General features: G+C 43.7%; 208 protein-coding genes, 3 tRNA genes and 3 pseudogenes (2 of these 214 only partly in view). 105 read left to right on the top strand and 109 right to left on the bottom strand.

What is annotated here, in order from left to right; genetic code table 11:
• On the bottom strand, positions 1-1,200 hold the 5' portion of the coding sequence (locus P3L47_RS17365; protein ID WP_122360018.1) for a phenylacetate--CoA ligase family protein. It extends 102 nt beyond the left edge of the window; only the first 1,200 of its 1,302 coding nucleotides appear in the window; its start codon is at positions 1,198-1,200; its stop codon lies beyond the left edge, outside the window.
• 205 nt (positions 1,201-1,405) lie between these two features.
• On the opposite strand from P3L47_RS17365, the gene P3L47_RS17360 reads away from it, so the two are divergent.
• Genes P3L47_RS17360 through guaD form a run of 3 tightly spaced genes read left to right on the top strand, consistent with a single transcriptional unit; the run spans position 1,406 to position 4,993 of the window.
• Positions 1,406-3,046, top strand: a complete 1,641-nt coding sequence (locus P3L47_RS17360; RefSeq protein WP_122360017.1) for a PAS domain-containing hybrid sensor histidine kinase/response regulator — start codon at positions 1,406-1,408, stop codon at positions 3,044-3,046.
• Between the two features lie 8 nt (positions 3,047-3,054).
• Complete coding sequence (locus P3L47_RS17355) at positions 3,055-3,609, top strand: DJ-1 family glyoxalase III (RefSeq protein ID WP_122360493.1); 555 nt, start codon at positions 3,055-3,057, stop codon at positions 3,607-3,609.
• Between the two features lie 43 nt (positions 3,610-3,652).
• Positions 3,653-4,993: a guanine deaminase gene (guaD, locus tag P3L47_RS17350; protein ID WP_277781572.1), complete on the top strand. Its 1,341-nt coding sequence runs from the start codon at positions 3,653-3,655 to the stop codon at positions 4,991-4,993.
• Here the strand turns inward: guaD and P3L47_RS17345 are convergent.
• Positions 4,958-5,944, bottom strand: a complete 987-nt coding sequence (locus tag P3L47_RS17345; RefSeq protein WP_277781571.1) for a 4Fe-4S binding protein — start codon at positions 5,942-5,944, stop codon at positions 4,958-4,960. The genes guaD and P3L47_RS17345 overlap by 36 nt on opposite strands.
• 131 nt (positions 5,945-6,075) lie before the next feature.
• Between P3L47_RS17345 and P3L47_RS17340 the strand changes: the two genes are divergently transcribed.
• Positions 6,076-6,813: a DUF5131 family protein gene (locus P3L47_RS17340; protein ID WP_122360014.1), complete on the top strand. Its 738-nt coding sequence runs from the start codon at positions 6,076-6,078 to the stop codon at positions 6,811-6,813.
• A gap of 80 nt (positions 6,814-6,893) precedes the next feature.
• Here P3L47_RS17340 and P3L47_RS17335 read toward each other — a convergent pair whose 3' ends face one another.
• The gene (locus tag P3L47_RS17335; protein ID WP_345799080.1) at positions 6,894-8,162 is read right to left on the bottom strand and encodes a type IX secretion system plug protein; all 1,269 of its coding nucleotides are present in this window, start codon (positions 8,160-8,162) and stop codon (positions 6,894-6,896) included.
• Between the two features lie 132 nt (positions 8,163-8,294).
• On the opposite strand from P3L47_RS17335, the gene P3L47_RS17330 reads away from it, so the two are divergent.
• Genes P3L47_RS17330 through nqrF form a run of 6 tightly spaced genes read left to right on the top strand, consistent with a single transcriptional unit; the run spans position 8,295 to position 14,274 of the window.
• Entirely contained in the window at positions 8,295-9,644 is a 1,350-nt protein-coding gene (locus tag P3L47_RS17330; protein ID WP_075557432.1) for a Na(+)-translocating NADH-quinone reductase subunit A, read from the top strand.
• 22 nt (positions 9,645-9,666) lie between these two features.
• A complete protein-coding gene (locus P3L47_RS17325; protein WP_075557433.1) occupies positions 9,667-10,869 on the top strand; it encodes an NADH:ubiquinone reductase (Na(+)-transporting) subunit B in 1,203 nt (400 codons plus the stop codon).
• A gap of 13 nt (positions 10,870-10,882) precedes the next feature.
• Positions 10,883-11,680, top strand: a complete 798-nt coding sequence (gene nqrC / locus P3L47_RS17320; protein WP_122360012.1) for an NADH:ubiquinone reductase (Na(+)-transporting) subunit C — start codon at positions 10,883-10,885, stop codon at positions 11,678-11,680.
• Between the two features lie 4 nt (positions 11,681-11,684).
• Positions 11,685-12,314, top strand: coding sequence for an NADH:ubiquinone reductase (Na(+)-transporting) subunit D (locus tag P3L47_RS17315; protein ID WP_075557435.1), 630 nt, complete (start codon positions 11,685-11,687; stop codon positions 12,312-12,314).
• 25 nt (positions 12,315-12,339) lie between these two features.
• Positions 12,340-12,957, top strand: a complete 618-nt coding sequence (nqrE, locus tag P3L47_RS17310) for an NADH:ubiquinone reductase (Na(+)-transporting) subunit E (protein ID WP_007656841.1) — start codon at positions 12,340-12,342, stop codon at positions 12,955-12,957.
• 27 nt (positions 12,958-12,984) lie between these two features.
• Positions 12,985-14,274, top strand: a complete 1,290-nt coding sequence (gene nqrF, locus P3L47_RS17305) for an NADH:ubiquinone reductase (Na(+)-transporting) subunit F (protein ID WP_082211848.1) — start codon at positions 12,985-12,987, stop codon at positions 14,272-14,274.
• A gap of 811 nt (positions 14,275-15,085) precedes the next feature.
• On the opposite strand, the gene P3L47_RS17300 is transcribed toward nqrF, so the two are convergent.
• Positions 15,086-15,538 carry a type I restriction enzyme HsdR N-terminal domain-containing protein gene (locus P3L47_RS17300; protein WP_277781569.1) on the bottom strand — a complete coding sequence of 151 codons (453 nt, stop codon included), beginning with the start codon at positions 15,536-15,538 and terminating at the stop codon, positions 15,086-15,088.
• 58 nt (positions 15,539-15,596) lie between these two features.
• On the opposite strand from P3L47_RS17300, the gene P3L47_RS17295 reads away from it, so the two are divergent.
• The 6 genes from P3L47_RS17295 to P3L47_RS17270 all read left to right on the top strand — a co-directional run bounded on the left by P3L47_RS17295 (position 15,597) and on the right by P3L47_RS17270 (position 23,140).
• Positions 15,597-16,373: an AMP nucleosidase gene (locus tag P3L47_RS17295; RefSeq protein ID WP_122360008.1), complete on the top strand. Its 777-nt coding sequence runs from the start codon at positions 15,597-15,599 to the stop codon at positions 16,371-16,373.
• A gap of 16 nt (positions 16,374-16,389) precedes the next feature.
• Positions 16,390-17,412, top strand: coding sequence for a DNA polymerase III subunit delta (holA, locus tag P3L47_RS17290; RefSeq protein WP_122360007.1), 1,023 nt, complete (start codon positions 16,390-16,392; stop codon positions 17,410-17,412).
• A 917-nt stretch (positions 17,413-18,329) separates the two neighbouring features.
• Positions 18,330-18,779 carry a helix-turn-helix domain-containing protein gene (locus tag P3L47_RS17285; protein WP_277781568.1) on the top strand — a complete coding sequence of 150 codons (450 nt, stop codon included), beginning with the start codon at positions 18,330-18,332 and terminating at the stop codon, positions 18,777-18,779.
• Between the two features lie 63 nt (positions 18,780-18,842).
• The gene (locus P3L47_RS17280; RefSeq protein WP_277781567.1) at positions 18,843-19,625 is read left to right on the top strand and encodes a dihydroorotate dehydrogenase electron transfer subunit; all 783 of its coding nucleotides are present in this window, start codon (positions 18,843-18,845) and stop codon (positions 19,623-19,625) included.
• Positions 19,613-20,524, top strand: coding sequence for a dihydroorotate dehydrogenase (locus tag P3L47_RS17275; protein WP_122360005.1), 912 nt, complete (start codon positions 19,613-19,615; stop codon positions 20,522-20,524). The genes P3L47_RS17280 and P3L47_RS17275 overlap by 13 nt, the downstream gene beginning before the upstream one ends.
• 459 nt (positions 20,525-20,983) lie before the next feature.
• The gene (locus P3L47_RS17270; protein ID WP_277781566.1) at positions 20,984-23,140 is read left to right on the top strand and encodes an alpha-galactosidase; all 2,157 of its coding nucleotides are present in this window, start codon (positions 20,984-20,986) and stop codon (positions 23,138-23,140) included.
• A gap of 84 nt (positions 23,141-23,224) precedes the next feature.
• Here the strand turns inward: P3L47_RS17270 and P3L47_RS17265 are convergent, their stop codons facing one another.
• Entirely contained in the window at positions 23,225-24,406 is a 1,182-nt protein-coding gene (locus P3L47_RS17265) for an MFS transporter (RefSeq protein WP_277781565.1), read from the bottom strand.
• 139 nt (positions 24,407-24,545) lie between these two features.
• Here P3L47_RS17265 and P3L47_RS17260 point away from each other — a divergent pair, with 139 nt between their 5' ends.
• Positions 24,546-25,250, top strand: coding sequence for an MgtC/SapB family protein (locus P3L47_RS17260; protein ID WP_122360002.1), 705 nt, complete (start codon positions 24,546-24,548; stop codon positions 25,248-25,250).
• A gap of 10 nt (positions 25,251-25,260) precedes the next feature.
• Here the strand turns inward: P3L47_RS17260 and P3L47_RS17255 are convergent, their stop codons facing one another.
• Genes P3L47_RS17255 through serB form a run of 3 tightly spaced genes read right to left on the bottom strand, consistent with a single transcriptional unit; the run spans position 25,261 to position 27,290 of the window.
• Complete coding sequence (locus P3L47_RS17255) at positions 25,261-25,728, bottom strand: C-GCAxxG-C-C family protein (RefSeq protein WP_277781564.1); 468 nt, start codon at positions 25,726-25,728, stop codon at positions 25,261-25,263.
• A 17-nt stretch (positions 25,729-25,745) separates the two neighbouring features.
• Entirely contained in the window at positions 25,746-26,048 is a 303-nt protein-coding gene (locus tag P3L47_RS17250; RefSeq protein ID WP_122360000.1) for a Dabb family protein, read from the bottom strand.
• 15 nt (positions 26,049-26,063) lie between these two features.
• On the bottom strand, positions 26,064-27,290 hold the full coding sequence (serB, locus tag P3L47_RS17245) for a phosphoserine phosphatase SerB (RefSeq protein ID WP_122359999.1): 1,227 nt from the start codon (positions 27,288-27,290) through the stop codon (positions 26,064-26,066).
• A 155-nt stretch (positions 27,291-27,445) separates the two neighbouring features.
• Between serB and P3L47_RS17240 the strand changes: the two genes are divergently transcribed.
• The 3 genes from P3L47_RS17240 to P3L47_RS17230 all read left to right on the top strand — a co-directional run bounded on the left by P3L47_RS17240 (position 27,446) and on the right by P3L47_RS17230 (position 31,291).
• On the top strand, positions 27,446-27,970 hold the full coding sequence (locus P3L47_RS17240; protein ID WP_277781563.1) for a hypothetical protein: 525 nt from the start codon (positions 27,446-27,448) through the stop codon (positions 27,968-27,970).
• Positions 27,971-28,383: 413 nt separating this feature from the next.
• On the top strand, positions 28,384-28,884 hold the full coding sequence (locus tag P3L47_RS17235; protein WP_122359998.1) for a thioredoxin domain-containing protein: 501 nt from the start codon (positions 28,384-28,386) through the stop codon (positions 28,882-28,884).
• A gap of 106 nt (positions 28,885-28,990) precedes the next feature.
• Positions 28,991-31,291: a family 20 glycosylhydrolase gene (locus P3L47_RS17230; RefSeq protein WP_277781562.1), complete on the top strand. Its 2,301-nt coding sequence runs from the start codon at positions 28,991-28,993 to the stop codon at positions 31,289-31,291.
• A 184-nt stretch (positions 31,292-31,475) separates the two neighbouring features.
• Here P3L47_RS17230 and P3L47_RS17225 read toward each other — a convergent pair whose 3' ends face one another.
• Positions 31,476-32,849 carry an aminopeptidase P family protein gene (locus P3L47_RS17225; RefSeq protein WP_277781561.1) on the bottom strand — a complete coding sequence of 458 codons (1,374 nt, stop codon included), beginning with the start codon at positions 32,847-32,849 and terminating at the stop codon, positions 31,476-31,478.
• A gap of 114 nt (positions 32,850-32,963) precedes the next feature.
• Here P3L47_RS17225 and P3L47_RS17220 point away from each other — a divergent pair, with 114 nt between their 5' ends.
• The 6 genes from P3L47_RS17220 to P3L47_RS17195 are packed head-to-tail and all read left to right on the top strand — an operon-like array spanning position 32,964 to position 36,717.
• Entirely contained in the window at positions 32,964-33,308 is a 345-nt protein-coding gene (locus P3L47_RS17220; protein ID WP_122352869.1) for a hypothetical protein, read from the top strand.
• Between the two features lie 14 nt (positions 33,309-33,322).
• Positions 33,323-33,745 carry an ATP-binding protein gene (locus P3L47_RS17215; RefSeq protein WP_122352791.1) on the top strand — a complete coding sequence of 141 codons (423 nt, stop codon included), beginning with the start codon at positions 33,323-33,325 and terminating at the stop codon, positions 33,743-33,745.
• Positions 33,746-33,751: 6 nt separating this feature from the next.
• Positions 33,752-35,131, top strand: a complete 1,380-nt coding sequence (locus P3L47_RS17210) for a [Fe-Fe] hydrogenase large subunit C-terminal domain-containing protein (RefSeq protein ID WP_259025662.1) — start codon at positions 33,752-33,754, stop codon at positions 35,129-35,131.
• Positions 35,118-35,456 (top strand): DRTGG domain-containing protein, encoded by a 339-nt coding sequence (locus tag P3L47_RS17205; RefSeq protein ID WP_122352793.1) that lies wholly within the window; start codon positions 35,118-35,120, stop codon positions 35,454-35,456. The genes P3L47_RS17210 and P3L47_RS17205 overlap by 14 nt, the downstream gene beginning before the upstream one ends.
• Positions 35,453-36,196: a PHP domain-containing protein gene (locus tag P3L47_RS17200; protein WP_277781560.1), complete on the top strand. Its 744-nt coding sequence runs from the start codon at positions 35,453-35,455 to the stop codon at positions 36,194-36,196. Before P3L47_RS17205 ends, P3L47_RS17200 begins: the two co-directional genes overlap by 4 nt.
• Positions 36,193-36,717 carry an ATP-binding protein gene (locus tag P3L47_RS17195; protein WP_277781559.1) on the top strand — a complete coding sequence of 175 codons (525 nt, stop codon included), beginning with the start codon at positions 36,193-36,195 and terminating at the stop codon, positions 36,715-36,717. The genes P3L47_RS17200 and P3L47_RS17195 overlap by 4 nt, the downstream gene beginning before the upstream one ends.
• On the opposite strand, the gene P3L47_RS17190 is transcribed toward P3L47_RS17195, so the two are convergent.
• Positions 36,718-38,112: an MltF family protein gene (locus tag P3L47_RS17190; protein WP_277781558.1), complete on the bottom strand. Its 1,395-nt coding sequence runs from the start codon at positions 38,110-38,112 to the stop codon at positions 36,718-36,720.
• Between the two features lie 66 nt (positions 38,113-38,178).
• Positions 38,179-39,600 carry a 23S rRNA (uracil(1939)-C(5))-methyltransferase RlmD gene (rlmD, locus tag P3L47_RS17185; RefSeq protein WP_277781557.1) on the bottom strand — a complete coding sequence of 474 codons (1,422 nt, stop codon included), beginning with the start codon at positions 39,598-39,600 and terminating at the stop codon, positions 38,179-38,181.
• Positions 39,601-39,794: 194 nt separating this feature from the next.
• Here rlmD and ppdK point away from each other — a divergent pair, with 194 nt between their 5' ends.
• From ppdK to P3L47_RS17110, 15 genes are all read left to right on the top strand, one after another.
• A complete protein-coding gene (ppdK, locus tag P3L47_RS17180; protein WP_277781556.1) occupies positions 39,795-42,515 on the top strand; it encodes a pyruvate, phosphate dikinase in 2,721 nt (906 codons plus the stop codon).
• A 153-nt stretch (positions 42,516-42,668) separates the two neighbouring features.
• A complete protein-coding gene (locus P3L47_RS17175; protein WP_277781555.1) occupies positions 42,669-42,887 on the top strand; it encodes a hypothetical protein in 219 nt (72 codons plus the stop codon).
• Positions 42,888-43,204: 317 nt separating this feature from the next.
• Positions 43,205-43,603, top strand: a complete 399-nt coding sequence (locus P3L47_RS17170) for a LytTR family DNA-binding domain-containing protein (RefSeq protein WP_122359988.1) — start codon at positions 43,205-43,207, stop codon at positions 43,601-43,603.
• Positions 43,593-44,246, top strand: a complete 654-nt coding sequence (locus P3L47_RS17165) for an FHA domain-containing protein (protein ID WP_277781554.1) — start codon at positions 43,593-43,595, stop codon at positions 44,244-44,246. Before P3L47_RS17170 ends, P3L47_RS17165 begins: the two co-directional genes overlap by 11 nt.
• A gap of 136 nt (positions 44,247-44,382) precedes the next feature.
• Positions 44,383-44,625 (top strand): hypothetical protein, encoded by a 243-nt coding sequence (locus P3L47_RS17160; RefSeq protein WP_122359986.1) that lies wholly within the window; start codon positions 44,383-44,385, stop codon positions 44,623-44,625.
• Positions 44,622-45,137 carry an FHA domain-containing protein gene (locus tag P3L47_RS17155; protein WP_122359985.1) on the top strand — a complete coding sequence of 172 codons (516 nt, stop codon included), beginning with the start codon at positions 44,622-44,624 and terminating at the stop codon, positions 45,135-45,137. The genes P3L47_RS17160 and P3L47_RS17155 overlap by 4 nt, the downstream gene beginning before the upstream one ends.
• Positions 45,138-45,151: 14 nt before the next feature.
• Positions 45,152-45,955: a PP2C family protein-serine/threonine phosphatase gene (locus P3L47_RS17150; RefSeq protein ID WP_122359984.1), complete on the top strand. Its 804-nt coding sequence runs from the start codon at positions 45,152-45,154 to the stop codon at positions 45,953-45,955.
• 43 nt (positions 45,956-45,998) lie between these two features.
• Positions 45,999-47,912 (top strand): serine/threonine protein kinase, encoded by a 1,914-nt coding sequence (locus P3L47_RS17145; protein WP_277781553.1) that lies wholly within the window; start codon positions 45,999-46,001, stop codon positions 47,910-47,912.
• 8 nt (positions 47,913-47,920) lie between these two features.
• A complete protein-coding gene (locus P3L47_RS17140; RefSeq protein ID WP_277781552.1) occupies positions 47,921-48,868 on the top strand; it encodes a hypothetical protein in 948 nt (315 codons plus the stop codon).
• 11 nt (positions 48,869-48,879) lie between these two features.
• Positions 48,880-51,042 carry a Kelch repeat-containing protein gene (locus tag P3L47_RS17135; protein WP_277781551.1) on the top strand — a complete coding sequence of 721 codons (2,163 nt, stop codon included), beginning with the start codon at positions 48,880-48,882 and terminating at the stop codon, positions 51,040-51,042.
• Between the two features lie 2 nt (positions 51,043-51,044).
• Positions 51,045-51,932: a serine O-acetyltransferase EpsC gene (gene epsC, locus P3L47_RS17130; protein WP_122359981.1), complete on the top strand. Its 888-nt coding sequence runs from the start codon at positions 51,045-51,047 to the stop codon at positions 51,930-51,932.
• A gap of 101 nt (positions 51,933-52,033) precedes the next feature.
• Positions 52,034-52,432 (top strand): (2Fe-2S) ferredoxin domain-containing protein, encoded by a 399-nt coding sequence (locus P3L47_RS17125; protein ID WP_122360489.1) that lies wholly within the window; start codon positions 52,034-52,036, stop codon positions 52,430-52,432.
• Between the two features lie 23 nt (positions 52,433-52,455).
• Positions 52,456-54,249 (top strand): NADH-ubiquinone oxidoreductase-F iron-sulfur binding region domain-containing protein, encoded by a 1,794-nt coding sequence (locus tag P3L47_RS17120; RefSeq protein ID WP_277781550.1) that lies wholly within the window; start codon positions 52,456-52,458, stop codon positions 54,247-54,249.
• Between the two features lie 41 nt (positions 54,250-54,290).
• Positions 54,291-56,081, top strand: coding sequence for an NADH-dependent [FeFe] hydrogenase, group A6 (locus P3L47_RS17115; protein ID WP_277781549.1), 1,791 nt, complete (start codon positions 54,291-54,293; stop codon positions 56,079-56,081).
• A 2-nt stretch (positions 56,082-56,083) separates the two neighbouring features.
• On the top strand, positions 56,084-56,572 hold the full coding sequence (locus tag P3L47_RS17110) for an NADH-quinone oxidoreductase subunit NuoE family protein (RefSeq protein ID WP_122359979.1): 489 nt from the start codon (positions 56,084-56,086) through the stop codon (positions 56,570-56,572).
• Positions 56,573-57,029: 457 nt separating this feature from the next.
• Here the strand turns inward: P3L47_RS17110 and P3L47_RS17105 are convergent, their stop codons facing one another.
• Together P3L47_RS17105 and P3L47_RS17100 are read right to left on the bottom strand one after the other, a co-directional pair.
• Positions 57,030-58,007, bottom strand: a complete 978-nt coding sequence (locus tag P3L47_RS17105) for a TPM domain-containing protein (RefSeq protein ID WP_277781548.1) — start codon at positions 58,005-58,007, stop codon at positions 57,030-57,032.
• 21 nt (positions 58,008-58,028) lie between these two features.
• Positions 58,029-58,628, bottom strand: a complete 600-nt coding sequence (locus tag P3L47_RS17100) for a LemA family protein (protein WP_277781547.1) — start codon at positions 58,626-58,628, stop codon at positions 58,029-58,031.
• A gap of 167 nt (positions 58,629-58,795) precedes the next feature.
• Between P3L47_RS17100 and P3L47_RS17095 the strand changes: the two genes are divergently transcribed.
• The 9 genes from P3L47_RS17095 to P3L47_RS17055 all read left to right on the top strand — a co-directional run bounded on the left by P3L47_RS17095 (position 58,796) and on the right by P3L47_RS17055 (position 70,199).
• A complete protein-coding gene (locus P3L47_RS17095; RefSeq protein ID WP_277781546.1) occupies positions 58,796-60,169 on the top strand; it encodes a cytochrome c peroxidase in 1,374 nt (457 codons plus the stop codon).
• Between the two features lie 26 nt (positions 60,170-60,195).
• On the top strand, positions 60,196-60,657 hold the full coding sequence (locus tag P3L47_RS17090; protein ID WP_277781545.1) for a septal ring lytic transglycosylase RlpA family protein: 462 nt from the start codon (positions 60,196-60,198) through the stop codon (positions 60,655-60,657).
• 104 nt (positions 60,658-60,761) lie between these two features.
• Entirely contained in the window at positions 60,762-62,030 is a 1,269-nt protein-coding gene (locus P3L47_RS17085; RefSeq protein ID WP_277781544.1) for a TolC family protein, read from the top strand.
• Positions 62,031-62,063: 33 nt separating this feature from the next.
• Positions 62,064-63,149 carry an efflux RND transporter periplasmic adaptor subunit gene (locus tag P3L47_RS17080; RefSeq protein WP_277781543.1) on the top strand — a complete coding sequence of 362 codons (1,086 nt, stop codon included), beginning with the start codon at positions 62,064-62,066 and terminating at the stop codon, positions 63,147-63,149.
• A gap of 6 nt (positions 63,150-63,155) precedes the next feature.
• Positions 63,156-66,281 (top strand): efflux RND transporter permease subunit, encoded by a 3,126-nt coding sequence (locus P3L47_RS17075; RefSeq protein WP_277781542.1) that lies wholly within the window; start codon positions 63,156-63,158, stop codon positions 66,279-66,281.
• A 41-nt stretch (positions 66,282-66,322) separates the two neighbouring features.
• The gene (locus P3L47_RS17070) at positions 66,323-67,000 is read left to right on the top strand and encodes a response regulator transcription factor (protein ID WP_277781541.1); all 678 of its coding nucleotides are present in this window, start codon (positions 66,323-66,325) and stop codon (positions 66,998-67,000) included.
• Positions 66,997-68,175 (top strand): sensor histidine kinase, encoded by a 1,179-nt coding sequence (locus P3L47_RS17065; RefSeq protein ID WP_122359971.1) that lies wholly within the window; start codon positions 66,997-66,999, stop codon positions 68,173-68,175. Before P3L47_RS17070 ends, P3L47_RS17065 begins: the two co-directional genes overlap by 4 nt.
• A gap of 83 nt (positions 68,176-68,258) precedes the next feature.
• Positions 68,259-69,257 (top strand): 2-hydroxyacid dehydrogenase, encoded by a 999-nt coding sequence (locus P3L47_RS17060; protein ID WP_277781540.1) that lies wholly within the window; start codon positions 68,259-68,261, stop codon positions 69,255-69,257.
• A gap of 87 nt (positions 69,258-69,344) precedes the next feature.
• Positions 69,345-70,199, top strand: coding sequence for a patatin-like phospholipase family protein (locus P3L47_RS17055; protein WP_277781539.1), 855 nt, complete (start codon positions 69,345-69,347; stop codon positions 70,197-70,199).
• A 3-nt stretch (positions 70,200-70,202) separates the two neighbouring features.
• Here the strand turns inward: P3L47_RS17055 and thiC are convergent, their stop codons facing one another.
• From thiC to thiD, 4 genes are all read right to left on the bottom strand, one after another.
• On the bottom strand, positions 70,203-71,909 hold the full coding sequence (gene thiC, locus P3L47_RS17050; protein ID WP_277781538.1) for a phosphomethylpyrimidine synthase ThiC: 1,707 nt from the start codon (positions 71,907-71,909) through the stop codon (positions 70,203-70,205).
• A 19-nt stretch (positions 71,910-71,928) separates the two neighbouring features.
• Positions 71,929-72,570 (bottom strand): thiamine phosphate synthase, encoded by a 642-nt coding sequence (locus P3L47_RS17045; RefSeq protein WP_277783715.1) that lies wholly within the window; start codon positions 72,568-72,570, stop codon positions 71,929-71,931.
• Between the two features lie 62 nt (positions 72,571-72,632).
• Positions 72,633-73,223 (bottom strand): thiamine phosphate synthase, encoded by a 591-nt coding sequence (locus P3L47_RS17040; RefSeq protein ID WP_277781537.1) that lies wholly within the window; start codon positions 73,221-73,223, stop codon positions 72,633-72,635.
• Positions 73,220-74,068, bottom strand: coding sequence for a bifunctional hydroxymethylpyrimidine kinase/phosphomethylpyrimidine kinase (thiD, locus tag P3L47_RS17035; RefSeq protein WP_122359965.1), 849 nt, complete (start codon positions 74,066-74,068; stop codon positions 73,220-73,222). The genes P3L47_RS17040 and thiD overlap by 4 nt, the downstream gene beginning before the upstream one ends.
• A gap of 288 nt (positions 74,069-74,356) precedes the next feature.
• Between thiD and P3L47_RS17030 the strand changes: the two genes are divergently transcribed.
• Together P3L47_RS17030 and P3L47_RS17025 are read left to right on the top strand one after the other, a co-directional pair.
• A complete protein-coding gene (locus tag P3L47_RS17030) occupies positions 74,357-74,905 on the top strand; it encodes an AAA family ATPase (RefSeq protein WP_122359964.1) in 549 nt (182 codons plus the stop codon).
• A gap of 127 nt (positions 74,906-75,032) precedes the next feature.
• Positions 75,033-77,585: a DUF5686 and carboxypeptidase-like regulatory domain-containing protein gene (locus P3L47_RS17025; RefSeq protein WP_277781536.1), complete on the top strand. Its 2,553-nt coding sequence runs from the start codon at positions 75,033-75,035 to the stop codon at positions 77,583-77,585.
• Positions 77,586-77,781: 196 nt separating this feature from the next.
• On the opposite strand, the gene P3L47_RS17020 is transcribed toward P3L47_RS17025, so the two are convergent.
• Entirely contained in the window at positions 77,782-79,017 is a 1,236-nt protein-coding gene (locus tag P3L47_RS17020) for a BamA/TamA family outer membrane protein (protein ID WP_277781535.1), read from the bottom strand.
• A 90-nt stretch (positions 79,018-79,107) separates the two neighbouring features.
• Positions 79,108-80,742 carry a PAS domain-containing sensor histidine kinase gene (locus P3L47_RS17015; RefSeq protein ID WP_277781534.1) on the bottom strand — a complete coding sequence of 545 codons (1,635 nt, stop codon included), beginning with the start codon at positions 80,740-80,742 and terminating at the stop codon, positions 79,108-79,110.
• A gap of 215 nt (positions 80,743-80,957) precedes the next feature.
• Here P3L47_RS17015 and P3L47_RS17010 point away from each other — a divergent pair, with 215 nt between their 5' ends.
• The 4 genes from P3L47_RS17010 (at position 80,958) to P3L47_RS16995 (ending at position 83,633) form a co-directional block, all read left to right on the top strand.
• The gene (locus tag P3L47_RS17010) at positions 80,958-83,273 is read left to right on the top strand and encodes a patatin-like phospholipase family protein (RefSeq protein WP_122359960.1); all 2,316 of its coding nucleotides are present in this window, start codon (positions 80,958-80,960) and stop codon (positions 83,271-83,273) included.
• A 75-nt stretch (positions 83,274-83,348) separates the two neighbouring features.
• Positions 83,349-83,425 (top strand) — tRNA-Arg (locus tag P3L47_RS17005).
• Positions 83,426-83,454: 29 nt separating this feature from the next.
• Positions 83,455-83,531, top strand: a tRNA-Arg gene (locus P3L47_RS17000).
• A 28-nt stretch (positions 83,532-83,559) separates the two neighbouring features.
• Positions 83,560-83,633: transfer RNA gene (locus tag P3L47_RS16995), tRNA-Arg, on the top strand.
• 10 nt (positions 83,634-83,643) lie between these two features.
• Here the strand turns inward: P3L47_RS16995 and P3L47_RS16990 are convergent.
• Entirely contained in the window at positions 83,644-84,582 is a 939-nt protein-coding gene (locus P3L47_RS16990) for an amidohydrolase family protein (protein ID WP_277781533.1), read from the bottom strand.
• 198 nt (positions 84,583-84,780) lie between these two features.
• Between P3L47_RS16990 and P3L47_RS16985 the strand changes: the two genes are divergently transcribed.
• From P3L47_RS16985 to P3L47_RS16935, 11 genes are all read left to right on the top strand, one after another.
• Positions 84,781-85,698 carry a helix-turn-helix domain-containing protein gene (locus P3L47_RS16985; protein ID WP_277781532.1) on the top strand — a complete coding sequence of 306 codons (918 nt, stop codon included), beginning with the start codon at positions 84,781-84,783 and terminating at the stop codon, positions 85,696-85,698.
• 119 nt (positions 85,699-85,817) lie between these two features.
• Positions 85,818-86,954: an N-acetyltransferase gene (locus tag P3L47_RS16980; RefSeq protein ID WP_277781531.1), complete on the top strand. Its 1,137-nt coding sequence runs from the start codon at positions 85,818-85,820 to the stop codon at positions 86,952-86,954.
• Positions 86,955-86,965: 11 nt separating this feature from the next.
• A complete protein-coding gene (locus P3L47_RS16975; RefSeq protein WP_277781530.1) occupies positions 86,966-88,186 on the top strand; it encodes a beta-ketoacyl-[acyl-carrier-protein] synthase family protein in 1,221 nt (406 codons plus the stop codon).
• 22 nt (positions 88,187-88,208) lie between these two features.
• A complete protein-coding gene (locus P3L47_RS16970; protein WP_122359955.1) occupies positions 88,209-88,460 on the top strand; it encodes an acyl carrier protein in 252 nt (83 codons plus the stop codon).
• The gene (locus P3L47_RS16965; protein ID WP_122359954.1) at positions 88,453-88,878 is read left to right on the top strand and encodes a hotdog family protein; all 426 of its coding nucleotides are present in this window, start codon (positions 88,453-88,455) and stop codon (positions 88,876-88,878) included. The genes P3L47_RS16970 and P3L47_RS16965 overlap by 8 nt, the downstream gene beginning before the upstream one ends.
• A gap of 14 nt (positions 88,879-88,892) precedes the next feature.
• Positions 88,893-89,273: an ApeI family dehydratase gene (locus tag P3L47_RS16960; RefSeq protein ID WP_122359953.1), complete on the top strand. Its 381-nt coding sequence runs from the start codon at positions 88,893-88,895 to the stop codon at positions 89,271-89,273.
• Positions 89,274-89,282: 9 nt separating this feature from the next.
• Positions 89,283-90,770, top strand: coding sequence for a phytoene desaturase family protein (locus P3L47_RS16955; RefSeq protein WP_277781529.1), 1,488 nt, complete (start codon positions 89,283-89,285; stop codon positions 90,768-90,770).
• Between the two features lie 2 nt (positions 90,771-90,772).
• Complete coding sequence (flxB, locus tag P3L47_RS16950) at positions 90,773-91,501, top strand: flexirubin biosynthesis SDR family reductase FlxB (protein WP_122360486.1); 729 nt, start codon at positions 90,773-90,775, stop codon at positions 91,499-91,501.
• Positions 91,482-91,907 (top strand): acyl-CoA thioesterase, encoded by a 426-nt coding sequence (locus tag P3L47_RS16945; protein ID WP_122359951.1) that lies wholly within the window; start codon positions 91,482-91,484, stop codon positions 91,905-91,907. Before flxB ends, P3L47_RS16945 begins: the two co-directional genes overlap by 20 nt.
• A gap of 47 nt (positions 91,908-91,954) precedes the next feature.
• On the top strand, positions 91,955-92,932 hold the full coding sequence (locus tag P3L47_RS16940) for a CDP-alcohol phosphatidyltransferase family protein (RefSeq protein WP_277781528.1): 978 nt from the start codon (positions 91,955-91,957) through the stop codon (positions 92,930-92,932).
• Positions 92,933-93,035: 103 nt separating this feature from the next.
• On the top strand, positions 93,036-95,591 hold the full coding sequence (locus tag P3L47_RS16935) for a DUF5686 and carboxypeptidase-like regulatory domain-containing protein (RefSeq protein WP_277781527.1): 2,556 nt from the start codon (positions 93,036-93,038) through the stop codon (positions 95,589-95,591).
• A gap of 84 nt (positions 95,592-95,675) precedes the next feature.
• Here P3L47_RS16935 and P3L47_RS16930 read toward each other — a convergent pair whose 3' ends face one another.
• Positions 95,676-96,422 (bottom strand): NigD1/NigD2 family lipoprotein, encoded by a 747-nt coding sequence (locus P3L47_RS16930; protein ID WP_122359949.1) that lies wholly within the window; start codon positions 96,420-96,422, stop codon positions 95,676-95,678.
• A gap of 213 nt (positions 96,423-96,635) precedes the next feature.
• Between P3L47_RS16930 and P3L47_RS16925 the strand changes: the two genes are divergently transcribed.
• Positions 96,636-96,794 carry a hypothetical protein gene (locus P3L47_RS16925; protein WP_199715342.1) on the top strand — a complete coding sequence of 53 codons (159 nt, stop codon included), beginning with the start codon at positions 96,636-96,638 and terminating at the stop codon, positions 96,792-96,794.
• A gap of 586 nt (positions 96,795-97,380) precedes the next feature.
• On the opposite strand, the gene P3L47_RS16920 is transcribed toward P3L47_RS16925, so the two are convergent.
• Complete coding sequence (locus tag P3L47_RS16920) at positions 97,381-98,601, bottom strand: tetratricopeptide repeat protein (protein ID WP_122359948.1); 1,221 nt, start codon at positions 98,599-98,601, stop codon at positions 97,381-97,383.
• A 40-nt stretch (positions 98,602-98,641) separates the two neighbouring features.
• A complete protein-coding gene (gene gyrA, locus P3L47_RS16915; protein ID WP_122359947.1) occupies positions 98,642-101,221 on the bottom strand; it encodes a DNA gyrase subunit A in 2,580 nt (859 codons plus the stop codon).
• Positions 101,222-101,600: 379 nt separating this feature from the next.
• Between gyrA and P3L47_RS16910 the strand changes: the two genes are divergently transcribed.
• The 5 genes from P3L47_RS16910 to tnpC all read left to right on the top strand — a co-directional run bounded on the left by P3L47_RS16910 (position 101,601) and on the right by tnpC (position 108,914).
• Positions 101,601-104,162, top strand: a complete 2,562-nt coding sequence (locus P3L47_RS16910; protein ID WP_122359946.1) for an ATP-dependent Clp protease ATP-binding subunit — start codon at positions 101,601-101,603, stop codon at positions 104,160-104,162.
• 109 nt (positions 104,163-104,271) lie between these two features.
• Positions 104,272-106,323: a molecular chaperone HtpG gene (gene htpG, locus P3L47_RS16905; RefSeq protein ID WP_122359945.1), complete on the top strand. Its 2,052-nt coding sequence runs from the start codon at positions 104,272-104,274 to the stop codon at positions 106,321-106,323.
• A 127-nt stretch (positions 106,324-106,450) separates the two neighbouring features.
• Positions 106,451-107,026 carry a hypothetical protein gene (locus tag P3L47_RS16900; RefSeq protein WP_277781526.1) on the top strand — a complete coding sequence of 192 codons (576 nt, stop codon included), beginning with the start codon at positions 106,451-106,453 and terminating at the stop codon, positions 107,024-107,026.
• On the top strand, positions 107,013-107,306 hold the full coding sequence (tnpB, locus tag P3L47_RS16895) for an IS66 family insertion sequence element accessory protein TnpB (RefSeq protein ID WP_277781525.1): 294 nt from the start codon (positions 107,013-107,015) through the stop codon (positions 107,304-107,306). Before P3L47_RS16900 ends, tnpB begins: the two co-directional genes overlap by 14 nt.
• A gap of 303 nt (positions 107,307-107,609) precedes the next feature.
• Complete coding sequence (gene tnpC / locus P3L47_RS16890) at positions 107,610-108,914, top strand: IS66 family transposase (RefSeq protein ID WP_277781524.1); 1,305 nt, start codon at positions 107,610-107,612, stop codon at positions 108,912-108,914.
• Positions 108,915-109,145: 231 nt separating this feature from the next.
• Here the strand turns inward: tnpC and P3L47_RS16885 are convergent, their stop codons facing one another.
• Positions 109,146-110,321, bottom strand: coding sequence for a vWA domain-containing protein (locus tag P3L47_RS16885; protein ID WP_277781523.1), 1,176 nt, complete (start codon positions 110,319-110,321; stop codon positions 109,146-109,148).
• Between the two features lie 153 nt (positions 110,322-110,474).
• Here P3L47_RS16885 and P3L47_RS16880 point away from each other — a divergent pair, with 153 nt between their 5' ends.
• From P3L47_RS16880 to P3L47_RS16870, 3 genes are all read left to right on the top strand, one after another.
• The gene (locus P3L47_RS16880; RefSeq protein WP_277781522.1) at positions 110,475-112,172 is read left to right on the top strand and encodes a tetratricopeptide repeat-containing sensor histidine kinase; all 1,698 of its coding nucleotides are present in this window, start codon (positions 110,475-110,477) and stop codon (positions 112,170-112,172) included.
• A gap of 107 nt (positions 112,173-112,279) precedes the next feature.
• Complete coding sequence (locus tag P3L47_RS16875) at positions 112,280-116,140, top strand: TIM-barrel domain-containing protein (RefSeq protein WP_277781521.1); 3,861 nt, start codon at positions 112,280-112,282, stop codon at positions 116,138-116,140.
• Positions 116,141-116,276: 136 nt separating this feature from the next.
• On the top strand, positions 116,277-117,038 hold the full coding sequence (locus P3L47_RS16870; protein WP_277781520.1) for a LytR/AlgR family response regulator transcription factor: 762 nt from the start codon (positions 116,277-116,279) through the stop codon (positions 117,036-117,038).
• Here P3L47_RS16870 and P3L47_RS16865 read toward each other — a convergent pair whose 3' ends face one another.
• Entirely contained in the window at positions 117,039-117,884 is an 846-nt protein-coding gene (locus tag P3L47_RS16865; protein ID WP_199715340.1) for a helix-turn-helix domain-containing protein, read from the bottom strand.
• A 216-nt stretch (positions 117,885-118,100) separates the two neighbouring features.
• Here P3L47_RS16865 and P3L47_RS16860 point away from each other — a divergent pair, with 216 nt between their 5' ends.
• On the top strand, positions 118,101-118,325 hold the full coding sequence (locus P3L47_RS16860; RefSeq protein WP_122359935.1) for a winged helix-turn-helix domain-containing protein: 225 nt from the start codon (positions 118,101-118,103) through the stop codon (positions 118,323-118,325).
• Between the two features lie 47 nt (positions 118,326-118,372).
• Here P3L47_RS16860 and coaW read toward each other — a convergent pair whose 3' ends face one another.
• Positions 118,373-119,215 carry a type II pantothenate kinase gene (gene coaW / locus P3L47_RS16855; RefSeq protein ID WP_122359934.1) on the bottom strand — a complete coding sequence of 281 codons (843 nt, stop codon included), beginning with the start codon at positions 119,213-119,215 and terminating at the stop codon, positions 118,373-118,375.
• A 90-nt stretch (positions 119,216-119,305) separates the two neighbouring features.
• Here coaW and P3L47_RS16850 point away from each other — a divergent pair, with 90 nt between their 5' ends.
• From P3L47_RS16850 to P3L47_RS16840, 3 genes are all read left to right on the top strand, one after another.
• A complete protein-coding gene (locus P3L47_RS16850; protein WP_122359933.1) occupies positions 119,306-119,905 on the top strand; it encodes a MarC family protein in 600 nt (199 codons plus the stop codon).
• A gap of 41 nt (positions 119,906-119,946) precedes the next feature.
• On the top strand, positions 119,947-121,104 hold the full coding sequence (locus P3L47_RS16845; protein ID WP_277781519.1) for an acyltransferase: 1,158 nt from the start codon (positions 119,947-119,949) through the stop codon (positions 121,102-121,104).
• Between the two features lie 169 nt (positions 121,105-121,273).
• Positions 121,274-122,407 carry a tyrosine-type recombinase/integrase gene (locus tag P3L47_RS16840; protein WP_277781518.1) on the top strand — a complete coding sequence of 378 codons (1,134 nt, stop codon included), beginning with the start codon at positions 121,274-121,276 and terminating at the stop codon, positions 122,405-122,407.
• Positions 122,408-122,981: 574 nt separating this feature from the next.
• Here P3L47_RS16840 and P3L47_RS16835 read toward each other — a convergent pair.
• The 43 genes and pseudogenes from P3L47_RS16835 to nspC all read right to left on the bottom strand — a co-directional run bounded on the left by P3L47_RS16835 (position 122,982) and on the right by nspC (position 171,210).
• Entirely contained in the window at positions 122,982-123,266 is a 285-nt protein-coding gene (locus P3L47_RS16835; RefSeq protein ID WP_122359930.1) for an HU family DNA-binding protein, read from the bottom strand.
• Positions 123,267-123,269: 3 nt separating this feature from the next.
• Positions 123,270-124,490, bottom strand: coding sequence for a DUF4906 domain-containing protein (locus P3L47_RS16830; protein ID WP_277781517.1), 1,221 nt, complete (start codon positions 124,488-124,490; stop codon positions 123,270-123,272).
• A 17-nt stretch (positions 124,491-124,507) separates the two neighbouring features.
• The gene (locus P3L47_RS16825) at positions 124,508-125,479 is read right to left on the bottom strand and encodes a fimbrillin family protein (RefSeq protein ID WP_277781516.1); all 972 of its coding nucleotides are present in this window, start codon (positions 125,477-125,479) and stop codon (positions 124,508-124,510) included.
• Positions 125,480-125,535: 56 nt separating this feature from the next.
• Complete coding sequence (locus P3L47_RS16820) at positions 125,536-126,540, bottom strand: fimbrillin family protein (RefSeq protein ID WP_277781515.1); 1,005 nt, start codon at positions 126,538-126,540, stop codon at positions 125,536-125,538.
• A 43-nt stretch (positions 126,541-126,583) separates the two neighbouring features.
• Entirely contained in the window at positions 126,584-127,465 is an 882-nt protein-coding gene (locus tag P3L47_RS16815; RefSeq protein WP_277781514.1) for a fimbrillin family protein, read from the bottom strand.
• A 12-nt stretch (positions 127,466-127,477) separates the two neighbouring features.
• Positions 127,478-128,401, bottom strand: a complete 924-nt coding sequence (locus tag P3L47_RS16810) for a fimbrillin family protein (protein ID WP_277781513.1) — start codon at positions 128,399-128,401, stop codon at positions 127,478-127,480.
• A 56-nt stretch (positions 128,402-128,457) separates the two neighbouring features.
• Positions 128,458-129,693: a fimbrillin family protein gene (locus tag P3L47_RS16805; RefSeq protein WP_277781512.1), complete on the bottom strand. Its 1,236-nt coding sequence runs from the start codon at positions 129,691-129,693 to the stop codon at positions 128,458-128,460.
• Positions 129,694-129,705: 12 nt separating this feature from the next.
• Positions 129,706-130,875, bottom strand: coding sequence for a fimbrillin family protein (locus P3L47_RS16800; protein WP_277781511.1), 1,170 nt, complete (start codon positions 130,873-130,875; stop codon positions 129,706-129,708).
• Positions 130,876-131,158: 283 nt separating this feature from the next.
• Positions 131,159-132,388 (bottom strand): fimbrillin family protein, encoded by a 1,230-nt coding sequence (locus P3L47_RS16795; RefSeq protein WP_277781510.1) that lies wholly within the window; start codon positions 132,386-132,388, stop codon positions 131,159-131,161.
• Positions 132,389-132,435: 47 nt separating this feature from the next.
• Positions 132,436-133,467, bottom strand: coding sequence for a fimbrillin family protein (locus P3L47_RS16790; RefSeq protein WP_277781509.1), 1,032 nt, complete (start codon positions 133,465-133,467; stop codon positions 132,436-132,438).
• 20 nt (positions 133,468-133,487) lie between these two features.
• Positions 133,488-134,516, bottom strand: coding sequence for a hypothetical protein (locus tag P3L47_RS16785; RefSeq protein WP_277781508.1), 1,029 nt, complete (start codon positions 134,514-134,516; stop codon positions 133,488-133,490).
• Positions 134,517-134,576: 60 nt separating this feature from the next.
• Positions 134,577-136,343, bottom strand: a complete 1,767-nt coding sequence (locus tag P3L47_RS16780; protein ID WP_277781507.1) for a fimbrillin family protein — start codon at positions 136,341-136,343, stop codon at positions 134,577-134,579.
• Positions 136,344-136,720: 377 nt separating this feature from the next.
• On the bottom strand, positions 136,721-138,295 hold the full coding sequence (locus tag P3L47_RS16775) for an ATP-binding protein (protein ID WP_277781506.1): 1,575 nt from the start codon (positions 138,293-138,295) through the stop codon (positions 136,721-136,723).
• A 204-nt stretch (positions 138,296-138,499) separates the two neighbouring features.
• Entirely contained in the window at positions 138,500-139,276 is a 777-nt protein-coding gene (locus P3L47_RS16770) for a DNA-binding domain-containing protein (RefSeq protein ID WP_122359918.1), read from the bottom strand.
• A 66-nt stretch (positions 139,277-139,342) separates the two neighbouring features.
• Positions 139,343-141,667: a DUF4906 domain-containing protein gene (locus P3L47_RS16765; protein ID WP_277781505.1), complete on the bottom strand. Its 2,325-nt coding sequence runs from the start codon at positions 141,665-141,667 to the stop codon at positions 139,343-139,345.
• 290 nt (positions 141,668-141,957) lie between these two features.
• On the bottom strand, positions 141,958-142,092 hold the full coding sequence (locus P3L47_RS16760) for a hypothetical protein (protein ID WP_277781504.1): 135 nt from the start codon (positions 142,090-142,092) through the stop codon (positions 141,958-141,960).
• 190 nt (positions 142,093-142,282) lie between these two features.
• Positions 142,283-143,194 (bottom strand): Rpn family recombination-promoting nuclease/putative transposase, encoded by a 912-nt coding sequence (locus tag P3L47_RS16755; protein ID WP_277781503.1) that lies wholly within the window; start codon positions 143,192-143,194, stop codon positions 142,283-142,285.
• 209 nt (positions 143,195-143,403) lie between these two features.
• Complete coding sequence (locus P3L47_RS16750; protein ID WP_277781502.1) at positions 143,404-145,731, bottom strand: DUF4906 domain-containing protein; 2,328 nt, start codon at positions 145,729-145,731, stop codon at positions 143,404-143,406.
• 219 nt (positions 145,732-145,950) lie between these two features.
• The gene (locus P3L47_RS16745; RefSeq protein ID WP_277781501.1) at positions 145,951-146,157 is read right to left on the bottom strand and encodes a hypothetical protein; all 207 of its coding nucleotides are present in this window, start codon (positions 146,155-146,157) and stop codon (positions 145,951-145,953) included.
• A gap of 190 nt (positions 146,158-146,347) precedes the next feature.
• The gene (locus tag P3L47_RS16740; RefSeq protein WP_277781500.1) at positions 146,348-147,211 is read right to left on the bottom strand and encodes an Rpn family recombination-promoting nuclease/putative transposase; all 864 of its coding nucleotides are present in this window, start codon (positions 147,209-147,211) and stop codon (positions 146,348-146,350) included.
• 255 nt (positions 147,212-147,466) lie between these two features.
• Entirely contained in the window at positions 147,467-149,848 is a 2,382-nt protein-coding gene (locus tag P3L47_RS16735; RefSeq protein ID WP_277781499.1) for a DUF4906 domain-containing protein, read from the bottom strand.
• A gap of 219 nt (positions 149,849-150,067) precedes the next feature.
• The gene (locus P3L47_RS16730; protein ID WP_277781498.1) at positions 150,068-150,274 is read right to left on the bottom strand and encodes a hypothetical protein; all 207 of its coding nucleotides are present in this window, start codon (positions 150,272-150,274) and stop codon (positions 150,068-150,070) included.
• A 190-nt stretch (positions 150,275-150,464) separates the two neighbouring features.
• Positions 150,465-151,364, bottom strand: a complete 900-nt coding sequence (locus P3L47_RS16725) for an Rpn family recombination-promoting nuclease/putative transposase (protein WP_277781497.1) — start codon at positions 151,362-151,364, stop codon at positions 150,465-150,467.
• A gap of 247 nt (positions 151,365-151,611) precedes the next feature.
• Positions 151,612-153,993 carry a DUF4906 domain-containing protein gene (locus tag P3L47_RS16720; RefSeq protein WP_277781496.1) on the bottom strand — a complete coding sequence of 794 codons (2,382 nt, stop codon included), beginning with the start codon at positions 153,991-153,993 and terminating at the stop codon, positions 151,612-151,614.
• Positions 153,994-154,170: 177 nt separating this feature from the next.
• Positions 154,171-154,377, bottom strand: coding sequence for a hypothetical protein (locus P3L47_RS16715; protein WP_122359914.1), 207 nt, complete (start codon positions 154,375-154,377; stop codon positions 154,171-154,173).
• Positions 154,378-154,593: 216 nt separating this feature from the next.
• Complete coding sequence (locus tag P3L47_RS16710; protein WP_199715338.1) at positions 154,594-154,758, bottom strand: hypothetical protein; 165 nt, start codon at positions 154,756-154,758, stop codon at positions 154,594-154,596.
• 183 nt (positions 154,759-154,941) lie between these two features.
• Positions 154,942-155,115: a histone H1 gene (locus P3L47_RS16705; RefSeq protein WP_122359913.1), complete on the bottom strand. Its 174-nt coding sequence runs from the start codon at positions 155,113-155,115 to the stop codon at positions 154,942-154,944.
• A gap of 123 nt (positions 155,116-155,238) precedes the next feature.
• Positions 155,239-156,351 (bottom strand): universal stress protein, encoded by a 1,113-nt coding sequence (locus P3L47_RS16700; protein WP_122359912.1) that lies wholly within the window; start codon positions 156,349-156,351, stop codon positions 155,239-155,241.
• A 109-nt stretch (positions 156,352-156,460) separates the two neighbouring features.
• Positions 156,461-156,736 carry a DNA-binding protein gene (locus tag P3L47_RS16695; protein WP_122359911.1) on the bottom strand — a complete coding sequence of 92 codons (276 nt, stop codon included), beginning with the start codon at positions 156,734-156,736 and terminating at the stop codon, positions 156,461-156,463.
• 150 nt (positions 156,737-156,886) lie between these two features.
• On the bottom strand, positions 156,887-157,573 hold the full coding sequence (locus P3L47_RS16690; protein WP_277781495.1) for a phosphatase PAP2 family protein: 687 nt from the start codon (positions 157,571-157,573) through the stop codon (positions 156,887-156,889).
• Positions 157,573-158,340, bottom strand: coding sequence for a tetratricopeptide repeat protein (locus P3L47_RS16685; protein ID WP_122359909.1), 768 nt, complete (start codon positions 158,338-158,340; stop codon positions 157,573-157,575). Before P3L47_RS16685 ends, P3L47_RS16690 begins: the two co-directional genes overlap by 1 nt.
• 1 nt (position 158,341) lies before the next feature.
• Positions 158,342-160,156, bottom strand: coding sequence for a BatD family protein (locus P3L47_RS16680; protein WP_277781494.1), 1,815 nt, complete (start codon positions 160,154-160,156; stop codon positions 158,342-158,344).
• A gap of 32 nt (positions 160,157-160,188) precedes the next feature.
• On the bottom strand, positions 160,189-160,878 hold the full coding sequence (locus P3L47_RS16675) for a tetratricopeptide repeat protein (RefSeq protein WP_199715388.1): 690 nt from the start codon (positions 160,876-160,878) through the stop codon (positions 160,189-160,191).
• Between the two features lie 27 nt (positions 160,879-160,905).
• Positions 160,906-161,922: pseudogene (locus P3L47_RS16670) on the bottom strand (vWA domain-containing protein); the annotation flags it as partial.
• A gap of 12 nt (positions 161,923-161,934) precedes the next feature.
• Positions 161,935-162,921: a vWA domain-containing protein gene (locus P3L47_RS16665; RefSeq protein WP_122359906.1), complete on the bottom strand. Its 987-nt coding sequence runs from the start codon at positions 162,919-162,921 to the stop codon at positions 161,935-161,937.
• Position 162,922: 1 nt separating this feature from the next.
• Positions 162,923-163,927, bottom strand: a complete 1,005-nt coding sequence (locus P3L47_RS16660; protein ID WP_277781493.1) for a hypothetical protein — start codon at positions 163,925-163,927, stop codon at positions 162,923-162,925.
• Between the two features lie 2 nt (positions 163,928-163,929).
• Positions 163,930-164,799 (bottom strand): DUF58 domain-containing protein, encoded by an 870-nt coding sequence (locus P3L47_RS16655; protein ID WP_122359904.1) that lies wholly within the window; start codon positions 164,797-164,799, stop codon positions 163,930-163,932.
• Positions 164,800-164,924: 125 nt separating this feature from the next.
• Complete coding sequence (locus P3L47_RS16650) at positions 164,925-165,920, bottom strand: AAA family ATPase (RefSeq protein ID WP_122359903.1); 996 nt, start codon at positions 165,918-165,920, stop codon at positions 164,925-164,927.
• A gap of 156 nt (positions 165,921-166,076) precedes the next feature.
• Positions 166,077-167,330 carry an HU family DNA-binding protein gene (locus P3L47_RS16645; protein ID WP_277781492.1) on the bottom strand — a complete coding sequence of 418 codons (1,254 nt, stop codon included), beginning with the start codon at positions 167,328-167,330 and terminating at the stop codon, positions 166,077-166,079.
• Positions 167,323-167,613, bottom strand: coding sequence for an HU family DNA-binding protein (locus P3L47_RS16640; protein WP_122360483.1), 291 nt, complete (start codon positions 167,611-167,613; stop codon positions 167,323-167,325). Before P3L47_RS16640 ends, P3L47_RS16645 begins: the two co-directional genes overlap by 8 nt.
• A 77-nt stretch (positions 167,614-167,690) precedes the next feature.
• The gene (rimO, locus tag P3L47_RS16635) at positions 167,691-168,989 is read right to left on the bottom strand and encodes a 30S ribosomal protein S12 methylthiotransferase RimO (RefSeq protein WP_277781491.1); all 1,299 of its coding nucleotides are present in this window, start codon (positions 168,987-168,989) and stop codon (positions 167,691-167,693) included.
• A gap of 3 nt (positions 168,990-168,992) precedes the next feature.
• Complete coding sequence (ftsY, locus tag P3L47_RS16630; RefSeq protein ID WP_122359900.1) at positions 168,993-169,946, bottom strand: signal recognition particle-docking protein FtsY; 954 nt, start codon at positions 169,944-169,946, stop codon at positions 168,993-168,995.
• 124 nt (positions 169,947-170,070) lie between these two features.
• Positions 170,071-171,210 (bottom strand): carboxynorspermidine decarboxylase, encoded by a 1,140-nt coding sequence (gene nspC, locus P3L47_RS16625; RefSeq protein ID WP_277781490.1) that lies wholly within the window; start codon positions 171,208-171,210, stop codon positions 170,071-170,073.
• Positions 171,211-171,394: 184 nt separating this feature from the next.
• Between nspC and P3L47_RS16620 the strand changes: the two genes are divergently transcribed.
• The 3 genes from P3L47_RS16620 (at position 171,395) to P3L47_RS16610 (ending at position 174,808) form a co-directional block, all read left to right on the top strand.
• Entirely contained in the window at positions 171,395-171,757 is a 363-nt protein-coding gene (locus P3L47_RS16620) for a BlaI/MecI/CopY family transcriptional regulator (protein WP_277781489.1), read from the top strand.
• Between the two features lie 13 nt (positions 171,758-171,770).
• The gene (locus tag P3L47_RS16615; RefSeq protein ID WP_277781488.1) at positions 171,771-173,105 is read left to right on the top strand and encodes a M56 family metallopeptidase; all 1,335 of its coding nucleotides are present in this window, start codon (positions 171,771-171,773) and stop codon (positions 173,103-173,105) included.
• A 233-nt stretch (positions 173,106-173,338) separates the two neighbouring features.
• Positions 173,339-174,808: a TlpA family protein disulfide reductase gene (locus P3L47_RS16610; protein ID WP_277781487.1), complete on the top strand. Its 1,470-nt coding sequence runs from the start codon at positions 173,339-173,341 to the stop codon at positions 174,806-174,808.
• 1 nt (position 174,809) lies between these two features.
• On the opposite strand, the gene P3L47_RS16605 is transcribed toward P3L47_RS16610, so the two are convergent.
• The gene (locus P3L47_RS16605) at positions 174,810-177,146 is read right to left on the bottom strand and encodes an ATP-dependent helicase (protein WP_277781486.1); all 2,337 of its coding nucleotides are present in this window, start codon (positions 177,144-177,146) and stop codon (positions 174,810-174,812) included.
• A 95-nt stretch (positions 177,147-177,241) separates the two neighbouring features.
• On the opposite strand from P3L47_RS16605, the gene P3L47_RS16600 reads away from it, so the two are divergent.
• Together P3L47_RS16600 and bla are read left to right on the top strand one after the other, a co-directional pair.
• Complete coding sequence (locus tag P3L47_RS16600; protein ID WP_277781485.1) at positions 177,242-178,159, top strand: helix-turn-helix domain-containing protein; 918 nt, start codon at positions 177,242-177,244, stop codon at positions 178,157-178,159.
• Positions 178,160-178,179: 20 nt separating this feature from the next.
• A complete protein-coding gene (gene bla / locus P3L47_RS16595) occupies positions 178,180-179,082 on the top strand; it encodes a class A beta-lactamase, subclass A2 (RefSeq protein WP_277781484.1) in 903 nt (300 codons plus the stop codon).
• Here bla and P3L47_RS16590 read toward each other — a convergent pair.
• Positions 179,079-180,236: a MalY/PatB family protein gene (locus tag P3L47_RS16590; RefSeq protein ID WP_277781483.1), complete on the bottom strand. Its 1,158-nt coding sequence runs from the start codon at positions 180,234-180,236 to the stop codon at positions 179,079-179,081. The two genes, bla and P3L47_RS16590, sit on opposite strands and share 4 nt — an antisense overlap.
• Positions 180,233-181,099 carry a DUF3737 family protein gene (locus tag P3L47_RS16585; RefSeq protein WP_122359891.1) on the bottom strand — a complete coding sequence of 289 codons (867 nt, stop codon included), beginning with the start codon at positions 181,097-181,099 and terminating at the stop codon, positions 180,233-180,235. Before P3L47_RS16585 ends, P3L47_RS16590 begins: the two co-directional genes overlap by 4 nt.
• Before the next feature lie 181 nt (positions 181,100-181,280).
• On the opposite strand from P3L47_RS16585, the gene P3L47_RS16580 reads away from it, so the two are divergent.
• Complete coding sequence (locus P3L47_RS16580) at positions 181,281-181,907, top strand: NUDIX hydrolase N-terminal domain-containing protein (RefSeq protein WP_129733579.1); 627 nt, start codon at positions 181,281-181,283, stop codon at positions 181,905-181,907.
• Between the two features lie 27 nt (positions 181,908-181,934).
• Complete coding sequence (locus tag P3L47_RS16575) at positions 181,935-182,525, top strand: sugar O-acetyltransferase (RefSeq protein ID WP_129733578.1); 591 nt, start codon at positions 181,935-181,937, stop codon at positions 182,523-182,525.
• 18 nt (positions 182,526-182,543) lie between these two features.
• On the opposite strand, the gene P3L47_RS16570 is transcribed toward P3L47_RS16575, so the two are convergent.
• Positions 182,544-183,341: a hypothetical protein gene (locus P3L47_RS16570; protein ID WP_277781482.1), complete on the bottom strand. Its 798-nt coding sequence runs from the start codon at positions 183,339-183,341 to the stop codon at positions 182,544-182,546.
• Between the two features lie 97 nt (positions 183,342-183,438).
• Between P3L47_RS16570 and P3L47_RS16565 the strand changes: the two genes are divergently transcribed.
• Genes P3L47_RS16565 through P3L47_RS16550 form a run of 4 tightly spaced genes read left to right on the top strand, consistent with a single transcriptional unit; the run spans position 183,439 to position 188,235 of the window.
• Positions 183,439-184,371 carry a DUF362 domain-containing protein gene (locus tag P3L47_RS16565; RefSeq protein WP_486651778.1) on the top strand — a complete coding sequence of 311 codons (933 nt, stop codon included), beginning with the start codon at positions 183,439-183,441 and terminating at the stop codon, positions 184,369-184,371.
• Entirely contained in the window at positions 184,372-185,979 is a 1,608-nt protein-coding gene (locus tag P3L47_RS16560; RefSeq protein WP_277781481.1) for a 4Fe-4S binding protein, read from the top strand. It begins immediately after the preceding gene.
• A gap of 40 nt (positions 185,980-186,019) precedes the next feature.
• Positions 186,020-187,150 carry a tRNA guanosine(34) transglycosylase Tgt gene (gene tgt, locus P3L47_RS16555; protein WP_122359876.1) on the top strand — a complete coding sequence of 377 codons (1,131 nt, stop codon included), beginning with the start codon at positions 186,020-186,022 and terminating at the stop codon, positions 187,148-187,150.
• Positions 187,150-188,235, top strand: coding sequence for an LptF/LptG family permease (locus P3L47_RS16550; RefSeq protein WP_122359875.1), 1,086 nt, complete (start codon positions 187,150-187,152; stop codon positions 188,233-188,235). The genes tgt and P3L47_RS16550 overlap by 1 nt, the downstream gene beginning before the upstream one ends.
• 190 nt (positions 188,236-188,425) lie before the next feature.
• On the opposite strand, the gene P3L47_RS16545 is transcribed toward P3L47_RS16550, so the two are convergent.
• From P3L47_RS16545 to P3L47_RS16515, 7 genes are all read right to left on the bottom strand, one after another.
• A complete protein-coding gene (locus P3L47_RS16545) occupies positions 188,426-189,895 on the bottom strand; it encodes a PCMD domain-containing protein (protein WP_122359874.1) in 1,470 nt (489 codons plus the stop codon).
• Positions 189,896-190,144: 249 nt separating this feature from the next.
• Positions 190,145-191,242, bottom strand: a complete 1,098-nt coding sequence (locus tag P3L47_RS16540) for a DUF4925 domain-containing protein (RefSeq protein ID WP_122359873.1) — start codon at positions 191,240-191,242, stop codon at positions 190,145-190,147.
• Between the two features lie 201 nt (positions 191,243-191,443).
• Positions 191,444-191,968 carry an acyl-CoA carboxylase biotin carboxyl carrier protein subunit gene (locus P3L47_RS16535; protein WP_122359872.1) on the bottom strand — a complete coding sequence of 175 codons (525 nt, stop codon included), beginning with the start codon at positions 191,966-191,968 and terminating at the stop codon, positions 191,444-191,446.
• Between the two features lie 15 nt (positions 191,969-191,983).
• Complete coding sequence (gene accC, locus P3L47_RS16530) at positions 191,984-193,495, bottom strand: acetyl-CoA carboxylase biotin carboxylase subunit (RefSeq protein ID WP_129733570.1); 1,512 nt, start codon at positions 193,493-193,495, stop codon at positions 191,984-191,986.
• A 13-nt stretch (positions 193,496-193,508) separates the two neighbouring features.
• On the bottom strand, positions 193,509-195,053 hold the full coding sequence (locus P3L47_RS16525) for an acyl-CoA carboxylase subunit beta (protein WP_129733569.1): 1,545 nt from the start codon (positions 195,051-195,053) through the stop codon (positions 193,509-193,511).
• A 293-nt stretch (positions 195,054-195,346) separates the two neighbouring features.
• Complete coding sequence (locus tag P3L47_RS16520) at positions 195,347-196,636, bottom strand: L-cysteine desulfidase family protein (protein WP_122359869.1); 1,290 nt, start codon at positions 196,634-196,636, stop codon at positions 195,347-195,349.
• 89 nt (positions 196,637-196,725) lie between these two features.
• A complete protein-coding gene (locus tag P3L47_RS16515; RefSeq protein ID WP_122359868.1) occupies positions 196,726-197,382 on the bottom strand; it encodes a glycine zipper family protein in 657 nt (218 codons plus the stop codon).
• A 313-nt stretch (positions 197,383-197,695) separates the two neighbouring features.
• Here P3L47_RS16515 and P3L47_RS16510 point away from each other — a divergent pair, with 313 nt between their 5' ends.
• The 10 genes from P3L47_RS16510 (at position 197,696) to P3L47_RS16465 (ending at position 204,873) form a co-directional block, all read left to right on the top strand.
• Positions 197,696-199,612, top strand: a complete 1,917-nt coding sequence (locus P3L47_RS16510) for an AAA domain-containing protein (protein ID WP_122359867.1) — start codon at positions 197,696-197,698, stop codon at positions 199,610-199,612.
• Positions 199,609-200,421, top strand: a complete 813-nt coding sequence (locus tag P3L47_RS16505) for a Cof-type HAD-IIB family hydrolase (protein WP_075557583.1) — start codon at positions 199,609-199,611, stop codon at positions 200,419-200,421. Before P3L47_RS16510 ends, P3L47_RS16505 begins: the two co-directional genes overlap by 4 nt.
• 1,027 nt (positions 200,422-201,448) lie before the next feature.
• Positions 201,449-201,784, top strand: a complete 336-nt coding sequence (locus P3L47_RS16500; RefSeq protein WP_005809162.1) for a hypothetical protein — start codon at positions 201,449-201,451, stop codon at positions 201,782-201,784.
• A 7-nt stretch (positions 201,785-201,791) separates the two neighbouring features.
• Complete coding sequence (locus P3L47_RS16495; protein ID WP_005809164.1) at positions 201,792-202,007, top strand: hypothetical protein; 216 nt, start codon at positions 201,792-201,794, stop codon at positions 202,005-202,007.
• Between the two features lie 16 nt (positions 202,008-202,023).
• Positions 202,024-202,452, top strand: coding sequence for a PcfK-like family protein (locus P3L47_RS16490; protein ID WP_005809166.1), 429 nt, complete (start codon positions 202,024-202,026; stop codon positions 202,450-202,452).
• On the top strand, positions 202,449-203,732 hold the full coding sequence (locus tag P3L47_RS16485; RefSeq protein WP_036872219.1) for a PcfJ domain-containing protein: 1,284 nt from the start codon (positions 202,449-202,451) through the stop codon (positions 203,730-203,732). The genes P3L47_RS16490 and P3L47_RS16485 overlap by 4 nt, the downstream gene beginning before the upstream one ends.
• A gap of 24 nt (positions 203,733-203,756) precedes the next feature.
• On the top strand, positions 203,757-204,014 hold the full coding sequence (locus P3L47_RS16480; RefSeq protein ID WP_005809172.1) for a hypothetical protein: 258 nt from the start codon (positions 203,757-203,759) through the stop codon (positions 204,012-204,014).
• 21 nt (positions 204,015-204,035) lie between these two features.
• On the top strand, positions 204,036-204,266 hold the full coding sequence (locus tag P3L47_RS16475) for a DUF3873 domain-containing protein (RefSeq protein WP_005809176.1): 231 nt from the start codon (positions 204,036-204,038) through the stop codon (positions 204,264-204,266).
• Complete coding sequence (locus tag P3L47_RS16470; protein WP_080594362.1) at positions 204,206-204,511, top strand: DUF6956 domain-containing protein; 306 nt, start codon at positions 204,206-204,208, stop codon at positions 204,509-204,511. The genes P3L47_RS16475 and P3L47_RS16470 overlap by 61 nt, the downstream gene beginning before the upstream one ends.
• Before the next feature lie 53 nt (positions 204,512-204,564).
• Positions 204,565-204,873, top strand: coding sequence for a hypothetical protein (locus tag P3L47_RS16465; protein WP_008645427.1), 309 nt, complete (start codon positions 204,565-204,567; stop codon positions 204,871-204,873).
• Between the two features lie 102 nt (positions 204,874-204,975).
• Here the strand turns inward: P3L47_RS16465 and metK are convergent, their stop codons facing one another.
• From metK to P3L47_RS16370, 19 genes are all read right to left on the bottom strand, one after another.
• Positions 204,976-206,034, bottom strand: coding sequence for a methionine adenosyltransferase (metK, locus tag P3L47_RS16460; RefSeq protein ID WP_005809183.1), 1,059 nt, complete (start codon positions 206,032-206,034; stop codon positions 204,976-204,978).
• Positions 206,021-206,812 (bottom strand): hypothetical protein, encoded by a 792-nt coding sequence (locus P3L47_RS16455; protein ID WP_005809185.1) that lies wholly within the window; start codon positions 206,810-206,812, stop codon positions 206,021-206,023. The genes metK and P3L47_RS16455 overlap by 14 nt, the downstream gene beginning before the upstream one ends.
• A gap of 160 nt (positions 206,813-206,972) precedes the next feature.
• Positions 206,973-207,500, bottom strand: a complete 528-nt coding sequence (locus tag P3L47_RS16450) for a glycoside hydrolase family protein (protein ID WP_005809187.1) — start codon at positions 207,498-207,500, stop codon at positions 206,973-206,975.
• Positions 207,497-208,003, bottom strand: a complete 507-nt coding sequence (locus P3L47_RS16445; protein WP_005809189.1) for a DUF3872 domain-containing protein — start codon at positions 208,001-208,003, stop codon at positions 207,497-207,499. Before P3L47_RS16445 ends, P3L47_RS16450 begins: the two co-directional genes overlap by 4 nt.
• An 11-nt stretch (positions 208,004-208,014) precedes the next feature.
• A complete protein-coding gene (locus tag P3L47_RS16440; protein WP_005809191.1) occupies positions 208,015-208,905 on the bottom strand; it encodes a toprim domain-containing protein in 891 nt (296 codons plus the stop codon).
• A gap of 8 nt (positions 208,906-208,913) precedes the next feature.
• Positions 208,914-209,489, bottom strand: coding sequence for a conjugal transfer protein TraO (locus P3L47_RS16435; RefSeq protein ID WP_005809192.1), 576 nt, complete (start codon positions 209,487-209,489; stop codon positions 208,914-208,916).
• 2 nt (positions 209,490-209,491) lie between these two features.
• Positions 209,492-210,550, bottom strand: coding sequence for a conjugative transposon protein TraN (gene traN / locus P3L47_RS16430; protein ID WP_005809194.1), 1,059 nt, complete (start codon positions 210,548-210,550; stop codon positions 209,492-209,494).
• A gap of 54 nt (positions 210,551-210,604) precedes the next feature.
• Positions 210,605-212,023 (bottom strand): conjugative transposon protein TraM, encoded by a 1,419-nt coding sequence (traM, locus tag P3L47_RS16425; RefSeq protein ID WP_005809196.1) that lies wholly within the window; start codon positions 212,021-212,023, stop codon positions 210,605-210,607.
• Positions 212,004-212,312 carry a TraL conjugative transposon family protein gene (locus P3L47_RS16420; RefSeq protein WP_277781480.1) on the bottom strand — a complete coding sequence of 103 codons (309 nt, stop codon included), beginning with the start codon at positions 212,310-212,312 and terminating at the stop codon, positions 212,004-212,006. The genes traM and P3L47_RS16420 overlap by 20 nt, the downstream gene beginning before the upstream one ends.
• Positions 212,313-212,318: 6 nt before the next feature.
• Positions 212,319-212,942 (bottom strand): conjugative transposon protein TraK, encoded by a 624-nt coding sequence (gene traK / locus P3L47_RS16415; protein ID WP_004308925.1) that lies wholly within the window; start codon positions 212,940-212,942, stop codon positions 212,319-212,321.
• A 31-nt stretch (positions 212,943-212,973) separates the two neighbouring features.
• Positions 212,974-213,978 carry a conjugative transposon protein TraJ gene (gene traJ / locus P3L47_RS16410; protein WP_005809199.1) on the bottom strand — a complete coding sequence of 335 codons (1,005 nt, stop codon included), beginning with the start codon at positions 213,976-213,978 and terminating at the stop codon, positions 212,974-212,976.
• Positions 213,979-213,981: 3 nt separating this feature from the next.
• Positions 213,982-214,611, bottom strand: a complete 630-nt coding sequence (locus P3L47_RS16405; protein ID WP_005809201.1) for a DUF4141 domain-containing protein — start codon at positions 214,609-214,611, stop codon at positions 213,982-213,984.
• A gap of 26 nt (positions 214,612-214,637) precedes the next feature.
• A complete protein-coding gene (locus tag P3L47_RS16400) occupies positions 214,638-215,021 on the bottom strand; it encodes a DUF3876 domain-containing protein (RefSeq protein ID WP_005809203.1) in 384 nt (127 codons plus the stop codon).
• Positions 215,022-215,054: 33 nt separating this feature from the next.
• A complete protein-coding gene (locus P3L47_RS16395; protein WP_005809205.1) occupies positions 215,055-217,556 on the bottom strand; it encodes a TraG family conjugative transposon ATPase in 2,502 nt (833 codons plus the stop codon).
• Complete coding sequence (locus P3L47_RS16390) at positions 217,553-217,885, bottom strand: DUF4133 domain-containing protein (RefSeq protein ID WP_005809208.1); 333 nt, start codon at positions 217,883-217,885, stop codon at positions 217,553-217,555. The genes P3L47_RS16395 and P3L47_RS16390 overlap by 4 nt, the downstream gene beginning before the upstream one ends.
• A 10-nt stretch (positions 217,886-217,895) precedes the next feature.
• Complete coding sequence (locus P3L47_RS16385; RefSeq protein ID WP_005809211.1) at positions 217,896-218,207, bottom strand: DUF4134 domain-containing protein; 312 nt, start codon at positions 218,205-218,207, stop codon at positions 217,896-217,898.
• Positions 218,208-218,407: 200 nt separating this feature from the next.
• On the bottom strand, positions 218,408-219,124 hold the full coding sequence (locus tag P3L47_RS16380; protein ID WP_005809212.1) for a hypothetical protein: 717 nt from the start codon (positions 219,122-219,124) through the stop codon (positions 218,408-218,410).
• On the bottom strand, positions 219,121-219,402 hold the full coding sequence (locus tag P3L47_RS16375) for a DUF3408 domain-containing protein (protein WP_255419346.1): 282 nt from the start codon (positions 219,400-219,402) through the stop codon (positions 219,121-219,123). Before P3L47_RS16375 ends, P3L47_RS16380 begins: the two co-directional genes overlap by 4 nt.
• A complete protein-coding gene (locus tag P3L47_RS16370; RefSeq protein WP_005809216.1) occupies positions 219,383-219,736 on the bottom strand; it encodes a DUF3408 domain-containing protein in 354 nt (117 codons plus the stop codon). The genes P3L47_RS16375 and P3L47_RS16370 overlap by 20 nt, the downstream gene beginning before the upstream one ends.
• Before the next feature lie 216 nt (positions 219,737-219,952).
• On the opposite strand from P3L47_RS16370, the pseudogene P3L47_RS16365 reads away from it, so the two are divergent.
• Positions 219,953-220,060, top strand: a pseudogene (locus P3L47_RS16365) (IS110 family transposase); the annotation flags it as partial.
• Between the two features lie 2 nt (positions 220,061-220,062).
• On the opposite strand, the gene P3L47_RS16360 reads toward P3L47_RS16365, so the two are convergent.
• From P3L47_RS16360 to P3L47_RS16350, 3 genes are all read right to left on the bottom strand, one after another.
• Positions 220,063-220,503, bottom strand: a complete 441-nt coding sequence (locus P3L47_RS16360; RefSeq protein WP_032538179.1) for a DUF3408 domain-containing protein — start codon at positions 220,501-220,503, stop codon at positions 220,063-220,065.
• Between the two features lie 2 nt (positions 220,504-220,505).
• On the bottom strand, positions 220,506-221,267 hold the full coding sequence (locus tag P3L47_RS16355; RefSeq protein WP_005809222.1) for a ParA family protein: 762 nt from the start codon (positions 221,265-221,267) through the stop codon (positions 220,506-220,508).
• Between the two features lie 84 nt (positions 221,268-221,351).
• Positions 221,352-221,555 (bottom strand): hypothetical protein, encoded by a 204-nt coding sequence (locus P3L47_RS16350; RefSeq protein ID WP_032538122.1) that lies wholly within the window; start codon positions 221,553-221,555, stop codon positions 221,352-221,354.
• A 421-nt stretch (positions 221,556-221,976) separates the two neighbouring features.
• On the opposite strand from P3L47_RS16350, the gene mobA reads away from it, so the two are divergent.
• Genes mobA through mobC form a run of 3 tightly spaced genes read left to right on the top strand, consistent with a single transcriptional unit; the run spans position 221,977 to position 225,671 of the window.
• The gene (mobA, locus tag P3L47_RS16345; RefSeq protein WP_005809224.1) at positions 221,977-222,405 is read left to right on the top strand and encodes a conjugal transfer protein MobA; all 429 of its coding nucleotides are present in this window, start codon (positions 221,977-221,979) and stop codon (positions 222,403-222,405) included.
• A complete protein-coding gene (gene mobB / locus P3L47_RS16340; protein ID WP_032543188.1) occupies positions 222,384-223,631 on the top strand; it encodes a conjugal transfer protein MobB in 1,248 nt (415 codons plus the stop codon). Before mobA ends, mobB begins: the two co-directional genes overlap by 22 nt.
• A 30-nt stretch (positions 223,632-223,661) precedes the next feature.
• A complete protein-coding gene (gene mobC / locus P3L47_RS16335) occupies positions 223,662-225,671 on the top strand; it encodes a conjugal transfer protein MobC (protein WP_032543187.1) in 2,010 nt (669 codons plus the stop codon).
• A gap of 81 nt (positions 225,672-225,752) precedes the next feature.
• On the opposite strand, the gene P3L47_RS16330 is transcribed toward mobC, so the two are convergent.
• The 7 genes and pseudogenes from P3L47_RS16330 to P3L47_RS16300 all read right to left on the bottom strand — a co-directional run.
• The gene (locus P3L47_RS16330; RefSeq protein ID WP_032543186.1) at positions 225,753-226,358 is read right to left on the bottom strand and encodes an RteC domain-containing protein; all 606 of its coding nucleotides are present in this window, start codon (positions 226,356-226,358) and stop codon (positions 225,753-225,755) included.
• Positions 226,359-226,596: 238 nt separating this feature from the next.
• Entirely contained in the window at positions 226,597-227,016 is a 420-nt protein-coding gene (locus tag P3L47_RS16325; RefSeq protein ID WP_277781479.1) for a dihydrofolate reductase family protein, read from the bottom strand.
• Between the two features lie 301 nt (positions 227,017-227,317).
• The gene (locus P3L47_RS16320) at positions 227,318-227,569 is read right to left on the bottom strand and encodes an efflux RND transporter periplasmic adaptor subunit (RefSeq protein WP_005809234.1); all 252 of its coding nucleotides are present in this window, start codon (positions 227,567-227,569) and stop codon (positions 227,318-227,320) included.
• Entirely contained in the window at positions 227,569-228,612 is a 1,044-nt protein-coding gene (locus P3L47_RS16315) for an ABC transporter permease (protein WP_005809236.1), read from the bottom strand. Before P3L47_RS16315 ends, P3L47_RS16320 begins: the two co-directional genes overlap by 1 nt.
• Before the next feature lie 2 nt (positions 228,613-228,614).
• Positions 228,615-228,842, bottom strand: a pseudogene (locus P3L47_RS16310) (hypothetical protein); the annotation flags it as partial.
• Between the two features lie 121 nt (positions 228,843-228,963).
• Positions 228,964-230,322, bottom strand: coding sequence for an efflux transporter outer membrane subunit (locus P3L47_RS16305; RefSeq protein ID WP_005809240.1), 1,359 nt, complete (start codon positions 230,320-230,322; stop codon positions 228,964-228,966).
• A protein-coding gene (locus tag P3L47_RS16300; protein ID WP_005809243.1) for an efflux RND transporter permease subunit crosses the window boundary here: on the bottom strand, positions 230,323-230,686 show its final stretch. It continues 2,750 nt past the right edge of the window; only the last 364 of its 3,114 coding nucleotides appear in the window; the start codon falls outside the window, past its right edge — the gene reads right to left on this strand; the stop codon is at positions 230,323-230,325.

Here is a 230,686-nt window from a genome sequence, read left to right as displayed (position 1 = left end):
GTCTTTCAGTTGTCTTGTGATATCCTTGGCAAGACGTTGAAGCACACTGTAATCGTCTGTAAACAGGTCGCTTAGTTCCACTTCGATCAGCATTTCGTCGCTGTTGTTCACAGTTTCGAGTGTGATCAGGTAGTTGCTGCCCAGCTCTTTGAACTGCATTAATATCTTCTCAATCTGAATAGGGAAGAGGTTGACACCCTTCAGGATGATCATATCGTCGCTACGTCCTTTGAACCGGGCCAGGCGTTTGTGAGTTCTTCCGCAAGGGCATTCGCCGGGGATGATACAAGTTAGGTCACGGGTACGGTAGCGTAACAATGGCATTGCCTCCCGATTGATCGTGGTCAATACCAGTTCACCGACTTCTCCTTCCGGAACCGGTTGCAATGTTACAGGATCGACGATCTCGACAATGGTATAATCTTCCCAGATATGTAAGCCGTTTTGTTCAGTACATTCGAAAGCGACACCCGGACCGTTCATTTCTGACATACCGAAACAATTGTAAGCTTTTACGCCCAGCAATTGTTCAATGCGTTTACGCTGTTCTTCCGAATGAGGTTCGGCACCGATACATACAGTATGCAGTTTGGTATCCTTACGTGGGTCCAGTCCCATTTCATACATTACTTCCGCCAGGCGGGTTGCGTAGCTGGGAATGATATGCAGGCAGGTCGTTCCAAAGTCTGTAATGAATTTGATCTGGCGTTTGGAGTTACCGGCGGCGGCAGGAACGGTCAATGCCCCCAGTTTTTCCGCTCCGTACTGAAATCCCAAACCACCGGTGAACATACCGTATCCGGAAGTATTCTGGAAGACATCCGTATCCCGTAAACCGACCATATACATACAACGTGCTACCTGATTCGCCCACTGGTCCAGGTCTTTTGCCGAATGTAATACCACGGTCGGGTTTCCGGTCGTTCCGCTTGAAGAGTGTATTCTCACACAATCCTTGAGAGGGATGGCAGCCATTCCGAACGGGTAATTATTACGCAAGTCGTCTTTCGTTGTGAAAGGGATTTTCTGCAGGTCATCCAATGACTGGATGCTATCCGCTGTTATGCCGTTGTCTTTTAGCACTTTACTGTAGAAAGGGGAGTGTCCGGCTAATTCTATTGTTTGTTTCAGTCGTTCTAACTGTAGTTTATTCAGTTCTTCACGACTCATCGTCTCAATATCTTTCTGCCAATACATCATAGCTTTTTCGTATTATATTGTGTTTAATTCATGTAATTAGACTGCAAATGTATCTTTTATTTTGGATTGGAGCAGCATTTTATATTAAAATAATGGGTATGGATGAATTAAATCGGTGTTTTTCAAGGTTCAATGAAAAATATATTTACATTTGCTATTCGATATAAGCAGCTATAATTAATATACAAGCCTTAAAATCTAAGAAATGAGAGAATATGAAAATTATTCAAGAGAAGAATTGATTCAGCGCATTAAAGAACTGGAAACAAATCTTTCCCAATCTGCAAGAAATGATGCAGAAATAGAAGAAATGAGTGAGAATCTTGCCAAGCAACGCAAGATCAATTTCCTGAGTATATTAATGAACACAATTCTGTCGAATGTTTTCGTTGCAATTAGTGTAAAAGATATTTTCGATGGGTTTAAGTACATCTACTTTAATCAGGCTGCAGAGGATTTTACCGGGGTCAATGCATCCGATGTATTAGGAAAAACGGATTTCGAGCTTTATCCGGATCCTCGAAGAGCCCATGAAATAAGAACAGAGGATTATTCTACGATAAAGAACGGGAGAACACAGAAGGTTATGGTGGAATATGAAAAACCCGATGGTGATATTCGGATCGTAAATACAATTCGTTTGTTGATAACCAATCCGGACCCGGGAGCTTCTCCTTTATTGTTAGTAATGTTATGGGACGTTACCGAGCAGCGGCAAAACGAACTGGACTTGATCAAAGCACGTGAAGCCGACGAAATGAAGAATGCTTTCATTGCTAATATGAGCCATGAAATACGTACCCCGCTGAATGCAATCGTTGGTTTCTCTAGATTGATCACTGAAACGGATAATGACAGTGAACAACAGGAATATCTTACTATTATTGAAAATAACAGCGATCTGTTACTCCAATTGATCAATGATATTCTGGATTTTGCGAAGATAGAATCAGGGACATTGAATTATAATGTTTCGTGTGTCGATTTGAAAGATATTTGCCATGAAGTATATGTGTCTCAGTCATTGAAAATGACTTCGGATGTTGCTCTGTTATATAATGGAGATATGCTGCCTTCTGTTAAGTTACAGACTGATGCACAACGTGTTGAACAGGTTCTTCTGAATCTTCTCTCCAATGCGATAAAATGTACAAATCAAGGTTTTATATCACTGTCCTATAAATTGGAGGAGGGGTTTGTACGGGTTTCTGTGACAGACACAGGAATAGGTATCGCGAAAGAAAAGCAGGATACTATCTTTGACCGTTTTGTGAAGCTGGATGATTTCAGGCAAGGTACAGGCTTGGGATTATCAATATGCAAGATGATCATTGAAAAATTGGGCGGGAAAATAGGAGTAGAATCGGAACGGGGAAAAGGCTCTTCTTTTTGGTTTACATTACCCTTAAACGCTTCATTTTCATTTTTGGATGAAAAAGTTGACGGAAGTTTGCCTGATAATATTCCGGAAGCATTACCCGGGCAATATACTTTACTGATAGCAGAAGACGTATTGGAAAATTATCTTTTGATACAAGCTGTTTTAAAACAGCAGTATCGTTTGATCTATGCGGTAAACGGATTGCAAGCCGTACAGATGTTCAAAACTTATAAGCCGGATCTTGTCTTGATGGATATAAAAATGCCGATAATGGATGGCTTTGCTGCAACTTGTGAAATCAGGAAATTATCTCCGGATATTCCAGTACTGGCTCTTTCGGCTTTTGCCTACGACAAGGAAAAAGAGAAAGCAAAAGAATGTAATTTCAATGACTACCTGGTAAAGCCGGTCGATATCCCATTATTAAAATATAAGATAAAGTATTATCTGAACAAAAATAAATGATAAGCATTATGAAACAAGCATTTGTATTCCTGGCTACAGGATTTGAAGAAATTGAAGCATTGGGCACAGCCGATATATTGCGCAGAGGTGGTGTCAGGGCTACTACAGTCTCTATCGATGGAAATAAACGGGTCATGGGAGCACATAATATTCCGGTAGTTGCCGATTATGTATTTGAAGATGCTGACTACAGCTCTGCGGATGCTTTGATCCTTCCGGGAGGAATACCTGGCAGTAACCATCTGAACACCTGTACCCGGCTGAAAGAGTTGGTAATGGAGAAATATAAGGAAGATAAAATACTGGCTGCCATATGTGCCGGTCCTATGGTTCTCGGAGGATTAGGATTGTTGAAAGGGCGCAAAGCTACTTGTTTCCCTTATTTTGAACCGACAATGATTGGAGCAATCCCTACAGAGAACGGTGTGGAGCAGGACGGCAATATCATTACTTGTAAAGGTCCGGGATTCGTTTTTGATTTTGGTTTAACTATTCTACGGGCACTTCGTGACGAAGAAATTGCACAGGAAGTTGCAGCTGCTCTCTTAGTCAATTATAAGTGAATTTTTGTATCTTTGGTCATTAGAACCAACAACAGGTAAGAAAATGAATGAGCCGATATATTTATACAGGGGAGAAGTCTTTTACTTTAAGTCTTCTCCTTTAGAATCAAAAGACTGCTATTGTTATTTTTCTGACGGGCTTCTGGTGGTTTCGGAGGGGAAGATTGTGGAAACCGGTGCATATGAAGATATAAAAGATCGTTATCCGGGAGCATCCCTCACGGATTACTCCGGTAAATTATTGATGCCGGGGTTGATTGATTCGCATGTTCATTATCCGCAATCGGAGATGATCGGTATGTATGGCAGACAGTTGCTTGACTGGCTGAACGAATATACGTATCCGACGGAAGAAGCCTTCAGTAACCCGGAATATGCAGAGCGGGTAGCCCGTCTCTTTGCCAATGAGCTTTTCCGTAACGGAACGACAACGTGTATGGCTTATGCCACGGTTCATAAGGAATCGGTCAATGCGCTTTTTTCTGTGGCTTCCGATTATAACATGCTGATGATGACCGGTAAGGTGTTGATGAACCGTAATGCTCCACAGGCTTTGACAGATACGGAAGAGTCCGGAGAAACCGATAGCAGGGAGCTGATCGAGACCTGGCATAAGAAAGGGCGTAATCTGTATGTGATTACTCCCCGTTTTTCGATCACTTCCACACATGGTCAACTGATCAGTGCAGCCCGCTTGCATGAAGAATATCCCGATACATATATCCAGACTCATCTTTCAGAAAATAAGAATGAGATAGATTCGACACTTTCTCTTTCTCCGGAATGTTCTGATTACCTGGAAGTCTATGAACGTGCCGGACTAGTGACGAATCGTTCTGTATTCGGACATTGCATCCATCTTTCTGATTCGGAATGCCGGCGAATGGCAGAAGCCGGAGCGATAATAGCCCATTGCCCGACATCGAACCTGTTCTTGGGAAGTGGCTTGTTCGATATGCAACAGGCTAACAGGATCAATATACAGACAACGCTTGCCACAGATGTGGGGGGAGGAACTTCTCTTTCTCTTTGGAAAACAATGGCAGAATCTTATAAAGTACAGCAATTGAATGGTTATTCGATGTCTGTATTTGAGTCATTATATAAATGTACTCTCGGTACAGCCAGGGCGTTACAGCTGGATGATAAGATCGGTAGCTTTGAAAAGGGAAGAGAGGCTGACTTTATTGTTGTCGATTGCATGGCAACCTCTTCCCTGCAAATGCGCAAAAATTATCTTGAACGTAATGGGAAATGGAATCTTGAAAACAAATTATTCGGTGTTCAGACATTAGGGGATGATCGTAATATTTTAGCTACTTATGTAGCCGGAAAGCTTGTCTACCTATCAGATGCGTGCAATCATCAGGAAACAGGTATGTAAAACGACTGTAATGATGATCCAAAGGCGTTCGGCTGTGACCGGACGCAGTTTTAAAAAGCGATACTCCAATCCGCCATGTTTACAGGCAGAAAGGCAGTCGCCACAATACGTACAGGTATAACCGAGTTTTCCCTTTTCAATATTTTCTTTATGCAAAGCATCATATTTACAGGCTTTCAGGCAAGCCATACAATGGGTACAGTTCGTATTTAAGCTGACCCGAAAAGGAGAGAGTTTCTTCATAAAAGAAACCAATGTCCCTATTGGGCAATAGCTGCTGCAATGGATCATTTTTCTCTTTCGTCGTGAAAGAGTCAGCATGATTCCTAATCCGATTATTCCGACTGTAACTCCTGCGAGTGTTGCGATCCAGCCTTCAGCTCCTGCTAGTCTTAACGTGATGGCTCCGGCAATTACTAATAAAAATACGCTGTAACGTAGCTGTCGATGATAGCGAAAAGCTGTTTTTTCTGTTTTGCCTTTTGCGCTCCAGGCATCAAATGCTCCGAAATAACAAAGCTGACTGCACCAGGCAGGACCGGATAATAACAGCGTGCTCAGGAAAAGTATCGGCATGAATAATCCTTCCATCCGGTACAAAGGCCCTGCAAGTATAACAGCGGGAACCGGTAAATGCAGCTTTCCCGTCATAAGAAATATGGGATCGACAAGGATTCCTAATAATAATTGTCCGAAGAAAACAATGGAAAAAAGTAGCCATGCCCTAATTCTCCATTTCGGACGTTCTTTGCGGTCTTGCATTTTATAGGAGAGTATTGCTCCGTAAATAACAGCTATGCCAATTTGGATCCAACCTCCGGAGGACATTAATCGTTCTGATAAAAGCAACGGTTTTTCCGGAATAACCTGTACGATAGTCAGTAAGATGGCGATCAGTACGGCTACCAGGATAGAGGTATAAAGATATTTGGGTATAATAACAGTTTTCATAGCATCTGCTTTTTTTAATTCCAGCTTTCAAAGATACTTTTTATATTCAAACATCATAGGGTTATCATATCTCTTTTCTATATTTGCCAGTCCGGAGGAACGTTTAAAAACTAGTTTTGAGGAAATATAGAATGGGACAAAAGTCTTCAATATGGAATCCCTGGCATGGCTGTCACAAATTAAGTGAAGGTTGCCGGCATTGTTATGTATACCGTAGTGATAGTAAATATGGGAAAGATAGCTCTGTTGTTACAAAGACGGAAAAATTTGATTTGCCTTTGCAGCAGAAAAAGAATAAAACATATAAGATTCCTTCGGGAAACCTTGTTTATACCTGCTTTACTTCTGATTTTCTAGTAGAAGATGCGGATGAATGGAGGCAGGAAGCCTGGGCAATGATACGGGAAAGGCAGGATCTTCATTTTCTTTTTATTACCAAACGGATAGACCGGCTGCATAAATGTCTTCCGCCTGATTGGGGAAATGGGTATGATCATGTAACTATTTGCTGTACAATGGAGAATCAAGATAGAGTAGACTATCGTTTGCCTATTTATAAAGCTGCTCCGATAAAACATAAAATCATTATTTGTGAACCCCTTCTTAGTGCAATCGATTTCAGAGGAGAACTGGGGGCATGGGTGGAACAGATTGTGGCGGGAGGGGAATCCGGAAAGGAAGCTCGTGTATGTAATTATGATTGGGTATTGGATATCCGCCGGCAATGCATGGAAGAACATATCAGCTTTTGGTTCAAGCAGACAGGTGCCTATCTGCTGAAAGAAGGACATGAATACAAGATAGCCCGTCAGTTCCAACATTCACAGGCAAGAAAAGCCGGAATTAATTTTGAAGCAGAAAAATCTTAGGAATGAATAATTAGCTCTAGTAAAACCAAACATCCCGGTCTCTTAGATAAAGAACAACCAGGATGTTTAGTTTAGCTTAATCAAAATACCTGCATGGCATTTTTAACGCTTGTGACTCCGATGAGCCGGTCATATTGTGTTCCCATAGGGCGATAATAGACGTAGATGGTATATTCGTTTTCCGTCTGATAATAATTGCCTTCTATCGGTCCTGTTTCTCCGACAGTACTGCCGTTCGGTACGAACAGATACTGATAATTATAACTTCCTTGTTTTAGAAGCACTGCCTTTTCATATTGGTGAGTTTCAAAATTATACCCCATCTTACTCTTTTCATCGAGTACATTATGGTACAGTTCGCCATTCAGATAGACACTTCCGTCGAGAAAAGGATCGCACGCCAAGGCAAAATGAACAATGAAATAATCCGCTTCCGTATCCGGATCGTCACAACTGCTGCAACGGATAAAGAAACGACCGTCCTGATCCTGGTCATACTGGTATGTTTGGTCACATCGTTTGTGATCCGTCATCAGCTCAACATTGTAGTAGGGGTTGTGAAAAGAAATACTTTCCACATGCATTCCGTTATATTTTGTGCTTAGAAATTCTGTACGGCGATATTCATTCCCTGCAGGGAATATCAGACTCCGGTTGTAAGAATATGTGATCTGATTCTCAGCGATGGACATAGGTTGAAGGCCTGAGACTGCATTATCTCGGCGATTATCCTGATAAACGAATATCTTCAGGTCGGTTTGCGGATATGGAATAGGAAAGTTCTTGTTATTGATACTGAAACTGACCTGCTGATGGCTCTGATTGGTATCGATATCGGTATTTCCGCTTACAGATGCAGAGATGCCGACCATCGGTTCTACCACCGAAAAACAGGCCGTGAGAATTATCTGGTCAGGGATATCTTCATTATAAATCTGCACGGCATAATTACCCGAAACTTTAAACTGTATGTCGTCATTCGGCAACAGCAGATTATAGTTTGTGTATTGCGTCGTGGTGTTAATGGAATTCGCGAAGTCATCTATTGTTAATCCCTGAAAACCACTCATATATTGAATGGGAGAGAGGATGGACTTCTGCCAGTTGGCATCACAATGGATGATAGAATAGGAGTAGCGGACACCACCCTGTTCCAACGCATCGAAGTTGATCTGGATCTGCTGACCTCCGTTCAATTCGATATAAGGCTCGGAAATAAACTCTCCTGCCACCTTCACCTGAAGGGTTTTTATCAGCTTGCTGTTAACGTCGGTAAAGTACGTTTGCTGAGCATTGGCCTGCATTACAGCGGCACAAAACAACAAAAATAATAAACAATATACTCTCATTTTCATGTCTCTTTCTTTGACGGTACAAAATTATGGAATTATTTCTCTAATTATTTCTTTAATCCTGCTTTAAAGCATAAAAATTTATGTACTTTTGCGGGAAAATTACATATAAACAATTTTAGTTGTATCATGGCAAATGTGATTAAGATTAAAAAGGGTTTAGACATTAATCTGAAGGGCAAAGCTTCGGACGTACTGTTAAACACCGGGAAAAGCGACAGTTATGCTATCGTCCCCGATTATTATAACGGTATTACCCCCAAAGTTGTTGCTAAAGTAGGAGAAAAAGTCAAAGCCGGTTCTGTATTGATGATCGATAAGAACCGCCCGGAGATCAAGTTCGTTTCACCCGTTAGCGGTGAAGTAACTGCCGTAAACCGAGGAGAGAAGCGTAAAGTGCTTAGCATCGTTGTTAAGCCGGACACGCAGATCGAGTACGAGGATTTCGGTAAGAAAAATGTGTCTTCGCTGAAAAGTGAAGAGGTAAAAGAAGCCCTGCTCAATGGTGGTATGTGGCCTTTTATCAAACAGCGTCCGTACGATATCGTAGCTACGCCGTCAGATGAGCCGCGTGACATTTTCGTGTCTGCGTTCTATTCTGCACCGTTGGCTCCGAATTTCGATTTCATTTTGAAAGGACAGGAAGCTGATTTCCAGACCGGGTTGGATGCACTGGCAAAACTTACCAAAGGTAAAGTGTATGTCGGTGTCAGAAAAGGTTCTTCCGTGAATGTGAAAGGTGTTGAAACGGTTGAGTTTGAAGGACCACATCCTGCAGGTAACGTAGGGGTACAGATCAACCATATCAAACCGGTGAACAAACTCGAAGTAGTTTGGGTGGTAAACCCGGCAGATGTGATCGTTATCGGTCGTCTGTTCAACAAAGGTGTAGCTGATTTCAGCCGTTTGGTTGCTATCACAGGTTCTGAAACAACAGAAAGAGGATACGTTAAAACTATTTCCGGTTGTACGATCAACAGTCTGGTTGCAGGAAAGATCCTGGAAGGCAAGGAAGATCTTCGTATCATCAGCGGAAATGTGCTGACCGGAACGAAAGTTCGTAAAGACGATTATTTGGGTGCTTACGATAATCAGATCACCGTGATCCCTGAAGGAGACAAAACGTATGACTTCTTCGGTTGGGCAACTCCGGGATTCGGAAAATACAGTGTAAGCCACTCTTTCTTTACCTGGTTGGCTCCGAAGAGCAAAGAATATGTAATCGATGCACGTATCAAAGGAGGTAAACGCGCCATGATCATGTCGAACGAATACGAAAAAGTATTCCCGATGAGCATCTATCCCGAATACCTGCTGAAAGCCATTATCGCTTTCGATATCGATAAAATGGAAAATCTGGGTATCTATGAAGTTGCTCCGGAAGATTTTGCACTTTGTGAATTTGTTGACACTTCCAAGATCGAGATCCAGAAGATCGTACGTCAGGGATTGGATCTGTTATACAAGGAAATGAATTAATAACATAAAAAATTAGAATACATTGAAAGCGTTAAGGAATTACCTCGACAAGATTAAGCCTAACTTTGAGGAAGGCGGAAAGCTGGCGATGTTCCGTTCTGTATTCGAAGGTGTTGAAACATTCTTATTTGTTCCGAGCACCACTTCGAAATCAGGCGTGCATATTCACGACTATATCGATTCTAAGCGTACCATGACTGTGGTTATTATCGCTTTGTTGCCTGCTTTGCTTTTTGGTATGTACAATGTCGGCTATCAACACAATCTGGCTGTTGGTGCTGATCCCGGATTTTTGATGACATTCATCTTCGGTTTCCTGGCTGTACTGCCTAAAATTATTGTTTCGTACGTAGTAGGTCTGGGTATCGAGTTTGCTGTTGCCCAGGTGAAAAAAGAAGAAATTCAGGAAGGTTTCCTGGTTTCGGGTATATTGATCCCGATGATCGTTCCTATCGATACTCCGCTGTGGATGATCGCTGTGGCTACTGCTTTTGCGGTTATTTTTGCTAAGGAAGTATTCGGTGGTACTGGTTACAACGTGTTTAACGTTGCATTGGTAACACGTGCGTTCCTGTTCTTTGCTTATCCGGCTGCCATGTCTGGCGACCAGGTATTCGTTCGCACAGCCGATACATTCGGACTGGGTGCAGGAACAGTAGTTGACGGTTTCTCCGGAGCCACTCCGCTGGGACAGGTTGCTATTGCCGGTAAAGATATGATCGGTTCATTCCAGACAGTTGACGTACTGGGTAACCCGATGACTACCTGGGATATGTTCCTGGGACTGATTCCGGGTTCAATCGGTGAAACATCCGTATTGGCTATCCTGATCGGTGCTGTTATCCTTCTGTATACTCAGATCGCAAGCTGGAAGACCATGCTGTCTGTATTTGTAGGTGGTGCTGTTATGGCTGCTATCTTCAATATGATCGGTACAACGGTGGCTATGTGTGTATCTCCGATCGATCATTTGTTCCTGGGCGGTTTTGCTTTTGGTGCCGTATTTATGGCTACCGACCCTGTGACATCTGCACGTACTGAAACAGGTAAATATATCTATGGCTTCCTGGTAGGAGCAATGGCTATCATTATCCGTGCATTGAACCCGGGTTATCCTGAAGGTATGATGCTTGCTATCCTGTTGATGAATGTATTTGCTCCGCTGATCGACTACTATGTGGTAGAAGCTAACATCAACCGCAGATTGAAACGTGTAATCAAATAATGTAAGAAGGAGTATGGCAAAATATAAATGTAAAGTATGTGGATATATCCACGAAGGAAATAAAGCTCCGGATGTTTGTCCTGTATGTGGCGTTCCTGCTTCTGAATTTGAAGAAATCAAAGAGGCTGCTGCCGGTAAGAAGGGATTGGATAGAGACAGCAACGTATATACAGTAGTTTATGCTTCTGTAATGGTTGTTTTGGTAGCTGTTGTATTGGCATTTACTTCACAATCGCTGAGAACTTTCCAGCAGAAGAACGAAGATAACGACAAAAGACAGCAGATTCTGCGTTCAATCAATGTATCTGTTCAGCCTAATGAAGCTGAAGCAAAATACAGCGAACTGATCAAAGAATCTTTCCTTGTGAATGAAAATGGAGAAAAGGTGGAAGGTGATGCATTTACTGCAACACCAGATCAACATCCGGTATTCGTAGCCAATGTAGATGGTAAAAACAAATATATCATGGCTTTGTCTGGTGCTGGTTTGTGGGGACCTCTGTGGGGATATCTTTCCGTTGATGATGATAAGAATACAATTTTTGGTGCAGACTTCAGTCACCAGGGGGAAACTCCGGGGTTAGGTGCTGAAATCTCAAAACCTCAGTTCAGTAATGAATTTAAAGGTAAAAAATTGTTCTTTAACGGCGAATTCAAATCCGTAGCTATTGTTAAGCCGGGTAAGAGCGTAGCCGGTCAGGACTATGTTGACGGTATTTCAGGTGGTACGATCACCAGTCAGGGGGTTGACCATATGTTGTTCAATAGCCTGAATGGTTATGTTAAGTTTTTAACCTCACAAAATCAGTAAGAAGATGGGATTATTATCAAGTAAGAATAAAGAAGTTCTGTTAGGCCCGTTGAGCACAAACAACCCTGTCATCGTACAGATGTTGGGTATCTGCTCTGCATTGGCTGTAACATCAAAACTTGAGCCGTCTATTGTAATGGGTATTTCCGTGACGGCTGTGGTGGCGTTTGCCAACGTGATTATTTCGTTACTGCGTAATACAATTCCTAACCGTATCCGTATTATCGTACAGTTGGTAGTTGTTGCCGCATTGGTAACTATTGTAAGTGAAGTATTGAAAGCATTTGCCTATGATGTAAATAAGCAGCTTTCGGTGTTCGTTGGTCTGATCATTACCAACTGTATCCTGATGGGACGTCTGGAGGCGTTTGCTTTGGGTAACGGTCCGTGGGAATCTTTCCTGGACGGTATCGGTAATGGTTTGGGATATGCTCTGATCCTTGTGATCGTAGGTTTCTTCCGTGAGTTATTAGGTTCTGGTACGTTACTTGGATTCCAGGTGATCCCGCAGGCATTCTACGATTTCGGCTATGTAAACAATGGTTTGATGATCCTGCCTCCGATGGCTTTGATCGTGATTGCCGTGATTATATGGGTTCACCGTTCTAAGAACAAAGAGCTTCAAGAAAATTAATACAAACTATTAAACGAATAATAGAATGGAAGAATATTTAAGCACGTTTGTCCGCTCGATCTTCGTAGACAACATGATTTTCGCATACTATCTGGGTATGTGTTCTTTCCTGGCTGTTTCCAAGAACGTAAAGACTGCTTTAGGATTGGGTATGGCTGTAACGTTCATCCTGGTATGTACGTTGCCGATCAACTATATGCTCGAAAATTATATATTGAAAGAAGGCGCTATGAGCTGGTTAGGCGCTGAATATGCAGGAGTGAATCTGAGTTTCCTTTCTCTGATCATCTTCATCGCCATCATTGCTTCATTTACGCAGTTGGTTGAAATGGTTGTTGAGAAATTTGCTCCGGCATTGTATGCATCTCTGGGTATCTTTTTGCCGCTTATCGCTGTGAACTGTGCTATCCTGGGTGGTTCTCTGTTTATGCAACAAAGAGCATTTCCTAATGTAGGAGTTGCTACTGTATACGGTTTAGGTTCTGGTATCGGTTGGATGCTGGCTATCGTTGGTATGGCTGCTATCCGTGAAAAACTGGCTTATTCGGATATACCGAAGCCTTTGAAAGGTCTGGGTATTACCTTTATCATTACCGGTCTGATGGGTATGGCATTTATGTGCTTCTCAGGACTTAAGATCTAAGTATTAACGCATTAAACAAGAATAAAGATGATTATATTAATGTCGGGCGGACTTACCATTGCAGTCGGAGCAGTTGTTTTCCTCGTGATTACACTGATCCTTGTTGGTTCGCTTTTATTTGCGAAAGCAAAATTAATACCATCGGGCAATGTGAGGATGGTTGTTAACGGAGAAAAGGAATACGATGTTCCCATTGGTGGAACAGTATTGAATACGCTTCAGAGTGAAGGTATTTTCCTGTCGTCTGCTTGTGGTGGTAGCGGTAGCTGTGGACAGTGCCGTTGTCAGGTGCCGGAAGGTGGCGGAAACATTCTTCCTACGGAAGTTGGTTTCTTCTCTCGTAAACAAATTAAAGATCATTGGAGACTGGGTTGCCAGACCAAGATAAAAGAAGATATCAAGATCAAAGTTCCTGATGAAGTATTCGGAGTTAAGGAATGGGAATGCGAAGTGATCAGCAACAAGAACGTGGCTACCTTTATCAAAGAGTTTATCGTTGCTCTGCCTAAGGGTGAACACATGGACTTCGTTCCGGGTTCTTATGCACAGATCAAGATTCCTGCATATACTATGGATTATGACAAGGATATCGATAAAGACCTGATCGGTGAAGGTTATCTGCCGGCATGGAAGAATTTCGGTTTGTTCGGTCTGAAATGTCAGAACACTGAACCGACTATCCGTGCTTACTCTATGGCCAACTATCCTGCAGAAGGAGACCGTATCATGTTGACGGTACGTATCGCAACTCCTCCTTTCAAACCGAAAGAACAGGGTCCTGGATTCCAAGATGTGATGCCGGGTATCGCTTCTTCTTATATCTTTACCCTGAAACCGGGTGATAAGGTAATCATGAGCGGTCCTTACGGTGATTTCCATCCGATCTTCGACTCTAAGAGAGAAATGATGTGGGTCGGCGGTGGTGCCGGTATGGCTCCGTTGCGTGCTCAGATCATGCACATGACTAAGACATTGAAGACAACAGATCGTAAGATGTCTTACTTCTATGGTGCACGTGCATTGAATGAAGTGTTCTATCTGCAAGACTTCCTGGAAATAGAAAAAGAATTCCCGAATTTTACTTTCCATCTAGCGCTTGACCGCCCGGATCCTGCAGCTGATGCAGCAGGCGTGAAGTATACAGCTGGTTTCGTTCATCAGGTAATTTACGATACTTATCTGAAGGATCACGAAGCTCCGGAAGATATCGAATATTACATGTGTGGTCCGGGCCCGATGTCGAAAGCGGTAGAAAATATGCTTGACAATTTGGGTGTACCTCGCGAAATGTTACACTTCGATGACTTCGGTGCATAAAAAACGGTAGGTATTTACAAGCCTCAATAAATAAAAAGGGAAGAAATAATATTTTCTTCCCTTTTTTTGTAATATCATGCAGCATTTTCCGTTCTTATTACATCTTAGCTAATATAGACATAAAATTGAGCAAGATTATGAAGTTGTTGATTCTATCTTTTTTCGCAGTTATACTAGGTTACTCTCTTCTTTTTAATGAAAAAGAAGAAATAAGTCAGCCAATACATGGAATTGATAATTCTGTGTATATTCATAAGTCCGATACTCCTCGAGTGGACTCCGTGGCCATTTATTATAATAAAACTGCATCAGTTTTATAAAAATACTCCAAATAGCAATATTTATTCAGTAAATGTTTGTTTATTAAATAAATATTGCTATGTTTGTTCCGTATAATTATGAATATACGGAAATGCTACACCAGTTTATTACTATATATACTTCTGAATTATTGACAACAATGCTCCTCGGAGTGTTGATTTTGTTATGTCTGCCTGTTCATGTCGCAAAAACAGGAGACTCTTTTCCTATTGATCATACGACCCAGTTGATTCCGGTCATATCTGATTCTGTTTTTGCGGGGGAACAGAAAAGATTGGCTGAATCTAATAGGGGGTTCACACATCATATAGTCCTGGATAAATCTTTGATAAGGAATTACAGTCTCCGGTTGGGCTGACGAACCCTTATCCGGCAATTAGACGTTGAAGGATAAGGGGAGAGGCTTTGTGTGAAAAAATCTAATACTTATTATCTGTCCTGTTTTCAGATGAATAAGAATAAATCTATTGTCTTTTTTTACCAGTTTTGTTTATTCCAGCACATCATATTCCGGAATTCCTTCCAAAAAAGAATAAGTCAAATTTTCGTAGTCTATTTTGCAGCAGAAATGGCAGATACCGTTGCTGACTGCAAGGTAACGCACGTGTAATACCATGTTATAACGCACTATCTGGTCGAATACGGAACTCGTGATCTCGATATGGGGGGCTTTGTACTCTACGATCATTAAAGGGGTTAAAAAGCGGTTATATGCAATCGTGTCACATCGTTTGGATGTGCCGTTCAATTTTAAAGGAACTTCATTGGCCAGGAGTTCTTTGGGATATCCCTTGTCACTAATCAGATAATTCACAAAATGTTGCCGTACCCACTCTTCAGGGGTTAGAGCAACAAATTTACGGCGCACCGGATCGAATATGACGTGCTTCCCATCTTTTTCCTTTACTTTAGCAGCGAATGTTGGTAAATTTAATGACAGCATTTATTATATTTGTCGTTTATATTATACACTATGATTGTACCCTCAAAGGTAATGATTTATGAAAACAAAACAAGAAATCGTTGAAAATTGGCTGCCTCGTTATACCGATCGTAAGCTGGAAGATTTTGATAAGTATATATTACTCACGAACTTTACCAAATACGTAGAGCTGTTTGCCGAATCTTTTAATGTGCCCATACTCGGACTGAAAAGTTCCATGCCGAATGCTTCGGCGGAAGGTATTACGATTATTAATTTCGGCATGGGGAGCGCAAATGCGGCAACAATCATGGATTTGCTGTCAGCCGTCAGTCCGACAGCCGTCTTATTTCTAGGTAAATGCGGTGGCTTGAAGAAAGCCAATAATTTGGGTGATTATGTATTGCCGATCGCCGCCATTCGTGGAGAAGGAACTTCCAACGAATATCTGCCGGCCGAAGTCCCGTCGCTCCCTGCATTTTCGATGTTGCGTGCCATTTCTTCTGCCGTTCGAGACCAGGGGAAAGATTATTGGACCGGAACGATTTATACAACGAACCGCCGTGTCTGGGAATACGATACTTCTTTCAAGGAATACTTGAAACGTACGCATGCCACCGGTATCGATATGGAAACAGCCACGCTGCTTACAGCTGGCTTTGCCAATAAAATACCGACGGGAGCCTTGCTGATGATCTCGGATAAGCCTTTGGAGGAAGATGGGGTTAAAACAGAAGCCAGCGACCGGGTTGTTACCCGTAACTTTGCTCCCGAACATGTAAAATTGGGTATCGAAGCCCTCCGTCAAATCATCGATGATAAAAAAACAGTTCGTCATATCCGGTTCAGTTGGTAATATTTAATGCTTTATTATGGCTAAAAAAGAAAATACGTTCGAGGAAATATGCCGGGATATCGTTGCTAAGAAATTCCAGCCCGTTTATATTTTAATGGGCGAAGAACCCTTTTTCATGGATAAGATAACCGATCTGCTTATTGAGAACGTGTTGTCGGAGTCTGAACGGGACTTTAACCAGATGATCATGTATGGTGCTGATACAGACGCGGCTATGATCATCAATGCCGCCAGGAGATTCCCTATGATGTCTGAATATCAACTGGTGGTCGTGCGTGAAGCACAGTTGGTCCGTGATATAGAATTGCTGACCAATTATGTGAAAAATCCGCTTAAATCGACCGTGCTGGTTGTCAATTACAAGTACAAGAATCTGGACAGAAGGAAGTCTTTGGCTGCAGCTACTGAAAAAACAGGCGTTTTGTTCGAAGCGAAAAAGATTCCTGATTATAAAATGCCTGGGTTTATCGTTTCGTTCATGCAGCAGCGTTCCATCGGGATCGATCCAAAGGCCGCTCAAATGCTCTCAGACTTCCTTGGAAACGATTTAAGCCGTCTAAGTAAGGAATTGGACAAGCTGGCTCTGATCTTGCCTGAAAAAGCCCCAAAACGCGTCACGCCGGAGTTGATTGAACAAAATATCGGAATAAGTAAAGAGTACAATAATTTCGAGTTGATAAAAGCGATTGCAGTAAAGGATGTATTAAAAGCAAACCGGATTGCTCAGTATTTCGAAAAGAACCCGAAAAGTAATCCGATACAGATGACCCTTCCTGTAATTTTTAATTATTTCTCAAACTTGTTAATCTGCTATTATACGAAGGACAGATCGGAAACAGGCTTAATGACAGCGTTAGGTTTAAGAGGGACTTTTCAGGTGAAAGATTATATGACCGGGTTAAGGAATTATCCTGCTATGAAAGTTTTTAATTTGATCAGTGACATCCGGACTACTGATGCCAGGTCAAAAGGAGTAGACAACTCTTCTGCTTCGGATGCAGATTTACTCAAAGAATTATTATATAAAATACTTCATTAAAAAAATAGAATCGGTAGTGTAAACTGCATATGGATGATCCTGGAGTGATCGCCATATGCAGTTTTTTTCTTTTTTAGCCGTTACGAGTCTTGATAACGTTTTTTTGCCCTTATTTTTCTAGAACAGTCAGATTTCCGAACATGGAAAAATAGGGTATCTGTTTTGTTTTTCAATGATTCGGTTTATGTTTTACCCCTCTGAGAATTTAATATTTATTTCTTCCTGTATAGTTGTTTACAAATATCACGAAAAAATCAACTTTTAGGGTATAGGATACAAAAGTATATCACATAGAGGAAAGAGTTACAACAAAAACAAGACATATTGGCAGTGATCATTTTATAATAAAAGATATCATGTTACAAAGGTATATAGCTTGAAGCAGGTTACTTTTGTAATCAGAGATATTTGTATACAATCGGATAACGCTGCAAGTTACTTTTGTATAGTATAGAATGGCGTTACAAATGTAGTAGTATACATTACTAATATAAATCAATAAAAATAGGTTTAAATACTGTTACTACAAAGATGTATGATAATACATCAAAAACCAGCTCATTATCCAGATATATTAATTGTATACATTAATTTCTTCCTATTATTCCGTATATAAATGTGAAATTGCTTCTTTATTTCATAAATAGAAAAGCAATAACGATCTATTTTACAGGTATTTATTATATAAATTCATTAACACAACTTTAATCCTATTTTATGCTTTCTTGTATAGGTTTACAAACGTGTCAGCTACAAATGTACAACATGTATCACAATTGTATCGGTTTATGATTATAAATATAAATTGTACAATTGGAAATAATGTGTTATATTTGTGTCATGATTTAATTCTGTATTAAATTCTTGTAAACAGTCATATTGGCAGCTATTTTTGATATATAATCCGCATTTTGGTTATGAAAGATCGTATTTTAGCAGTAATGGAACATGAAGGACTAACTCCTTCCAAATTTGCTGAGGCAATCGGTATCCAGCGATCAGCTATGTCACATATTATATCCGGCAGAAATAATCCCAGCCTGGATGTACTGGTAAAAATTTTGGAACGGTTTACGTATGTAGATTCTGACTGGCTTTTATTCGGTAAAGGCAATATGATGCGCGAACATGTGTTAACTGAGCCCGATTTGTTTACAAATACGACGATAAATTCGTCCAACCAGCCGGATTCTCCCGAATATCGCAAGGAAATTAGGGTTGAGACACCTGTAAACACACCTAAACAACCTGTAATAGAACAAATTGTGCTTCCTGAACAACCTTCCAGAAATGTGAGCAAAATAATGATATTCTATTCAGATAATACATTTGAGACTTTTACTCCTGAAAAAAACAAGAAAGACTAAGCCAGCATTGCTATATACATCTTATTCATGTATCTTTGTATAGAAATTGAGTAATCATATTATATGAAGAAGTACATGTTAGATATGAAGGTTACTGAAAACAATCGCCTTCATAAAAATTATTGCCTGCTAAAATTAACCAGCGACGATACTTTGCCGGAAATGCTTCCCGGTCAGTTCGTTCAGGTACTGGTGGATAACTCTCCTACAACATTTCTTCGCCGGCCCATTTCAATCAATTTTGTAGATCGGACAACCAATGAATTATGGTTGCTTATCCAGTTGATTGGCGATGGAACACGCCGTATGGGAGAATATCGCCCCGGAGATATTGTAAATATCATGTTGCCACTGGGTAACAGTTTTACAATTCCTGCCGATGAAGATAAAAATCAGAAATTGCTGCTTATCGGTGGTGGTGTCGGTACAGCCCCGATGTTATGTTTGGGTTCTGCCCTGAAGAACGCCGGTTTTGAACCTGTCTTTCTGTTAGGAGCACGTTCAAAGGATGATGTACTACAGTTGGATGAGTTTACAAAGATCGGAACTGTTCACATAACTACCGAAGATGGTTCTCTCGGGGAAAAAGGTTATGTAACCAACCATTCCGTATTGAAAAACGTTCATTTTGACCGGATTTACACATGTGGACCGAAGCCGATGATGATGGCGGTAGCCAGATATGCAGCTGCTGAATCGATCACATGTGAAGTCTCACTTGAAAATACAATGGCCTGTGGTATAGGTGCTTGCCTGTGCTGTGTAGAGAATACGAAAGAAGGTCATGTATGTGTTTGTACTGAAGGTCCCGTATTTAATATAGAGAAATTGACATGGCTGAGTTAAATGTAAACATAGGTAATTTGCAGTTGAAGAACCCGGTAATGACTGCTTCGGGTACATTTGGATACGGAGTGGAATATTCAGACTTTATGGATATTTCAAGACTGGGCGGTATTTTTGTGAAAGGAACAACTATCCAGCCACGCGAAGGTAACCTGTATCCCCGCATGGCGGAAACTCCTTCCGGAATGCTGAATGCCGTAGGTCTGCAAAACAAAGGTGCCCAATATTTCGTCGATAATATCTATCCTGCCATTAAGGATATCGATACCAATATGATTGTAAATGTGAGCGGATCGTCTGTCGAAACATACGTGGAATGTGCAGAAAAAATCGCAGAGCTGGATAAAATTCCGGCCATCGAACTGAATATTTCCTGTCCGAATGTGAAGCAAGGCGGTATGGCTTTTGGGGTGACAACCTGTGGTGCGGCTGAAGTTGTGAAGGCTGTCCGTAAAGTTTATCCGAAGACCCTTATTGTAAAACTTTCTCCTAATGTAACCGACATTACAGAGATTGCAAAAGCTGTCGAAGCCGAAGGAGCCGACTCTGTTTCGCTGATCAATACCATGCTCGGAATGGCTATCGATGCAGAGAAGCGCAAACCTATATTATCTACAATAACAGGTGGCCTTTCCGGTCCTTGTGTAAAGCCGGTTGCTCTCCGTATGGTATGGCAAACTTATAAGGCTGTCAAGATTCCTATCATCGGTTTGGGCGGCATTTCCAATTGGAAAGATGCCGTCGAATTTATGCTGGCGGGAGCTACTGCCATACAGATCGGAACTTATAATTTTATTGATCCGACCGTATCGGTGAAAGTGATCGACGGCATGAATGAGTATTTGGACAGACATGGATTTAAGTCTGCGAAAGAGCTTATCGGAGCTTTGGAAGTATAAGGTTACTATATAAACAGAAGAACCTCCTTACCTTTTTTGCGAAAGGAAGTTACTTATTATTTGTAACACCCGGATGTCATCGATAGAGAGATCCGGATGTCACTAAGGTCAACACCCGGGTGTCAAGCTTTTGAGATCCGGGTGTCGATCAGTTTTACTACTGACCTTTGTCAAAAGATATAGTAGGGTTTTATGGAAAGCACAAGCATCAGCGGAAGATTAGCCATATGATTTCGTTGATTAGATTCGGAAGACCATGATAGTTGTATTTGTCGGCAACCTGTTTCAAGATAGACAGTGATAGTTCAGTGATAGTAAAATGATAGTTGAAAAGGACAACTATCATACTGTAAAGACCATATTTATAGATGTTTATGCGTAAAAATGATAGTATGATAGTTGTTTTCAATTTTTGAGTATGTAAGAGTTATATATTTTGAACCAAGTAAAAATAATAAAATGAGAAACAAATTATTTCTTTTAATCTGTTTGGTGATTCTGTCTATATCGCTGAGAGCCAGTGATGAAAACGTTATCCCTATAACAACGGAAAATACCAGCCTGATTTTTAAGGTCGGTGATAACGGTCGTTTATACCAGTCGTATCTGGGGCAAAAGCTTCGTTTTGACAGCGATATCGATCAGTTACCGATGGGTAAGGAAGCCTATATTACGCATGGAATGGAAGATTATTTCGAACCGGCTATCCGTGTTTTGCATAATGACGGTAATCCTTCGCTGCTTCTGAAGTATGTTTCTTCCGACAGCAGGGAGCTGCAACCGGGAGTTACAGAAACTGTCATCAAGCTGAAAGATGATGTGTATCCCGTCATAGTAGACCTTTATTTTATTGCGTATGCCAAAGAGAACATAATCAAGACCTATACCGAAATATCCCATCAGGAGAAAAAGCCGGTTACACTCTATAATTATGCTTCTTCCATGCTGCATCTGAACGGTGACAAGTATTTTCTGACAGAATTTGCAGGTGACTGGGCACACGAAGTCAATATGACCGAGCAACAGCTTTCATTCGGCAAAAAGGTACTGGATACAAAGTTGGGAAGCCGTGCAAACATGTTCAATTCCCCTTTCTTTTTGCTGGCATTGGACGAGAAAGCAGAAGAGAATGAAGGTGAAGTCCTTTTCGGAACAATCGGCTGGACAGGAAACTTCCGGTTTACCTTCGAAGTCGACAACCTGAATAATCTGCGTATCCTTTCAGGCATAAATAACTATGCATCAGAATATTCCCTGAAGCCTAAAGAGGTGTTCCGGACTCCTGAATTCATCTTTACTTTCAGTGCGGAAGGAAAAGGGAAAGCCAGTCGCGATTTTCATAAATGGGCTCGTAAATACCAGGTAAAAGACGGTGATAAGCCGCGCCTGACCTTGTTGAATAACTGGGAAGCTACTTATTTCGACTTCAATGAAGACAAACTGGTCGATATTATGGACGAAGCGAAATCACTCGGAGTCGATATGTTCCTGCTGGATGACGGATGGTTTGCCAATAAATATCCGCGTAGCAGTGATCGCCAGGGTCTGGGAGACTGGGATGAAACAGCAGACAAGCTGCCCAACGGCATTGGCAAACTGGTGAAAGAAGCTACTGACAAAGGTATAAAATTCGGCCTGTGGATCGAACCGGAAATGGTGAATCCGAAGAGCGAACTGTATGAAAAACATAAAGACTGGGTAATCCATCTACCGAACAGGGAGGAATATTATTTCAGAAATCAATTGGTATTGGATCTCAGCAATCCGAAAGTTCAGGATTATGTATTCGGAATCGTGGATAACCTGATGACGAAGTATCCGGGTATCGCTTATTTTAAATGGGATTGCAACAGTCCGATTACCAACATTTATTCACCTTATTTGAAGGACCAGCAATCCCACTTGTATATTGAACATGTGAGAGGATTGTATAATGTATTGGAACGGGTAAAGGCGAAATATCCGAAGCTTCCGATGATGCTTTGTTCGGGTGGCGGCGGACGTACGGATTACGAAGGATTGAAATACTTCACCGAGTTTTGGCCGAGTGACAACACGGATCCTATCGAACGTATTTTCATCCAGTGGGGATATTCCCATTTCTTCCCATCAAAGACAATGGCGGCACATGTAACAAGCTGGAACAAAGGCGCCAGTGTGAAATTCCGTACAGATGTAGCCATGATGGGTAAGTTGGGCTTTGACATCCGTATCCATGATATGACTCCGGCAGAGCAGGAATATTGCAAGGGGGCAGTGAAGAACTTCAACCGATTGAATAAAGAGATCTTGGAAGGGGATCTGTACCGTCTGGTGTCTCCTTATGAGGGAAATCATTCAGCCGTAATGTATGTAAATGAGGCGGTAGACAAAGCGGTTCTTTTTGCTTTCGATATCCATCCCCGATATGCGGAAAACCTGCAGCCGGTACGTTTGCGAGGGTTGAATCCGGATGCTCAGTACGAGATAAAGGAAATCAATTTACTACCGGGTACCAAATCGATATTGAAATGCAATGGAAAGACATACTCCGGTGAATATCTGATGAAAGTCGGAATCCCGGTATTTTCGGGCAGACAACTTGCCAGCCGGGTTATTGAAATCTCTAAAAAATAACAAGAACGGATCTGTTCTTTGGCAAAAAGGGAGAGGCTTAACACTAGCTTCTCCCTTTTTTATTCTAAATATGGACCGGATACTTTATATTTTCCTTTTTGACAGCAGAGTAACAGACAGGGAAACACAGCAGAGCAAGACACCCACACAGGCTGTACCAGCCCAACCAAACAATTGCCAGGCAGTTCCGGAAAGAAAGGTTCCCAGTGATCCGCCTACAAAATAAGTGGTCATGAATATGGTATTTACCCGGTTCGAAGCAGCCGGACATAATTCGAAAATACTCGATTGGTTGCTGAGCTGGATGCATTGCATGCCAATATCGATAATAATTATACCTGCTATGATGGAAATATAAAAACTTCCACCGTAATAGAGTAACAACCAGGCAAACAAAATAAGTCCGCATCCCCAGAAGTTAAAGCATCTGACACCTACTTTTTTGACATACTTCCCGACAAGTGATGCCGACATGGCCCCTGCAACTCCGCAAAGTCCCAGCATACCGACCACATCGCTATTGGCAAAGAAAGGCGCTTGCCCCATCTTGAATGCCAGACATGACCACATAGCGAGGAAAGAACCGAAAGCCAGCCCTGACCGAATCGCGTAAATGCGTAATGCCGGAAACTCTTTCACAAGAGAAAGCAGCGATTTCATCAGTTCAGTATATTTTCCTTTGAATGTCGGACGTATATCCGGCAATACGGTGATCACGACAATACCGCAAACGACCATTAATCCGGCTGCAATATAGTACATTTCACGCCAGCCGAACAGTTCTCCAACCAGTCCGCTGATCACCCGTGATACCAGTATTCCGGATAACAGACCCGAAACGACCAACCCGACATTGCGCCCTTTATTTTCCGGTTTGGAATAGAGAGCGGCGATAGGAATGAATATTTGCGGTATGACGGAACAAACACCCGTGACCAGTGAAGCGACCAAAATTATATGAATATTGGGAGTGACGGCGATGCTTAACAGGGAGAGTACCAAAAGAGAAAAATTGGTAATAATGATCTTTTTACGTTTGTACATATCTCCCAGCGGTACGACAAACAACAATCCCAGCGCATAACCGATCTGGGTAACCATCGCGATCAGATTGGTTGTAAATTCGGATACGTCGAGATCACGCCGTATCATATTTAAGAGCGGTTGATTATAATAAAGATTGGCTACCGATATGCCGGCCACGATAGATAATGTCCAGAGGATCGAAGCAGGCAGACCTCCGTTTTCTTTCAATGTCTGTTTCATACTTTGCATTTGAGACGGCAAATTTACCTTAAAAAATTGAGATATAGAACCTTTTTTTCTTTGCATGGAAGCTATCTGCAATATATAGAGATATTCAAATAATTGGTTATATTTGCCAATAACTAAAACAAGAAAATATATGCTTGAACACCTCAATGAAATATTGGAAAATACAACTATAACACCCTCTACGGCAGCAGTCAAACTGCTTGTCAGTTTCTTTTTGGGTGCTATTATCGGTATAGAACGCCAATTCCGCCGTCGTGAAGCCGGAATGCGCACATTTACACTGATCTGCATGGGATCGGCTGCAGCCATGCTTATTTCTATTTGGATACCGCAATGTTATCCGAACTTTCTGAATGGAGACCCTGGACGTATTGCGGCACAGGTACTTACCGGTATCGGTTTCCTTGGTGCGGGAGCGATCATGCAAAGTCACGGAAGTATTCACGGATTGACAACCGCCGCCTGTATCTGGGTGGTAGCCGTGATCGGCCTGGCTGTGGGAGCGGGGATGTACATACCTGCATTGATAGGAACAGGGCTTACCCTGGTTATCCTGATCAGTCTTGAAAAGCTTGAAAAAAGAATGTTCCTGAACGGAGTGAATAAGATCCTGACCATTATCTGTACGACAGCAACCCCTGATTTGAAAGCTGTCCGCAAGATATTGGAGTCGAAGAATATTTATATTGTCAGTGTTTCGTTCGAATCGATTTTTGAGCAGAATAAAGCGATTATCACCTATAAAGTGAATGTCAAGGCTCAGTCTTCTTATATGAATTTATTCAGCGAAATAAGGACATTAGGGTATGTTTCTCAAATAAGATTGATGGCCTAAGCCATCAATCTTATTCGTTTTTCAGCATCCGGCCAGCTATACGAGCAGCTGTTTCCACATATTTACTGCAAGGACGCTTGGCATAATATTCGGCTGTTCTTGCAGAAGGGGCAGGAGTGGTCTGGCTGGCTTCCGCAGCAGGCAAAAGACTGCGACAGATGATTGTTTCATGCTCTGCCTTAAACAATTCAGACATTTTCTGCACCATTCCATAATTCTTTGTCCGGGCTTCCTGGTCACTCTGATCCAGTACCGGATATTTGAATCCTGCGAGCATAGCCATAGCACTGACGGTTCCGCACACTTCCCGCATCCGGCCTACACCGCCACCGAACGATACGGACATTTTCTTTGCCATATCCAGATTCAGTTCGAATACATCTGAATAAGCCAGGAATACAGACTGCGCACAGTTATACCCCGATTCAAAATTCTGAACGGCAAGTCTTACACGTTCTTCAATGTCAAATTCCTTCATAAAGGAAGTATTTATTATTAGAATTCGTAGTCAACACATGCCCTGTCGGCTTTTACCGGGCCGATAATACCTTTCGACACAGCTACGTGTTCAGGATGATTAGCATATGTTTTTACATCTTCGAGCGAATCGAGTTCTGTTGTCAGGATAATATCCCATGTTTCTTCCGGATTGATATTGAAATCGACACGGATCATACGCAATACATCGATCTTATCGATCAAAGCTTCCAGTCCCGTTTTGATTTCCTGCATTTTTGCCTGTTTGTCGGCTGGAGATGCAAACTCCGTCAGTTTAAACATTACAATGTGTCTTACCATAAACGCTTTAATTAATTACATTTGTTCGTCCAAATAGGAATCTTTGTATCCCAGGAAATATAAAATACCATCCAGTCCGATCGTGGAGATCGACTGTTTGGCGTTTTCTTTTACTTTCGGTTTGGCATGGAAAGCAATGCCCAGTCCGGCTATGCTGATCATAGGCAAGTCGTTCGCACCATCGCCGACAGCTACGGTCTGGCGGATATCTACGTTTTCAACCTGGGCGATCAACCGGAGTAATTCGGCTTTTCGTTTGCCATCGACAATATCTCCTACATAACGGCCTGTCAACTTACCGTTCTCGACTTCAAGCTCGTTGGCATATACATAGTCTATATTGTACTTTTGCTTCAGGTAGTTACCGAAATAAGTGAATCCACCGGAAAGAATAGCGATCTTGAATCCTACCTTTTTGAGGATGCGCATCAGACGGTCGACCCCTTCCGTTATAGGCAGGTTTTCTGCAATCTCCTGCATCACAGACACATCCAGCCCTTTCAACAATGAACAACGCTGGCGGAAACTTTCACTGAAATCAATCTCTCCGCGCATAGCCGATTCTGTGATAGCCTTTACCTGGTCACCGACACCGGCACGTACTGCCAGTTCGTCGATTACCTCTGTTTCAATAAGCGTCGAGTCCATATCGAAACAAATAAGGCGACGCATACGGCGGTACATACTGTCTTCCTGAAAAGAAATATCCATCACCTGTTCGGCTGAAAGTTTCATGAACTCCGCTTTCATCAATTCTTTGTCACAAGGCGTGCCACGGACGGAGAATTCAACACTGGCTTTAGGAGTACGGGCATCTTCATCCAGGGGGATACGACCGGTCAGACGCTTGATGTCGTCGATGTTCATTCCCTGGTCAGCGACAATACGGGTTACTCCTGCAATTTGCCTGGCTGTCAGCTTTCGTCCCAAAATAGTAATGATATACCGGTTCTTACCCTGCATATCGACCCACTTTCTGTAATCTTGTTCCGTGATCGGGTTAAAGCGGACATTTACATCCAATTCATAGCTTTTGAAAAGTAATTCTTTCAGGATATCTCCCGAATTTCCTTCGCAACTTTGGAACAGAATACCCAATGATAAGTTATTGTGAATGTCGGCCTGACCGATATCGAGGATAGCCGCATTATTTTTAGCTAAGATCTCTGTAAGGGCGGCAGTGACACCCGGACGGTCGGCTCCATTTATATTTAATAGTATAATTTCGTCTTTTTGTCCCATGTTTTTTGTTTTATAAGGCAAAGGTAAACAAGTTATATGCAAATTCAGGCATCCGGATAAACAAAAATTCAAATGAAATTGTTATTTTTACAGAGACGTTATATTTAATTTAGAACCTGGCAACCTTAATAAGTCCTGACTGGCAGGCAAATGAGATGAAGATTCAGTTTGAAATTAAGGAAAAGCTGCCTGAGATTATTGCCGAAGTACGGCATTCAGACAAATGGCAAACGAAAGTAGTGGAAAAAACACACAGCCTTGAAAGAATTACGATCAAAGATCCTAATTATGATTCAGAAGCTTGTGTAGAGATCTGGGAACATGAGATTCACGTCCGTACGGCATGGTCTAATTATACCTACCGTATTTTTAAACGGGGTGATTCTTGTTGGTGTGAATATATTGGAGCATACCGGGGATTATTGGAACAGACATTGCTTCCTACATTGACTCCCAAGCTGAATATATTGGATTCTATTGTTATTGAGAGTTCATTGACCGGTAAGAGAAAGGAAACGTTGCGAACTTATAGTTCTGAAAACCTCAAATTGAAAAATTTCCGTCGTGATAATTTCAAGGAAGAATACAACAGAACGTCGTTGCAGGACCATCCGACGGTCGTTTATGATGAATATATCAAGGAAGGGATGCCGATGCCTTCCCCTTATGATAAAGAATAACAAGAGAAAAAGGTCAAAAGAAACGATTTACCGGACGCAGATCACGCAGACGAACGTAAAGTCTGTGTCATCTGCGTCCGTTTTTATGATTGTTAGCCCAATTTTAGCCTATTGCCAAAACTAAATTTATGTTATAGAACAACCGTTTTAGTGGATTTTCATGCAATAAAACATATAAAAAATCTTGCATTTTAGTCGATTTATGTTATATCCTTTGGAGGGATAGGTAATTTACCCGTATCTTTGCCAGCGTTAAAAACAAGAAAGTGGCTCCTTAGCGAAGGAAAAGCGCTTGTTTATTTCCTGAAAATCAGGAGTCGGACATAAAGATATGCAGATAAAAGCCGAACGCAGACCGGCGAGTAGGATGTTGAAGGGTGTGTTCCGATTAAGTTTAACGTAAATATTAAATTATGAAGGTAAGAGCTTATGTTCTCATTGTAGCGGTTGCATTGGTGACAATGTCGTTCGGTACAAAAGAAGCAAGACCTACCGTGGGTACTAATCCAGGTGATCTGGCTCCGAGAATAGAGTCTTTAGGAAATGAAAGTAATTTCAGTTTCCAAAATCATTCAGGACGTTACACATTGCTGAATTTCTGGGCAGCTTACGATGCTGAATCGCGGGCCCGTAACGTTCAATTATGGAATGAGATTAACAAGTTGAGTTCGGACAAAGTGGCTATGTATTCTGTATCTTTCGACGAGAAAGAATCAATCTTTACCGAGACGGTAAAAGCAGACAGATTAAGCAATACAAAGCAATTTCATGAAGAACTTGGTAAAAAGTCAGAGTTGTATGGAAAGTTTAACCTGAAGAAAGGTTTGAAGAACTATCTGATCGACGACAAAGGAGTTATCATCGCCGAAAATGTTACTCCGGACAAACTGACTGAAATTTTGAATAGAATTTAATCTGTAGATTATTTATTAAAAAAGAGCTGTTCCGCCCAACGAGGAACAGCTCTTTTTTGTTACATTTGTTTCCTAATTTATTACCAAACAAATAAACACATTAAAAATGTACAAACAACTTCTTGCAGCATGCTCCCTGACCGGAGCCTTATTGCTGAGTTCATGTTCGCCCACAACGCCTGCGGCACATGATGTTTCCTTGATTCCCGTTCCGAAAGAGATTAAGAATGCGAATGGGCAGTTCGTTCTGAAGAATGGCATGACTATCGGTGTCGCCGATAAGCAGTTATTACCGGCTGCGAATTATCTTTCCGGCCTTTTATCACGTGCAACCGGCTATATATATAATGTACGCGAGGGAGACGGTGATATATCTTTGGCAGTAAGTGATATTGCCGGCCAGAATGAAGGAGCTTATACGCTGGATGTTTCTTCCGGCAAAGTTCAGATCAAAGGAAATACGTATGGCGGAGTTATTTCCGGTATCGAATCGCTTCGTCAGCTTTTGCCGGCAGAGATCGAATCATCGGAAGTAGTGAATGATATTACCTGGAGCGCCCCGGCTGTTCAGATCACCGATGCACCCCGTTTCGGATGGAGAGGGTTGATGCTGGATGTGTCGCGTCATTTCTATACCAAAGAAGAGGTAAAGGAACTGTTGGATATGATGGCTCTTTATAAGTTGAACAAATTCCATTGGCATCTGACCGACGACCAAGGATGGCGTATTGAAATCAAGAAATATCCGCTGCTGACCGAGAAGGGTGCCTGGCGTACCTTCAACAATCATGACCGGGAATGTATGAGATTGGCGAAAACACAGGATAATCCGGATTATGAATTACCGGCTGAAAAATTGCAGATTGTACAAGGCGATACTCTGTACGGTGGTTACTACACGCAAGATGATATTAAGGAAATTGTAGCGTATGCAGGTGTAAGAGGTATCGACGTAGTTCCGGAAGTAGATATGCCGGGGCATATGCTGGCTGCTGTAAGCAACTATTCGGGAGTTTCCTGTTTTAGCCAGACAGGATGGGGAACTCTGTTCTCTTCTCCGGTTTGTCCCGGAAAAGATTCAGCTCTTGAATTTTGTAAGAATGTGTATAGCGAAATCATTCCGCTTTTCCCTTATAAATATGTTCATTTGGGAGCGGATGAAGTGGAGAAAGCAAACTGGAAGAAATGTCCGGATTGCCAGAAACGGATGAAGGACAACGGGCTGAAGACAGAAGAGGAGTTGCAGGCATGGTTCGTTCATAATATGGAGAAATTCTTTAATGAGAACGGAAAAGAAATGATCGGCTGGGATGAGATACTGGAAGGCGGATTGTCTCCGACGGCAACGATCATGTGGTGGCGTACCTGGTCTCCGAACGCTGTTCCGGAAGCAACGGCACAGGGAAACCATGCTATTCTTTCCCCGAATGCAAACTTCTATTTCGATTACCAGCAGGATAAAAACTCTTTGCCGGGTGTCTATAACTACAATCCGATGCTCGAATCGTTAAGCGATGCGCAGAAGGCATTGATCCTGGGTATTCAGGCAAATCTATGGTGCGAATATATTCCTTCTTTCGAACGGGCACAGTATATGATCATGCCCCGTATGATGGCTATGGCGGAACTGGCCTGGAGCGATCCTTCCGTAAAAAGCTGGGATGGTTTTAAAGAACGGATGGTTAAGCAGTTCCCGCGCCTGAACATCATGGACGTGAATTATCGTATTCCGGACCTGGAAGGATTCAATAATACCAATGCATTTGTCGGTGAAGGTACATTGACAGTGACTTGCCTCGATCCAAGTGCGGAGATCCATTATACAACCGATGGAAGTACTCCGACTTTGGAATCTCCTCAATATAAAGAACCGGTCAAAGTGACGGAAACAACCGACTTTACTTTCCGTACATTCCGCCCGAACGGTAAGAAAGGAGACATCGTAAAGACACGTTTTATCAAGAGCGAATATGCACCGGCAGCAGAAGCAACCCCTTCAAAGAAAGGTTTGCAGGCTGTATGGCATGAGTTCAGAGGCAGTGCATGCGACGAGATAGAAAAGGCTCCGGTAAACGGTACTTATGAGATATCCGAAGTGACTATTCCGGCAGAAGTAAAAGGCAATATCGGCCTGGTCGTAACAGGTTATTTCAATGCTCCGGAAGATGGTATTTACACCTTCAACCTGATGTCTGATGACGGCAGTACATTGAAAGTCGACGGGGAATTGGTTGTCGATAATGACGGTCCTCATTCACCTCGTGAAGTTGTCGGACAAAAGGCGTTGGCAAAAGGTCTTCATCCGATTGAAGTGAAATATTTCGATCATAACGGCGGAATGCTCCAAATGAAAGTTCTGACAGCTGACGGAAAAGAGTTACCTAATGCAGATATGTTTACTTATTAATCTGATAGGTTATAGATATTAAAACAAGAAACCCCGTGAAGTGCTTTAGTTCTTCACGGGGTTTTATTTTATTCTGTCTCATCTTAGAAAGTGTTTCACCTAATAGAAACACTTGTTTCATTACGGTGAAACAGTTGTTCCATTGGGTGAAACACTTTTTTAGTCAGGGAGGATTATAACCATACTATCGCAGTGCTTCTACCTCTTCCGTATGCAAAGGAATCTTCTTTCCTAACAAACGTGCTCCGTCTTCCGTGATCAGATAATCCTCTTCGTTACGGATACCGCTGAAGTCTTTATAAGTTACCAGCTTTTCATAATTGATAAATTCAGTGAACTTATTCTGACCTCTCCATAAATCCATCAGTTCAGGAATGAAGTAAACCCCCGGTTCGATCGTAAGAACAAATCCCGGTTCCAGTTTACGTCCCAGGCGGAGAGACTTACGGCCGAACTCAGTGCTCTTCGGTTGTCCGTCATAACCCACATATACCTCACCCAGGTTTTCCATATCATGTACATCCAATCCCATCATATGTCCCAGGCCACAAGGCATGAACATGGCATGTGCACCAGCCTTTACAGCATCCATCGGATCGCCTTTTACGAAACCAAGATCTTTCAAACCTTCCATAATGACCTTACAAGACAGCTCATATACATCGACGAAAGGAATACCCGGACGAAGGGCGGCAACAGCGGCTTCATGGGCAGCTACCTGGATATCGTAAATATCTTTCTGACGGGTGGTGAATTTGGAATCGGCCGGAATAGTAGACGACATATCGCCTGCATAGCCCATCTCCGTTTCGGCACCGGCATCGAGCAACAACATATCGCCGCTCTTGATCATATTACTGTGATCATGGTTATGCAATGTCTGTCCGTTGATTGTCGCGATAATAGGGAAGGAGAGCTGATAGTCGTTGGCATAAGCCACTTCTGCCACGGCAGCAGCCACTTCGCTTTCGCGGATTCCCGGACGGACCGTACGCATGGCAGTCAGGTGCATGTCGGCAGTGACCACACAAGCCTTTTCGATCTCGACGATTTCTTCCGCTGTCTTATAATTACGCTGGTTGACGACACCGAAGATGAAAGGAACGGAAGGCTGTTCGGTTCCCGGTACGATGCCTAACCACTGGAATAACTTGATCTGATGTTCTGCACGATATGTCGGCAGGTAATGGATACGCTGGCTTTTCTGCTCAGCCGCTTTCAGATAGGTTTCAATTTCCTTGAACGGGCGTACTTCCGTGATACCGGCAGCTTCGCTCTTTTCTTTCAAAGTCGGTTGCGTGCCCATCCATACGATTGCGTCGATGGTCAGTTCGTCACCGAAGATGATCTCTTTGTCGTTGTCTATATCAATGATGGCGGACAGTCCGGCATACGGCAGTCCGAAGAAATACAAGAAAGTAGAATCCTGGCGGAAGTGATACGTGTTGTCTGCATAGTTCATTCCTGACTCATCATTTCCAAGGAAAAGTAACAGACCTGAGCCTATCGTCTGTTTTAGTTTAGCCCGGCGGGCGATATAGGTTTCTTTACTAAACATAAGATTAGAATTTTATTTATTGCAGGTAAAGATAGTAATTAATATAAACCAACCGGACATCTATTAAAAAATATTTCTTACATTGCCATCACGAATTAAACCTTGCATGCGATTATGAAGATTCAGCAAATACAAGAACTTACCGATGCGGTCGTGGCGTGCGGAAACGACAAGCTTGACCATGATGTACAATGTGCTTTTGCCAGCGACCTGATGAGCGACGTGTTGACACTGGACTGTAATGAAGTCATTCTTATCACCGGACTTTGTAACCTGCAAACAATCCGTACGGCGGAAATGGCAGATGTCGACTGCATCCTTTTCGTCCGTGGAAAAAGGATTACTCCGGAGATGCTGCAACTGGCATCCGAGAATAACATGATCTTACTCGAAACGGAACATTCCATGTATCATACGGTGGGCGAACTGTATTGCAGCGGCCTCGTACCGGTCTATTAAAGAAAGGAGAAAGTATGCAACTGAGGTTTGAATTAGAAGGAGGAAATTTCTCGAAAGCCGGATATGCATCCAGCCAGGTCAAGAAGATACTGAAACAGCTGTCCATCGATCCCCGCATCATCAAGAGGGTGGTTGTCGCCCTGTATGAAGCCGAGGTAAATGTGGTTGCCCATGCCTGGCGGGGAAAGGTACTGGCGGAACTCGATGCCGATAAGATCTCTTTGCTGTTGAAGGATGAAGGTCCTGGCATCCCCGATATTCCGCAGGCCATGCAGGAAGGGTTCTCGACCGCTTCGCCTGCTGTGCGGGAAATGGGGTTCGGTGCGGGAATGGGATTGCCCAATATGAAAAAGAATGTAGACGAACTTAATATAGAGAGCGAGGTCGGCGTAGGCACAACCGTACGCATGGTCACCTGGTTCGGGAAGAAGGAGTAAAACACCATGGAAGAGACGAAGTTTTATCATGCACTTAAAATAAACCAGGAACGTTGCATCGGTTGCACGCATTGTATGACCAAATGCCCGACCCGTGCAGTCCGTATCCGTGACGGTAAAGCCGTGATACGCAAAGACTGGTGTGTCGATTGCGGGGAATGCCTGAAAGCCTGTCCGACAGAAGCCATCTATGTGGAGCAGGACGACTTCCAGAAGATATTCGACTATGAATGCCGGGTGGCGCTTGTTCCGACCGTATTTATCGGCCAGTTTTCCAAATATACGACGGAAGAGGAGATATTCAGTGCCCTGTATGAGTTGGGATTCACCCATGTGTACCAGGTCGAATTCACTGCCGATATGATCCACCGGGAGATGCTCCGGCAGATGGAACAGGCGGAGGAGAAGCCGGTAATCAGCTCTTTCTGTCCGGCAATCGTGCGGTTGATACAGATTCGTTTCCCGGCGTTGGTCGATAATATTCTTTTGGTGAAAAGTCCGGTCAATGCGACTGCTACCTATTATCATCAGGTGTTGACGGAAGAAGGTTATCAGCCCGGACAGATCGGACTCTTTTACGTGACGCCTTGTGCTGCCAAGATTGCCGCATTGAAAAGTGCGGATGGCTATTCATCCACCATTAACGGTGTGATCAATATGGATACCCTATATAATAAGGTATATCATATCCTGCAAAACCGTCCGAAAGGCTACAAGCCCGAATGTGTCCTTCCGCCCGCCCTGACCAAGAAAGAAATGAGATGGAGCCAGACGGGAGGGGAGGCAAAGCATTTCTCCGGCCGTTGCCTGGCTATCGACGAAATACACAACGTGATCGACTTTCTGGAACGGATGGAGACGACGACGGAGGTCCGGAATGTGGATTTTCTCGAACTGCGTGCCTGTGACCGCAGTTGTGCCGGAGGCGTATTGGCTGTAGCCAACCGTTTCCTGACTGCCGAGCGGATCATGAAGCGTTCGATGAAACGTGATAAGGCCCCGCTTATTTATGCTTCTGAACGGCTGGGGGCATTAGCTTACCTGAAACAACATATCACGATCCGTCCGCTTCCGGCTAATCCGAAACTGCTTTACGACGGCAGCATTGAAGAAGTGCTGAAAAAGATGGAGCAGGTACGGAGATTGATGTGTTATCTTCCGGGAATCGATTGCGGTGCATGCGGAAATCCGAACTGTCAAAGTCTGGCGGAAGATATTGTCCGTCACGAAGCCCAGTTCAGTGACTGTATTTTTATGCAGCGTAATATGGAGAAACATGGCAAGCTGGATCAGGAGCATGCTTTCCGCCTGGTAGAAAAAATATGGGGGAAGGATCGTTTAAATAAAGACTGTTATAAGAAAGGAGCCAAATATGAAGGTCAGTGATCTTGTAAAAGAATTGGAACTCACCGTTTTCTGCGGTGAAGAGAATCTGGATGCCGTCGTTAAAGGCGGTTATACCAGCGATCTGTTGAGTGATGTAATGGGGCATATGGAAGAAGGGATGCTATGGATCACCATGCAAACCCATCAGAACATCGTTGCCGTTTCAACCTTGAAAGATGCGGCGGCTGTTTTGATCGTGAACGGTGCTTCACCGGATGAAGAAACGTTGCAGAAGGGGATAGAAGAAGGGGTTCCTTTACTGGGGACGCCGCTTTCCGCTTTCGTTGTCAGTGGTAAAATATATCAACTCCTGCAGAACGGATGAATCTTTACCGGGCTGATCTGCATATTCATACTTGTCTTTCCCCTTGCGGAAGTCTGGAAATGAGCCCCACGGTCATTGTCGAAACAGCACTTGCCCAGGGACTGGATATTATTGCCGTAACGGATCATAACAGTACCCTGCAATGTCCTGAGATACAAAAACTGGGGGCCGAAGCCGGATTGACGGTTTTTGCCGGGGCCGAGGTTTGTTCCCGTGAGGAGGCGCATTGTGTGGTTCTTTTGGGAACGGAAGAGGCGCGTGTTGCTTTTCAGCAATATCTGGAGATGTATTTGCCGCCTGTCCCGAACGACCCTGAACGGTTCGGTGACCAGGTGTGGGTGAACCGGCAGGACGAAATAATAGGGGAGGTCCCGTATTTGTTGCTCTCTGCACTCGACCGCAATGTGAACCAGGTAGCGGCATTTGTAAAGGAACTGGGCGGTTTGTTTATTGCTGCTCATGTGGAACGTCCGTCTTTCAGCCTGATCAGCCAGCTTGGTTTCATTGATCCGGCATTGCCTTTGGATGCGATTGAATATACGGATGCGTCCCGGTTTGCAAGGCTTGTGGACAAACAAAAGTATTTGTCGGACTACACCTCTTATCCGGCTTCTGATGCCCATTACCCGGAACAAATAGGAAGTAAGCCTTGTATGATACAGGCGTCGGCTCCTTTATTTGAGAATATAAAGATGGCGTATGCCGGAAGTCAGGAACATTTGATACTTCCGTCTGTATGAATACGCTTACATTCCATATCACCGATATTGCCTCGAACAGTGTTCGTGCAGGCGCCACCCGTATTTCGTTGGAAATAACGATTCATGAAGACCATACGACTGTCCGTATTACGGATAACGGTTGTGGTATGGATGCAGAAACGGTCTCCCGGATAACCAATCCGTTCTATACGACCCGGACAACCCGGAAAGTAGGACTGGGAATCCCTTTCCTTATTCAGAATGCAGAACAAACCGGCGGTCATGTCAGCATCACATCGGAGCCGGGAAAAGGAACGGCGGTAACGGCTTGCTTCATTACTTCTAATATCGACTGTCCGCCTATGGGTGATCTGCCTGGAACGGTTGCTATGCTGATAAGCGGGAATCCGGGGATTAATGTCTGTTTTTCTTACAGGAAAGAGGAATTGTTATTTGAAATAAGTTCGGAGGATTTGCAGAGCGTCTTTGAAGATATCCCGTTAAGCCATCCGAAAGTCATACTTGCCATCCGGGAGATGATCGCCGCCAATCTGTCCTGATCAACTACGTTTGGTCTTTGTCTTGTAGTATTCGAAACGTTGCATCACTTCGCGCACATAATTATACGTTTCCGAACCACGCAAATATCCATGCTTGCAGACAGGGTCGTTGTAATATTCGGGATCGCTTTTCAGGCGGACATATTCAGCTACGTTGTTATCCCAGACTTTCGGGTCTTTCCCGTATTTCTCCGCCAGCCGCTGGGCGTCGTAGATATGTCCGATACCGGCATTGTAAGAGGCTAAAGTAAACTTGATCTTCTCCTGCGGATCGGTTATTTCAGAAAAGCCCTGACGGAATTTGCGCAGGCAATCCACGCCGGTGCGGATGCCGACATCCGGGTCTTTCAGTTCGTGCGGAGTGACGCCGAGTGCCTTGGCTGTATTAGGCATGATCCCCATCAATCCTTCCGCTCCAGCCCATGAAACGACCGATGGGTTGAAATGAGACTCCTGATAGGAGATAGATGCGATAAGCTGCCAATCCCAGCCGATGTTTTTGGAATGCTTTCTGAACAGCTCGTCATAAGGAGAAATATGCCCGTTCTTTACCGGAGGCAGGTCGGCGGTAAGCGGTTGCTTGCCTAGCTCGAAATAACGTTTCACCAATGCCCGGTAGACATGGTTTCCCGATTTGTCGGATGCCCAGGCGTTGATCGCTTCTGCCAGTTTCGGACTCGTCTTACGAACCAGCCAGGAGGAACGCTGCATGAAGCTAACTTTCAGTGATACGTTGATGTTCCAGAAATAAGTCTTGTTCAGACGGGCGATATTATCGTCGCTGATGGTGTAGGGTATTTCGCCCTGCGAAACCATGGCGATCAGGTCTTCGGTCGTTACCGTATCTTTCTTGATGTCTTTTATATGGATACCGCCGCCCAGTTCTTTATCCAGGTTTTTAAGCCGTTCGTAATATTTGGTATCCGGCTTTACATACACTTCTTTCCCGATCAGTTGAGTCACATCTTTAAGGATCGTATCTCCTTTGTTGGCACGCTGAACCAACACCTGGCTGGTCAACTCTTCGCGCCCGCAGTAAAGATAGTTCTCTTTCAGGTTATTACTCATCTGGATAGGGTAGGCAACAACGTCTGCTTCACCGGCTTCCAGCATCTCGATCAAACGGGTTGCGTTTTCAGCGACTTTGATGTTCAGCTTCAACCCTTCGGAGCGGGCGAAGTCTTTGATCAGATCGTATTCATAACCCATCGGTTCCATTTTATACTGGAAGTAGGAAGTGGAGCTGTAAAGTGTCACGGCCGTGATCTCACCCTCCGCTTTCAGTTGGGGCAGGTCGGTATAGACAAAATCGTCTTCCTTTTGCTTTTGCTTATTGCCGGAACAGCTACTCAAAAGCAAAGTTAAGCACAAAAGGGAGACGATTTTCCTATACATTATTATATATAATTGAAAATTGATAATTGAAAATTAGGATTGACTGTTTGAACTAATTTTCAACTTTCAATTCTCAATTTTCAATTCCAAAAGTACTACGTTTTCCACGTGATGTGTATGTGGGAACATATCGACGGGGCGTACCTTCTTCACATTATACTTCACGCTAAGCAGGCTTAAATCGCGGGCCTGTGTTGCCGGGTTACAACTTACATATACGATACGCTTCGGTTCGGCAAAAAGGATGGTGTTGATTACATCATCATGCATTCCGGCACGAGGCGGATCGGTAATAATAACATCCGGACGGCCATGTTGGTTTATGAAATCTGCCGTAAGGATATCTTTCATGTCACCGGCATAGAATAATGTGTTGTCGATTTTGTTCAGGGCAGAATTGACTTTGGCATCTTCGATTGCTTCGGGCACATATTCGATACCGATTACTTTCTTTGCCTGGCGTGAAACGAAGTTGGCAATCGTTCCGGTTCCTGTATAAAGGTCGTACACCATTTCGTTTCCGGTCAATCCGGCAAACTCGCGAGCTACCTTATATAAGTTGTAAGCCTGTTCACTGTTCGTCTGGTAGAAAGATTTGGGACCTACTTTGAATTGCAGCCCTTCCATCTCCTCAATGATATGGTCTTTGCCACGGAACACAAGAACATCCTGGTCGGTGATCGTATCGTTGCATTTCTCGTTTATTACATATAATAAAGAGGTGATCTCCGGAAATTGTTCTGCCACATGCGAGAGCAAGGCTTCGCGGCGTTCCTTATCTTCGTGGAAGAATACGACTACCACCATCAGGTCGCCCGTTGAAGCGGTACGGATCATCAATGTACGGATAAACCCTTCCTGGTTCCTTAGATCGAAGAAAGGATAGCCTTCGTGTGACAAGCAATACTCTTTGATACAAAGACGGATGCGGTTGGAAATGTCATTCTGCAACCAGCATTTGTGTATATCCAGTACCTTGTCGAACATTCCCGGGATATGGAAACCGACAGCGTTCATACAATCGAAAGTGGCTCCTGACTTCACTTCTTCTTCCGTCAGCCATTTCTTATTGGAGAAGGTGAATTCGAGTTTATTTCGGTAGAAGGTGGTACGTTCGGAACCTAATATAGGCAAAACCTCTTCCATCTCGATCTTTCCGATGCGGGTAAGGTTGTCTATAACCTGCTTATGTTTGTATCTTAACTGGGCTTCATAGGGGAGATGTTGCCATTTGCAACCACCGCATACGCCGAAATGTTCGCAAAACGGAGTGGCTCGTTCTGTAGAGTATTCGTGGAAGTGTACAGCCTTCCCTTCGGCATAACTATTCTTTTTACGGGTAAGTTGGATGTCTACTACATCGCCGGGAGCGACAAAAGGAACAAACACCACTTTCTCATTTACACGTGCAATCGCCTTACCTTCAGCGGCTACGTCTGTAATTGTTACCTTTTCAAGCAAGGGTAACTGCTTCTTATTTCTTGCCAATTTTATCTGTGTTTAAAATTTTCGCCACGCAAATGTACATATTTAGCTGATACGAATAGTAAAGAATAGTTCTAAAACATATAAAAATCTTTAACTTTCTGTATCCGGTGTACTCGTAAATAGCATATATTTGCAGTATTGCAATGTAGAGATAGCAAAACTGAAATCTAATAAACATAATTACAGTCTGACACATGGAAAGAAAAAGAGTCTACACATTCGGTAATGGAAAAGCCGAAGGTAAAGCAGATATGAGAAATCTGCTGGGTGGTAAAGGTGCAAACCTTGCCGAAATGAATTTAATTGGCGTTCCGGTTCCTCCGGGATTCACAATTACAACAGAAGTTTGCTCGGAATATTATGAACTGGGCAAAGACAAAGTCGTAGAATTACTGAAGTCGGACGTTGAAAAAGCTATTGCTAACATAGAAACGTTAATGAACTCCAAGTTCGGAGATGTGGAAAACCCGCTGTTGGTTTCTGTCCGTTCCGGAGCACGTGCTTCTATGCCGGGTATGATGGATACCATCCTGAACCTGGGATTGAACGACGAGGTAGTAGAAGGGTTGACACGTAAAACAGGCAACGCTCGTTTTGCATGGGACTCTTATCGCCGTTTTGTACAAATGTATGGTGATGTGGTTCTGGGTATGAAACCGACCAGTAAGGAAGACATCGATCCGTTCGAAGCGATCATCGAAGAGGTGAAAGAAGCCAAAGGGGTGAAGCTGGACAACGAACTGACTGTCGACGACCTGAAGACATTGGTGACAAAGTTCAAAGCCGCTGTTAAGAAACAAACAGGAAGCGACTTCCCGACTTGTGCCTACGAACAATTGTGGGGTGCAATCTGTGCCGTATTCAACTCCTGGATGAACGAACGTGCTATCCTGTACCGTCAGATGGAAGGTATTCCGGCAGAATGGGGAACAGCTGTTTCTGTTCAGGCGATGGTATTCGGTAACATGGGTGATACATCTGCTACAGGTGTATGTTTCTCTCGTGACGCCGGTAACGGTGAAGACTTATTTAACGGTGAATACCTGATCAATGCACAGGGTGAAGACGTTGTTGCCGGTATCCGTACTCCGCAGCAGATCACGAAGATCGGTTCACAGCGCTGGGCAGAACGTGCCGGTATTCCGGAAGAAGAAAGAGTTGCTAAATTCCCTTCAATGGAAGAAGCCATGCCGGAAATCTATAAGGAACTGGATGCACTGCAGACAAAACTGGAAAATCACTACCGCGACATGCAGGATATGGAATTTACCGTACAGGAAGGCAAACTCTGGTTCCTTCAGACACGTAACGGTAAACGTACAGGTTCTGCTATGGTGAAGATCGTTATCGATCTGTTGCATCAGGGAATGATTGATGAAAAGACAGCTTTGAAACGCATCGAACCGAATAAACTGGATGAATTGCTTCACCCGGTATTTGACAAGGTGGCTGAATCACAGGCAAAGGTTTGGGTAAAAGGTTTACCTGCTTCTCCGGGTGCAGCTACAGGTCAGATCGTATTTTTTGCTGATGATGCTGCTAAATGGCATGCAGACGGAAAGAAAGTCGTTATGGTTCGTATCGAAACGTCTCCGGAAGATTTAGCAGGTATGGCTGTTGCCGAAGGCATCCTGACAGCCCGTGGTGGTATGACCTCACATGCTGCTGTAGTCGCTCGTGGTATGGGTAAATGTTGCGTATCAGGAGCAGGTGCACTGGAAATCGACTACAAGAATAAAACTGTAACAGTAGACGATGTTACTTTAAAAGAAGGTGATTATATCTCTATCAATGGTACAACTGGTACAGTATATGTAGGTAAAGTAGAAACAAAGGCAGCTGAACTGTCCGGCGATTTCGCTGAATTGATGGCTTTAGCTGACAAATATACCAAACTGCAGGTTCGTACAAATGCGGATACTCCTCATGATGCTGCTATCGCGCGCAACTTCGGTGCTGTCGGTATCGGATTGTGCCGTACGGAACACATGTTCTTTGAAGGCGAAAAAATTAAAGCTATGCGGGAAATGATTTTGGCAGAAAATGCGGAAGGTCGTAAGACTGCTTTGGCAAAAATTTTGCCTTATCAACAAGCAGACTTCAAAGGCATTTTCAAGGCAATGGCAGGATGTCCTGTTACCGTTCGTCTGCTCGATCCTCCTTTGCATGAGTTCGTTCCTCACGATCTGAAAGGTCAGGAAGAAATGGCAACAGCTATGGGAGTATCTGTAAAAGAAATTCAGAAACGTGTTGAATCTCTTTGCGAACATAACCCGATGCTAGGTCACCGTGGTTGCCGTTTAGGTAATACATATCCCGAAATTACAGAAATGCAAACACGTGCTATCTTGGGTGCAGCACTGGAATTGAAGAAAGAAGGCATTGAGGCTAAACCGGAAATCATGGTGCCGCTGACAGGTATCTTATACGAATTCAAAGAACAGGAAAAAGTAATCCGTGATGCTGCAGAAAAGTTATTTGCCGAAGTAGGAGACCGTATCGACTTTAAGGTAGGTACAATGATCGAAATTCCTCGTGCTGCTCTGACTGCCGATCGTATCGCTTCTTCTGCTGAATTCTTCTCATTCGGAACAAATGACCTTACTCAGATGACATTCGGCTATTCACGTGACGATATCGCCTCTTTCTTACCGATCTATCTGGAAAAGAAGATCCTGAAAGTAGACCCGTTCCAGGTATTAGACCAGAATGGAGTAGGCCAGCTGGTTCGAATGGCTACGGAAAAAGGACGTGCAATCCGCCCGGATCTGAAATGTGGTATTTGTGGTGAGCATGGCGGTGAACCTTCTTCAGTGAAGTTCTGCCATAAAGTAGGATTGAACTATGTATCTTGTTCTCCGTTCCGCGTGCCTATCGCTCGCATCGCTGCTGCACAAGCTGCAATTGAAGATTAATATACATAATAAATAAAGTAATTATAAGAAGGGTATTCTTTTTTGAATATCCTTCTTATTTTGCTTTAAAACATACCATATATTTCATTATTATCAAATTATAATTACTTTTGCATAAATGATTTTTTATTATCCATTAATGTATTAAGTTTTATGGCACGTAAAGTTAATTATTCGAAGAAGATCGAGAAAATTAAAGCTCAGTTGGATGAGTTGGTGAATGACATTGAAAATGGTTCAAAGAAAGAAGAAGTTGTGATAGAACAGAAGATTAAAATATCTGATATCGATTTCGAAAACGAGGATCTGGCTACGTTAATGAAAATTCAGACACGTTTAGTACGCGCAATTAATCTGAAAATGAAGAATTAAATTAAGGTTTATACTCTATCAAAGAGGGATATTTCATTACAGAATATCCCTTTTTTTGTGTTTATCGGCTTCTGTTCGGGATTTGATCCGTATTCATTTTTCAGTTATATTTCTTATTGAAACTTATATTTACAGAGCTGTTGAAATTTAAATGGTGAATTATTCTTGCCAAATTAGCTCATATTCAAGTTTGAAAACAGAATATTATTAGCCAATATTCCATATTTCATTTATATTTCTTTATAAAATATAGTCGGGATAAAGATAAAATACCGTATATTTGTTACTCGGTGAAAATAAAAAAACAATATCAACGTATGGAGCGGTATTTAATAATTAAGACGAGGGATGAGTTGTTACGAATAAAGATAGGGCAAATACTCTACTTTGAAGCTGATAGAAATTATACTAAATTACTATTATCCAATGGAATCCAGTTTACCTTTGCAATTAATATAGGTAAAATAGAAGAGATACTCGAAAAACAGGTAGCCGGATGCAACAAGATATTAATGAGAGTAGGAAAAAGTCATATCATCAATAAAAATCATATTCTGCAAATCAATTTACCCAAGCAAAAACTGTTATTATTGACAGAAGAGGGGAAACCCAGAGAGCTTATAATATCCAAAGATCCTTTAAAAGTGCTAAAAGAATCCCTGGAAAAGGAGATGGGTAAACCGGAAGAACCAAAGGAAATTAAAGATGAAAATTAGAATCGGTAAAGCTGAAGATAATGATTTTATAGTAAATGATCCTCATGTTAGCAGACACCATGCTTGTCTGGTTCGTGAGGATCATGGCTGTTGGTTGTTGGAAGATCTCAGCTCTACGAACGGTACTTTCGTCAATGGTTCACAGATCGTCAAAAAACGTGTTACACCAACAGATAAGATAATCCTGGGGACAGGATATGTCTTGAATCTGTCTGAAGCACTAAAATACAATAACGACTATAGTGAAGAGTTTGCTGCACTAAAGAAAGTGTACGATGATTATGTTCAAGCAAAAGTTAAGATACAATCATCTAATCAGTTTAAAACCAGATTGTTTCAGTCTCTCCCTTTTGCTTTGCCCGGCATAATTGGTGTTGTTATCGGCTTTTTGGGTAAAGGAAGTCCTGAATTTTTAGGAATAAGCCTATTTATAACGATTTGTGCCCCTACAGTCGGGATCTACATGGGAGCAAAGCAAGCCTCCAAAACGCCACAACAACTGCAAGACATTGCAAATCAGTTCAAAATAGACTATGTATGCCCTAAATGTGGTACATTTTTGGGAGAAATACCCTGGGTATCATTGAGAAACAGAAAGCAATGTCCCGTTTCTTCCTGTAAAGCAAAGTGGGTCAGTGAATAAGTTGTTTCGTATCCCAAATCGGACAGTTTGTACATAAAACCCAAACCTTTGATTATAAGAGATTATTGGATACTCATTTAATCCATTACTTTTTCTACTTTTGTTTCCATAAAGAATAATTTTAATTCAAACCAGTATGCAAGAGGAGGAATACACATTCGTTACACTAGACAGTGACGACTCCGTATTTAATGATGCGGTAGTAGTAGATGTGGATGGAGAAAATGATTTATCTGGTATCGTTATGATTGAAGACGATAGCATGGATGTTTCGGATTTTATCACATTATCTGATGACACCATTATATTGTCCGATACAGACGTACATGACGCTTTCTCTACTGATATCGACGGATCTGATATATCGTTCATGATATGATTTCAGTAAAATGTCCACATTGTCACGTAGGATTAAAGGTAGACGAGGGGAAACTTCCCCTCGATCTAACTTCCTTTAAATGTCCGAAGTGTAAACAGTCAATTCCTGTCTCTTTGCTTCAACTGGGGAAGCAGGGAGCTGATTTCGATCAGGATACGATCCTGGTCCATCCTGTTTCGAACAGTACAGGACAGCTTTTGGTAGTTAGTGACGATGCCACCCCGGAACAGATTTTCCCCCTCTATGAAGGTATTGCAGTAATCGGTCGTAAGTCCAATGCGTCTGGCGCAACAATAGGAATTATCACGACTGATAAATCAATGAGTCGGGAACATATACGGATAGAAGTAAAAAAAGACCCTAAAGGAGGGTATAAACATTATCTTTCTGACAATAATAGTAAGAACCATACGTTATATAATAGCAATTACCTTGAAAATGGAGAAGTGGTCGTGCTAAAGAACAATGACGAGATCATTATCGGGCACACAGTTCTTCGCTTTAATGAATAAAATCTGTTCGTGCTATGAATATAACGATTGGCAAGCCTTGGGCCGTTTGTGAGAAAGGCGGTAGACAAAACAACGAGGATTCAATCTATCCGTTACCGGAGATGGTTAATTCCAATCAAAAATTATTTCTGGTTTGCGATGGTGTCGGCGGATCAGAAAAAGGAGAGATTGCCAGTTCGCTGGCCTGTGAATCTTTCCAGACATTCTTTTCTACATTTTTGGACGATGAACCATCCGAAGAGTTTGTAAATAAAGCTATCAGATATACAGAAGCACGTTTCGACGATTATGTGAATACCCACCCGGAAGCCAAGGGCATGGCAACGACACTGACTATGGTCTCAGTCGGCACATCAGGCGTAACACTGGCTCATGTAGGCGACAGCCGGATTTATCAGTTCCGCCAAGGAGAAATTCTTTATCAGACGGAAGACCATTCTTTGGTTAATTCACTTGTCAAACTGGGAAAAATAACCAAAGAAGAAGCACTGACTCATCCACAAAAAAATGTTATTATTCGTGCCATACAAGGGACAGAGCATCCGACAGAAGCAGATGTTATCCTGCTGAAGGACGTACAGGCCGGCGATTACTTCTTCATGTGTACTGACGGCGTACTGGAAAGGCTGAAAAATGAAGATCTTTCCTCTATCTTTTCGACTCATACTAACCCGGAAGATATTAAAGATTCCATCATGGCTTCCTGTTGTGGAAAGACGCGGGATAACTTTTCTTTTTATATTTTACCCGTGCAAAATGTAGGTGAATCTATCGGAATAAAACAAAATATTCTCTCTTTCCTTTATTCTTTTATATAAATAACGTAATTTTGGCAGATTAAAAAGAGTTACGCTATAAGTTATGAATTTGCCAAACGGACATCTTCTTCAAAATGGAAAATATCGGCTTACGCATGTAGTTGGTCAGGGCGGCTTTGGTATAACTTACAGAGGCGTTTGGTTTACCGAAGTTAAAGGGCCATTAGGAACTATCAAGACAGAGGTTCCTATATGTGTAAAAGAATATTTTTTCAAGGATTACTGCTATAGAGATCCTGAATCTTTCGAAGTCAAGGTACATTCCGAGACAGGAAGGGCACTTTTTGATAAGTTTAAAGAAAAACTTATCAAAGAGGCAAAGATATTGTCTGATGTTCATCATCCGCATATCGTCAATGTATTGGAAGTGTTTGAAGAAAATAACACGGCCTATATTGCTATGGAATATATTTCGGGGAATAGTCTGAAGTATATGATGGATAAGGAAGGGATACTTCCGGAAGCGAAAGTACTCAGATACGTACATCAGATAGGAGAGGCTCTTCAGTTCGTTCATGAGAAAAATATCCTTCATCTGGATATCAAACCCAGCAATATACTGATCGATCAAAGTGGGAAAGCACGTCTGATCGATTTCGGAGTAAGTAAACGATATGATATCGAACAGCAGGAAACGAGTACGACCATGCTGACCTTATCAAAAGGTTTTGCCTCTATCGAGCAATATGACAATGAAGGTACGCAAAGTTTTTCTCCTTGTCCGGACATCTATTCGTTGGGGGCAACCATGTATAACCTGCTGACGGGAAAGATACCGACAGAGTCTATTCTCCGGGCGACACGTCCCTTGCCGGCTCCGGCAAAATTGAATCCGGCTATTTCTCCGAAAACAGAAGCCGCCATCATCAAGGCAATGGAAATTGTACCGGCAGACCGCTTTCAGACGGTATCGGAAATGTTGGCTGCCCTGGATTATCCGGAAGTGGAAGAAGAGGAAATAAAGAGAGATTTATCTTCTCCCGAATATTTTGAGGAAGATGAAACAACTATTTTATTTACAACTCGTTTACCCCAGTCGAAAACGGATGAAGGGGATGAGACTGTTTTAAATACGGTATTAAATACAGTTGATGCATCTCCAGTCTCCAAAAAGAAAAAAAGAAAAACAACGTTAATTTCTTTACTAATTATTATATTTGCAAGTATAGGTTCGGCAGTAGCCCTTTTGGTGCAACGTAATAGTTCTAAAGCTACAGAAACGAAAAACATAGCTTTTACACCCGAAAAAGATAGTTTTCCGGCCTCTAAAGCTATGCTTTCTGAAGTGACGGAAGAAAATAGCACTTCGGAAGTTGTAAAAGAAGAGCCAAAGGACGATGCCGAGACTGAAAACACGGATATCAGACAGGAAACAGAGGAGAAGTCAGTAAGTAAACCGGAGGTTACGACTCCGCGCACAGAACCGGTAAAACCTCAGAAAGAGCCTGTTGTAAAAGATATTGAAAAAACAGTTGTTACACCACCGGCTCCTTCGGCGGAAGAGATCAATGCCGAATTTGAAACATTGATCGCTACCGGAAAAGAGAAAATGGCAGCAGCACAAATATCCAGTGAAGCTGCTGATTTTGTGAAAGCGACAGAAGAAATCTCGGAGGCCGGAAGTGCATTCAGCAAAGCTGGAAAACTTAAAACAACGGACGAACTTTTTGATCTTATAGGAGAATGCAGAGTTAAACAGGATGAAATACTTCTTGCCGGCAGAAAAGCAATGTATGAGGAAATAAAACCTTTTGGAGATCTGATGATCGTTCAGAAAAAGGATAACCAAAAATATGGAGCTATAGATGCCGATGCAAAGGAGCGTATCAAATGCAAGTATTTGGCTGCTTATCGAACACAGCAAGGATACAGTGCATTTTTGAGAGAAGATGAATTGTATGATATTTACGATACAAAAGGTGTGATGATTAGTGAACGTTTATCAGGTTATTATTAATGAAATTTATGAAGATACTTAAAATACTTACTCTCTTATTTATAATTCTATTGCCGGGACATTTGATGGCACAGATGCAGCCTGACTACAATAGAAAAGGCGATGAAGCTATGCGCCGCCAGGATTATAGAAAAGCTACAATGTGGTATGAAGAAGGTGCTATGCAATGTGACTCGTATAGCATCGAGCAACTGACTACCATATGGAAGCTGAATAAAAAGATGCGTTCATCCATGCGCGGGTTGATGAGTAAATGCTTTGATTGTCTCAGAGATAAAGCGACGATAGATAACGATACGACTGCCATATCGCAATTGATACTTTATTACAGAGAGGGTATAGGCACTCTCGCCAATGAAGAGCGTGCCAGAAGCTGGAGTAATCGCCTCGAAGAGCTGCGCAAACCTGTAGAAGTGATCACTTATATGCCAGCCAAAGAGAAAAAGCCGAGAGAGCCGATGAAGTTTTTCGTCGGATATGCATTTTCTATTGAAGCGCCATACGGATTAACTGTAGGAGGTGTTGGCAAAAGATTCGGCTGGTATGCACGTTTCAGGACGAACCTGTCGTTTGACAATTATACGAATGAGTGCCGGGGAGATAAAGAATTGGTCACTATACCTGATAATGCCGCATATCGGTTTACCAATAAGAAAAAATCTAATAATATAGCAGCATCGGCCGGTTTGGTCATTAAATGTGCTCCCAGGTTATATACTTCCGTAGGACTGGGATACGGGAAAAGAGAACTATTGTATGAATATAACACAATACCTTATTCGGATTCCAAAAATAAAGAATCTTTTTGGGCAAAGAATACGGAGCATTCTTATACTGGTGTTGTTGCCGATTTGGATTTTATGGTTAAATTCGGTTCATTCTTTGTCAGTGCCGGATGCAACACTTTAAACTTTAAATATGTCGACCTGAATGCAGGTCTGGGTATGTTCTTTTAAAAGATAATAATATGAAACAACTATACTTACTATTATTCACCTTGTTTGCTATATGTTTATCCGGCTGTGTGGAAGAGCCGGATATGGATACTAACCTGCAGAATGTTTTACCTCCGGAATTCGAGAAATTTACACAAGCAGATGTCAGCTTTACTGCCACGAGTATTCATGCAAAAGCTACCATAAAGAAAGAAAATGGAGATCCGGTTGTTGAACGTGGTTTCGTTTATTGGCTGAAAGATTCAAAAGATATCCAAAAACAGGAAGATTCTACCATCAAAGAAGGTAAAAGTACATATGAACTTACCATAAATGAGCTTATTAATGATACAACCTATCATATCAGTCCATTCGCAAAAAGTGAAAAGGGAGGTATTGCATATGGAGACACATTAGATGTTACAACAAATGAGGGTATAGGATCAGTTATCACCTCGGAAATTAAAGAATTCACAGCAACGACCGCCGTGCTGGGAGGTACGATCAGGGAAAAAGGCGAAGGTGAAATCAAAAAGGTAGGTTTCCGTTTTCACAAGAATGCAGAGGCTGATTCAATGGTTTATGTCAACATGAATGATATGCTGACAGACTCTACATTTGTTTATACTTTAACAGAGCTGGATCCGGAAACGGAATATACAGTTGAAGCCATAGTAGAAAATAGTTTTGGCTTGTTCAATACCAATAAACAAAGCTTCACGACATTGGACGGACATCCCAAACTCGATTTGCTTGAAAAGATTGAGATAGATTATACACATGCAACCGTAAGAGCCAGATTGGTTGAAAAAGGTGATGGAGAGCTGGATTCTATCGGGTTCTGCTGGGGGACAGTGAAAGACTTGAATCGACCTAATATCATTGAAGATTCAGTCATTAAATGTACGGTTAACGAAGATGGCTTTATTTTAGGTGTCATTCCTTCTTTGAAGCCGGGAATACAATATTTCGTACGCGGTTTTGCTGTAAATGAATTTGGTCCTGTTTATACTTCAGACAGTATTGCTTTTTATGCCAAAAGAGATGTTCCTACTATCCTTATGGATGAGTCTTTGAATTATACCATGAAAGACGGGAATGTAACAGTCAGTGGTCTGTTGGAGAATGACGGTAGAACCGATGTTAAAAAGATTGTTGTTTATTGTTCGTTGACGAGCACTCCGGGACCGGATAACGAATCCGACCAAAAGGTTACTCTCACAAGAGAAGATTTGGATAAAGATAAAAAATTTCAAGTCTCTTTTACATTGAAAGGGGAAAAGAAATATTATGTCAAAGCTTATGCAACGAATGAGAATGGGACAGAGGGCAGTAACATTGTTGAGTTTAAAACACCCAATATTGTTTCAGGAAATCTAACGGGATTTGAGGGCAGTGGACGTATGAATTATACGGTTTTCACACTGGATGATCAAGCATTTGTTGTAGGAGGAGATTTAGGTCCGAAAAGAACAGATGAACTGTATGGATATAATCCGACTTATAACAAATGGAAGCTTTTTGAGTCTTACCCGATAGAAGCAATGAACATGGCTGCATGTACAATGGATAATACAGCCTATCTGTTTGGAGGAAACACATTAGCTATGAACATAACCGGATGTTATTCATATTCAAACAATGAATGGACAGATTTAGCTCCATTGGAAAATGGGAATATACGTAATAAAGCCGTTTGTTTCCCTTATGGAGATGACATTTATCTTATTGGTGGAAACATAAATAATGCTCCAACTGATACCATTTGTCGTTACAATACAAATGACAATAAATGGTATAATTATGGTAAGTTCGCGGTTGCTCTAAGTAATGGTATTGCTTTGGTTTCAGGCGAAGGTGAAGTCTTCGTTGGTCTGGGAGATAAAATTGCAGGACGAGGGTTATGGAAAGCTACCGGAGGAGATTTTACCAGCTGGAGTAGTTTAACAGAACTACCGGGGAAAATGGACAATGTTTCAAGTGGCATTATTTATAACAGAAGTATATATGTTATTGATGAATCTGGCGTAATGTGGCAATATGATATAGATAATGATGAGTGGCATCAACGTTATGCTTATTCGAAAGGCAGTAAGAATTACGAACTATTCATGTTGAATGGTGTTGTGTATATTTTAAGTCTGGATTATTACCAAAAAACATTAGTGACATACGACCCGGCATGGGATAACTAAACATGAACAGAACTGATATATTAAACCAAATACAGAAAAACGTGGAACGTCTGTCGGCTTCCGATCTGCCGGAGTATAAATATATTCCGCTGCATCAGAAGCCATCACCTTCTGTGCTTTCGCTTCGTGAAGTCATGTTGTTGCTACGGAAAGTGATCTTCCCGGGATTCTTCGGTTCGGAGCAGGAGGCACAGGTGGATTCCATCCAATACTATACAGGAGTCTATTTGGAGAAGATATATGACCTGCTTCAAGAACAGATATATAACGGTCTCTGTTTCGAAGTTGATCGTTGTTGTGATTCGAAGGACCGTGCGTCCCGGATAGCAATTGATTTTATAAATAAGATACCTCATATCAAGTATTTGCTATCCACCGATGTAAAAGCGATACTGGATGGCGATCCGGCAGCCAAGAGTCTTAGCGAAATCATATTCTGTTATCCCGCCGTACACGCCATTCTTCATCAGCGGGTAGCGCATGAGCTGTTAAAGCTCGGAGTGCCGGTCCTGCCGCGTATCATCACCGAGATGGCCCATTCCGAAACAGGGATCGACATCCATCCGGGGGCACAGATCGGAGAATATTTCAGTATCGATCACGGGACAGGTGTTGTCGTAGGACAGACCGCCATTATAGGTAACCATGTCCGTTTGTATCAGGGTGTTACTTTGGGGGCTAAAAACTTTACGCTGGATGAAGAAGGGCTGCCTGTCGATGTACCCCGTCACCCGATCATTGAAGACAATGTTACTATCTACTCCAATGCTTCCATTCTCGGTCGTATCACGATAGGGAAAGGCTCAGTGATAGGTGGTAATATTTGGTTAACCCATAGCGTTCCGCCAAACTCCAAAGTTCTTCAGACACGGGCTGTCGAAGACAAATAAATCTTTTATATTTTTTGCGCAAAAGACACCCTTAAATTGAACATAAATACGTATGTTTGCGTCATACCCATGTGGTAATAATACCTTAAATGTGTACGATGATGAACAAAGTAAAAACGTTAGATGACCTTCGGAAGATGCGTGAATCCTTACGTACCTCCCTCGATTTACGCGAGAAAAGTAATAATCCCGAGCAAATGGTTCAGATCAAGGTGGCTATGGCAACCTGCGGTATCGCTGCCGGAGCCAAAGAGGTAATGAGCTATTTTATCGAAGCCCTCGACCGGGAACGCGTAGATGCCTTAGTTACTCAAACAGGCTGCATGGGATATTGCTATGCAGAACCTACCGTAGAGATCACAGTTCCCGGCAAGGAACCGCTCGTATTCGGTCGCGTCAACAAAACAAAAGTGGACGAGATCATTACCAGTTATATCAAACAAGGTATTCTGATAGACGACATCATACCTGTCAACTATAACTCGGTCGGTCCAGAATAAAAACCAATACAAATTCTTACATAATGGCACAATATAGCAACTATATTCTGGTGTGCGGCGGTACAGGCTGCCGTGCATCACAGAGCGAGCTTATACTACAAAACCTGAAGGAGGCAGTCAGGCAAAACGGATTACAGGACAGTGTACAGGTGATCCGGACAGGCTGTTTCGGCTTTTGTGAGAAAGGGCCGGTCGTAAAACTGATACCGGACAATACTTTTTACGTGCAGGTCACTCCGGAAGATGCAGACGATATCGTCAACGAACATCTGATAAAAGGCCGTAAAGTAGAACGTCTGCTTTATGTAAATCCGGAGACGAATGAGCAGATACTCGATTCCAAACATATCAACTTCTATAAAAAGCAGTTACGTATAGCCTTGCGCAACTGCGGTTTCATCAACCCTGAAAATATAGACGAATACATCGCCCGTGACGGTTATATCGCCTTGGGTAAAGCATTGACTGAAATGACCCCCGACGACGTAATCAGGGAGATCATGGACAGCGGCCTCAGAGGCAGGGGCGGCGGCGGTTTCCCGACCGGGCTCAAATGGCAGATCACCCGTAAGGTACAGGCTCCGCAGAAATATGTAGTCTGCAATGCCGACGAAGGTGATCCGGGTGCCTTCATGGACCGTTCTATCCTGGAAGGCGATCCGCACTCCATCGTCGAAGCCATGGCGATCAACGGATATTGTACCGAAGCCAGTAAAGGGCTGGTCTATATCCGTGCCGAATATCCCCTGGCGGTGGAACGTCTGAAGATCGCTATAGAACAAGCGAAAGAGTACGGATTTTTGGGAGATAACATCTTCGGTACAGATTTTTCTTTCGATATTCAGATACGTTATGGAGCAGGCGCTTTTGTGTGCGGGGAAGAGACGGCACTGATCCATAGTATGGAAGGATTGCGCGGGGAAGCAACGGTTAAACCTCCGTTCCCCAGTGAAAGCGGTTACAAAGGCTGTCCGACAAACGTGAACAACGTAGAGACGTATGCCAATATCCCCGTTATCCTGCTGAAAGGAGCCAAATGGTTCAGCAGCATCGGTACGGAAAAGAGTAAAGGGACGAAAGTCTTTGCCCTGGCCGGCAAAGTGAACAACGTCGGACTGATCGAAGTCCCGATGGGAACGACACTCCGTGAAGTGATATTCGGTATCGGAGGAGGAATAAAAGACGGGAAGAAATTCAAAGCCGTACAAACCGGCGGACCTTCCGGCGGATGCCTGACGGAGAAACATCTGGATCTGCCGATCGACTATGACAATCTGATCGCTGCCGGTTCCATGATGGGATCGGGTGGAATGATCGTGATGGACGAAGACGACTGCATGGTGGCGATGGCCAAGTTCTACCTCGACTTTACGGTAGAAGAGTCATGCGGCAAATGCGCCCCTTGCCGTATCGGAAATAAGCGTTTGCATGAAATGCTGCAGAAGATCACATCGGGCAGGGGAACCATCGAGGACCTGGATAAACTGCGTAATCTCGCCATGGTGATAAAGGATACGGCCTTATGCGGTTTGGGGCAAACATCACCCAACCCCGTCCTTTCTACCATGGATAACTTTTACGATGAATACCTGGCACATGTCGACGAACAACGTTGTCCTTCCCACCAGTGCCGTGAACTTACCCAGTACTTTATCAATCCGGAGAAATGTAAAGGCTGTACCATGTGTGCCCGCATCTGTCCGGTACATGCTATCACCGGTAGCCGTAAAGTACCTCACACGATCGACTCGGATATCTGTATCCGTTGCGGGTCATGCATAGAGAAGTGTAAGTTCGATGCAATATACGTACACTAAATAAGTTGACAGTGGATAATTGACAGTTGACAGATAAGAATATGGAAAAAATTAAACTAACAATAGATAACAGAGAAGTGGAAGTAGCCAAGGGGACAACAATCCTGGATGCTGCCAAAAGCCTGGGGATCCGTATCCCGACGCTTTGCCACATGAAACTCGAAGACTTGAATTACGAGAACAATCCCGGAGCCTGCCGCATCTGCGTGGTAGAGATCGAAGGACGCCGTAACCTGGCACCATCCTGCAAGATGGAATGTACGGAGGGAATGGTTGTCAGAACCCATACCCCCCGTGTCATGAATGCACGCAAAACGGTGATGGAGCTGATCCTGTCCAATCATCCGGCGGGTTGTCTGACCTGCAGCAGTAACGGATATTGCGAGTTGCAGACGATCGCCCACGACCTCGGTATCCGTGAGATAAGATATCAGGGTGAACAGTCCACTTTCGAGATCGACCGTTCTCCTTCCATCGTGCGGAATATGAATAAATGTATCATGTGCCGCCGCTGCGAAACCATGTGTAACAGTATTCAAACGGTAGGAGCCCTGACAGCCGTTCATCGCGGATTCAATGCCGCCGTTTCCACAGCCTTTGAGCGGGATATAGCCGGCAGTACCTGTTCTTATTGCGGGCAGTGTGTGTCTGTCTGTCCGGTGAATGCCCTTAGCGGCCGTAACACCCAGCAGCCGGTACTGGACGCATTGGCCGATCCGACCAAGATCGTGATCGCACAAACTGCTCCGGCAGTACGTACGGCTCTCGGACGCGATTTCGGTTGTGAGCCGGGGACGTTGGTTACCGGAAAGATGGTATCGGCTCTTCGCCAGTTAGGTTTCGACTATGTATTCGATACCGACTTCGCCGCCGACCTGACCATCATGGAGGAAGGTACCGAATTGCTTCAGCGATTAGGCAAATACCTATCGGGAGATCAGGAAGTGAAAATGCCGATGATGACCAGTTGCTGTCCGGGTTGGGTCAGTTTCGTAGAACAACATTTCCCGGAACTGCGCGATAACCTGTCGACAGCCAAGAGCCCGCAGCAGATGTTCGGAGCCATAGCCAAAAGCTATTTCGCAGAGAAGCTGGGAGTGGATCGCAGAAATATTGTTGTCGTCTCCATCATGCCTTGCCTGGCAAAGAAATATGAAGCCAGCCGTCCGGAATTTGCCGTCGATGGTAATCCGGATGTCGATATTTCGATCTATACCCGTGAGCTGGCTCGTCTGATCCGGTATGCCAACATCAACTTCAACGAACTTCCCGACAGCGACTTCGACCGTCCTTTGGGAGAGTCGACCGGTGCCGGCGTTATTTTCGGAACAACCGGAGGCGTTATAGAAGCAGCCTGCCGTACGGCTTACGAGCTATATACTAAAAAGCCGCTGGAGAAAATCGAGTTCAGAGAACTGCGAGGACTGGAAGGTATCCGCAGTGGGACGATCAATTTCGACGGTGTCCCTGTCAGAATCGGTATCGCCCACGGTTTGGGGAATGCCCGCAAACTGGTCGAAGAGGTGAAGAGCGGAAAATCGCCTTACCACGTGATCGAGGTAATGGCATGCCCCGGTGGTTGTATCGGTGGCGGTGGCCAGCCGTTCCATCAGGGCAGGATGGACGTTTTGCGTAAACGTGCTGCCGCCCTTTACAGCGAAGACGAAAGCAAGCCGCTTCGTAAGAGCCATGAGAACCCCTATATCCAGCAATTATATAAGGAATATTTGGGCGAACCTTGCGGCCCCAGGGCGCATCAGTTGCTGCATACACATTACTTCGACCGCAAAGAAGTAGTCAATATGTTTTTGGAAACCGATAAAGACGAATAAGCATGGAAAAGATACATTTGCCCCAATCAAAGATAAAGGAGTTGCAGGCCGTATGTAAGGAGCATGATAACGACTCCGGTGAACTGATCAACATTTTGCATGCAGCACAGGAAATATTCGGTTATCTCCCTCGTGAAGTACAGGAAATAGTGGCAGCCGAACTGCATATCCCTGTTTCCCGTGTCTATGGCGTAGTTACTTTCTACTCGTTCTTTACCATGACACCGAAAGGAAAGTACCCGATCTCTGTCTGCCTGGGAACCGCCTGTTATGTACGCGGAGCGGAAAAGGTACTGGACGAATTTCAGCGTCAGCTTGAAATCAAAGTAGGGGAGACGACTAACGACGGGTTATTCTCGCTGGACTGCCTGCGCTGTGTGGGAGCCTGCGGACTGGCACCTGTAGTGACCATAGGTGGTAAGGTATACGGTAGAATTACTCCGGAAAAAGTGAGGGATATCCTGTCCGAATATTATATTCGCGAGGAGTAAGACGAAATTTGGATTTTGAAAAGCTTACGTATTTTTCTGAAAATACGTAAGCTTTTTCTCTGTAATATGTACGTTTTTACCTTGAAAAGCTCGCCACTTTCGCCACTAAAGTATTTGATTTTCACTATCGTTTTTTATAGCCAAAATAATCCTGTAACATAATGACTATCAGTCTATTGGAAAATATATACTATTTTCTTCATCCCATAAATCGGTTTTAAGAGGGACACGAATACAGGAATTTTCCGACTCTTAAAACCCTGTCGGACGAATCAACAAGCAGACAGACGTGAAACATTTGAAAAAACATGTCCCTCCGGTGTCCCTAAAATCGCTTCCGAGCAACACTTTTGTATCTGTAATTAATTAATAACAAGACACTTACGCAATACGGAAAAATCAAATACTTTAGTGGCGAAAGTGGCGAGCTTTTCGCTCAAATTAATCAGCCTACCGCTTAAAAGCGACTGATAGAGCCACCGCCTCCCGAACGTCCTCCGCCCCAGGAGCCACCACCACCGAAACCGCCTCCAAAGCCTCCGCCTCGTCCGCCGCCACCGATGATGACAGGACCTGTGCTGCGTCTCAGCCGGCTGATATGACGGCTTTTCTTTTCGGTATAGCCGCAATTCTTACACCTGTAGGTATCTTCCGCCAATCCTTCTGAGCTGTAAGTCGCTCTTTGTATTACTTGCTGCCCCACATATACCAATGTTTTTTGTCCGCAACGGGGACAGATGCGGGGACGGTATTTGAGGATAGAGACAAGTAGAAAGATTCCGGCAGGAAAGAGGATCGCTATGATCAGGAATACCCACAGGAAAAGATCATCACCTTCCGCCTGTCTGTTTTGACCTCCGGTCATGGCAGTGCGTTCGTAATCGCTTGCCATCAGATATTTTTTTACGGCAGCGACTCCTTTAAGCATACCGGCACTGTAATCACCGGCTTTCAGGTCCGGGATCATATATCGTTGTTGCAGACGGTAACAGATTGCATCGGGCAGAATACCCTCTATGCCGTAACCGGTCTCAAAAACGACGGAACGTTGCGACGGTTCAGTGACAAGCTGAATCAGTAGACCGTTGTCCTTGTCCTTTTTTCCCAATCCCCAATGCTGGAACAGGTCGGTGGCAAACATACGGGCATCGTTATCGCCGATGCTCTCCACGGCAACCACGGCGACTTCTATCCCCAGGCTGTCTTCCACGGTCTGCAACAAGCGGTTGATGCGCTCGACATCCTCCGGATGAATGATCCCGTCCGGATTACTCACATGATTATTCCGGTCCGAGAGACGGACATTAGGGATCATCTCGATCGTATATTCCTTTGCTGCAGCAACTTGCTGCGGGAAAAGGGAGAAGAGGAACAAGCCTGCAAGCAACAGTGCCTGCAGACGTTTGCCTGTCAGTGTTTTATTCAGATTTCTCATTCTTTATCTGAACTTATCGGATTAAAATTCCACTTTCGGAGCTTTCTCTGCACCGCTTTCCGCACTGAAATAAGCTTTCGGCTGGAATCCGAACATACCGGCAAGGATATTGGTCGGGAAACTGCGGATATAGGTATTGTAGGTTTGCGCTGTTTCATTGAAACGCTTGCGTTCCACGGAAATACGGTTCTCCGTACCTTCCAGCTGAGCCTGTAGTTCGGAGAAGTTTTGATTGGCTTTCAGGTCCGGATAACGTTCCAGTACGACCATCAGGCGGGAAAGGGCACTGCTCAACTCTCCCTGTGCTGCCTGGAATTTCTTCATCGATTCCTCATTTAGGTTGGATGGGTCGATAGTGGTCTTGGTTGCCTCGGCACGGGCACTTACCACACCTTCCAATGTCTCCCTTTCATGAGCTGCATATCCTTTTACCGTATTGACCAGGTTCGGGATCAGGTCCATACGGCGCTGATATTGATTTTCTACCTGGCTCCAGGCTGTTTTTACTCCTTCATCCTGTGTAACCATTGTGTTGTATGTACCTTTCACCCAAGAGTATCCGGCAAATAAAAGTACCACGATAATGGCAAGTGTAATCCACAAAGCTTTGTTCTTAAACATTTTTCTTTTTGCTTTAATTGTTATACATAGTCTTGCAAAGCTATATAAAAATATCCACTTAATAAAGATTACCTATCTTCCGATAAATAAAACCTATCAGCATCGTGAACACATATTAATAAATATATCTACATTTGCACTAAACAAATCTTAAACAACCAATAATTATGCGCAACACTAGTTTTAGTAAGATGGCAGCACTTCCTGTCGGACTGCTTACATTGGCTTTGACAATGCCTTCCTGCTCATCCAACGAGTATAAGAAACTGGAAGGTGACAAAGCAAAGCAGGTAGCCTCTATCATTCGCAACAACGGATGTATGGAATGTCACTCAGCCACTGCAAATGTTCCTTTTTACGGAAAACTTCCGATTATCGGTCCGGTCGTACAGGCTGACATGAAAGAAGGCACACATTATCTGGATCTTACAGCTATGCTGACCGCCCTTGACAACGGACAGCCTGTTTCTGAAGTAGATTTGGCAAAAGTAGAGAACACGGCTCTCAGCGGTTCGATGCCTCCTGCCAAATATTACACGATGCATTGGGGCACCAGTCTGAATAACGACGAGAAGAAAGTAATTATTTCATGGGCTAAAGAAGCCCGTAAGAATAATTATGTTTCACCTACGGTAGCAGAAGAGTTTGCCAACGAACCGGTACAGCCGCTAATGGCTTTTATTCCTACCGATTCGGCTAAAGTTGCTTTAGGATTTGATTTGTATCATGACACTCGCTTGTCAGGCGACAACACGATCTCGTGCGCAACCTGCCACGGACTGAATACTGCCGGTGTAGACCGCAAGCAATTCTCCGAAGGTATCCACGGACAATTCGGTGGTGTCAATGCACCGACTGTCTATAATGCCGCACTTAACTTCGTACAGTTCTGGGACGGACGTGCTGCCGACCTGAAAGAACAGGCTGCCGGACCTCCATTGAACCCGGTAGAAATGGGTAGTGCCTCATTCGATGAAATCTGTGCTAAACTGGCAGAAGATAAGGAACTGAGCAAACGCTTCCTGGAAGTATTCCCCGAAGGTTTCACCGAATCGACAGTGACGGAAGCTATTGCCGAATTTGAAAAGACTCTGCTTACCCCGAGCCGTTTCGACAAATATCTGAGCGGAGACAAGAATGCGCTTACTGCAGAAGAACTGGAGGGCTATCAGCTGTTTAAAGACAACAAATGTGCCACCTGCCATGCCGGTATGAATCTCGGCGGACAGTCATACGAATATATGGGTATCAAAGATAACTATTTCGATTATCGCGGTACAGGTCTGACAGACGGTGACAACGGACGCTGGTCGGTGACAAAGAACGAAGCCGACCGTCATAAATTCAAAACACCGACACTCCGTAACGTCATGCTAACAACACCTTATATGCACGACGGTTCGATCGCGACGATCGAAGATGCTATTCAGGTAATGCATGAGTTCCAGATCGGCAAGCACATCTCGGATGCGGAAACGGCAAAGATCGTAGCATTCCTGAACACACTGACCGGAGAATATAACGGACAGCTTCTTCAATAAATACAAATTAGTTATTATATTTGCACATGCCCTTCCGCCTGTCCCATATAATACTCCTATTCATCGCTTTACAAAGCGTAGGGGTTGCGTGGGGACAAGAGGAGGGGCTTGCTTCTTATTACCATGAACGTTTTCATGGCCGCAAATCTTCCAGCGGACGCATACATGATAAAGACGAATTGGTTGCAGCTCATCGTACGTATCCTTTCGGCACGTATCTGCGGGTAACCAATCTGGATAATATGAATACTGTGATTGTCTGTGTTACCGACCGGGGACCGCACCGTAGAAAAAGAATCATAGATGTTTCTTCTTCCGCCGCTGAAATCTTAGGATTCAAGAAAAAGGGCATTGCCCGTGTGCGTATCGAAGAAGTACCGGGTCCGATCGATTTACGCTGGCTTGAACTTATTTATCCGAAACCGGCACCTTATCTTCAGCCGAAAGAACAACCGGTAGCTCCTTATCGCATGAAAATAAAACCCTGAAAGCCTTCTAATCAATTTCTAATTTCAATTAAGAGTATTCTAATCGCTTTAATAAGGTCAAAATACGCCCGGCTTATACCTTTGCTTCCAAAAAACAAAGGCAAATGGGTAAACGATTCATTCTTTTATTACTTATCTTACAAGCATTTAACGGCAGCGCTAAGGCCGAAAACCAATCTATAAAACTAACTCTGCAGGAGGCGGGAGAACGCTTTTCTACCAACAACCTGGAGTTGATAGCCGAACGTTATAACATCGATATGGCGGAAGCCGAGGTTATCCAGGCAAAGTTGTTTGAGAATCCCGTCATATCTCTTGAACAGAACGTCTACAACCGGCTCAACGGAAAGTATTTCGATATGGGAAAAGAGGGGGAAGCTGTTGTCGAGATCGAACAGCTGATCTATATTGCCGGACAGCGTAATAAGCGGGTTCGGGTAGAAAAACTCAATAAGGAGATGGCTGTCCACCAGTTCGAAGAGGTACTCCGTGCATTGAGAAGCGAACTGAACAGTAAATTCATAGAACTTTATTACACACAAAAGTCACTTTCCGTCTATGACAAGGAGATTGAATACCTGTCACAATTGCTGGAAGTCATGAAAGTACAGAGTGATAAGGGAAACGTTTCATTATTGGAAAAGTCCAGGATACAGGCACTCCTTTTATCCCTCCAGCAGGAAAGGAACGACACTTCCAACCAGCTCATTTCGTTGCAAGGTGATATGAAGTTATTACTGGGACTGAATGCTTCCGACAACTTTGAGCCTGTCTTCGACGAATCCGTACTGAAACAGGTCGATATAGCGTCGGTCCCTTTTGTCGAATTGAACAACCGGCTCGCCGAACGTCCGGACCTGAAGATGGCACGAACCCATATACAGGCTTCCCGTGCCAATGTAAGCCTGCAAAAGTCGCTCGCATTCCCGGAAGTCAGTCTGAAAGGTTCTTACGATCGTGCCGGTAACTTTTGCGATAACTATTTTGCAATCGGTTTAAGCATCTCGATCCCAGTCTTTAACCGTAACCAGGGAAACATCAAATCTGCCCGTCTCTCCGTCCTGCAGAATACCAACCGCGAAGAGTTGGCACGCAAGCAGGCGGAAAAGGAACTCTTTACCAGCTATGCCCGGCTGGAAAAGGCTGTAAAACTCTATAGCTCCTCCAATTATGAGCTGGAACGGGACTTTGAAACCATTATCGACGGGGTAAATACGAACTTCCGGAAACGCAATATCAGTTTGCTGGAATTCATCGATTATTATCAGGCATATAAGGAGACTTGCCTGCAACTCTATCAGACACGGAAAGAGGTCTTCCTGACTATGGAAGAAATCAATACGGTGACAGGCAGTGATGTTTTCAGCTATTAACGAATAACAATGAATAAGAAAATGAGAAATAAGATGAATAAGAATTGTATCGTACTAATGCTCCTGCTTCCTTTGCTGGCAGCCTGTGGCAAAAAGACAACCGGAGCGGAAGACGGTCCGGCCCCTCTCATGCTGACTGACAGTTTGCTGAAAGTTGTTTCGGTTGAGACTGTTCAGAATGTCCCTTTGAGCGATGAGTTGTTGCTGAACGGACGCGTCAGTTTCAATCCCGAACAGCTGGCACATGTGTATCCTATTTTCGGCGGAAACATCACGGAGGTGAATGTCGAAACAGGAGATTATGTGAAGAAGGGAGATATACTTGCCGTCATACACAGTAGCGAAGTGGCTGATTATGAGAAGCAACGGAAAGAGGCGGAACAACAGTTCGCCTTGGCGAGCCGGAACCAGGAGGCGACAGAGGATATGTTTCGGAGCGGAATGGCTTCCGAACGGGACAAACTACAGGCAGAACAGGAGGTAGCGAATGCCTGGGCTGAATTGAAACGTATCGGTGAAGTCTATTCCATTTATCATATGACCGGTCATTCCACTTACGAAATAAAATCGCCGGTATCCGGTTTCGTGATCGAAAAGAATGTCAGCCGGAATATGCAGATACGTTCCGACCAGACAGAAGAGATGTTTACCATCTCCGGCCTGGCTGACATTTGGGTGATGGCGGATGTTTACGAAAGCGATATCAGCAAGGTTTACGAAGGCGCTCCGGTCCGTATAACAACACTCGCCTACAGGGATAAAGAGTTTACAGGGACGGTAGACAAGGTATATAACATGCTGGATAGCGAAAGTAAAACCATGAGCATACGGGTGAAACTGAAAAACGAAGACTATATGCTGAAACCGGGCATGTTTACCAACGTGTACGTACAAAGTAAAGTGGAAGGAAAAGAAATGCCCCGCGTAAATGCCCGTGCCGTCATATTCGAGAACGGCAAGCATTATATCGTAAGCGTAGGCAGCGACAATATCCTGCAAACCAAGGAAGTTACCGTATTCAAACAGACCGAAAAAGATTGTTTCCTCGAATCCGGTGTGAAAGCCGGTGACCGTATCGTCAACCGGAATGCACTTTTGGTCTATAACGCATTAAAGTAAACGGATATGCATAAGTTTATAGACTATATAATAGCCTTCTCGCTGAAAAACAAATTCTTTATCTTCTTCTGCACCGTCATAGCCATTATCGCCGGTGCCGTCAGCTTTGTTCATACCCCTGTCGATGCCTTCCCCGATGTTACCAACACGAAGGTAACGATCATAACCCAATGGCCGGGACGTAGTGCGGAAGAGATAGAGAAATTCATCACTATCCCCATCGAGATAGCTATGAATCCGGTACAGAAGAAGACGGATATCCGCAGTACGACCCTGTTCGGGCTTTCGGTGATCAATGTGATGTTTGATGATGATGCCGACGATTTCTATGCCCGTCAGCAAGTCTATAACCTATTGAATGATGCAGACTTACCCGAGGGTGTTACACCGGAGGTTCAACCTCAGTACGGACCGACGGGAGAGATTTTCCGTTATACGCTACGAAGCGACAAACGTTCCGTCCGGGAGCTGAAGACCTTCCAGGACTGGGTGATCGAACGTAAACTGCGTGCCGTTCCGGGAGTGGCGGATATCGTGAGTTTCGGTGGTGAAGTAAAGACTTTTGAAGTGAGTGTCAATCCGAACCAGCTCATTAATTATAATGTGACATCGCTTGAGCTTTTTGATGCCATAGCCAAGAGTAATATTAATGTGGGCGGCGATGTGATCACTAAAAGTTCGCAGGCTTATGTGGTACGCGGTATCGGGTTGATCAACGATACGAAAGAGATCGAGAATATCGTAGTCAAGAACATCAATGGTACGCCGATCCTGGTAAAACATCTGGCAAGTGTACATGAATCGAGCCTCCCTCGCCTGGGGCAGGTGGGCAGGATGGATGAAGATGATGTCGTACAGGGCATTGTCGTTATGCGGAAAGGAGAAAATCCGGGCGAAGTAATAGCTGCCTTGAAAGATAAGATAGCGGACATACAGGAGAACGCATTGCCGGAAGATGTCCGTATCGTTTCGTTCTACGACCGGGAGGATCTGGTCGACCTGGCTGTGAATACGGTGACGCATAACCTGATAGAAGGTATTTTGCTGGTAACTTTCATTGTGTTGATTTTTATGGCAGACTGGCGTACAACGGTGATTGTATCCATTATTATCCCGTTGGCGCTGCTCTTTGCCTTTATCTGTCTCCGGGCAATGGGGATGAGTGCCAACCTGCTTTCGATGGGAGCGATCGACTTCGGTATCATTATCGACGGTGCCGTGGTGATGGTGGAAGGTCTTTTTGTCGCTCTCGACAAGAAGGCGCGGGAAGTAGGGATGCCTGCTTTTAATGTGATGAGTAAGATGGGACTGATCCGTCATACGGCAAAAGACCGTGCCAAGGCGGTATTCTTTTCCAAACTGATCATTATCACTGCACTGGTTCCGATCTTCGCATTCCAGAAAGTGGAAGGGAAGATGTTCAGCCCGTTGGCTTATACCCTGGGATTTGCTTTGTTGGGTGCCCTGATATTTACATTGACATTGGTACCGGTACTTTCGTCCATGCTGCTGAAGAAGAATGTGCGTGAAAAGCATAATCCTTTCCTGGCATGGGTGAACCGGACTTCCGTTTCTATATTTGACCGTTGCCATGCCCACAAGAAAACAACGATCGGTCTGGCTACTTTGGCAGCTGCTGCCGGTTTGTGGTGTTTCACGTTGCTGGGTACGGAATTTCTTCCTCAGTTGAATGAAGGTTCCATTTATATCCGTGCGACCTTGCCGCAGAGTATTTCCCTGGATGAATCTGTCAAGCTCGCCAACCAAATGCGCCGTGAACTGGCATCTTATCCGGAAGTGCGTCAGGTACTTTCGCAGACAGGCCGCCCGAATGACGGAACGGATGCTACCGGTTTCTATAACATTGAATTTCACGTGGATATCTATCCTGAGAAGAAATGGGAAAGTAAGCTGACCAAAGCCGGTTTGATTGAAAAGATGGAAGAAAACCTGGCTATCTATCCGGGAGTCGATTTCAACTTCTCACAGCCGATCACAGACAATGTGGAGGAAGCTGCCAGTGGAGTTAAGGGATCTATTGCCGTAAAGGTTTTCGGGAAGGATTTATATGAGTCCGAGAAAAAAGCCGTGGAGGTATACAAGGTGTTGGAGACCGTCGATGGAATTGAAGACCTGGGCGTGATCCGTAATATCGGTCAGCCGGAACTGCGGATCGAGCTCGATGAATCGCGTCTGGCTCGTTACGGTGTAGCAAAGGAAGATGTACAGTCGATCATTGAAATGGCGATAGGAGGTAAGAGTGCTTCTCTGCTGTACGAAGATGAACGGAAATTCAACATTATGGTCCGCTATGAATCGGATTTCCGCCGGAGTGAAGATGAGATTGGGAAGATACTGGTTCCGGCCCGAGACGGGACGATGGTTCCCATCAAGGAGCTGGCCGACATTACTACAATAACCGGACCACTCATCATTTATCGTGATAATCATGCCCGTTTCTGTGCCGTGAAATTTTCTGTCCGCGGACGGGATATGGGTACGGCAGTGGCTGAAGCCCAGGAGAAAGTGAGCAAACAAGTGAAGCTGCCGGAGGGTTATACGTTGAAATGGACAGGCGATTTTGAAAACCAGCAGCGTGCAACGAAGCGATTGGCACAGGTTGTGCCTGTCAGCATTGCTATCATATTCGTTATCCTGTTCGTGCTGTTCGGGAATGCGCGGGATGCAGGTTTGGTATTATTGAATGTACCTTATGCTGCAGTAGGGGGTATCCTGGCACTTCTGATCACCCGTTTTAACTTCTCGATCTCGGCGGGTATCGGTTTCATTGCCCTTTTCGGGATCTGTATCCAGAATGGAGTTATTATGATATCGGATATTAAAGGGAATCTGAAAGCACGGGAGCCTTTGTCGGATGCTGTCAAGTTGAGTGTGAAATCGCGTGTACGGTCGGTGCTTATGACTGCATCGATGGCTGCTATCGGTCTGATGCCGGCAGCACTCAGCCATGGTATAGGTTCGGAAAGCCAGCGTCCGTTAGCCATCGTTATCATCGGCGGTCTGATAGGAGCCACTTTCTTCACTCTCTTCGTCTTCCCGCTGATGGTCGAAGCATTCTATCGCCGGATGCTTTATGACAAAGATGGAAAACTGATACAACGGAGGTTGTAAATTTGTCGTATATTTGTGTTTCCATGTAAACAAGCAATCAGATGGCAAAAATATTATTAGTAGAAGATGAAGTAAATATAGCCTCTTTCATTGAGAGGGGATTGCAGGAATTCGGTCATGAAGTATGTGTTGCTTATGACGGTATGGCAGGTTGGGAGTTATTGCAGAAAGAAAACTTCCAACTGCTGATCCTCGATATTATCATGCCTAAGATGAATGGCTTACAGCTATGCCGTCAGTACCGCCAACTCTATGGTTTCCAGTCGCCGGTAATTATGCTGACCGCTTTGGGAACAACGGAGGATATAGTGAACGGTCTCGATGCCGGTGCCGACGATTACCTGGTTAAACCTTTCAGTTTCCAGGAATTGGAAGCCCGCATAAAGGCTCTTTTGCGGCGGTCGGGAACAGAGGTTACGTCAGGCTCTTTGCGATGTGGTGATCTGACTCTCGATCCGACCAGCCACCGGGCATTCCGGGGAGATGCTGTCATCGACCTGACCGTCAAGGAATATCGCCTGCTGGAATACTTTATACTCAATCAGGGTACAGCCCTCAATCGCCTGACGCTTCTGAAACATGTATGGGACAAGGATTTCGACACGAATACCAATGTTGTCGATGTCTATGTCAATTACCTTCGCGCCAAGATAGACAAGGATTTTGATCATAAACTGATCCGTACCGTGGTGGGTATCGGCTATATGATGGAAGCATGAAAACAGGGAATAAGATAGCTTTCTTTTATACGGCAATGACAGTCGGCATCATTGCTTTCGTCACGATCCTCTTCTATTTTATTGCGACTAGTTATATCAGCCGTCTGTATTATTCTTATCTGACGGAAAAAGCCTATGCCACTGCCGAGAAGCATTGGGAAAAAGACGAAGTGGACGAGGAAAGTTACGCCCGCATACAAAAACGGTATGAAGAGACGTTGCCTGTTGCTACCGAAATATTACTGAACGCGGACAGTATTTCGGAGACGCATACGACATTGATCCGTTATATGACGGAGAAAGAGATCGGACAATTATATAATGGTAATGTGATCACTTTCCATGAAAAGGAGAAAGTAGGAGCTGCCCTTTATTATCCGGACAATGAGGGAAATTTCATCGTCCTTGTTATCTCGAACAACCAGTACGGAGGGGATATCCAGCAACGTATCGGCTGGTTATTGCTTGCCCTGATCATTATAAGTGCCGTCTTGATCTACTTTGTCGGGAAACTGTATGCGATCCGTATGGTCGATCGTATCGATGCTGCTTACCAAAGCGAGAAAGCTTTTATCAGCAATGCTTCTCATGAACTGAACAATCCGCTTACTGCCATACAAGGTGAATGCGAAATAAGTCTGTTGAAAGAACGAACCCCTGCCGAATATCAGGCTGCATTACAGCGTATTGCCTCCGAGACGAAACGTATCATCCAGTTAATGAAGCATCTTCTCTTCCTGTCGCACGGCGATAAAGAGATATTGAAGAATGCCACTGAAAACATTATGCTGGCTGATTTTCTGATGCAGTTTGTCGGTAACCGTATCCGTTTTACAACCGATACCTTTGCCTATTGTCTGGAAGCGAATCCTCACCTGCTAAAGATCGCCATCGGTAATATCCTGAACAATGCTTGTAAATACTCAGGAGAGAAGCCTGTCGAAATGCGTCTGAAAGGTTCTGTCCTTGAGATTCAAGATTCCGGCATAGGTATCCCGACTGAAGAGCTGAAGCGTGTCCATCAACCGTTCTATCGTGCCAGTAATACACGTGAGTTTGCCGGGCATGGCATCGGACTTAGTTTATCACTACGCATTTTAAATTCTTACGGAGCCAAAGTGAATATACATTCCGAAATAGATAAAGGAACAAGAGTTATTATAGACTTTGGATAACACTTGCAGGATTTGTATTAATCTATTGGTATTCTCAACATTTCATATCTTTATTCTGTTCTATTAGAAACAAATAATAGAATATGACATACAAGATTGCATTTTTTGGAGCTAAACCTTACGATATAGTTTCCTTTGATCAAGTAAATGAGAAATATAATTACGATATCAGGTATTATAAAGGACATCTAAATCCTAATAATGTTGTCCTGACGAAAGATGCCGATGCTGTTTGCATCTTCGTAAACGATACTGCTGATGCGACTGTTATCGATGCCATGGCTGAGAATGGCGTTAAGCTGCTGGCTTTGCGCTGTGCCGGTTTCAATAACGTAGACCTTGCAGCAGCCAAAGGCAAACTGCCGGTTGTCCGTGTTCCGGCTTATTCTCCTTATGCCGTAGCCGAGTATTCATTGGCGCTGATGCTGTCGTTGAATAGGAAAATACACCGTGCTTACTGGCGTACACGTGATGGCAATTTTTCTTTGAACGGGTTGATGGGATTTGATATGCATGGAAAGACTGTCGGTATCATCGGTACCGGAAAGATTGCCAAGATACTGATCAAAATATTGAAAGGGCTGGGCATGCGCATTCTTGCTTATGATCTTTATCCCGATCACAAATTTGCGGAAGAAGAAGGCATTACTTATACAACTTTGGACGAACTATATCGTGAATCGGATATCATATCGCTTCACTGTCCGTTGACGGATCAAACCCGTTATATCATTAACGAAGATTCGATCGACAAAATGAAAGACGGCGTAATGATCATCAATACCGGCCGCGGACAGTTGATCCATACCAATGCCCTGATCGAGGGATTGAAGGAAAAGAAGATATCGGCAGCCGGACTGGACGTATATGAGGAAGAAGGTGATTACTTCTATGAGGATAAATCCGACAAGATCATCGACGATGATGTGCTGGCACGGTTATTATCTTTCAATAACGTGATCGTAACTTCACATCAGGCTTTCTTTACTAAGGAGGCAATGCATAATATTGCAGAAACGACTTTGCAGAATATCGAAGATTTCAGGCAAAATCGTCCACTAGTGAACGAAGTTATTCTATAAACAGACTATTTTTTATCGCTGATTTATTATATTTTTGTGGCCATTGTCCGGTGTGAGCCAGGCAATGGTCTTTTAATTTTACTTATTATGGAAATAGACAATCAGACAGGACTTGTTTTAGAAGGCGGAGGGATGCGCGCCATTTTTACGGTTGGAGTATTGGATTACTTTATGGATCACAATATCTGGTTTCCCTATACGATCGGGGTATCGGCAGGAGCAAGCAATGGCATTTCATATGCTTCCCGGCAACGAGGACGCTCAAAATACAGTAACATAGATTTATTGAAAGAATATAATTATATCGGTCTGCGGCATTTTCTGCGCGGCAGGGGATATATCGATATGAAATATCTGTTCTACATCTATCCGGAGAAATATTACCCGCTCGATTATGATACCTACTTCAAGTCGAAGGACCGTTTCGTAATGGTCACAAGCAACTGCCTGACGGGAAAAGCGGAATATTTTGAAGAGAAGAAGGATAAAAACAGGTTGGTGGATATTTGTTGTGCCTCCTGTACGTTACCTGTCCTTTGTCCGGTTGCCCATGTCGACGGGATTCCGATGGTGGACGGCGGTGTTTGTGATGCGATTCCTATCCAGCGTGCTATTGACGACGGTTTCAAAAAGAATGTAATTATTCTCACGCGAAACAAAGGATACCGGAAAGAAGATAAGAATTTCTATCTGCCGGGATTCATCTATAAACAGTATCCGGCTATACGGGAGCAGCTCAAATTGAGATATAAACGGTATAATGAAGTACTCGATTATATCGACCGGCTGGAGGCAGAAGGTAAAGCATTCGTGATCCGTCCCGAAAATAAAATGGAAGTAGGCCGGACGGAAAGTAATCCGGAAAAGCTGGAAGCGTTATATAATGAAGGGTATGAGCTGGCAGAGCGTTTAATAGGGGCGGCCCTTACAACCGCCCGCTAAAAATCAATCTTTACATTCTTTGTGTAAGTCCTTGCTCAGACGCATTGCGCAGAAGTTCGGACCGCACATCGTACAGTATTCACCGTCAGTGACAGCACTCTCCTTATAATATTGCAAAGCACGTTCCGGATCGAGAGACAAGTTGAACTGGTCTTTCCAACGGAAATCGAAGCGAGCTTTACTTAATGCATTGTCACGTACTTGGGCACCCGGATGACCTTTGGCCAGATCGGCTGCGTGAGCGGCAATCTTATAAGCGACCACACCGTTACGTACATCTTCCTTATTAGGTAATCCCAAATGCTCTTTCGGAGTTACATAACAGATCATGGCAGTACCGTGCCAGGCTATCTGTGCAGCACCGATAGCTGAAGTGATATGATCGTAACCGGGAGCTATATCCGTTGTCAACGGGCCTAATGTATAAAACGGTGCACCGTGGCAGGCATATTGCTGTTCCTTCATATTTTCATGTATCTTGTTCATAGGAACATGTCCCGGACCTTCGATAATCACCTGAACGAATTTCTCCCAGGCAATTTTCGTCAGATCGCCCATAGCATGCAGTTCGGCAAACTGGGCGGCATCGTTCGCATCATAGATAGAACCCGGACGAAGTCCGTCACCGATGGAAACAGCTACGTCGTACCGGCTCAGAATATCGCATATCTCCGCAAAATGTGTATAAAGGAAATTTTCTTCGTTATGCAACTGCATCCATTTCGCCATAATGGAACCTCCACGTGATACGATACCGGACAGGCGCGTTGCGGTCAGATCGATATGACTTTTCAGCAGACCGGCGTGGATCGTAAAATAGTCGACCCCTTGTTCGGCCTGTTCAATCAAAGTGTCGCGATAGATATCCCAGTTTAATGCTTCCACGTCTCCGTTCACCTTCTCCAAAGCCTGGTAGATAGGAACAGTCCCCATCGGAACAGGGCAGTTGCGGATGATCCATTCGCGCGTTTCGTGGATATTGTCGCCTGTAGAAAGGTCCATCAATGTATCGCCTCCCCATTTACAACTCCATACTGCTTTCTCGATCTCTTCGCTGATGCCGGAAGAAAGGGCGGAGTTGCCGATATTCGTGTTGATCTTTACCAGAAATTTCTTTCCGATGATCATCGGTTCGGCTTCCGGATGGTTGATGTTGGAAGGTATGATCGCACGTCCGGCAGCTATTTCCTTACGGACAAAATCCGGTGTAATGTACGATTTCAATCCCAAAGCCTCGATCTGCTGGTTTTCGCGTATGGCAACATATTCCATTTCAGGTGTAATGATACGGCGTTTGGCATAATACATCTGAGTGATGTTCTTGCCTTCTTTTGCACGATAGGGCAGGTGGCGTTTCGGGAAACGGATAGTGTCCAGGCTTTTATCTTCCAGCCGGGCACGGCCGTATTCCGAAGTAAGTTCGCTCAACTGCTCGATGTCTTTGCGTTTGCTGCACCATTCTTCGCGGATACGCGGGATACCGGCTGCAATATCAATGTTTATCTTCGGATCAGAGAAAGGTCCGCTTGTATCATAGACAATTACCGGATTATTTTTCTTGAAAACCTTTTCCCCGTTTTCATCCACCGTAACAGTATCCAGCAGTTTGATCTTGCGCATTCCTACCTTGATCTTGTTGATCTCTCCCGGAATATAAATCTTCTCCGACGACGGATAGGTTATACGCATCGTATTTTTCTTGTTTGCCATTGTTATATTGTATTATATTTTAATCAAAGTGACCTCTTTGTTTGACATAATATTTTATTCTTGAACAGAAACGTTTCATCTCTTTAACAGGATCAGGAGCCTGGGTAATGGCCGACGACACGGCAATCCCTGTAATTCCGGTCTCCATCAAAGGATCGATATCCTCGTACCGGATTCCTCCGATCGCAAATATAGGAATTTTTAATCCTGCTTCCCGGCATTGCTCCATGATTCTTTCGTATCCTTCGAGACCGAGTATCGGACTCAGATTCTTTTTCGTTTCCGTAAAACGATACGGACCGAGACCGACATAAGAAGCACCTTGCCTGTTTGCTTCCATAATATCCTCAAAGGTATTGGCGGTAGCGCCTACCAGGAAAAGGTCGTCGTAATATCGTTCGAAAATGATTCTCCACGCTTCACTGACCGGCATATCATTCTTTCCTAAATGTACAGTGAAGGCCCCGCTTTTAATGGCAATTTCCAGATCGTCGTCTATGCACACCCGATTACTGAATCCGACCATCTTTACGATCCTTTTGGCTGTCTCCAAGTTCAGATTCTCTTTCATCCGTAACTGGATCCAGGTACATCCGCCTTTTAGAGCCATTTTGGTCTGCTCTTCTTCGGTGTACTTTTCCGTACGATGGGTAATAAACATGAGGGGAAGCTCATCTTCGTAAAAAGCTGCATATTGAGACCGGTTAAAACCTCTTAAGTCAATCATAATTGTAATGTTTTATATTGATGGATGATTCTGTCCTTTTGCGATATACCCGGAGCCGTTCCCCACAACGCACCCAAGACGGCTACGCCGCCAAAGCCAATGTGTCGTATTGCGGGGATTGTTTCTTCACTGATACCGCCTAAGGCGATTACTTTTTCATTTATTATCCGACAGGATGCAGCTGCCTGCAAGGTCGATAAAGAGAAGCCGCTTCCATATCCTTCCTTGGATATGCTTTCAAAGACCGGGCTGAGAAATACATAATCCAGTTGTCGGTTTTCCCTCACTTCCTGTAAAGAATGGCAGGAGCGGCTGATACTTCCCTGGAAACCTTCGGGTATGTTCTGATTTCTGCTGTTCAGATGAATACCGGCAAGAGCATATTCTGCTGCCAGCTCAAAATGATCGTGTATGACAATACGGGAATGATATTCTGCCGGAACAGCATCTAGCAGCGAGCGTAATTCTTCTTTACGACTTTGCGGCTTACGTATATGTAGCTTTTCCATTCCTGCCTGAAACAAAGCCGTCAGGATCTCACCTTCGCCTTCAAAGAAATAAGGAGTTGTAATGACTATCAGCTTCATGACTTCTTTATTTCTATTTTATATAAAGGAACCGGAGCGAAAAAATGATTCAACGGACCATGCCCATGTCCTGTTCTGACATCTTTTCCGTTCTGTATGGCTTGTGTGATATATTTTTTGGCAGAACCGACCGCATCGGACAGTTCCATTCCTAAAGCCAGGTAAGCGGCAATAGCTGATGATAATGTGCAACCGGTTCCGTGACCGTTGAACGTTTCGATTGTTTCAACCGACAAGCGGACAGGAGACATTCCCGACATATATAATATATCGGTCATATCTTTGGTTTTCAAGTGTCCGCCTTTCATTAAAACCGCCTTACAACCCAAAGACAATAACTTTCCGGCAGCCAGGTCCATATCTTTTTCAGAGGATATCTTTAAGCCGGACAGGTATTCCGCTTCATCCACATTGGGAGTAACCAGAGTGCTCCGGCGAAACAATTCCCGGACAATGACTTCGATAGCATCATCCTGCAATAACTTATTCCCGCTGGTAGAGATCATAACCGGATCCAATATAATGTAGGCAGGAGAAAACCTGTCGATTGTTTCGACGATAATTTCAGCCGCAGCCTTATTATGCACCATGCCTATCTTTACGGCATCGATTGTGATATCTTCAAAGACAGCATCGAGTTGTCCTTTCAGTATCTCAGGAGAAATGGCCTGGATACCTCTGACACCCTGGGTATTCTGTGCCGTGACCGAAGTTATGACGGAAGCTCCGTAAACGCCGATGGCGGAGAATGTTTTAATATCTGCTTGTATACCGGCTCCGCCACCACTGTCGGAACCCGCGATTGTAAGTGCTACCGGATAGCGATACGTCGTATCTGTTTTCATTTTTTACATACCAAAGGAGGGATAAGCCTTGTCTGTCTTTCCTACGGCGGCATTACCCGCATCAGGTTCACAGGGTATAATCTCAGCCCGTTTACAGTATGGCACCCCCTTTCGCGGACAAAGGTAGAAAGATTGACAGGAGAAAACAAAAGTGAATTGTTAAATTTAAGAGAGATTTGATAGATATAAAGAAATAATCCAGTATATTTGCCTGTACAAATCCGGTACAATAGCTTTTCTTCCGGGTTGTGTTTCCTTTTACCATAACAATCTTAAAGATGACAAAACATGTTGAATAGCAAAGGCTTATATGTTATCACCGGAGGGCCTGGAACAGGTAAAACATCGCTAATAGAAGCACTTGAAAGAGATGGATTAAAAACGATTAAAGAGGTTGCACGAGACATAATCAAAGAACAACAACAGCAGGGAGGAGAGGCCCTGCCCTGGAAAAATACAGGGCTGTATACGAAGATAATGCTGGAACGATCAGTCGATTCGTATCTTACCCATGCAAAGGAAGAAGGTCCTATGTTCTTTGACAGGGGAATACCCGACACATTGGCTTATGCACGGCTGATAGAGTTGGACGACCGGGAGTATGTAGAACTGGCCGTTGATAAATATAGGTATAGTGAACAGGTATTCATACTTCCTCCATGGGAAAGTATATACCACACGGATAAAGAACGTAAACAATCATTTGATGAAGCGGTAGATACGTATTATGTAATGAAAGATGTTTATGAGAAGGCTGGATATACATTGATCGAAGTTCCGGAACTTTCTGTAAAGGCAAGAAAGGACTTTATTATCGATTGTATAAATTCAGTCTAAAAACATCAATTTTGGGGACTTTTAATGAATTTAGTAGTCAATTGGAATATAATCGGTTCAATTTGGAACATTCAGAAAAAAGAATCTGTTATAATTTTGCGGAGTTTAACGAGGGAGTTAATATATAATGGGGAAAAAGATTGTTTTTATTCTGACATTTGTTTTGATAGCAATCGCATCAAAGGGTCAGAACACTATAATAAACGGAATTGTAACGGACTCTATCACGGGAGAAACGTTACCATATGTTTCAGTCATACTGAAGGGTACAACCATTGGGGCAACAACAGACGATGATGGTAAGTTTGCATTAACAACATCATCTAATGCCAAAACTTTATCCATATCCTATCTGGGATACGAAGAGAAAGAGTTTAAAGTCGCTGTAGGAAAGAAGAACTACTTTAAAGTAGCTTTAGCTCCTTCCAGTTACGCTATTTCAGAAGTCATAGTCAAGCCTAAAAAAGAAAAATACAGTAAGAAAGAGAATCCGGCCGTTGCTTTCGTGAAGCATGTGATCGATTCACGTGAGAGTAATGATCCTCGCAATCACGATTACTTCAGTTACAGTCAATACGAGAAGATGGTTTTCGCTATGAACGATTATCAACCGAAGCCCAAGAAAGAAAATGGTAAAGCCAGCAAATTCGACTTCCTGATCGACTATATCGACACACTGGATATCGGAAAAACTATCTTGCCGGTGTCCGAGAAAGAAAAGGTCGAAGGTGTTTTCTACCGTAAAGACCCGAAAGTAGAGAAAAGAGTCGTGCTAGGAGCTAAGTCGGCCGGTGTAGATGAAGTATTTTCACGTGATGGTATGCAGCAGTTCCTGGGCGAAGTGTTCCGTGAAGTAGATATCTTCAAAAACGATATTCCTCTCTTCCTGCAACGTTTTGTAAGTCCGCTGTCCAGCATGGGACCGAATTTCTATAAGTATTACTTGCTCGATACGCTGGAAGTAAACGGGCAGCAATGTGTGGACCTGGGATTCGTTCCTTTCGTATCCGAAGGCTTTGGTTTTACGGGACACTTGTTTGTGACGCTCGATTCTACCTATTTCGTAAAGAAAGCGATTCTGAATGTTCCCAAAAACATCAACCTGAACTTTGTCAGTGGAATGACAATCGAACAGACCTTTGAAAAGACAGAAGACGGAACACGTATTATTACTAAAGACGATATAAATGTAGACTTCAAACTGACCGAGAAGTCGAAAGGCATGTATGCACGAAGGCTCAACATTTACAGCAATCACTCTTTCCTTCCTCCTAAGGATGACGGCATATTCAAAGAAAGTGCTCCTGTCATCACCTTGCAGGATGCTTATAAGCAGACGGAAGATTTCTGGGATCTGAACCGCCCCGAGGAAGCCGGAAAACGAAAACAGAATACGGTTGAGAAACTAATGGCGAAACTACGTTCGGTTCCTATTTTTTATGTGACAGAAAAGGTCGTAACTATCCTGACTTCCGGCTACATAGGAACAAGTACCGATCCTGCTAAAAACAAGTTCGAGATCGGTCCGGCCAATACATTCATCAGTGGCAATGCCATTGAAGGAGCCCGTTTCCGTGTCGGAGGTACGACTACAACGGCGTTCAGCAAACGATTGTTCCTGGAAGGATATGCCGCTTATGGTACTACGGACCGAAAAATCAAATATGACGGCTTGATAGAATATTCTTTTAACGATAAGAAAGAATACCGTAAAGAGTTTCCTGTCAATTCCATTCGCTTCGAATATTTGTATGATATCAACCAGCTGGGACAGCAGTATATGTATACCAACAAGGATAATATCTTCCTGGCCTGGAAACGTCAGAGAGATACGCGTGCTACTTATTTGAGAAATGCCGAACTGACTTACTATCGCGAGCATTACAACGGAATCGCTTACGGAGTGGTTCTTCGTAATAAGAAAGAATACTCGACAGATTATGCCGTTTTCGACAGAATAGAAGCTGATGGCAGCATATCTCCGATTAAATCTTATTCGATGACGGAAATGGAATTTAAATTCCGTTATGCCCCGAACGAGAAATTCTATCAGACCCGTAACTACCGTTATCCGATCACTTTCGATGCTCCGGTAATCACGTTGAACCATATTACTGCACGGAAAGGCGTCTTAGGTGCCGATTATACCTATAACCGTACGGACGTGGGTATCCAGAAACGTTTCTGGTTCTCGGCTTTCGGATACATCGATATTATCGGTAAAGCCGGTAAAGTATGGGACAAGGTTCCTTATCCGTTATTGATATTGCCCAACGCAAACTTATCATATACGATTCAGCCGGAATCCTATACTAATATGAACGCGATGGAGTTCATCAGCGATGAATATGCATCCTGGGATGTTACTTACTTCATGAACGGACTTGTCCTGAACCGCCTGCCGTTGATTAAGAAACTGAAATGGAGAGAAGTGCTTTCGTTCCGTGGTATGTGGGGAAACCTGACGGATAAGAATAATCCTTATTACGGAGGCAAAGACCTGTATCTGTTCCCGGAAGGTTCCTACACTTTAGGAAATACACCGTATATGGAAGCCGGTGTCGGTATCGAAAATATCTTTAAGTTCCTGCGTCTCGATTATGTATGGCGTTTGACTTATCGCGATCATCCGGGCATCCAAACGAAAGGTATACGCTTTATGATGAAGTTGTCATTCTAGCCAGTTTGGTTGAAATATAAATAAAACTTCCGTTATCTTTGCTGGTAGCAGAAGTTTTTTTATGCCGTATCGCTCCCGTTTCTTAAGCAAGAAACTGTAATTCCCTCAGCAGGAAACTGGAGTTTCCTAGTCAGGCAACTACGAGGAAACTGTAATTAACAGATAATTAAACTAGTACCTTGTTTTGACAATTCCGCTAAAAAGCTTCTGTCATGTTCATATAAACCTGCACTCCATCCAGTCCCGGTTCCTTACCTATATCCAGTCGGAAGTTTTTCCCCGGTTGCATTTGTACGCGCAGTCCGGCACCGAAATTCAGTTTCCATTTATTCCAGTCAAAAGGAGTATTGCCGATCGTTCCTGTTCCCATCCAAGCAACAAAACCACATTTAGCCCAAAAGTTCCCGCTTTTGTATTTTGCCGGTGAACCGAACATATGGCGGTACTCCATAATCCCATACGCCATAGATTTATCTCTGTATTTTCCCCAATAATATCCGCGCAGGTCGAAAGGCGAACCAAAAGAGGGTAACTCGGAGTAGGGGACATCTCCCATACCGATCTGACTCTTGGCGATCCATGCCAATGTGCTTCTGGGACGAAACACATTGACAAAGTGACGGTATTCAAGTTCCAGTATCTCATAATTGTAAGCCCCGCCGAGATACTTGCCAAAAGCTTTTATATTACCACTAAGCAATACACCATGGGTCGGTGTGGCTACATCATCACGGGTGTCGTATTGGATCAGTCCGCCGATACCGACATTCAGATATTTCCGTTTGAACAGATTGAAATAGGGATCTTTTTCCATTACCGGATTAATATCTGAGGCATTCGTAAAATTTATATCGAACAACCCTCCCAGGTAAAAGTGGGGGCGAACTTCCCAGACAAAACGGGGATAGAGCTGGAAATAACTTCGATGGTAACGGGTGGTGGAATCACTTCTGTCCACATGCTCGATAGTTTCGTAGCCTTTACCATAATAATGTGCCGGCTCGTTCCTGTATCCGTAGCTGGCATAAATGCGGAACTTATTTTGATTGAAGAAGAACGTTCCGGCTCCGGCAACGACGACTGTGCCATTGATTGAAAGGTTGATACCTGCCGGAAGGAAAGAACGTTGCGAAAGAGTATCGTTCTTATTCATTCTGAAACTGGCCAGTACAGCTCCTCCCACGCCCAAAGATGCTTCAGGTGTATAAGACGGTCCTCCGAGGACTGACCACCATATTTTTTTATGCGCTCTGATGGAATCTTTTCGTAACTGCCGATAGTAGCGTTTAAGTTGCTTTTCGTTCAATTGCTGTCCGTCTACAAAAACAGTATCTTTATGGATCGCATCGGATAGCTCTGTGTTTTGAGCTTTTCCTGATAAAAAAGAGACAGATAGGAATATACCTGTGAAAACGATTAAATGTTTGGACATCGGCTGTTTTTTTATTTTAGGTTGCAAAAGTATGAAAAAGAAAACATACTAACCTACACTTTAGTTCCCAGCCTTTGTATTTCTTTAGGTTTATTCAGTTTTTTGCACCGGAATTTCCATCCAGAACAGGGAACCTTCGCCTTCCTTTGATTCGACGCCGATACTTCCTCCGAACTTCTCGGCTATCATAGCACAGATAGGAAGTCCCAGACCTGTGCCTTGTGCGAATGAATTTAACTTAACGAAGCGGTCGAAAATCTTATCTTTTTTATCTTCCGGTATGCCTATACCGGTATCTTTCACATAAAAACGAATCTTTTTGCCGGCTTCATCCAATGTATATCCGAAGGTGACAGTTCCTTTAAAGGTAAACTTCAACGCATTCGTAAGAAAATTGATCATGACCTGCATCAAACGGTTACGATCCGTATAAATTACGCATTGAGGAAGTTTATGATCAAACAAAACAGTGACCTCCTCCGACTTATTCTTCAGCTTCATCTGGCTTTCGATTTCTTCCATCAGCTCATTTATGTCAGTCTGCGTATATACATAATCCAAAGAGCCGGACTCGATCTTTGCCATATCTATAATGTCGTTTATCAATTGGAGCAGAAGCTCATTATTGGTAGATATGATATGTGCAAATTCCTGCTTTTCTTCCGGATCATCCGACTCCATGAGTAGATTGGAAAAACCGACTATTGCATTCAGCGGTGTACGTATCTCATGACTCATATTGGCCAGGAACGCTGATTTCAAACGATTCGCTTCGTCCGCCTTCTTCACCTCGTACATCAGATGTTCTATTCTCTTCTTGTCTGAAATATCTTCAATCTTCATCAACCCGCCAAGAATGTTCGTTTCCGAATGGTCGAAGACCGGTATCGCACTGATCTCGAATGTGGTTTCACCATCCGAAAACTCATGACGAACAGCCTGCCTTTTTACGATTGCCTCACTAAGCGCACATTGAGCGCAGGGTTCTTTTTTGCCCATAACCGTTTCGTAGCAGATTTTTCCCGGTGTATAGCGACGTCCTTTTGCTTTTCCCTGTAGATTGGACGTAGATTCCCATTGTACCTTATATTCTTTATCAATATAGATCAACCCAAAGTTTATACTGTTCAATACCAGGTTTTGTGTATCGGCAGCATCTTCCAGTTTTTCTTTAGCCTGGATCAATTCTTTTTCATAATCCTTTATCTGGGTAATATCCCAGCGGACGATCAGAAGCCATCTGTTCTTGTCGTGGGAGATGATAGATTTATTTACAATCGTATTATGCACGACACCGTCAGGAGTTACATAGTCTTCTTCAGCTTTGTAGCTTTCACCTTTCCTGACTAACTGCTCATCGACTTTACGATATTTCAAACCTCTCTCTGCACCATAAATATCAAAATCCGTATGTCCCAGAACTTCTTCCCGCCGGGTTCCGGACCGCAATTCTGCTTCTTTATTCCAATAGAGATATTTATAATCGTCATTGATGTCTTTGACAAATACCGGAAAAGGAAGATTATCAAGGATATCGATGCTGAAAAGGCGTTCTTTCACAGTTTCGTCCAGTATTTGCTCCCCAGCCAGCTTGCTTTTGTACTGATTGTTTTCGCGGGTTAATTTCTGATTTCTATACAGTAAAAGGATAATAACAAATACTAGCAGAAGAAGCAGAAGTGATAGGGTTGTTTCTACTGTTACCATCAAAAATATACTATTCATCAAAATAAGCATTCCCATAAAACTGTAATAATTATTTACCCCTTGCAAATTTTGACAAATGTATCATTTATATTTCAAATACTTCTTGAAATTTATTGATTTTCATAATATTTTTCAATTACTCCCCTAAATATTTCCACAATATACAATCAACTCTCCTTGTAGTTTGAGAAATTAGCTTTACATTTGAAGATGTAAACAGAGAAAAAGTGATTATGAAGAAAGTAGCTGTTCTGGCAACCTTTTTTCTGCTCTCCCTGCAACTGCTCAATGCCCAGAAAGTAGGGTTGGTATTAAGTGGAGGAGGTGCGAAAGGTGCTGCACATATCGGGGTAATAAAAGCGCTGGAAGAAAATGGAATACCTATCGACTATATAACTGGTACTTCTATCGGATCCATTATCGGTAGTTTGTATGCTATGGGATATTCGCCGGAAGAAATGCTGGCATTAATGTTGTCCGAAGAGTTCGGTTACTGGCAGACGGGAACGGTTGAGAATGAGTATAAATATTATTTCAAGCGACCGGACCCAACTCCTGAATTTGGTCATTTCTCTATCGACATGACCGACTCCCTGCAGATAAAAGCAAACTTTTTGCCACAGAGCCTTATCAATCCGATCCAGATGAATCAGGCTTTTATGGCTCTTTTCTCGCAGGCAACAGCCAAGGCCGGATGGAATTTTGATAATCTGTTCGTTCCGTTCCGCTGTGTCGGTTCCGATATTTATAATAAGAAAGCAATCATCTTCAAGAATGGAGACTTAGGGGATGCCGTTCGTGCTTCCATGACCTTTCCTTTCTTCTTTCAACCGATTTGGAAGGATAGTGTCCCTTTGTTTGACGGCGGTATTTACGATAATTTCCCGGTCGGTCCGATGAAAGAGGCTTTTCATCCTGATTTCATCTTCGGCTCCACAGTGGCAGGAGGAAACAATAAACCATCCAACAGTGCATACAACCAGTTGGAAACCATGATCATGCAAAAGACGGATTATGATGTTCCCGAAGAAGACGGCATGATGATCAAATTCAGTTTCCCGACTGTCTCCTTATTGGATTTTCAAAAAGCAAAGGAGCTGATGGATATCGGTTATAAACGTACTATGGGTATGATCGATTCAATCAAGCAAAGGGTTCCCCGCAGAGTACCGCTTGCAGAAGTGAATATGAGAAGGGCTGCTTATAAGGAAAGTTTGCCTCCATTGATTTTTCAAAATATCTATGTGACAGGGGTTTCCGAATCACAGCGTAAATATATTGAATCGCAGTTGCATCGTGATATGAATCATGACTTCTCGATGGAAGAATTTAAGCGGGCTTATTTCAAGATGCTTACTTCTTCGAAGATCAGGGAGATTATGCCGCATGCGGTCTACAACCGCAGAGAGAAAAAGTTCGACCTGTATCTGGACGTAAAAATGAAAGAAGAGATAACGGTTGGCTTCGGCGGCAATATTTCATCACATCAGGCAAACCAACTATTCTTGGGACTGGGGTATCAATACCTGGGTCGATTTGCTGCGGATGTCAATGCCAATTTCCAGGTGGGAAACTCTTTTAGCGGAGTATTGCTGAATGGACGAATTTATTTGCAGACTAAAATTCCGACTTATCTTAATTGGGAGGGGGTATATTCCGATAAAAGATATCAGGAAAGCCAATCTCTGTTCTATGAAGATGTTCTGCCGGCCTTTATACAGCAAAAAGAACTGTATACAAAAGTGAAGTTAGGATTTCCATTCCTGAATAGGGCGAAATCAGAAATAGGATTCGCTTACGGGCAGCTGAATGATTATTATTATCAAAGCAACAGCATGATGCTCCCAAATTCAAAATTTGATCATGGCTGGTACAATCTATTTAGCGGTTCACTCAGTATCGAGCGGAATTCACTGGATGCAAAACAGTATCCTATATCCGGACGAAAGCAACAGTTGATTGCACAGTATGTCACAGGAACGGAGAATTATGATCCTTCATCTCAAACGAACGAAAATCGGTCCTTCAAGAAAAAAGTTCATAGTTGGTTGCAGCTGAAAGGGGAGTGGCAGCATTATGAAGTATTAAGTAATCGCTTTAATCTGGGACTCCAGGGGGAATTGGTCGTGTCAAGCAAAAATCTGATGAATAACTATACGGCATCGGTTTTACAGGCTCCGGCATTTACTCCTACGCCACATAGTAAAATCGTTTTCAACGAAGCTTTCAGGGCGAATCAATATTTTGCTGCCGGAATTTCACCTATCTATAAATTCAGTAAGCTTCTGCATTTCAGGCTGGACTTATATGGTTTTGCACCATTATATGAAATAAAGAAAGAAGTCAAAAGTGAAAATCCATATGTGGCAGCTCCTTATTATGGTAAATTTCTTCATTCATTTAAATATATGGGGGAGGCTGCTCTAGTTCTTCAATTGCCTTTTGCATCTATCAGCCTGTATGCCAACGGGTATAGTTATCCGGCTAAGAATTTCAACTTCGGGCTGAATATCGGTTATCTGATCTTTAATCCAAAAATGTTGGATTAATTTGAAAAAAAATAGCGCAAAGCCTTGCAGGTTTAAAAGAAATCGCTACCTTTGCACTCGCAATCACGAAACAATGGCCGCGTAGCTCAACTGAATAGAGTAGCTGACTACGGATCAGCCGGTTACAGGTTTGAATCCTGTCGCGGTCACCATTCGAGATTACAGTTTAAACACAAAGATTGGCCGCGTAGCTCAACTGAATAGAGTAGCTGACTACGGATCAGCCGGTTACAGGTTTGAATCCTGTCGCGGTCACCATCTGAGATACAGTTTAAACTTAAAGATTGGCCGCGTAGCTCAACTGAATAGAGTAGCTGACTACGGATCAGCCGGTTACAGGTTTGAATCCTGTCGCGGTCACACATAAAGACTATATTTGCATAGAATTTCTTCTACAATATTCAATAATGCTTTTATAGTCTTCATATTTACTAACTTCCAGTATTTTCATATTCTTTTCTATTTTATCTATTGAAGTAAAAGGATAATCACTTCCATATAGAATATGATTTTTATCAGCAAATCTTCTTAAATAATCAATCCGATTCGTTGGGTCAAAAAATACGGTATCGTAATGTAAGCTTTTTAAGTGTGATTCTATACCATTAGTCGTATTTTTGGATGGACCGAAAGTATAATTCCCTAAATGAAGGATACCGTATTCCATTTCCTGAAAGAAAAAAGACACATTTCCACCTCCATAGGGTAGGATAAAACGTATATTGGGATACCGATGCATAATTCTGTTGAATGTAAGTTCACATGCCGCTTTGGTTACTTCGGCTATCAACTCGTAAGTATGTTTATTCGTTTTCTCAGTCTTTGTCATACAAACATCAGGATGAAGAAAAACGGTTGCCTTACGCTCATTCAGCCCCTTGTATAATTCGTTATAAATATCGCATCCCGGATATATACCAGAAATACAAGTAGGTAATAAAACGCCGTTTAAATGCAATATATCCAAAGCATATTCCATTTCCTGTATCATCATTTCCGTATTTCGGGAAACCGGGAGGGAGGCAAAGGCTCCCAGACAGAAGTACTTATCCACTAATTCTGCATAATACTCATTTATACGGGTGCACAAGATAGCATATTCTTTATCTGATAATAATGGAAAATTTGCCGGATAGGATAGGATACTTTTAGTTATTCCATATGTTTCCATCATCTTTAGGCTTTCAGATATATCATGAAAACGTATTTCTTCTTTCATGACTATTTGCTTTATCTTTTCATCCAGCGACAACAATGGTAACGGATTATAATGATGATGGACATCTATAAGTAAATTCGTGTTTTTCATACTCATCTCTGTTTTTCCTTTTTGTTGTAAAATTGATGAAAAGATGTATGCATTGTGTGTTCTCAAATGTGCAACAAATGTTCCGTTATGCTTCTAGTGTCTCAAAATCAGGAAAATAGAACACTTTCAGGGGAATATGAAGTATATTGGAATAGCTTGATCAGACTATATTTGCACAGAGTTGAAAATCTGAAAAATATGGAAAGAGAAAATACAATTCGGCAAGTAGGTATAAATGATATTGTAGATGCCAGTGAAAAGATCAATGCGGGTATAACTTATACCGATAAAGACATTATTGTAATAGAACACCTGGAGGACATGACGGAACGCGGATCTATCAAGCTGTCGAAAGATATGATTATGATAATGGCTTGTCAGGAAGGAAAGATGCATATAAATTTGAATGGCAAATTCTATACTCTACACCCGCATGAAGTTTTGATTTGCAGACCTAATATTATTTTATATGATCATGAAAACATCTCTTACTTCAAGGGTAATGCTGTGTGCCTTTCTACCCGGATTGTCCAAAATATCCTTCATAATGGAAGTGATATTTGGAATAAGTTCCTGTTGTTCAGTCAAAATCCAGTCATTTGTATAGGTGAAGATAGTCAACAATTGTTTTCTCTGTACTCTGAGATAATACGTTTAAGACTGAAGCTTCCCCAACGGCCTTATCATAAAGAGATCATGACCGCTTTTGTGAAAGCAGCAATCTATGAATTGTTGGCGGATCTGGATCATAATACGGTTGAATCAATTCCAACTTCCATGAAACAAGGTGATATCTTATTTAAGAAGTTTATAGAAATACTGGTAAACAGTGAAATAAAACAACGTACCCTGAACTATTATGCGGATAGGTTATTTGTCACTTCCAAATATCTTTCAACAGTCAGTAAACAAGTCAGTGGGAGAACGGCAATGGATTGGATCAATGAATATGTCGTAGACGATATTCAGCATTTACTAACACATACGGATAAGTCTATTAAAGAGATATCCGAATACCTGGAGTTTTCCAATATTTCCTTTTTTGGAAAATATGTAAAGTCACATTTGGGATGTTCTCCTAAAGAGTTTCGTAAACAGTTAGGATATAAAAAATGAGCTCATATCTCCTGCACTTTTCCGGAAATATTCTCAAATTCTTCAATATTGGTGGATAAGTCGCAGCTATTTTTACTCGCTTTGGAATTAAATAAACCTTTCATAAATTTACTCTCATTATGAAAATTGTTAATGTAAAAAAGGTTGGAATAAAACGCGAAATGGACGATTTCGTGAAGTTTCCAGGCAGGTTATATGCTGGCTGTCAATACTATGTACCTGACTTGGAAATGGATATTCGCGAAACGTTTGATCCGTCTAAAAATGCAGGACTGGAGTTTACCGATATACAACCTTTCATTGCATACAACGAAGGAGGGAAGCCTGTAGGTCGCATTGCCGGTATTATCAATCACCATGCAAATGAGAAGTGGCAAAGAAAAAATGCCAGGTTTGGCTTCATTGAATTTATCGATGATCCGGAAGTATCAGCCGCTTTACTAAAAGCAGTGGAACAATGGGGTAAAGAACGGGGGATGGAATATATACAGGGACCGATGGGTATTTTTGACTTTGACAAGGAAGGTATGCTCATTGAAGATTTCGATAAGTTGGGGTCGATGATTGCGATATATAACTATCCTTATTATCCCGAACATATGGATGCTTTAGGCTATGAGAAAGAGGTAGACTGGGTACAAGTGTATATTGAAGTACCGAAAGAGGTCCCTCCAAAATATACTCGCGTAGCCAAACTGGCAAAAGAGATGTTCGGATTGCATGTCAGGAAGTTGACGAATACAGATATATCAGAGCATGGGTACGGAAAAAAAGTATTTAACTTATTGAATGTTGCTTATGCACCTCTTTTCGGGTATACTGAACTATCTGACAAACAGATTGATCTATATATTAAACGATACCTGCCTTTGGTTGATAAACAATTGTTGCCTGTTGTCGAAAATGAAGAAGGTGAAGTTGTAGGAGTAGCAATAACAATGGGCAGTTTGTCACATGCACTGCAAAAAGCTAAAGGAAAACTTTTCCCTTCAGGATGGTATCACTTGGTTCGGTCCTTGAAATGGAAAAGAGAAGAGAAAGCTGAACTTTTATTAATGGCAGTTCGTCCGGATTATCAGGGGTTAGGTGTAAATGCACTGTTTTTTGATGATCTTATACCGATCTATAATAAATGTAACTTTAAGTGGGCAGAAACAGGTCCGCAACTGGAAGATAACATCAGAGAACTGACACAATGGAAACCTCTGCATCCCACTTTTACCAAAAGAAGGCGATGCTATAAAAAGAAATTATAAACGAAAAAAATATGGAAAAAAGAGTAGTGATAACGGGCATGGGCATATGGTCATGCCTGGGAAAGACACTTGAAGATGTACGCGATTCGCTGTATAATGGGAAGAGTGGCATCATCTTTAGACAGGAACGTAAGGATGCCGGATTTCGTTCCGCTTTATGCGCTAACATAGAACTACCTGACATCAAGCCGTTTCTTCCGCGAAATTTGCGACAGTTCATGCCCGAAGAAGCACAATATGCCTATATGGCGACACGTTCGGCTTTGGAAAATGCCAAACTGGATCAAGACTATATAGATGGTCACGAGGTGGGTATTATTTATGGAAACGATTCTGTTGCTGAAGCGACTATGCATGCACTAGACAAGTTTCGTGAGTTCAAAGATACATCAGCTTGTGGAAGTGGTGCCATTTTCCAGTCTATGAACTCCACTGTGTCAATGAATCTTGCCTGCCTGTTTAAACTACGCGGTATCAATCTGACAGCCTCAGCGGCTTGTGCTTCCGGTTCGCAGGCAATAGGTTTGGCACAGACCCTCATATGCAGTGGCTTACAGGATTGCATCATATGTGGGGGTGCTCAGGAGGCCAATTTATACAGTGTTGCTTCGTTCGATGGTATTCAGTCGTTCTCCATGCGGGAAGACGAACCGGCGAAAGCCTGCCGTCCGTTCGATCGTGACCGCGATGGTTTGGTTCCAGGAGGAGGTGCTGCAACGGTAATACTCGAAAGTTACGAACATGCTGTGAAACGAGGTGCACCAATACTTGCAGAAATAGTAAGTTGGGGATTCTCTGGTAACGGAGATCATATCTCTACTCCGAATGTAGCCGGTCCCGCTCGTTCATTGGAATTATGCCTGAAGAATGGAGGTATAACTACACGCCAGATAGGTTATATCAATGCGCATGCCACTTCGACACGTATTGGTGATCTCAGGGAAGCATCTGCCATAGCACAAATATTTGACGATTACAAAGTGCCGGTGACTTCTACCAAAAGCCAGACAGGTCACGAGATGTGGATGGCCGGAGCCAGTGAATTGATTTATTCGATGCTAATGATGAAGAACGGTTTTATAGCCGGAAACATCAACTTTGAAAATCCCGACGAAAAAATGGCTTCCATCAATGTCGTACCGGAAACATACGAAAAACATTTCGACATATTCCTTTCCAATTCGTTCGGATTTGGTGGAACAAACTCAACCCTTATTGTAAAAAACTTATAATAAACAAATAAAATAGATTATTATGACACGTGAAGACATTATCAAACAGGTAAATGCTATATTGGCAGAAGAATTTGAAGTCGATTCTAACCTTTTTACACCGGATGCAAATGTTAAGGATACGCTCTCGCTAGACAGTCTCAGCCTGGTGGATCTTGTGGCTATCATTCAACAAACCTATAAAATAAAAATACCGGCAACTGATTTGCGGGAAATTCAGACTTTCAATAATCTCTATGACTACATAGAATCGCACTTCGGGCAGAATGGATAATAAAGATATAAAGAGGCTGATACCGCAACGTGATCCTATCATAATGGTCGATAAAGTACTGGATGTGAACGGTGATGCAGCCGTAACTACGCTCACAGTCAGGTACGACAATTATTTTATAGATGAAGACGGTCTGCTGGCGGAGTCAGGGCTTATAGAACATATTGCTCAGTCGGCTTCGGCCTTTGCAGGGCACAAGGCAATAACTGCAGGAGCTATTGTTCCTCCTGTAGGTTACATCGGTGAAATAAAAAAATTTCATTGTTATCGCCGTCCGTATATAGGAGCAGAATTGCGTACAACAATTATTCTTGGAACAGAAATAGCAGGGGTGACCATCATCACCGGTGAAACTCGCCTTCAAGATGAGATAATCGCTGATACGCAAATGAAGATTTTCATTAGGCAAAATAATTGAATTACATATTTGACATGCTGTTAGAGAATAAATATTATAAAATAACCGACATATGCAATAAAGAATTGAACGCAGTTTTCCGCATCGTCTTTTTGTCCGATTGTGATGTTTATCGCGGCCATTTCCCTGATAATCCGGTCTGTCCAGGAGTTTGTAACATTCAAACCATCAAAGAATGTGCAATGTTGTTGACTGGTGAAAAACTGTTGATCAGTACTATTAAGCAATGCCGTTTAACAGCAGTTGCTTCACCTGTCGTTTGTCCGGAAGTGAATGTGACAATAGGTATCTCACTTACAGACAATGGATTTACCATCACTGCAACAATAGTTGATACGGACAGAACATACATAGAGTACAAAGGAGATATGATTATTGACAGAACTCAGCAGTAAGAATACGAAATGAAATACGATGTAATTATCATAGGCAGCGGATTGGGGGGATTGGAATGTGCCCACATTCTTTCACAAGCCGGAATGAGCGTCCTTTTGCTTGAGAGAGGAACACAAGCCGGTGGCTGCCTTCTTAGCTACAAACGGCATGGTATAGCTTTCGACACCGGGTTCCATTATGTAGGAGGACTCGACGAAGGCCAGTCACTCCATTTAGCTTTCAGACATTTGGGCTTGTTACATCTTCCTTGGCAACGCCTTGATCCTCACTTTGACCGGGTGACAATAGGGGAGCGTACCTTTGCTTTTGCAGAAGGATATGATATGTTTGCCAAGACATTGGCTGCTGATTTTCCTACCGAACGGGATGGTCTGAATAAATATGTAAATATGCTGAAACAGGCAGAAAAACATCAGTTTGATGCATTGAACCCCCAAATCAGTAAACCATCACAGTTTTTCAATCTTTTTGAAACAAGTGCTTATCACTATTTAACAGAGACATTTCATGATCCGTTACTTATAAACATACTCAGCGGCACTTCTCTGAAAATGGAATTACGAAAAGAATCACTTCCGTTGTTTACTTTCGCTCATGGTAACAGTAGCTTCATCGAAAGTAGCTGGCGATTGAAAGGCGATGGTTCACTGATCGTAAACTCATTGGTTAATGATATCCGTAAATATGGCGGCAAGATCATTTGTAATACCGAGGTACAGGAGTTAGTGGAAAAAAACGGAAAACTCGTCTATGCTATATGTTCTAATGGTGAAACTTACGAGGGGAGCATTTTCATCAGTAATGTTCATCCTGCAGCAACTTGTAATTTAGTAAAACAAAGCGATAGGATGAAAAAAATCTATCGTAATCGCCTGGCTAGTATGGAAAATACTTTCGGTATGTTTACCGTATCGCTTTGTCTCAAAGGCCAAAGTCTTAAATACTTCAACTGGAACCAATATGTTTATAAACAACCTAATGTATGGACATTCTATCTTGAAGATGGTCCGGTCAATGGAATACTGATAAGCTGCCGGATTCCGGAAGATGGCAGTGAATACCTACAACAGTTGGATTTGCTCACGCCGATGACCTGGGATAAGTGTGAACAGTGGAATCACACAAAGGTCGGATGTCGTGGAAATGAATATAAAGCAATGAAGAAACGTGTTGCCGATGAATGTATCACACTTGCTGAAAAGTTCATACCCGGACTCCGGGATATGATCACCGGCTACTATACCAGTACACCGCTCACTTACCGCGATTACACTCTAACTCCGGAGGGATCTGCTTATGGTCTACGTAAAGATTACAGGGATCCGGTGATAACCTTGCTCTCACCGCGTACACCTATTTCAAACTTGTACCTGACTGGGCAGAATCTTATGCTGCACGGTCTGCATGGCGTAACAATGACAACACTCTTTACCTGTGCGGAGATACTGGGAAAAGAACATATATGGAATATAGTAAAGAACCAAAAAGAAATATAACAATGAAGTATGCATTAGTAACCGGAGGCAGTCGCGGGATTGGTCGTGCTGTCTGTGTGAAACTGGCCCAAATGGGCTATCACATCATTATTAATTACGTAAACAACGCAACAGAAGCTGAAAAGACACTTGAACTGGTACGACAAGCAGGGCAGGATGGTGAAATGCTCAAGTTCGATGTGAGTAACCTTCAGCAAACCCGTGAAGCTCTCGACTCCTGGGAGATGGCCCATACAGAAGAATATATCGAAGTACTGGTGAATAATGCGGGCATACGTCGTGACAATGTTATGGCGTTCATGCCAGAAGAGGACTGGAGCTGTGTACTCGACATCACACTTAATGGTTTCTACAATGTGACACAGCCGCTACTACAATCTATGCTAGTTCATAGATTCGGTCGCATCATAAATATGGCAAGCGTAAGCGGTATCAAGGGAATGCCCGGACAGACTAACTACTCTGCGGCAAAGGGAGGAATTATTGCAGCTACAAAAGCTCTGGCCCAGGAGGTTGCACGTAAAAATGTAACAGTCAATGTTGTTGCACCAGGTTTTATCAAGACAGATATGGTAGAGGGACTCGACGAGGAAACCTTGAAAAAAACGATTCCTGCTCATCGCTTTGGAACTCCTGAAGAAGTTGCTGAAGCTGTAGGATTTTTAGCATCAAAAAACGCCGGCTACATTACTGGCAATATAATTTCAATCAATGGAGGACTTTATACTTAAAGATATTTGTCGCGTACAGGTGAAATTCAGCGAGATAGACTCTATGAAAAGGGTCTGGCATGGGACATATGTTACCTATTTTGAGGATGGACGTGAATCATTCGGACGACATTATCCAGGTATAGGCTATGCAGACATGCAACATGCCAATATTTATGCGCCCATTTATGATATCCATATCAAATATTATGCGCCCCTTGCCATAAATGAAACGGCCATCGTGCATACGCTTTATATCTACAAGCCGGGAGCACGGCTTGATTACAGTTATGAGATATATCGTGAACATGACCATATACTATGTGCCGTTGGAAGTACCGTACAGCTGTTTATCGATCCTAAGGGAAAATTAATGGTAGACAAACCTGATTATTATCAAAAATGGCAGGATAAATACCTGAAGTAGGTATGAATGATATTGTAATAAATAATGAATCAAAATCGAATAAATTTATGACAGAAAATGTCAAATCCACTTATAAGTCCAATGATACAGAAGAATGGCTCGATACCGTTTGGACACGTCCCATAGGTTATCAATGGGCACTTTTCTTCAAACGACTGGATATTCACCCAAATACAGTAACAGTTCTTTCAATGATCATCGGTACAGGATCTGCTTTCTTCTTTGCACAAGGTTCTTACCGAACAGAGGGAATGAATGGATTATTGTGTAATGTAATAGCCATATTATTATTGGCCTGGGCTAACTTCTACGACAGTGCAGACGGGCAATTGGCCCGTATGACGGGAAAGAAAACCCAACTCGGACGGATTCTCGACGGAGCTGCCAGTGAGGTATGGTTTATTCCTATCTATCTTGGTCTCGTCTATCGGTTCTATATTCATCACGAACTTGAGTTTAGCCTTTTGGGTATTGAGAACAATCAACAGAATACGCTGATCATTACATTGATACTCTTTGTATTGGCGCTGTACTCCGGTTTTGGTTGCCACAGCCGTCAATGTGGGCTTGCCGACTATTATCGGCAGATCCACCTCTTTTTCCTAAAAGGGGAGTCAGGTAGCGAACTTGATAGCTCGATCCAGCAGCAAAAAATATACAATGAAACACCCTGGAAGGGAAACTTACTTTGGAAAGTATTTCTAAAAACCTATGTAGGTTATACCAAAAATCAGGAAATACGAACTCCGAACTTTCAATTGTTGATGGAAAAGCTTCGTGAAAAATATGGAACAACAGAGAATATTCCACAATCTTTCCGTGACAAGTTTCGCTCACTTTCACTACCGATGATGAAATGGACTAACATTCTTACGTTCAATACTCGTGCCATCGTATTATATATTACTTGCTTGATTGATTTACCATGGATTTACTTCTTTTTTGAGATTGTCATAATGACAGCGATCTATTATCACATGCGTTTCAAACATGAAAAATTCTGCAAAGAACTATGTTCTCAATAGAATATTATACGCGTATTTCGGGACACTCGATAAAAAAGAGACTGTCGTACTTTTGTAATGTTTTGTTTAGGGGTAAAGTAGAAATTGATGATAGGATGTTGTAATGGGAAAAAAGATTGTTTTTTTGCTGATATCCTTGTTCTTCGTCTGGGAAATAAATGCTCAGAATACGACAATAAAGGGTATCGTAATCGATTCAATTACTGGAGAAGGACTACCTTATGTCTCTCTCATATTCAAGGGTACGACTATAGGAACAGCTACCGATGGTGATGGGAATTTTTCATTCTCAACTGTAATTTCAGCTCGGATACTGGAAGTATCGTATCTGGGATATGACCCGAAAGAGGTGAAAATTGCTTTGGGAAAAACAAATGACTTAAAAATACAATTGGCTCCGAACGGAATTATATTGAATGAAGTGGTTATCAAACCCCAAAAGGAAAGATACAGTAAAAAAGAAAATCCGGCTGTCGAATTTGTGAAGCAGGTGATTGCTTTGCGGGAAAGCAATAATCCTCGCAATCATGACTATTTCCGGTACGACCAGTATGAAAAAATGATCTTTGCAATGAATGATTATACTCCAAAACCTAAAAAGAACGGTAAGACTGGAAAATTTGATTTTCTGATTGATTTTATTGACACGTTGGATATAGGTACGACTATTCTTCCTGTTTCTGAAAAAGAAAAAGTCGGAACGGTTTATTATCGCAAAAATCCGAAGTCAGAGAAATTTATTGTGAAAGGTAACAAATCATCCGGAGTAGATGAAGTTTTTTCCCGCGACGGTATTCAGCAATTTCTGAATGAAGTGTTCCGGGAAGTCGATATTTTCAAAAATGATATACCTTTATTTCTGCAGAGATTTGTAAGTCCGCTTTCTACGATTGGACCGAACTATTATAAATACTATTTACTCGATACACTGGATGTGAGCGGGCAAAAATGCGTGGATCTGGGTTTTGTACCCTTCAATTCAGAAACATTTGGTTTTACCGGTCATCTTTACGTGACACTTGATTCTACCTTTTTTGTTCAGAAAGCAATATTCAATGTGCCTAAAGACATCAACCTGAATTTTGTATCCAGAATGACAATCGAGCAGGCTTTCGAACGTATACCGGATGGTACTCGTATTATCACAAAAGACGATATCAGTGTGAACTTTAAGTTAAATGAGAAAACTAAGGGAATGTATGCACGACGGTTGAATATTTACAGCAATCAATCCTTTGAGGAACCTGATGCTGAACAGGCCCGGATCTTTAAAGAAAGTGCACCTGTTATAACCTTGAAAGAAGCATATCAGCAGCCAGAAGATTTTTGGACAGACAACCGACCTGATGAAGCAGCTAAGAAAAATCCAAACTCGGTGAAAAATTTGATGGCGAAACTTCGTTCTGTTCCAGTTTTTTATGTAACAGAAAAAGTTGTTTCGACACTAGTGTCTGGCTATATCGCAACAAATAAAGACCCAATGAAAAGCAAATTCGAATTTGGTCCAATGAATACAACAATCAGTGGTAATTCTATTGAAGGTGCCCGTTTTCGTGTAGGAGGAACAACGACACCGGCATTCAACAAAAATTTATTTTTCGATGGTTACATGGCATATGGAACAAAAGACAAGAAGCTGAAATACAATGCTCTTGTAGAATATTCATTCAATGATCGTAAGGAGTTCCGCAAAGAATTTCCATTGAACTCAATCCGTTTTGAATATATGTACGATATCAATAAATTAGGACAACAATATATGTATACAAGTAAAGATAACATCCTTTTGTCAATAAGACGTCAAAAGGATACACGGGCTACGTATCTCCGTCAAGCTGAGTTGACTTATTCTTATGAACATTACAATGGCCTGTCATATAATACAATTGTACGCAACCGTCGTGAATATGCCACAGAATATGCTGTTTTCGATCGTATCAACACAGACGGAACCATCAGCTCTCTTAGACATTACGATATGACTGAACTGGAACTGAAGTTTCGTTATGCTAGAAATGAAAAGTTTTATCAGACACGCAACAATCGTATTCCAATTACATACGATGCTCTAATTTTTAATTTCAGCCATGTGATGGCCAAAAAAGACCTGCTAGGCTCAGCTTATGATTATCATCGTACAGATATTGGTGTTCAGAAACGTTTATGGTTCTCGGCTTTCGGTTATCTCGATATTATAACCAAAGCAGGAAAAGTGTGGACCAAAGTTCCATATCCGTTATTGATCCTGCCGAATGCCAATCTATCCTATACTATTCAGCCGGAAGCCTATACGAATATGAATGCGATGGAATTCATCAATGATGAGTATGCATCCTGGGATTTAACATATTATATGAATGGAAATCTCCTGAACCGTCTTCCCCTTATCAAGAAGTTAAAAGCAAGAGAAGTCTTTGCTTTTCGCGGTTTGTGGGGACATCTGACAGATAAGAATAATCCTGCGAAAGGGAGGGAGGGACTGTATCTTTTCCCTTATGGTTCTTATACATTGGGCAAAACTCCTTATATGGAAGCTAGTGTAGGTGTTGAAAATATCTTTCAGTTCCTTCGTATTGATTATGTATGGCGTTTGAATTATCGTGATCATCCAGGTATTCAAACAAAAGGAGTTCGCTGTACAATGAGACTGTCGTTCTGAATCTTTCATAATCATAATAGTTCCGTAAAAGAAAAAGGCATCCGTATTGCAGATGCCTTTTTTCTATACCATAGTGAGAAAAAGTTATTTCAGATTCAAAACACTTCTTTCTTCACCAATTCCAGACTTGTTGGAAGGAGTTGACTTACGTGTACAATAATCGAACTCTGCAGATTTTTCTCCGCTAAATGATTTCCATTTTAATTTCAGTTTAACGGTTTTACCTTGTGTGTCAGGCAGACTGTCCAGTTTGAACGCGACTAATCCATCACCTTCAGCACCGTAAACATCTCCATAAGCATTGTGGCGGAATTCTACCTCATAAGGATTAGCAGGATCCTGGTTTACCAATAAATTTACGAAATGAGCCTTATTACGATCTCCCCATAATGTTCTGAAACAAAGTGTCAGATAACCATCTTCTGCTATTGTCACCCAATCTTTAATCATTTCAACAGGATCAGCTCCATATACAGAGTCATTATCGACTCCCAAATCCGGAGCAGTTTGCTTAGTTAATATACTGTCTATCCAATTGATATGAACAGCTTTGCTATAACCTTCGCTAGGTTCGTTCACTTCACTGAAATTAACTAATGCTCTAACTTCCTTATTCCCAAAAGGAGAGGAGGTTATATTTGCAGGTAGCAAGGTTGTTGTGTCATCCAATTGCAGGAAAAATGAATTATCACTAACCGGCTTCACTGTCACTAGTGCGTTTGGAATCATATATCCATAATGATAGTCATCATTATCATCTAAACATGACTGAAAAGTCAGAGAAGTAAACAAAACGCCTGTGGCCATTAAAAATAATCTCAACGTCTTCATAGCTTATATCACTAAATTATTAATTGTTTATATGAAAGAAGATGGATAAGAGTTTGAAAATGCTGCAAAGAAGATTGATAAAATATATTAATAGCTCAATTAAAAACATTGTAGCTCTTGATTAAAGAAAATCTCTAAATAATTAAGGAAGATGATAGGGGTATTTTCTTTTTTTCTGTCTTATGTATGAAGTTGAATTTAAAAAGGAGAAAAATGGAAACAACAAAAAGAGAAAATCAAGTACCTATGTTGTGGTATTGGAGTGTTCCTGAAAACGGCATGGATATAGAAGATTGTGAGATGATAGCAAAGGAAAACCTTGTTAATTGTCAGATTAACAGGTATAGGGATATGCATATCGCATTTATTTAAAAACGAACAAATACAACGCAAAAAGGCATATGTCGTATCTTACCTGATACGACATATGCCTTTTTAGCTTTTATTAGCATACGGAAGCAAAACATATATAAATGACATTTTGTTATAATAGCGTATAAAATATAGTTCTTTGACGAAAATAGTTCTGTATATATGCTTGAAATAAGCAGGAAAAAATAACAGAAAATTAGTTAGTAGTCAGAACTAAATAAACCTTATCATTGTTATAATGATACACAGAGCTTAGAAGAAAGATTCTGTAATAATTATGTTAGTAGTATTTGTTTTTTCATATAAGTAGAGTTTGTTATTTGTTTGGTCCGTATGTAACTGTGAAGTTATATACGGATTTTTTATATAGTATAATTCGTTGTTTTACACTTTATCAATATAATATACTTTCACTACTACTTTTTATAATCACCATTATGTTTAATAGAAATATTTGAAATCTCTATCTCTTGCCTATTTTCTTGAATTTGAAACGCATGGAAAATACGATAGTCTGGAGATACACGGACAAAAAAATAGCCGTCTCGATTGTGAGACGGCTATTTTTTATATAATAAAATGATTATTATTTGTTCATTTCAGCTTCGATAGCTTCCAGTTCCGGACCCATGTTCAGATTATAATAGATACCTCTTAAAGCAATCATATATTCTGATTCATCAGGTTTTAATTCGTGAGCTTTCTGAAAATAAGGAAGAGCTTTTTTGAAAAGATCTTTAGCTACAGCTAATTCTTCCTGATATTTCTTACTATCATTGATCATATTAGCCTCACCTTGTTTGTTTACACCCTGGTTGTAATATACACGACCTAAGCTAGACAAAGATTCAGCTGATTCCGGATTGATTTCCAATGCTTTCTTGAAGAATTCTTCAGCCTTTGCATAATCTTTCAAACCTGTTTCATAAACGATACCCATCACATGATAAAGCTGTCCGTTCTCCGGATTCTTAGCAATAGCTGTTGTCAGATTTTCGATAGCCTTTTCATTCTGACCTGAACGAACATATGTATCGATCAAACTCATCAGATAAAAGTCTTCATTCGGAAATTTTACCAAACCTTCTTCCAATGTTTTTATGTGATTTACAGAATCACCTGCCTGTTGATATTCATAAGCCAGATACTGATAAACATCATTCTGTCTGAAATCTGTGTCTTTAGCACGGCTCAAAGCTTTGATAGCTGTAGGAGAATCACCCAGCTGAGTTGCAGCTACAGCAGCATAGAACTGAACTGTCATGAAAGTAGAGTCTTTCTCTGCAGTCTGAGTTCCTTCAAACATGGGTAATTCAGAGATTTCCAGATACTGATTAAAGAAATCATAAGCTTTCTTATAATCTTTCTGATCGAAATAGTAAGCACCACCGTTGAAATAATATACATGATCAGCACTCAAGATACTCTTGATGTCTTTTGTATATTTAGGTTTGATTTTACCTTTTTCATTAGGTAATTGATCCAGTTCGTAAGCTTTCTTGAAATAAGGAAGGATAGCGATCAATGCATCATACATAACCGGTTCGTTCGGCTGCTGTCCCAAAATCTGTTTTGTTCTTTCTGCACTAAACTGCTGATCTTCGATAAAACCTGCAACATACCATGTTTGAGCATCATCCTTTGATTCAGGATTTTCCATGGCTCCTTTGATTAAGGCTCTTGCTTCAGTAAAGTCAGCCTTGTCTCCTTTTGCAATACCCTGTGCTTCTTTAACGGCTTTCTTTTGAGCGAAAGAGGCAGAAGATGCTGCAACACATAATGCAACTGTTAACAATAATCGTTTCATTGTGATAGTAATTTGAGATTAATATTTCTATTTGTTTAAATTATTCATTTGTTGTCTCTTCAGTATCATTTGCGATATCTTCAGATCCTCCAAACCCGGTTAATTTTTCATTATTCTCATTCTGAGCATCCAGTTCAGCGTTTTCGTCATCCACCTCCTGCTCATCCGGTTCGGATAATACCTTACATACCGAGGCTATTTCATCGTTACGTTTACCTAAGTTGATCAGGCGTACACCTTGCGTTGCACGTCCGATAACGTTCAAGTCGGTAACTTTCATACGAATAGCAATACCGGACTTGTTGATGATCATGATATCATTTTCTACTGTAACATTTTTAATGGCAACAAGTTTACCTGTCTTATCTGTAATGTTGAGCGTCTTAACACCTTTACCGCCACGGTTCGTCATACGGTAATCTTCCACAACCGAACGTTTTCCGTAACCCTGCTCAGAAACAACTAATACCGTATCGGCTTCCTTGTCTTTGATACATACCATTCCTACAACTTCATCGGCAGGATCGTCATCCAATGTCATACCCCTTACTCCGGATGCTGTACGTCCCATTACACGAACAGCACTTTCATGGAAACGTATAGCACGTCCATTACGGTTTGCAATCAGCACTTCATTATTGCCGTTTGTCAAACAAACTTCGATCAAGCCGTCGTCTTCACGCAATGTGATGGCGTTTACACCATTCTGGCGCGGACGTGAATATGCTTCAAGCAATGTTTTCTTGATAACACCTTTCTTGGTACAGAACAACAGATAATGTGAATTGATAAATTCGGTATCAGTTGTCAGTTTCTTTACACGGATAAAAGCATTTACTTTATCATCCGGTTCGATATTCAATAAATTCTGGATAGCTCTACCCTTCGCATTCTTAGCTCCTTCAGGTATTTCGTATACTTTCAGCCAATAACATTTACCTTTTGCCGTAAATATCAGCAAGGTTGCATGCATGGATGCCGGATAGATATATTCTACGAAGTCTTCGTCACGTGTTACCGATCCCTTTGCTCCTACTCCGCCACGTCCCTGGGCACGGAATTCGCTCAGTGGCGTACGCTTGATGTATCCCATGTGAGAAATGGTGATGATCATTTCATCATCCGCATAGAAATCTTCCGGATTCAGTTCTTCGGAAGCATATACGATATCCGTTTTACGCTCATCGCCAAACTTTTCTTTTACTTCTTCCAGTTCTCCTTTGATAACGTCCATACGAACATCCTCGTTTTCAAGAATTTCTTTTAAACGGGCGATCAACTTCTCTATTTCTTCGTATTCCGCACGCAGTTTATCCTGTTCCAGTCCGGTCAACTGGCGAAGTCTCATTTCAACAATGGCACGTGCCTGAATATCAGACAGCGAGAAACGTTCCATCAAACGTTCGATAGCCTCATTCGGGCTTTTCGATGATTTGATGATAGCGATTACTTCGTCGATATTGTCTGAGGCAATGATCAAACCTTCCAGGATATGCGCTCTTTCTTCCGCTTTCTTCAGTTCGAAACGTGTACGACGGATAACAACTTCATGCCGATGTTCGATAAAAGCCTTGATCATATCTTTCAAGTTCAACTGTCTCGGACGACCGTTGACCAAAGCGATATTGTTTACACTGAAAGAAGATTGCAGTGCAGTCAGCTTATACAATTTATTCAGTACAACACCAGAGTTGGCATCACGTTTCACATCGACGACAATACGCATACCGTTACGGTCGGATTCATCGTTCACGTTGGAAATACCGTCAATACGTTTATCGTTTACCAGATCAGCTATATACTTGATCAATTCAGCCTTATTAACAAGATAAGGAATTTCGGTAATAACAATCTTCTCGTGATTGTTTTCTACTTCAATCTCTGCTTTACCACGGAGGATGATACGTCCTCTACCGGTTTCAAAAGCTTCTTTTACGCCGGCATATCCGTAGATCGTTGCACCGGTCGGAAAGTCAGGAGCTTTGATATATTGCATCAATCCTTCTACGTCAATATCTCCACGAGCGTCGATATAGGCAATACATCCGTCAAGTACTTCGGTCAAATTGTGTGTCGGCATATTTGTAGCCATACCAACAGCAATACCCGAACCTCCATTTACCAGCAGATTAGGAATACGGGTCGGCAACACAGTCGGTTCTTTCAGCGTATCATCAAAGTTCAGCTGAAAATCTACTGTATCCTTCTCGATGTCCCGGAGCATTTCCTCGGCAAGCTTACTTAATCTTGCCTCCGTGTAACGCATAGCGGCAGGACTGTCACCGTCCACAGAACCAAAGTTACCTTGTCCATCGACCAATGTATAACGCATAGACCATGTCTGTGCCATACGAACCATTGCGAAATAGACGGACGAGTCGCCATGTGGATGATATTTACCTAAAACTTCACCAACAATTCTCGCAGATTTTTTATAAGGTTTGTCGGATGTATTTCCCAATTCATTCATTCCAAACAAAATACGACGATGAACCGGTTTAAAACCATCCCTAACATCCGGAAGGGCACGTGAAACGATGACAGACATTGAATAGTCAATGTATGCCGATTTCATTTCCTCCTCGATGTTAATCTTAATAATTCTGTCTTGATCAACCATTTAGTTTTATATTAATTACACTCAATATCTCATCTTTTAAAAAGTGCACTAAGGTAAGGCTTTTCCCTGTATCACGAAAGTTTTTATGCTGAAAAAAATGTTTTTATTCCGCATCCGGGGGAAACAGCTCTTTTTTCAAAAAAGTGTTTCATCCTAATGGAACAAGTGTTTCATCTAGGAGAAACAACTGTTTCACCCTAGTGAAACACTATTCTTCTGCCGTACTTTTACCGGATAGACAAGGAGCTTAATAAGGATATTTAAGCACTTTCTTCATTTTTCTTAGGAATAATGGCATGAATTTTGTTAGATATATAGAGAGAGTTTACTAACTTTGTATTCACATACATTATTTATAAAGAGAAGGATTCATTTTAATATGAAAAATAATTATTCGAAAAGGCTTATTGACGTTATAGAATATAGCCGCGAAGAGGCCGCCAGGCTTCAAAACAGCTATATCGGGCCGGAACACTTAATGCTTGGTATCATCCGCGACGGTGAAGGTAAAGCCATGCAGTTATTGCGTGATTTGCATGCCGACGTATTCGATATAAAGAGAAGAATTGAGCAGGAGATCAAAAATACATTTGAGACAGAAGAGGCCGAACTGCATGATATAGCGATCAGTAAGACAACAGAACGTGTTTTACGTATGAGCATGTTGGAATCCCGTTTGTTCAAGACAGACGAGACCGGCACGGAACATTTGTTGTTGGCCATCCTGAAAGAAGAGTTCAACGTAGCCGCCAAAGCACTGAGCGAAGCCGGTATAAACTATCGTAACGTATACAACAACCTGGTTGGCGGAACCGACATGAACCGCATGGAAGAGCTGGAAGAGATCGACGAGATCAGCGACGGTTACACAGATGATGAAGACGACGAAGATGAAGACTTCTCTTCCCGCAAAGAGTCTCCCCGCTCCTCTTCCGGAACCGGAGCCGCACAACCGAAGTCGCCAAACGATACACCTGTACTGGACAATTTCGGTACAGATATGACACGTGCTGCTGCCGAGAATAGGTTGGACCCGATCGTCGGTCGTGAAAAAGAGATCGAACGTCTGGCACAGATATTAAGCCGTCGTAAAAAGAACAATCCGGTACTGATCGGTGAACCGGGAGTTGGTAAATCTGCTATCGTAGAAGGACTTGCCCTACGTATTATCCAGCGAAAGGTATCACGGGTATTGTTCGACAAGCGCGTGATCAGCCTGGACATGGCTTCTATCGTAGCCGGAACAAAATACCGCGGACAGTTTGAGGAACGCATCAAAGCCATCCTGAACGAACTTTCGAAGAACCCGAACATCATCCTGTTCATCGATGAGATCCATACGATCGTAGGTGCAGGATCGGCTTCCGGCTCTATGGATGCGGCCAACATGCTGAAACCGGCCCTGGCACGTGGTGAAATACAATGTATCGGCGCTACGACTTTGGATGAGTATCGTAAGAACATCGAGAAAGACGGAGCTTTGGAACGTCGTTTCCAAAAGGTGATCGTCGACCCGACAACAGCCGAAGAGACATTGCAGATATTGAAAAATATTAAACCGCGTTACGAAGAACATCACAATGTGATCTATACTGACGAAGCCCTCGATGCTTGTGTAAAGCTGACAGAGCGCTATATCAGCGACCGTAACTTCCCGGATAAAGCGATCGACGCCCTGGATGAGGCAGGTTCTCGCGTACATATATCTAATATCACCGTTCCGAAAAGCATCGAAGAACTGGAAGCAAAGATAGAAGATACAAAAACAGAAAAACTGGCAGCCGTGAAGTCTCAGAATTTCGAACTGGCCGCAAGTTTCCGTGATAAAGAGCGTCAATATCTGCTGCAGTTGGAAGCCGCAAAAGCCAAATGGGAACAGGAATTGCAGGAGCACCGCGAAACAGTGGATGAAGACAAAGTTGCCGAAGTAGTAGCCATGATGTCAGGCGTTCCCGTTCAGCGTATCGCTAAAGCTGAAAACCTGAAACTGCTGGAAATGGCAGAGAACCTGAAAAAGCAGGTAGTCGGCCAGGACGATGCCGTTCAGAAGATCGTAAAAGCGATCCAGCGTAACCGTGTCGGTCTGAAAGATCCGAACAAGCCGATCGGTACCTTTATGTTCTTAGGTCCGACAGGTGTAGGTAAAACTCACCTTGCCAAGAAGTTAGCAGAATACCTGTTTGACTCGGCAGATGCTTTGGTTCGTATCGACATGAGTGAATATCTTGAAAAGTTCGCGGTTTCCCGCCTGATCGGTGCACCTCCGGGATACGTAGGTTATGAAGAAGGTGGTCAGTTAACAGAAAAAGTTCGTCGTAAACCCTACTCTGTCGTATTGCTGGATGAGATCGAAAAAGCGCATCCCGATGTATTCAACCTGTTGTTGCAGGTACTCGACGAAGGTCGCTTGACTGACAGTCTTGGCAGACGGATCGACTTTAAGAACACTATTCTGATCATGACTTCCAATATCGGAACACGTCAGTTGAAAGACTTCGGTCGTGGTGTCGGATTCAGTTCGCAGGCTGCCGGTGAACCGGATAAGGATTTCTCACGCAGCGTAATTCAGAAAGCGTTGAACAAGGCGTTCGCTCCGGAATTCTTGAATCGTGTCGACGACATCATCATGTTCGACCAGCTTGATAAAGATGCAATCCACAAGATCATCGATATTGAGTTACAGGGACTTTACAAACGTGTTTGTGGTCTGGGTTACGAATTGGTTCTTACCGATGAGGCAAAAGACTTCATCGCAACGAAAGGCTACGATGTACAGTTCGGTGCCCGTCCACTGAAACGTGCTATCCAGAAATACCTGGAAGATGAAATGGCAGAACTGATCATCCGTGCTTCTGTAGGTGAAGGCGACAAGATCGTTGTAGACTTCAACAAAGAAGAACAGAAAATAGTAACATCCGTAGAAAAGAAGGAACAGGAATAAGCCGTTTCTTCCGGTAATAAAGTCAAAATGTCAGATAGAACCTATCTGGCATTTTTTTTGTTTATATCGTAACGTCAAACGAATAGTATAACATAAAAATATAAATAAAATGGCTAAACAAGGAAACATAGGTGTTACAAGCGAGAACATCTTCCCTATCATTAAAAAGTTTTTGTATAGTGACCACGAAATCTTTCTTCGTGAATTAGTGTCAAATGCTGTCGATGCTACTCAGAAATTAAAAACACTGGCATCTGTCGGAGAATTCAAAGGCGAGCTGGGAGATTTGGCAGTCCATGTAAGTTTCGACGACAAGATCATCAAGATTTCCGACCGTGGTATCGGTATGACCGCTGAAGAGATCGACAAATATATTAACCAGATTGCTTTCTCTGGTGCTGAAGAGTTCGTAGAGAAATACAAGAATGATGCAGCAGCTATCATCGGACATTTCGGTCTGGGTTTCTATTCTTCTTTCATGGTTTCAAAGAAAGTGGAGATTGTCACCAAATCTTATAAAGAAGGTGCTGTTCCTATGAAATGGAGTTGCGACGGTACACCTGAGTATACATTGGAAGAAACACAAAAAGACGATCGCGGAACAGATATCATCCTGTATATCGATGATGAAAACAAAGACTTCCTGAATAAAGACAAGATCAACGGCTTGCTGACAAAATACTGCCGGTTCCTTCCGGTTCCTATTGCATTCGGTAAAAAACAGGAATGGAAAGACGGTAAATATGTCGATACTGACGAAGACAATATCATTAACGAGATCACACCGGCATGGGTTCGCAAACCGACCGATATGACCGATGAAGATTATAAGAAATTCTACCGTGACCTTTATCCTATGTCAGAAGAACCTCTGTTCTGGATTCATCTGAATGTAGACTATCCGTTCAACCTGACAGGTATCCTGTATTTCCCGCGTATCAAGAGCAATCTCGACCTGCATCGCAATAAGATACAGCTCTACAGTAACCAGGTGTTCGTAACCGACTCCGTAGAAGGTATCGTTCCTGAGTTCCTGACACTGTTGCATGGTGTACTTGATTCTCCGGACATTCCTCTGAACGTTTCCCGTTCTTATCTGCAGAGCGATCAGAATGTGAAGAAGATATCCAACCACATCACCAAGAAGGTGGCCGACCGCCTGGAAGAAATCTTCAAGAACGACCGTCCTCAGTTTGAAGAAAAATGGGATAGTCTGAAGTTATTCATCCAGTATGGTATGTTGAGCGACGAAAAGTTCTATGACCGTGCTGCCAAATTTGCTCTTCTGAAAGACGTGGACGGCAAATACTACACATTCGAAGAATACAAAGCACTGGTTGAAACGAATCAGACGGACAAGGACGGCAACCTGATCTACCTGTACACAACGAATGTAAACGACCAGTACAGTTATATCCAGGCTGCTAAAGATAAAGCATACAGCGTATTGATCATGGACGGTCAGCTGGATGTGCATGCCATCAGCCAGATGGAACAGAAGTTTGAAAAGACTCGTTTCGTCCGTGTAGACAGCGATACGATCGACAATCTGATCCGTAAAGAGAATGTTGGTCAGGTAACATTGGATGAAGATCAGAAGAATGCCTTGCAGGAAATGTTCAAGAGTCAGTTGCCGAAGATAGAAAAGACAGACTTTATCGTTACTTTCGAAGCATTGGGTGAAAATTCAAATCCTGTCATGCTGACACAGAGCGAATATATGCGCCGTATGCGTGAAATGTCTGCTATGCAGCCGGGTATGTCATTCTATGGCGAAATGCCTGACAACTACAACCTGGTACTGAATACGGATCACGAACTGGTTAAGAAAGTACTTTCGGACGAAGAACAGAACTGTGAAGAAAGGCTGAAACCGATCCTGGCAGATCTGAAAGGTTGGAAAGCTCGTCAATCAGATCTTCGTGATGCTCAAAACAACAAGAAAGAAGAAGAGATCACTTCTGAAGAAAAAGAAGACATGACGAATACGAATCATAAGATCGACGAACTGGTTTCACAGCGTAATGCCATCCTGGCCGAATATGCTGCTGGCAACAAGTTGGTCAGCCAGTTGATCGACCTGGCTCTGCTCGCCAACGGCATGCTGAAAGGCGAGGCATTAAGCCAGTTTATCAAACGTAGCGTCCAGTTGATCGGATAAGTTCATCCTTTTTAACTGAAACGTCACAAAAAAGATAAAAGCCTTGCAGTTTGTAATGTATAACCATCCGCGATAGCGTATTGTAGCCTGCCTGTAGAAATATTAACCTTGCCATAAAAATAAAATTATGGATAAAGTTAAACTCTACAGGCAGGTTTTTTCTGCTTTTAAAGAACTATGTGCTTCAGGAAAGCAACCAGGTTCATTTAGTGATTATTGTCGGGAACATGGGGTGTCTCAATGTCAAATGCCAATTGTTCTCAAGGGTGAATTCCAACAGGTACAAACTATTACAGGATATAGAAGACTAACAGGGAAAGGCCTCCTTTACTCTCAAATTTACGATGATTTTAAAGAACTGTGTGCTGAAGGAAAACAACCGGGAACATTCCAAAGTTTTTGTGACAAACATGGAGTAACCCGTAAGCAAATACACAATTATCTTAACTCCCACAAACTAAAGGTTGTCGGTTTGCCCGGATACTCGGAACCGATAGGGCATAAACGAGAACAATACCAGGAAGTACCTTTTGAAGACATTATCTTTGAAGAAGCAGGTTTTCTTCCCTCCACCCTTGACCGTGTTATAACAGTGAAAGTGGATGGACACGTAACTGTCAGTTTTCCCTCTGACACAGATATTGATGTTATAGCAAAGTTTGCCGACAGGACAAGAAAGGAGGCAGGTTATGTGGGGGCTTGAACAGGGTTTGCGATTATGGGTATGCCCATCTCCGGTATCAATGCGTTATGGTATACGCGGACTGACACAAAAGGTGTGGTCATGGAAAGGCCATTCACCTGCCTCAGGTGATGTTTATGTGTTTTTCTCACGTGACCGCAAGACCATGAAGGCTTTAAGATGGGATGGCGATGGATTTTTAATGTACACTAAAAGATTGTCGCAAGGGCATTTCAGAGAAGTCGCCAAAAAGATGATACGAGTGTTCGCCGGCTTCAGTGGGACGATTTTTATATGTTGATGAGAGGTCTGACGCCTGTAAAGGTTACAGTCGAAAGTCGCTTCAGAATGGCCGTTAAATAGTATTTAATGTATTGACAATCAGCAATAATAACACCTATTAAAGTTGCCTGTATCAGATATTTTTCATATCTTTAGAGTATGAAAAAAGATGAACTGATAGAACTGTTACAACGCCAAATCGACTTTCTTCAAGGGAAGTTAGATGTGGCACTGAGTTCTAATCAGTTCGCTTACTTTAGCAAATGAAAAACTGATTGCAACCGTAGAAGAACTGCGCAAACAGATAATCTCGCTGGAGGATGTGGTCAAAGGAAAAGGTGCAGAACTAAGCAAAGAGAAGGCTGCACGTAAAGCGGTGCAGCGTTTACAAGGTTCATCCTCTGAAATGCAGGCAAAACCGATAGAAGCTGTTGCCGGGCAGACAGAGCAGAAGCCTCAAAGAAAACGGACTAATAATGGTGCTAAAAGAAAAACTCATCCGGAGTGTAAGGTTGAAATTATCGAGGTTGAGCCTGACACTCCTGACTTCAGAGCTGAGTTGGCTACATTTATCGGAACATGTGAGGTGGTACGGTATGAAATGATACCAACACGCTTTATCAAGAAAATATACAAGATAAAGAAGTATGTTCAGGATGACAAGGTCTTCAAAGGAATGGCACCTGTAGCGCCTCTTTTCAACTCTCAGTATACGGCATCTTTTATAGCCGGACTCGCGGAACTGCGCTATCTACATGGAATGCCACTTGAGAATGCAGTCGAATACTTCCGTGCACACGGCTTTGATCTTGACAAGGGTACCGCACAGAAACTTGTCAGCAAGACAAAGGTGCAACTGGAAAATCTGTATAAGGCTCTTGCTAAAGCCATACTTGATGACAATTATATCTGTGGTGATGAAACATATCAAAAAGTGCGACTTCAGGTAGCTACTCCATCGGGAAAGAAAATCAAAAAAGGATATATATGGGTATTCGTCGGTATGACCACAGGTCTTGTTTTCTTCTTTTATGATGACGGCTCACGCAGTGCTGAGGTGTTTGAACGCCAGATTAAGGGCTTCAAAGGAGCCTTTCAATGCGATTATTACTCTGGCTATCGCAATATCGGCATCGGTGAGATGACCGGAATAAAACGACTGCCATGTCTTCAGCATATAAAGCGCAAGTTTCTTGATATAAAGGATAATAGTCAAGCTCAGGAAATAGCAAAACTCTTTGGTTTGCTGTATCACTTTGAGCACATGCATCGCATCGGTAAAGATGGATGGACAGAGAACACACACATTCAGTGGAGACAGCGATACTCAAAGGTGATACTTGAGAAAATCTACATGAGGCTAATTGCTGTAAAAGACCGTACTGGCATACCACCCGATGACCCTTTGCTCGCAGCTACTAATCACGCTCTTAAACAATGGCATGAGATACCGTTGATTTTTGCATCACCGACATATCGACTTGACAACAATGAAGTGGAGCGGATCAATCGCTACATATCCCTGACGCGCCGCAGGCTTACAATAGGCTCCCACACAGGAGCCGAAGCTGCCATTGTATCACTCGTTGGCAATAACATGTCACCGATGTGGAGTTTATGTGTTTGATTACTTCTGTGACATCATTGACAAATGTGCTGCATGGGCACCAAACACTCCCATAGAAAAATATCGCGATTTACTGCCTGATCGTTGGATACATACGCAAAAATAGCCGTCCAAATAAACTGGACGGCTATTTTTTATTGCCTTATCTGCTATCGCGGATGGTTATACATCAGAAACTGCAAGGCTTTTCCATTATAAACTAAAGTCTTTATTCCAAATAGGCAAAGGGTATTATTCAGCCGTATATCCTTTTATTTTTGCTACGGCAAGAACGGATTCCGTAATAGCCTTTCCCAGATCATCCCCTTTGTTTTCTCCTTCCTTTTTCAGTTGTTCATCTATATAAATCTGACGTTTAACAGCCAATTCATTGATTTCTTTCTGAATTAAAGTTCTCTCCTCCTCTTTCTGCTTGATGAATGTTTTCAGTTCTTCCGGAGATTTGTTCCGTAATTCCTCTGGTAACTCCTCTTTTTTTATACGTGACAAAGCATCTTTGTCTTCTTTCACCTTATCGACCAGGTCCCAGGAAGTGTTTTTATAAACAGCTTTGGATTTACTGACAGCCCGTTCCGTATAGTTGGCAGAAGAAATAGAACCGGCATTTCTATCCTGAACGGTCTGATTCATTTTACGTTCTTTTCCAACTATACCATAACCGATATACGTGTCATTCAGCTTTTCATTGCATAAAATGATCTGCGGATCGAAAGGTGTTTTGATCGCTCTGACCGTTGCGTTCGCATCTATATTGAAAAACTTGCCATTACCCCTTAATGCTGCATCCTGCCAGAAATCACCTATACCGACATCTTCACTGCCACAATGGATCGTATTAACAAAAATATCTTTTTTAAGTGCATTGGCTATTGCCGTTTTATAGGAAATATTTCCCTGGGTGAACTCTTCATTTCCAGCTATATAGATCAGCTTCATATCAGCCTTACTATTCCCCCACTCCAATTCATTCACAGCACGTTGGATAACCGTACCGCAATATTCCTCACTACCGTTGGTCGTCAAAGCAAACAGCTCTTTCGAGATCAGATCAAGATCCGCTGTCAAAGGAGTGATCCGGCGTATATAATCGCCATCATACCGTTTATAACTGCCATATTCATATAACGCTATTTCAATATCCGGCGCTTCACCATTATATTTCAGCGTGGTGAGTGTATTCACGATATTCCACAAACGGGACTTAGCCTGTTCAATTAATCCCTGCATACTGCCGGAAGTATCCAACAGGATAGCCACTTGTATTTTTGTCTTTTTGGCAGACACTTCATTTACAACCGGAGTACAGGCTGGCTCTGCCGATGCCGTCGTGTTTCTCGCCTCCAACATACAGCCTATGGCCGTTGTCAATGCAGTAAATAAGATGCATAGTAGAATAATTCTTTTCATATTCGGATTTTTTTTAATAGGTTTATGGCTCAAAAATAAGATGTTAGAAATTAAGATTCCGGGAAGAATGGGTGAACCGGCGTTTTGAGTTGGTGAAATATAGGATATAAATGTTTTACATATGCTTACTTTACAATCTCAATAAAACATTCAATGAACAGACTGATCATATATCTGACAATATGGGTACTTGGTAGCCTTTCTGTGACTATAACAGCGCAGGATTCAATACCTTCTGTGTCGAAAAAAAGTACGAAAAGCGCCGTCATGAAACTATCCACTTCGCTTGAAAGTGGTAAATCGGATGAATTGCTAGCAAGTGATTATGAAGAACTGGCAAAGACACTGACCGTACAAGGAGAATATGAAAAAGCGGAAAACTACCTTCTCAATGCCAGAAAACTATATGAAAAGCTGAAAGATAAAGAGAAAATAGCCCGTGCAGACCGGGAGATCGGCCGCATCCAGGAGACATTGGGAAAGATAGATGCCGCCATTCTTAGTTACGCCAGTGCTGCTCATTTATCACGGAATAAAGAGTTCAGGGAGTTGAACAATAATGATGTCAATCGGTTAAAGAATATATCCGATCCGATAGCTCAATCACCTTATATCAAGAGCAATATAAAATTACTGAACGCCTCCAACAAGCCGGAACAGCAGGTGGACCGTGTCGCCGCTTTCCACCAGATGGCAAATGTAAACTTGACCATGAATAATAAGGAAGCCGCCCTAAGCAACTTAAACAGCATATTAGATGAAGTGAAAGACAAACCGGTGGAGACCATCAAAGTCCAACGGGAAATAGCCAAAGTCTATGCCGCCGACAGCCAAAAGGTTAAAGCAATAGCCTCCCTCCAGCAATCCTACGACATGGCATTAAAAGAAGGGCACACCATGGAAGCGAAGAAAAGCCTGGAACAGCTGGTCGATCAATACAGGAAAGACAACCAGCCCCGGAAAGCGCTGGACCTGTATGCCGGCTTTATAGAGAATCTGGAACCGCTGGTCAAGTCGGACAGCACACTGATCGATCAGAAATTCTTTCAGGCACACGAGGCACGGATCGCCCAGTTGGAGAAGGAACGTATTCTTAAAGATGAACTGATCAGAAAGAAAAACACATTCAACTATGTCCTGATCGGTTCGATTGTCTTGATCCTTGTCTTTCTCATATTCACGGTAAAAGCCTGGTATTCCATTCGCCGAAAAAACAAAAAGATCGCCCTTCAGTCGTTACGCCGTGAGATGAATCCCCATTTCATCTTCAACAGCTTGAATAGTGTAAATCAGTTCATAGCCCAAAACAATGAGCTGGAAGCAAACAAATACCTTTCCTCCTATTCCCGCTTGATGCGAAACATACTGGAAAACTCTAACAAAGATTTCACCCCTCTTTCGACGGAACTGGAACAGTTGAAAGAATACCTGGACCTGGAACACATGCGTTTCAGCGATAAGTTTGTCTATGAAATAGACGTGGACGAATCGCTCGACCCCGATCATATTTCCATTCCTAATATGCTGATACAACCGCAATTGGAAAATGCAGTATGGCACGGGCTACGCTATAAGGAATCCGGCGGATTATTACGCCTGTCCGTCAAATCGGAAAGTAACAGTCTTTGTGTCAAAATTGAAGACAACGGCATCGGCTTGAAAAAAAGTAACGAACTTAAAACCCGTCATCAGAAAGAACATCATTCACGCGGGCTGACCAATACCCGCGAACGGATCAACCTGTTGAATAGTTTGTACAATATGCACATAACAATCGAAATAACCGAAAAAGAAAACAGTGAAAACGGCACCGGTGTAATCGTCCTGCTTCGCTTCCCCCTTATTGTCTGATTGCATCTTTTATTTTTATTATTCGATATATTTATTATTTTTTGCTCATGAAAATAATAACCAGTAAGTTTGTTGCTTAAATCATTTATTCGTTAAAACAGACAAACATGAATGACACTATTAGAAAAATGAAGCAAAAGAAAGTGCTCATACTCGCTCTTGCCTTTCCTTTGTTTTCACCATTACCCATGCAGGCCATGCAAAAAGCCGACAATGTATGTATGGAAATGCAGCAGGGTAAAACAATTGTCGGTGTAAAACAGATCAATCCCACGACAGTAGAAGTTCTGTTCTCCGACAATCAGAGAGTAACCTATGATTTTTACGGGGAAAACATCTTCAGAATGTTTCAGGATGTCAACGGCGGAATCCTCCGTGACCCGGAAGCCAAACCGGAAGCACAGATCCTGGTCGACAACCCCAGAAGAAACCTCTCTCCACTGACGCTGAAAGAAGATAACAACACTATTTCTATCAGCACTAATAGGATAAGACTGGAACTGGATAAAAGCACCTCCCTGCTGAAAGTAATCAATCTGGTTACTGACAAAGTAGCATTCGAGGAAGTAAAACCGGTTCTTTATGACAAAGGAAAAACAATCCTTACCTTGAAAGAAAATCCGGGTGAATACTTTTATGGCGGCGGTGTGCAGAACGGACGTTTCTCTCACAAAGGAAAAGCGATAGCCATCGAAAATCAGAACAGCTGGACAGACGGCGGAGTTGCCTCTCCTACTCCTTATTATTGGTCAACCAACGGTTACGGTTTCATGTGGTATACTTTCAAACAAGGTAAATATGATTTTGGTGCAGCTGAAAAAGGCAGCGTAATACTTTCTCATGATACCGATTATCTGGACGCATTCTGTATGGTCAGCGATGGTGCAGTGCCTCTGCTGAACGACTTCTACCAGCTGACAGGTAATCCCGTCTTATTGCCGAAGTTCGGTTTCTACCAGGGACATCTGAATGCCTACAACCGCGACTATTGGGTGGAAGACGAAAAGGGAATCCTGTTCGAAGACGGTAAACGTTATAAAGAAAGTCAAAAAGATAACGGTGGTATCAAAGAATCATTGAACGGAGAAAAGAATAACTACCAGTTCTCCGCCCGTGCCGTGATCGACCGCTATAAAAATCAGGATATGCCGCTTGGCTGGTTGTTACCTAACGACGGTTACGGTGCCGGATACGGACAGACGGAAACCCTGGACGGAAATATTCAAAACCTGAAGAGCCTGGCTGATTATGCCCATAAGAACGGTGTGGAAATCGGACTCTGGACACAATCGGACTTGCATCCGAAACCAGAAGTCAGTGCCCTGCTGCAGCGCGATATCGTAAAAGAGGTTCGTGATGCCGGTGTCCGTGTACTGAAAACAGACGTGGCATGGGTTGGTGCCGGTTATTCATTCGGCCTGAATGGTGTAGCCGATGTAGGCCACATCATGCCTTATTACGGAAATGACGCCCGTCCTTTCATTATCTCTTTGGACGGCTGGGCCGGAACACAACGATATGCCGGCATCTGGTCGGGCGACCAGACAGGCGGCCAGTGGGAATATATCCGCTTCCATATCCCGACATACATCGGTTCCGGATTGTCCGGGCAACCGAATATCACATCTGATATGGACGGTATCTTCGGTGGCAAAAACCTGGCGATGAATACCCGTGATTTCCAGTGGAAGACATGGACACCAATGGAGTTAAACATGGACGGCTGGGGGGCTAACGAGAAATATCCGCATGCCCTCGGCGAACCGGCTACCTCCATCAACCGCTGGTATCTGAAACTGAAGTCCGAACTGATGCCTTACGCCTACAGTATCGCTAAAGAAGCGGTGGACGGTAAGCCGATGATCCGTGCAATGTTCCTTGAATATCCGAATCCTTATACGTATGGTAAGGCAACAGAATACCAGTTCATGTACGGACCGTACTTCCTGGTGGCTCCTATCTACCAGGAAACACAGGCTGACGAGAAAGGAAATGATATCCGCGACGGAATCTATCTGCCCGAAGGTACCTGGGTTGACTATTTCACCGGAGAAAAATATGCAGGCAACTGTGTGATCAATAACTTCGCTTCTCCACTGTGGAAACTGCCGGTATTTGTAAAAAGCGGTGCTATCATCCCGATGACAAACCCGAACAACAACGTGGCGGAAATCAATAAGAATCTGCGTATCTACGAAATCTATCCGGATGGTTACAGTTCATTTACCGAATATGACGATGATGGTATCACACAGGCCTATCTGAAAGGTGAAGGTGTAACGACACTGATCGAATCGGAAGTGGGTAATAAGAATAACGTAACTGTCACGATCCAGCCGGCTACCGGATACTTCAACGGCTTTGTAAAAGATAAAGCGACAGAGCTGCGTTTCAATGTTTCCGAAATGCCGAAAAAAGTCGCAGCAAAAGTAGGCAAAGACAAAGTAAAACTGACAGAAGCCCGTTCTATGGACGAATATCTGAAAGGTGAAAACGTTTATTTCTACGACGCTACTCCTAACTTGAACAAGTTCGCCACGAAAGGAAGCGATTTTGAAAAGGTTACGATTACCAAAAATCCTCAGTTGCTGGTTAAACTAGCCGCCACGGATATTACGGAAAATACGACAACAGTTACTTTCGAAGGTTATAAATTCGATATGGGTGACAGCCACCGTGTTTCAACCGGAACCCTGACCGCTCCTACTGCACAGGTAACGGAAGAAAACAGGGAAGCCTACACATTGAAACCGACCTGGAATAAAGTGACAGGTGCTGACTTCTACGAAATCGAGTTCAACGATATGCTGTATACGACTATCAAGAATACAGAACTATTGTTTGACGGACTGAATGCTGAAACAGATTACACATTCAAGATCCGTTCGGTTAACAAAGACGGTTATTCTGACTGGGCTTCTTTCGGTGTAAAGACAAAATCCAACCCGCTTGAATTTGCCATTAAGGGTATCCGCGGTGAAGTGACGGCAGAAGAGCAGGACGGCTTTGAAATATTCCGTCTGTTCGACTTTGCAGAACTGGGTGATATGTTCCATACGAAATATCGCAAAAATGCTATACCGTTCGATATGATCATCGACCTGCGTACAGTCAACCAACTAGATAAGTTCCATTATCTGTCCCGTCAGGACGGCGGCAACGGTACTATGCTGAGAGGCTTCGTTTCTTATAGTATGGATAAAGAAAACTGGACACCGGTCGACTCCTTCAAGTTTGAACGCAACGGCGATGTGAAGATTTTCGAATTCAAGGATAAACCGAAAGCACGCTACATCAAGCTAAATATAACGGAAGGTGTAGGCAATTACGGTTCAGGACGCGAATTGTATGTATTCAAAGTTCCGGGAACAGAAAGCTATCTGCCGGGTGACATCAACAACGACAAGAAGATCGACAGCAACGACCTGACTTCTTACATGAACTATACCGGTCTGCGCAAAGGCGACAGCGATTTCGATTATGTAAGTGCAGGCGATATCAACCAGAACGGTTTGATCGATGCATATGATATTTCGGTTGTCGCAACCCAGCTGGATGGCGGTATCGAAGAACAGGGAACGGAAAAAGTAGCCGGAACAATCGAACTCAGTACTCCGAAGCAGAACTACAACAAAGACGAAATCGTTGAAGTAAAGGTAAAAGGTACAGACTTGAAAGCTGTCAACGCATTAAGCTTCGCTTTACCTTACGACCAGCAGGATTACGAATTTATCGGCGTAGAACCGCTAAACCTGAAAGCGATGGAAAACCTGACTTACGACCGTTTGCATACCAGCGGCCAAAAAGCCCTGTATCCTACTTTCGTCAATCTGGGCGACAAGGAAACACTGGAAGGCACTTCCGACTTGTTCATTCTGAAGCTGAAAGCAAAACGTAAAGTCAAATTTAACCTGAAAGCCATCGACGGCATACTGGTCGACCAGGACTTAAATATGTGCAAATTCTAAATGATTTTAGATAAAACATCCCAATCCCTTGTCTCAGACATTTGTGCTGAGACAAGGGATTTTTTATGACTGATTATATTATCTTTGCCTGAGTGAAATCAGTTAAATTGTTGAATGATCGATATAGAATGCTGATATGGAAATGCTGCAAAAAATAAGAAGTGTAATCGTTGAAGACGAATCGGCTGCCCGTGAAGCACTGAAGAACTACCTGGCAAAATATTGTCCGGCTGTCGAAGTGATCGGTGAAGCCCACGATTGTAAATCAGCCGTTCCTCTACTCCACGAGCTGGAACCTCAATTGGTTTTTCTTGATGTTGAAATGCCCTACGGCAACGCGTTCGATGTGCTGGAAGGTTGCAGGGATTTGTATTTCGAAACAATCTTTGTCACAGCTTTTTCCGAATATTCACTTCGCGCACTCAACCAAAGTGCCGCCTACTATCTGCTGAAACCTGTCAGCATCGAAGAACTGATACTCGCCGTAAATAAGGTGCAGCAACATATCATAAACAGAGAGATATTCAACCGGAACAAGATCCTGGTCGAAAACCTGCATGAACCTAAACCGGAAAAACGCCAGGTCATACTTCCTACCCTCGAAGGTTTTGAAGTGATCCGGATGGAAGATATTATCCGGTTACAGGGAAACGGAAACTTTACCGATATCTATTTGAAAGACAAAAGTAAGAAGATGGTTTGCCGTTTCCTGAAATACTTCAGTGAAATACTCCCGTTCCCGTTTGTCCGTGTACACAAATCGCATATTATCAATTTTCATTGCATCAAATCTTATCATAAAAGCTCCGGTGGCTATGTCGTGCTGGACGATAATACGGAAATAGAAGTTTCTACCAGTTACAAAGATGATTTCCTCCGGTTACTAAAGTCCCAATGACTAACTATTACGATACTCCTGGGGAGTCATGCCCGTATGCCGCTTGAAATACCGGTTGAAGAAAGACATATTGTTGAATCCTAACGAGAAAGCAATCTCCTTGATGGGAAGTTCGGTCGATTTGAGTTGTGCCTTGATATCCATCAGTACGATCGCCGTTATAATGCCCAAAGCCGTTTTTCCTGTTTCTTTCTTGATAGTCGAACAGAAGTGTGAAACAGTAACCCCGAGTTGCTCCGCATAAAAAGCGACATTGCGCTGTGTTGTATAATGCGACATGACTAGTTTGATAAACTCCCGGCACATCTCTTTGCTTCGTGTGCGCAGCTGGTTCTTCCATTTCCCGTGGTTCTTGTATAACTCGGCTGTCCCCTGTATGAAAATGGTAAATACGGATTTGATAATATCTTTATTTTCCAGCGTACAAGGAAAAGAATAAGCATGGATCAAAGGCTTGAACAAATCCATATATAATTGGCAAATATCTTCCGACAAACAGATAACAGGCTCTTCCGCCAGCATGGGAAGTAACCGGATAGTCGTTAAGATCAGATTATTGTTATCCATAAACTCCTGTGAAAAGCAGGCAAAAAAGAAACGGGCATCCGCCGATACCTCATTGATCTGCACAAAGCAATCAGGGGTTAATGTGACGAAATCGTATTCTTTTATTTTATGTTCGGATAAGTTGATAGTGACTTTTACAGAGCCTTTAACGCATAGAGCAAAGAGCGCAGCTTTCATTTTGCATGAGAAATGCACGTAACGATTCAGCATATCTCCGGAGATATTGTCACCAGCAATAAAATCCGTAGGAATGTCAAATATTTGTATGTTTGCTCCCATATTGTACCGATTAATGATTTTCAAAGATAGTATATTTGATTTTTCTACAATAATAATCGCAAAAACAGAACATATAAACCCAATAATAGGAATTGACCATTCTTTTCAAATCCGTGTACTTTGCAAATGATTAATCAAAGAAAAAATGAACCGAAAGAGTTCTCTTTTGTTTTTATATAGAAAGAGGACATGTATTACATCTAATAAATAATAATTATGGAACTAGAGAAGATCGGAGAAAACGCCGGAAAAATCTGGCATGTGCTGAATGAAGGAAGAGAATTGACAATACCAGAACTGAGCAGACGAATCGACCAAAGCCACGAAAATACGACAATGGCTATCGGCTGGCTGGCACGTGAAAACAAAATCTACATACAGCGTAAAAATGGGCAGATATATGTAAGTAATGGCGTGATACAGGGCCTTTACTTCGGATAAAACAGAAGCTCCGGAAAGTCACTTTGAACTTTCCGGAGCTTTTTTATTCAGCCGATAGGCAGATAATTTCTTTTATTTATATAGGTCAGTGCCGCCCCGATCGCCGTCCGGTATTCTGCATAATCAGGTATGTGGAAACGGCCGCCGTACATATCTTCAAGACGGGGAAATATATCCTTGCACTGAGGCAGTTTGGTCAGATTCCCAATCAATACGAAATCGCGTATATCACTGTTTAAAGCAGCCAGGATCACCGACTGGCCGATACATTGCAGTACCATATAAATAATACCCAAAGCAACATCTTCATGCGAAGTATTTGCATCAGCTTTACCAAAGGTAGAGGCAGTAGCGTCCAGCGGCAAACCTGGTAAAGGTATATTACAAATATCTTTGATCTGCAGGTTTATGGTCGTAATGTCACCTTTTAAAGCAAGGGCGACCACCTGATGGAAATCCTGTGTCTTCAGCAATAACCGGGATAATCCCAATACTGTTCCGCCGCCGATCCCAATACCGCCGATATGCTCTATTTTTGTTCCGTCCACTTTAACGAACGAAGTACCAGTTCCCATACTGACAACGATCAGCTTATCCAGTTGTGTCATATACTGTGCTCCCAGCCCGTTCGCCAGAAATTCATCCGTTTTAGCTGTCGGCAAACCATACAAAGGTTGGTTGATAGATGCACTTCCCACGCCGGTAAGCATCACTTTCTCAATGGCAGAAAGAGGAATATCGTTATCATACAAATATTTTCCGAAAGCACCGAATAAAGATGTCACCGGATCGGTTGCCCTGACGAACATCGGATTTTTGATTTCCTTACCATCTATGCCGACGATCTTCGTCGTGCTCCCTCCTACGTCTATACCAATTACTATACCCATAACTTTTTTGTTAATATCGGATTCAAAGATACGTCTTCTCATTGAAATATAGTATCTTCACGGGAGAAACTAAAAAAAGGAGGACCGTATATGTTTTCAGAATTTAATTTTCAACAAATGATCAGTGCATTTATCGTGCTTTTTGCTGTAATCGACATCATCGGTTCCATTCCTATCATTATAAATCTAAAGGAAAAAGGTAAAGAAGTGAACGCTTTAAAAGCTACGGTCATTTCTTTTATCCTGATGATCGGTTTCTTCTATGCCGGAGACTTTCTACTGAAACTTTTTCATGTGGATATAGAATCCTTTGCCGTGGCAGGCGCTTTTGTCATCTTCCTGTTATCACTGGAAATGATACTGGATATCGAGATATTCAAAAATAACGGACCGATCAAAGAAGCCACGCTGGTACCCCTTGTATTCCCTTTGCTGGCGGGTGCGGGATCATTCACCACACTGCTTTCACTCAGGGCCGAATATGCCAATATCAATATCGTAGTCGCCTTGATACTGAATATGCTGTGGGTCTATTTTGTTGTCCGCATGACCAAACAAGTGGAACATTTGCTGGGGAAAGGCGGTATCTACATCATTCGCAAATTCTTCGGTATTATCCTGCTGGCGATCTCTGTCAGGTTGTTCACAGCCAATATCACCTTGCTGATCGAGGCTCTGCACAATCAATAAAAGCCAATAAACAAATAATTAGAAACTTATATTTTAATCTTATGGAAAACAAAACTCTTCCAAATGCCGGCAACCATATTGTCTGGCTGGATGTAATGCGATTCGTCGCGATGTTTACAGTCGTATGTTGCCATTGTGCCGACCCTTTCAACTTTTTCCCCGGGGAAGCTCCTGCCAATATCGGGGAAATAAAATTTTGGGGAGCCGCCTATGGGGCCTTTCTCCGTCCCTGCGTCCCCTTGTTTGTAATGATTACCGGAGCCTTGCTTTTGCCGGTAAAAGGAGAAGCCTCTGTTTTTTACAAAAAACGTATTCCCCGTGTATTATGGCCGTTCCTGATCTGGTCAGTCCTGTATAATCTTTTCCCCTGGTTCACTGGTCTGTTAGGATTTAGTCCGGATGTGATACTCGACTTTTTCCCATTCTCCGGCGAAGAAGCCACTCGTCAATCTTTGAGTGTATCGTTGAAAAACATTGCTGACATACCTCTTAATTTTTCTCTGCTGGATGTGCATATGTGGTACATCTACCTATTGATCGGTCTGTATCTCTATCTGCCGATCTTCTCCGCCTGGGTGGAGAAAGCCTCCGACAGAGCCAAGCTGTGGTTCCTGGCAGCCTGGGGAATAACAACGCTTCTTCCCTATTATTATGAATACGTATCACCGTACCTGTGGGGAACCTGTTCCTGGAACTCATACGGCATGCTCTATTATTTCGCCGGTTTCAACGGTTATCTGATGCTGGGACATTATCTGCGCAAACTGGAGTGGCCTGTCGGTAAGATACTGGCGATCGGTATCCCGATGTTCGTGATCGGCTACGCCGTTACGTTCTTTGGATTCCGGCATATGACGGGATTGCCGGAGTTCAGCGATGAACAACTGGAGCTTTTCTTTACTTACAACTCGCTGAATGTCGTAATGATGACTGCCCCGATCTTTATGCTGGTTAAGAAGGTGAATATAAAATCGCCGGTTGTACAGAAAGCATTGGCAAACCTCACGCTTTGTGGTTTCGGAGTCTATATGGTGCACTTTTTCTTTACCGGTCCGAGTGTAGTCGTAATGCGTATGATCGGCATTCCGCTATGTCTGCAAATTCCGTGTGCTGCGGTATTGGCATTCGCTGTTTCATGGGCAATTGTTTATCTGATCTACCGGGTTGCCGGTAAAAAAGCTAAATATATTGTAGGGTAAATCGGATACGAATCCTTATTCTTCAGCCCCGGACGAAAATCCGGGGCTTTTTGTTTAAAAAGTTAGTTTCCAATGTAAATCAACTTATCCTGCATTTTTTTTGTTTCTATATATCAAATGTTTTTGTTGATTTTTCTTGCATTTTTACCCTATTAAATAAACAATTAAAATGAATATAGAAGCAAAACAATTTTATTACCCGTCGTTACGCGATTGTGTTGCGCGTTTGATCGAACGGAAAATAGAAGCGGACAGGGAGCGGACAGCTGCCAATTACCGCAGTACATGGAACAAATTTTCGACTTTTCTGGGCCGTAGAGCGAGGATACTGACCATAACAGACCTGTCTGCCGGGCTGGTGCAGGAGTTCGTCATGTGGTTGCTGGAAGACGAAAAATCGGGAAATAATCTGCTTAGTCCGGGAAGCCAGGATTTCTACCTGCGTAACCTGAAAGCGATTTATAATAACATAAAGAAGGACTTGCATTATCATGATCCGGCAGGTAACCCTTTTGAGGGACTTCATATCACCGTTCCGTCTACCCGGAAACGGGCACTTCCCCAACGGGATATCAAAAAGCTGGCGCGTCTCGATCTTACCGGCAAACCTGAACAAATGGATGCGCTTCATCTCTCGCTCTTCCTTTTTTATGCGCGGGGCATGTGTTTTGTCGATGCCTATAAATTGGAGCAGGATAATGTGCACAACGGATATATCCAGTACAACCGTAGCAAGACCCAGGCAATCCTTCAGGTCAAGATCACGCCGGAAATGCACCAGATCATGCAGTTGTACAAGAGAAAAGAGTGCCGCTGGGTATTCCCGTTCCTGCATGAGAAATTAATAGGGAAAGGTACTCTGACAGCCCAATCATCGTTACATCGCATGAATAGTTACCTGAAAGATATCGGGGACGAACTGAGACTTCCTTATCCTCTCACGACTTATGTGATGCGTCATAGTTGGGCTTCTTTAATGCTGGAAGCCGGTTCAGAGATAGGTGTGATCAGCCAGTCACTCGGTCATATGTCGTTGCAGACGACGGAAATCTACCTGGGAAAATTGTCGAAATCGAAAATAGACAAGGCATCCGAGGTTATGCTGGATAACCTGGTCCGTCCGAAATCAGGGAAAAGCAAACAGGAGAAATATAGCGAAGAGAAGCATGAGGAAAAGTCTGTTGAACCAAAAACGGTCTCTCCCTCTATAATAGAAAAAGAGGTCAAACCCTCTTTAGGCAGCAAATGGAGGAATGCATTGTCCTCTTTAACAGCCAAACTGTTACCGTTTATGACGACTTAAAAAGAATAATGTGCTAATATGCTAATTTGCCAATGTGCCAATGGAGATAGCAATAAGTTCAGTATTTATCAAAATTGAATATTACTTTTCTCTTGAAAGAAAAGTAACCAAAAGTTCAAGGCTGCACCTGCCTCGCTACTCCGCATCCTGCGTTCGCTGTCGCCTCCGAAACTCGCTACGCTCAAACAGCGGATGCTCCGGGCGCTCTCTACGGCTGCTGCGCTTTACGCTCGCCAGCTGAGGCCTTTCATAGAACGCAAAGCGTTCTCCTGGGATGGCCGATACAGCTTGTTAAAACTGAAAGCACCTGTTATATTATATTAGGTGTCGGTATCGGCAATCTTTAAAGGAAGCTCTGCTTCCTATGAAAGGCCTAAGCGGGTGAACGTCCGCGGAGGGGAAAGACGAAGCGGTTAAAAAATCCGCTGTCTGAGCGCAGCGAGTTTCGGATTTTTCAGCGTAGTCTTTCACCGGAGCAGTGAAGCCGGTTCAGCCTTGATCTTTTGACTACTTTTGGATCAAGCCAAAAGTAGGTTCAATATTTTCTAAATTGGCATATTGGTAAATTGGTACATTATTTTTTCTCTCGGTTCAAGAAATCCAGCAACTCTTTACCCGGTTTGAATTTGATGCTGTTACGGGCGGAGATAAGGACCTCCGTGCCTGTTTTGGGATTTCGTCCCATCCTTTCCGTTTGCTGCCATAAAGAGAACGTTCCGAATCCCTGGCAAACCATATTGCCCTCGTCCAAAATAACTTCTCCTAACATCTCCTGATAAACATTCATGAACTGTTGGGCTTCCTTAACAGAAACTGATAAGCGGGAAGCCAGCTTTTTCGTAAACTCCGTTTTATTCATACTTTAAAAATTTACTTCAATATTATCTACTACGTGCACTTCATCAAAAACAGCCACATTCCCATCCGTAATCTGTACCCGCACATCGGCACTGTTAGGACCGGCTATATTGAATGTCAGCTCATAAGAATAGTCACGTGCTATGTTATAATCGTTTGTAAAGTTACCGCCCAGGTAGAAAGTATATTTTACTTTTACGCCGTCGGTGTGCGTGGTACTGTACTTATAGGTTCCTTCCAACTCTATATAAGTACATCCGATCAAAGGGTCTGCAGCTTCACTGGCAGGGCCATTCTCTTTCTTATTCTTTCCCTGTTGTGTTGTGGACTTCCCTACACCACGAAGGTTTTCAGCCATATAAAAAGTTTTAGTCGTTATTTGTGTCCCTGTATTCAAATCACTGATATTTAAATCAAAAGGGCCAGGGGCAATATTATATTTCTGAACATCCGTGTTGTTCCCTACTGTCGCTTCGGGATAAGTTACCGAGCTTAAGCCACCGGCCCGATACATCGCCATCTGTTTAGGAAGATTATAAATTTTGGAGTTTAACAAGTTAAACTGACCTTCGCCGGCAAAAGAAATTTCCAGTTTAATTCTTGCAAAGGCCCGGAACATTTGAGTCCTGACTTTTATTATTCCATCTTCTTTCGGCGTATAGATTACCGGACCGGAAGTCAGTAATGATAATGATTCAGTAGTAAATGGTTTTTCAATATCTGTTCCGACCTGTATAGTTTTTGCTTTTAATATAATTTCTGTTAACTGATCTAATTCATCTCCTTCGAGTATATACATATTATTAGCATCCGATGATGTTTCAGTTAATAATTTTATACCTCCGTTTGCTATCACATAAAAGCGGCTCTCCACGTTTGAAAATTTTGTTAAATCAGAATTATCACTTTCTCCCGTCTTTAAATTAACAATCACACCTTTTTCATTCTCATTTTCTGAGGGCGTTATCTTACTCTGAGGAGCATAAAGAGCCTTGACGCACTTAGATGTTTGTGCATTAAATTGAATGATCCAAACATTACTGATCGTTATATCACCCAACTTAGGAACAGAAATATCTCCTTTGGTGTTTACATCAATTGATTCCGGCATACTCAGCAGGATATATGACGATTTTGTACTTTCCTGCAATCCATCTTTTTCACAACTGCAGAAGCATATACCAAACAACAAATATAGAATGGTTTGTATTTTTATCTTATTCATATTTTTTCTTTCATTTATTATTGACCGACATTGTCAGTTGAGAATTTAACCGTCGTATATTCCAAAATAGCTAGTGAAAGATCCGTTGGTTCCAGATCTCCAAAGAATGTCAGGGTAAATTCAAATTCATAAGTCATCCCCGGAAGAAACGATTTGTACACGGAAGGATAATAATGAAAACTTTTTGTTACACTACCAGTCCCTGTTTTCAAAAACCGAATATCCAAATCAAGATCGAACTCTAACGGGGCAATTCCTTTCAAGGGTAAAACAACGATAGGGTCACTTACACGGGAAATCGTCGGTGACACTTCTATGTCTTTACTGTTATTAGTAAACGTCTCAAAAGTCTCAGAACCGGTATACTCCAAAACCTCGTTTACTGTCCACTCCGTCATCCCTAATTGATAGGGTAAATCTCCGGAAAGCTTATTGATTTTAACACTGTTCACCCAAAGCCTTTCCACGGTTACCGGTTGATTGGAGCTTGCTTTTACCTTCAAAATAATGTTTGAGCAAAGCCGTGTAAACGGTTCCGGCAGGTCGACTGACATCATATTTTTACCGCCTGAGGTTGGCTGGACCGTAATGCCTTTGAGGGTAGAGTACATAAAATCGTTCCCGTTGGAGACATGGAGCAGATTATCGTCTGCGGTTTCAGGTACGTAGTTTTTGTCATTGTATGATACCAGGTAAATATCGTAATTTCCGCGGTAGAGCGTAAGTCCTTTATCTACCTCGTTCTCCTTTAATGCGGTGGCTTTACCGCTGGCATCTACTACATAATCGCCGTAACCGACAGGAGAGTTGATTGTCACTGCGTCTTTTGTATAGGCATACGCCCGGATCTTACTGCCTTCGGGTAATAAAGAAGTAGCGTTTGCCGCTTTGGTCAGTTCCCCCCGATAGAGGTTAAACGACAAAGCGATCTTATCGCCGGTCTGCTCCGGGATCACTTCGTTCTGACAAGCTGACAGCAGCAGAAGCATCCCTAACGTTAGTTGTATAAATAATTGCTTTATTTTCATTGTCTGATCCTCCTATATTAAATACCTACTTGCGTATTCTGGTCCGAATCCTTTTGCCAGTCATATACGGAAACACCGTTGATGACACCTCCCATTTTGCTGACTTTGATCTTATAAACGTAATGCTTTCCCGCCAGCCACTTCACACCGGGCCAGTTAGATGCATCATCTTTGACGGTCCCTGTCTCGAAGACGCGCGACACCCCATCGACCATTACTGTCAGACGGAATGAAAGCACCTTTTCCTCTTTACTCATAGGAGCCACCAAAGCGGTAATACTCGGAGAAGTCAGTGTGTTCTGCAAAGCGACCGAACCGGTCAGGCTGATTTGATCTTTGGACTGCAGGCCGACCAGCCCTCCCGTTTTCAGATACATTTCGCCCGTTCCGGTTTGCAGACTGTTGGTCTTCCCGATAATATCTATCTGCGTCAAGGTCAGCGTTTCCGTAGCCGATGCATCTTTCGTAATCTGGAAACTTACTTTCGACAAGGCATGATTCATCGAGAAACTGACCGCCTTGGAAGCCGTAGAAGCCGTGATTTGTTCATATTTTCCCGTATTATCTGTTTGATAATTATACAAATAGTCATCCTGTTTCGGGCTACCGAATGCATCTTCGGCATAGATATAAACCTTAATGGTATGCTCGCCGGTAGAACTGTTCGTCACCGTAACTTCCTCCCCGCCATCTCCTCGCGTAGGAGGATAATAAGCGAAAATATTATACGACGCGCTCGTCAGCTCCGGCGGTGCAGTACAACTCCAGGCATTCCCGTCATTTGTATAGGTTGCCAGTGTATTAGTCGTTATCTCTTTATGAGCATCGGTCGTTGTATACACATTTATTTGCTTGATTCCATCCGTCGTCACCTCCGACCGTGTACCTGCTTCCTGATTCAGACCGACGGAAAGCACCTGCAACGCGTTATCGTTGTCCGGCACCGTTACGACCTCCGACTGGCAGGCTGTCAGCAAAAAGCCGGCAAGCCAGCCGATATTTCTGTTTGATATGTATTTCATATAATTCTGTTATTAACTGTTAGTAATCGGACTATTCCATGTATCAGGTCGCATTTCCGGCATTGTAGTCATCTCCGGCACTGTCAAAATCGACCACCGTGACACCCGTCAGGATCAGATTATCGTTGGAGGAGAAGTTATAGACGTAATTGAATCCGGCCTTGAACTCCTTACCTTTTTGGGTATATATCTCATCCGCGACAGCTGTGCCATTTTCTTCCTGTCCGGATACCGTAAGCGTAAATCCGCGCGAGGTACCCGGATTGAGGATACAAATAAATGTATGATTTACCGATGCTGTTTCGCCTGTAGGCGAGGTTCGCAGCATCTTAATCGTTTCATCAGTTGTTGCCGCAGCTTCACTCGTCCGTATATTCTTACCGACCAACTTCGCACTCACATTCTTTCGTTTGTTTTTATAGGCGACAATGACGGTGATCTTTGAAAAAGCATGGCTGAATTTGAAAGGTACATAATTGCTCGCTGTTGTCACTTTCGATATCAGCTTGTTGCTTTTTTCATAATTGCTCAAAGCTCCACTCGCGGCAGCTGCTTCATTCTGCTTTTCCAGAATACTGGTAAAATCGTGAGGGAATGAAGCCGTATACGTCTGTTCCGTTCCATCAACAGTCAAATCCTCCCCACCAGTTTCCGGGAGCCATTGATTATTCTGAGACAATTTGTATGCCTTACTCTTTCCTGACCGAGTGATCAGAATCTGATCATCTTTCACAAAGGACACTTTATCCGTCCCATTGGTAGCTGCTCCCACGGCTTTACTCTCACCCGAAGGGATGATCTCTGCAGATACGACCAGCTCCTTTCCCTCCGATGTGTTATCGGCAGGAGATTCGTTTGAACAGGCTGTCAGCATCAGGAAACATATCCCGATGATACCTGCTATTTGTATTGAATACTGTTTCATACTGTGTTACTATTAAGTGTTTGGAGCCGTATCAAACCCGCCCGTATATGAATCGCCGCTTTGCCAGTTTTCTATCTTCATGCCGTCAGGTACAAGTATGTCATTCTCAATCTTCAGATCGTACTGATAATGTTTGCCGGCTACCATAGGGCATTTGATCGTCGCTGAATACTTCACATTGTCATAGGTCAGTGCCAGCGAGATATCTGTACCGGTTGTACCGGTTCCTTTTTTGGGATAGACGATACCGTGCCAGGTAGCAACATTGGTCTTCGGACGATAGAAAGACATATGTTCGGGAGATGTACCTCCTGTATATAAGCCGGTGCCGGTTATCGTGAAATCAGAAAAAGTGCCGGTCAATGCAGCACCATCTGCGTCAGCTCCTGCCTTACCGGTAAAGACCAGGGTGATTTTCGTATTCTGATGGAGGAAAGCATTGTTTCCCGTAAAGTTCAATTCACCGGAAGAAGATGTTGCAGCCGGTGATTTCAGCAGGTTGCTTGCCAGATAATTCGCCTGCGTTGATTGATCCTTTTGAATGCTTTTGTAATCATGGGGGAAAGCTGCTTCATAGTTTGCCCCGATACGCAAGGTGAGCGGTGCAGTACCGACGACAGCCCATTTTCCATCTGCTCCCAACAGATAATCCTTGGAGTCACTGGGGTTGGTACGCGTCACACGGATCTTGTCATTCGCTATAAAGCTACTGCGATCGTAGACATTTGCCGGATCATCGGCTACCGTCTCCGTCGTCTCTCCCCCGTCTGCCCGGGTATCGGCATCGGATGTGCAGATCTCCGCCCTTATCATGATAGGGGTATCCTCTGCGGGAGGGTCGATCGTCGTCTCATCCGAACAGGCAGTCCACGCCAGGAGCAGGCAGAAAAGACCTGCCAGCCGGACTGTCCGGATTTGTAAGTTTACTGTTTTCATATTATTTATTTTTTATGTTATTGCTGATTATTGGGTGGTTACTCGACCCGAATGGATTAGAAACCATCGGGTTTGAGCGAACCGTCACCCTTATCGTTACTACTTCCGCTCCAACCATCCGGCCATTCGGTGATCGACGTACTTTTAATGGCGATGTCGCGGTCAGTCAGTGTGAGGTTGTATTTATAGCGGTTCCCTTTCTTCCAGAGTTTCGGGGCGTTACCCGAAGTACCGAATGTGAGGGATAATTCACGCTTCATGTCGGTGGTTTCATCTTTCTTATCCAGCACAACAGTCAGTGTCAGGTCGGAAGGAGCTGCCGTCAAAGGAGCTACCAAGCCGTAGGCGACTAATGCGGGAGAACCTGCTTTGCCGCATAACTGGGCGGTGGTGGTGGTTCCACCGGTAGCCGCAGTCGTTGCCTTGAACTTCAATAACGAGCTTGTTGTCAATGCCAGTGTACCGTCGTTGATGAGCATGGTACATTGATCGTTAGCGCTTCCGGAGATACGGAACTTATGAGTAACATCTGTTGTCGACAGGCGTATTTCCTTTACATAATCGTATGTGTTATCCACATCACGTCCCGATTTGCTCTCCAGGTAAAAGACCAGGAGCGACAAGGCATGTTGCATGGATATTTCGGGGGAAAAGGGTTTCGGACCCGTGGCATCCCCATTGCCATTGTTGGCGGTGATCGGTTTGGCATCTCCTTTGGTGGAAGAAGACGAGCCGTACAGATAGTCGGTTGTACTGCATCCCCAGGCAGTTGTGCCGTCGAAAGTCTGGTCGGCAGGTATGCTGACCTTTATTTTATGCTTTTCATCAGCGGTGGAAGCTATAAAATTGGCATCTACACTGCCTGCTGCTATCGGTGGATAAAAGGCAAAAATACGTGCCATATCACTGGAAAGGCTGACCTTTGGGTCACTCGTCCAGTCGTTACTAGCTCCCAATGTAAAAGTAGCCAGCCCCTTGCTTTCGCTTAAGCCCGGATAGACCGTATGATCGTCTTCGTCGCGGGTTATATACAATTGAACCTGATTGATCAGATTCCCATTTCCATCCGGATTGGCTGCCGTTCCGCTTATAACCGAACGGGTGGTGCTCTCTCCTACCTGTATTTGGGGAGAGAGAAGTACACGGTCGTTGTCAGCCTGCCATTCATCGGACGAACAGGCGGTGAATAAAAATGCTGCGACCAGGCTGTTTCCGATGATAGGGACGATACCGGTGATAGCGGCTCTTTGTAATGCCGTAAAAAGGCTTTTTATATTGTCTTGTTTTCTCATGATCTGATTGTTTTACAGGGTTCCACTTGAACTGTTATTATTACCGTCGTCGTCCCAATCGACTACCGAGACACCCGAAAAAGCGAGGCCGGTACCGTTGATCGTTACTGCGTAGGTGTATATCTTTCCTGCATTCCATTGAGGGTCTCCAGTATATTCGATAGTCATTTCTTTTCCATCGACGGTCAGGTTGATGACCGATTTAGCGGCATCGCAAGGCAGGGCGTAATTGGTGATTGTGAGGTTACTGTTCTTGTCGGAGGTAAGCTCGAATCCTTCACTATTTTGAGTAGCCGATTTCAGATCGTAGGTGTAAGCGGCATCATTTGTAAGGGTTATCCCTAGAAATGTACCGTCAGTCAGTTTCATTTTGGTGTTGTCTGTCAGGGTATTCATTTTGCGGGTATATTTCACTTCGGTAACCCTAGTTGCTGTGCCCGGATATGAATCTCCTTTCTTGATGATAAGTTTGATTTGCGTGAAAGCATGTTTCAGACCGATGGATACGTTCGGACCGGATTGGTTGACGATTCCACCTGAACGGTTACCGTTGGCAACAGGCTGGGTCGATTGAAATTTAGTACTTTCTCCTGCACTGGGATTGCTGTTGTCGTAGGCAACCCCGTACATGTAATCGTATGCGGGAAGGGTAAAGTCGAAGTTTGCATCAGCTGGAAATGCCGGGGACAGGCTGAATACAGTGGTTGATACGGGAATGACCGGAACAGGGGCGTCTAGGGTAGCCGCAGGAGCATTTGTTCCGGTAGAGATAGTTGTTCCGTCCTCGTTCAGTGTGCTGGCATCGACGATGTCAGATGCGTTGGTTGGGGCGGGATAACAGGAGAAGATTATGGCGTTTTTCTCGGATTCCAGCCAGAGGATGTCCTGGGCTGTGGCAGGGACAAAAGTCGTATGACCATTTGATGTATTTCCGGTGAACTTGCCGTATGTACCGACAGGCCATGTTCCGTAGGTGTTGTCGGTACTTTCTTTACTGACGGCGTAAAAGCCGATTGCATCTACTTTCTCGGCTGCATCTATTCCGGCACGCGTCAGTGAGATACCGGCTATATGGGGAGTAAGACTTACCGGACCGCTCTCCTCTTCCTTCACCTCATTTGAGCAGGAGAGACTAATCGCACCCAGCAACAAGAATAATAGCTGGTAGTTATACGGTTTCATATTGTTTGAATGTTTTTATATGTTGTAATTAATATTAATCATGATCACTTTGCCATTACAGGTTCATTTGTTGTCTGATTTGGATGTTTCAATATTTGTCAGATATGAGTCTATTTGTCGAAATAAAAGAACCAGGTACGCGGATGACACGGATTGAGCGGATTTGAACGGATCGGATCATTTAATCCGTTTTGATCCGCCTAATCCGCGTCATCCGCGTACCTGGTTCTTATTAAAATAGTTCAGAACTTTCTAAATATGAATCACTTATCATCTATCATTATTATTTGACATCAAGATCTTTTTTATCTCCATCGCCCCAAGCTGCAACTGTAACTGAGCTAAGAGTGAGTTCCTGACCGCTTAATGTAACGGTGTAGATGTTGTTTTTGCCGGCTTCCCACTGAGTTGTTGTTGCATCTGCTGCCAAATTAACTGAGTAAGCTTCTCCGTCAATTGTGAAAGTTACTTTAATGGTGTTTTTAGCAACGGCTGAAGCGTCGGGTAAAACGAGGATACTGAAAGTGGCGGCAGCGTTTTTGGCGGCATCAGTTCCGGTATAACTTCCTGTACCTTGCTTAGGTAAAACATAATAAGCATCAGCAGCACCACTAGTTGCTGTTTTTATTATACGCGTATAAGTTACAGTAGCCAAATTACTAGCGTCTGTCTCAATGGTACCATCTGCAATTTTCATGGTAGGCTTACCGCTATTATGAGCCAAACCTCCATCATTCAAAGCCTTGCTTCCAGTAGACGGATCATCATTATTAGCCAATTCTATTTTTGTCAGTTTCCCGTCTTTATTATAATGCCCATTATTATAGATACGGAAACTAACCATTGAAAGGGCATGTTTCATGTTTAAAGCAACTGAGGATGTTATTGATTTATTGCTTGCTTTACCATTGCAGGCTTGAGCATTAGCTCCATTCCCATCTTTCTTTTCAGCCCACATATAATCCACTTCGCCCGGAGCCGAAAGTATCTTCTTGTCTGATGCTTTATAATTTTGAGGAACAGTTATCGTATTATCGTCTGTTGCACTAGTATTACCTGCAAAAATGGATACCGGAATTGTTGCAGTATTAGCAACAGCAGCACCCTTCAAGTCAAGTTTCAAAGCCGTACCTGACGTTGCCATTGCATGAGTTGTTCCATCCGGTTGATACGCCGGATGATAAGCATAGATGGTAGCAACTGCACTTGACAGGTAGATTTTATCTGTTTGACTGGTATTCGTCCAACCGTCAGCAGACGGAGTGTACAAACCGTAATTATCAGTTGTATATTCTGTACCCGCAGCATACACCGCAATTGCTTTCATTTCCGAGTCTGTTCCCGTCTGCGCTCCCTCGTTTATCGCACTCTTCGTCAGTGCCACCCCTGCCGTAATACCCAGTTCTACCTTTTCGGTGTTGTCTATGGGGGATTGGAGGTTTTCTTCTTCACCACAGCTGGAGAGCATCAGGCTTGCCATAATAAGTAGGCTTAGATTCTTTACTTGTTTCATTTTGTTTGAATTTAATACTAGTTGTTTTTTTATGTTTACATTGATTATCAGTTGAGGTCGAGATCGCCTTTATCTTCCGTACTCCAGGGAGCGACGGTAACAGACAGGATCTCTAATTCCTTGTCACTGATATTGAGAGTGACTTCGTACGAATGTCCCTTCGCAAAATGATCGCCGGATGCACTGCCGGAACCACTCGAACCGTTTGAACCGCTTGAACTACTCGAATTGCTCGAACTATTTGAACTGCTCGAACTGCTAAAGTCGATCGTTAAATCTTCAAATTTACCAACGGAAGTATCGACGGTAACCTGGTAGGCTTTGTCTGACGTTGACGGGGGTAATAACAAAACACCCAGATTGATGGAGGTAGTAGATTTAATCTCCGTACCGTTTCCATCAGCCAAAGTCAGCACCAGGTCTGTTGATCCGGAGAAAGTGGCATTGCCATCTTTCAAGGTAAGTGTCATGGTGGAGGTCACGCCTTTTACGGTGATACTCTTTACTTTCACTGCCAGCCCTTTCTCGGCGGCTTTCTTTGCCTTGAACTTCAGTTGGGTAAGCTGGTGGGTGTATACGAGAGGTGTTACAGTTTTATCTGTGTTATTACTGAAACGACTTCCGTCCCATCGGTTGCCCTGTATCTGTTTGGCATACAGAATGTCGGTCTGACCATCGAGGGTATAGCCTACTGTTCCGGCATCGGCATCAGCATCGGTATACGACGTAGGCTGAGGGGCAACGGCAACCAGATAGAGCCAGTCTCCGTATTGGGGATAAACAGGGTTACCCGACAACGCGATCGAACCGTTCGTTGTTACCTTCGTGTCTGCATACCACTCATCGTCAACTACCGTTGTTGTCAGCTTGGTGTAATCGCCGTCGCGTTTAGAGGCAAAAATGCGGGTGGCAAATTCCTTATCGATCCCGTTCTCGTCGGCTTTCGTTTCCACTTCTCCCGCTTCGGATGCACGCAATTCGATAGGGACTGATTCAAGCCCGGATTCCTCCGGACTTGAACAGCCTGATACCGACAATAGCGCCGTGGCTAACAGCAGATATATGTTTTGTCGTTTCACTTGCATCTGATTTTGTTTGATTATTTTACTTCTACAGAACCTGCATCACCTACGGCCCAGTCTACAACCTTAGCCTTAACCGTAACAGCTGTTGCACCATCAGGTGTCGTCGGTGCAGTAATGGTGAAAGTCACTTTGTGTGATTTACCTTCTACGGTTGTAAGCTTGTCTGACGAACCATCTTTTAGTACAGGCAGATTATTATATGTTTTTTCAGTTCCGCCTACCGACAAAGTTAGATTGACCAGGATATTCGTAGTCGGCATTACCATAACAGGAGAGGATATATCAGCCGCAGAAGTAGAAAGAGTCGTGGAAATACCTTTAACGACGAAACTAGCTGCATCAGCATAATTTACAGTACCTGCACCAAATGAGAGTGATTGAGGCAATTGGGCATTCTGAATTGTAATGTTTTTTACGGTGACAGCCTTATCATTCCATTCTGTACCGGTCAGTTCTTCAGCCAATTTAGCAGCGAAAGTCAGCTGGGTTGTTTTATGCTTAAATTCCAAATCCGGGGTGGCGGTTTGTGAACCAGCACTACCTAAAGTCGCAGTAGCTGCTGCGGCATACATCACATCCTGTAAACCATCTATATCAGTAAATTCTATAGCCGTAGCAGTCACATTACCTTGTGGAGCTACTCCTGCGATATAGACTGTTTTATCTCCCCCTCCTCCTTGTGTAGGAAAATACAAAGTAGTTGTCAAATTTTCAATCTTACTGGCAGTTGCTTGTGCTTGAAAAGTTGCTGTTGAATAATTGGCACGGTCTGCATCTTGGGCAAACTTGCTTTGATTATTCAATTTATTTTCCTTGTTAGGCGTGAAACCGCTGAAATCCTGTGCATCTGCCATCAAAATAACAGCATTCACATCGTTACCAATTCCCACTGCCGCTTTCGTCTCTACCCCAGCCACTTTTTGGCTGATCTGTACAGGTACAGCGTTTGTCACTTCTCCCGGATTGATTTCCGGAGTTTCTTCGTCATTCGAGCAGCTTGCCATTATCAATGCCAATGCTGCCATACTTAAAATCTTTTTCATTTTTTACTTGTATAAATTGTTAATAATAAGTGATATATAATTCTTTGTTGTTTCTTTACTTCAAATGATCACTCCACCGTTATCACCCGTATTCCAGTCAGTCACTTTGGCGGTTACCTCTACCTTGATGCCATTTTCCGGCTCGGGTTCAGGTTCGGGATCGGGGTCCGGCTTTGGGGAAGGACCAGGATCGGGACTTGGATCAGGGTCGGGATCAGGCGTAGGGTCAGGCGTTGGTTCCGGGTCGGGTGTTGGCTCCGGATCATCCGGCACCTCAAAGGATATTTCCACCTCATAGGCACTTCCCCCTTCCGTACCTCCTTCGGTGAAATTGACAGGGAGATTCTTGAATACCTTGTCATTTGCCGGATTGCCATCCACATTCAATACCAAATCGAGCGTCAACTCCGCTTCCGGCTGTACCAGGACATAGCCGGGCAACATCACCGAGCCGTCCGTGATAGGAAAACCACCCGTTCCCGGATCGGTATAGATCACAACCGGGGCACTCTGCCCGATCGGTTCCACTGTGCCCGAAGCTAGACTGACACGTGCCCGTTCTGCCATGCCGTTGAGCTTGACAGAACGTATACGATACTGGTCGGTCACGCCTTTCAAGGTTAGCTTGAAGTTGAGCTGTGCCAGTAAATGCTGGTAGATGAGCGGCGTGCTGACGGCTGTGAACCGGTTGTCCAGCGAACCGTTTTGCTCTACGGAAAGCATCAGATCTTCCTTACCCGTCAGTGTATAATGTACTTCGCCATTCTCCAGCGGAGCGACCGGATAATAACCGCGCAGGTAGACCGGCGAACCGTCGGCAGGATAATAGCGTTCGGGGTTGAGCACGATCTCATTGGCGGAAGCGATGCCTTCCCAGCTTTCAGCATATTTGCCGGATGCTGTCCCGGCGGCGATATTTACCGGGGTATCCTTGAACTCATCGACAAGGCTACGCGTCCGAATAGCGGTATATAAATGTATAGGGACATCATCGGCACGGGCGGCAATAGTCACGGCTACATCTATCGTATCGGCATCGGCTTCGAGAGCCTTATATAATTGACTGGAAACGTCTTCGCTATAGCTCTGTTCCTTGCCGTCGGCAGCCTTCCAGGTAAGTGCCAGCAGATGGGAATCGTCGTCGACACCGGGGATTACATTTTCCGTCCGGACAACGCCGAGTATCCCTGCTGTCGTACGGCTGGTATTCTGCGCATCGGGTGCCGGAAGGGTCAGGCGGAGTGTGGCGGAAGCAGCGACCTCCCCGCTTACCAGGCTGACTGCCGAAGCAATCCCTCGCAGAGTGGCGGCTATCGGTCCGGACACCATCCCGTCAGGAACCGTCACCGTAAAATGCACGATCTTACGGATATCCTTGGGGTTCAGCGTCAGTTCATTCGTCTTCCCTTCGGTAAGGACAATACCGGAACTGGCGGCTGTGTAAACCGGTTCGTTCAATGCCGGTATCGTTTCCGACCCTTCGGGAACGGGTACGGAGGCGGTTGCAGTAGCAAAACTACCGGTACCGTCTATCACGACTTCTCCGGGTGCATCTGCCGTCACCAATGCGTCATACTCTCCTTCTGCCAGCCACGCACCGAATGTTCCCTCCTTCTCGGTCGCTTCCAGGCGGCTTTCGAAGGGTTCCTTCAGTCCTTCCCCGAAAACACGGAGTGTCAAAGGCTGCCCCGCGGGATTCTTGACCGTAACAACCAGTTGCCCTTCCCCTTTATGTTCCGGCCCGGACTTATCATCGTCGTGACAGGCTCCCAACAAAAGAAGGATACCCAGCAGGAACGGTTTTGCTACAATGTAATTCAGTCTCATACTTTTTGTTTATAAATTTATTTATGGATACACAGATAGCCGCACAACATCCCGTCAGGATGCTGCGTAACGATCGGTGCATCTGTTTTTATCGTTTTACAGATGCGATTGATAAAAGGGATAATGTGTCAAATGGGATAATTTGGCAATTTGTCAATGGAGATAGCAATGGCGATAAGTTCAGTATTTATCAGATATGAGTCTATTTGTCGAAATAAAAGAACCAGGTACGCGGATGACACGGATTGAGCGGATTTGAACGGATCGGATCATTTAATCCGTTTTGATCCGCCTAATCCGTGTCATCCGCGTACCTGGTTCTTATTAAAATAGTTCATATCTTTCTATGTTCGATCGCGAAGCCCAACTGTCAATTGTCAATTCTCAACTGTCAATTGCTTCCATTCCCCGATATTGCGTTTCTTCTTGTCGAAAGAGGCGCCTACTTTGACCAGTTGGCGGCCATCTGCAGTGTAAGGAATCAGGTAGCCTCGGTCGTCGATCTGGTGGAGAGCTTCATCGACACTGCCATTCAGCTTGAACTCGAAGACATAAATATAATCGGCCGTTTTTACTACGGCATCGGCACGGCCACGGGCACTGCGCACTTCGGCTTCTACATATTGCCCCAATAGTTTGAAGACAATATAGAAAATGATCTGATAGTGACGCTCCGTCTCATCGTTCAACTCGTAAGGTACGCCGGCAAAGAAGGCACGCAAACGCTCCATAAAAGCATCCACATCACCAGCCCGCAGCTCCTGACTGAACTTACCGATATAAAACGGTGCATTTGCCTCCGATAGCGGAGTATAATAAGGAGTTATGAAGTTCAACCATCCATATTTCACTTCTGCATTCGGATAACCGAGACGGTAGAAATGAAGCTCTTCATCATATCCCTTGATCGTCAGATACCCGCTTTGGTAGATGATCGGCACCGGGTTGTGGAAATCGGCCCGGTAATCGGTCAGTGCCGCCTGTGGTACTTCGATTCCATCCAACTGTCGCAGGTCGTAATCGGTCTTCTTCAACATGTCGACCTGCATGGTCGGTGTACCGGAAGAGAACCAATAGTTCTGAAACAATAAACTGCTGAATACATTCAAGATACTGAATGGGTTATAAATGCCTTCCTGTCCCAACGGCGAAAAACGATAACCGTCATATAGCCAGGTCAATTTGTCCATCGTCTGCTGGTAGGTCAGCTTATGAAGCTCGCCCAAGGCCGCCAGTTCGGGTTGAAATTCGCGTTCAATCTCTTTTCGGGTCAGACCGCAGACAGTTGCATAAGCCGGATTCATACTGATATCCATCAACTGGTTCAGATTACTGAATACTCCTAATTGCGCAAACTTCGTTACTCCGGTGATGAACACAAAACGCAGATAGCGGTCAGCATCTTTCAGAACGGTGTAAAAACCGGTCAACATCTCACGGTAAGTATGATGAAGTTTGTCATCAAAAAGTGAGCGAAGCAGCGGTTTGTCGTATTCATCGATCAGAACAACGACTTTTTCACCCGTCTTTTCGTATGCCTGGCGGATGATCTGCATAAAACGATCTTCGTACCCCAGATCACGATCTGTTGCGCCATACTTTTTTTCCCATTCAATGAAATGAGCTTCCAAAATTTGCTCCAGGCTCTCTTTCGTTTCATAGTATTTAGCATTGAGACTCAGATAAAGCACCGGATAAACTTTCCAGTCCTTCTCCAACTTTTCGATTGCCAATCCTTTGAACACTTCTTTTCGTCCGAGGAAGTAAGCTTCAAGGGTAGAAAGTAGCAGGCTTTTGCCGAAACGACGTGGACGGCTCAGAAAATAAGGCTTCCCGGTCGTTGCCATCTTATAAACCAAAGCTGTTTTGTCTACATATATAAATCCATCCTCTATTAAAGAGGTGAAGTCCTGTATCCCAACCGGGAGTTTTCTGATCGGCATTGTTTCCATGTTTCCGCTTTTTAAGTACGAACACAAAGATAAACAATTTATCAATCTCATCATGTCAAAGAACGCTTTTTCCGATTTTTCCCGACCGGTAAACGGGGCTGAAAAACACTAACGTTAGTGGACCATCGCCACCCGTGTTAGTGGGACATCACCACTAACGTTAGTGCCGCCCCTCCACCAACGTTAGTGGAGGGGGCACACTAATTACTCGATCACCGGACGGTCGTCTTCACCATCTCCGGCATCACCTACTATCAGTTTTTTCTTATATTCCAGCGTACGTACATTTTTCAGTAAAGTGCTGCCGCTGTTGTAAAAAGTCACGATACGCAGTGTATAGCTGCCGTCGGCCAGGGCCGGGACACGGGCTATGATCTTGCTGGGATCGTTCTGAGTGAGACGACGGGATATTTTCTTTGTCGTACCGTCTTCGGCAACGAAGAAGATACCGGCTACGGATTCGTCGCCAGCTATTTTAATAAGGTTGCCTGTAATCATGATATCTTCGTTCGGAGTAATCGTGCCATCGGTCAAACCGGTCAGCGTGTCCGTCACCAAAGAAATACGTGCCACGTCTCCTTTCACTCCATTGTTAATGACTTTGACTTTTTTCAATGCTTCGCGAACCATTTTGGTAGGCACGATATCGAGTGTCAGATGGTGGATAGTGGGATCGAAAGGTGCATCCGGATTATCAAAAGCACCTATGATACGCGGAGTGATCTGAAAGAGATCGGTTATCACGCTGTTCCCGTCCAGCAAGGCTTCGAGAATGATCTCGCTGTCCTGCGAAACGACCGACAGGATTGTTTGTAACTTCAGCTCGGAGCCGGTACGTTTAATTTCCTTCGCCATATCATCTTTGCGGAGGGTTCTGGGACCGCTTTTCACCTCGGCAACACAATCTTCCGTATTGTCTTTTGTCAATGGGTTGTCACGTAAGGTAAATTCCCAGTAATGGTCTTTTTCGTAATCTGCCATAATGTTGGTAAATTTTAAATGTTAATACTAGTTGTTTATTGAGTCCGGCTTGCGCCGGGTGTTTGTTTATTTTTGTTCCTGGATGCAACGGGTAGTGTGGGCATCTGCAGATCTCCAACCCAGACTTACTTCATAGGCCGATACATTTTTGGCATTGGAATTAAAACCAAAATTAAACGTATATTTAACATCACGCGTCCAGGTATTACCGGCTTGACCGACAATAACAAACGAGTTGGAATTATTACCAAAACCGGTCATCCGGAAATATGTCGTATGTGAATCATTATCATATATAAGTAAATAGCCTCCATATTTTTTTCCATCGTCCCATACAAAATCAGAAGCCAGACGGGGATCCCTTTTTGTAATAGAAGATGTACTACCTAAATAATTTCCATTAAACAAAGCCCGGTAATTCTCTTTTGCTGCGACCCTCCATCCGGCAGGGCAAGGATCGTGTACCGTTTTCGTATTGCCCTCCCAAGCTGATCCCTGAGAGATAGAGAACTGACCATCCGTATACATTTTTACCGGAGTTTTATAAGCATCCCGTATGGAAGAAATACTACCTCTTTCACGTGGTTTATAAGTAATCCCGTCCGGGCCATATAAGTTCAACATATCTTCAGGGGGAATTGAACTGTAAATATTATCTATTTGACTTTTAGCCACAGCCGAATAACTACTGGGAAACGGATCTTTCCGTCCTTGTTGGTAATGAAAACCGTTTGCTTTAGATTGTACCAAAGGATCTTCCGAACAAGCTATATAACCAGCCATTGCTCCCAGATTCCTGTCCATCATAGGATATTGATCGGGAGCACTATTTCCTATATACTTTTGTTTCCGTTTATTTTCCGGAGTATAGACCGATTCGTTACCTCGCGCCTCCGGGCTATAGTCTGTCACCCAGATATGCCAGCTCCAAAGGATATTGCCTGTTCCATTTGCCCCGTCATAAGCTACTATCAAACCGCTTCCTCCGGTGGTATTCGGAGCGACACGGCAATAAATACGGGCTTTGCCGAAATCGTCTCCATCTGTTAGGTCCACGATATTCGTATGGTCAGTTGAAGAGTTGACTACTCCCAGTACCGGATCGCCTACGTCACCGTTCTCTTTCGTTTGCCACAAAACTTTTACGGATTGGATTTTGGAGGTATTGCACCATCCCTGCAATAATGTATTCTCAGAGATACTTCCATTGACATAATATTTGTAAGGATTGAAACAGAAGGCACCACCAGGAGCCACCATAAAGCAGTTAGCTGTCGGAACAAAATTTTCATTGTTTTCGGATGCCGGTATCGGGTCGATGATCGTCACGCGTTTGTCGTCGACTGGCAGACCGGTATGGTTGAAACTGATCTTATAGCTATAGTCTGTATTTTCATTCAGATTGTAATCGGAATAATCTTTTCCTCCCAGATAGATGCGATAGTTTAGTTTCTTTTTTCCATTCGAGGTATTAGCTGCAATAAAACTGACATAAGAACTACCTGTAGGGGCATTCTCCTTGATACGATATTGCGGACCGTTGGAGACGGTGTTGATGCCACGCACGTTGGCGGGAACCCAGCAGGAATAGCTTTTACCGGCTGCACTTACTTGATCGTCTGTCAATTGGATATCCATGTATTGATCCATCAGAGATGGGTATGTATTCAAGCTCTTTTCATCGGGAGCTGGCACTACCTTATAATTACGGGGGATACTTTGCAGGATGATTTGCTTTAAGTCATAACCAGTCACAGCATAATCCCAGGAAATATTCAATCGGGTAGCCAATCGTTTGAGAAGGATACGGACATCGACGCCATCAGGGTTGGTGATCTTGCCGTCACTTGTTACATTGACATGTTTCAGATGGAGGATGTAAAGCATTTTATTCATATTAGTCGTGGAAATTGCATTGATTGTAGTTGCATCGATTGATATTTCCTGTGCATCGGAAAGAGCTTTTGTTCCTAACGACAGCGAACTGCCTTCTCCCCAGGCAACAAAGACCAGTTGGCAATCGGCATCTTCCGTTAATGATACGGAAAAACGTTGGCCGATAATCTGATCAGTAGGATCTTGACCACTACTGGTATAACAGTCGCCATTTTGCTTATATTGACGAATCTCCAGCTTGTAGAGTTGATCTGGTTTCATTGACGCATCCGCACGGGTTGCCGCTGTCGGAACCAACTCCACATCGAATGCGCCTTTCCCTTTTGCGTTTGCATTTGCCTTGGTAGAAGCGGACAGATTGCAGGCATCGGCTTCGTCGGCAAAGCCGATAGCCATGCTGACTTCCACCAACTTTTCATCCGACGGATTCACCGCCGGATTGTCGATACGTTCGTCGCAACCTGTGTTCATTAATACTAGTGTTAAGAGTGCCATAATAACTCTTCGTTTTTGTAAATTACTGCCTATACGTCTCATTCCATTTACCTTTTTTTACTACATCATTTGCGAGTTTTCCAACTTTTTCAACTCTCTCTTTCTTACGGAGAAAGAGAGCCATTTTTAGCTACTCTCGCTAACTGCTGTTTTACAGCTAGTTAGATGCAATAAAAGTACGTTTCCGCAATAGGCTTATGGAGTAAGCATATTTTAACTTTAATAAATTGTATCAAATAAATACCTTAAAACGCTGCTACTCTCGTTAAAAGTTGCTACTTTAGCGCCCATTAAGCTAAGTTTTTCAAGCATTTTGATACCGCTCTCTTTCTCCGTAAGAAAGAGATTTTCATTCCTCTTCTATCCTTTTGAATTTCATTTGATTGCTCAAAATCGTTCTTTTTTATTTTTGCTTCATTTTTCATACTATCTCTTTCCTTTTTTTACGCACATTAACAATTCGAAATTTACACACCCCCTGCCCTCTCTCAAAGAGGGGAAAAGGTACTCTTAGACACACAAAAAGCTGCGCAACACCCGACAGGATGCTGCGTAACTATTAGGTGCATCTGTTATAGTTTACAGATGCGATTGATAAATTTTAGGGGGGATGTTTTAGAGTTGCTCAATCTCCTCAATAGTGAGACCGGTTGCTTTTGTTATATCTGTAAGAGACATGCCTAATGACTTCAAGTTAGTTGCGATTTCTTTACGTTCTTTTTGGATGCCTTCCTTAATACCTTCTTCTCGTCCTTTCTTAATACCTTTCACTTCACCATCTTCGAAACTGGCATCAAGGGCACCAAGCATATCACGTTCGGCAGCCATGCTCAGTTCGTATTCCAAACGTTCGTTGACCGACATACGTTCAATCTCCACGATGCTTTTAAGCTTCTTGAAGATTTGATTGTTCAGTTCTTCCGGTAGACGTTCCATTATATCTATATTATTTAAGACATACAGCCATTTCAAATAAATGCTCTTACACTCCGACAAAGGTAATACAAATTTCGGCATCTCAAGATACACTTCGTTCAACGTTTCGCTGAAAGGTATCTTCAGTTCACGCTCCATACGCACCACGTCCCAGCGGTATTTCTCCGGATGACTTTTATCCATTACATAATTAAGGATACAGACAATGTATACCTTATTTATATTATACTCCCATTGTTTCTTGTCACCTTTCTTCTTACTCTTCTTCGTCTTTTCACGGGCAATCATTGTTTGTTGCTGGATAGCGAACGAAGCATAATAGAGGATACGGTCGGAAAAGAACTTCTGACGGGCTTTTTGCATCTCAACAACAAAGATTTCACCTTTCTCATTTTCACAGAAGATGTCGAATACGACCTTACCCTGTTCTTGTTTCATACCGAGCAATTCGACATTACGAAAGGTGATGTTTACGATTACTTCTTCGTGGAGGACTCCATTCAGGAAACTGATGATTAAGTCTTTGCTGACTTCACTTCCAAAGATTTTCTTGAACCCGAAATCTGAAAAGGGATTGATAAATTTGCTCATAGCTAAATAGTTTTGTTATCCAATATTGGATGTGCGACAAATATATACTTTTATTTTCATACGATGTAGAATATTCGTCACTATTTTATAAGCAAATTTATCAATCGCTATCCGGATAGGTATTACTCCCCTCCTTTTATCAATCTCATCATGTCAAAGAACTCGTTTGCCCCGGTTACCGATAGGTACCGGAATTTTTTTCAACGGGATCATTTCCGATCTTGTTGACAACGAATGGGATGAGCGTCGCTAATTTCCCATGCAGAAATATTGCTTCTGTTTCCTCCATCATTGATATCAAAAGCACAGCCTCCTCCGCTATACTCCCTACACCACAGATTGGTCATGTTTCCGATATAATTAAACTTATTTGTCTGTTCCTGATATCCGTTCAAACGAATATATGTTCTACGTCCATTCTCTCCCGGGCTACCCTCAAAATAAACCAACGCACCTCCGTCGTTTATCAAATTATCCTTATTAGATATATTGATGGACTCACTCTGATAAATACCAGAACTCCCGGTATACGACTGATTTGGGAAAAAAGACAAATAACTATTTTTACCAACTACACGCCAACCCGCCGGACAGGGATCATGTACCGTCTTCACTCCAGTTCCTCCCCACCAATTGTTATCTGTCCCCTCCGAACACCATGTTTGAGATTTTTTATAAAAGGTGGTAGGATTTTGGCTTGCTCCTCTACGACTCGCTTTACTTTCTTGGTAACTTCTAGGGAAAAAGCTGATACCATCCGGTTTATATAAATTCAACATCATAGGAGTAGGTCTATCCGAGTTGACAGTTACCGATGAAGTTTGCTTATTCGTATAAGAACTGGGGAACGGATCCTTTCGTCCCCATTGATAATGAAAACCATTTGCTTTTGACCGCCCGATCTCATCTTTAGGCACATCTACATATCCAGCCATAGCTCCCAGATTACGATCCATCACCGGATATCGTTCGCCCCGATCTCCACACGTATATTTTTGTATCCGCCTGTCTGGATCATCTACCGAAGCGTCCTCTGTAGCAGACGGAGTGTAATCCGTAACCCAAATATGCCAACTCCAAAGAGGAGAACCGGTTCCATCGGCAGTGGCATAAGCAGCAATCACTCCACTTCCTCCGGTTGTATTTGGTGCAACACGACAGTAGATACGAGCATTATTGAAGTCATTTCCATCCGTAAAGTCAACTATATTTGTATGATCGTCAGCTGAATTGACTGTTCCTAATACCGGATCGCCGATATCACCGTTTTCTTTCGTTTGCCACAAAACTTTTACCGATTGGATTTTTTCAGTTTTACACCATTCTTGCAGTATACTATTTTCTGATATAGATCCATTGATATAATATTTATAGGGATTAAAGCAGAACGCACCACCGGGAGCCACCATGAAGCAATTAGCTGTCGGAACAAAATTTTCATTGTTTTCGGATGCCGGTATCGGGTCGATGATCGTCACACGTTTGTCGTCAACTGGCAGACCGGTATGGTTGAAACTGATCTTATAGCTATAATCCGTATTTTCATTCAGATTGTAATCGGAATAATCTTTTCCTCCCAAATAGATGCGATAGTTAAATTTCTTTTTTCCATCCGAAGTATTAGCTGCAATAAAACTGACATAAGAACTGCCTAATGGAGCATTCTCCTTGATACGATATTGCGGACCGTTAGAAACGGTGTTAATACCACGCACGTTGGCGGGAACCCAGCAGGAGTAGCTTTTATCGGCTGCATTTATCTGTTCAGTGGTCAATTGGATATCCATATATTGATCCATAACTGAAGGGTATGTATTCATGCTCTTTTCATTGGGAGCAGGCACTACCTTATAATTACAAGGGATACTTTGCAGGATGATCTGCTTCAAGTCATAATTGGGCACCTTATAATCCCAGGAAATTTTTAATCGGGTAGCCAGGCGTTTGAGAAGGATGCGGACATCGACACCGTCAGAGTTGGTGATCTTGCCGTCACTTGTCACTTTGACATGTTTCAGATGGAGGACGTAAGGCATTTGAGACATATCAGTCGGGGAAATCGCATTGATTGTAGCTGCATCAACTGATATTTCCTGTGCTTCGGAAAGAGTTCCTGTTCCTAATGACTTTGAATTGTTTTCTCCCCAGGCAACAAAGACCAGCTGGCAATCGGTATCTTTTGTCAATGAGACAGTAAGACGTTTACCGATTACCTGATCAGTTGGAGTTTGCCCACTACTAGCATAACAGACACCGTCCTGATTGTATTGACGAATCTCCAGCTTATAGAGTTTAGCCGGTTTAGCCGCATCCGCACGGGTTGCCACAGTTGGAACCAACTCCACATCAAATGCACCTTTCCCTTTTGCGTTTGCATTTGCCTTGGTAGAAGCGGACAGATTGCAGGCATCGGCTTCGTCGGCAAAGCCGATAGCCATGCTGACTTTGACCGTCTTTTCTTCCGACGGATTCACCGCCGGATTGTCGAATCGTTCGTCGCAACCTGTGTTCATTAATACTAGTGTCAAGAGTGCCATAATAACTCTTCGTTTTTGTAAATTACTGCCTATACGTCCCATTCCATTTACCTTTTTTTACTACATCATTTGCGAGTTTTCCGGTTTTTCCAACTCTCTCTTTCTTACGGAGAAAGAGAGCAATTTTTAGCCACTCTCACTAACTGCTGTTTTACAGCCAGTTAGATGCAATAAAAGTACGTTTCCGCACTAGGCTTATGGAGTAAGCATATTTTAACTTTAATAAATTGTATCAAATATGTACCCTGAAACATTGCCCCTGTCGTTAAAAGTTGCTACTTTAGCACCCGATAACGCTGGTTTTTCAAGCATTTTGATACCCGCTCTCTTTCTCCGTAAGAAAGAGATTTTCATTCCTCTTCTATCCGTTTGAATTTCATTTGATTGCTCAAAATCATTCTTTTTTATTTTGGCTTCATTTTTCATATTCTCTCTTTCCTTTTTTTACGCACATTAACAATTCAATATTTACACACCCCCTGCCCCCTCTCAAAGAGGGGAAAAGGTACTCTTAGACACACAAAAAAGCTGCGCAACACCCGGCAGGATGCTGCGTAACTATTCGGTGCATCTGATATAGTTTACAGATGCGATTGATAAATTTCAGGGGGATGTTTTAGAGTTGTTCGATCTCGTCAGAAGTCAGACCGGTTACTTTTGCTATATCTGTAAGAGACATACCTAATGACTTCAGGTTAGTTGCGATTTCTTTACGCTCATCTTCACGTCCATCTTCATATTTAGCATCAAGGGCGCCAAGCATATCACGTTCGGCGGCCATGCTCAGTTCGTATTCCAAACGTTCGTTGGCCGACATACGTTCAATCTCCACGATGCTTTTAAGCTTCTTGAAGATTTGATTGTTCAGTTCTTCCGGTAGACGTTCCATTATATCGATATTATTTAAGACATACAGCCATTTCAAATAAATGCTCTTACACTCCGACAAAGGTAATACAAATTTCGGCATCTCAAGATACACTTCGTTCAACGTTTCGCTAAAAGGTATCTTCAGTTCACGCTCCATGCGCACCACGTCCCAGCGATATTTCTCAGGATAACTTTTATCCATTACATAATTAAGGATACAGACTATGTATACCTTATTTATATTATACTCCCATTGTTTCTTGTCACCTTTCTTCTTACTCTTCTTCGTCTTTTCACGGGCAATCATTGTTTGTTGCTGGATAGCGAACGAAGCGTAGTAAAGGATACGGTCGGAAAAGAACTTCTGACGGGCTTTTTGCATCTCAACAACAAAGATTTCACCTTTCTCATTTTCACAGAAGATGTCGAATACGACCTTACCCTGCTCTTGTTTCATACCGAGCAATTCGACATTACGAAAGGTGATGTTTACGATTACTTCTTCGTGGAGGACTCCATTCAGGAAACTGATGATTAAGTCTTTGCTGACTTCACTTCCAAAGATTTTCTTAAACCCGAAATCTGAAAAGGGATTGATAAACTTACTCATAGTAAAATAGTTTTGTCCGTCCGTTATTGAACGTGCGACAAATGTATACTTTTATTTTCATACGATGTAAAATATTTGTCACTATTTTATAAGCAAATATATCAATCACTATCCGGATAGGTATTACTCCCCCTCCTTTTATCAATCTCATCATGTCAAAGAACTCGTTTGCCCCGGTTGCTGGCAGGTCCGGGGAGGACCTTTATTTATTCCCCCCTGCCCCTCTCAAAGAGTCGAAAAGGTTACTCCCGGACACTATTTTTGTTCCTGGATACAGCGGATTAAAAGAGCTTCACGCTCATATCCTGCACTAGATATTGAATTCACAGATCCTGAAACTATTTGAAAATACAAATACCAGCCATCTGCTCCTGTGGACGGATTTCTCCTGTTTAACTCTCTTCCCCATGCATAATACTTAGTATTTATTCCTGTAAATTCATTACTATGCTCCCAATATCCTGTAAATCTGAAGTAAGATTTTAATGTCTTGTTTTGATCATAAAAAATAAGAGCACCACCATCTTCTGATAAATCTGATTCTTGCACAACATTAATTGATGTGTTTTTTTTATCTTCTGGTTGACTTTGAAACAAAGAATAAAAATTCTTATAACTACAAACTCTCCATCCGGCAGGGCAAGGATCATGGATTCCCTTATCACCATTTTCTCCCCATGAATTAAGATATTCCTCTGAGTTCTGTTGATCTATCCATCCAACATATTTGTCCCCTTTTTTATAAAGATATTGAGGTGTTTTATACGCAGTTCGATAACTTGGAGTTTCAGCTATTGTTTTCATTGGATAAAAAGTAACACCGTCTTCTTTGTACAGACTCAATAAACCTTCAATTGGTTCATTTATCGTAGGTGCAGTAATACGGGGTATCTTTTTATTCGAATAACTGCTCCGAAACGGATCTTTACGTCCCCACTGATAATGGAAACCATTTGCTTTTGAACGTTCCAACTCAGTGGCTGGTACATAGTTGTAACCAGCTATTGCACCCAAATTACGATCCATCATGGGTAACTGTTCAATATTCCCAAAAGTGTATTTTTGTTTCCTTTTGTTTTCCGGTATCTGTACATCTATATTTCCTTTTGAATCCGGATTGTAATCGGTTACCCAGACATGCCAGCTCCAAAGTATATTTCCGCTAGTATTGCATGCTGCTATAGCTCCGCTACCTCCGGTTGTATTTGGAGCGACACGGCAATAGATGCGACCTAGACCGGCATCAGTCAAAGAATTACCTGAAGTGACTTTACTCCCATCATTTTTCAGAATATCTACAATGTTAGTATGGTCGGTACTGGAATTTGCGACACCCATTACCGGATCACCGATATCTCCGTTCTCTTTCGTCTGCCAAAGCAGTTTGACGTAAGCAATACCGCCTTCGGAATCTGACCAGCCTTTCAATGTACTGTTAGTTATCATCTTTCCATTCTGTTGGAAAGCAAACGGATCAAAGCAAAATGCACCACCGGGAGCCACCATGAAACAATTAGCTGTCGGGACAAAATTCTCATTGTTTTCGGATGCCGGTATCGGGTCGATGACCGTCACACGTTTATCATCCACCGGCAGGCCGATATGGTTGAAATTAATATTATAATTATAGTCCGTATTTTCATTCAGATTGTAATCGGAATAATCTTTGCCTCCCAGGTAAATGCGATAGTTGAGTTTCTTCTTTCCATCCGAGGTATTAGCCGCAATAAAACTGACGTAAGAACTACCCACGGGAGCATTCTCCTTAATACGATATTGCGGACCGTTGGAGACGGTGTTGATACCACGCACGTTGGCGGGAACCCAGCAGGAGTAGCTTTTATCGGTTACACTTACTTGATCATCTGTCAATTGGATATCCATGTATTGATCCATAACTGAAGGGTATGTATTCATGCTCTTTTCATCGGGAGCTGGTACTACCTTATAATTACGGGGGATACTTTGTAGGATAATCTGTATCAATTCATAATTAGGCACCTTATAATCCCAGGAAATTTTTAATCGGGTAGCCAGTCGTTTGAGAAGGATACGGACATCTTCACCGTCAGGACTGGTAATCTTGCCTTCACTTGTCACATTGACATGTTTCAGATGGAGGGCGTAAGGCATTTGAGACATATCAGTCGGTGTAATCACATTGATTGTATCTGCACCAATTGATATTCCCTGCGCTTCGGAAAGAGCTATTTTCCCTAACGACTTCGGACTGTCTTTTCCCCAGGCAACAAAGACTAGCTGACAATCGGTATCTTTTGTCAATGACACAGTAAGACGTTTTCCGATTTCCTGATCGGTAGGATCTTGACCACTACTGGTATAACATTCGCCATTCCGCTTATATTGACGAATCTCTAGTTTATAGAGTTGATTCGGTTTCACTGATGCATCCGCACGGGTTGCCGCTGTCGGAACCAACTCCACATCGAATGCGCCTTTCCCTTTTACGTTTGTATTTGCCTTGGTAGAAGCGGACAGATTGCAGGCATCGGCTTCGTCGGCAAAGCCGATAGTCATGCTGACTTCGACCAGCTTTTCTTTCGACGGATTCACCGCCGGAGTGTCGATACGTTCGTCGCAAGCTGTGTTCATTAATACTAGTGTCAAGAGTGCCATAATAACTCTTCGTTTTTGTAAATTACTGCCTATACGTCCCATTCCATTTACCTTTTTTTACTACATCATTTGTGAGTTTTCCGACTTTTTCAACTCTCTCTTTCTTACGGAGAAAGAGAGCAATTTTTGGGCCCTCTCACTAACTACTGTTTTACAGCTAGTTAGATGCAATAAAAGTACGTTTCCGCACTAGGCTTATGGAGTAAGCATATTTTAACTTTAATAAATTGTATCAAATATGTACCCTGAAACATTGCCCCTGTCGTTAAAAGTTGCTACTTTAGCACCCGATAACGCTGATTTTTCAAGCATTTTGATACCCGCTCTCTTTCTCCGTAAGAAAGAGATTTTCATTCTTCTTCTATCCTTTTGAATTTCATTTGATTGCTCAAAATCATTCTTTTCTATTTTTGCTTCATTTTTCATATTCTCTCTTTCCTTTTTTTACGCACATTAACAATTCGAAATTTACACACCCCCTGCCCCCTCTCAAAGAGGGGAAAAGGTACTCTTAGACACACAAAAAAGCTGCGCAACACCCGGCAGGATGCTGCGTAACTATTAGGTGCATCTGTTATAGTTTACAGATGCGATTGATAAATTTCAGGGGGATGTTTTAGAGTTGTTCGATCTCGTCAGAAGTCAGACCGGTTGCTTTTGCTATATCTGTAAGAGACATACCTAATGACTTCAGGTTAGTTGCGATTTCTTTACGCTCTTCTTCTCGTCCTTTCTTAATACCTTTCACTTCACCTTCTTCCAAACCATCTTCATACTTGGCATCAAGGGCGCCAAGCATATCACGTTCGGCAGCCATGCTCAGTTCGTATTCCAAACGTTCGTTGGCTGACATACGTTCAATCTCCACGATGCTTTTAAGCTTCTTGAAGATTTGATTGTTCAGTTCTTCCGGTAGACGTTCCATTATATCGATATTATTTAAGACATACAGCCATTTCAAATAAATGCTCTTACACTCCGACAAAGGTAATACAAATTTCGGCATCTCAAGATACACTTCGTTCAACGTTTCGCTGAAAGGTATCTTCAGTTCACGCTCCATACGCACCACGTCCCAGCGGTATTTCGCAGGATGACTTTTATCCATTACATAATTAAGGATACAGACTATGTATACCTTATTTATATTATACTCCCATTGTTTCTTGTCACCTTTCTTCTTACCCTTCTTCGTCTTTTCACGGGCAATCATCGTTTGTTGCTGGATAGCGAACGAAGCGTAGTAAAGGATACGGTCGGAAAAGAACTTCTGACGGGCTTTTTGCATTTCGACCACGAAGATTTCGCCTTTCTCATTCTCGCAAAAGATGTCGAATACGACCTTACCCTGTTCTTGTTTCATGCCGAGTAATTCGACATTACGAAAGGTGATGTTTACAATTACTTCTTCGTGGAGGACTCCATTCAGGAAACTGATAATTAAGTCTTTGCTGACTTCACTTCCAAAGATTTTCTTGAACCCGAAATCTGAAAAGGGATTGATAAACTTACTCATAGCTAAATAGTTTTGTACATCCGATATTGGACGTGCGACAAATATATACTTTTATTTTCATACGATGTAGAATATTTGTCACTATTTTATAAGCAAATTTATCAATCGCTATCCGGATAGGTATTACTCCCCTCCTTTTATCAATCTCATCATGTCAAAGAACTCGTTTGCCCCGGTTGCTGGCAGGTCCGGGGAGGATCTTATATCTTGTTTTGAGTCCAACTTACGCCGGGTGTTATTTATCTTGTTACTCCCGCTCCTGGATGCAACGGACTAAAAGAGCCTCCTGTTCAACGCCTCCCACTTTCATGTTCCAGTTTGTATCCGCCGTTTTTAAACGCAGAGGGTATCCACTATTCCCATTATATCCTCCAGAGCCCTTGCCATTATCACGAGTCCAATAATAACCGAATGTTCCTATATACCCAAAGACATTCCCCATCCAGTAACCTGGTAATCTAAAATAAGACCCTTGCGTTCTATCATCTTCATTATAAGATATTAAATATCCCCCATCGTTATTTACATTACTTCCAGCTACTATATTTAATCTTCCGTTGGTGTTTGCCTGAGTATATAATGGATAGAAATCCTCTTTCTTACAAACTCTCCAGCCTACCGGACATGGATCGTGTAAACCTTTATCTCCTTCCATTCCCCATGAGTTATAGTAATCATTATTACGCTGTGATGTCCATGAAAAATTACCTGACGGTTTATATAGTATCTCCGGATTTTTATAAGCTACTTCATAAGTTACGCTATTCTTGAAATCGAAAGTCAAGGATGCAAAAGTGATACCATCACCCCGATAACAACTTAATACACCATCTAATGGGGATTCTATCACTTCTGGAACATCTATTGAGGGTATGAACTTTATTGTATAACTGCTCCGGAACATATCTTTTCTGCCCCATTGATACATGAAACCATTTGCTTTGGAACGGTCCTGTTCCAATTGGGGGACAGTCAAATAACCGGCTACAGCTCCTAGATTACGATCCATCATTGGTAATTGGCTAGTTCCATTCAATTTGTAAACCTGTTTCCGCCTATTCTCCGGAGTTAATACATTATTCGAACCTCTTGGGTCTGGATTGTAATCCGTCACCCAAACATGCCAGCTCCAAAGGATATTGCCTGTTCCATTATCACCATCATAAGCAGCTATCAAACCACTTCCTCCGGTGGTATTCGGGGCGACACGACAATAGATACGCGCTTTGTCGAAATCGTCTCCATCTTTTAGGTCGACGATATTCGTATGGTCGTCCAAAGAGTTGACTACTCCCAGTACCGGGTCGCCTACGTCGCCGTTCTCTTTCGTTTGCCACAAAACTTTTACTGATTTGATTTTACTGGAAGCGCACCATCCTTTCAATAATTCATTCTCGGAGATACTTCCATTGACATAATATTTGTAAGGATTGAAACAGAACGCACCACCGGGAGCCACCATGAAACAGTTGGCGGTCGGGACGAAATTCTCATTGTTGTCTGAAGCCGGTATAGGGTCGATAATCGTCACGCGTTTGTCGTCGACTGGCAAACCGGTATGGTTGAAACTGATCTTATAGCTATAGTCCGTATTTTCATTCAGATTGTAATCGGAATAATCTTTTCCTCCCAAGTAGACGCGATAGTTGAGTTTCTTTTTTCCATCCGAGGTATTAGCTGCAATAAAACTAACGTAAGAACTACCCACCGGCGCATTCTCCTTGATACGATATTGCGGACCGTTGGAGACGGTGTTGATACCACGCACGTTAGCAGGAACCCAGCAGGAACAACTTTTATCGGCTGCACTTATCTGAGCGTCTGTCAACTGAATATCCATATATTGATCCATAACTGAAGGGTATGTTGTATTCATGCTCTTTTCATCAGGAGCTGGTACTACCTTATAATTACGAGGGATACTTTGCAGGATGATCTGCTTCAAGTCATAATTAGGCACATTATAATTCCAGAAAATATTTAATCGGGTAGCCAGTCGTTTGAGAAGGATGCGGACATCTTCACCATCGGGACTGGTAATCTTACCTCCACTTGTCACATTGACATGTTTCAGATGGAGAACGTAAGGCATTTGAGACATATCAGCCGTGGAAATAGCATTGATTGTAGCTGCATCGATTGATATTTCCTGTGCTTCGGAAAGAGCTATTTTTCCTAACAACTTTGGACTATCTTTTCCCCAGGCAACAAAAACTAGCTGACAGTCGGCATCTTTCGTCAATGACACAGTAAGACGTTTACCGATTTCCCGATCGGTAGGATCTTGACCACTGCCGGTATAACATTCGCCATTTTGTTTGTATTGACGAATCTCCAGCCTATAGAGTTTATCCGGTTTAGCCGCATCCGCACGGGTTGTCGCTGTCGGAACCAACTCCACATCGAATGCGCCTTTCCCTTTTGCATTTGCCTTGGTAGAGGCAGACAGATTACAGGCATCAGCTTCGTCGGCAAAGCCGATAGCCATGCTGACTTCTACCTTCTTTTCATCCGTCGGATTCACAGCTGAATTGTCGATGTGTCCATCGCAACTTGCGTTTATTAATACCAATGTAAAGAGTACTATAAGAACTCCTTGTTTTTGTAATTTACTGCCTATATGTCCCATTCCGTTTACCTTTTTTCACTACATCATTTATGAGTTTTCCGACTTTTTCAACTCTCTCTTTCTTACCGAGAAAGAGAGCCAATTTTGATCCCTCTCATTAACTGCTGTTTTACAGCCAGTTAGATGCAATAAAAATACGTTTTCGCATTAGGCTTATGGAGTAGACATATTTTAACTTTAATAAATTGTATCAAATAAGTACCCTAAAACGTTGCTCCTGTCGTTAAAAGTTGCTACTTTAGCGCCCAATAATGCTAGTTTTTCAAGCATTTTGATACCCGCTCTCTTTCTCGGTAAGAAAGAGATTTTCATTCTTCTCCTATCGTTTTGAATTTCATTTGATTGCTCAAAATCATTCTTTTTTATTTTTGCTTCATTTTTCATACTCTCTCTTTCCTTTTTTTACGCACATTAACAATTCAAAACTTACACACCCCCTGCCCCCTCTCGAAGAGGGAAAAGGTACTCTTAGACACACAAAAAGCTGCGCAACACCCGGCGGGATGCTACGTAACTATTTGGTGTATCTATACAAAAAACGCAACCTATTTTCAGATTGCGTTTTTTGTATGATCATTATTTATAAAAAGGGAAGAGTTTTCAGTCGGTACTTTCCATGCCTGAGGCGACTTCCTGTATACTTAAAGAATCGGTCAGTTCTTTATTGTATTCTTTAAGCAAGTCGATATCGTGCATATCGTTGATATCAAGTATTTCACGGATCAATTCTACTTTACCATTTTCCAATTCAGTGTTAGGTATCATACTTTCTATTCTTTTAGATTGATTAATATTGTTTTATCTTTCATCTAACAATCTTAAATTCACATTGTTCATATGCATAATGTCTTTTTTCGAAACAGATATTCGGAGTGATTGATATTCATAAAACGAAAAAGGTGATTACCATAAACAGATAACCACCTTTCCTATAACTGAAATAAAATTCTATTTAGATGCTTCGATAGATGCTTTTCTAAATTCTTTCAGCAACTTCTCTAGTTCCAAAGAAGCCTTGCGAGCACGTGTACCTGCTGCCTTGTTACCATTTTCAACCTGTGCTTTAGCATTTGTGCTAAACTCTTCAATTGCTACATTGATTTTGTCTACTAACTCTTTCATTTTACTTTTGATTTTCTTTATTATTAAATCGAAGCACAAAAATATAAATAATTAGTTCATGAGCAACAAAAAATCAACTATTGTACAAAAAAATCTTTCATAGATATAAACCTATGTCCTTTTTTAAGCATGCATCACCAGCAATGGCGTATCTGTATGGAACAACATCTTACGTGCTATAGACGGATTGAACATACGCGCCAGGATATTCCGGCGATATGTGCTTAATGCTATTACATCGATCTGCTCGTCACGCACGAACTTTTCAATAGCCAGTAATAAATCACCGTCAGCCAATACTGAATAAGTGATATTCGCATCCGGATATTGTTTTTGGAAATATTCACGGACACCCGTTAAACGTATTTCATTCCATTCATTTTTACTGGTCGATATATTGAACAGGTGAATCTGAATATCATATCCTTTCACTAATTCCATAAACTCGTCGAAAGCTACCAGGTCACGCTGATTGAAAGAAGTTGCAAATGCGATATTCTTGGCTTCGCTTAAATCATTGAACCGTACGTTTTCAGGAATAGCCAGAACCGGAACCTTATTAACCTCGATTACTTCACCTGTGACACTGCCGATCAGATCCATTTCTTTCTGGCTCTTTCCACGCGTACCCATGACAATAAGCGTTGGATGATATTCTTTGCAATAAGCCAAAATTTCTTCTTCAGGCAAGCCTTCCCGAAGTATATAATTATATTTTACTTTCGGTAATTCGCCAGACTGTATTTTACGGTTGATCAAAGTACAGATATTTTCCATATCGATCTGTACACGTTTCAACACATTCTGTACAGACTCTTCTTCATTCACCTGGTAAGCCAGTGTATCTCCCATAGGAATTGCCGAAGGGAAATAGGGACTGAAATAGGCATGCATGATCATGACTTCTGCACCTGCATGATAAGCATAATTGATACCCAGCTCACAAGCCTTAATGGAATAATCAGAAAAATCAACCGGGATCAGGATCTTCTTTACCTGCTGGGCTGCAACTTCTTCCGGAGCATCCTCACTAAGCCATTTGCTGTCCTCAATAATGCGCAAGGCATGGGGCAGATCACTCTCCTTAATTCTCACACGAACACCTGCTGAAACAACCGGTTGAATCTGATTTACATTATGTATATAAACTTCAATTCCTTCCGTCTCAAGTATTGTTTTCAGGATTTGTGCTTTCTCGAACGTGTGAATAGCCAATGTTACTAATTTATCTTCCATACTGGTGTGTTTTTATAGATTAAACAATCGGAAAATGTATATTAATAAAAAAATCCCACAGCGTTTTTGTTCAGTCAGCTATGGGATTTTTTATGTACTGTAAATTTCTTTACGCCTGTTGTGCTTCCGATACGCCTTCTGTTTCTGCCAGTATCTGTAAAGCACGTTCAAATATTGTTGTGTCATCTAATACTACCAAACCGCCATCAGGACCCGGTTCGATGTGTATCCCACAGCTTTTACCATCTTTATAATTATATCCACCAAAATAATTACGGACAGTTTCAACTGCTAAACCTAACTCATCTGCGATACGATGAGTACTACCGTCAGGCAAACGGTCTTTAATTCTGCGCAATTCATTAAAAGTGATTGTCTTTGTCATGGTTCCTTTATTTTGAAGGTTAATACTTCGGTTAATTATTTATGGCACTAACTTAAACAATATATATCAGAGCCACAAATTATTTAGTTAAAATCAGCTCATAAACAAACATGCTTTACGACATGTACAAAACTCTGCTACAAATTAACTTTATCTTAACCAGCCTGCTAAAGGTACATTAAAGATGGCGATTAGCAAGGTTGTGATAAATATAGCATACACAATAATACGTTTCCGGCTGTCTGAATAGATGGCGCTGACTTTCCCGTCCGAACCGGTAACGACCGGATGCACTTTTACATACAGCCAATATACCAACCAACCGAAAAAGACTCCGGCGATGGCTCCCGGTACGATATCTGATATAAAATGAACTCCCAGATAAACGCGTGTATAAGCAGTAAGAGCTGCCCAAAGGAAAATAGTCCATGTAAATAAGCGGTAGCGGAAAAGCAACGACATATAGGTTGCAAAACCAAATGCATTTGCCGCATGGCTGGAAATAAAACCATATCTACCTCCCCGGTAATCAAAAACAGTTTTCACCTGATCCATAAAGTCCGGATGATGAGTCGGACGGAAACGGGTAAAAATGGGTTTACACACATGAGAAGCAAACTGGTCACAAAGAGTGACAACAAGCACTATACCCAACAGGATCAGAATGGACTCTTTCCATTTCTTTTTATACAGCAATACGATCAATATAAAAGCTGCTAACGGCAGCCAAACTGCCTTTCCTGAAAACAACCACATAAAGCGGTCAAGAAAAGGAGAATCGCTGCCGTTAAGCATGAAGAACAAATCTCGTTCGTAAGCTAATATTTTTTCTACCATCAGATTGTTTCAATATCTTTAGTCGGCATCCAGCCAACATTTCCGTCTTCCAATGCAATTTCGCTCCATTCGCCCAATGTACTTTTTACAGAGACTTTTGTTCCTTCGTGCAAAATGAACAAATCAGTGCCACTTGCATCAGGAGAACTTTTCACAGTCACCGTTGGAGCAAAAACGATAGCATGTGTACGGTTTACAAGCTCATTCTTCTGGTTTCTTGCAAAAATGTTTGAAATGATCACACACAACAGAAGCAATACTCCCAAATAGAAACCGACCTTCTTCAAGCGAATCTGCTTTGAAAAGAAAAATAAGATCAAACACCCGATAAACAGAATGAAGCAAACAATTCCTGTTTTAGCCCATGAGTCGGCTGCCCCCATATTCTGGATAGAATCAAACCATCTGGACAGGAAAAATCCGTCAACAGGTTCAATTTTGTCAACTGTCTTCTGACGCGCCATCTGCAGGTTAAAGCGGACATCGCTGTCACCCGGATCCAAGGCAAGTGCCCGTTCGTAATTCAAGATAGCAGAGGCTATCTTACCTGCTTTATAATAGGCGTTTCCCAAATTATAGAATATCTCAGGAGAATCGCCATTACTTTTCAGTATCCCTTCATATAATTCGATTGCCTTTCCATAATCCTCTTTCGTATATGCAGCTTCAGCTTCTTTGATCGCTGCATCCTGCGCATAAGCTGTTAATGCCAGACACTGAATCAATAGAAAAAACAATATTTTTTTCATCTTTATACTCGTCTTCATTTTATTGCTTTTTAATTGTATTCTCCATCTTACCAATGGCATCTACGGTTAACTCATATAATTTATCCATAGCATCCGAAGCCTGTGCCGGTGCATAACGGGCAAACTCGCAGGTATTCAGAATATCCATAAATTCGTTTATCAAGGCTTCATCCACGCCATATCTGGTCAACTCGGTCTCGACATTGTCCTTGGTAAGGCTTGCCTGAGATATATTGAGTTTATCACTCAGATATCCCCACAAAGCACGTAGAACTTCATCGTAGAACTCTTCTTTCTTGTTTTCCTTCATCAGCTTACCGGCGTTCTTCAATCTCTTTACAGCGATCTTATTGGCCTTTTTGGTACGGACTAATGCGATATTGGAATTCTCTTTCACCTGCTTGCGGTAAATGAAGAAAAAGACTATGAACAAAATTGCCGGAACGAGATAGCACATGTAATACATGAACGATCCGAAGAAGATGTCGTTATTGGCAACGAAATTGAAGTCTTTTACTTTCAAGAAACGAATATCTTTGCCCAGATACTTCACACTTTCCTTGTTACTGAAGTTTGAAACGACCGGAGAGCTGCTGCTTCCTCCTTCGCCCTGCTCTACATGCAATTTATAAGGTTCCGATTTCAATGTTTTATAAGTGGCAGATTTAGGGTCGAAATAAGAGAAAGAGATAGCCGGTATTTCAAAATCGCCGGCATAACGAGGAATAGCCATGTATTCGATCGTTTTGCTACCACTGACTCCGGCTGCTGTCGTTTTCACGTCTGTTTCTACTTTCGGATCGAAAATATCGAAATCGTTCGGGAAGACAACTTCCGGATTCTTTATCAGTTTGATATTACCGTTACCTGTAATTTTCAGTTTGATCGTTACCGCATCATTTGTTTTTACATTATTGGAATTAATGTCCGATGTCATGGTGAAATTACCCACTGCGCCAGAGAATGAAGCCGGTTTTCCCGATGGCAACGCTTTCACATCGATCGTAACAGGACTTGAAACCAATATTTTCTTTACATTATCATACGTATCGGCAAAGTCATCAAAGATACTACGTATTTTCCGCTGGGTCGGAACACGAATAACAGCATCGAATTTCCCGCTTTCTATAGTAAGTTTTCCGGAACGCTGCGGATAAAGAACCGTTTGTTTCAAAACAACGGTAAAATAATTACGACCATTATAATGTGCTTGTATCCATTGTGGATCCGGTTGCTCGATCTCTTGTGCCAGGAAACCTTCAAATTCCGGGAATTTAGCATTATCCAATCCGCACATACGCGCTGCATACAATTTGAACGTCACCAAAAAACCTTCCTGCTCATACACACTACGGTCGGAAACTTCCATCCTTACAAAATAATCGTCTTTTCCTATGGAAGCGGACTGTCCGGAACCAGTACCACCGGCTGCTTCTGCTGCCTTATCAGGAGGAAGCACATTAATGCTTAGCGCATTGGATGTATAATTCGCTCCTTTTACTTTTATGGATGCTGCCCCGATATTGAATGTACCTTCCTTTTTAGGCATCAGGATATAAGTAAATGTGAATGCCGTCTCAGATGATACATTTCCGTTGATAATCTGAGTACTCATACTACTGGAAGTAGAAGGTCCCATCAGGACATCAAAATCCGCAAGTTCAGGTATACGAAGATCGCTGGCCTTCGCTTCTGCATTTACGGTGTATGCTAATCTGAATTGTTGCCCCATCACAACAGCACTCGGAGCGACAGCTTTAAAGGTCACGTCAGCGGCCTTTGCCATCATCCCGGCTGTTAGAAAGAGAACGAATAAGAAAGCTAATTTTCTCATTATATTGTTGTTTTTTCTGTTTTCTGTATCTATTACCACTCTTTATCTGTTTTACGACGCTGCTGTTGTTGGGCCTGTGCCTTCTTCACTTTTTCCTGCGTATTCTTTTCGTCTTGCAGGAATGCATCCAACATCTGCTGAGCGTTGTCCTGACTCATTTGTTCATTCTGCTGCTGTTCTTGCTGAGTCTTATTTTCTTTTTGGTCATCCTGCTGCTGTTGCTGCTGGTCTTGTTGCTGTTGATCATCTTTATTTTCCTGATCTTCTTTTTTATCCTCGTTCTGCTGATCCTGGTTTTGATCCTGATCCTGATTTTGCTGATCTTCGAGCAACTTCTGTGCCAATGCCAGATTGTAGCGGGTCTCATCATCCTGCGGATTCAGACGCAGGGATTGTTTGAATGCTTCCACGCTCTTGGCATATTCTTTACTCTGCATACTGATATCACCCAAATTATGGAAGACACCGGCAAGACGGGCTTTCCCCTCTTCTGTTTCGACCATCTTCTCTGCCTGTCCGGTCAGCAACTGATATTGCTCGGCTGCTTCCGGAAACTTTTTCTGTTTATATAAAGCATTTCCCAGGTTGTAAGTACCTTCAACAGAACGGGGATTTACCTCCAAGCTTTTACGGTAAGCGATTTCCGATTCGGTAAACTTCTCGTTGCTGTACAACTTGTTTCCTTCCCGTACATTCTTACGTTCAGCCTTCTGGGCATACATCGCTCCCGAGCAAAACAGGAAAATTAAAGAGAACAATTTTACTTTTCTGAAAATACGATTCTTCCTGTCTAATGTAAGGAAGTCTGCTATCAACAGGATCAGTACGATCCATGCCAGTGTCTGAAATTGTTCGTTATATTCGGAATAGACTTTGCTGTCGAGTTCCGATTTATTCATCTTCTCTATCTCTTTCTGCAATGCCTTCAATGCTGAGTTGGTATTATCCGCACGTACATACATGCCATTACCTGCAGCAGCAATTTCCTGGCACATCTGTTCGTTCAACTTCGTGATAACGACATTGCCGTCTTTATCCTTCATATAATTGTTGGCTCCTGCTACAGGGATCGGCGAACCTTTCGGGTCACCCATACCGACAATATTTACATGGATATTCTTTTCTGCAGCTGCTGTAGCCGCTTTCACCGCATCGTCTTCATGGTTCTCACCGTCAGTGATCAGGATTATCGTTTTATCGGATGTCTCACTCGGAGTAAACGAGCGCATCGCCAGGTTGATAGCCGATCCGATTGCCGTGCCCTGTGTCGAAACCATCGACGGATTGATAGACGAAAGGAACATCTTGGCTGAAATATAATCGGAAGTGATCGGAAGCTGTGTGAAAGCATCACCGGCAAAAACGATCAGTCCCATCTTGTCATCTTTAAATCCATCCGTCAGTTTCGACAGCATCTGTTTAGCTTTATCCAATCGGTTGGGCGAAACATCTTCTGCCAGCATGGAGTTGGACACGTCCAGACAGACCATGATCTCCACACCCTGCCGTTTTACAGTTTCCAACTTGGAGCCGAACTGCGGCCCGGCAATAACAAAGATAACCATTGTGATGGCTCCGAACAATAGCCAAAACTTCAGATGCTGACGCTTGGGAGAAACCTCCGGCATCAACTCTGCCAATAATTCGGGATTACCATATTTCTTTATTGCTTTTTTCTTCAGAATCATTGCATAGACATAAAATGCAATGAGTACCGGAAGGATGAAAAGCAAGTACAAAAAGTCCGGATGTGCAAAACGAAACATAAGCCTTTCTATTTACGGTATATTTCTTAACAATGTATTTCTCAATAAAATCTCAACCAAAAGCAAAGCGAATAACAGCAAAGCCCAGTTCTTATATTCTTCCTGTTTCTTGCTGTATTGCTGTACACTGATCTTGGTCTTTTCCATCTTGTCGATCTCAGAATAGATTTCCTTCAGACTTGTATTATCCGTTGCACGGAAATACTGTCCGCCGGTCGTTGCTGCGATCTGCTTCAAAGTCGGTTCGTCGATCTCGACAGGAATATTCTGATATTGTACGCCGAATGCGGTCTGGAAAGGATAAGGAGCAGAACCTTGTGTCCCCACCCCGATCGCATAAATACGTATACCGAATGTCTTGGCAATTTCAGCTGCCGTAACAGGGGCGATCTCGCCGGCATTGTTCACACCGTCGGTAAGCAAGATGATCACTTTCGATTTAGCCTGGCTGTCTTTGATACGACTTACCGAATTTGCCAGTCCCAAACCGATCGCTGTTCCATCCTGGATAATACCCGGTTGGATATCCTTGAACAGATTCAACAGCACGGTATGGTCGGTTGTAAGCGGACATTGCGTAAAACTTTCAGCCGCAAAAACCACCAGTCCGATGTTATCGTTCGGACGACCGTTGATGAAGGAAGCTGCCACATCTTTGGATGCTTCCAGACGGTTCGGCTTAAAGTCCTGTGCTAACATACTACTGGAAATATCCATCGCCATGACAATGTCGATACCTTCCGTAGAAGTGTTCTGCCAGCTATTCGTCGACTGCGGACGTGCCAATATAATAATAAGTACAGCTATTGCTGCCATTCTCAGGACAAAAGGGACATGCCGCAGATACACTTTCCACGAAGTTGCCCCCGGTGCATCGAATGCTTCCGAAGAAGATACCTGCAAACTAGCCTGACTTTTGCAGAGCTTCCAGATATACCATCCTATCATCGGGATAAGCAGCAATAACAAATACAGATATGTAGGATTTGCAAATACCATTTTATTCTTTTGTTATATTAGAATCGTTTGTTTCTGTTGCCTTTTCTTCGGCCTCTGCAGCCTCAGGAGTGACAACTTCTTCAATCTTCGTCTGATTAATAAACAAGTATGCATTTACCATACTCAGGTCATTCTCATCAGGGAGCGGATTCATTTTAGCGAATTTCACGAAATCAGACAGGTTCAATATCTGTTTCAGATTTTCGTATACGGAATCAGCTTCATGCTGCTTGCGGATGATATCCAAAATTTCACCGGAAGTCATTTCCATCGCATTGATGTCGAAACGATCGACAATATAGCGACGTAATGTTTCAGTAATCAGTGTATAGTATTCCTTGCTGCGTCCCTGCTGCCATAGTTTCTGCTGTTTGATCTCATCCAGTTCCTTGATAGCCTGTTCATGAGGCGGAAGTTTCGGTTCCGGCTTCTTGAATGGGATAAGAGATTGCTTGTTGCGTATACGTTTGATGATATAAGCAATCACGCAAATCAGGAAAAGAGCCAGTAAAATCCCATAGATAATCGGATAATAATCAGCCAGTACGAAAGGTGGCTTCCAGATATCCTTTATATCATAGAACTCTTCCGGTTTGTCCACATTCACAGGAATGGTCGAAACTTTCAGGGCTACCTGATTGGAATAAACCGTATCCACCCCGTCGATCACTTTGAACGGCGGCAATAAATACAAAGACGAATCGAACGAAGTAACCAAAATATCCTGCTTGATGAGCAAGCGGTCATTCTCTATCACCGACGAGTCCGCTTTGGAAAGGCTCAGAACCTCTACCCCACGCATCAGCGTATCATTGGGGATCACAATCTGAACCGATTTATCCTTATCTGTTGTAACCGTCAAATGTAAAACCGTCTGTTCCCCGATCAGAATGGCAGCCGAGTCGAGCTTCACATCGATCAGTGTCCGCTGCGCAAACATCTTCCCTCCCACCAGCAGAATCAGAAGCAGAAACAGAAAGCCTTTATTCATAATTTTCTTTTGCATGCTTAACTACGTTTATCAAAAAGAGCAATCAATGCTTTCACATAATCATCTTCCGTACGAATAGACACTGAATCGACACGGCATTTCTTGAACGAATCGCTCATCGCTGCCTGCCGACGGTCCCACCATTCCTTATAGGCTTCACGGACACGGGCAGAAGAACTGTCGATCCAGCGTTCTGCTCCTGTTTCAGCATCTTTTATTTTCATCAGTCCGACAGACGGCAATTCAGTTTCCCGACGGTCATATACCTGGATAGCCACCACGTCATGTTTGCGGTTGGCAATCGTCAGGGCGTCCTTGAAACCTTCCTTATCGATAAAATCGGATATCAGAAATGTCGTACAACGTTTCTTAATGGCGTTGGTCAGGAATTTCAGAACCTGACCGATATCGGTCTTCGTATCCTGAGGTTTGAAATCAATTAGTTCGCGAATGATATAAAGAATATGCTTTTTCCCTTTCTGCGGAGGGATAAATTTCTCTATTTTGTCAGAGAAGAACACCACACCGATCTTATCGTTGTTCTGTATGGCAGAAAACGCCAGTGTAGCAGCAATCTCGGTAATCACCTCTTTCTTCATTACGTTCACGGAACCAAAGTCTCTACTACCCGACACGTCGATCAGCAACATCACGGTCAGCTCTCGCTCTTCTTCAAACACCTTTACGTAAGGGCGAACATAACGAGCCGTCACATTCCAGTCGATATCGCGGATATCATCGCCGTACTGGTATTCGCGAACTTCACTGAACGCCATACCACGACCTTTAAACGCCGAATGGTATTGTCCTGCAAAAATATTGCGCGACAAGCCACGGGTCTTTATCTCGATTCGCCGGACTTTCTTTAATAGTTCACTTGTTTCCATCGTAATCCTTTTAATTATTTAATCACTGTATCTCTTATTTCTTCCGAACGGAAAAAAGATTCCTTTCGGGAGAAAATCAATTTTCATCCGGGAGAAATTTATTTTTCACCCGGATGGGATTAAAATTAAGGTACTTCTACCTTATTAAGGATTTCGCTGATAACCTCCTCTGATGTCAAATTATTGGCTTCCGCTTCATAACTCAAACCGATACGGTGACGCATCACGTCATGACACACGGCACGGATATCTTCAGGAATCACATAACCTCGGCGTTTGATGAATGCGTAAGCGCGTGCAGCGAGTGCCAGATTGATAGAAGCACGGGGAGATGCACCGAAAGAAATCATGTTAGACAGATTTGCCAAACCATGTTCCTGCGGGAAACGGGTAGCAAATACGATATCGACGATATATCGTTCGATCTTTTCGTCCAAATATACTTCGCGGACCACTTTACGGGCTTCCAAAATTTCATTCTTTGTCAGGATCGGTTTGATGTCCGGTTTCACGCCGGAGATATTCTGACGAATGATCAACTTTTCTTCCTCTTTCTTCGGATAGTTAATGATCACTTTCATCATGAAACGGTCGACCTGCGCTTCCGGCAGCGGATAAGTACCTTCCTGCTCGATCGGGTTCTGCGTAGCCATTACCAGGAACGGTTCCGGCAGTTTATACGTATTTTCGCTGATTGTCACCTGGCGTTCCTGCATGGCTTCCAAAAGTGCACTCTGAACTTTAGCCGGTGCACGGTTAATTTCATCCGCCAACACAAAATTAGCGAAGACCGGGCCTTGTTTTACCTGAAATTCTTCGCTTTTCTGACTATAAATCATAGTACCGATCACGTCGGCCGGCAGCAAGTCCGGTGTAAACTGTATTCGACTGTATTTTGCATCGATCAGTGAAGACAATGTTTTAATGGCCAAGGTCTTAGCCAAACCGGGTACACCTTCAAGAAGGATATGCCCATCTGAAAGCAGACCGATCAATAAAGATTCCACCAAATGCTTCTGTCCTACAATTACCTGGTCCATGCCCATCGTAATCATGTTTACGAACGAACTTTTACTCTCAATCCGTTCATTCAACTCACGAATGTCTACTGTCTGACTCATAGATTTTCCTATTTATATTGTTTATTGTTTCTGCTTGTTTTTATGGTTGCACAAAATTAGAAATGTTAAATTCGTATCCTTCACTTTTGCAGTTAAATAATACTAACCCAACGATAACTATTTTGTTTTATTTTACTTAAAAAGGTGGATTTTTAGTTACAAATTTCCGCTCAGTATTTCTGTCTGACGTGCCGCTGCTTTATCTACGGAAGCACGACTATATCTGTCTATACCGTATACTTCCGGAGCAGGGACTTGTATTTCAGTGCCTACCGGAACGTTGTTAGGATCTTTGATCACCGATTTATTGAACTCATACAAGTAAACCCAAAAGATCTTACTTCCATAATATTCAAGGGAAATCAAAGTCAACCGGCTTCCAGGCTCTATTTTCACTTTAGCCAAAACCTTAGGCGTTTGCGTAGCAGGTTCAGTTGTTTGTTCCGGAGATACGGTAGAAACTGTATCCGGCTTCTCTTCTTCCACAGCAATGACTTCGTCTGTATTTTCTATTTGAACAGTATCGGGGGAAGCAACTGCCGAACCCGGCAAGGAATTACCAACCAATGAAGAGGTTTTCGGTATTTCCGGTCCCAGGAAGAAGCTACGATTCTGATACAAAAAGAAACTTGCCACGGCAACCAGGGCTACGACACCAACCGAAACCCAGACTCTCACCCAATGGGACGGAGCCGATTCTTCGTCTTCAAACTGGTAATCCGTTTCACTAAAATCAGTTGCTATAGATGGTTGCTGTGTTTCTTCTTCTGACTGTTCAGTCGGTTCTTCTGCAGCCTTTTCAGTTTCGGGCTCCGACTGTTCCGTCTCAGCAGGCTCCTCTACACTCTCCTGGGGTTCTTCAGGAACAGGTTCTTCCGCTTCTTTTATTTCGGCCGGTTCCTGTTCAATGGATTCATCAGCTATTTCTTCCGTCTTATTTTCTACAATCTCTGCAGTTTGTAAATCAGACTCGACTACTTCTTCTGTTTCATCCGGAACAGAAGAAGGAAGTATCTCTTCAACCGACTCGTCTTCAATTTCTTTATCTTCAACCTCCTTCGATATATCCAGATCCGTAAAATCAACACCCTCATTCAGTTCTTCCGTCTCGAAGAAGGAAAATGGCTTATTTACCAATTCACGCAACTCCTTATCAGGCAGAAAAGAGAACTTATAATGTGCCGGAATTGTAAAACGCTCTCCTGTATTCACATGAATACTTTCCCGTTTTTCTACCAAAACAATTTTAAAGGTTCCCAATCCCTTCACTTTGGCTATTTTATCTGTGAAAACACCCTGTGATACGATTGTAATAAACTCCCGGAGGAATTGCTCAGAGCTACTCCTTTCCTTTCCGGTACGCTCGGCGAGTAAACCAGCCAGGTCTTGTATCGTTAGCCGACTATTCATTGTCGCTCAATTCTTTTAGTTTAGATTTAATGGTTGCCCCGGGCTTGAAAACAGGCACTAGCTTCGGAGGCACCAGATAACGCTTTCCTGTTGCCGGATTTACAGATATACGCTCTGCCTTCTTTTTGATTTCAAACAGACCAAATCCCTGTAAATAGACAGCATCATTATCCATCAACTTCGAACCGACCACAGCTCCAAAAGCAGACAACATTTCTGTCACCTCCTGTGAAGTCCATCCTAATTTTGCAGACAACTCTGTTATCAGTTCTTTGTTTTTCATACTTGCTTCATCAATAGATTCAGCAGCGATATTAGTTATTTTTTTGTAAACAGACAAACTTATTAATGGTTTTTATATCAAAGCAACACTTTTCCGTAAAGGTCAAAAGCCTGTGATTCTTCGATATTTACGTTATAAAAATCTCCCGGATTCAGCGATTGTTCTTTAAAAACAAGGATTTCCGGGTCAACCTCGGGTGAGTCGAATTCGGTACGTCCGACATAATAATCTTCATCCTCCCGATCAAGTATTATTTTAAAAGTCCGGCCTACTTTTTCTTCATTTATCTCGGCTGAGATACGTTCTTGTATCCGCATCAAATAATCCAGACGTTCCTGTTTCACTTCAGACGGAACATCATCCGTATAATTTTTGAAAGAATAAGTGCCTTCTTCGTGGCTGTAAGCGAAAGCTCCCATACGTTCAAAACGTGCTTTCTTCACAAATTCGACCAGCTCTTCAAAGTCCTGTTCCGTTTCTCCCGGATGACCGACCATCAAGGTTGTACGAAGATGAATGCCCGGCACCTCTTTACGGATACGTTCCAGCAAGGCATATGTTTCTTCTTTCGTTATATTACGACGCATCATTTTCAACATAGGATCGCTGATATGCTGCAAGGCTATATCCAGATATTTGCAGACATTATCACGCTCACGCATCACCCGCAACAGGTCATAAGGAAAATGGGAAGGATAACCGTAATGCAGACGGATCCATTCTACACCAGGAATATCGGAAATACGCTCGACCAACTCCGGCAGCGCATACCTTTTATATAAGTCCAGTCCATAATAGGTCAGATCCTGTGCTATCACCTGAAACTCTTTTACACCCTGGGCTACAAGCAAACGAACTTCCTCTTCGATCTGTTCCATCGGAAGAGATTGATAATGTCCGGTACTGATAGGGATCGCGCAATATGAACAAGTACGGTTACATCCTTCCGCAATCTTCAGAAAGGCATAATGCTTCGGAGTTGTCAACACACGGTCGGAAGCCAGTTCACGATGGTAGGATTTGCCAATATCGGACAGAAGCTGTTTCCAGTTAAATTTGCCGTAAAAACGATCCACTTCAGGCAGCTCCTGCTTCATTTCCTCCAGGAATCGTTCCGTAAGGCATCCCATGACATATAGTTGGCCGATCTTTCCTTTTTTCTTGGCTTCACCCAATTCCAAAATCATATTGATCGACTCTTCCTGGGCATCGCCAATAAAACCGCAGGTATTTACAACCACGATCTCTCCGTTTATTTTATGAGGATCATGTTCGACCGTATAACCATTCACTACAAACTGACGCATCAGCTGTTCCGAATCGACCAGATTCTTCGAACAACCAAGCGTTATTATATCTACTTTATTCTTTTTCAAAAGTTATTCTCCAAATAATGAATTGACAAATTCCTTTTTATTAAAGACCTGCAGATCTTCCATACCTTCACCCAAACCAATATATTTCACCGGGATACGGAAGTGATCGGAAATGCCTATTACCACACCTCCTTTAGCTGTTCCGTCCAATTTTGTGACTGCCAGTGCATTTACTTCCGTAGCAGCAGTAAATTGTTTGGCTTGTTCAAAAGCATTCTGCCCTGTAGAACCATCCAGCACCAACAGAACTTCATGCGGAGCATCAGGAATGACCTTCTTCATCACATTTTTGATCTTAGTCAGCTCATTCATCAGATTTATCTTATTATGCAAACGGCCTGCCGTATCTATAATAACAACATCGGCACCATTCGCTTTAGCTGAGCTAAGTGTATCGAATGCCACTGATGCAGGGTCAGAACCCATTTTTTGTTTTACGATAGGAACACCCACACGTTCACTCCATATAACCAGCTGTTCCACTGCTGCTGCACGAAATGTATCGGCAGCTCCCAAATAAACGTTCTTTCCTGCTTTCTTGAACTGATAAGCGAGTTTTCCGATTGTCGTGGTCTTACCTACTCCGTTTACTCCGACAACCATGATTACATAGGGCTTTTTATCTTCCGGCACAGTAAAGCTTTCGGCATCTTCCGTATTATTCTCGGTCAGCAGAGTTGCGATTTCATCCCGCAATAACGTTGTCAGTTCCTGGGTAGTCACATACTTATCCCGGGCCACACGTTTCTCGATACGCTCGATGATCTTCAACGTTGTATCTACACCGACATCAGAAGTGATAAGTACCTCTTCCAAATTATCCAACACTTCATCATCGACTTTGCTCTTACCGGCAATAGCCCTGGTGATTTTAGAAAAAACATTTTCTTTGGTCTTAGATAACCCTTTGTCTAAAGTTTCCTTTTTTTCTTTACTGAAAAAGCTAAAAATACCCATATATTAATCCGCTTAATTTATTTCTGCTTAGAATGAGACCGCTAAGTTACAACTTTTTTAGTAGACAGTTGACAGTTGACAGTGGAAAGTTATCCAAAATCTGTCAACTGTCAACTATCACCTGTCAACTGTTTCTCCCTTTATAATCCTCATAACCAAATGTCCTGTATATTATTAATTCGTCGTCTTTGCTCCAAAGAGCCAATGACGGATGCGGGATACCATTGAACATGGATGTCTTTACGATCGTATAATGGATCATATCTTCAAAAATGATCTTATCACCTATTTTCAACGGTTCCTCAAACGACCAGTCGCCCATATAATCACCACTCAGACAACTGTTTCCGCCGATACGATAAGTCGGTTTCCCTTCGACCGCGTCAGTGGCATTACGGATAGCCGGTTTATACGGCATTTCCAGACAGTCCGGCATATGGCAGGTAAATGAAGCATCGATAATAGCAGTTTTTATACCATGATTCTCTACGATATCCACCACAGTAGTCAACAGGAATCCCGTTTGCCAGGCAAAAGCACTTCCTGGCTCCATAATAATCTCTAAATTAGGATACTTAGCCTTGAAAGACTGAAGTAAAGCTATCAGATGTTCCGTATCGTATCCTTTACGTGTCATCAAATGTCCGCCTCCCATATTCAACCATTTGATATGTGGTAAAAAACGAGCGAAACGTTTTTCCACTTCCCCTAATGTTTTTTCCAGATCATATGAAGAAGATTCACAAAGTGTATGGAAATGCAACCCTTCCACTCCTTCCGGCAACTTATCTCCTAAAAGATCGGAAATAACGCCCATTCTCGAACCCGGTGCACAAGGATTATACAACTCTGTTTCCACATCCGAATATTCCGGATTGATACGCAAGCCGCATGAGACACGATTCCCATCCGCTTTTACCATCGGATAAAAACGTTCGAACTGAGACAACGAGTTGAAAGTTATATGACTGCTATATTTCAATATGGCAGGAAAATCAGCTTCTGTATAAGCCGGTGAATATGTATGAGCCGGACTTCCCATTTCTTCAAAAGCCAACTGTGCTTCAAACTTCGAACTGGCTGTTGAATACGGTATATATTCACGAACGATCGGAAAAGATTTCCATAAAGCGAATGCTTTGAATGCAAGAATTATATTCACTCCTGCCCGCTCCTTCACACTCTTAATAAGTGACAGATTATTACGGAGCAGTTTCTCTTCCATCACATAACAAGGAGATGGTATTACATTGAAATCGATCATTTACTCTTTTCTATTAAATAAGCAGCAAAGATAATGTTATATTTCATAATATACTATCCATCCACTTGTAAACACTCATTCTTTGTCAATTAACAATATTTACAAGCTCTCCCCTTGCATTACTACTAAATATTAGTAGATTTGCTAAAAAATAGTAGACTATTAATCAGAAAATTACGAATAAATGAAACGATTGACAGCACAAGAAGAAGAGATTATGTTGTATATATGGAAGTTAGGGCCTTGTTTCATTCGGGACATACTGAATGAAATACCGGAACCTCGTCCTCCTTATACCAGTGTCGCCTCCGTTATACGCAATTTGGAGCGCAAAAAATATGTTTCTCCGAAAAAGTACGGAACGATTACCGAATTTTCCCCGTTGGTCAAGGAAACGGAATACAAGCGGACCTTTATGTCGAATGTGGTCAGAGATTATTTCACCGGTTCGTATAAGGAAATGGTATCTTTCTTTGTGAAAGACCGGAAGCTGTCCAAAAGCGACTTGCAGGATCTGATGGATTTGATTGAAAACGAAGAATATTAAAAAGCAAACTGTTATGACGCCGCTATTTATCTATTTTATCAAGGCAAACCTGGCGTTGGCTTTACTTTATATAAGCTACCGTCTGTTGTTCCGTAATGATACATTTTTCGGACTGAGACGAATAACGTTATTAGGTATGTTACTGGTTGCTTTTCTATATCAATTGCCAGATATCAGCAATTGGTTGTCGACACGCCCGACTATATCGGAAATGGTATCCTATTATTCAACGATTTTACCTAAAGATATTATCGTCGAAGCAACAACCCACATAAACAAGACAGCCGAGGAAGTAAATACAGATTGGGGAAAAGCCGTAATGAACTGTTTTATCATAGTTTACTTAGCCGGAGTCTTGGTCTTAACCATCCGGTGTTTTGCTGAAATGATAAACTTGTTCGTCACTTATCGTCGGAGTAAAAAGGGCTTGATAAACGGAATTAAAGTATGTCTGATTCCGGAAACAGAAGAACCTTACTCTTTCTTCAAATGGATCTTTATTCCAACCAAACCTCAAAACAAACTTGTACTGGGAGAAATACTTCAGCATGAAACGGCACATACCCGGCAAATGCATTCTTTCGATGTTTTACTTGGGGAACTTGTTTCAATTATTTGTTGGATAAATCCGTTTGCCTGGTACTTTAAGAAGGAGATCAATATAAATCTGGAATATCTGGCAGATCAAGAGGTTATGTATGCCGGATATAATAAAAAAGAATATCAGTATCACCTTATAGGAATGGAGCATTCAAATATGGCTATAGCAAATCTATATAATAATTTTAGTGTCTTACCATTAAAAAAGAGAATTTCTATGTTAAACAAAAAAAGAACGAAGAATGTCGGAAAAGTAAAGTATCTGGCATTAATTCCGGTGGCCGCTGCCATGTTGCTATTCAACAACATCGATGTAATGGCCCGGATTGTAAATAACCGGACAACGGAAGCCTCTAAAGCACCTGTTACTGTCACGACTCCCGAGTTTGTCCCGGAAAAAACAGAGGAGGTATCGCTACCTCAGGATGATAAAGTGTACACTGTTTGTGAAGTAATGCCTGAATTTCCTGGTGGACAGGGAAAACTATTGCAGTTTTTAGCCACAAGTATAAAATATCCGGCTGAAGCTTTTGAAAAGAAAGAAGAAGGAAGAGTGACCCTGACGTTTATCGTAGAAAAAGACGGTAGTATATCAGATATCAAAGTAGCACGCAGCGTCTCTCCATCTTTAGATGCAGAAGCTGTGCGGGTTGCAAAGTCAATGCCCAAATGGACTCCGGGTAAAAATAAGGATGGCGAAATTATAAGAATTGCTTATACAGTTCCTGTTATTTTCAGATTACAATAGTCAATCCGGTTTAACACATATTCCCTTTTTTGAGTAGACACAAAGAAGGCATGAAATCTTCAAAATGCTGCCAGGCGATAATAAAGATAACATGCCCCGCCCTCTCGAAAAAGGGAATACTTTTATTTATTAGTAGTTAGTACTACAAAAGTATAGATTTTTATTAGATTCGTACTCCTTACTCGATATAAAATCGTACTTTTGTTTACAAAGTACCTGTAATCCCGAATACCATGAAACGACTGTTATTTCCTCTGATTCCTTTTTTATGCCTGTCTTGTAATTCATCCGACAAAGAATATAAGGATTACTCGAAGAAAGTTATTATTACCGGAAAAGTCTTGAACAGTGATTTTTACCCGCAGGAAAAAGACTTAACACTCATCGTTCCGTTTTTCCGTGACCAGGAGACAAAGTATATTGTCCCTATTGCTGAAGACGGAAGTTTTTCGTTTCGTTTTTCTCCATATGCACAACTGCGCAATGTGCAAATCCATAAATATGCCGATCACCTACTCGTCAGTCCGGGCGACAGCCTGCATGTGGAAATAAATTTTAAAGACTTATTAAATCCAAAAGTATTCGGAAATGAAGAGAAAAGGAATCAACTGATAAATATGTTTGCACAAAGCGGACGTTATTACATAGAAGTCTATTCTATCCGACGGGATCAAGAGCCGGAAGCATTCAATAAAGAACTTCAGCAAGAATATCAGCAACGTTTAAAACGCAGACAGGAATTTATCGAAACCTTCCAGCCAGACAATGTAATCCAGGAATATACCGACAAATTATTAAAGATTGATTATTATAGATGTTTGATCGACTACCTAAACGAACAACTTTGGAGAAAAAAAGATATATCCGGATACAACGAACAGGAGCTATTAGCTAAAACGGACTCCCTTTTCGAAGGCGAAATTATTCCATCCAACATATTCAAATTGGCAGAAGTCGTCAACTCTTTTATCTTCAGCAAGACCTTCTACAAAGAAAATAAGAGAGCTACGTTCGATGACTTTATAAACTATCCAACTGGAAAGAATACCAAACAGTATATTTTTGCAGCATCCGTCTCCCAATCATTGGAGGCTAACGACACTTTACTCTTCTCCCAACGACGGGGCCAACTGGACTCAATCGTACATATCCCGGTTTTAAAGCAGACACTTCATGCGGCTTTCCAAAATAAAAAAGACTTTCTAAAAAATCCGCGTACCGTATCCGACTACATGCTTTACGGCAATTATTCCGACAAACAGGTTTTAGAAACTCATATGGATTACATGAAACCGATCTATGATATATTAGACAAACATAAAGGGAAAGTTATCTATATAGACTTTTGGACAACCTTTTGCCCACCTTGTTTAGCAGAAATGGAGCCATTAAAAAAACTTCGTAAAGAATATTCTCTGGAAGATGTTGCCATGATAAGCATCTGTGCCAGTGGTTCTAAAGAAGACAAAAAAACATATGAAGATATTATCAAACGACAAGAACTCAAACAGTCCGGAATAGAATGCTTGCATTATACCGACATGACTGATAATAACTCGTTTTTGAAAATACAAAATCGACTGGCACTAAAAGGGTATCCTCACTACCTGTTGATCAACCGCGAAGGAGTTATTGTGGATTACGGAACAGTGGTACGCCCCAGCAACCCACATACCAAACAAAAAATAAACAACCTGTTATAACTTATTCAACAATTGTCAACCGGGCAAACTTTAGTAGCAATTGCTTTTGTCCAAAATGGATGAATGCCACCGTTGCTTTAGCATTGCCACCATCTCCCTCAATAGCAATAACCTCTCCTTCACCGAAACGATCATGACGTACTTTGGCTCCGACACGTAAGCCGGAAAGATCGGATACGGGGGCAGAAGACGTCACAGGCTTGGAAGTTGCTGTTTCTACTCTTGTCAGACGCTGACGTTGCTGTGCCTGCGCCACCGGAGAAATGAAAGAAGATTCTTCTTTCTCCACAGCCCGCGGCTGCTGGAACGGAGAAGAAAAAGCCGGACGCTCGAACCGTTCGCGAGCAGCAGCAAACGTATCTGCCGACGTATCAGCCGGAAGTTCCAAAAATTGCACATCGATATCTTTCAGGAAACGACTGGGAGAACACATGGCACTCTGTCCGTTCCGAAAGCGGCTTTTCGCATAAGTCAGCACACAGTTTTCCTCGGCACGAGTGATTGCCACATAAAATAAACGGCGTTCTTCCTCCACCGCACGCGGATTATCTTTCGACATAGAGGACGGGAACAACTCTTCTTCCAAACCGACAACAAACACATTTCTGAATTCCAAACCTTTGGCTGCATGAACCGTCATCATAGTTACTTTATTCGCCTGTTCGTCTTTGTCATTATCCTGATCGGTCAACAAAGATACTTCGGAAAGGAAGTCCGCCAAAGAAACCTGTTCGACACCTTCCTCACGTCTCAGTTCACAGAACTCAGCGATACCTTTCAATAATTCCTGCAGATTCTCCTGCTTACTGATTCCTTCTACCGAACGATCCTGAAAAAGTGAACTGACTATTCCGCTTTCCTTCACAACCATTGCCGCCATTTCTTCTGCGGAAAGACGTTCATTCTCTTGTATAAAACGTTCGATCATTTCACGGAAATCAGATAATTTCTTCGCTGTACCGCTATTGATCGGCAACGCATAGTCTATTGGAGCATTCAAAACCGTCCAAAGACTTACGTTATTTTCGGTCGCAGCACTAATTATTTTATTAACCGTCGTGTCCCCGATCCCTCTCGATGGATAATTAATAACACGTTTGAATGCTTCCTCATCATGAGGATTGATAATCAGACGTAAATATGAAATCACATCTTTCACCTCTTTACGCTGATAGAAAGACAAACCGCCGTATATCTTATAAGGTATTCCTCTTTTGCGAAGCGCCTCTTCCAAAATACGAGACTGGGCATTTGTCCGGTACAGGATGGCAAATTCGGAATAATCATAATCCTTGCGCATCCGCATTTCATTGATCATAGCGGCCACAGCGTATCCTTCTTCATAATCGGAATAGGAAGAAGAGACACGGACTTTACTGCCTTGCTCCTTTTCTGAATATACGTTCTTGAATATCTGTTCTTTATTTTTATGGATCAAGCTGTTTGCTGCATTCACAATATTCTGTGTAGAACGATAATTACGTTCCAGTTTAAAGATACGGCAACCCGGATATTGATTTTTGAATTGCAGGATATTATCGATATTGGCTCCGCGGAAAGAATAGATACTCTGAGCATCATCTCCCACCACACAAATACGGCGGTGTTGCTCACAAAGCTTCTGGACGATCAAATGCTGGGCAAAGTTGGTATCCTGATACTCGTCGACCAATACAAACTGAAAAAAGCTACGGTATTTATCCAATACCTGCGGATGATCGCGGAACAGGATATTCGTTTGAAGCAACAAATCGTCGAAATCCATCGCTCCTGCCTGCTGGCAACGATTCTGATAACGTTTATATATTTCACGCAACAAAGGGACTTTCGAATCTATATCGTGTTGTATCAACTCCTTGGACTGCTCGTAAGCCTTCCAGGTAACCAGCGCATTCTTAGCATTCGAAATGCGGCTTTGTATCATTCCGATACGATACACTTTGTCGTCCAGCTGCATCTCTTTGATAATAGCCTTCAATAAACTTTTCGAATCGGCAGCATCGTAAATCGTGAAATTGGAAGGATAACCGATATGTTCTGCTTCATAACGAAGAATGCGTGAAAAGATCGAGTGGAACGTTCCCATCCACAACCGGCGTGCCGTCTGGTCACCGGTTATCTTAGCAATACGTTCTTTCATTTCACGTGCTGCTTTGTTGGTAAAAGTAAGTGCCAGAATGCTTTGAGGAGGTAACTCCAAATGTATCAAATAAGCAATCTTATAAGTAAGTACTCTTGTCTTACCGGAACCGGCGCCGGCAATCACCAGCGACGGCCCCTCGTTATATATAACAGCTTCGCGCTGACTCTCATTTAGTTGATCCAGATATTCTTCCACGTACCTTCTCTTTTTAGGAATACAAAGGTACTAATTTTTATTTATCCGAATCTTACAATAAATTCTTATCTTCGGGCGTTAATAAAAGAAAAACGATGAACACACGGTTAGCAGCAAATCTATCGGTTATTTTTACAGCCTGCATGCTTGTACTATCATTCAGTTTCGGCTTTCACAATTATTCGGAAACACAGAAAGCAATCGTTTCGGATCTGAACCAGGCATTGCAGCAGACCATTATGCAAAACTCCGAACAATGGATGAACCAGGATACACTCAAGACTTATTCGCGCTTGTCTGCCGTTTTCGGAAATCCGGTTTCTATCGAGAGTTATAATAAAGATTTTGCCGAAGCATTGAAGTTTGAACAGCTGAAAGAGAAAAGCGGTATTATCGTTCACGTAAAAAATAAGAAAGCGACGGATAAATCTATTGCATACGTAACACCTGAAAAAGATCAGACACAGAATTACCTGGCAAGCGATACCGTTATCTGGCTGAGCGCTAATTTAAATCTCCCCGAAGCATCACAAGAAGAATTGGGTATCTCTTTTCAAGGATATATCAATTATTCGACTAAGGATATTCTGGCACTTACAGACAAACGGACTCCTTTAGTACTGCTGATAGCAGCTATCCTGTCCGGTGCCCTTTCTATCTTTTTATTCCGTCGCAGAAGCACAAGTCTGCCACAAGAAGAGAAAACACTGGTTTTCGGTAATCTTACATTCTCTTGTCGCCATGCCTGCTTCTATAAAGAAGACCGGGAGAAATTGAAACTTACCCCGCAACAATATAAGGTTATGGAAATGTTTTTCCTTTCCTCCTCTCATATCCTGCCCAGAGCAGATATCTGTGATACGCTATGGCCGGGTAAAGACAATGCCGACGAAACACTGAACACTTTGATCCGCCGCCTGCGTCCGTTGGTGGAGGATAACAGCAATCTGAAAATAACGACCGACAGAGGAAGAGCTTATCAGTTGGAAATAAAAGAAAGCCTTGCGGTATAAAAGCTATTTATTTTATATTCATGAAACACATACGTATTATTCTTCTCGCTCTTTGCAGCCTCTGTTACATAACTGGTTTACAAGCACAATCTGAGCAATTAAAAGCCAATATTCAGGAAATTATCAAAGATAAAAAAGCCCGGATAGGTGTAGGTATCATATTAAATGGTAAAGATACTGTTACCATTAATAATGAAGACCGGTATCCGATGATGAGTGTATTCAAGTTTCATCAGGCATTGGCGGTGCTCAATTACCTGCAGCAAAATAATCTGCCTCTCGATACCCCAATACGGATTGAGAAAGAGGATATAATTGAAAACACTTACAGTCCGTTACGCGATAAATATCCCCAGGGTAATATTTCCCTTCCGATCAGCGAACTGTTGAAATACATTATTCAGCTAAGTGACAATATTGCCTGCGACGTCTTATTCAAATATATAGGTGGTCCTTCAGTTGCGGACAAATATATCCGTTCATTAGGTATACAGCAATTTTCCATTGTAATCACCGAAGATGATATGCATCAGGATTTATCTGCTTGCTACCTGAACTGGAGTACACCGTTGGAAGCTGCCCGTTTATTAGAAATTCTACTTACCCGGTCATTATTCAAAGATGAATATCAGGAATTCCTCAAAAACATCATGATCGAATGTGAAACCGGAAAAGACCGTCTCCCCCAGCCATTATTAAAAACTGACGCAGTGATAGGACACAAAACCGGTACCAGCGATCAGAATGCAAAGGGACAATTCATTGGAACAAACGATATCGGTTTTGTTCTGCTCCCGAATGGAAGCAGATACACTGTTGCTGTATTCATCAAAGATTCGAATGAGAGCATGGAAACAAATGCAAAGATCATAGCCTCTATATCCGAGGTGATTTATAAATATTTCACTGAGTCTTATAACTAATTCAGTACACGCTTAAGCCTGCCCAAACCATCGATCAGAAGTGCTCTCGGACAAGCGATATTGATGCGGATAAAGTCTTTACCTGCTTCGCCATACATATTCCCGTCGTTTACCAACAGCTTTTCCTTGTCCAGCAAAGCTTTTACAATTTCTTCTGAAGATTGTTTCAGAGCAGAACAATCTACCCAAACCAGATAAGTGCCTTCCAATGGTAAGACTTTCAAATGGGGAAGATATTTTTCAAAATATCTTTTCAGATAATTATAGTTATCCAGCAGGTATTGTTTAAGTTCTTCCAGCCATTCTGCACCCTCATTGTAAGCGGCGATCAAAGCTTCAACACCAAAAGGATTCACATCGCAGACCTCGTTGGCATTGATGGCCTTGTCTATTTTCATACGTACATATTCATTAGCAGAAATAATGTTTGCTATCTGTAATCCCGCCAGGTTGAATGCCTTACTCGGTGAAATGCAGGTAACGGAATTCATCAGGAAGTCTTTCGAAATGGAGGCGAAAGGCGTATAAGTATGTCCCGGGAAAACCAATTCGCAATGAATCTCATCGGCGATAACCAATACATCATTCCGAAAACAAATCTCGCCGATACGCGTCAGTTCCTCCTGGGTCCAAACCCTGCCTGCCGGATTATGTGGGTTACATAAAAGTAATAATTTGACTTTTGGGTCGGAGGCTTCTCTTTCCAAACCTTCGAAATCAATCCGATAAGTTCCATCGGTATAAAGAAGAGGATTGACGGCCACTTCGCAACCGTTATTTCGAATAGAGGAGAAAAAGCAATTATAGACCGGTGTCTGTACCAATACACGATCGCCCGGCAGGGTGAGTGCTTTGATTACAGCAGACAAGGCCGGAACTACCCCTGAAGTATAAATAATCCAGTCTTCCTCTATCAGCCAACCATGCCGTCTCGTGAACCAGTTCGTTACAGCTTCATAATAAGCGGCCGGCACTTTGGTATAACCGAAAATGCCATGTTCCACCCGCCTGCGCAATGCATCAACCACACAGGGAGCCGTACGGAAATCCATATCGGCTACCCACATGGGCAGGACATCCTCTTCTTTCGCCGTATCCCATTTATAGGAGTTACTTCTGCGACGGGGAATCAGTTCGTCAAAATTGTATTTCATTGATTGAAGCAAGTTACGTTATCCCACAGTCTCAGTTCACAGTTTGCCGGCTTCAGGATGTTTTCATCGATAATGATTTCATTGTAATATTCAGCCGTGATACGTCCGGTACGCGGATTCTTCACGCTATGTACTGGGCTATTAATAGTTGCCTGCACACTGCTATATTCAAAACAGAGATCAGCATCATCCGCCATTGTACAGTTCTCCATTACCAGGTCATGCGCATAGCAAAGAGCCTGTGTCCCGGATATCTTGCAATTTACCAAGCGCAAGTTATGTGAGTGCCATCCCAGGTATTCACCAGTCAGTTCAGAATCATACACAGTCACATTTTCAGTGTTCCAGAAAGCATCTTTCGAATTAATAACGGCATTACGGATTTCTACATTCTTACAATACTGGAATGAATAGTTTCCATTCTGACTGTAATTCTCAATACGGATATTCTCTCCGTGCATAAACAGGTAATCTGCTTTGTCGATCTGTACATTCTTCAGTTCAACGTTACGGCAATGCCAAAGCGTTTCCAACGCATTGGATAATCGCACATTCTCTAACTTGATCCCATCCATATCACGGAACATCTTCGGAGCTTCTACAATAGTGTCACTCATTTGCAGGTTCCGTGAATACCACAGGGCAGCGCGTGCTCCATCGGTAAAAAGACAATTCTTCACGATAAAACCATCGTTATGCCAAAAAGGATATTTACCCTCGAAGCGGCAGTTTACCGCAATGATATTACTGCATTCTTTTAAAGCTGATTCGCCAGTATGAATCGTTACATTTTCCAGTTGTAAATCGTGTGTAGCAAATAAAGGACGTTCGCCTTCATACTCTTTGTTCTTAATAATTTCCATAATTCAATTAATTATTTTTCATGTTACAAAAGTAGCTGGTCACAAAGAGATTATTTGTAGACGAATTACGGGTAATATAACCCAAATTACAGATTGTGTTTTCTCAAGTTCTCCGGAAAAGGTTACAATACATATAGAATTATTCGTATTTTTACAAGCGTACCAGGAAAACAGATACAGTATGAATGAAAATCAACAACCAAAGTGGCTCGAATGGGCAAAAGAATTACAGTTCATCGCACAGGCGGGATTAACTTATTCAAAAGATGCTTTTGATATTGAACGTTTTGAACGTATCAGAGAGATATCTGCCGAGATACTGAGTCTACAAAGCGGCTTGTCTTTAGAGAAAATAAAAAGCTTGTTCTGTAATGAAGAAGGTTTTCAAACGCCTAAGCTCGACAGCAGGGCGGCTATCTTTAAAGACAACAAAATATTGCTGGTAAAAGAAAAGAACGGTACTTGGTCTTTGCCCGGTGGCTGGGTCGACGTAAACCAAACCATAAAAACAAATACAGTGAAGGAAGTAAAAGAAGAGGCCGGATTGGATGTCGAAGCCATCCGGATAATAGCTGTACAGGATCGAAACCTCCACAACCTGCCTCCGTACGCCTATAATGTCTGTAAAGTTTTTCTCCTCTGTGAAGTAAAAGGCGGAGCTTTTCAGCCGAACATAGAAACGGTAGAAAGCGGATATTTCAATCTCGATGAAATTCCCCCGTTAGCAGAAGAAAAGAATAATAAAGAACAGGTAGAGATGTGTTTTGCTGCCTATCATGATAAAGATTGGGTGGTACAATTCGACTAAATCTTACCTAAAAACAACTCATATTATATGGAAACCAACTATCAAAGATTCTTATCGGGTGAATACTGTAACCGGCTTGATAAAGAAGTTTTGGATATGATTATCCGAAACAAAAGATTGCTTTCAAAATTCAATGCGACAGACATTTCCGATGTAGCAACTAGAACGGAACTCTTGCATGATATGTTCGGAAAAGTAGGTAAGCACGTTAGTGTAGATATTAATTTCCATTGCGAATGCGGAAAGCATATCTTTATTGGCGATAAAGTCGTTATCAATATGAACTGTACTTTTTTAGACGACAATATTATTACGATCGGAAATAATGTATTGATTGCTCCCAACGTTCAATTATATACAGCAACACATCCGGTAGCCGCCAACGAAAGGTTTGTAGAAGACTGGGATGAAAGTTCTGGAGAACTCTTTTTCAGAACCAAAGCCCTTCCGATCACCATCGGCGATTATGTCTGGATCGGTGGCGGCACAATCGTCCTGCCGGGTGTTACGATTGGAGACAATTGCGTTATCGGAGCCGGAAGCGTAGTCACCAAATCGATTCCGGCCAATAGTATTGCAGTAGGAAACCCATGTAAAGTTATTAAAGAATTGTTGTAGCCATAATCGATCATCTGTTTATTCTTCCAGCAATCCTTCCAGATAACGTTCCGGCGATAAACCGATGCGTTGCATAAAACCGGCAAGGGCACTAAAGTTCAATTCTTCTTTTCCACTGTCGAGCAAAGTGACTTTACGGATAACATTCAGCGGCAAAGAAATGGGAACGAAAGGTCTCAGTTGCCCGTTCTCATACCGGTAACCGGCATCGACCGGACTACGAAGGACTGCCAAACGCCATTCTTTTTCCGGTGCACACGACGGTTCCTTTACTTCCAGACAAGCATTACATAAAAGCGAGAAGAAACGGGAATCGGATGTAAAGCCACTGTGTTCATCATCGAAAAAGAACTTATCGTATTCACGCTCCATTTGCGTAATAAAGTTATCGAGTACCTGTCTTTCATCGTATTTACAACGAACCAGGAACATGTTTTCGAAAAGGCAATGTTCCGCCAGTTGCTCATAATCGAAAGACAAACGCAGGTAGGGTTGTTTAGCGGATTTTACCTTTTCCGGGAGTTCGGTTTCATTTTCATAAAAAGACAATTTATAAATATCCATTTCCGGCCCGATCAGCATACAACGCTTCTCACGAAAAAAAGGAATAGCCTGTTTACTCTCTTCTGCCGGAATTCCTTTTTGTATTTCATACTCTCCTATCGCCTTCCGGAGCAGCGACAATCCATATTGATATTCTTCCTGAGGAACGGTATATAATAAATTATCAGCCTGTAAAGTAAGTGCCGGTTCCCCGGTAGTTACCACGCATCCTTCGATAAAGGAATGCAGTGATATATAAGCATATAATTCCATTAAATTAATATTTTTTACGGGCAAAGATACACTATAATTCAGAGAATTACTACCTTTGTTACATCTATAAACAATTCTAATAACCAATTACAACAAAATGAAACGTCGTGATTTCTTAAAGACCAGTGTAGTAGCTGGTGCCGCATTATCCATAGACTTTAAAGGGCTGCAAGCAGCATTGTCGACCAACACCATGGCAGTAGAGCAGGCTCCCGAAATGGTAGCTGTGATGGGTGGCGAACCTGAGGCTATGCTCGATAAAGCATTGGAAACCCTGGGGGGAATCGGTAATTACATCAAGAAAGGGCAAAAAGTGGTTATCAAACCGAATATCGGATGGGACCGTACACCGGAACTGGCAGGAAATACCAACCCGCAGCTTATCAAAGCATTGGTGAAAAAATGCCTGGCAGCCGGAGCAGAGAAAGTAACTGTTTTCGACCATACCTGCGATAATTGGCAGAAATGTTATGAGAGCAGTGGTATAGCTGCTGCCGTAAAAGAAGCCGGAGGTATCATCATGCCTGGCAACGATGAGAAATATTTCAAAGAAGTATCCATCCCCAACGGAGTAAAAGTAAAGTCTGCCAAGATACACGAAGCACTGATCGAAGCGGACGCCTGGATCAATGTGCCTATCCTGAAGAATCATGGCGGGGCAAAACTTTCCTGTGCCATGAAGAATTACATGGGTATCGTATGGGACCGTCGTTTCTTCCATCAGAACGACTTGCAGCAATGTATCGCCGACATCTGTACCTGGCAAAAGAAACCGGTTCTGAATATCGTGGATGCTTACCGTATGATGCACCAGAACGGACCACAGGGCAAAAGTGCAGCCGATGTAGCGACATTGAAATCAATGATTGTATCTCCTAACATCGTTGCAATCGACACGGCAGCCCTCGCTTTATTCAACCAAGTAAAGAAACTGGACATGGAAGCAGTAAGCCATATCGGTAAAGGCGAAGAGCTTAAACTGGGATCAACGGATTTGAAGAAGATCAATATCAAACGTATTAAAATATAAATGAAGCGACCTAATTACTTAAAAGGACTGCGGGTACTCCTCGCAGCCCTGTTTTTTATACCTATACTTCTTTTCTTTCTGGACTTCACGAATAAGATGCCGGTCGGCGTACACAGATTACTGCATGCACAGTTATTGCCGGCTATCCTTGCGGGTATGTTCGGAATTGTAGCCGCATTGCTTCTCCTGACATTGGTATTCGGACGTATTTACTGTTCGGTATTATGTCCTGCGGGAGTTTTCCAGGATATCATCAACCGCCTGTTCTGCATAGGGAAAAAGAAGAAAAAAGGGGTACGGCGATTTAAATATCATAAGCCATTGAACTGGGTACGATATGTGTTGCTGGCGGCCACTGCGATAACTGCCCTACTGGGATTCTCCGGTTTATGCCTGTTGCTCGATCCGTATAGTAACTTCGGACGCATTGCGGCAAACCTGTTCCGCCCTTCTGTTATGTGGGGGAACAATGTATTGGCCGACTGGCTGATGAAAATGGATAACTATTCATTGTTCCACGTAACGATCAGCACGGTAAGTATTGCCGGCCTGGTATCCGGTATTGTGGCTCTGGTTGTTTTTGCCGTTTTGGTTATTTTCCGCGGACGTTTGTTTTGTAACTCATTATGCCCGGTAGGTGCATTGCTTAGTCTGGTGTCACGTTATTCATTCTTCCGTATATCATTCGATAAAGGGGCTTGTACCCATTGCGGAAACTGTGAACATACCTGCAAAGCAGAAGCGATCGACGCCAAGAATCTGACTGTCGATACTTCTCGTTGCGTGGATTGTTTCAACTGCGTTTCTTCTTGTTCCAAAGGTGGTCTGCAATATCGTTTCAACCCTCCTTTCCGGAAAGAAGAGAAAGCGATTACTGAAGTTGCTATGAAAATGGAACAGCAACCGGCAGTAAACAGCCGTCGTACTTTCCTGGCAACCGGAGCAACTGTTGCAGCCACGCTGCCAATCGTATCGGCTATCGCGGAAGGTGTCGAACAATGCGAAGGACACGGAAATGGAAATGGTCATGGAAAGAGAAAAGGACGTAAAAAATGGCCGCCCATCACCCCTCCCGGATCATTGAGCCTGGAACGTTTCAAAGACAAATGTACGGGATGCCATATCTGCGTCGTGAAATGTCCGAGCCAAGTATTACGTCCTGCCGGACTGGAATATGGTTTCGATTATCTGTTGAAGCCACGTATGGCTTACATCAGCAGTTATTGTAATTATGAGTGTACGATATGCTCGGAAGTTTGTCCGGCTGGGGCTATTCAGCCTATCACGGTGGAAGAAAAGAAATCGTTGCAGGTGGGTATTGCAACTTTCTTTATCAACCGGTGTATTGTGAAGACGGAAGGAACCGACTGCGGAGCCTGCTCCGAACACTGTCCGACCCAGGCCGTACACATGGTGCCTTATGAAGGGACACTGACCATTCCGCAGGTAAACCCGGACTTATGTGTAGGTTGTGGCGGATGCGAATCGATCTGTCCGGTGCGTCCGATGCGGGCTATTATCGTGAAGTCGAATGTAGTGCATCAGACCATTGTTTTACCGGAAGAGGAAGAAGTCAAAAACGTAGAAGTCGATGACTTCGGATTCTGATAGAAAAATACTATCTTTGCGCCCAAAGCGAAGATAAGTAATGAAATTCGAATTACAACACAACGATACTAAAACAAATGCAAGGGCGGGCTTGATTACTACCGATCACGGGGTAATCGAGACGCCCATTTTTATGCCTGTCGGAACACAAGGCACAGTGAAAGGCGTCCACATGACCGAGTTGAAAGAGGATATCAATGCCCAGATCATCCTCGGTAACACCTATCATCTTTACCTGCGTCCGGGTCTTGAAATCCTGGAAAAAGCTGGCGGATTGCACAAATTCAATACATGGGACCGTCCTATCCTGACCGATAGCGGAGGTTTCCAGGTGTTCTCGCTTTCCGACAACCGCAAATTGCATGAGGAAGGAGCCGAATTCCGTTCGCATATCGACGGTTCGAAACACCTCTTCACCCCGGAAAAAGTAATGGATATCCAACGCATCATCGGTGCCGATATCATTATGGCTTTCGATGAATGCTGCCCGGGAGACGCGGATTACGATTATGCAAAAAAATCTTTGGGACTGACCGAACGTTGGCTGGACCGTTGTTTCGAACGCTTCAACTCTACCGAACCGAAATATGGCTACGGGCAATGCCTCTTCCCCATCGTACAAGGTTGCGTGTATCCTGACCTGCGCCGTCAAGCGGCAGAAAATGTGGCAAAGAAAGGCGCTGACGGAAACGCCATCGGTGGCCTGGCTGTCGGCGAACCGACGGAGAAGATGTACGAAATGATCGAGGTAGTCAATGAAATACTGCCCAAAGACAAACCCCGTTACCTGATGGGAGTCGGTACGCCGATCAACCTGCTGGAGGGAATCGAACGTGGTATAGATATGTTCGACTGTATCATGCCGACCCGTAACGGACGCAACGGACAGATCTTCACGCAATATGGCACGATCAACCTGCGCAACAAGAAATGGGAAGACGACTTCTCCCCTGTCGATCCGGACGGTCATTCGCTAGTCGACACGCTCTACAGCAAAGCATATCTGCATCACCTGATCAAGGCAAACGAAATGCTGGGTCTGCAGATCGCTTCTATCCATAACCTGGCTTTTTACCTGTGGCTGGTAAAAGAGGCACGCCGCCACATCATTGCCGGCGACTTCGGTACCTGGAAAAGCGGCATGGTACAGCAACTAAACAATAGATTATAATGAATTTTAAATTAAAACGGATAGACTGGTACATCATCAAGCAATTTCTCGGAACGTATGTTTTCGCGATTATTCTGATTATCTCTATCTCCGTCGTATTCGATATAAACGAAAAGATCGACAAGTTCCTGAAGCCGGATGTACCTTTGCAGGCAATCATCCTGGATTATTACATGAACTTCATTCCGTATTTTGCCAACCTGTTCAGTCCGCTGTTCACGTTCATCGCAGTTATCTTCTTTACTTCGAAGCTGGCGGACAATTCCGAGATCATCGCTATGCTGGCAAGTGGAATGAGTTTCCGGCGATTGATGTTGCCCTACGCCATTTCGGCAGCAATTATCGCGACAGCCAGTTTCATACTGAGTGCTTTCATCATTCCTCCCGCCAACAGTACACGTATCGACTTCCAGAACAAGTATATCAGGAACAAAAAAGTGGAATATGCCCGGAACATACAGATTGAAGTGGAACCGGGTGTGATTGCTTATTTCGACCGTTACGATGCACGTCCGAATATGGGTTACCGTTTCTCTTTGGAACATTTCGAAGGGAAGAAGTTGATCTCAAAACTGACAGCCAACTCGATCAAATATGATTCGCTATACCAATGGACCGTCATCGATTATATGATCCGCGACTTTGACGGGATGCGCGAACATATCACGCATGGTTCACGTAAAGACACGACTCTGACAATCATACCGTCCGATTTCCTGATCTCGGTAAACGATTGCGAAACAATGACTTCGCCTCAATTAGCAGAATATATCGACCGACAGAAAACACGTGGCATCGGCAATATACAGACTTTCCAAATCGAATATCACAAACGTTTCGCCTCTATTATGGCTGCGTTTATTCTGACCTCTATCGGAGCCTCACTTTCTTCCCGCAAAATCAAAGGGGGCATGGGATTGAATATCGGTATCGGACTGGCTTTAAGTTTCTCTTATATTCTGTTTACCACGGTTACATCTACTTTCGCAATCAACGGATACGTAAGTGCGATGGTGGCCTCCTGGATTCCGAATATTCTTTATACATTCATTGCTATTTATCTGTATCGGAAAGCACCGAGATAATCAAAAAGGCTTTCATAGCAAAACGGGAAAGTATGTCAAAAACGGGATTTACCGGACGCAGATAACGCAGACGAGCACAGAGTTACGCAGATATTTAATTATAAAATAAATCTGCGATAATCTGTGCTCTTCTATGTAGTCTGCGTCCGGTTTATTTGTTTTGACGCAACATCATTTCGTGAATAGTATCTTATTCAAAAACAACCTCTAATTCATCTATATACAATGTACTTCCGGGAGCCCCCTGGAAAGCATCACCTTTGCTGCTGGAAGAAAAGATCAGTGCCAGCTTATACAATTTAGTCGAATCATAGGTCTTGCCTGTCAGGAATTTAAATTCGAGACTGAAAGGAGTATATTCCGCTTTTGCTGTTCCGTCAGCCAGTGATGCTACAGCTACAATCTTTTCGGAATTGCCGATGTTCAGACCAGTCAACGTTTCGCTTTCGTCAGCTACTTCATACAAAACACCCTTTATACTGCATTCGTCCGTTAATTCCGGATGTTCTACAATATTCTTTTTATCAGAACCATCGAGGAACAATTCGCCCGGAGTATATTTATAGTATCCGTTAAAAAGTAACGGTTTCTTATCACACATAATACCGAATTTCGTGCTGTTTAACTGATTAAAAGGATCGATTGCAAAACGTCCGGTATACAGAGAACCGGAAGTAATAGCAGGTGCTAAAGAAATATCCGATGTATTCTTTGTCGTCAGTTTCGCTGCCATACCTTTAACAGCGTCTTCTGTTGGAACAACCGGAAATTCGTCTGTATAGCCAAATAATGCCAAATAGCTGGCACCAGCACTGCTTGTCGCCAATTTATCATCCGGATACGGAGTCTGATAAGCCGCTTTACCGGTACCCTTATTCACCCATTCGTCTAACGAATATTTCTGCATTTTACCTGCTACAGAAACGGTATAAGTTGTCGTCGTGATTCCATCTTCCGAAATAACCGTATAAGTGACAGGTTTAGAGAAATCCTGCGCCACACCGCTTGCCGGAGTGATCGTTGCTTTATCGGAAATCTTGATGGTAGGAACCAATGCGGCTAATTCTTCCGCCTTGATGGTATCTGAAACCATAAAGGTTATGTTTGTTCCGTCAATTGCCGGCAGCGAAACAACTTCTTTACTATCGAAAGTAAGCTCTGTGATCTTCGCTTCCGAACTCTGGTCTGCTGCCAGTTTCGTTCCTTTGAAATCAACCTTCACTGTGATAGCTGCACCCGACTGGGTTGCTTTCACGTTGATAACCATGTCCAGTTTTTCACCGGCAATAGTACCGGTCATCACCACATTACATTCGCCAACAATAGGTAAATCCAGCGTATCTTCGCCGTCGAATTTACAGGCATTATCGCCTTGTTTTTCTACATTACATTTGTCTACGGAAATGTTTCCAAGTGCCATCGCCCCAAAACTGAAGTTCTTCAGTTCCATCTTGATTTGGTTGTCGCCAACTTTGGTTACATACATTTTTTGTGGAAGATTTTCTCCTACTTTCGTTCCGTCGAGGTCTACGTCGAGTGTTCCTTTGTAAACACCATCAAATTCAGTTCCGATAGGTTCCACCTTATCGTCATCACTACAAGCCGAAAACAGGCCGAACATGCAAAGCATGCTAAAAAAATAAAGTAATTTTGTTTTCATAAATTTGTAAGTAAACTAATACCTTTTAATTAGTAATAAATCATTCATTAGATGCACGAAGATAGGAAGTTTTTCGGGATATCTTCCCGAATACGACAAGCAAGAATTTCTCCAGTTATCTATCAACTCTCGCCATCGTATCAAAAACAACAGAATCCGGATTCTGTTAAAATAGATTCATATAAACAAAAAGAGGAGGATTGTGGGTTTACACATCCTCCTCTTTACTATAAAATCGAAATACCTGGTTTATTTTTGCAAAGTCAAACCGAATGTTAATTCTGTAGTTCCTTCCAAAACAGCTGGTAGTTCCCCTAGAATAGCCTGTATCATCGGGGCCATTGCAGCCATATCCGGATTACTTGCAATCAGTTCGCCAATCATATCTGTTACATATTTACTGCTTAAAAGAACTTTCAAGATCGGCAGGATGAATTCTTGGTCGAGAGATATAGTGGCAACACCGTTTTCAACTGTATAGTTCAACGGGAAACCTTCGCTCAGTGCGCCCATCAAAGGAGTTTGAAGCAATGCTGTTACCAGTTCCATCAAATCGGCATTGTTAGCTTTCGTAGCTGTCATAATAATCATGTCGATGTTCAGTGTAACATACAGTTTACTACTTTTGATATAATAGTTTGCCAGATTGATAGGCGATTTCAAGCCATCTTTCCCATATGTAGCAACGACATTTCCATCTGGTAAAAAAGTAACATCAGCCAGCACCTTCATCAATTCCGGAGAGATAAACATTTGATTCAATAGTGCAGCTGCATTTTCTGTTTCCCATCCACCATCTCCGATCGGCAACTTTTCACTAGATTTCCAAGCAAAGACAGAACCTGTCATTTTCCACAATTTACCTTCCGTTAACGGATTTGTCGGCATGGTTACATTCACAGCCATGGTCAGCATGTCTTTCTTTACTTCACCCGTGTATTTTACTGTACGTCCATTAGACTCATCAGTACCTTCAAATGTATAAGTTTCACCAGACAGAGTCAAGGCTACGTTATTCAAAGTAGTAACCGTTTCACCAGGAATAACACCCGGAGCAAGACTTGGAATAAAATTCGCTTTCGAACCTCCACCGATCAGATCAGTGATCGAACTCATATCGAAAGTCCCTTTCATTGTGATAGTTGCCGTCTTTCCATCTTTTGTATCAAATGAAATTTCTTTACCTAATAACATTTCGTCACTATACTTCAGGCTTAATTTATCGCCGGAATAAGAAGCATTAACATCCAACACATTCGGATCCTTTGGATCATCGTCATCGCTACAAGCGGTGAAGAAGCTTAACGTACATAGCACGGTAAACAAATACAAAAAACTTTTCTTCATAAACTCTCTTTTTTTTAATAAACAAACGTCTTTAACTAAGAATAAAATATTTTTAGTTAGTCGCCGCGAATATAGGCATTATTTTATTATGCAAGCCAAAATATTAAAGGCTTAACATTACATGAACCTAATCTTTTTACAATTATGACAAATAAAAATCCGTACCCCTCTTTCTGAGAAATACGGATTTTATAATAGCACTTATTCGACCACCAACATTTTGTCGTTGACAGCGACTTTGTCGCCACCGGTAATATAAACCTCCTTCACGACCCCGTCTATCGGGCTGCGTATCTCGTTTTCCATCTTCATGGCAACCAATACACAAAGCGGAGTTCCGGCAGTCACTTCATCGCCGGGTTTCACATTCACTTTCAGGATCACGCCCGGCATCTGTGCAGTGATCACCTGACGGCCGACAGCCACCGACTGGATACGCGACAGGCGCATCTTCTTCAGTTCGTCGATTACCTGAACCTGGAAATAATCGCCTTTATTCTTAACTTCGTACACATCGTCGGATATATTGGATATCTGGACACCGTGCGATTTATGATTGAGGATGATGGAATAGATGCTATCCCCTCCCACATTATAATCCACATTATATATCTTGCCGTTTACGGAGACTTTCTTTACCGGGCCGTCTTCCAGTATTTCCACCTTGAATTCGGTGTCGGGCATATCATTTACTGTTGCAAAATAGGTTGCTAATGCTTTTGACATAATCAGATCCTCCTTTTAATAGTTATTGGCAGTCATCTGCAGTTTACCGTAATATTTCCATAAAGACTCGCCTACCAACGGGACTGTTGTCATACGGGCAGAGGCCTCCTTCTCCTGTTCGAAATGCTTGATGGCCGCAGCAATCACGGCAACCAGCGGATCGTTGTTCTGACGACGTTTCAGATCTTCCTTATCGAATTTGGTATCGATAAAAGTCGTATCGTAATTCCCTTTCAGGAACGTCTCGTTACGCAAGACACGCTGATGGAACGGGATCGTCGTTTTAATCCCCAGAATCTTATATTCCCGCAAGGCACGTGCCATATTGGAGATAGCAGATTCACGGTTACGTCCCCAGGTACACAACTTGGCTATCATCGGGTCGTAATGCAAAGAGACTTCAAATCCGGCATACGCGGCACTGTCCAAACGCACATTACGTCCTTCGGGCGCTTCACGAACCTTGATGACACCCGGCGAAGGCATAAAGTTATTCTCCGGGTCTTCCGCATAGATACGGCATTCGATAGCCGCCCCTCTGAACTCCACATCTTCCTGTTTGTATGGCAACGGATTACCGGCAGCTACCAGGATCATATCGCGTACCAGATCGACACCCGTAACCTCTTCCGTCACCGGATGTTCCACCTGCAGACGGGTATTCATTTCCAGAAAATAGAAATTCTGGTCTTTATCCATCATAAATTCCAATGTCCCGGCACTATAATAACCGATCTTCTTACAGGCTTCCACCGCCACAGCCAACATCTTCTTACGTGTCTCTTCCTTCACAAATGGTGACGGAGATTCCTCGATCACTTTCTGGTTACGGCGCTGGATAGAGCATTCACGCTCATAGAGATGGATCACATTCCCATATTTATCTCCCAAAACCTGTACTTCGATATGATGCGGATTCTCAATATATTTTTCAATGTAAATAGCATCATTCCCGAATGAATTTCCGGCTTCGGAACGCGACAGGCGGAAAGCTTCTTCCAGCCCTTCTTCATCACGAACCAGACGCATACCTTTACCACCTCCGCCAGCCAATGCTTTCAACATGATCGGATAACCGACCTCTTTAGCGACTTTGCGGACTTCGGCTATATTGTTAACCGGCTCTTCTGTTCCGGGAACGACAGGTACACCGGCTGCTTTCATGATCTTGCGGGCCTCGGTCTTAATCCCCATTTTGGCAATAACATCGGCACTCGGTCCGATAAATATGACGCCTTCTTCTTCACATCTGCGGGCAAAATCTGCATTTTCCGAAAGAAAACCATATCCCGGATGGATAGCTGCACCCGTTTTCTTGGCGATTGCCAGGATCAGGTCGGGTTTCAGATAAGAAGTGTCTGTTTCATCTTCCGAGATACAGTAGGCTTCTTCGGCATATCGTACATGCAAGGCACCCCGGTCCACATGTGTATAGATCGCAACGGTCGGTATATTCATTACGCGGCAGGTACGAAAGATTCGCATCGCAATTTCGCCGCGATTGGCTACTAATACTTTCTTTATCATAATCGTTCGCGTATTAAAGTGGTAAATTGGAATGTTTCTTCGGTGGATTGGATTGCCGCTTATTAGCCAGCAGTTCGAAGCTGCGGATCAGGCGTGCACGTGTTCCCGACGGTTCGATGATCTCGTCCACATAGCCCAGTTCGGCTGCCCGGTAGGGATTAGCGAATTTCTCACGGTAATCATCCTGCAATTCCTTGCGTTTCTTCTCTACGTCTTCTGCTTTTTTCAACTCTTTACGGAAAAGGATATTCACGGCACCGTCCGGTCCCATGACAGCGATCTCGGCAGTCGGATAAGCGAAATTGATATCACCGCGGATATGCTTGGAGCTCATCACATCATAAGCTCCGCCGTATGCCTTACGGGTAATGACCGTTACCTTCGGAACCGTCGCTTCACAATAGGCATAAAGCAATTTTGCCCCGTGGCGAATAATACCTTCATATTCCTGGTGAACACCCGGAAGGAATCCCGGCACATCCACCAATGTCAACAACGGGATATTGAAAGCGTCGCAGAAGCGCACAAAACGGGCCGCCTTCACGGAAGCATTTATATCCAACGTTCCTGCCAGGGCAGCGGGCTGATTGGCTACAACACCGATCGTTTTTCCATTCAACCGGATATATCCGATAACGATATTCTTGGCATATTCTTCCTGTACTTCAAAGAAATTATGATCGTCGGCAACCGATTCGATCAATTCTTTCATATCATAAGGCTGATTCGGATTGGTCGGAATCAGGTTATTCAACTGTTCATCGATCCGGTTCGCGCTGTCGGTCGTCGGGATGAACGGAGGTTCCTCCATATTATTACTTGGAAGGAATGACATGAGTTCGCGTATCTTCAGGATACAATCCATATCGTTGTCTCCTGTGAAATGTGCTACTCCGGAACGGCTGCTGTGCACTTCCGAGCCTCCCAATTCCTGCATCGTCACTTCTTCCTGTGTCACACTCTTTACCACTTCCGGCCCCGTAATAAACATATAACTGGAATCTTTCACCATAAAGATGAAATCGGTCAGAGCCGGCGAATAGACTGCACCTCCGGCACACGGTCCCATGATCGCACTGATCTGTGGAATAACTCCCGATGCCATCGAATTGCGCAAAAAGATTTCTGCGTAACCTGCCAGCGAGCGTACACCCTCCTGGATACGTGCTCCGCCCGAATCGTTCAGACCGATCACCGGTGCACCCAGTTGCATCGCCATATCCATGATCTTACAGATCTTCCGTGCGTATGTCTCGGAAAGAGCACCGCCGAATACCGTAAAATCCTGGGCAAAGACAAATACCGTACGTTTACCTATCAAGCCGTAACCCGTCACTACCCCATCGCCCAGCGGACGCTGTTTCTCCAATCCGAACTCTGTACAACGATGGGTTACAAATTTGTCGACTTCGACAAAGCTTCCTTTTTCAAGAAGTAATTCGATTCTTTCACGGGCAGTCAGTTTACCCGCTGCATGTTGTTTTGCGATACGGTCTTCGCCGCCTCCCAGCTCTGCCTGATGGTTCAGAGCTGCCAATTGTTCAATTTTTTCTTTCATGGCGATTGTCGGTTTATTGTTTGATGAACTTAAATTTTAACAACGGTGACATATACAAAAGTAAGAGCTACATTCCTCTTAAACTGTATCATATATTACACAGCATATATTCCATGATCTTAACGCCTTTACAAGATAAACATTTGAACGCACGAAAGAGTTACAGAAACCGATCGAATTTATCGATGTATTTATTGACAAAATTTATATAGTAGAACTTATAAGGTACAAAAAACCTCTCAATCCCAATAAATTGAGGTTGAGAGGTCAAAGTAATGAACAAAAACAATCTTTTAGCAAGACTTGCCTGTCATAATATCTAATACCAATTTATCTGTTTCTTCCATTCCACGGGAGCCTATTGCTGTCAGGTTCGAGATAGATTTATCCACATCTTCGTCGATAATACCTTCAACAGGGGTTACAACCTTATTTTCCATTGCCATCAACGCAGAGATCATAGCCGTAGAAACACCACTCGATACTTTCAATGCACAACTGGGCTTAGCCCCGTCACAAATCATCCCCGTAATATTTCCGATCATATTCTTGATAGCATACGAGATCTGTGTCTTACTACCGCCCATCAGGTAAGTAATACCACAACTGGAACCGGTAGCCGCAACCACACAACCGCAAAGGGCAGACAACCGTCCAAGACTCTGCTTAATATAAATAACCATCAGATGGCTAAGTGTCAGGGCACGTATCAACTGCTCTTCCGAACAATTGATATCTTCAGCAAAAGATAAAACCGGTAATGTAGCCGCAATACCCTGGTTTCCACTACCGGAGTTACTCATAACCGGAATCATCGCTCCGTCCATACGAGCATCGCAGGCAGCAGCCGTCATTGTCAACATATGTGTATAGGCTGAATCACCCATATATTTCCGTCCGTATTCTCCGGATACAGTTTTACTGACGGTATGACCGTAATGACCTTTTATAGAAGCCTGTGCTGCTTTCTTATTCAGGTCGGCTGTTTCAAGGATAAAACGTATTTCGTCGAGCGGCATTTCCATTGCAAACTCGTAAACGGTAGAGAAGGATAATTTCAGTTCTTCTTCATGGCATACAGCGTCGCAGGATATATCTTTTCGCAGATCCGTCAGCACCACTCCGTTTTTCTCTACATATATTATATGTGTATGCTCGTGGCAAATGATGACCTTGGATGCTTCCTCCCCGGCAGTACAAATTACTTCTATATATAATTTATCTACATTTTCTTTTAGAGCGATATGGATAATCTTATTGTCAATCATAGCTTTCCCGGCTTCCAACGCCTCCGGGGTTATATCCCGCAGGACTTCCAGCTCATAAGCCGACTTTCCGATCAGCGTACCCAAAGCGACAGCAATAGGCAATCCAACCATTCCGGTTCCGGGAATTCCCACTCCCATAGCATTTTTCAGAATGTTTGCACTCAGTAACACTTCGATCTTTTCGGGACAGTGTCCTAAAACTTCGGTAGCTTTAGCAGCAGCCAACGCTACAGCAACAGGCTCCGTACAACCGATAGCAGGAATTACCTCCTGATGTATAAGGGATATTATCTGTGATTTTGTCGTATTATCCATGATAATTATGTTTATGCGTTAGATTGCGGCAAAGGTAATGATTTTATTAATTCACGGACTTTTATATAGTCAAAATTATCACTTAATAATTAATCTACACCAACCGTTTCGACCGTAAAGGTTTCTTCTTCCGTCCCATTGCCTCGCCCCTCTTCCAGCCGTACACTGAAAACAGCTTCACCCGTTTGTAACTCTTGCGAAGCATGTACTGTCACTTCATATGTTACAGGCTTATCTTTTGAAACCCTGGCTATCCGGACTGGATCGGATATTTCCAAATGTTGCCCCTCTCTGATTTTCACTATAGGAAGTACATTTACTGCTTCCTGAAAACTATTATTTATGATCACGAAAGAGATACGGCAAGTTTCCCCGGCATCGATCTTTTGATTATAGGTAAGACTATCCTCTTCCAGCAAAATATCTTCAATCCGGAGGTCGGGAAGAAGCATATGGGAAGAAGGTGTATATTTTGCCGGTCTACTCCGCTCTACATATGTTTCACCCGTATTGGCAGCAATAGATGCTCCGGCAATCCCCCCGACTGCCGTACCGATGAACGAACCGATTTCACCTCCCCGATCATCATCGATTGCCTCTCCGATCAACCCGCCAAACATCCAGCCGATAAAAGAACCGACCTGTGCACCGAAACCAGCCCTGTCTTCCGAACTCATATTCCTCATAGACCCGCAACCAGGCAGTACCAACAAAAAAATCATCCCGATGAGAAATCCTTTTTTCATATATATCAACTATTTCGTTACAGTTTACCGGAGAATAAGCTCTCCCGACTTATTTTTATGACAGTCTAAATAAGAAAAACCCCCACCCGTTTCACTTTTTTATAATTGTTTATTCTTTTCATCAAGAAAGCAAAAACCTACTTACCAAGTAAGCCCCAATCTACTTATCGAGTAATCTTCCGTCTACTTAGTAAGTAACCCTATACCCTACTTATCAAGTAAGTTGAAGGCTACTTACTAAGTAAGTTTTAACCGAAAAGTTACAGGATGTTATTCGGATAAGTAATATCTTTGCCGCCTGAATGAAAGTGATATGACGACAACCCCTATAATCTCTCCGATCGCGGATCTGCAACGCCAATTGGATCTTCTCCAAATGGAATACGAATATGAAAAGGAAACTTACCGGCAACAATCTGAACGGATCGGTATACACCGAAAAATACAACAGGGACTTTGCTGGTATCCTGTCATTTCCGGTAAAAGCTATTACAATTCGCTGAATCAGTTGGTTATAGAGGTAGAACGCAGGGATGATAAAGAGATAGAACATAATTTCGAGTATGGTCGTCCGGTATGCTTTTTCACGACGAACGGGACAGGGAATCCACGTTATTTCAATTTCTCAGGTATTATCAGCTATGTACAGGAAGACCGGATGGTCGTTATCTTGCCGACACCTTCTGCATTATTCGATTTGCAGGCGGCAGACAGTTCATTAGGTGTCCAGCTTTATTTTGATGAGACAAGCTATAAAACGATGTTCCAGGCATTATCCAATGTAATGAAAGCCAAAAACAACCGCCTGGCTGATTTACGGGATATACTGATCGGCAAGGCACCAGCCGGACGCCGCAGCCTGTTTCCAATCCGCTTTCCCTGGCTGAACACCACCCAGGAAGAAGCAGTCAACCACGTATTGGCAGCCAAAGACGTTTCGATCGTACACGGTCCTCCCGGAACAGGAAAAACGACCACACTCGTGGAGGCTATTTATGAAACATTGCATCGTGAGAACCAGGTATTGGTTTGTGCACAAAGCAATACGGCAGTCGACTGGATCTCGGAAAAGCTGGTCGACCGAGGTATCAATGTGCTCCGAATAGGTAATCCTACCCGGGTAAACGACAAGATGCTCTCGTTTACCTACGAACGCCGTTTCGAATCACATCCCGACTATACCGAACTGTGGGGCATACGCAAAGCCATCCGCGAAATACAATCGTCACTACGTAAAAAGAATCATAGCGAAAAGGAAACAGCCCGCAACCGGCTTTCCCGACTTCGCTTCAGAGCGACAGAGCTGGAGGTTAAAATCGACTCGGAACTGTTCGGCGAAGCCCGTGTCGTAGCCTGTACGCTGGTCGGTTCCGCCAACCGGGTACTGACCAACCGCAATTTCACCTCACTGTTCATCGACGAAGCTGCACAGGCACTCGAAGCTGCTTGCTGGATCGCTATCGGTAAAGCCGACCGGGTCATCCTTGCCGGCGACCATCATCAGTTACCTCCTACAATTAAATGTATAGAGGCTTCACGCGGAGGACTGGATCGTACCCTGATGCAGAAAGTAGCCGGCAACAAACCGGATACGGTCTCTCTGCTGAAAATACAATACCGCATGCACGACGATATCATGCGTTTCCCTTCCCACTGGTTTTATCAGGATGAATTACAGGCTGCTCCGGAAGTAAAGAATCGGGGAATACTGGCCTACGACACACCGGTTGTATGGTACGACACGGCTGACTGCGATTTTGAAGAAGACCAGTTATCCGAAAGCCTGAGCCGCATCAATAAACAGGAAGCGGTATTACTGGTAGAACAGCTGCAAAACTATATCGAAAAGATCAGCAAAGAACGCGTACTGGATGAAAGTATCGACTTCGGACTGATCTCCCCTTATAAATCACAGGTACAGTATATCCGCGGCCTGATCAAACGGAATGCTTTTTTCAAACCGTTCCGCAAACTGATTACAGTCCATACGGTAGACGGTTTTCAGGGACAGGAACGGGATGTGATCATGATCAGCCTGGTACGTGCCAACGAGCAGGGAAACATCGGTTTCCTGAACGACCTCCGGCGTATGAACGTCGCGATTACAAGAGCTCGCATGAAACTGATTATCCTGGGAGATGCCTCTACCCTGACAAAGCATGCCTTTTATAGAGAATTATACAAATATATCATAGCAAACGGTCTTGTGATAAAACAAAATATAAAATGAAATACAAGTTATTAGTCCTCGATCTGGACGGAACATTGACAAACAGTAAAAAGGAAATAACTCCCTATACCCGGGATACACTGATAAAAGCGCAGGAACAAGGTCTCCACCTCGTTTTGGCTTCGGGACGTCCGACCTACGGAATCGTTCCGCTGACCCAGACACTGGAGATGGAACGGTTCGGCGGCTTCATTCTTTCTTTCAACGGAGGCAAAGTGATCGAAGTAAAAACCGGCAAGGTTTTCTACGAACAGGCATTGCCGCCGGACATGATGCCGTTGCTGTACCAACGTTCGCACGAAGCCGGATTGACCATCCTTTCCTACAACGGAAAATATATCCTGACGGAAAACAAGGAAGACAAATATGTCAAATACGAATCTTTCCTTACTAAAATGAAAGTAAAAGAGACGGATAATTTCCTACGCGACCTGCAGTTGCCTGCCGATAAATGTCTGATCGTTGGCGAGCCCGAAGACCTGGTTCCGCTGGAAGAAGGATTACGCCAGGAAGTCGGGGCACGTATCAATGTGTACCGCTCGGAAGCCTTTTATCTGGAAGTCGTACCCAAAGGAATAGACAAAGCAGCCTCCCTGGCTCGCCTTTTGGAACGTGTCCGTATAAAAAAGGAAGAAGTCATCGCCATCGGAGACGGATATAATGACCTTACAATGATCCAATTTGCAGGTCTCGGAGTCGCAATGGCAAACGCCCAGCCACCCGTAAAAGCAAACGCTGACCAGGTTACTCGATATACGAATGATGAAGACGGGGTTGCACATTTCATTGACGATTTAATGAAAGCGTAATCGGTATTTTCGTATATTTGTTTATGTGAAGTTACGAAAATAGTGTATTTTATTGGAAATGAGCATATGTTAATCGCTCATGATAGTAATAGGTTACGATTTAGTTAGTTATCTGCTGCATTATTCTTCTGCGCGTTGCGTAACCTTCAAAGAACTCTTCGTATGCAAAAGTAACAATAAAACGGGAGATTTTGATATGAATCTCCCTGATTTTTTTCTATCTCATACAAGTTTTTCCGTAAAAGCGGCTTTATTCGTCGGCACACCATCGCCCAAAAGGATTTTGAACGAACGTGTGCCGACTACTGCATAAGCGGAGAAAAGAGCTTTGCCTCACGCCTAAACGACAGTTTAGACTGATGAGGCAAGGCCCATTTCTTTTGTGCTTATGCCGAAGAGGTGCTTTTACGGTTTTTCAGATGATTTTTCTTTTTCGCTGTTCTTTTGAGCCGGAAGCGGAAAGCCGTGTATGACCGTTTGCCCATAAATGGAACAAGCCGTCACCCACAGCTGGCAAACCGGGAAGAATGATTTTATCTGCCCGCCCCGACACGTCCGGCCAGACAGATAAAACCATACTTCCTTGCAGGTGGTTTGCCCGGTTTCACGCTACCGACTATGTCCTTTTTTGGGGGGACTTCCTTTTTTCACGGATTTCTCTTTTGAAGTTTTCTGTCTAATCTGCCTCTACTTCCGTTTACCTCCATTTTCGCGCCTTTCAGTGAGTCGCATCAGGCAGTCATTTCCGTTCTGGGCGCAAAGGTAACTCCGGGATTTGACGGGAAAGCAAGGTCAAGCCTCCTGTTTTCGGGAAAAATCTCCAGCCCTTCGGGTAGTATTTTTCCGAAAAAAACTTGCATTCCCTAATCCCTACCTTTTTAAGCACCCGAAACGAAAACGACCGATGCGACAGAAAGACGCATAAAAAAAATGTCGGATAAACGAGAGGCAGATAAGATAGTTTGAAACTCAACTCCCTCAGCTCTTGAATCCGCATTAAAAACAAAAAATCAAAAACAGAACGGATATGGGAACAACAATGGCAACAAAATTCGTGGCTTGGGAAGTGCCAACATTGGAAGCACTAAAAGGCAGTAAGGTTTACATTCTTCGTGAGAAACTGAACAACGGAGGACAGATGAACCGAGAGGAAAAGGATTGGCTTACACGCAACGTGAACAGCAACACCTATTTCAAGAGCGCAATACTCCTGCAAGGCTGGAGGTTTGACTTCTCCGATGTACTCCGCACGTTTATCGTGTGCCAATACGGACATTGGACGGAATACAAGGCAACAGACAAGACCGGACTTCGCAGATACCTATACGGCAGGATAGACAACATTGTAGAACTTGAAAAATAGCGAGGATATGACAGCAACGGCAGACTTCAAACAAGTGGCGCAATACATAGGGCTTGCGATATGCACCCTAATCATGCGCATCGTCCTTTGGGTATCCGGCATCCTTTGGGGCATCGTCAGAGAGATAGTAAACGGAGTGTTCCGAGTGGCGATAGGCATAATCGTGGCTATCCTCTCCACAATCGCCTTATTCGGCTTCATCCTTTGGTTATTCACCCTTTAATCTTACCGACAGCGATATGAAAACGACAGACCATTTCAAGAGAACGATACAGATGTATTTGGAGCAACGTGCAGCGGAAGATGCGCTCTTTGCGAAGAACTACCGCAACCCTGCCAAGAACATAGATGACTGCGTGACCTACATTCTGAACTATGTGCAGAAAAGCGGTTGCAACGGCTTCACGGACGGGGAGATATACGGACAAGCCGTACACTACTATGACGAGAACGAGATAGAGGTGGGCAAGCCTATCCAGTGTCAGATAGCCGTGAACCACGTGGTGGAACTCACCACAGAGGAAAAGGCGGAGGCACGTCAGAAGGCTCTCCGACAATATCAAGAGGAGGAAGTCCGCAAGTTGCAGAACCGCAACAAGCCGAGAACCGCCACCAAAGCGACCACCCAAGAAGTACAACAACCCTCATTATTTGATTTAGGCTTATGAAACCGAGAACACAGATACAGCAGGAAGTCGCACGGCTGAGCAAGCGACTACCGAGATTGACCGCCACGCAAAAGGCATACGCTTTCCGCCATTGCTTCAAGCATTACGCAATCAAGAGAGCGGACGGCACGAACATCTGCACTGAGTGCGGACATTCGTGGAAGAGCGACCACGACCTTGCGGACACCCTTTGCGGATGTACCTGCCCCCATTGCGGTATGTCATTGGAAGCGTTGCGCACCCGAAAGAGCGTTTTCAGCGAAAACGAATACTTCTCCATCGTCACCACCAGCAAGCAATACCAAGTGATACGCTTCTTCTTCGTCAAGTCCCGATACAAGGCAGGGCAGGCAGCCGAGTATTCCATTTATGAAGTGGTGCAGAGGTGGATTTCGCCCGATGGAAAGACAACGACCGTTGCCCGACTGCGTGGAATGTCAATGTTGTATTATGACCAATGGTCTGAATACAGCGACATGGAGGTACGCAAGAACAACAGGCTTCACGCATACGATATAGCACCTATGTGTACCTATCCCCGACAGCGTTTCATCCCCGAACTGAAACGCAACGGCTTCAATGGGGACTATCACAACACACTGCCGTATGACCTTTTCACGGCTATCCTTTCCGACAGCCGAGCCGAAACACTCTTGAAAGCAGGGCAATATGCCATGTTGCGGCATTATATCCGTAGTTCCTTTGATATGGGACGGTATTGGGCATCCGTCAAGATTTGCATCCGCAACGGTTACACCATTTCGGACGGCTCCGTATGGTGCGACACCATTGACCTCCTGCGTCATTTTGGCAAGGACACGAACAGCCCGAAATACGTCTGCCCTGCCGACCTCAAAGCGGAACACGATAAGTTGGTGAGAAAACGCAACCTGCAAAGGGAGCGTGAGCGGACGGAACAGCAACGGCAAAAGGCGATTGAAGACGAGAAGAACTATCTGAAAGCCAAAGGCATCTTCTTCGGACTTGTGTTCTCTGACAGCCTTATCTGCATCAAGGTCATAGAGAGCGTTGAGGAAATGGTAGAGGAAGGACGGATGATGCACCATTGTGTGGGCGGTTATCATAACAAGGCAAACTCCCTTATCCTATCCGCCACCATTGACGGCAAACGGATTGAAACGATAGAAGTGTCACTGAAAACGCTGAAAGTGGTACAGAGCAGAGGGGTATGCAATTCCAATACCGAGTACCATGACCGCATCATCCGGCTTGTGGAGGACAATACCGAACTTATCCGTCAGCGGATGAACGCAGCATAACATTAACCTATAATACAGAACAATATGGAAGTAAGATTTGAAAGTATGGTTTGCTTGTGGGACGATAAAATTCCCACGATGTTCCTTGAGTTTATGAACCTCCTCACTTTTTGTCAAAGTGAGGAGCAGTTAAGGGCAAGTGTCAAGGACTTTGCCGAGAAGCACGAACTTGACAAGTTCTTCCTTTACGGCTTCGGCTCACACCATTTCTACATGCACCAACGCTACACAAGCAATCCCGAAATGGTGATGCAGAACAGAGTTTTGTCAGTACATTTCTAACCATCTAAAAAAACAACGATTATGAGTACACGGATGACCATCAACGGAGTAAGCACCTGCACGAAAGCAGGGACAGAGAAATACGAGAAGTTCCAAACAGGCATCGGCAGACGCAAGCGGACACTTGTGCAATACGACTACCGCCACACGGACGGGGAATTGTTCTCTTGTGTGAAACCCACGTTGGACGAGTGCCGAGCCACACGGGACAAGTGGCTGACGGCAAAAAGAGGAAAGGAGGACAAGCAATGAACGAAGCAGGCTACCAAACGCTGATAGTCAAGTTCGGCAAGCCTATCACGGAATTGGACGGCATCTTTGACGATGCCGAAGCGTGGGGAGTGGAAACCCTTAAAGGGTGGATAGAGGACTATGAGAGCAGTCGGTTTACCGCCATTGACAGCCACACGGCAGTCATAACGAGCGAGTACAATATGGAGTGTGTGAAAACATGGTTGGAACGGAACACACCAATAGCCGAGAAAACAGAATTTTGAGCGTTTAGGCGGTGTCCGCACCGCCCGAACATAACACCCAAAGAAGAATGAATATGATAGCAAAGACGATTTTGGAGCAGATAGGTGGCAGACGCTTTGCCGCCATGACGGGAAGCAAAGACTTCATAGACATGGGCAACGGCTTACGCATGAGCCTTGCGAGGAACAAGACGAGTGCCAACCGCCTTGACATCATCTATGATGCAGGGGCAGACCTCTACAATATGCGCTTCTACCGCAGGACGTTCAGTAAAAAGACATTCGAGTGTAAGACGAAGGACATTGAAACGCACGAGGGGATATATTGCGATATGCTGGAGGAAATGTTCACGATGGTGACGGGGCTTTACACCCGTTTTTGAGAGGTGGGCGGCGAAAGCCGCCCTACTTTCTTTCAGTGAGCATGATGGCGGACAAAGAAAGTAGCAAAGAAACCTCTGTGCCAATCTTCGATAAAACCAGTCTTATAAAGATATGATTTGTTCCCAATTGTAATTAGGATTAGAGAAATGTCCGTATATAGAAGTTGGTTGATATATAGGATTCTTTAATTTTAACAACTCAATTATTGCATTAGGTCTAAAATCGAATTTTGATAGAATAAATTGTTTCAATTTTGTAGAATTGGATTCTTTGTCTGTGGAAACATTTAGCATGGTAGGCTGTTCTTCTCCAAACAAATAAGCCACTGCTATTTTGCATTCTTTTTCTAATCCGTTTGCGACTATGTTTTTTGCAACAAATCGAGCCATGTAAGCAGCACTTCTATCTATTTTGCTCGGATCCTTTCCAGAAAAAGCACCTCCGCCATGTGTTACCAAACCGCCATAAGTGTCTATCATTATTTTACGACCAGTTAATCCTGTATCGTTAACAAACCCACCTTTATAAAATTTTGATTTCCTATTTATCTGAATATCTACATTTATACAATCAATCAGTTGAGTTAAAACCTTCTGTTTTATTTCATTTTCAATGAAATCTGGATGAATATTCTCCTTATGCTGTACATTGATTATCAATTGTTCAAGATTATTTTCGCTAATTGTGACTTGTACTTTCCCATCAGGGAGGAGATAATCTACGCTCTTTCTATACGTATCAATCTCTTTGGCTATTAAATTAGATAAATATACACCATACGGAAGATAATTATATTGATTGTTTATAGCATAACCATACACAATACCTTGGTCGCCAGCTCCACCGTTCATAACAGCATCATTTAGTTGTCTTGATTGTGAAGTCAAAAAGTTCAGTATGTTTAATTTTTCACAATAGCCTATGGATTGATATACATCATTGACAATTTTCTCAATATCAACCCTTTTATTTTGAGTACTAATTTCTCCAGCAACAATTAAATTATTACCACTTCCCAAGCATTCTATTGCTGTATGGGCATTACAATCTTGCATCAAGAAAGCATCCAAAAGAGCATCACTTATTTGGTCGCATATTTTATCGGGATGTCCTTGTAATACACTTTCTGTTGTATATTTGTCTAAATTATCGAATATCATAATTCTGTTTTATACAGCTCCATTCTTCTGTTAATTTATTGTTTAGTTTTTTGTACACAGAATTACTATTCGGAGATTTATTATATGCCAATGTCGTTTCATATTCAAGTACCATATATATAGCATCCTGAATAGTTTTATTTTTAGTTGATTTAGGTGTGCTAAAAATTTGTTTGAATTTATCACACAAATTCTTTAATCTAAAAAAGAATGCTATGTGGTATATCAGTTCTATTAAGAACAATGACGATAAAAATAGTTGCAAGAATGGTATGGCAACGACGTTATCTTTTATTCCGTAGTATGCAAATATCAAAAGCAAACCAAATAGTATTGTGTTCTTTATTGCCATTTTAGGCAACATCACTTTAATGATATTATATGTAAAAAAACAATTCTCATAACAATTAACCAACATTTTATATGGTCCTTTCTCAATAGAATCATTATCGTAATAATTCAAAACTGGCTTTTCCAGCAATTTCGTGCCTAATGAATTGTCGATAAATCCTTTCCGTCTTTCATTAGCAGCCATAGGTTGCATTATAATTTCTACGATTATATATAATATACCATACCCTATAATAGAAATATAATTCAAAACATTAAACAAATTAGCAATCCATTTTATAGAATCTAATGAATGGCTTATACAATTTATTTGGAACGTTTGGAGTAATATTGAACATATGAATGTACTCCAGAGGAATCCATTTTCGATATTGCGCCAAAAAGCAATCGTCTTGTAGCTTATCTCATACGGTAATTGTCTATCCATATCCTTTATTTTTTGCAAAGTTACATGAAAAAAGCGAAACTACTTGAATGAGTCACTTGTAAAATCAAGTACTGACCATCAATTAAAATATTGATATAACATAAACTCCGATAAAGCATCCCCAACTTCATCGGAGTTTATGTTGTCGGACACTTACTTTTTATGGTACATACAGTAGCGCAAACTCCGCCTTTCTCCGTTTGAGCAGCATGGCATGACGTTTACCCTTGTAGTTGCAGAAAGCGATATACTCCCGATAGATGTTCCTATCGCCTGCCTCCAACTTTCGGATCAGCGTGCTTTTGGGTATCTTTCCGCTTCCCAACAGACGGTACGGACCGACATTGTAGGCGAGCGTGGCAAGCAAGAGCGAATCCTTCCCGAACTGCCGGAACATCGCGCAGAACTTCCGCAGGTCTTTCCGCAGAAGCGCGTCCGCCTGCCGCTTCGTCATGGTGCGTGCCGAATACCTTTCGCCCGGCTGCAACCGATGTCCATATCCTACATACGGGTGATGTTTTTCCGAATGCCAGCCCTCAAAATACTTCGTGCATCGTACTGCCCTCTCGAATGGTGGCAGCCGGTAGATAGCCGCCTGCCCGTCCGTTCCCTCATGGCGGCTGTCCCGTGCGGACACGGAACAGACCGTCAGAAGCGAACAGAGGATAGCCATGAATACACGCATCATCGTGTAAGGGGCTTGAAGTTCCCGATGGGGACAACAGTGATAACCCCGTCATCCTTCACGTTTCGGTTGTTGAAGTCAAATTCCAACTCATAGGAGTTGCCGAAATTGTCCTCCACTACCACGATGAAGTTGTGCGCCTCCTCACCATCCGCCGTGTAGTACAGCCGGAACTTCTCGTTTTCGAGCAGGTAGCGGTCATTGGGCAGGAACGTGATACCGTTGTCCATTTTCAGCGTTCCTTCTCCCTCGAACTGGAAATACCGGATAGTATAGAGGGTATTGGCGAAGTCGCCCGTCTTTTTCAGCTCACAGCGTATTTCAACCGTCTGTCCCTTCGTCACTTTGTTCGGCACAGGCATAGTTTCCACCGTGAAAGGATAGGATTGCTGGATGTCCATATCGTCGTCACACGAAATAAGCGTGAGCGACACGGCGGCGAACAGGCAGAGTGCCAACGCCTTGAAGATTGATATTCTCTTGTTCTTGTTGTTCAGTATGTTCATTGTCTTTTGATTTATAAGTTATTGTTCATTTCTTTTTTCGTTGTCAGTTGCAGATACTCGTTCAAGTCCTTGCAACCGTCATAGAGGGCGGAACGGTCACAGACACGTTCCCCATAGTGTCCTTTCAGCATTTCCAACGTCCGCCGTCCGGCTTCGTCACGGTCGAGGTAACAGTCTATGCGCCCGTAACCGTCCAGATACCTCATAGCCTTTTCCACATTGGCGACGGAGTTCAGCACAAGGCAGTCGCCCGTTTCCAATCCGAGCGTGACGGCGGAAAGAAAGTCCATGAAGCCCTCGAACACGCTGCACACATCAGCCTGAGAACTTTCCATTTTGACCAGCGACACATCCTTCGGAGGCACGCTGCCTTTGAAAAAACGGCTGCGGATTTCAAAGCCGCCCGCTACGTTCGGAAAACCGACGGCGAAATACCGCTTGCCACGCACTCTATAATTCAGTCGGCAACAATACCGGGATGCAATGCCGTAAGGGATGCCACGTTCCGCCAGATAGTCCGTCAGTGGAGAATGAAGCAGTGGGGCGGTTTCCATACCCTCAAAGGCAGGTTCTGACCGTTTAGGCAGGAAAGTCGGTTTACTCACTTCGGGAACAGGCATAGGCATATTGGCGGTTTCCGCTATGAACTTCACTTGTTCCATGAAGTCGTTGCTTCCGATAAACTCCCCGGCAAGCGTGAAGATGTCACCGCCCTTGCCCGTTCCGAAGTCGTACCAAAGCTGTTTTGCCACGTTCACACGGAAAGAGGGCGTGCGCTCATTGCGGTATGGCGCACGATACCACAACTCGTTGCCGCTTCTTCGGACAGGCTCATGTCCTAACCGTGCGAGGAAGTCCGCAAGGGGTATCTGCCTCATGGCGTCGATTTCCGTCCGTTCCATGCAGTGCGTTAGTTAATGATAAACTTGATGCCCACGCCCCACTGCGTATGAAACTTCCTCGTGTCGCCACCCCACAGGCAACGCTCCCGGAGATTGGCAAGCAGAGCAATACGGTCAGCCACGTAAAGCTCCATATCGAGCGTCAGCGCACCACCGTAGATGAAGGCGTCCCGGTCATGGAGCGTGGAGCCGTCATGCAGCACCTTCTCGCCCCAGTTCACTGATTCATATCCGGCAAGAGCCGAAGCCCCTGCATAGACGAACACGATTTTTCGGGCATCGGAAAGTATTTTGAAGTAGTATCCGCCCTCCGCCGTGAACTGCGCCACGGGTATTTTCCCGTCCTTGTAAGGGTTGTTCTTCAACAGGTATTCGCCACCGAACACCCATTTGTTCCCCTTTTTCGTGTAGGTGGAAAGAGCCGCCCCGAAACTGTATCCGCCGTCGTTGCCGCCGGGATTGAAGCCGTCCGCCATATTCGCCCTGACCTCGATGCCCTGCATCTTCGGCAGGCATCGCTGGGCGTGCGCTTGCCCCGTACACAGGGCAAGCGACGCGATGATTATTGCGATGTACTTTCTCATGGTCAGCGCACTTGAAGTTCGTTGATGGTATTGGCACGTACCAAGTCCTCGTTTTCAATCACGAAAGACTGGTGGCGACCTCCGTTCTTCTCGTTGAGTTCCACCACGATGCATTTGTCATCGGGGATGGTGAACTTCGCCATCGTGAATACCGTGCGCTCGCTCTTCTTGCCCGGCACGAGCGTGGCGTAATTCTGCGCACGGAGCGGCAAGATGATCTGCTCCTGCACGGCGGTACGCTTCGCCACCTTCTTGTCCACGATTTTCCATGTGACGTAGTCCACATCGAAAGGCACGTTGCTCTGGTTCTTTATCTCCGTATGGAAATAGAGCAAACCGTTATGCGTGTAGATACCTTTAAGCAGGTACTGGATGCCGAATCGCTTGCAGCCGATGTGCTTCACCTCGCGCTTGTTCTGCTTGTGGATGGACTTCATGATAAGGCGCACCAGCATCGGGCTTTCGCTACCCAGTTCCTTCAGATAGATTTCCTGCGCGTTGTTCGGGCGGTTTACCTTCTCGCCGTCATGGATGAAGTCGCACATCTCCACGTTGAGCAGCAGCGGTTCGGCTGCATATTTCACGTTGAAGGTATAGAAACTACCGTCCTCCGTTATAACGGACATATTGGTTTCGTTCGGGAAGTTCCTCACGGTAGCTTTCACGCGGATGACGTTCTCCGCTCCGTCGGCTTTGCCCGCAATCAGGTCGGGCGAGCCTAAATCGACATAACGCACTTCCGAGGGGAAAATGACGTGGACGGTCTTGTCGTAGGTCACTTCCAAACCGTGCGGGGGAACCATGCGGTCGAAGGTCAGCTTCTTTGTCAGCCCGTGATACAGGTCGCCGTCCGCCTCCTTCTGCGGATAGACCTCCTTTGTCAAGGTCGGTTGTTGGCTTTGCCTTCCTCCTCCTTGCAAGGCATAGTCAAGCGAGCTTGCCTCTGCTCTCGCTTCGTTCGTCGGTTCACTTCCATTGTCCGTTCCAACGGTTACGTTCTCCTGCGCGTTGGCAGTTACGATGCCCATAGCGAGGGCAAACATGATGATTACTTTTCTCATTACTTTGGATTTTAGTGGTAAATAAAAATTGGATTGTTGTTGCTTTTTCTGTTTTCAATTTCTGTCCTGATAGAGCATGACCTTGTACCCGGCTTTCAGATGCACTTTGACGGTACGCATCTTCTTGGCGATATACTGGCTCGTGCCTTGTATCAGCCCCTTGCCCAAGTCGGAGGCGAGCTGTGCCCCTGCGTTGGTGGATATATTGATGCTGCTGCCCAGCGATCCGCCCATGTTGGCGGCAACCTCCCTAACGGCATTCATTTCCATAGAGTTCGGAATGAAGATACCGGGCTGCCCGTCCGTGTCATACACCTCCAGCTCTACCGGGATAATCGTACCAGCATATTCCAGCGACGTGATTTCAATATCAAGCCGTTCGCCCTGAATCTTTGCCGTGCCTACCACCACCGCATTACGGGGGATGATTTTGTCCGCTACCGCCATCGGCTCCAACAGACGGAGCTTGACAGCCTGCCCGTCCGTCACACTCTGCGCCCCATAAACGCACGCCGATATGGTGTTTTTGTCCGATACGGTCGTGACGCCCACCGCCGTATTGAAACTGCGGTTACGCTCTTGCGAGAAGGAGGCGACAAACTCGGCGTTGCTCATCGGCTGTGAGAGCGAGGATACAACCTGATGCGCCACCAGCCTGACAGGTGCAGCCGTGTTCTTTCCGGTTTTCTGCACGGGGCAAGGCTCTGCCGCCTGTCCGACAGGTGGCTGTGTGCCGTTCTGTCCGCCCATGTACTTTGCCGCCAGTTCATAGGACTTCTCCATGAGTGCCACTTGGTCATCCATAGCGGACACCTTGCCTTTCTCGCTTTCCAATTCCGATTCCAGCGAGGCGATACGCTCCAACAGTTCATCCATTTCCGCATTGTCGTTCTTCGGTTGCTCATAGAAGTTGCCGAGCGTGGCATTGAGGTCGCGGTAGGCGGCTGCGGAGGATTGGATGGTCTTCGGTGCGGACTTCACGTTCTCTTCCGTTCCTCCGGGATTGGCAAGGTCGAAGTCCCTGCCGCTGTCCGTTTCCGCCACCTCGCGGTCGAACATATCGCCCAGTTCCTGCATGGCGCGGCTGCGGTTCTCCTGCCGTTCCTCCATCGCCCCCTGTTCGTATGCTTTCGCCTTGTCGCCGATAATCTGACGGTTCGCCTTGTCTGCGTCGGGCATTTCGATGTTGTAACCTCCCGTCCCCGGTTGCTGCTCCTTGTCGGAAGATGGGGCGAATATCAGCCACATCGCCCCGATGAATACCAGCACCATAGCGGGCAGCACTATCATTTTCTGACGTTTCAGCCTTTGGGCTTCGGTCAGCGGCTTGCGCTCCTTGGCTTTGCCTTCCTCCTTCGCGCCTTGGCCATTCAAGCAGGCTTGATGGCTCTCGGCTTGGCGTCGGTTCTTCGGTTTCCCGTTGTCGGGAGCCGCCTTGTTCTCGTTTTTAGGTTCATTCTTCGTCTGTTCCATATAAATAAAGTATTACATTATGATTGTTGTCCGGCTTTACGGACAGTTCCACCTGTCCGGCATGGTCTGTTGCTATCCGGCTGCCGTCATTCCTGCCGATGTCATAGACGGCTTTGCCGAAGGTGTAGAGGGCAAGCACCGCGAAAGCGGCGAGCATCGCCAGCACGATGCGTTTGCGTGTCTTCGGGGGCAAACCGTCCAGATAGCCTTTGAGCCTTGCCACCAGCATTTTCTTTTTGTCGTGGATCCTCCAGTACGTACGCCAAAATGATTTTCTGATTTTCTTCATATCCGTTTACCTTTTGATGGTTTGTAAATCCTTGTTCTCGATGATGGTGAATCCCTCGATGGTGAAACCGTTGGGATTGTCGTCCGAACGGGACGAGTTCAAGAGGCGGCACGTGGTCACGAGGCTGCGCTCGGTGACGTTGCTTTGCCGGATGATCTTCTGTGTGGCGTAGGTCACGGCACGGTAGGGATAGCCGTTGAAGTCGCATACCACGCTGTCCACCTTCAGCACCTGATTGATGTTTCCGGCGATGATGCGGTTGTAGTATCCCTTCTCGGCGAAGTCCGAATAGTAGTTGTACACGCTTTTGTCTGCCAGCAGCAGGGCGCGTTTCACGTTATGCTCTATCGCGCTCTTTTCGGGTGAGAGTGTGAAGAAAAGCTCGTGGAAGCGGCGCACGTGTTCCCTTGCCTCCGCCGGACGATTCTGCGACAAGTCCTGCGAGAGAGCCAGCATCAGCGACTTGCCGTTGTCCAGCACGTAAATCTTTTCCCGTTGCCGTTCCGCAAAGCGGTAGGAACTCCACACGCTCCATACCGTTATCACGGCGCACAGCGAGAGGAAGACGATACCGAACAGGCGTATCTGCCTGAACGATGATTCGATGTTTTTAAGTGACTTAAATTCCATTGTTATTTATTCGTTTTTAATTGTCAGTTGATTATTTCAGCAGTTTCCCGGCACGTCCGACCACGTTTCCTGCGGTTGCACCCGCCACGCTGCCCGCCATGCTTCCGGCTCGTCCTGCCGTCTGGTTCACGTTGCGACCGTAGCTTCCCATGCCTCCGGCTTGGATAATCCAGCCTGCTACCGTGGGGATGGTGAAATAGCCGATGATTCCTATGATCATGAAGACGATATACACACCGTCGCTCGAATCCAGCGAGAAGTTCGGGTCAGCCTGCATGCGCTCGATGTCGCTTTGCAGCATCAGCACCTGAATCTTCGCCAGTATGGTGCTGAACATATCCGACACGGGCAGCCACAGATAAACCTGTATGTAGCGGCATATCCACTGTGTGAGTGTACTTTGAAAGCCGTCCCATACCGATATGGCGAAGGCTATCGGACCGAGTATCGCCAGCACCACGAGAAAAAAGGTGCGGATGGTGTCTATCACGAGGGCGGCGGCTTGGAACATCAGTTCCAGTATCTCGCGGAAGAAATCGCGGATGCCTTTCTTCATGTTGTACATCCCACGTTCGATATACATTCCCGCCATCGTTACCATGTCGCCGGGCGACCAGCCCAGTTCCTCCAGCTGTTTGTCAAACTCCTCGTTTGACACAAGGTAGGCGGTTTCGGGGTTGCGCATCATCGCCTCGTATTCCAGTTTGTCTTTCTGCTCACGGTACTGGTTCATGTCCAGCGTTTCCGCCTCCAGCATCTTTGCCGTGCCCTGCACAACGGGCGACATGATACTGTTTATCGTGCCTAATACCACCGTCGGGAAGAACATGATGCACAAGCCTATCGCAAAGGGGCGGAGCATGGGGAACACGTCTATCGGTTCGGCTCTCGCCAGCGACTGCCACACCCGGTAGGCGACGTAGAACAGCGCACCCAGCCCGGCGATGCCTTTCGCCACGCCCGCCATGTCCCCGCATAGCGGCATCATCTGCTCGTAGAGCGAGCGCAGAATCTGGTGAAGGTTGTCGAAATTCATAGGCTACCAGTATCTTTCGTTCATGTTCCCGTACAGCCCCATGATGCGGTCGAGGTCGTTCTTCTTCTTCGCCCGCAGGTAGCTCACGCTGATGTTCTTGTTGGTGTAGTAGCTCACGAGGTTGCGGTAATGCTTCATCTTGGAGTAGCAGCGTTCCACCACATCCATGCGCTCCTTGTCCGTCATGGAGAGCGTGGTGATGTTCACCACGTTCCTCAGCTCCGTCAGCACGTCGTTGGATTCCTCCAACAGCTTGGTGTAGCCAAAGGCGATGGCTCCCAGTTCCTCCACCGTGAAGTTGTCGTCACGCATCATCCTCTGGAAGCTGGTCACATAGGTGTCGGTGATGTCACCCACCATCAGGATGGTCTGCTGCACCTTCCGGGCGTCCTTTACCAGATTGTTCACGGATTTGAGTGCGTCGTAATACTTCTTGCCCTGCTCGTAAATCTTCACCGTCTCTTGAAAATTTTTTATCATATTCTGGGCGGTCGTGGAAGTGTGTACCACGTTCTTGGAAGTGTTCACGATGCTCTGCGCGATGTTGGACGGGTCTATCACCGCCCACTGTGCGCTTGCCCTGCCGACTGCAAACAGGCACAGGCAGATAATAAATGTTATTCTTGTTCTCATGTTACTTTGGATTTTAGTGGTTATCGTTATTGCTCGCTTATCGGATGGTCCGGTTTCGGATTCACACGCACGTAGTCCCCGTTCGGCGAGAAGGTCAGGATGTCCGTCGCTTCGTTGTAGGACACGTCGATACGGAAGCCGGTGTTCATGAACAGGTTGCCGTTCTCCTCCTGCAAGAGATAGGTTTCCGGCTTTAGTTTGCGGCGGATGCCGCTCCGCTTGAATACCGTCACCTTATAGGCTTCGCCCTCCTTGTAGATAAGCACGTCGGGCTTGCCTTCCACACTTTCCCAGTTCCCGCAAAGCAGATCACGGCGATTGTCCGCTACATCGCAGGATTGCAGCATCATGACCGCCAGCCCGATTAAACACTTGCTGACTTGCAGCATTTTCGTTCTTGATATACTCATACGCATTTTCTTTTTTAGTTGATGAATCTGTTTTTACTTATTCCTTCGTCTTTCGGCAAGCTGCCGGATGGCGGCTTCGATGTCGCCGCCCAGCTGCTCCGCCAGACGGTAAACCTCCACCTTCTCCGTTTCTTCAGTGGTGTACGCCAGATACTCTTCAGCACTAACTTCGGTGGCATAGACCGCCGACTGCGTGCCGCCCAGTCCGATCCAGACTTCCTTGTAGAGCCTTGACGGGTTGTTCGCCATGTTGATGGAGAGTATCTGCGACTTCTCCTTCTCCGTCAGCCCCAACAGGGACTGTATGGCATCAAACTTGTTCATGTACTTCCGCTGGTCGAGGAGTATCTTGCAGTCGGAATTATTGATGATGCTCTCCTTGACGACGGGCGAGGAAATGATGTCGTCCACCTCCTGCGTCACCACGATTGCCTCCCCGTAATACTTGCGCACGGTCTTGTACATATAGCGCAGGTACTCAGCCATGTTCGCCGAAGAGAGAGCCTTCCAAGCCTCTTCCACTATCAGCTGTTTGCGCACGCCTTTCAGACGGCGCATCTTGTTGATGAAGGCTTCCATGATGATGATTGTTACCACAGGGAAAAGTTCGCGATTTTCCTTAATACTGTCAATTTCGAAGACAATGAACCGCTTGCCGAGCAGGTCGATGTTCTCCGTGGAGTTGAGCAGGAAGTCGTAGCGTCCTCCCCGGTAATACTGCCGCATGGTGGTGAGCATATTGTCGATGTTGAAATCGGACTTCTCCACCTTTATCTCACGTTCTGCCAGTTCGCGGCGGTAGTCGTCACGCATATACTCGTAGAAGGTGTTGAACGAGGGGATGATGCTCCTGTCAGCCCTGATACACTCGATATAGGCGTTCACCGCACTGCCCAGTTCGCCGCTCTCCGTCTTCGTCACTTTGTCGTCCTCCGACTTCCAGAGCGTCAGCAGCAATGTCTTGATACTGTCCTTCTTCTCCACGTCGAACACGTAATCATCGGTGTAGAACGGGTTGAACGAAATCGGTTTCTCCTCCGTGTAGGTGAAGTACACGCCGTCCGCCCCGTTTGTTTTGCGCCGGATCATCTCGCACAAGCCCTGATAGGAGTTTCCCGTGTCCACCAGCACTACGTGCGTACCCTGCTCGTAGTATTGCCTCACGAGGTGGTTCATAAAGAAGGATTTGCCGCTGCCCGAAGGACCTAATACGAACTTGTTGCGGTTGGTGGTGATGCCCCGCTTCATCGGCAGGTCAGAGATGTCGAGGTGCAGCGGCTTTCCCGTTAGCCTGTCCACCATCTTGATACCGAAGGGCGATAGCGAACTGCGGTAGTTAGTTTCCTCCGTAAAGAGGCACACAGCCTGCTCGATGAAGGTGTGGAAACTCTCTTCCGCCGGGAAGTCCGCCGCGTTGCCGGGCATCGCCGCCCAGTAGAGCGTCGGGCAGTCGATGGTGTTGTGGCGCGGCACGCACTCCATGCTCGCCAGCTGGCTGCCCACGTCGTTCTTGATATGTTTCAGTTCCTCCGTGTCATCGCTCCACGCCATGACGTTGAAGTGCGCCCGTACCGATGTCAGCCCGTAGGAATGGGCTTCGTTCAGGTACTGGTCTATCCACTCGCGGTTGATGCTGTTGCTCCGGCTGTATCGGGATAGCGACTGCATATTCCTCGCGGACTTCTCGAACTTCTGTAAATTTTCCTCGCTGTTGTCGATAATCACATACTGGTTGTAGATGTGGTTGCAGGAGAGCAGCAGCCCCACGGGTGAGGCGAAGGAGAGACGGCAGTCCGAGCGGTCGGTGGAGAGTTTCTCGTAGCGGATGTCGGTAGCCACCTTTCCGGGCATATCCTCCGCGTCGGAGAGGGTGTGCAGGCACAGGCGGTTGTCGCCGATGCGCATTTCCTTTGCCGAGAGGTCGATGTCCTGCAAGGTCGTGTCGCCTTCAGGCATGAGCGAGAAGTAACGCTCTATCAGCCCGGCGGACTTCTCCGTCCCGACAATCTCATCGATGGAGAGGCGGCGGAGTCTCACGAAGCCGCTGTCGTTCATGATGCGCTCGAACTGTTCAGCGGCCTCCATGAACTTCCCGGCGGTTTCCTTGTCCAGCTCCTTCGGGATGATATGCCCACGGCACAGCGTGCTGAAATTGCTCTGCATCCGGTTACGCTCCTTTGTCGTCTTGGTCAGGTAGAGGTAGCAGGAGTGTTTCAGGTACGGACGCTCGTTGAAGTGTCGTTCAAATGAACGGCTCAAGAAACTCATGTCGTCTTTCTGTAACTCCGGCTTGTAGCGTTCCTTGATGAACCAGTCCTGCTTATGCACGACGCAGAAGTCCGGCAGTACCTTGATAGCCTTGCACCAGCAGCCGTGTATCGCCTCGTACTCCGCGCCCGTCACGGTATAAAGCTCCGGCAGTTCCACCTCAAAAGCCACCGTGATGTCGGCGTCTTTGGAAATGATGCAGCCATGTTCCACAGCCAGCAGGGGGAACTTGTTTTCCAGTGTTGTCATTTTGGATGTATTTCTCATGTCGTTTCTTCCTTTCGTTGCCGTTTGAATAATCGGGTGATCCGCCGCCGGTTGATAAGGTATCGGGGATGGCTCCTTATAGCTCCTAATTTCATAAGCCCGTGTTCGCCGTACCGGGCGTTCAGCGCGAAGGTCTGCCATACGAGGACGGAAGACGATGCCGCGCCGAAGCCGATACATATCCACTGGTCGATGCCGACCATATAGAGGATGACGAACAGGATGAAGAGTGCCAGCAGGCCTCCGCAGAAGATGAAGAGGTACTGAGCCTTTAGACCCTTGAACTCGACCGGACGACCGATACCCTTGTTTATCGGGTATTCAGCCATACATTGTTTATTAAAGGAAGAATGAGCGCAGGATAGTCGCAGCTACAATTAAAAAAATACATGCGCCGAACCACGAGGCTGCGGTTTTCGAGGTATCCGGGTCGCCGGATGAAAACTTGCCATAGACTTTTACGCCTCCGATAAGACCGACCACCGCGCCGATGGCATAGATAAGTTTCGTGCCGGGGTCAAAATACGAACTCACCATAGAGGTGGCTTCGTTGATGCCTGCGATGCCGTTTCCCTGCGCAAATGCGGAGGCGGTTGCGGCAATCATAAGTGCCGCAGAGATGATGAACTTTTGTCTGATGTTCTTATTCATAAACTGTTCTTTTTGTGCCGTCCAAAGGGTGGATAGTCCTTTTTCGGGCGGTTGATACTTGATTACTTTACTTTGGTTTAGTGGTTGCCCGTTTGTTTCCACGGACTTGGGTGTGTCCGTTGCGGGTTGGCTGTACCTTGTACTGCCGTGCGCATGGTGTGATGCCGTCTTACGTTTTCATTTCCACTCTTTTTTAGCCGTTATACATAGTCCCGGATATTGAACTCGTCAATGTTGTCGGGTACGGTAAATTCCTTTTTCGGCTTCTTCAGCCGGACTTCGATAAGCCCCTTGATACGGATGCTCAGTTCCGTCGAGCCGGACATCAGTTTCTCGTACAGTTCCGTTCCTTCCATATCGGAGAAGACCTTTGCCGCACGTTCCCGTTCTGCCGTTGTCGCTTCCGGGTTCTTGGCTGCCCTGACCGCATCGTCTATCTCGTCAAAACTGCTTCCCGTAGCTCTCGGTGTGTCGGGCGTTCCGTCCTCCGGTTCATCCTCCCCGAACTCCAGTTCCGAAGGCGGGATGCTCGTGAAGGTTTCATCGAGTTTTTCCTCCGGGACTTGTGCCGGGTGGGACACGGTTTCCGTGTTTCCATCGTCAAAAGTAGCCTCTTCCTCCGACAGCTCAATGCCTTTTTTCGAAGTGGCGGCTTCTTGCGTCAGTATGGCAGCGGTTGTCCGGGTTGATGCCATCTTGAAATGGCTCCTGCCGATGATGTCCGATGTTTCTCCGGGAGGTGTTTCCCGTGCCGTTTCCTGCTTCACCTCCGTGCCGCCCAATGACCGCCAAAACCCGGCAATGCCTTTAAGGAAGCGGACGAATCTCGTTTCCATGATGCGGTCGTAGAGCAGCAGGAACAGGAACCACAGGTTGCAGCCGACCGATACGGTCAGGAGAATGTCAGTCATGTTCATAATTCTACTCTGGGGACTGCGTTTAACATACGGTTCAGTTCGTCACGGTGTGTACGGAGAAACTCGCTTACCACGTTCTCAGTGAAGTCGGCCATTGTGACTTCACCATCACCCAGCCAGCGGACAATCATGGCAACCTTGTCATGGGTCTCTTTGCTGATGGACACTTGTTTCCCTTCCCTTGCCTTGAAACCTGATTTTTTCAGGAAGGCACGATAATCATTCTTTTTTCTTCTCATTTCTTTTTCTTTTTGATGATTAAAATACTGCGTCGTAATTCCGGGCGTAAAGGCTCTTTATCGCCTCTTCGCACTGGTTGAAGTGGTGTGTAAGCACATGGTCGATGTAGGCGGACAGCGAAAGCCTGTCATGCCCGATTACACGGGTTATGCGCATGATGCGGTCGTGATACTCCGGGCGCACGTATGCCATCTTCCCCTCGCGTGCCTTTACTTCGGGTTCACGGATGAAAAGCCGTTCATAGTCCTTTTCTCTGCATTTGCCGCCTACCGGCACGGGCGACAGGATTTCCACACTCGCCTGCACTTGGGCAAGCAAACCTCCGCCGTCATGGTGCGGACTTCTGTTTTTCTGATTCTTTTCCTGATTCATATCCATTGTATATTATTTACTCTTTATACTTTTGCATAAACATTCAACATCAAAGTGTGGAATAAGACCGAGTATCCATTAGTCAAAAAGACCGTAGAATATGTTCTGCCCCCACACTTTTACATCAGAAACCGGATAGTTCAATGGGCTTTTGACCCCGCATTCGCAATGGTGGTTCAAGATGTATAGATGTTGTCTCAATAAGTTGTTAAGACTATGACCTACGTTGGAATTGATGTCAGTAAGGCTACTTTCGTCGTGGCTTATTCTTCTGCCAAGAACAGTAAGACCAAGACTTTCAAGAACACGACCAAAGGTGTTCATATTCAAATTAAGTCTTCACGTTGTTTCTTGTACAGTTCGTTTATTTTCTCCTTGTGCTGTTCCAGATGTTGGCGCAGCACGGTGTCCACGTAGCCGCCTACCGAGATTTCCCGTCCGGCGATGTCATTCACGATTTTAAGAATCTTGCTGTGTACGTCCCGGCTGATATAGACGCACTGGCGTGTCTTTATCTCGTTGCGGCGGAGGAACAGACCGGAATAGTCGTCCTCTTGCCGTTTGCGGCGGGCGATGTCTTTCTGCACCTTCTCCCTTGACGGGGATGCCGTGGGCGGTGGTTCCGTTTCCGGGACGCTCTCTTCTTCGGGGGCAGGCACGGGCGGCTCCTGTGCGCGGTACAGAGTCCCGTCCTGCTTGCGCCTGCCGATGGAGGCTATCAACAGTTCCTCGTCAATGCCTTCGGTGTTCACTTTCCTGCTGCCCATGCTCATTGAGGTTTGATGATACGGCTGATTTCTTCCGAGAACTCACGGATACCGCTCCCTTTCAGAAGGGACACATCCATCGGGAAGATGGTAGAGCGGAATACGCTCTTGCGCTCTTCCGAGAGGTCACGCCGGAACTTCTTGCTGTCGGGCAGGCGGGTGGACAACACCGACAACCCCATTTCGGCAATCACATCTTCATACAGGTCGTACAGCCCGTTCTTCTCCCTGCCGTCCACCATCGTCCAGAACAGGTACAGCCCTTTTGTTTTCGCCTGCCCCGTCGTCATGAGGTTGTCACGGAACATCACGGCGAATTGCAGGGTGCTTTCCACGACAAAGCGGTCGGCACTCATGGGCGCGAAGATGTAATCCATCTGTGAGAGGGTCTTTACCACACCGTTGCTTTTCAGCGTTCCCGGCATATCGAAGAACACGATGTCCGGTTTCGCATCTTCTTCGGCAAGCATCCTTTCGGCATCGTCAAGGGCGTTGAGGGCGTCGCTTGCAATGACCGGATAGGCGTTCTTTTTTATTTTGCGGAAGTGGTCACACGCGAGTGCCTTGAAATAGAGGCTCTCGTCGATAAGTTTCGTTTCACGTTCACGCAGTCCGTGGATGCTGTGTTGCGGGGCGTCGCAATCTATGACGGCGACATTGTGACCTTGCACGTTGTGGAGGTAGCTGGCGGCAAGAGCCGTGACGGTCGATTTTCCAATACCTCCCTTTTGTGTTGCGAATGCAACGAAGATTTCATTACTCATGGTTCTATTGCTTTTAATGGTTGATAAATTGTTTTCCTGTTCCTGTACGGAAGCGGTGACATACATATCCGCGTCCGTGAATCATTATCCGGGCGGTCCGTCACGTATCCGCTTCAATGGCGAAGCCGGGATTCGGATAACCGGTGAATGACGGCATTGCGTCATGAAGTCATTGAATCCGTGAATCACCACGTCACTGGAAAACCGGGTATCCGACGGTTCGGATATTCGGTTTGGCAAATATCCGCCGAAGCGGTTTGCCGGGTATCTGAAAGTTCCTTTTTCCATATCTTCAAATCGTTCGTTTCTTGAATCATGCTGCAAATAAACAAGGATATTTTTGAATCTGTATCACTTCTCCGGCAAGTGGCAGCACGTTGCGCCGGTTGGCACTGATTGTCCGGGTCAAGCCTCTGTCCGATACCGCGTTAAGGGCGTAACTTTGCACCCGAACGGCAGGGTTCGCCGCAGGTGGCGCAGCCCGGGGTTTGAAAGGCATTCCCCCAATCCGTCCCCGACGGATTTTTATGTTCACCTGAACATAGCAAGGTATGTTTTCAGCCGCTCAAAATATTTTGAGCAGCCACGAAAACGCCTTGCCCTTGCAGGGGGGCGGGCTTACCCTCCGAAGTCGGGAAGCCTCTCAAACCTGCGGTGCTGTGCCTCGAAGCGGCGGCTTATGCCGTCAAACCGCTAAATCCAAAGTAATATGAGTGAAAAAAGAAGAAACAAAGGCGGGAGAAATCCCAAACTCGATCCGGCGGTGTTCCGCTACACCGTCCGTTTCAGCGAGGAGGAACACAACCGTTTCCTCTCCATGTTCGAGAAGTCGGGCGTTTACGCCAAGTCGGTCTTCCTGAAAGCGCACTTCTTCGGGCAGCCGTTCAAAGTGCTGAAAGTGGACAAGACGCTGGTGGATTACTACACCAAACTGTCCGATTTTCATGCGCAGTTCCGCGCGATAGGCACGAACTACAACCAAGTCGTGAAGGAACTGAGGCTGCATTTTTCCGAGAAAAAGGCGATGGCGTTGCTCTACAAGCTGGAGCAACAGACCGTCGAACTCGTGAAACTGAGCCGCCGGATTGTGGAACTTTCAAGAGAGATGCAGGAAAAATGGTCGCAAAAATCAGTGTAGGAAACTCGTTGTACGGCGCACTTGCCTACAACGGGGAAAAGATCAACGAGGCGAAAGGGCGGCTTCTGACAACCAACCGCATCTACAATGACGGTTCGGGGACGGTGGATATCCACCGGGCTATGGAGGACTTTCTCGCTCTGATGCCCGTGCGGTCGAAGGTGAAGAAACCGGTGGTGCATATCTCGCTCAATCCGCATCCCGACGATATTTTGACGGACACAGAACTTCAGGACATCGCACGGGAGTATCTGGAGAAGATGGGGTTCGGCAACCAGCCGTATCTCGTTTTCAAGCATGAGGACATCGACCGCCACCATCTGCATATTGTGACGGTCAGGGTGGACGAGGAAGGCAGGAGCATAGACACCCGGAATAACTTTTACCGGAGCAAGCAGATAACACGCGAACTGGAACGGAAATACGGGCTGCACGACGCGGAACGCAAGAACCGCCGTCTTGATACGCCGCTGCGCAAAGTGGACGCTTCTGCGGGCGACGTGAAGAAGCAGGCGGGGAATCTGATTAGAGAACTGAACCGCAGATACAAGTTTCAGACGATGGGCGAATACCGCGCCCTTCTTTCCTTATATAATATGACGGTGGAGGAAGCGCATGGCAATGTGCGCGGACGTGAGTATCACGGGCTGGTCTATTCCGTCACGGACGATAAGGGTAACAAGGTCGGTAATCCTTTCAAGTCCTCACTGTTCGGGAAGTCCGTCGGCTATGAAGCCGTACAGAAGAAGTTTGCCCGTTCCAAGCAGGAGATTAAGGACAGGAAACTTGCTGACATGACGAAACGCACCGTCTTTTCCGTGCTGGAAGGCACGTATGACAAGGAGAAGTTTGTTGCCACGCTCAAAAGGAAGGGCATCGACACCGTGCTACGCTACACGGAGGAAGGGCGCATCTATGGAGCCACGTTCATCGACCACCGCACGGGCTGCGTGTTAAACGGCTCACGCATGGGCAAGGAACTTTCTGCCAACGCCTTGCAGGAACACTTCACGCTGCCTTATGCCGGACAGCCGCCGATTCCGCTCTCCGTTCCGGTGGAGGAACTGGAGAACAGGCAAGGATATTCCGGAGGGGAATACGAAAGCCATTCCAGCGGCATGAACCTGTTTGCCCCCGAAGGTCCGGCAGTGGACGCTGAAGAGGAAGCCTTCATCCGGGCGATGAAGCGCAAAAAGAAGAAAAAACGCAAGGGCTTGGGTATGTAATCAGAGTATCAACAATTAAAAAATCAATGTATGTCACAACAAGAAGACGATTTGAGGGCATTGGCGAAAATCATGGATTTTCTGCGTGCCGTGAGTATCATTTTAGTGGTCATGAACGTGTACTGGTTCTGCTACGAAGCCATCCGGCTGTGGGGCGTGAACATCGGCGTGGTGGACAAAATCCTTCTGAACTTCGACCGCACGGCGGGGCTGTTCCATTCCATTCTCTACACGAAGCTGTTTTCCGTCCTTTTGCTTGCCTTGTCCTGTCTGGGTACGAAGGGTGTCAAGGGTGAGAAAATCACTTGGGGGAGAATCTGGACAGCATTTGCCGTCGGGTTCGTGCTGTTTTTCCTGAACTGGTGGTTGCTGCCCCTGCCGCTGCCGCTTGAAGCGGTGACGGGACTGTATGTCCTTACCATTGGAACGGGCTATGTCTGCCTGTTGATGGGTGGTCTGTGGATGAGCCGCCTGTTGAAGCACAACCTCATGGACGATGTATTCAACAACGAGAACGAGAGTTTCATGCAGGAAACACGGCTCATAGAAAGTGAGTATTCGGTCAATCTGCCGACACGTTTCTATTACAGGAAACGCTGGAACAACGGTTGGATCAATGTAGTTAATCCCTTCCGTGCGTCCATCGTGTTGGGTACGCCGGGCAGCGGCAAGTCCTATGCCGTGGTAAACAATTTTATCAAGCAACAGATTGAAAAGGGCTTTAGTCAATACATCTACGATTTCAAGTATCCCGACCTATCTACTATTGCCTACAACCATTTGCTGAACCACCCGGACGGCTACAAGGTAAAGCCGAAGTTCTATGTGATCAACTTCGACGACCCGCGACGCTCTCATCGGTGCAATCCCATTCACCCGGATTTCATGGAGGATATTACAGACGCTTACGAGAGTGCGTACACGATTATGCTCAATCTCAATAAAACGTGGGTGCAGAAGCAGGGTGACTTCTTCGTGGAATCACCTATTATCTTGTTTGCCAGTATTATATGGTATCTCAAAATCTATAAGGGTGGTAAGTATTGCACGTTTCCCCATGCCATTGAGTTCCTGAACCGCCGTTACGAGGATATTTTCCCGATTCTTTCTTCATATCCCGAACTTGAAAACTACCTCTCACCATTCATGGATGCTTGGCTCGGTGGGGCGGCTGAGCAGCTTCAAGGGCAGATAGCATCGGCGAAAATTCCGCTCTCGCGCATGATTTCCCCGCAACTCTATTGGGTAATGTCGGACAGCGAGTTTACGCTGGATATCAACAATCCCGAAGAGCCGAAAATCCTGTGCGTGGGTAACAATCCCGACCGTCAGAATATTTATGGTGCGGCTCTCGGTCTGTATAACTCCCGTATCGTAAAGCTCATCAACAAGAAGGGGATGCTGAAGTCGTCGGTCATTATAGATGAACTACCGACGATATATTTCAAGGGGCTGGACAACCTTATTGCCACCGCACGAAGCAACAAGGTTGCCGTGTGTCTGGGCTTTCAGGATTTCAGCCAGTTGGTGCGCGACTATGGCGATAAGGAAGCTAAAGTCGTGATGAACACCGTCGGTAATATCTTCTCCGGGCAGGTGGTGGGTGAAACCGCCAAGACGCTATCCGAACGCTTCGGAAAGGTCTTGCAGAAACGGCAGTCCATTTCCATCAACCGGCAGGACGTTTCCACCTCTATCAATACGCAGATGGACGCGCTTATCCCGCCCAGCAAGATTTCCGGCTTGACGCAGGGAATGTTTGTCGGTTCTGTGTCCGATAACTTCAACGAGCGCATTGAACAGAAGATTTTTCACTGCGAGATTGTCGTGGATGCAGAGAAGGTGAAACGCGAGGAAAAAGCCTACAAGAAGATACCCGTCATTACCGACTTCACGGACGAGGATGGCAACGACCACATGAAGGAAACGGTGCAGGCGAATTACAGGCGCATCAAGGAGGAAGTCAAGCAGATTGTTCAGGAGGAACTGGAGCGGATTGCCAACGACGACAATCTGAAACACCTGTTACAGCAGAAATAACCGGGCTGACGTGAGGCAATGAAAGCGGGCGGAACAAAGTATCAAACTTGCTCCGCCCGTTATTCTTTAGGGATTCTTAGTCTATCTTCTCATACGCTCCATCTCTTCGTCACGGAGCATCTTCTCGTTCAGTTTTTCCTGCATTTTGTCAAGGAAGTAGGTGCGGCTTTCGTTCTTCCGGCGTTTGATATCAGTGTAGAAGCGGTAGCAGTCTTTAGAATCAACCCCGAATATCTTATAGAGAAGTGGGGCGAGCTGTTTGAGCGGCATATTGCCGTTGTTGATGCAGCCCATCACGTCTATGCCGTAGATAAGTTCCACGAGGTCGATGGCATTGCCCGTCCATTGAAGAAGGCTGGCGGTGGTTTCTGTTGCGTTGTTGGCGGATATTAGTGGTGGCACTTGGGGCGTGGCAAGGAATTTCTGCATCTTTCTTACGAAAGACAGAGCCTTGCTGACGTAGGCGGCAATCTCTCTTTTTTCTTCTGACAGATTACGTACGGGATGGTGCTGCAACTCGATTTCGATGTAGGCAAGCGCGATGACGGTAAGGTTCATGTCCATGCCGCCGTTGCACAGTTCGATCACTTGGGTGGCGAAAGCCGTGTATGCCGTTTCCATATTGCAGTCGCCGGCTTCGTTTATCAGGCGGAAAAAGTCGGTTTCCGCCAGCAAGAAATAATTCATGGTTCTGTCAATTTTGAAAATTACACTTTGTTTTCTGCGTGCGCACATGAATATAATTGGCAAAAAACGCGGCAGAAAATAAAAAATCCAACACTCAATTTTACAAAGTGCTGGATTTCAGAGGTATAAAATTCAGTATTTTTTCACAAGGACAAATTATCTCCGACTTAAATTGTTTGTAATCGGAACATTTATTCTATTCCTGAAAATAGAAATGTATGCTTGCCGCACATTTTGGCTATCTTGCTTTTTTATCAAGGATATAGATAATGCGACATACACCGTTGGGATAGCTTTTCAAAGAGGAAAGCGTCCAGTGTTGCTCGCAGAGCCGACTTAAAAAATGTCGTCCGCTTCCGGATATGAAAGGAACGGTGTATAGTATGATTTCATCCACAGCGTGCATCCGCAGCAGTCCGTTTATATAGTCTGCCGTGTCCGGTGTGGCTTCCGCGAGGTAACGGATGTTTGTGCAGTCTTTTCTCCATTCGTGCAGCATTGAAATGGAATAGTCCGGTGTCACACGGTAAAAGGCTTTCTTCCTGATTTCATCAAGACCGCAACGGTCAAGGCACAAATCCTGATGTGCTTTATCATATAACTCTGAAGAAAGACATCCGTCCATCGTCAGTACGGCGAGAATCTGAACTTTACCCATAATCGTTTCCTTTCGTTAGGCAAGGGTAAAAAAGTAGCGTGCAATTCACACTACCTTCAAGCGATGGCTCTGGTAAAGCCTTTACGGAGAGTACGTGAATGCACGCTATGCGTAAGCATAGCATAAGCATCACGCAATCGTCTCCGTAGTTCCAATTTACCAGATTTTCGCTTGAAACGCCTTGCGGTCTTATCCTATATGTTGGCGGCGAAAAGCTCCTGCCAATCGCCGTTTTTCTCAAATGTTATGCAAAGATAGCCAAATTCAGTGAATTACGGGCTATGATTGCTTGAATTTATATTTAATCTCCTATGCGCACTTTATCTCCTATCGAAACATTAATCTTGTCCAGGACTCCCGATATCTGCGATTTTATTTCGATCTCCTTCATCGGAAAAACATTGCCGGATATGTTTATTTCCTCTTTGATCTCGCGATATTGTGGTTGTGTAGTTTCGTAAATTGCCTTTGTACCTCTTAGCGAAGAACGAAAAGCAACAAATGCCAGTGTGGCGGAAAAGATGCAAATTAATATAATCTTAAATGTCTTCATTATCCTATATTTTCGTTTCTAATGGCGTCAATGGGTTGTATAACAGATGCTTTCATAGCCGGAAATGCTCCGGCAATGACACCGGACAAAATCAAGATAACCAAAGCGAGAACAGCTACATTTATATCTATTTCTGCATGCTTTATCATTGTCGCGTGACGGGCGCTTTCGAGCAACCAATTTATAATCTCAAGAATAGCTGCACCTGATATCAATCCGATGATACCGGAGATTACAGTTATGATGACAGATTCCGTCAGCATTAACACAAGAATGGATTTAGGAGTTGCTCCTACAGCCTTACGGATGCCTATTTCGCTACTCCTTTCTTTGATCACGACAAACATGATGTTGCTTACTCCAACAATACCACTTATCAGAAAACAAATTCCTACGATCCAGATAAACATTTTCAATCCATCAAAGAGTCCCTCAAAAGCAGATGTTTGTGTCTCAAAATTGATTATCTGTAAGGCTTGCTTATCAGAATAAGCAAATTGGTATTTATTAGCGATGAAGGCTCTCAGCTCATTCTCAAATCGCTTGGAATCAACTTCTTTGTTCAGATATAAACAGAAAGCGCGCAATGGAGTCTTATTGTCAATACAGTTTATGTAACTTGAGAAGGGCACATATACCGAATTGATTTCCGAAGCGCTGAAAATATCATCATTCTTTAGTACGCCTATCACCTTAAAATCAATACCGGCAATGTTGATCGACTTACCCAACGCTTTTTGATTATTAAATAAGGTCGTACTGACATTTTCGCCGATAATGGTAACATTACGGGTATTCTCGTCATCTCCTTTATTAAAATATCGTCCATCTTCGTTGATTTTAAGTATCTTAATTCCCATATAGTTTTCATTGATTCCTATAATCTTAAAAAGTCCGCTTTTAGCTTTATTCATCACTTGCGAATAAGGTCCTGTTATTTCAGGCGAAATAGCTTTTATCCCCGGGAACTGTTTCTTTATGCGGTTAAGAAAATGCAAATCGAAATGCAATTGTTCCCCTTCTCTGATATTCTTATACTTCACCCAGAATCCTCATCATTCCATACCATGACGGATTCACCATAAGTTACTAACGTGGTCACATAGCGGTGTGTGGTATTGATATTGTGCTGGGTTTGAAAAATAGCGATTGATTCATTCTCTATTTTCTGTACACGACTACGCTCGTGCAGAACAATAGCGACCATGCTGCCAATGATCGCCATTAAAAGAAAGTATCCTATAAATATTTTATGCTGCAAAAGTATTTTCATTGGCTTGATATTTTACAATCCAAATATTGCTTTCGTACAATATCTACATGCGGCAGAATCACGAAAAATATCCGAGATGAATAACACTAATAATAATTTCAAATTTTTCTATTTATTGCAGTTACATTCCTCCTCCCAACACATGATAAAGTTTGATTACACTTTGTATGCGTTCAAAACGAGTTTGTAGCTGTTGCACTTCCGCTTCGAGAAGAGACTGTTGGGCGGTCAACACTTCCAGATAGGTGGCATTGGAATGACGCATAAGCGATTCTGTCTTTCGCACAGCATCGCATAATGTTTCAACCTGTCGAGCATTGATTTCAATTTGCGATTTTGCCGTCTGCCATGCAGTCAGAGCATCGTTCACTTCTTTTCCAGCGTTCAGCAATGATTGCCGGAACAACAGTTTGGCTTCTTCCTGACGGCTTTTGGCTATCTTCAAGTTGGCGATGTTTGTGCCCCGGTTGAATAAGGGCTGTGTCAGGGAACCGATGGCATTGAGCAACCATTGTCCGGGATTTACGATTACGCCACCGCCGTTATTAGTCCATCCAAGAGTCCCCGAGAGGGTAATATTGGGATAGAAGGCGGCACGAGCCGCATTGGTGGCGTAGAACGCCTGCGCCAGTTCCATTTCAGCCTGACGCACGTCGGGACGGTTGGAAAGCAGTTGCAAAGGGACTCCAATCGAGACAGTATCGGGGAAAGCAGCCTCGGCCAGATTACTTCGTCCAATCGAGTGTGACGGCATGGCAAGTATCGCAGACAGGGCATTTTCTGTTTCGGAAATACTCTTGCGTATGGATAACAGGGATGCTTCGAGTCGCATCACGTTCGCCTTTGCCTGCAATACGCCGGCTTCGTTTGATTTCCCCACTTTTTTCAACGCTTCAAGAGTACGTACGGTAGTCCGCCAGTTCTCCAAAGTCCGGTTACTTATTGCCATTTGTGCGTCAAGCATGGCAAGGGTGTAGTAACTGTCTGCAATAGTGGCGACAAGCTGTGTCTGTACGGCCTGCCGGTAGGCACGGCTTCCTTGTAACGCGGCGGCTGCACCACGCTTTGCCGCCGTAAGTTTGCCGAAGATGTCCAGTTCCCAGCTTGCCGACGCTCCCACATTATATGTCTTTGCCGTTGCTCCGTCATGTTTATTGGCATTACCTTCGGCAGTCAGTCCCAGTGATGGAAGATATGATAGTCTGGCAGTCATCAGGACGGCTTCTGTCGCTTCCACGCGTAACCGTGCCACATTGAGGTCTGTGTTCCGTTCAAGTCCGGTTTCAATCAAGGACTGGAGTTTCGGGTCGGTAAACATTTCCCGCCACGACAGGGACGCGATGGTCGTTGTATCAATGTCCGCCGGTACGTCCCGATACAGATTCTCCGTTGAGAGGTCAGGACGATGATACCGGCTGTATGTGCCACAACCGGCAAACATCCATCCTGACAATATGATATATATTACTGTCTTCTTCATTTAATTATGCTTAACACGTTCTTGAATATATTGGAATACAATAAACAATGACGGCACAAGGAACAACAGAGCCAAAGTACCGACAATCATTCCACCGATTACACCTGTGGCAAGCGAACGGCTGCCGTTGGCACCCACTCCGTGCGCCATCATCAGCGGGACAAGACCGAACACCATGGACAGCACAGTCATCAATATAGGGCGCAGGCGGACTTTTGCCGCACTGTATGCTGCCTGTGCCAGCGTCATGCCTTCCGACCGCCGCTTGCCGGCGTATTCGGTAAGCAGGATGGCGGTCTTGGCAAGCAGGCCGATAATCATGATTAATCCGGTCTGCATGTAGATGTTGTTCTCCAGACCGAAG

The sequence above is a fragment of the Parabacteroides chongii genome, from assembly GCF_029581355.1.
GTDB classification, from domain to species: domain Bacteria; phylum Bacteroidota; class Bacteroidia; order Bacteroidales; family Tannerellaceae; genus Parabacteroides; species Parabacteroides chongii.
Note: the sequence above shows the minus strand (reverse complement) of the source record. Positions and strands in the feature narration are given on the sequence as shown.

Coding starts and splice junctions, on each gene's coding strand:
- P3L47_RS17345 (WP_277781571.1), bottom strand. CDS start 5,944: ATGAAAACTGTTATTATACCCAAATATCTTTATACCTCTATCCTGGTA.
- P3L47_RS16370 (WP_005809216.1), bottom strand. CDS start 219,736: ATGAATCAGGAAAAGAATCAGAAAAACAGAAGTCCGCACCATGACGGC.
- P3L47_RS17160 (WP_122359986.1), top strand. CDS start 44,383: ATGCAAGAGGAGGAATACACATTCGTTACACTAGACAGTGACGACTCC.
- P3L47_RS16875 (WP_277781521.1), top strand. CDS start 112,280: ATGAATGACACTATTAGAAAAATGAAGCAAAAGAAAGTGCTCATACTC.
- P3L47_RS16385 (WP_005809211.1), bottom strand. CDS start 218,207: ATGAATAAGAACATCAGACAAAAGTTCATCATCTCTGCGGCACTTATG.
- P3L47_RS17030 (WP_122359964.1), top strand. CDS start 74,357: ATGTTGAATAGCAAAGGCTTATATGTTATCACCGGAGGGCCTGGAACA.
- P3L47_RS16580 (WP_129733579.1), top strand. CDS start 181,281: ATGAATGAAAATCAACAACCAAAGTGGCTCGAATGGGCAAAAGAATTA.
- P3L47_RS16600 (WP_277781485.1), top strand. CDS start 177,242: ATGAACACACGGTTAGCAGCAAATCTATCGGTTATTTTTACAGCCTGC.
- P3L47_RS17070 (WP_277781541.1), top strand. CDS start 66,323: ATGGCAAAAATATTATTAGTAGAAGATGAAGTAAATATAGCCTCTTTC.
- P3L47_RS16810 (WP_277781513.1), bottom strand. CDS start 128,401: ATGAAAACAGTAAACTTACAAATCCGGACAGTCCGGCTGGCAGGTCTT.
- P3L47_RS17110 (WP_122359979.1), top strand. CDS start 56,084: ATGGAAAAGATACATTTGCCCCAATCAAAGATAAAGGAGTTGCAGGCC.
- P3L47_RS17200 (WP_277781560.1), top strand. CDS start 35,453: ATGAATCTTTACCGGGCTGATCTGCATATTCATACTTGTCTTTCCCCT.
- coaW (WP_122359934.1), bottom strand. CDS start 119,215: ATGGGTATAGTAATTGGTATAGACGTAGGAGGGAGCACGACGAAGATC.
- P3L47_RS17155 (WP_122359985.1), top strand. CDS start 44,622: ATGATTTCAGTAAAATGTCCACATTGTCACGTAGGATTAAAGGTAGAC.
- P3L47_RS16990 (WP_277781533.1), bottom strand. CDS start 84,582: ATGAAAAACACGAATTTACTTATAGATGTCCATCATCATTATAATCCG.
- P3L47_RS16395 (WP_005809205.1), bottom strand. CDS start 217,556: ATGAGAAATACATCCAAAATGACAACACTGGAAAACAAGTTCCCCCTG.
- P3L47_RS17015 (WP_277781534.1), bottom strand. CDS start 80,742: ATGAATAGTATATTTTTGATGGTAACAGTAGAAACAACCCTATCACTT.
- P3L47_RS17300 (WP_277781569.1), bottom strand. CDS start 15,538: ATGCTGTCATTAAATTTACCAACATTCGCTGCTAAAGTAAAGGAAAAA.
- P3L47_RS16970 (WP_122359955.1), top strand. CDS start 88,209: ATGACACGTGAAGACATTATCAAACAGGTAAATGCTATATTGGCAGAA.
- P3L47_RS16475 (WP_005809176.1), top strand. CDS start 204,036: ATGAGTACACGGATGACCATCAACGGAGTAAGCACCTGCACGAAAGCA.
- ftsY (WP_122359900.1), bottom strand. CDS start 169,946: ATGGGTATTTTTAGCTTTTTCAGTAAAGAAAAAAAGGAAACTTTAGAC.
- P3L47_RS16770 (WP_122359918.1), bottom strand. CDS start 139,276: ATGGCAGATTACGAAAAAGACCATTACTGGGAATTTACCTTACGTGAC.
- P3L47_RS16525 (WP_129733569.1), bottom strand. CDS start 195,053: ATGAAAGAAAAAATTGAACAATTGGCAGCTCTGAACCATCAGGCAGAG.
- P3L47_RS16840 (WP_277781518.1), top strand. CDS start 121,274: ATGAATATAGAAGCAAAACAATTTTATTACCCGTCGTTACGCGATTGT.
- P3L47_RS17085 (WP_277781544.1), top strand. CDS start 60,762: ATGGGTAAACGATTCATTCTTTTATTACTTATCTTACAAGCATTTAAC.
- P3L47_RS16885 (WP_277781523.1), bottom strand. CDS start 110,321: ATGAAAAGAATTATTCTACTATGCATCTTATTTACTGCATTGACAACG.
- P3L47_RS17100 (WP_277781547.1), bottom strand. CDS start 58,628: ATGTTTAAGAACAAAGCTTTGTGGATTACACTTGCCATTATCGTGGTA.
- P3L47_RS16725 (WP_277781497.1), bottom strand. CDS start 151,364: ATGAGTAAGTTTATCAATCCCTTTTCAGATTTCGGGTTCAAGAAAATC.
- htpG (WP_122359945.1), top strand. CDS start 104,272: ATGGCTAAACAAGGAAACATAGGTGTTACAAGCGAGAACATCTTCCCT.
- P3L47_RS17190 (WP_277781558.1), bottom strand. CDS start 38,112: ATGTATAGGAAAATCGTCTCCCTTTTGTGCTTAACTTTGCTTTTGAGT.
- P3L47_RS16590 (WP_277781483.1), bottom strand. CDS start 180,236: ATGAAATACAATTTTGACGAACTGATTCCCCGTCGCAGAAGTAACTCC.
- P3L47_RS16815 (WP_277781514.1), bottom strand. CDS start 127,465: ATGAAACAGTATTCAATACAAATAGCAGGTATCATCGGGATATGTTTC.
- P3L47_RS17060 (WP_277781540.1), top strand. CDS start 68,259: ATGACATACAAGATTGCATTTTTTGGAGCTAAACCTTACGATATAGTT.
- P3L47_RS16710 (WP_199715338.1), bottom strand. CDS start 154,758: ATGATACCTAACACTGAATTGGAAAATGGTAAAGTAGAATTGATCCGT.
- P3L47_RS16720 (WP_277781496.1), bottom strand. CDS start 153,993: ATGGGACATATAGGCAGTAAATTACAAAAACAAGGAGTTCTTATAGTA.
- P3L47_RS16980 (WP_277781531.1), top strand. CDS start 85,818: ATGAAAATTGTTAATGTAAAAAAGGTTGGAATAAAACGCGAAATGGAC.
- P3L47_RS17220 (WP_122352869.1), top strand. CDS start 32,964: ATGAAGATTCAGCAAATACAAGAACTTACCGATGCGGTCGTGGCGTGC.
- P3L47_RS17235 (WP_122359998.1), top strand. CDS start 28,384: ATGAAGGTAAGAGCTTATGTTCTCATTGTAGCGGTTGCATTGGTGACA.
- P3L47_RS16755 (WP_277781503.1), bottom strand. CDS start 143,194: ATGAGCAAATTTATCAATCCCTTTTCAGATTTCGGGTTCAAGAAAATC.
- P3L47_RS16955 (WP_277781529.1), top strand. CDS start 89,283: ATGAAATACGATGTAATTATCATAGGCAGCGGATTGGGGGGATTGGAA.
- P3L47_RS17105 (WP_277781548.1), bottom strand. CDS start 58,007: ATGAGAAATCTGAATAAAACACTGACAGGCAAACGTCTGCAGGCACTG.
- ppdK (WP_277781556.1), top strand. CDS start 39,795: ATGGAAAGAAAAAGAGTCTACACATTCGGTAATGGAAAAGCCGAAGGT.
- P3L47_RS16800 (WP_277781511.1), bottom strand. CDS start 130,875: ATGAAACCGTATAACTACCAGCTATTATTCTTGTTGCTGGGTGCGATT.
- P3L47_RS17295 (WP_122360008.1), top strand. CDS start 15,597: ATGAAAACAAAACAAGAAATCGTTGAAAATTGGCTGCCTCGTTATACC.
- nspC (WP_277781490.1), bottom strand. CDS start 171,210: ATGATCGATTTCAATGTAATACCATCTCCTTGTTATGTGATGGAAGAG.
- P3L47_RS16550 (WP_122359875.1), top strand. CDS start 187,150: ATGAATTTTAAATTAAAACGGATAGACTGGTACATCATCAAGCAATTT.
- P3L47_RS16355 (WP_005809222.1), bottom strand. CDS start 221,267: ATGAGTAATGAAATCTTCGTTGCATTCGCAACACAAAAGGGAGGTATT.
- P3L47_RS17210 (WP_259025662.1), top strand. CDS start 33,752: ATGGAAGAGACGAAGTTTTATCATGCACTTAAAATAAACCAGGAACGT.
- P3L47_RS16975 (WP_277781530.1), top strand. CDS start 86,966: ATGGAAAAAAGAGTAGTGATAACGGGCATGGGCATATGGTCATGCCTG.
- guaD (WP_277781572.1), top strand. CDS start 3,653: ATGAATGAGCCGATATATTTATACAGGGGAGAAGTCTTTTACTTTAAG.
- P3L47_RS16435 (WP_005809192.1), bottom strand. CDS start 209,489: ATGAGAAAGTACATCGCAATAATCATCGCGTCGCTTGCCCTGTGTACG.
- P3L47_RS17230 (WP_277781562.1), top strand. CDS start 28,991: ATGTACAAACAACTTCTTGCAGCATGCTCCCTGACCGGAGCCTTATTG.
- P3L47_RS16650 (WP_122359903.1), bottom strand. CDS start 165,920: ATGAGTCAGACAGTAGACATTCGTGAGTTGAATGAACGGATTGAGAGT.
- P3L47_RS16645 (WP_277781492.1), bottom strand. CDS start 167,330: ATGAATAGTCGGCTAACGATACAAGACCTGGCTGGTTTACTCGCCGAG.
- P3L47_RS16805 (WP_277781512.1), bottom strand. CDS start 129,693: ATGAGAAAACAAGACAATATAAAAAGCCTTTTTACGGCATTACAAAGA.
- P3L47_RS16450 (WP_005809187.1), bottom strand. CDS start 207,500: ATGATGCGTGTATTCATGGCTATCCTCTGTTCGCTTCTGACGGTCTGT.
- mobC (WP_032543187.1), top strand. CDS start 223,662: ATGTCACAACAAGAAGACGATTTGAGGGCATTGGCGAAAATCATGGAT.
- P3L47_RS17285 (WP_277781568.1), top strand. CDS start 18,330: ATGAAAGATCGTATTTTAGCAGTAATGGAACATGAAGGACTAACTCCT.
- P3L47_RS16820 (WP_277781515.1), bottom strand. CDS start 126,540: ATGAAATACATATCAAACAGAAATATCGGCTGGCTTGCCGGCTTTTTG.
- mobB (WP_032543188.1), top strand. CDS start 222,384: ATGGTCGCAAAAATCAGTGTAGGAAACTCGTTGTACGGCGCACTTGCC.
- P3L47_RS17055 (WP_277781539.1), top strand. CDS start 69,345: ATGGAAATAGACAATCAGACAGGACTTGTTTTAGAAGGCGGAGGGATG.
- P3L47_RS17215 (WP_122352791.1), top strand. CDS start 33,323: ATGCAACTGAGGTTTGAATTAGAAGGAGGAAATTTCTCGAAAGCCGGA.
- P3L47_RS16405 (WP_005809201.1), bottom strand. CDS start 214,611: ATGAGAACAAGAATAACATTTATTATCTGCCTGTGCCTGTTTGCAGTC.
- P3L47_RS16865 (WP_199715340.1), bottom strand. CDS start 117,884: ATGGGAGCAAACATACAAATATTTGACATTCCTACGGATTTTATTGCT.
- thiD (WP_122359965.1), bottom strand. CDS start 74,068: ATGAAAACAGATACGACGTATCGCTATCCGGTAGCACTTACAATCGCG.
- P3L47_RS16830 (WP_277781517.1), bottom strand. CDS start 124,490: ATGAATAAGATAAAAATACAAACCATTCTATATTTGTTGTTTGGTATA.
- P3L47_RS17075 (WP_277781542.1), top strand. CDS start 63,156: ATGCATAAGTTTATAGACTATATAATAGCCTTCTCGCTGAAAAACAAA.
- P3L47_RS16705 (WP_122359913.1), bottom strand. CDS start 155,115: ATGAAAGAGTTAGTAGACAAAATCAATGTAGCAATTGAAGAGTTTAGC.
- P3L47_RS16350 (WP_032538122.1), bottom strand. CDS start 221,555: ATGGAAAAAGGAACTTTCAGATACCCGGCAAACCGCTTCGGCGGATAT.
- P3L47_RS16615 (WP_277781488.1), top strand. CDS start 171,771: ATGACGCCGCTATTTATCTATTTTATCAAGGCAAACCTGGCGTTGGCT.
- P3L47_RS16690 (WP_277781495.1), bottom strand. CDS start 157,573: ATGGTAGAAAAAATATTAGCTTACGAACGAGATTTGTTCTTCATGCTT.
- P3L47_RS16750 (WP_277781502.1), bottom strand. CDS start 145,731: ATGGCACTCTTGACACTAGTATTAATGAACACAGGTTGCGACGAACGA.
- P3L47_RS16465 (WP_008645427.1), top strand. CDS start 204,565: ATGATAGCAAAGACGATTTTGGAGCAGATAGGTGGCAGACGCTTTGCC.
- P3L47_RS16640 (WP_122360483.1), bottom strand. CDS start 167,613: ATGAAAAACAAAGAACTGATAACAGAGTTGTCTGCAAAATTAGGATGG.
- P3L47_RS16695 (WP_122359911.1), bottom strand. CDS start 156,736: ATGACAAAGACAATCACTTTTAATGAATTGCGCAGAATTAAAGACCGT.
- P3L47_RS16850 (WP_122359933.1), top strand. CDS start 119,306: ATGTTTTCAGAATTTAATTTTCAACAAATGATCAGTGCATTTATCGTG.
- P3L47_RS16745 (WP_277781501.1), bottom strand. CDS start 146,157: ATGAAAAATGAAGCCAAAATAAAAAAGAATGATTTTGAGCAATCAAAT.
- P3L47_RS16445 (WP_005809189.1), bottom strand. CDS start 208,003: ATGAACATACTGAACAACAAGAACAAGAGAATATCAATCTTCAAGGCG.
- P3L47_RS16360 (WP_032538179.1), bottom strand. CDS start 220,503: ATGGGCAGCAGGAAAGTGAACACCGAAGGCATTGACGAGGAACTGTTG.
- P3L47_RS16505 (WP_075557583.1), top strand. CDS start 199,609: ATGAAATACAAGTTATTAGTCCTCGATCTGGACGGAACATTGACAAAC.
- P3L47_RS16930 (WP_122359949.1), bottom strand. CDS start 96,422: ATGAAGACGTTGAGATTATTTTTAATGGCCACAGGCGTTTTGTTTACT.
- P3L47_RS16620 (WP_277781489.1), top strand. CDS start 171,395: ATGAAACGATTGACAGCACAAGAAGAAGAGATTATGTTGTATATATGG.
- P3L47_RS16540 (WP_122359873.1), bottom strand. CDS start 191,242: ATGAAGAAAAGTTTTTTGTATTTGTTTACCGTGCTATGTACGTTAAGC.
- P3L47_RS16985 (WP_277781532.1), top strand. CDS start 84,781: ATGGAAAGAGAAAATACAATTCGGCAAGTAGGTATAAATGATATTGTA.
- P3L47_RS16910 (WP_122359946.1), top strand. CDS start 101,601: ATGAAAAATAATTATTCGAAAAGGCTTATTGACGTTATAGAATATAGC.
- P3L47_RS16400 (WP_005809203.1), bottom strand. CDS start 215,021: ATGAGTATATCAAGAACGAAAATGCTGCAAGTCAGCAAGTGTTTAATC.
- P3L47_RS17150 (WP_122359984.1), top strand. CDS start 45,152: ATGAATATAACGATTGGCAAGCCTTGGGCCGTTTGTGAGAAAGGCGGT.
- traM (WP_005809196.1), bottom strand. CDS start 212,023: ATGGAACAGACGAAGAATGAACCTAAAAACGAGAACAAGGCGGCTCCC.
- P3L47_RS17265 (WP_277781565.1), bottom strand. CDS start 24,406: ATGAAACAGACATTGAAAGAAAACGGAGGTCTGCCTGCTTCGATCCTC.
- P3L47_RS17065 (WP_122359971.1), top strand. CDS start 66,997: ATGAAAACAGGGAATAAGATAGCTTTCTTTTATACGGCAATGACAGTC.
- nqrE (WP_007656841.1), top strand. CDS start 12,340: ATGGAAGAATATTTAAGCACGTTTGTCCGCTCGATCTTCGTAGACAAC.
- P3L47_RS17165 (WP_277781554.1), top strand. CDS start 43,593: ATGAAAATTAGAATCGGTAAAGCTGAAGATAATGATTTTATAGTAAAT.
- P3L47_RS16560 (WP_277781481.1), top strand. CDS start 184,372: ATGAAGCGACCTAATTACTTAAAAGGACTGCGGGTACTCCTCGCAGCC.
- P3L47_RS16440 (WP_005809191.1), bottom strand. CDS start 208,905: ATGGAACGGACGGAAATCGACGCCATGAGGCAGATACCCCTTGCGGAC.
- P3L47_RS16965 (WP_122359954.1), top strand. CDS start 88,453: ATGGATAATAAAGATATAAAGAGGCTGATACCGCAACGTGATCCTATC.
- epsC (WP_122359981.1), top strand. CDS start 51,045: ATGAACAGAACTGATATATTAAACCAAATACAGAAAAACGTGGAACGT.
- P3L47_RS17025 (WP_277781536.1), top strand. CDS start 75,033: ATGGGGAAAAAGATTGTTTTTATTCTGACATTTGTTTTGATAGCAATC.
- serB (WP_122359999.1), bottom strand. CDS start 27,290: ATGGGACAAAAAGACGAAATTATACTATTAAATATAAATGGAGCCGAC.
- tgt (WP_122359876.1), top strand. CDS start 186,020: ATGAAATTCGAATTACAACACAACGATACTAAAACAAATGCAAGGGCG.
- P3L47_RS16575 (WP_129733578.1), top strand. CDS start 181,935: ATGGAAACCAACTATCAAAGATTCTTATCGGGTGAATACTGTAACCGG.
- P3L47_RS17275 (WP_122360005.1), top strand. CDS start 19,613: ATGGCTGAGTTAAATGTAAACATAGGTAATTTGCAGTTGAAGAACCCG.
- P3L47_RS16325 (WP_277781479.1), bottom strand. CDS start 227,016: ATGGGTAAAGTTCAGATTCTCGCCGTACTGACGATGGACGGATGTCTT.
- P3L47_RS17040 (WP_277781537.1), bottom strand. CDS start 73,223: ATGAAGCTGATAGTCATTACAACTCCTTATTTCTTTGAAGGCGAAGGT.
- P3L47_RS16760 (WP_277781504.1), bottom strand. CDS start 142,092: ATGAAAAATGAAGCAAAAATAAAAAAGAACGATTTTGAGCAATCAAAT.
- metK (WP_005809183.1), bottom strand. CDS start 206,034: ATGATATTCGATAATTTAGACAAATATACAACAGAAAGTGTATTACAA.
- traN (WP_005809194.1), bottom strand. CDS start 210,550: ATGAGAAAAGTAATCATCATGTTTGCCCTCGCTATGGGCATCGTAACT.
- P3L47_RS16485 (WP_036872219.1), top strand. CDS start 202,449: ATGAAACCGAGAACACAGATACAGCAGGAAGTCGCACGGCTGAGCAAG.
- P3L47_RS17225 (WP_277781561.1), bottom strand. CDS start 32,849: ATGTTTAGTAAAGAAACCTATATCGCCCGCCGGGCTAAACTAAAACAG.
- nqrF (WP_082211848.1), top strand. CDS start 12,985: ATGATTATATTAATGTCGGGCGGACTTACCATTGCAGTCGGAGCAGTT.
- accC (WP_129733570.1), bottom strand. CDS start 193,495: ATGATAAAGAAAGTATTAGTAGCCAATCGCGGCGAAATTGCGATGCGA.
- P3L47_RS16920 (WP_122359948.1), bottom strand. CDS start 98,601: ATGAAACGATTATTGTTAACAGTTGCATTATGTGTTGCAGCATCTTCT.
- P3L47_RS16765 (WP_277781505.1), bottom strand. CDS start 141,667: ATGGCACTCTTAACACTAGTATTAATGAACACAGGTTGCGACGAACGT.
- holA (WP_122360007.1), top strand. CDS start 16,390: ATGGCTAAAAAAGAAAATACGTTCGAGGAAATATGCCGGGATATCGTT.
- P3L47_RS17010 (WP_122359960.1), top strand. CDS start 80,958: ATGAAGAAAGTAGCTGTTCTGGCAACCTTTTTTCTGCTCTCCCTGCAA.
- P3L47_RS16795 (WP_277781510.1), bottom strand. CDS start 132,388: ATGAAACAAGTAAAGAATCTAAGCCTACTTATTATGGCAAGCCTGATG.
- P3L47_RS17090 (WP_277781545.1), top strand. CDS start 60,196: ATGCCCTTCCGCCTGTCCCATATAATACTCCTATTCATCGCTTTACAA.
- P3L47_RS16660 (WP_277781493.1), bottom strand. CDS start 163,927: ATGCAAAAGAAAATTATGAATAAAGGCTTTCTGTTTCTGCTTCTGATT.
- P3L47_RS16940 (WP_277781528.1), top strand. CDS start 91,955: ATGACAGAAAATGTCAAATCCACTTATAAGTCCAATGATACAGAAGAA.
- P3L47_RS16900 (WP_277781526.1), top strand. CDS start 106,451: ATGGATAAAGTTAAACTCTACAGGCAGGTTTTTTCTGCTTTTAAAGAA.
- P3L47_RS17255 (WP_277781564.1), bottom strand. CDS start 25,728: ATGAAGGAATTTGACATTGAAGAACGTGTAAGACTTGCCGTTCAGAAT.
- P3L47_RS17045 (WP_277783715.1), bottom strand. CDS start 72,570: ATGTTTATTACCCATCGTACGGAAAAGTACACCGAAGAAGAGCAGACC.
- flxB (WP_122360486.1), top strand. CDS start 90,773: ATGAAGTATGCATTAGTAACCGGAGGCAGTCGCGGGATTGGTCGTGCT.
- P3L47_RS17095 (WP_277781546.1), top strand. CDS start 58,796: ATGCGCAACACTAGTTTTAGTAAGATGGCAGCACTTCCTGTCGGACTG.
- P3L47_RS17115 (WP_277781549.1), top strand. CDS start 54,291: ATGGAAAAAATTAAACTAACAATAGATAACAGAGAAGTGGAAGTAGCC.
- P3L47_RS16305 (WP_005809240.1), bottom strand. CDS start 230,322: ATGAAGAAGACAGTAATATATATCATATTGTCAGGATGGATGTTTGCC.
- P3L47_RS16880 (WP_277781522.1), top strand. CDS start 110,475: ATGAACAGACTGATCATATATCTGACAATATGGGTACTTGGTAGCCTT.
- P3L47_RS17145 (WP_277781553.1), top strand. CDS start 45,999: ATGAATTTGCCAAACGGACATCTTCTTCAAAATGGAAAATATCGGCTT.
- P3L47_RS16565 (WP_486651778.1), top strand. CDS start 183,439: ATGAAACGTCGTGATTTCTTAAAGACCAGTGTAGTAGCTGGTGCCGCA.
- P3L47_RS16545 (WP_122359874.1), bottom strand. CDS start 189,895: ATGAAAACAAAATTACTTTATTTTTTTAGCATGCTTTGCATGTTCGGC.
- P3L47_RS16655 (WP_122359904.1), bottom strand. CDS start 164,799: ATGGAAACAAGTGAACTATTAAAGAAAGTCCGGCGAATCGAGATAAAG.
- P3L47_RS17125 (WP_122360489.1), top strand. CDS start 52,034: ATGAACAAAGTAAAAACGTTAGATGACCTTCGGAAGATGCGTGAATCC.
- P3L47_RS16455 (WP_005809185.1), bottom strand. CDS start 206,812: ATGGATAGACAATTACCGTATGAGATAAGCTACAAGACGATTGCTTTT.
- P3L47_RS17240 (WP_277781563.1), top strand. CDS start 27,446: ATGAAGATTCAGTTTGAAATTAAGGAAAAGCTGCCTGAGATTATTGCC.
- P3L47_RS16535 (WP_122359872.1), bottom strand. CDS start 191,968: ATGTCAAAAGCATTAGCAACCTATTTTGCAACAGTAAATGATATGCCC.
- P3L47_RS17280 (WP_277781567.1), top strand. CDS start 18,843: ATGAAGAAGTACATGTTAGATATGAAGGTTACTGAAAACAATCGCCTT.
- P3L47_RS16845 (WP_277781519.1), top strand. CDS start 119,947: ATGGAAAACAAAACTCTTCCAAATGCCGGCAACCATATTGTCTGGCTG.
- P3L47_RS16495 (WP_005809164.1), top strand. CDS start 201,792: ATGACAGCAACGGCAGACTTCAAACAAGTGGCGCAATACATAGGGCTT.
- P3L47_RS16925 (WP_199715342.1), top strand. CDS start 96,636: ATGGAAACAACAAAAAGAGAAAATCAAGTACCTATGTTGTGGTATTGG.
- P3L47_RS16420 (WP_277781480.1), bottom strand. CDS start 212,312: ATGAAGAAAATCAGAAAATCATTTTGGCGTACGTACTGGAGGATCCAC.
- mobA (WP_005809224.1), top strand. CDS start 221,977: ATGAGTGAAAAAAGAAGAAACAAAGGCGGGAGAAATCCCAAACTCGAT.
- P3L47_RS16585 (WP_122359891.1), bottom strand. CDS start 181,099: ATGGAAATTATTAAGAACAAAGAGTATGAAGGCGAACGTCCTTTATTT.
- P3L47_RS16780 (WP_277781507.1), bottom strand. CDS start 136,343: ATGAGACTGAATTACATTGTAGCAAAACCGTTCCTGCTGGGTATCCTT.
- P3L47_RS16610 (WP_277781487.1), top strand. CDS start 173,339: ATGAAACGACTGTTATTTCCTCTGATTCCTTTTTTATGCCTGTCTTGT.
- P3L47_RS16510 (WP_122359867.1), top strand. CDS start 197,696: ATGACGACAACCCCTATAATCTCTCCGATCGCGGATCTGCAACGCCAA.
- P3L47_RS17315 (WP_075557435.1), top strand. CDS start 11,685: ATGGGATTATTATCAAGTAAGAATAAAGAAGTTCTGTTAGGCCCGTTG.
- P3L47_RS16775 (WP_277781506.1), bottom strand. CDS start 138,295: ATGGAAACAATGCCGATCAGAAAACTCCCGGTTGGGATACAGGACTTC.
- P3L47_RS16945 (WP_122359951.1), top strand. CDS start 91,482: ATGGAGGACTTTATACTTAAAGATATTTGTCGCGTACAGGTGAAATTC.
- P3L47_RS16860 (WP_122359935.1), top strand. CDS start 118,101: ATGGAACTAGAGAAGATCGGAGAAAACGCCGGAAAAATCTGGCATGTG.
- P3L47_RS16735 (WP_277781499.1), bottom strand. CDS start 149,848: ATGGCACTCTTGACACTAGTATTAATGAACACAGCTTGCGACGAACGT.
- P3L47_RS17260 (WP_122360002.1), top strand. CDS start 24,546: ATGCTTGAACACCTCAATGAAATATTGGAAAATACAACTATAACACCC.
- P3L47_RS16490 (WP_005809166.1), top strand. CDS start 202,024: ATGAAAACGACAGACCATTTCAAGAGAACGATACAGATGTATTTGGAG.
- P3L47_RS17140 (WP_277781552.1), top strand. CDS start 47,921: ATGAAGATACTTAAAATACTTACTCTCTTATTTATAATTCTATTGCCG.
- P3L47_RS17335 (WP_345799080.1), bottom strand. CDS start 8,162: ATGAGAGTATATTGTTTATTATTTTTGTTGTTTTGTGCCGCTGTAATG.
- P3L47_RS17020 (WP_277781535.1), bottom strand. CDS start 79,017: ATGTCCAAACATTTAATCGTTTTCACAGGTATATTCCTATCTGTCTCT.
- P3L47_RS17205 (WP_122352793.1), top strand. CDS start 35,118: ATGAAGGTCAGTGATCTTGTAAAAGAATTGGAACTCACCGTTTTCTGC.
- P3L47_RS16330 (WP_032543186.1), bottom strand. CDS start 226,358: ATGAATTATTTCTTGCTGGCGGAAACCGACTTTTTCCGCCTGATAAAC.
- P3L47_RS16380 (WP_005809212.1), bottom strand. CDS start 219,124: ATGAACATGACTGACATTCTCCTGACCGTATCGGTCGGCTGCAACCTG.
- P3L47_RS17330 (WP_075557432.1), top strand. CDS start 8,295: ATGGCAAATGTGATTAAGATTAAAAAGGGTTTAGACATTAATCTGAAG.
- P3L47_RS16570 (WP_277781482.1), bottom strand. CDS start 183,341: ATGGAATTATATGCTTATATATCACTGCATTCCTTTATCGAAGGATGC.
- P3L47_RS16700 (WP_122359912.1), bottom strand. CDS start 156,351: ATGGAAGATAAATTAGTAACATTGGCTATTCACACGTTCGAGAAAGCA.
- P3L47_RS16520 (WP_122359869.1), bottom strand. CDS start 196,636: ATGGATAATACGACAAAATCACAGATAATATCCCTTATACATCAGGAG.
- P3L47_RS16680 (WP_277781494.1), bottom strand. CDS start 160,156: ATGAGAAAATTAGCTTTCTTATTCGTTCTCTTTCTAACAGCCGGGATG.
- P3L47_RS16740 (WP_277781500.1), bottom strand. CDS start 147,211: ATGAGTAAGTTTATCAATCCCTTTTCAGATTTCGGGTTTAAGAAAATC.
- traK (WP_004308925.1), bottom strand. CDS start 212,942: ATGGAATTTAAGTCACTTAAAAACATCGAATCATCGTTCAGGCAGATA.
- P3L47_RS16730 (WP_277781498.1), bottom strand. CDS start 150,274: ATGAAAAATGAAGCAAAAATAGAAAAGAATGATTTTGAGCAATCAAAT.
- thiC (WP_277781538.1), bottom strand. CDS start 71,909: ATGGCAAACAAGAAAAATACGATGCGTATAACCTATCCGTCGTCGGAG.
- P3L47_RS16665 (WP_122359906.1), bottom strand. CDS start 162,921: ATGGTATTTGCAAATCCTACATATCTGTATTTGTTATTGCTGCTTATC.
- P3L47_RS16960 (WP_122359953.1), top strand. CDS start 88,893: ATGCTGTTAGAGAATAAATATTATAAAATAACCGACATATGCAATAAA.
- P3L47_RS17360 (WP_122360017.1), top strand. CDS start 1,406: ATGAGAGAATATGAAAATTATTCAAGAGAAGAATTGATTCAGCGCATT.
- P3L47_RS16480 (WP_005809172.1), top strand. CDS start 203,757: ATGGAAGTAAGATTTGAAAGTATGGTTTGCTTGTGGGACGATAAAATT.
- nqrC (WP_122360012.1), top strand. CDS start 10,883: ATGGCAAAATATAAATGTAAAGTATGTGGATATATCCACGAAGGAAAT.
- traJ (WP_005809199.1), bottom strand. CDS start 213,978: ATGAATTTCGACAACCTTCACCAGATTCTGCGCTCGCTCTACGAGCAG.
- tnpB (WP_277781525.1), top strand. CDS start 107,013: ATGTGGGGGCTTGAACAGGGTTTGCGATTATGGGTATGCCCATCTCCG.
- P3L47_RS16675 (WP_199715388.1), bottom strand. CDS start 160,878: ATGTATGCCCAGAAGGCTGAACGTAAGAATGTACGGGAAGGAAACAAG.
- P3L47_RS17355 (WP_122360493.1), top strand. CDS start 3,055: ATGAAACAAGCATTTGTATTCCTGGCTACAGGATTTGAAGAAATTGAA.
- P3L47_RS16715 (WP_122359914.1), bottom strand. CDS start 154,377: ATGAAAAATGAAGCAAAAATAAAAAAGAATGATTTTGAGCAATCAAAT.
- P3L47_RS16320 (WP_005809234.1), bottom strand. CDS start 227,569: ATGAAGACATTTAAGATTATATTAATTTGCATCTTTTCCGCCACACTG.
- P3L47_RS17120 (WP_277781550.1), top strand. CDS start 52,456: ATGGCACAATATAGCAACTATATTCTGGTGTGCGGCGGTACAGGCTGC.
- P3L47_RS16935 (WP_277781527.1), top strand. CDS start 93,036: ATGGGAAAAAAGATTGTTTTTTTGCTGATATCCTTGTTCTTCGTCTGG.
- P3L47_RS17250 (WP_122360000.1), bottom strand. CDS start 26,048: ATGGTAAGACACATTGTAATGTTTAAACTGACGGAGTTTGCATCTCCA.
- P3L47_RS16390 (WP_005809208.1), bottom strand. CDS start 217,885: ATGGCTGAATACCCGATAAACAAGGGTATCGGTCGTCCGGTCGAGTTC.
- P3L47_RS16685 (WP_122359909.1), bottom strand. CDS start 158,340: ATGAAGACGAGTATAAAGATGAAAAAAATATTGTTTTTTCTATTGATT.
- gyrA (WP_122359947.1), bottom strand. CDS start 101,221: ATGGTTGATCAAGACAGAATTATTAAGATTAACATCGAGGAGGAAATG.
- P3L47_RS17175 (WP_277781555.1), top strand. CDS start 42,669: ATGGCACGTAAAGTTAATTATTCGAAGAAGATCGAGAAAATTAAAGCT.
- P3L47_RS16825 (WP_277781516.1), bottom strand. CDS start 125,479: ATGCTTCTGCTGCTGTCAGCTTGTCAGAACGAAGTGATCCCGGAGCAG.
- P3L47_RS17340 (WP_122360014.1), top strand. CDS start 6,076: ATGGGACAAAAGTCTTCAATATGGAATCCCTGGCATGGCTGTCACAAA.
- P3L47_RS17270 (WP_277781566.1), top strand. CDS start 20,984: ATGAGAAACAAATTATTTCTTTTAATCTGTTTGGTGATTCTGTCTATA.
- P3L47_RS17080 (WP_277781543.1), top strand. CDS start 62,064: ATGAATAAGAATTGTATCGTACTAATGCTCCTGCTTCCTTTGCTGGCA.
- P3L47_RS16500 (WP_005809162.1), top strand. CDS start 201,449: ATGGGAACAACAATGGCAACAAAATTCGTGGCTTGGGAAGTGCCAACA.
- P3L47_RS17195 (WP_277781559.1), top strand. CDS start 36,193: ATGAATACGCTTACATTCCATATCACCGATATTGCCTCGAACAGTGTT.
- P3L47_RS17135 (WP_277781551.1), top strand. CDS start 48,880: ATGAAACAACTATACTTACTATTATTCACCTTGTTTGCTATATGTTTA.
- P3L47_RS16835 (WP_122359930.1), bottom strand. CDS start 123,266: ATGAATAAAACGGAGTTTACGAAAAAGCTGGCTTCCCGCTTATCAGTT.
- P3L47_RS16870 (WP_277781520.1), top strand. CDS start 116,277: ATGGAAATGCTGCAAAAAATAAGAAGTGTAATCGTTGAAGACGAATCG.
- bla (WP_277781484.1), top strand. CDS start 178,180: ATGAAACACATACGTATTATTCTTCTCGCTCTTTGCAGCCTCTGTTAC.
- P3L47_RS16785 (WP_277781508.1), bottom strand. CDS start 134,516: ATGAAAAAGATTTTAAGTATGGCAGCATTGGCATTGATAATGGCAAGC.
- P3L47_RS16515 (WP_122359868.1), bottom strand. CDS start 197,382: ATGAAAAAAGGATTTCTCATCGGGATGATTTTTTTGTTGGTACTGCCT.
- P3L47_RS17170 (WP_122359988.1), top strand. CDS start 43,205: ATGGAGCGGTATTTAATAATTAAGACGAGGGATGAGTTGTTACGAATA.